Source organism: Lysinibacillus sp. NPDC097195 (genome assembly GCF_044762075.1).
GTDB lineage: Bacteria > Bacillota > Bacilli > Bacillales_A > Planococcaceae > Lysinibacillus.
Map to the genome: position 1 here is coordinate 1 of NZ_JBIWDP010000002.1, position 230,686 is coordinate 230,686.

Sequence of the window (230,686 nt, forward strand, 5' to 3'; positions counted from 1 at the left end):
GTCACACCCGTTCCCATACCGAACACGGAAGTTAAGCTCTTTAGCGCCGATGGTAGTTGGGGGCTTCCCCCTGTGAGAGTAGGACGTCGCTAGGCTATACATACTAAAATTATTCCGAAGTAGCTCAGTTGGTAGTAGCACCTGACTGTTAATCAGGTTGTCGCAGGTTCGAGTCCTGCCTTCGGAGCCATTCTTGGAGAGTTGTCCGAGTGGCCGAAGGAGCACGATTGGAAATCGTGTAGGCGGTTAACACTGTCTCAAGGGTTCAAATCCCTTACTCTCCGCCAGCACTTTAGGATTCCAATCATAAAGTGGCCCCTTGGTCAAGCGGTTAAGACACCGCCCTTTCACGGCGGTAACACGGGTTCGAATCCCGTAGGGGTCACCATTTATAACGAATACCCAGATGGAGGATTAGCTCAGCTGGGAGAGCATCTGCCTTACAAGCAGAGGGTCGGCGGTTCGAGCCCGTCATCCTCCACCATTTTTAAAAATTAAATTAGTATTGTCGCGGGGTGGAGCAGTGGTAGCTCGTCGGGCTCATAACCCGAAGGTCACAGGTTCAAATCCTGTCTCCGCAACCAAAATGGTCCCGTGGTGTAGCGGTTAACATGCCTGCCTGTCACGCAGGAGATCGCCGGTTCGATCCCGGTCGGGACCGCCATTTTTAAATTATAAACATGGGTCAGTAGCTCAGTTGGTAGAGCATTAGATTGAAGCTCTAAGTGTCGGCGGTTCGATTCCGTCCTGACCCATCATGTTTTCCGCCGGTTTAGCTCAGCAGGTAGAGCAACTGACTTGTAATCAGTAGGTCGTGGGTTCGATTCCTATAGCCGGCACCATGTTTTCCCGGAGGGGTAGCGAAGTGGCTAAACGCGGCGGACTGTAAATCCGCTCCTTAGGGTTCGGCGGTTCGAATCCGTCCCCCTCCACCAGTTTTTTATTTAATAGGGGCATAGTTCAACGGTAGAATAGAGGTCTCCAAAACCTTTGGTGTGGGTTCGATTCCTACTGCCCCTGCCAATTAATTTTATGGCGGTTGTGGCGAAGTGGTTAACGCACCGGATTGTGGTTCCGGCATTCGTGGGTTCGATTCCCATCAGTCGCCCCATTTAATATAAAATTAAAATATAACTATAAAGCAATGGCGATTGTGGCGAAGTGGTTAACGCACCGGATTGTGGTTCCGGCATTCGTGGGTTCGATTCCCATCAGTCGCCCCATTGTTGGGGTATAGCCAAGCGGTAAGGCAACGGATTTTGATTCCGTCATGCCTAGGTTCGAATCCTAGTACCCCAGCCATTTATGCGGAAGTAGTTCAGTGGTAGAACACCACCTTGCCAAGGTGGGGGTCGCGAGTTCGAACCTCGTCTTCCGCTCCAATAATATGGCGGCATAGCCAAGTGGTAAGGCACAGGTCTGCAACACCTTTATCACCGGTTCAAATCCGGTTGCCGCCTCCATATTTTTTTCTTAATCGGATACTCCGATTTTTTTTATCTCTAAAGTATTATGCCGGTGTGGCGGAATTGGCAGACGCGCACGACTCAAAATCGTGTTCCTTTGGAGTGTCGGTTCGACCCCGACCACCGGTATCCAAAGTATATTAAAAAAGACTTCAACAACTGTGTTGAGGTCTTTTTTTGTTTTTAAACAATGGTGCAAATATCAAGTTCAATGGAACAAATAAAACAATAGATACTAGATAGAAGTCAGTATATTATGAATTTTATGTTATGATGTTTTTAGATGTTAGGTTTGGAGGTAATACTTATGAAAATAAACTTTTAACCTTGTTACTACTCCTAGCAGCTATTTTTTATTACTAGACGCCTTTAGAAATATATTTAGCGATTATGCAATGTTGAAAAAGATATCGTGCTTATATGTCTAGCAGGAACTTTAATTTATTCTTCAAAAATAGGAGGGCAATAAATTGGGTAGAGTAATAGGATTTGAACTAAATAGTCAGGAGCCCGAAAAAGCTGCGGATTTTTATTCTAAAGTTTTTGCTTGGGAAATAGCTGAGCCTCGTTGGGATTACTGGGCTGTTACGACAGGTGGCAGCGAGCAAAATGGCATAAACGGTGGAATAGGAAAGGGTCCAAGTGACTATCCACATGGAATACGCGTGCAGATCGAAGTAGATGAGATTGACGAGTCTATATCGAAAGCGATGGAGAATGGCGCTAATATTGTCCGAGAAAAAATGGAGTTTGATGAATTTTATCTTGCTTATTTAGTAGATCCTACTGGACTAGGTTTTGCTTTAATTCAAAATAAGAAATAATACTATTTTACACCTCTGCAATGTTTTGCAGGGGTTTTTTATTTTACAAGTGCTAGTGTAAAGTATTTTTTTATGGGTATGGAATGATTAACAAACTATTAAAAAAGTAATTTATATTAATATTTATTTTGCTAGTTGAATAGGATAACAAAGACGAGAAAAAAATATAGGGGGAATGGCATGAAGATATTAAGTAGAATATTGATTGTAGTTTTAATGTTTGGGTTATTACAAGTACAGTCTGCATATGCGGCTAGTTTTAAAGATGTGTCATCCGATAATACGTTAAATACGGAAATAGATTATTTAGTAGAGAAAGGGATTATCAAAGGCTATCCTAATGGCACGTTTAAGCCGAATGATTATGTAACAAGGGCACAGGTAGCTGTTATGGTAACGCGTGCATTAGGATTAAAAACAACGAACGTTAAAAATCCGAAGTATCAAGATGTTCCGACATCGCATGTTTACTATAAAGAAATTGCTGCAACACAAAATGCTGGAATATTTGATGCAACAAAGAAATTTAATCCGAATGGGACACTGTCGAGGGCTGATATGGCCATTGTTTTACAACGTGCATTTAAATTAAAAGGAAAAAGCCCTTATTATTTTACAGATGTTACGGAAAAGACAGCCGGTTATAAAGAAATATTAGCCGTAGCGAACAATAATATTTCAAGAGGTTATCAAGATGGTTCATTTAAACCGAAAATGGCGCTAACGCGCGCACATTTCTCGGCATTTGTTGCGCGTGCAATGACTTTGACAAAGCCCAATTTATTAAAGGATCCAGCCTACCAATACAGCTATGCATTTTATTCATCAGAGGATGGACGAAGATATACATTAAATTATCAATATAGTCACAATGATAATAAAAATGATGTTTGGACAATTGCTAATATGACGAATAATAAGCAATTTAATGATGAATTACTATATTACGATGGTTTTGTATATGCGCAAGCAATTGCTCAGGAGTACAGCTCACATTACGATTTCTATATAGGTTTACCGCTTAGAATTGGTGTAATAGTTCACGAAGACGATGAAGGTCCAGTAAACGGCAATCGTATTACCGTTCAAACGACGAATGGAACGGTACGTGCTGGTGGAGTTAATTATAAAAATGTGGCGATATTAGAAGAAAAATTTAAATATATTGATGTAGTGAAAACTTATTATTTTGTTGATGGCATTGGCTTAGTTAAGGAACTTCATGATGGGGAAGTTGTTTATGAGTTGCTAAAACGAACAGCTAATTAGAAGACGGGAAATAAGAAAGTGTTAGATTGATTACAGTCAATCTAACACTTTTTACATTTAGAACTACATTATGAAGTAAGAGATATATGAAAATAACGTTGAAGGGCTTGTTGCCACTCCTTCTCAGTATGTGTTGTATAGGTGGTTAAAGTGTGCCCTTCATATATACGGAATTCATTATTAAACATCGTATGTCGACCAGAAGGAGTACGCATCATGGCAATTTTATTTTTTTGCTGAGAAAGCCTTGGGGCAAAGTTGGCATCATTCGCATCATCGGTGAAGTTATAAAGTAGGCGCCACTGATGAGGTGTTTGCTCATATAGCATCCAACCATATGTGTCATGCAATTCAATTTTGTATAGCTCTTTTCCTTCACGATGTTCGTGCCCTGCAATTAATGGAACTGGTTTACAGGGGGCAAGAGCACCTACACCAACGTCCGAAATATATGGTATACCATCATAGTGAACGAGAAGTAGCTGGTGCATAGGAACATCTTCGATTGGTGTCTGTGCATCTATATTACGCCAAAACTGTGCATAGCGATTTGTTACAGAAAAACCGAGCTCACGAAGTAGCCAGCTATATAAAATATTGAGCTCAAAGCAATTGCCTCCGCGATGTTGAACAATCATTTTTTGATAAAGGTCAGGGATCGCGAAGGAAATATTCCGTTTCAAGGCGACGTCTAAATTTTCATAAGGTATGGTATGGAGATGTTGTGTTTGTAACTGACCAAGTAATTTAATAGACGGTTCTATAGATCCTTGAAATTGAAGATAGTCTAAATATTGTTGTATTTGTGAATTCATAAAATCGCCTCACTTCCTTACTAATTAACATAACCGAAATGATAATAGAATACACGAAAAAATTTGAAAAAGAAAATAATAGAAATGAAGCTAAATAACTTGTAAAATTAATGTATTCACTACTAGATAGTAATGAATTTCCCATTTTTAGTTAAAAATAACGATTCTAAAGGTAGGTATATGAATGACGAACGCAATAAAGTGGATAGAAGTAAATTCGTACGATGAAATGAGTACCGTAGCTGCAAATATTTTTACCGAGCAACTACAAGTAAAACCAGCAAGCATTTTAGGGCTAGCTACAGGTGGATCACCCGTTGGCATGTATAAAGAATTAGTGAAACATTATCAAGCTGGTGATATTTCTTTTAAAGATGTTAGAACATTTAATCTAGATGAGTATGTAGGGATAGAACAAACTAGCCCGGCAAGCTATTGGACGTTTATGCACGAAAATCTATTTAATCATGTGGATATCAACGAGGAAAATATACATTTACCAAATGGCAAGGCGCTAGATTTAGATGCTGAATGTGTGGCCTATGATGCACGTATCGCAGAAGCAGGAGGCATTGACTTGCAGTTGCTTGGTATTGGGGTAAATGGACATATAGGCTTTAATGAGCCTGGTACGTCATTTGATTCACTTACAAACATTGTAGAACTGACACCATCAACTCGAACTGAAAATGCAATTTATTTTAATCATCCAGATGAAGTACCTACACATGCGATTACAATGGGCATTCAATCTATTATGAATGCAAAGGCAATTGTGCTAATTGCCTTTGGTGAAAAGAAGTTAGAAGCGATAGAAAAATTACAAAGCGGGGAAGTAACTGAGGAGTTCCCAGCGAGCACATTATTAAATCATCCGAATGTAACCATTATTTACGGTGGTACAAAATAAAATATTAAGGTGTAGACTTCATTTTGCAGTCTACGCTTTTTATTTGTCCTGAAAGTGGAGGCATATATGCTAGAATGAGAGATAGGATAGGAGGGGGTAACATGATAAGTACAGTAGCACATTTAGAAAAAGGCGATACAGTGGGCATTGTATGTTTGTCTAGCCTTGTGGAGCCAGAGAAATTAGGACATGCTTTAGCTTTTCTAGACGAGTTAGGCCTCCGCTATAAAATAGGGGATACGATAACAGCAAAGCATGACTATTTAGCAGGTAGTGATGACGTTAGGCTTGGGGATTTTCATGCAATGGTTCAAGACCCTGAGGTGAAGGCAATCTTTTGTGTTAAAGGTGGCTACGGTTCTGCACGTATTGCTGGCAAAATTGATTATGAGTTACTGGCGGAAAATCCGAAAATTTTCTGGGGCTTTTCTGATGTTACTTATTTGCATTGTGCCATCAATGAATTTGCAAATATCGTGACCTTCCACGGACCAATGTTAATGGCTGCAAATAGAATGGATGAATTATCGAAAAAGATGTTTTTACAGTTGTTTTCCCCAATAGAAATACAGTATTCGGAAGCGATTTCTCCATTAACAACAATTGCTTCTGGGGTAGCACGCGGACCTGTGATAGGTGGTAATTTACGACGTTTAGTTAGCACGTTAGGCACTAAATTTGAAGTTCGTACTGAAGGTAGAATTTTATTGATAGAAGATATTGGCGAAACAATACCACGAATCGATGCGATGTTACAGCAATTGAAGCAAGCAAGAAAGCTAGAACAATTAGCAGGTGTGATTATTGGATCATTTACGCAAACTGAAGCAAGTGACGAGGCTCTACTAACATTAATGAGCGAGTATTTTAGTGATTTAGGAATACCTGTTGTAGCGGGCTTTAAAATCGGGCATGAAACAACGAATATTGCGATTCCATTAGGTGTCGATGCAATTTTAGATGCGCAAGAAAAAGTACTACGACTTTTACCGGGTGTACATTAAATCATTTAGCAATTGTATGAGAATTGTGTGAGTGCCTGGCACTTACTAAAATATCCACTTTACATTCTGCGGGCATAGTGTAAGCCGCAGAAGTAAAAGTGGATTTTTGTTAATTTTAGAAAATTCAAAATTGTTTGGGTGCCTGGCACCGAAATTAGTAAGGTTCTGCATCGTGGCCTTTGTCGACTGCGTCTTTAGGGGCTTGAGCACCGTCAATATTGCCGAGAGGCTTTGCAGAAGATGCATTTGTTTGTGCCATTTGTAGGCCTTCATTTAATAAGCGGCCATATTCTTCATCTGCCTCAGAAGCTAATGCAATCATGGCTTCTTGGATGGCTATATTACAAGTCGATAAATCTCGAATTAAGTTTTCTAGTAGTTCATCGCGTTCCCATTGCTCAAAATTGCGATACGTTTCACCAGCTTGCTTCGTATTATTTTGGCGATCAATGGATTCGCGCACTAAATTCCCTTCAATATGAGGTGTATATTCTTTCGCTGTTTGAGCAGCTTCTTTTAAACCATTTAACATAGATGGCTCATAGTTAACATGTGGATTTTGTCCAGGGGCTAGATCACGTTTATACATCATTTGCCCACCACTTTGGTTAGTCGCTACTCGCTTCTTTGGTGCATTAATAGGTAGTTGTAGATAATTGGCACCAACTCGATGACGCTGTGTATCAGAATAAGAGAAAGTGCGACCTTGAAGCATTTTATCGTCTGAGAAATCTAAGCCATCAACGAGGACACCTGTTCCAAAAGTAGCTTGTTCAACTTCAGCAAAATAATCTTCAGGATTTTTATTTAATACCATTTTTCCTACCGGATACCAGGGGAACTTGTCGTTCGGCCATAGTTTTGTATCATCTAGTGGATCAAAATCAAGTTCAGGATGTGGACCATCCTCCATAATTTGTACATTTAACTCCCATTCAGGATAATCTTCACGTTTAATGGCATCATATAGATCCTGTGTGGCGTGATTAAAGTTCTTTTGTTGAATCTCTTCTGCTTCTTTTTGTGTTAAGTTTTTAATGCCTTGTAATGGCTCCCAGTGGTATTTGACAAGAACAGCTTTACCCTCGCTATTCACCCACTTATACGTATTCACACCCGAGCCTTGCATCATACGGTAATTGGCTGGGATGCCCCAAGGTGAATACACAAAGGTTACCATATGGAAGGTTTCTGGAGAACTTGCACAGAAATCAAAAAAGCGTTCAACATCCTGAATATTTGTAATTGGATCAGGCTTAAAGGCATGAATCATATCAGGAAATTTCATGGCATCTCGAATAAAGAAAATTTTTAAATTATTTCCAACTAAATCCCAGTTTCCATCCTCGGTATAAAATTTTACAGCAAAGCCTCGCGGATCACGTAATGTTTCTGGCGAATGCCCACCATGTATAACAGTAGAAAAGCGGACAAAAACAGGCGTTTGTTTACCTTTATCCTGAAAAACTTTGGCTCTTGTATATTTGGAAATAGGGTCATTGCCAACAGTGCCGTATGTTTCAAAGTAGCCATGCGCTCCAGCCCCACGAGCATGAACGACACGTTCAGGAACTCTCTCTCGGTCAAAATGACTGATTTTTTCAAGGAAATCATAATTTTCGAGTGTTGCAGGCCCTCGATTGCCGACTGTTCGTAAATTTTGATTGTTTGTGATCGGATGGCCTTGACGATTAGTTAGTGTATCATCTTTCTCATGAGAATGGTTCATATTATTGCTCCTTCCAATTGTACTAAGCAAAGTTTGTCCAATAGATTGGCAAAATAGACATAAAAAAACTCTCCTACACACAACGTGTAAGAGAGTTTCGGACGGCGTTTTCCAATTCATCTGAGTAAGTTTTTTCATGCCATTGCCAATAGTTGGTGATAGGTCATCGGTCATAAAGTAACTGGTCACATGTCATTGGTTGATCCAAGTTGTAGTCTACATTAAAGTAGTTTTGAAAACGGCACATCCGACTCGGTTTGGAGTCTCACCGCCCCGAGCTTAGAAATAGCGAGAATCATCAAATTGTATCTCAACACTATAGTTTTTAGCATTAATTAAATTAGAGAGTTTATGTGCATCTTTTTCTAGTTGAAGTGAACGTTCACGGTAGGCATCTGGCTCAAACATGGCAATTTCATATAATATTGTGCCTTCACCATAGCCCATACGAACAGTTTCTTTTTCATGTGTACCCAAGTGTTTGCAAAGTTCAGCTTCAGCGCGAAGTTGTGAAGCCAGTTCAATGGCCTCAACAAGTGCAAGTTGCTCGCCTTTAAAGTCTACTTTATTATGAATATTGGCCTCATAGACAAGTCGATCTAATGTTCTTATATCCAGCCGTACTTGAGCTAATTCGCTTTCAATAGCAGTCATAGCACGATTACTCGTTTTAGGTGCTTGTCCTTTTTCAACAGTTACAAAGGAACTGCGATGTAATTCATTAATAAGTTCCTGAACCTTTTTTGCTAAAATGCTTTTCAGTTTAACTGCTTCGGCAAGATTTATCATGCAAACACGTCCTTTATAAAGTAGTAGATGGCGTAGCATTTGTTAACAGAGCAACTTGATAATCGCCACCATGTATTTGATTAAACATTTTACCTGCTGAGGCAAGAAGCTTATGGGCATCTTCAGTTGAAAGGGAAGGGCGAAGATAGAAAATATGGAGCGCTTCAGTTGTTGCCTCGGAGACTGCCGTACGTTGTGAATCAACGAATGGTGAACCAAAGGGTCCTTCCTCGTCACGACTATATAGAATATGATTTAGCGTATTTAAGCGCCCATTTAAGCCTTCATAGCTTGTTTCCTCATCGCCAAGTGCAATTTCTACATTACCTTTGACACGAGCTATATCATAGATACCAACTGGAATTTCGTATTGAAGGGAGAAAAAATTATTTAAATCGACACCTGAATGAATAGGTGTTAAATAATTTTGCTTACTTACACGACGCATTAAGCTTTCGGCAGAGTGTCGATAGCGGTTCGGATCTGCGCCGAGCTGTTTCCAAATTTGTCGCCATTCTGCAATACCTTTACGTTCAGTGACAGGTTGGTCCTGCATTTCTAAATAGAGGTTTTCTTGATATAATTGCAGGCGACCTTTAATCATTTGGGGCGATTCTGCTACGACAATTTTGGTATAATGAATAATGCCGATTTTCAGCTCTGGAAGTTGCGATAACAACGAGGGATTAAGTGATACTTCCATATAAAATCACCTACTTTATTTATTTTAATTATTATATCATGTAAGGAGTTGGAAATAAAATGAACATACATGACCTGCAACGAGAATTTGTAGCGTATGCAATGTCCATTGGCGTTGATAAAATTGGTTTCACAACGGCAGCTCCCTTTACAGAATTAAAGAATAGACTGCGTCGCCAACAGGAGCTTGGTTTCCAATCAGGTTTTGAAGAGAGCGATATTGAAAAACGTACGGAACCGCTTCAATTGTTAGATGATGCAGAAAGTATTATTGCGATAGCTGTCGCTTACCCTTCACGTATGAAAGATGCACCTGTTGGTAAAAAAGGAGCGCGACGTGGCATATTTTGCAGAGCTTCTTGGGGCGTCGATTATCATACAGCATTACGACAGCGCTTGGCATTATTGCAAGCTTGGCTTGAAGAGCGAGTGAGCAATGTACGCATTGAATCGATGGTTGATACGGGTGCGCTTGTAGATAGAGCGGTTGCTGAGCGTGCAGGCATCGGTTGGAGTGGGAAAAACTGCTCAATTATTACACCGGAGTTTGGTTCATATGTTTATTTAGGAGAGCTCGTAACGAATATCCCATTTGCGCCAGATAAACCAATGGAAGACGAATGTGGAGAGTGCCGTTTATGTTTGGATGTCTGTCCAACGGGCGCGCTAATAGCAGGGGGGCAGCTCGATTCACAGCGTTGCATCGCCTTTTTAACGCAAACGAAAGGTTTTCTCCCAGACGAGTTCCGCTCACATATAGGAAACCGCTTATATGGCTGTGATACTTGCCAAACCGTTTGTCCAAAAAATAAAGGCAAGATTAATTGGATACATGAGGAGTTTAAGCCTGATCCAGAGCTTGCCAAGCCATTATTAACACCTCTACTAACGATTTCTAATCGAGAGTTTAAAGAGAAGTTTGGGCATGTTTCCGGCTCTTGGCGAGGCAAAAAGCCGATACAGCGCAATGCCATTTTAGCGTTGGCGCACTTTAAAGAGGAAGCGGCAGTTCCTGATTTAGTTGGACTTTTGACAACAGATGAACGACCAGTTATTCGCGGAACGGCTGCATGGGCATTAGGTAAAATTGGTGGAGAGCAAGCGCAAAATGCTTTACTCACTGCACAGGATAAAGAACAAGACGAAGAAGTCCTCTTGGAAATAAACAAAGGATTACAATTTTTTAGCTAAGGAAGTGTTTCGTTATGCCATTGCATATCGTTTTATATCAACCAGAAATTCCAGCAAATACAGGGAACATTGCACGTACTTGTGCTGGTACCAATACCTCACTACATTTAATTCGTCCACTAGGCTTTTCAACGGACGATAAAATGCTTAAACGCGCAGGCTTAGATTATTGGCATAGTGTCAACGTCGTATATCACGATTCACTTGAGGACTTTTTAGAAGTATCTAAAAATGGTGATGTCTATTTAATTGAAACATATAGTGAAGAACCGTTTACTACGCATGATTTTAGCAATAAAGATCGCGATATTTACTTTATGTTTGGCAAAGAAACAACCGGTTTGCCAAAGGACTTTGCTTCTGAACGCAAAGATATGTGCCTCCGAATTCCACAAAGTGAACATGTGCGTTCACTAAATTTATCGAATACAGCTGCGATTGTTATTTATGAGGCTCTTCGACAACAGGGCTACCCTGGGTTACATTAAGAAAAAGTGTTAGATTGATTGCAATCTAACACTTTTTTTATGAGTAATTTTATCGGCGATTTCCGGACTTCTATCAGCTTCAACAACAAGTGTCAGGCATTTCTAGAATGATTTATTGTTTTAGCGCTTTATTGACTGCTGGCATAATTTGCGTGCCAAGTAGTTCAATCGACTTGGCCACTTGTTTAAACGGTACTGCACCAATATCAAGCTGTGCCATAAATCGGGAATGACCAAACAGTTCATACTGCATTAAAATCTTCTCAATAATTTCATTTGGGCTCCCAACAAATAGGGCATTTTGACCAGCCGTCATGTTGTCAAAGCCTTCTTTAGATAAATGATAACGCATGCCGCGTTGTGCGTTAACATAGTGCCAATAATTTGAGTAATGTGGATAAAATTCTTCCTTAGCCTGTGCTAAACTGTCGGCAAAGTAAGCGTGTCCAGATACAGTAATCTTCGCTGTATGCACATCATGACCTGCATGGTGCAAAGCTTCACGATAGACATCCACTAAATGCTTAAAGCGGATTGGATCTCCACCTAAAATAGCTAAGTTTAGGCCAACGCCGTGCCGTCCTGCCCGCATAGCACTTTCAGGTGTTCCACCCACACCAACATGGATGGGGATTTCACGGCTAGCGCGTGGTGCAATGTCGGCATTTTGAAGTGATGTGCGATAAAGTCCGCTCCACGTTACCCGTTCTTCTTTGTTTAGTTTTAATAGTAAGGCTAGGTTTTCCTCAAATAGCGCATCATAATTATCAATATCATAGCCGAATAGTGGAAAAGATTCGATAAAGGCACCTCGTCCAGCGACAATTTCTGCACGCCCGTTTGAAAGTAAGTCAAGTGTTGCAAAATCCTCGTAAAGTCGTACTGGATCAACGGTGCTCAGCACAGTAGTGGTACTCATTAAATGAATGCTTTTTGTTCGCTGTGATAGCGCTGATAATACCACGGGCACAGCTGAAACGGCATAATCTAAGCGATGATGTTCTCCAACACCAAATACTTGTAGACCAACTTCATCCGCTAGTTGCCCATATTGCATCACTTCATCTAGTCGTTCCTTAACGGAAAGTGTGTGACCGTTTAGGGGATTTTGCCCAATATCTGCTAATGTATAGACGCCAAACTCCATAAGATAACCTCCTTAAAATTTCAGTAAAATAACATTACCGGCAGGATCTTCAGTTTGGAAACCGCCATCCATATTAATAATAGGCGCTCCTAGTTGGCGTAAGTTTGCTTTTAATGTATTTGCTTGCACTTCATTATCTAAACGAAGCGTATATGTTTTTAGCCCAATTTGGTTTTCTCCAAGCTTTGGTGCGCCTTCTGAATACCAAGTATTTAAGCCGATATGATGATGGTATCGACCCGTTGAAATAAATAATGCTTGTTTTCCATAGCGAGTCACAATGTCAAAGCCCAAGCCTTTTGTATAAAATTCCACTGCTGCAGCTAAGTTTGAAACTGATAAATGAATATGACCCATGACCGTATTTGCAGGAAGACCATCCCATCCACCATTCGCTTCTACTAATATAGATTGAATATTAAGTGGCTCAGTTACCATATACACTTGGTCTGAGCGCCAAGTCCAGTCACTTGCAGGGCGGTCTACATAAATTTCAATACCATTTTCATCAGGATCCTGCAAGTAAAGTGCTTCACTTACATCATGATCAGATGCACCAAAATATACGCCTGCTTCACGGAAATGGGTAATGATATTTGCTAAATCACGACGCGTTGGTAACAGTAATGCAAAGTGATAAAGGCCACTTGTAGTACGTATTTTTTGTTCGACCGATTGTAGTTGAACGATAGTGAGCAAAGCTGTTTTACCATCAGCAGTTAAGGTAGCGCGTGTGGATTCTTGTTGTAAAACTTTAAAGCCAATAATTTCTCGATAGTATGTTAAGGACCGTTGTAGATCACTTACTTTAATCTCAACATTTGTGACATATGTGTTCGGTTTTTCATGAAAATGCATAATAGTAATCCTCCAATTCTATGGTTATCAATAATTATCAAGTTACTTATTGTAAGTAAGTATATTTTATAAAGTATTGGAAGTCAAGAGATTGTTTTGCCACAAAAAAAGAAGTAACCGTAAGTGGCTACTTCGTAAAAATAAGAAAATCACTAAGCATTCAAATATACTTAGTGATTTTCTTGAGATATTATTTGTCCGCTTTGTAGTCGCCTTCGTACCCAGCAGTGAAAATAGCAGCTAAGAAAGCAACAGTTACACCAATTATTAATAGTAACTTCATGGAAGAACCCTCCTCATGTTATAAGCAAATCTCTTTTTAGTATAGCCTATCTATTATAAAAATGAAACGACCTAGCTGAATAAAATATGTCAGAAATGGTTCAGAACACAAACTTTCGGGAAAACTATACCAGAGGTGATAATAATGGAAAAAAAGGTCCCGAAAATAGAAAACGGTACAATGGTTAGCAATTTTAAAGAGTTACAAGATCTTGGCAAACAAATGGAGCATTTACGAGATGGTTTAGAACTAGCCGAAGATGATCGTATAGCTGACCCGATTCAACTAGACGATGAACCGGAAGACAAACAATAATAAAGCTACTCATGAAGCAACGGTTGAAAACTAAATTAAGGGGTAATTTCGCGGAGCAGGGTTTGAATTCCGCGGAGCAGGGCGGGAATTCCGCGAAGCGGGGCAAGAATTCCGCGAAATAAGGAGAGAATTCCGCGAAATAAGGAGAGAATCCCGCGGAGCAAGGAGAGAATTCCGCGAAACAGCGAGGTAATTCCGCGAAACAGGAGAGTAATCCCGCGGAGCAGGTTGAGAATTGCGCGAAACAGCGAGGTAATCCCGCGGAGCGGTGTGTATTCCGCGAAGCAAGGCAAGAATCCCGCGGAGCAGGTTGAGAATTCCGCGAAACAGGAGAGTAATCCCGCGGAGCAGGTTGAGAATTCCGCGAAACAGGAGAGTAATCCCGCGGAGCGGTGTGTATTCCGCGAAACAAGGTGAGAATCCCGCGGAGCAGGGCGAGAATTCCGCGAAATAAGGTGAGAATCCCGCGAAACAGGAGAGTAATCCCGCGGAGCGGTGTGTATTCCGCGAAGCAAGGCAAGAATTCCGCGGAGCAGGGCGGGAATTCCGCGAAGCAGGAGTAGAAATCCGCGAAACAGGAGAGTAATCCCGCGGAGCAGGAGTAGAAATCCGCGAAACAGGAGAGTAATCCCGCGGAGCAGGAGTAGAAATCCGCGAAACAGGAGAGTAATCCCGCGGAGCAGGTTGAGAATTCCGCGGAATAAGGAGAGAATCTCGCGGAGCAGGGTTTGAATCACGCGAAACAGCAAAGTAATTCCGCGGAACAAGGTGAGAATTCCGCGAAACAGGAGAGTAATCCCGCGGAGCAAGGCGGGAATTCCGCGAAATAAGGAGAGAATCCCGCGGAGCGGTGTGTATTCCGCGAAACAAGGCAAGAATTCCGCGGAGCAGGGCGGGAATTCCGCGAAATAAGGCAAGAATTCCGCGGAATAAGGAGAGAATCCCGCGAAGCAAGGCGAGAATTCCGCGGAGCAGGGCGGGAATTCCGCGAAGCAGGAGTAGAAATCCGCGAAACAGGAGAGTAATCCCGCGGAGCAGGAGTAGAAATCCGCGAAACAGGAGAGTAATCCCGCGGAGCAGGAGTAGAAATCCGCGAAACAGGAGAGTAATCCCGCGGAGCAGGTTGAGAATTCCGCGAAACAGCGAGGTAATCCCACGGAGCGGTGTGTATTCCGCGAAGCAAGGCAAGAATTCCGCGGAGCAAGGCAAGAATTCCGCGGAGCAGGGCAAGAATTCCGCGGAATAAGGAGAGAATCTCGCGGAGCAGGGTTTGAATCCCGCGGAGCAAGGCAAGAATTCCGCGAAGTAAGGCGGTAATCCCGCGGAGCAGGAAAGTAATCCGCGAAGCGGGGCAAGCAACCCACGAAACATAGCAAAATACCTGCAACAGAATCGAATTGCATTATTTTCAATCCAATGTTTTGTATAATGATACTAGAAAAAGAAAGGGGCTGATGTTTTTGAATTTACAATCAACAAAAACGTTAACAAATGGTATTGAAATGCCTCGCTTTGGTCTAGGCGTATACAAAATGACAGAACGTGATGAAACGTTGCAAGCAATCGATAAAGCATTGAAAGTTGGCTATCGCGCGATTGATACTGCTTCGTTATATGGTAATGAGGTAGAAGTGGGGGAGGCGATTCGCCACTCCGGCATAAAGCGTGACGATATTTTTGTCACGACAAAAGTGTGGAATACTGACCAAGGATATGATGCAACGCTACGTGCTTTTGAAGTGTCATTAAAAAAATTAAATATGGATTATTTAGATTTATATTTAACGCATTGGGCAGTGCCTGAAACATTTGAGGAAACATATAGAGCAATTGAACGACTGTATGATGAAAAGTTAATCCGAGCAACAGGTGTGTCGAATCATCATCAACATCACCTAGAAAAGCTGTTAGCTAAAGCCAATATTGCGCCAATGGTTAATCAGGTTGAATTGCACCCATACTTACAACAAGATGCGTTAAAGGCATTTTGTGCAGAGCACGGAATAGCTGTTACAGCATGGTCACCGTTAGGTCGTGGGGGTGTGCTTGATAATCCGACAATACTTGAAATTGCTCAAGAACTAGGGAAGTCTGCAGCACAAATCGTACTGCGTTGGCATTTACAGAAGGATACATTAATCATTCCAAAATCAGTAACGCCGAGTCGTATTGAGGAAAATGCGCAAATTTATGATTTTGAATTAACGCAAGCTCAGATGGAACAAATCGCAACGTTAAATCAGAATCATCGTTTTGGACAAGATCCAGATAATTTTAAGTTTAATTTTTAACGATAAAAATCCCGCTATCAACTGTGTTGAAGCGGGATTTTGTGTCTTATTATTTAGATTCTTTTACATATGGAATGTAGTTAGAAAGCATTTTTGCCATATGTGCACGTGTAGCATTGTTATTAGGCATGAATTTGCCGTTTGAACCGCTAGCAATCTTTAAATCTTGCATAAGTGCGATAGCGTCTTGTGTTTCTTTATTGTATTTAGAAATATCGCTGAAATCAGCAGTTAAGCCAGTTTTTGCATCGTGTTGTAAGTTATATGCACGTGCAAACATTAAAGCAAGCTGAGAACGCGTTACTTTTGCAGTAGGATTGAATTTTCCATTTTGACCTTGGACAATGCCTGCTTCTGCAAGTGCTGTAATTTCTTTTTGAGTTGCTGCTTCTAAACTAGTAATATCAGAGAATGTTGCTTCACCTTTTGCTTCAAGTTTTAATACACGCGCAATAAATGATGCAGCTTGTGCACGAGTTAAGTTAGCATTTGGTGAATATGTTGTTGCTGAAGTACCTTGTGTTAAATCACGGTAGTAAAGATCACGAACATAACCTTCTGTTTCAGAACCTTTTGCAATATCAGTAAATGGAATTGTTGCAATAATGCGACCTTCCACTTTAGCATCTACTGTTTTAAGCGTGTTTAAATGATCGATAAACATTTCAAAGTCAACTGTACCAGGCTCACTTACACGGCCATCTGCATAAGCTTTTGCAAGTGTATCATAGCCGTCTCCACCTTTAGCAGTGAATGTGTTTGTTGCACCTTTATAGTAAGCTGCTTTATCAAGCTCTTTACCATTTAATTTAATAGATTTAACGCGTTTGCCAGCTGGTGCTTTACCATCAAATTCTACTTGTAGACCAGAGAAATGAAGGAAGCCGCCTGATTCTTTCGGGAATTCTTTGACACTATGTTCAGCAATTTCATAGAGTTCTGCACCAGTTAATTTAACAATACCAAGTGCATTACCGAAAGGCATTACTGTCATTACTTCACCAACAGTGATATCGCCAGCGTCAATGCTCGCACGAATACCGCCACCGTTTTGGAAAGCAAATTGTACTTCTGGGTCGATTTTTTTAGCGCCAGCAAGCATACCGTCTGTAATAACGTTACCTAGATTCGTTTCACCAGCACGAACACCCCAAAGACCACGTTTACCATCAAGTACTGACACAGCTGTATTGCCTGTAGATTGTTGTTTAACTGCAGCGATTTTTTCGCTATATGGTGCTAATAACTTCGCTGCTTCAGCGTCTGCTGCTACAGGATTTTCTTTATCATTTAACGCATGTAATTGGCCGAAGTATTCAACAACAGCACCGTTATCGTCAAATGTTAAATCAAGCTGACCTAAGTTTTCGCTATATTGACCAGTTTGGACGATAATCGTAGGATTTTTGAATGAAGTTTCAGCTTTCACAGCTTTATCTAATTTTGTATGTGTATGACCGCCAACAATAACGTCAATACCTTCTACTGCTGCTGCAAGTAATTGGTCGTTATCGAAATCTTTCGAGTCATCAAAGCCGATATGTGTAAGCGCAACAATTTTATTCACGCCTTGTTTTTCAAAATCTGCTACCGCTTTTTTCGCAGAGTCAATATAGTTTGTGAATTCTACGCTAGCAACGCTTGAAATAGACGGTGTTTCTTCTGTTGTTAATCCGAAAATACCAACTTTTTCGCCGTCGATTTCTTTAACAATACCATTATAGATTTTGCCGTTTTGGAAGTCTTCTGCTACTGTTTTGAATTGTAAGCCATCAAATAGGGAATCTTTTGAGAAGTCTAGGTTTGCTCCTAATAATGGGAACTCTGCACCTTTAACAAATTTTGCAAGTGCAGCATGACCTTCTGGGCTTGCCCCTAAATCGAACTCATGGTTACCAAATGTCATCGCATCGTAGCCCATTAAGTTCATTAACTTCATATCAACCTCTCCAGTGAATTGATTGAAGTATAGCGTACCAGAGAATACGTCACCTGCATCTAATAGTAATGAGTTAGCATTAGCAGCACGTAATTCTTTAATTTTAGTAGCTCGTTGTGGTGCTGCCTCTACGTGTGCATGTGTGTCATTAGAATGTAAGATTGTTAAATTGAATCCTTCTTTTGGCGCTGTTGGTGCAGTTTCAGCCGCATGTGCAGCAAAACCAGGTGTTGCTAGTAAACTCGCAGCTAGAGTTGTTGCTGCAATACTTTTAACCCATTTCATATTAATAAATTCCTCCCTCATTTATATGTCAGATGACTGACAATTTACTCTATTCTAACATGAAAGAAATCTATCGTCATTACCAATATTGGAAAAACAATATTAAAATTATTGTAAAATATAGGTTAAGAAATATTAATTCTAATATTCATACTTAAAATTACCAATAAATGTTTTTGTGTACTCTATTAAGTAAGGGCATTGTCCATAAAAAAAGTAGCACAAACCAAGGCTTGGTTTGTGCTACTAAAGTATTGCTATTGTTCATCCTTCACTAAAATAAGTTTATTTAAAAATGGATGTTCAAATTCCAATTGAATGGCATGTAGTTCATAGTCACCACTAGCTGTTTCGCGTGCACCATACATTGTATCACCGATAATCGGATGACCAAGATGCGCCATGTGTACACGAATTTGGTGTGTACGGCCTGTTTCTAAGACAAGGTGGACAACACAAGAATGTTTATAGCGTGCTACAACTTCATAATGTGTTACAGCATGTTGACCGCTATTTGATACGACGCGTCGTGTCGGGTGATGACGGTCTTTGCCAATTGATTCGGCAATCGTACCAGAAGTTGAGCGAAGATTTCCTTGTACTTCTGCTGCGTACGTGCGAATAATAGTTTTTTCTTCAATCATCCGATCGAAAATAGATTTTGCCAGTGGATGTTTGGCAACTAATAGTAAACCTTTCGTCCCTTTATCAAGACGGTGTACATGCTCGGCATAGTCACGTCCTTGCTCTTTCATATGAGCCATGACATGATTCATACAAGTGTGTGTATCGCGGTCATCATTAGGATGCGTGGACATACCCTTTGGCTTTGACACAATTAAACAGTGATCATCCTCATAGACAATATCTATCGCACAAACAGGCGTCGGCTTATAGCTAGAGGCAGGGATCGGAAATGTGAAGTTTAAAATCGTGCCTGCAGCAAGTGGCTCTTTCCAAAGTAAAGGCTCACCATCAATCGAAGTAACAGCCTTTGCCATGCGCAATTCGTGAACGAGTTTTTTGCCTAGTCGCCAATGATTGCGCAATAGCTCCTCGACCGTTATATTATTGTCTATTATTTCATATTGAAACATTTATTGTCCTCCGTGGAATGGGTTCTATTTGGAAACCCTTATCATTTTTTTCTTTGCTTTTTTGGTACAAAAAAATTCGCTTATTTTCCACAGGCGGACGATTCGTAAAACCAGCTATGAATTGCATCATCTGGTTTGAATCGCTATCCCGCAGGCATATCGCGAATTTTTTATCGGATATTATGCTATAAATCGAGCAAATCATATGCTTGTATATAAGTAATGTTTGCACGGCCATCATTGCATTATTTTGCAGCTTTTGAAGCTTTAATTAAGTAGAAGCTTGCGCCTGCTATTAAAATAAACGCAGTTAGGGCTAAAAACGGGATGGTAATGAAACCTAGCCAGTTTATGTATTGACCCGTACAAGATACAGCCCCACAAGAAGGAGCGGAAGCAGCTAGGAAGCTGAGCTTTTGAATACCATAATGATAAAGTGATACTGAGCCACCCATAATGGCGAATACGGCTGTTGTTACAGCGATACGTGCATTTTTTTGAATAAAGGCAATTGTGGTCATAATCGCAATTGGATACATAAAAATACGTTGAATCCAACACATTTTACAAGGCTCGTAGTGACGAATTTCGGAAAAATATAGTGAGCCTAGTGTTGCAATGACGGAGACAATCCACATAAACAATAAGCCATTTTCCTCTTTTTTTGACATATGAAAACTCCCTTTATTATAACGTTGTACTTGTTACGATTATATGTGTTTTGAATTTAGAAGTAAAATGTTTCAATTATCAACTCTATTGACCATCTATTAATCAGGAATGAAGCTGAAATTCAGTCTAAAGTATGAACGGCTCAGGCACACACCTTTGTCTTGGAAATGGTATCATTAAACTAAGTAATGCCATGAAAAAGAGGTGTTTTTGTGAAAGAAAACGAGCACTCCAATATTAGTATTTTAAAAGAAATTGCTGAGTTATTGAATGAGGAAACAGAAATTGTAACGACATTAAAAGGCGCACTAGTAAAGTTTTTAAACGGCACAAATTTTGAAACAGGGTGGATATTTTTTATTGACGAAAAGGGACGATCAGAGCTCGTTGTCCACGAAAATTTGCCTGAGGCACTGGAACATAACAATTGCCACTATTTAAATAAGGGAGGCTGTTGGTGTGTTTCGCGCTATCGCAATGAAGAATTAAAAAAAGCTTCTAATATAATTGAATGTCAACGCATTGAAAGTGCAATAGCTGCCAATGTTGGCGATCACGAAGGGATTACACATCATGCGACAGTTCCTCTTCAATCAGGACAGGAACGCTTTGGTGTCTTGAATGTCGCTTCAAAAAATACAGTGCGTTTTTCAGAGGAAGAGCTTGCATTACTGGAATCAGTTGCTTTTCAAATGGGTTCTGCCATTAAGCGTATATTACTGACGAAGCAGGAGCAGGAAATGGCGCTCGTGAAGGAGCGTAATCGTCTAGCACGGGACTTACATGACTCCGTTAACCAGTTATTGTTTTCTGTCACATTAACGGCGAGGGCTGGCATTGAAATGAGTAACGATAGTGAAGTAAAAGAAACCTTTAAAGAAATTCAGCATTTAACACAAGATGCGTTAACAGAAATGCGTGCACTTATTTGGCAGCTAAGACCAAAAGGCTTAGAGAATGGTTTGTTAGAAGCAATCAAAGTATATGCGGAAATGCTTGGCTTAAAGCTGCATGTAACAGTATCGGGTGTGTTACAGTTTCCATCCCGTATTGAAGAAACCTTGTTTCGTGTGGCACAGGAGGCCCTTAATAACGTGCGTCGTCATGCTGGCGTACTAGAAGCGGCACTTTATATTACTGTCACAGCTACGGATATATTATTAGTCATTCGTGATGAGGGACGAGGCTTTGTAATTGATCACAATACAAAGCTGTTATCGATCGGCTTGCAATCAATAAAAGATCGAGCGAAATCGGTGGGAGGTACAGCGGACTGGGTAAGTGAGATTGGTAAAGGAACGGAGCTGCTAATCCGCTTGCCATATTGAGGGGGAATGAAAATGATTCGTGTACTAATTGCAGATGATCATCATGTAGTTCGACGAGGATTATTATTTTTTTTAAAGACACAAAAGGATATTGAAGTTGTAGGGGAAGCGAAAAATGGTGCGGAAGCAGTCGAGCTAGCTGAAAGTATTCAGCCTGATATTATTTTAATGGACTTAGTGATGCCTGAAATGGATGGTATTCAAGCAACGAAGCGCATTAAGGCTAAGTTGCCGAACATTGAAATATTAATGTTAACGAGCTTTTCTGACCGCGACCATGTTGTGCCAGCGATGGAAGCTGGGGCAGCTGGCTATCAGCTCAAAGATATTGAACCTGATGAATTAGTATTATCGATTCGTCGTATTATGCAAGGGGAGCATACATTGCATCCTGAAGCGACTTCCACACTGGAGATGGATCGCCAAGAAAATGAAAATGCCTTACATGTTTTAAATCCACTAACACCTCGTGAGCAAGATGTGCTTGCTGAGCTAACAAAGGGCAAAAGCAATCGAGAAATTGCAGCATCTTTATTTGTTACGGAAAAAACAGTGAAAACGCATATTTCTAATATTTTCACAAAGCTACAAGTACAAGATCGGACACAAGCCGCACTCTATGCAGTAAAGCATGGACTGACAGAAGGCAGCGGCCAGTAGAGTGACAAAAGAGAAGAAGTGTTAGATTGAATGTCGTCAATCTAACACTTCTTCTTTGCCGTTGATGTGCACTCTAGTGCCAAGGGGCACAGACGTAAGCCGCAACCCTCACTAACGTGCGGCTTGTTGCGGCTTACGTTATGTACTTCTCCTCAAGCTCCACCACCTCCGCTCCAATCTCTTGAATTAATGCAGTTGAGCGTAACCTATTGCTGTAGAGTCGCGTCTTGCACTACCATTAACTAGTGCTTTTAAGATTTATTCTTTTTCTCCGTACATATACATTTATCGATTTTGGATAAATAACTTGTTCGACATTTCTAGTAAAGTAGAACTTGGCGTAAGTGCCAAGTCTTCTTTTAATTTTTGTTCATAGGCTAAAAAAATAGTGTATGCCTGTGTATGAAAACCTGCATCTACTAATAGTTGTAAATATTGTTCAAGCTTATGTTCATTATAAGGATCAAACTCTAATAAACGATTAAGATAATCAATTGCCTTTTCTGACTCGGATACGATGCTCGTTTGAAAACCTTTCTCTAATAACTCTATGTATGATTTCGTTAATTTATCTCTATCGGCGGTAGCCCATTCATAATCATCAAATATGAGTAAGCCATCCTTATATATTGCAAGACATTGATTAATTAATGAAATTGGCGGAAAGTCTAATTTCTTAAAGTCACTGTAATAATCTTGGAATTCATATAAATCACATAGAATATTCGGTTTCTCAAAAATATAATATTTATTAGAAAATATAATACAGTTGGAATAGCCCATATTATTTAATGTTTTTCTTAAATAAGATAAGGCAGTATGAAGATTAGATTTTGCACGAACATAATCTAAATCAGGCCAAAGAATTTCAATTAAAACATCCCGATGAATAGGCATATTTGGATGTAAAATAAAATAAGCAAATAATTCTTTTGTTTTCTCGGTTTTAAAGGACACAAGACTGTTGTTGCTGTACGTTGCGAATTGGTTAAAGCATTGGACGTTCAACATCGTATTAGATGTTTGTTGTACCAGCTGTTGCATAGAAAATTCGTGTTCAATACGTGACACGGTTTTTTCTAAGCGTGCTAAGCTAATCGGTTTAAGTAAATAATCAAGTCCTCCAATTTCATAGGCTTGTATGGCAAAATCTGAATACGAAGTTATAAATATAACAATTACATGCGGTCGATTGCTTTTGATAATATCAGCTACTTCAAGTCCATTCAGTTCATCAAGCTTTATTTCTAAAAATATTACTTCAAAGTCTAGTGTAGGCAGACTACTTAAAAATAGCTTTACACTAGTGAAGGTTTTGATAACCTCTATTTGTTGAAAGTTTTGTAGCTTATTTTGAAAATATTGTAATGCTAGAGGTTCATTGTCTATTAAAACGGCTCGAATCACATCAAAATCTCCTTTATACAATTAAATTGAAAACCATTAAACTCTAGTTCATTGTTTTTGAAAGGTCTCCCCATTATATAGAGGATAAAAGTTTTTTATGTAGTGTTAAGAGAATTGAAATAATGTAAGCGTTTATCATTAAACTATTTTTGTAAACAGAAAAGGGTAAATAGGTACACTTTTTGACTGAAGGGATGGAAAGTTCCTTTTTTTCTTATTTTGTCAATACATTCTAATGAATGTATTATGTAGTAGCCGTTATTATAGTACATTTGACTTAAAGAAAACTCAAAAGGTACTTAAAAAATACTTAAAAAGTATAGGATATAAGTAATTGAAAATTACTGTGTTGTGGAAAAGCCGTGTGTGATTTTAAAATTTGTTCAAAATTGAGGGACTGCAGAGATGAAATTAAATCGTTTATTAACAATGACCATGATTTTAATAAATCGTAAAAAAGTGAAAGCACAAGAATTAGCGGAGTTATTTAATGTATCCGTTCGAACAATTTATCGGGATGTCGAAACCCTTAGCAGTGCCGGTGTACCGGTTTTAAGTCAGCAAGGTGTGAATGGCGGGATAAGCTTAATCGAAGGATATAGAATGGATAAGCAAATGCTAACGAAAGATGAGCTAACTGCTCTGTCAATTGCCTTGAAAAGTGCTTTAACGTCCTATGAGGATACGCATGCTAAAGCTGTATTAGAAAAATTAACAGGAGTTGCAGATGAGAAAATTAAGCAATCGATTGATCATCTATTTATTGACCTTAGTCCCTGGGGACAAAATAGCTTATTAAAGGAACAAATCACCTTATTGAAAAAGGCAATTGAGCAAGCACATTGTGTTAGCTTTTTATATTCCACCACGCATGGCACGATGACTAAGCGCTTAATAGAGCCACATACGTTAGTTCAAAAAGGAAAAGTGTGGTACATCTATGGCTATTGCACATTAAGAGATGGTTTTCGTTTATTTAAAATTTCCAGAATAAAGGATATAAAAGAAGAGTTACAAAGTTTTCAACGAAAGGAAGTGCATTTATCCGAACAACCTTGGGATAAAGCTTGGCAACAACCACAAAACTTAGTAGAACTTACACTGTCATTCGATACATCGATTCAGACTTTAATAGAAGAAACTTTTGGTGCCGAACATATAGATTATGAAAAATCTATCGTCCATCTTTCATTACCAGAAGATGAATGGCTATATGGTCTTCTCTTAAGTTTTGGTAATCGAATCAAGCTTATAGAGCCGTCTTACTTAGTTGACATCGTGCAAAGGCGTGCACAGGAAATTGTCGCATTATATGCACAACCTAAAAGATGAACATTTCTTTTTAATAGATGACATACAGTTGTCAGGTTTGCTTTGCTATAGTGTAAACAAATAGACTGAAGGGTGGAGTTAAATTATGCAAAGTTACTGCCAAAGCTGTGGCATGCCATTAGGAAATACTGAAATTTTAGGGACAGAAAAAGATGGTCAGGCTTGTCAGGATTATTGCCTATATTGTTACGAATTAGGTGAGTTTAAACAGCCTAATATAACAGTCAATGAAATGATTGACCTATGTATACCTCATTTAAAAGAAGAGGGTATGCCAGAAGAACAGGCACGTCAAATGTTAACTTCTTTTTTACCTCGCTTAAAACGCTGGACAACAGGTGAGGGGACGCAACCTGTACAAATAGAAAAGGATAGTTTCCACATAATAGGGATTTCGGCGCGTACAAATAATGCGAATGAAATAACGCCTCTAGCAAAAATACCTGAATTATGGACAAGTTATTTCCAACAAAATGTAGCGGGCCAACTACCAAATAAAGACGTTATGTATGGCTTGTATTCGGACTATGAAACAGATGTCAATGGTGAATACTCTATTACGCTTGGAGTCGAAGTAGCTGCGAACAATGAAGTACCAAAAGGGTTGGTCATAAAAACAATTCCAGCTTCAAAATATTTAGTTTTTACGTCAGAGATAGGGGCTATGCCAGAGATAGTCATTAAAGCATGGCAAAATATTTGGACTTGGTTTGCCAACTCTGACCTAGAACGAACATATACAGGTGATTTTGAAGTTTATGGTGAACGATGTAACCAACCGAACGAAGCGCAGGTCGATATTTATATTGCCGTTAAGTAGTAGACCGAGATTACCTCGTATAAAGCAAAGCAGCCAGCCTCTTACCATCAAGTGGTAGGAGACTGGCTGTTGTTTGTTGGAGGTAGTTGTTCAATATGCGGTTCTATATGCACAAGCACCTGACAGAAGCGATTTTCCCGTTTAATTGTATATTCAATTTCTTCGGTAATACGGTGGCTTTCAAAAACATTTAAATAAGGATTCACCGTAACTGTTACATCGATAAAATACATATTGCCATGTGCACGTCCTTTGAAATCTAACAGCTCAATAACGCCGTTGACATTGCGAATTAATACAGACAATGTTTCCACTTCATCAATATCAAAGGCATCTGTAAGACTTTGTACGGCATCCCAAAATATTTCCACAGCCGTTTTTAAGATTAAAAAGGCTACAACAAGAGCTGTTAATGTATCAATAATTGGAAAGCCAAAAATGGCGCCGAAAATCCCGATTGCAGTACCGATGCTGACAAGCGCATCTGAACGATTGTCATAGGCAGCAGCTTTGACAGCAGCACTGCGTATTTTTTTGGAAAGAGCTAAATTGTAGCGATAGACACCATACATCACGACCGCACTGCCTACTGCAACAAATGCTGTTAGTAGCGATGGTGTTGTACCAGTTGGCTCCCAAAGTCCTCGTAATGAAGCAATTAATACTTGTAAGCCAACAACAAGCATAATAAATGAAGCAACGAGTGAAGCGACGGTCTCAGCACGTAAATGTCCATATTGGTGATTAGAATCAGGCGGTCTTTGGGCAATACGTAAGCCAATTAGCACGGCAATCGATGCGATAATGTCAGTTGTATTATTTAATCCATCAGCTTTTAAAGCTTCAGATGTTCCGATATAACCAATTGTTAGCTTTGCTGAGCTCAGTATTAAGTAAGTAGCTATTGATAACCAAGCTCCTTTTTCCCCTTGTCGCAAATTTGTATAGAGCTCCATTTTGTTTCCTCCTCGCAAAACTTTCGGGCATTATAAAACGACCCCCTTATATGAAAGGGAGTCGTCTTAGCATGTTTTATTTATAATCTTTTGATTCTTCGATGTCATTTGCTAAATCAAGTTCAGGTAATTTCAGAACTTCTAAGTATAGTATGTGGTGACCATCTAATTCTTTTGCTGTAAATTCATAACCTTGCTCTTCAATGCTATCACCTTCGATTGCATCGAAACGCTTCGTCATGAACCAACCACCAATCGTATCGATATCATCATCTTCTATGTCAGTACCTAGCATATCATTGACGTTTTCTAGTAGCATTTTTGCATCTAAAATAAAATGATTTTCTGAAATTTCTTGTACTTCTGGGATTTCATCTTCGTCGAACTCATCTTGAATATCCCCGACAATCTCTTCGATAATATCTTCAATAGTTACAAGACCTGATGTTCCACCATACTCATCCATTAAAATAGCCATATGGATACGTTCACGTTGAATCTTCAGTAATAATTCATTAATTTGCGTCGTTTCCATCACGCGAATGATCGGTTGCATATACTCAATTACTAATTTATCACCATTTGCTGGATCTTTAATATAAGCAGTTAATAAATGCTTCATATTGACTAAACCAATAATATGGTCTTTATCCCCGTCGATAATTGGATAACGTGTATATTGTTCTACACCCATTAAATCGAATACTTCTTTAATCGTCAGCTCTTTTTCAATTCCGACGATTTCAGTACGAGGCACCATGATTTCTTTTGCAAGGCGATCTGAGAACTCGAAGATACTGTTAACATATTCATACTCTGATTTATTAATTTCTCCACCTTTTAAACTATCCGACAAAATCATACGTAACTCTTCTTCAGTATGCGCTATTTCTGATTCTGACATCATTTTAAGACCAAATAGACCTGTTAAACCGCGTGCAGAGCCATTTAATAATTTTATGATTGGATACGTAATGTTGTGAAATAAAATTAATGGACCAGACAAGTTTAATGTGACAAATTCTGCTTTTTGGATGGCTAAAGTTTTTGGCGCCAATTCCCCGATAACTACATGCATAAATGTAACGATTGAGAATGCAAGTATAAATGAAAGGATAGATGTTATGCTACCGTTCAGATTTAGAAACTCGAACACTGGATGTAAAATGATTTCAAATGTAGGTTCACCAAGCCACCCAAGTCCAAGTGCTGTAATTGTAATACCTAACTGACACGCAGATAAGTACTCGTCTAAATCCGAAACAACACGTTTAGCATTTTTCGCTTTTTTATGTCCTTCTGCGAGTAATTGATCAATGCGGGTTGTTCTTACTTTTACAATTGCAAATTCAGTTGCAACGAAAAATCCTGTCATTATGATTAGTAGGGCGAATGCCGCCAACCTTATGGTTATTTCCAATATGTCTCCGTCCAAATATTCCCTTTGTTCCCGCCCGAATGAGGGAAGTAAACAAAGTGTACACCTCCTATGATTTAAAAAATTGTTGGATGTTTTAATCATAAGTTATTTGTAACTAAAACACAAATATTGACATCGACTTTTTTTATACTATTTTCTAATGACAGCACTTTTAAAATATGCGGATACTTTTCCAGGACAAAAGATTGAAAATCGATAGGCATTATGCTAACTTTATATGAAGTAAGGATAGTTTATTTAGAGAAAGAAGCATTGCATCTCATATAATACGACACGTCAAAAATCTCAAGAGAGCTTTACTTGTGGATTTTTTTAAATGAATTATTGTTAATATGCAACAAAAAGAGGTTGTCTCGATTATTCGAGGCAACCTCTTCTTTGCGTAAACAGTCAGAAAGTCATTATGTATTGCTAAATCGATAAAAAATTACTGTTGGAAGCGCAATTTAAGACAAGCTTTTTCCACATCGTGCACAGATTCCTTTACAGGTATTGCCTCTGTATAAGTTGAGATGGTGATGGGCGCTTTTTCTGTCAATCCTTGTTGCGTAAGGATATAGTGATTGCCATTATAAATTAAGTACATTTGTTTACTGGCGCGTTTCCCAATGACAGTAGGTGATTCAAAAAGAGCTTTGAGCTGGCTGCAGTACTCGCTATAAAAATTACTACTGAAGCCTGATAGTGCTTCGAATTTTTTACTATCGATCGTATGTGCCTCATCGACTAATTCGAAGATTTTTGCAGAAAATTCGGAAAAAAGTTCTTTTACTTTTGCACGAATTAATGCTTTTGAATTATAGTTGTTTAAGTCATCAGAAAGTGCGACTTTACTCATTGAAATAGCCTCCTGCATAAAAAACATTTAGATAAGAATTCATTTCTAAATGTATAAGAAAAATGCAGGAATATCAATATAAATAAGCATTTATCGTATAATAGCAATGATTTTGATAGTTAAAATTAGGTATTTTTAAGTAGGTGACAGCAAAAAACTATTGCTTTTTTTAGTCATAAATATGGAAGAGCATAAGTTCATGAATCATTTTTTTAACATCTTCTTCATGTGGAGGAATCGGTCCCACCCATTGGATAACACCATCTTTTAAGTATTCTGCGGCATAACGTTCGCGTTGATAGAAGAACGAGATGGACCATCCAGGAAGTTGTGTATTTTCAAATAAAGGTTTAAAGCTAAAATGCTGAATCATATACAAACCCCATTTCTAATGATATGTATTTATTATTCAAGGATAGTGGGAAATTTGCAACAAAACAATTTCGTAATAACAAGCAATAAAGATATTTATCGTCTGTCGCAATGAAATGGAGGGTATTTCTTTCGTTGGATTTCATTGCTCTGCTATAATGAGTCCAATAGGCGACAAAATACGCCAAATGTCAATACGATTGAAATGAGAGGATGCTAATGGACAATTTTTTAGTAACATTATTATTTATGGCAATTATCGGTGCTGCTATTGGTGGTGTAACCAATCACCTAGCAATTAAAATGCTTTTTCGACCTCATGAAGCAATCTATATTAAAAATTGGCGTGTGCCATTTACACCGGGCCTTATTCCGAAAAGACGTGATGAATTAGCAAAACAGCTCGGACTGACAGTAGTCAATTATTTATTGACACCTGAAACCTTTAGAAAGAAATTTTTCTCAAAGGATATTCAAGATAAGGTAGAACAATTTGTACAAGTAAAAGTAGAGGAAACTTTCTTTACGAATGATAAAACGATTCAAGATTGGCTGACTTTAGCAGGCTTCTCTAATATGCCTTCAACGATTGAACAAAAGGTCGAAGCAATTGTAGCGGGACAATTTGAAGCGGTAAAGAATACATTATCAACGAGAACAATTCGTACACTGTTATCGGAGGACATTCAAAATACTATTGATGCTAAAATTCCTGTGGCAGTAGGACATATTTTAGAGAAAGGTGAGGATTATTTTTTATCGCCAGCTGGTGAGTTGACGATAAAGGGAATGATTGATGACTTTCTCTCGTCAAAAGGATCACTTGGCGGTATGATAAATATGTTTTTAGGCGATTCCACTTCACTTGTGGGCAAAGTACAACGCGAGCTCGTCAAGTTTTTACAAGCTCCTGGCACAACATCACTTCTTACGAATATCTTTACACAGGAGTGGGAGAAGTTAAAGGATCGTCCGGCAATGGATTATTTAGAAGATATTGAATTTGAACCGATTTTAGCAAATTTACAACGCTATGTAAAAGAGCAATTAGCAGTAGCAGAGCGCTTACAGCATCCTATTTCTTACTACTGGCCATCAGGTAGTACGTGGATGAGAGAAATCGTGGTACCACAAATGGTTGAAAAAGCTTTCGCGAGAGCAGAAGATAAATTAGAAGATGTGCTAACACGTCTAAATTTACAAGAAGTAGTACGTGAACAAGTGGATTCGTTCCCTGTATCGAAACTGGAAGAACTTGTTCTTGGTATCTCGAAACGTGAATTTAAAATGATTACGGTGCTTGGTGCAGTTCTTGGTGGTTTAATTGGTATTGTGCAAGGTTTAATCGTTTACTTCGTTTAGAAAGGGGAAATAGAAATAATGGTGAATATTTATAATGAAATTAATGCTTTGGAGGCAACATTCCGCAAAACTGCAGAATTTAAAGCATTAGAAGAGGCAGTAGCAGTAGTGAAGGCGGATGAGGATGCAATCAAGCTATTCCAAAACTTTCGTAAGATTCAAATAGATTTACAACAAAAGCAAATGGCTGGTGAGGATTTACAGGAAGATGAACTCATCTATGCCCAAAAAACAGCCCAGCTCGCGCAACAAAACGAGAAAATTGTGGCAATGCTTGAGGCAGAGATGAAGTTAAGTGGCGTAATTGAAGAAGTTAATCGTATTTTAGTAAAACCAATACAATCGTTATATGAGGGCATGTAAGAGAGCTGCCTATTAGCGATAGCATATCCAATATGGTGAAATGAATAAATACACAAATATTTGCACATATAACAAAGTAAGAAGAAAAACGTGTCTCGGCTATTCGGGACACGTTTTCACTTATGGAGGGAATGCCATGCATGTTTTCATTGAATGGACGTATAAGACACCAAAGGGTGCAGGGACTATTTTGCGCTCAGAAGAAATGCCAGCAGCACAAGCAATTTACTTAGCGGAAGATATGGAGCGTACGGGACGTGTTAAAACATTACTATTTATCGATCGTCAAGATACGAATTGGTCGTTAAAAGAGTTAAAGGCATACGTCAAAGAAGTAGACACGGAACCGCATAATATTACAATTTATTTTGATGGAGGCTTTGATCGTTCATCGAATCAATCAGGGCTTGGATGTGCCATCTATTATGAGCAAAACGGTAAAACTTATAGGCTCAGAAGAAATGCCTATTCCGCAGAGCTGAAATCGAATAATGAGGCAGAATATGCAGCACTTTATTTAGCTTTAGTAGAACTGGAATTATTGAATGCTCATCATTTACCAATCAGCATCATTGGGGATTCGCAAGTAGTGATTAATCAGTTAAATGGGGAATGGCCAGCATTGGAAAGGGATTTGGCAAGCTGGGCAGACAAAATTGATGCAAAATTAAGCGAGCTAAGCCTTCGACCAGATTATAAACTGATTTCGAGAAAAGACAATGCAGAAGCGGATCGGCTGGCAACACAAGCGTTAAACGGCATAGATATTACAGGGCTAAGCGAAATAATAAAGGAATAGCAGAAAAAGGGAGGTGTCGATAAGTACTGACACCTCCCTTTTATTAGTAATACTAGCGCTTGTCCTATGCGATAAATGTAGGATATTCATTTTCCAATTGATGTAAAATTTGTTTGAAATGCAATGTATTCATAAAGTTTCGAGCTAACTGTAATTCATCTGAGTATAAAAGGGTATGGCGAAAATGCTGTTGTATAAATGTTCTTGCATGTTTATAATGCTCGTTGATAGAGATAGCCCCATACATTTCTCGTTGATTCATAATATATATAAAATCGCAAAGAACTTTTTGCCCACGATATTTCAGTAATACAGTGACAAATAATGTCTTTTCATCACATCGCTGCAAATCAAAATGATGGAAGGCCACTTCTAATTGCGCAATAAAGCTAGAAACAGAAGAATCATTGTCTTTTGTTACAATCATTAGCAACACCGCCTTTATGAAAATTATAAGTTGAAATAAATGATATGTCTATAAGTATACTGAATATTCTGTAAAAAGAATTTGATAAATAGTAGCTTTGCTTATCATTATAAAAATTTGTTAAACTATTGAGTAATGTACACAGGAATATTGATAGAAGAGAGCGAAAATGATGAAAATTATTCAAATAGATCAAAAGTATCCTGAAGATTGGATTCGGGTATTAAACCATATAGCGAATTTATTTTTTGAGGATTCAAAGTTAACTACCACTGCACAACAAGCGGATATGTCTGTTGCATTCACATACCGCGTTGATGCCAATTATTCAATATATACAAGCGCAGTACTGGATGTGGATGGTAATCGCTATACAAATGATTACCATATTGATTATGACTCAGAAGCTGTTGGACGTGAGCAAAATATTCGCATGAAACGTGCACTATCACATGTCTTTTTAGATGTACTTGAACAACATACTGGCATGCATCAGCAATGGGGTATTTTAACGGGGGTGCGCCCTACAAAGCTATATCATAAATTCCGCCAGGCCGGCATGAATGACATAGAAATTGCTGAAGTGCTTGTGCGAGATTTCCGATTGTCAGAGGAAAAAGTAGCGCTGTTAAAGGAAATCGTTGCGCGACAATTAGTGACGATTCCCGATTTAGATAATATCGGCAAAGAAATGAGCGTCTATATTGGCATTCCGTTTTGTCCAACTAAATGTGCTTATTGTACTTTCCCAGCCTATGCGATTGGCAGTAACCGCAAACAGGGGCGTGTTGCGACGTTTTTAGATGGACTACACATCGAATTGCGTGAAATGGGTAAGTGGTTGACGGAGAATAATATGAGGATTACTTCAATTTATTGGGGTGGTGGGACACCTACGTCTATCGAAGCGCATGAAATGGATGCATTGTATCAAACGATGTATGACTCCTTCCCGCACCCAGAAACGATTCGTGAAGTAACTGTTGAAGCGGGTCGTCCAGATACGATTACACCAGAGAAGTTAGCTGTGCTGAAAAAATGGGGCATAGATCGTATAAGTGTTAATCCACAGTCTTATACAGATGAGACATTAAAAGCAATTGGACGCCATCATACGGTGCAAGAAACGATTGATAAGTTTTGGTTAGCTCGGGAATCCGGTATGAATAATATTAATATGGATTTAATTATTGGCTTGCCGAATGAGGGAACGGAAGAATTCCAGCATTCATTAGAAGAATCCGCAAAAATGCAACCAGAGTCGTTAACTGTTCATACATTATCTTTTAAACGTGCATCTGAAATGACGCGCAATAAAGATAAATACAAAGTAGCAGACCGTGAGACTGTCGCACAAATGATGCAGATGGCTCAAGTATGGACGAAGGAAAATGATTATGTTCCTTACTATCTGTACCGTCAAAAAAATATATTAGGTAACTTGGAGAATGTAGGTTATAGTAAAGCGGGCGAGGAAAGCATTTATAATATTGTCATTATGGAGGAAGTACAGACGATTTTAGGGATTGGTTGTGGCGCATCTTCGAAATTCGTTCATCCTGAAACAGGTAAGATTACACAATTCCATAATCCAAAAGATCCGGCTGCTTACATCATGACATTCGAAGAAGCCATTGGCAAAAAAATTGAGCTATTAAATGAGTTATATAAAGCATAAAAGAGCAAAGTGTTAGATTGACGCCATCAATCTAACACTTTTTTAGTATGTTGTCGTTGTGCATTAAGACGAAAACTAGTGAAATCGCCACAAAAAGTCGAGCAATCGCCAGGAAATTAGAAGAAACCGCCACAAAAGTTGCGTATATCGCCACTAAAACTGTGTCCAAGTTTCCTTGCGAGTTATCGGAAAGTGCAGGCCATTTTTAAAATAACAGCATCCTCAAAATATTGAGGATCGTAACCTGTAAGCTCTCGAATTTTATTTAATCGATAGGTAAGGGTATGACGATGTATATGAAGTCGTTGTGCACAAAGTTTCAGTTGTAAATTACAATCAAAAAAGGTTTGTAATGTTTCAAGCTGTTTAGCATTCATATTTTTTAACACGCGATGCTGAAATGCTTGGACGTCCTCGGAATCTCGATTTTTAAAAAGAGAGAATAACTCAACATCTTCAAAAAACGTTATTTCTTTATGTAGAAAAGCAAATTCAAGTGCTGTTTTAGCCCCATTATAACAATGTGGAAGTTGCGCTAAATTCGCTACATTTGGGCCTACCCCTATCTGTAATGAAGGTAACTTGTGCTTTTTTTTGCGTAGTGCTTTCATCAGATGTTGCAGTTTTTGTTCATCATAATTAGTGAGTAAAATATAGTATTCATGCAGTTGGCTATGACCTGCGAGTACAGGCTGTTTATAAAATAAATCTTCAAAAAATAGAGGAAGACTATTTTCTGTAGCGGATGCTTCAGCCAAACTAAGTAAAACGATTTGATAGGGTCCTTCCAATGAGAAGGGTAGCTTTTGAATGCGTTCTTGTAAGGCCGCATTAATCTTACTGCCATGTACTAACGCTTCAAATATATAGTCATTATTTTTGCGTTGCCATTCACTCATTGATTCTACAATTGCTTGATGGGTCATCATCTCAGTTGTTAATTGAACGAGATTAGCAACTTCTAATAACTCCTCAGAATCGCCTGTAATCCCAATTACGCCAACAACCTCATCTTGATACATGATCGGCATATTAATACCCGGCTTTGTATTTGGAAAAGCATTAATATTGTCTTCATTAATAATCAGAGTCTCTTTTGTTTTTGCAACATAAAGAGCGCCTTCATGAATATTTTCAACTCTCATTTTATCGCCAGATGCTAAAATTACTCCGCTTGGACTAATGACATTAATATTGCGACGTAATCGTAACATCGTTTGATGAACGATTTCTTCAGCTAATTTTTTCGTTAACATGCTTATACACCCCGCATAAATAAACTACTGTTATACGACAGTTAATTTGTACATTCATTATAATGTTTTCTGAATTTATTGTCATTATAATAATTTGTAAGCGCTTAACATTATGTTGAAGAAAATTTTGTATGCGATAAACTATATCGTCTGACAGCTTAGCAATGGAAATATGAATGGATATAAAGTGGGGGTTAAACATGAAAGTCATTATTAGTCCAGATTCTTATAAAGGCACTTTGTCCGCCTTTGATGTTGCGAATGCGATGCAAGCAGGAATCTTGGATGCTGATCCATCGATTGAAACAGTGATTTTACCAGTGGCAGATGGAGGTGAAGGCACATTAGCTTCACTTATTGCTTCAACAGGAGGTAGGTATATTTCTGAGCATGTGCTTGACCCGCTAGGCAGAACAATCGAAGCAAAGTTTGGTGTGCTAGGTGATGAGGAAACATGTGTCATTGAGATGGCACAGGCTTCAGGAATTACACTGTTGCAGGACAGTGAAAAAAACCCGGAACTGGCCTCGACATATGGGACAGGGCAATTAATAGTAGCAGCGCTTGATAAAGGGTTTCGCAAGTTTATTATCGGCATTGGCGGCAGTGCTACAAATGATGCTGGCGTCGGTTTATTGAAGGCACTCGGATTGCAATTTAACAAAGTCGATGGAACAGCTATTGCGAATGGCGTATCAGCATTATTAGATTTAGCATTCATTGATAGTAGTCAGCTTGATGCACGACTATCTGAAGCAACGTTTACGATTGCATGTGATGTAGATAATCCATTAATAGGCGAGCGTGGCGCTACAGCTGTTTTTGGTCCGCAAAAAGGTGTGAAAGAGCATGAAATTGCTTACTTTGATCAGTGTCTAAAGCATTTTGCAGATGTTGTAGAAGAACAGTTTCACATTCGTTTGCATGATTATAAAGGAGCGGGGGCTGCTGGCGGTGTAGGGGGCGCATTAATTGCCTTTTTAAATGGTACATTTCATGCAGGGATAGATATTGTTATCGAGGCTGTACAGTTAAAAAAACATTTACAAGATGCACAAATTGTTCTGACGGGTGAAGGGAAATCTGATCGTCAAACATTACATGGAAAGGCGCCATTGGGGGTAGCGTTGGCTGCTAAACCATTAAACGTTAAGGCCGTATTATTGTCTGGTGCCATTGAGAAAGAAGATAAGCCTGTTTTGCTCAATTATTTTGCAGTTGTTGAATCACTTGTCGACGAATCGACAACTGTTCAGCAAGCAATGCAAGAGCCTTATCGGTTGATTCGTCTAAAAACTAAAAAAATGATTGAGAATTATGTCCATATGGGGGATGAGTAAATGTTGTTCGTTATTATTTTACTAGGGGTGTTATTTGTTGTAGTTGGGACAGCAAAGCTAAAGCTTCATCCATTTCTAGCGCTGTTAATTAGTGCATTTTTCGTAGGCATTGCTTCGGGTATGCCATTACTAACTGTTGTGGAAAGTATTAATACCGGATTTGGAGGCTTGATGACAAGTATTGGCTTAGTCATTATTGCAGGAACGATTATCGGCTTAATATTAGAAAAATCAGGGGCTGCCTATCGCATGGCAGAAGTGGTATTGCGAATTGTTGGGCCAAAGCGTCCGCAATTAGCGATGTCTTTAATCGGTTATATCGTATCAATCCCAGTTTTTTGTGATTCAGGGTTTATTATTTTATCAAGTTTACAAAAATCTCTGGCAAAGCGTGCAAATGTAACGATTGCCTCGATGGCGGTTGCTTTAGCTACAGGTCTTTTTGCCACGCATGTATTAGTACCACCAACACCAGGGCCGATTGCAGCAGCTGGTAATATAGGTGCGGCAGATTATTTAGGAACAGTCATTGTAATCGGCTTATTAGTAGCGATACCAGCGACGTTTGTAGGCTACTTATGGTCAGTGAAAGTGGCAACAAAAATTCGTGTACCTGAGGATGATTTAGAAGCATTAGATTATGAAGAAATCATTAAATCATTTGGTAAAATGCCTTCGACGTTTAAATCGTTTTTACCGATTGTGCTTCCGATTGTGTTAATCGGTCTAGGATCAATTGCAGCGCTAGTTGGGGATAGTGAAGCAACATTGAATATGATTTTACGATTTTTAGGGTCGCCAACCGTTGCTTTATTTTTAGGTGTTGCAGCAGCGATGTTCCTATTACCTGAAATAAGTGAAAAAACGTTAACTGGTTGGATTGGTGATAGTTTAAAAGAGGCTGCTCCGATTTTATTAATTACTGGTGCGGGCGGTTCTTTTGGTACGGTTATTAAAAATGCTGGCGTTGGTGAAATGTTACAAGAGATGGATTTAGGAATGTTTGCTTCAGGCAGTTTATTCTTACTTGTACCATTTATCGTAGCAGCTGCGTTAAAAACAGCACAAGGATCTTCAACAACAGCATTAGTGATCACATCTTCACTTGTAGCACCAATGCTTATAACGCTTGGTATCGAAGGTGCTATTCCATTAGCATTAGTGGTGATGGCAATCGGTGCAGGGGCAATGACCGTTAGTCACGTGAATGATAGTTTTTTCTGGGTGATTACACAGTATAGTGGTATGGAAGTTACGCAAGCCTACAAAGCGCAAACGGTTGCGACATTATTACAGGGACTTGTCACAATTGTGATTACAATGATTTTATGGTGGATATTAGTTTAACAAGTTTTAGCAGAGAGCGGCCTTCGGGTTCGCTCTCTTTTTTTAGTATAATAGAAAAGAGAAAGGAAGTTATGCAATGAAAAAATTACTCTTCGTGCTCCTCAGTATTTTTGTACTAGCAGGCTGTACGTCAACATTAGAAACAGAGCAAGTCCCAGTAGCAGCAGGTCATGAAATGCGAGTGCATTTTATTGATGTAGGACAAGGCGATTCGATTTTAATTGAATCACCGAATGGAAAGACAATGCTTGTCGATGGGGGTGTAAAAGGGGCAGGTCAACAGGTTGTTTCTTATATAAATAAGCTAGGAATTGATAAGCTAGATATTGTAGTCGCAACACATCCTGATGCCGATCATATCGGTGGATTAATTCCTGTATTAAATTCGATTCCTATTGAACAGTTTTATGACTCTGGGAAAGTACATACATCGCAAACGTTTGAAGAAATGCTGTCACTTATTGATACGAAAAATATTCCTTATAATGTGCCAAAAACAGGTGACAGAATGACGTTTGATGATGAACTTGAAGTAAAGGTGCTAAATGCCAATGAAAATGCAGTAGACAATAATGATGCATCGATTGTCTTAAAAGTGACGTATGGAAATATTTCATTTTTATTAACAGGTGACGCAGGTGTTGCTTTAGAAAAAGACATGTTGCAACAAGATGTGAAGGCCACCGTTTTAAAAGCAGGGCATCATGGTTCTAATACAAGTAGCTCACAAAGCTTTATTCAAGCAGTGCAACCTGAAGTGACGATTTTAAGCTATGGACAGGATAATAAATATGGACATCCACACGCAGAAGTTGTGGAGCGTTTACAAGCAATTGGCAGTAAAATTTACGCAACAGCAGAAGCTGGCACAGTTACGGTTTCGACAGATGGGGTAAGCTATCAAGTAAGTGCTAAAGAGTGGGATGGAACCATTGCCGAAAAGCCAACACTGCAACAAGGTGTCGAAATAGTTAGCAAGGACTTAATTGAAGAAGTAGTGGCGATTAAAAATAACGGGCCAGATACAGTTTCTTTAAAAGATTGGCAACTTGTATCTATAGAAGGAAATCAAGTATTTAATTTTCCTAATGTCATGTTACAGCCAGGAAAAACAATTTATGTCACAAGTGGAACGAACGCGCGTGAGGGCCAAAATTATTTAAAATGGACAACAAGACAGATTTGGCTGAATGATGGGGATAGTGCACAATTACTGAATGCGAAAGGGGCAGTTGTAAGTGAACTCGACTAAATACACATTAGACCGCATTGAAGATGGATTTGCCGTTTTTTTGAAATATCCTGAGGAAATAGAGCAATTGATACTACCTATCACAGCCATTGATCAGTCGTTACAAGCAGGCGATCGCGTCTTCATTCAAGAAATCGATAACACATATCAAATTGACCTATTGAAGGAAGAAACAGAACAAAAAAAAGCCGAAGTGCAGAGCTTAATCGATAAATTACGCAGAAAAAATTGAGTGCCAGGCACCCAAACAATTCTGAAAATTCATGTCACGGCTAGGGTGCTTACGAAGTAAAAATCCACGAAGACTCCTGCGGGAACAGCACAAGTTGTAAGACGCAACAAGCCGCGCGCTAGCGAGGGTTGCGGCTTACACTGTGCCCGCGGAAAGCGTAGTGGATTTTTACGATTTAGAAGTAATTTTGAAGAAGCGGAACTGTGCACAAAAACTATGCTAACTATTTTGAAAATATGCTAAAATAAGCGATATGAATGCTTTTTATTCAAGTAGAAAAGAAGCTAGGAGCTGACACAATGTCAATTAGTACAATTATTTTTGATTTAGATGATACGTTATTATGGGACAAAAAATCTGTTAAAACAGCATTTGAAAAAACATGCGAATATGCAGCAACAATACATACAGTAAATTCAGCTGAATTAGAGGATGCCGTGCGCACAGAAGCACGTGCTCTTTATGAGAGCTATGAAACATATGATTATACGGTGTTAATTGGTATTAATCCATTTGAAGGCCTTTGGGGAACATTTGATGATCCAACTGACTCTTTCCAAAAAATGAAAGCACTTGTATCTGGTTACCGCTCAGAAGCGTGGACGAGGGGCTTAGCTGCGCTTGGTATAGAAGATGCCAATCTAGGTGCTGAACTAGGAGAACGCTTTGTGGCAGAGCGCAAAGCATCGCCATTTTTATATGAAGATACTTTTACAGTTTTAGATGAATTAAAAGGAAAATATCAACTTATATTACTAACAAACGGTGCACCAAGTTTACAAAATTTAAAGCTAGAAATAACACCGGAAATTGCACCGTACTTCGATCATATCATCATTTCTGGTGACTTTGGAAAAGGTAAGCCAGATGCTTCTATCTTCGAGCATGTGATGGAGAAGGCTGGCATTACTGCTGACCAAGCCATTATGGTTGGTGATAACTTAAATACAGATATTTTAGGCTCATCTCGAGTTGGCATGCGCAATGTATGGATAAACCGTGAGAACAATGTACCTCAAGGTGATGTCACACCAACTTACGAAGTAGATTCGTTAACAGCTTTTTTAAAACTTTTGAAAGAACTTTAAGTAAATAACTTTACAGAGAAAGGACTGATTTTTAATTAATCAGTCCTTTTTTCATGAATCGCCGATAGAACGTAGGAAATCGCCGATAAAACCGTCAAATATGCTAAAAGAGTATGGACACTATAGTCATAGCTCACAGCAACTATGAGAAGAAACTAACAAAAGGCATCAAGAGTGTAAGCTCTCGATGCCTTTACTAACGAAAATTTATAATTAAAGATTAATTGCTTTTACTTCGTCGATGTTCTCAAGTTGAGCAACAAATGCTAAATCTTCTTCTGTCACTACATTATCAATTGTTAACATCATAACTGCTGTTCCACCCGCTTCAGCACGTCCAACTTGCATTGTTGCAATGTTGACTTCTTTTTCAGCTAACTTCGTTGCCACGCGTCCAATGGCACCTGGCTTATCTGTGTTTTTAATGTAAAGAAGGTGACCTTCAGGTACAACGTCTACTACGTAGTTTTCCACTTTGACAATACGCGCGCCAAGGCCATTTAGCAATGTACCTGCAACAGTATGTGTTTCATTTGCTGTTTTTATTTCAACTGTGATTAAGCTTGTGAAGCCTTTAGCAGTAGTTGTTTTATGTTCATTAATTTTCATGCCAATTCGTTCAGATAAGTAACGAGCATTGACGTCATTAACGTGATTGCCATGATTTTTCGCTAATAAACCTTTTAGAGCATTAGAAGTTAAAGGACGGACGTCGTAGTTTGCTACTTCTCCTGCATAAGAAAGGTTAATTTCTTTTACTGGCTCAACAGTGATTTGTGATAAGAATGAACCTAGTTTTTCAGCTAATTCAAAGAATGGCTCTACTTGTGCAAGTAGTTCTTTCGGAATTGATGGCATATTTACTGGGTTAGTTACTGTACCAGTTTTGTAGAATTTAATAATATCGTTTGATACATCAACAGCTACAGATTCTTGCGCCTCGATTGTAGATGCACCTAAGTGTGGTGTTGCAATCACTTGTGGTAACGTTAGTAATTTATGATCAGTCGCAGGTTCAGAAACGAAAACGTCTAGAGCAGCTCCTGCCACTTTACCTTCCACAATCGCATCATACAAATCATCTTCATTGATAATTCCGCCGCGAGCACAGTTAATAATACGTACGCCATCTTTCATCATAGCGAATTTTTCTTTGTTAATAAGGTTACGTGTTTCAGGAAGTAATGGTGTGTGTACTGTAATGAAATCGGCAGCAGCACAGATTTCTTCAACCGTAGATTTTGTTACACCAAGCTCATTTGCACGTTCTTCTGTTAAGAATGGGTCGTATGCCATAATGTTCATACGTTGACCTTTGGCACGGTAAGCGACTTCAACACCAATACGACCAAAACCTACAACACCTAATGTTTTATTTTTAAGCTCTACCCCAACATATGATTTACGATCCCATTTACCGTTTTTTAATGTGTTGAATGCTTGTGGAATATGACGGGCAAGTGAAGTCATCATGGCGATTGTATGTTCAGCAGCAGAGTTTGTGTTACCGTCGGGTGCATTGACAACGATAATACCGTGTTCTGTGGCAGCCGCTAGGTCAATGTTGTCTACACCTACACCAGCACGTCCAATTAATTTTAAGTTTTTCGCCGCTTCAATTACTTCACGTGTCACAGTTGTTTGAGAACGCACTAGTAACACATCAATGTCAGCAATTTTTTTCATTAACTCTTCTGGTGCTAGGCCAGTATCAATAATAACGTTTAAGTCTAAATCTTTTTCTTGGCGTAGTGGGAAAATACCATCTTCACTTAGTGGGTCAGCGATAAATACGTTAATAGTTTTTGTTGCAGTAGTCATTTGTAATTAGCTCCTTTTAATAAAAAAATTATTGATGGTGTCTAAATGTGCAGTCCGCATTTGTTGCGTCATCCTACAGCATGCAAACAATTGTTTATCTTAAAAAATAGAAAAGCCTTCCGCGCCTTACGAACACAGTTATTGTGTCGTAAGGGGCGAAAGGCTGAATAAATAGGTTCGCGGTACCACCCTTAATTACTGCTCGAAAAATTTTCGTGGCAGTCTTAGCTATATGCGTAACGTGCATGAGACGGATAGGCTTACTTAGGGAAATTCGGCTTATCTATTCGGGAGTGGAACTATATCGTAGAAATCACTGATTTTCACCAACCATCAGCTCTCTTTGGATTTTCTTTCGACTAGCGTGTCTCCGTCGTTATATTTTTTGTGATTAAATTTGTTAACATCATAATCCCTATTGTTCACCTTTGTCAACAATAATTCAAAAAAATATTAAAATTCTTAACTTCAAAAGTCTGAAAACTGCATATTTACGAACGATATTAAAATATAATGCTATAATTGTTCGTCTTTTTGTGGAGGACAATGTAAGCGCTAATCAATGTATCAAGACAGATAGCAAGGGGATTTGGAGCAATAAAATAGTCTCGACATCGATTGGGATAAATTAGATTTTTTCCATAATACTCTCTTTGATTTAATACGGAATGCGAACATTTTACTAAAGTGCCAGGCACCCAAACAATTCTGAAAAATATAAACGAAGTAAGCCGCAACAAATCGCGGATAGCGATTGTTACGGCTTACGAAAAAGTGCCAGGCACTCAAACAATTTAGGAATCTACAGCACTCATTTAGAAATTTAAATGTTACAAATTATCCTTGAGTTTGCGCAATTTTTGCTATTTGTTCTTCTACTTGCTCTTTTGTCCAACCATTTTCTTCAACAAAGAAATTACGTTTTGCACGTCGACAATCGTCTGAGCAGCTACGCATATAAAATGCCTCGTGCTTTTCTTCACATAGCATTAATTTATGGCACTCTGGGTTTGCACAGTTTGTATAGCGCTCAGTAGGTTCACCTGTAAAATAGTCTTTGCCAACGACCACATGTTCCACCTGATTAATTGGTACACTGCGACGGCGGTCAAAAACAAACATTTGACCATCCCATAATTGTCCTTTTACTTCAGGATCTTTGGCATAAGTTGCAATACCTCCGTGTAGTTGTCCAACACTTTTACCATAACCCTCACGCTTTAACCAACCAGAAAATTTTTCACAGCGAATACCACCTGTGCAGTAAGTTAAAATATCTTTATTAGCGAATTCTTCTTTATGTTCCTCCATCCAATCGGGAAGATCACGGAAATTCTCAATATCAGGGCGTACAGCATTGCGGAAATGCCCTAAGTCAAATTCATAATCATTTCGTGCATCAATGATCACTGTATTATCTGCTTGCATACGTGTCATAAATTCTTTTGGTGACAAATAATCTCCTGTAATTTCCAATGGATTAATATCATCCTCTAAGCCTAAATGAACAATTTCACTACGAGGGCGAACATGCATCTTTTTAAAAGTGTGTCCTTCTACTTCATCGATTTTCCACATGATATCGTTAAATCGAGGGTCTGCCTTCATGTAATTCATGTAGCTTTCCGTTTGCTCGATTGTGCCAGAAACCGTACCGTTAATGCCCTCTGATCCTACTAAAATACGGCCGAGTAATCCGAGCTCTTTACAAAACGCTAAATGCTCAGCAGCAAATGCTACAGGGTCTTCGATAGCAACATATTTATAATAAAGTAATACCCGAAAGTCCTTTTGTGTCACAAAAAATACCCACCTTTTTATATCATTATTCGACATTAAATATAGCATAACAACGACTATTTTGCGTAGGACAGAAGGAGTTTCCAAAAAAAACTCGAATAGTACATAGTGAATGACTATTCATATTTGGGGGTGTAAGGTATGGAGTTTTCAACAATATCGTTAGAAATATTAGAGCGTCGTGCCACATTAACGCTTAATCGTCCACATGCTATGAATGCAATGGATGATGTGATGATGCGTGAATTAGCGGAGTGCTTTGAGGCTTTACAACAGGAGCAAGATATACAAGTTTTAGTTATTCGTGGAGAAGGGAAGGTCTTTTCTGCTGGTGGAGATATTAAAGCAATGCTTGATCCAAATAAGCCGCTAAATATTGAGGAAGCAATGGGCTATTTAACAAGAATCGTTAAAGCATATTACCAACTACCAATGATTGTTATTGCTGCGGTGCACGGTGCTTCTGCGGGGTTAGGGTTTAGTTTAACACTAGGGGCAGATATTATCGTTGCTTGTGAAAATAGTAAACTTGCGATGAATTTTATAGGGATTGGCTTAATACCAGATGGTGGTGGTCATTTCTTTATGAAAGAAAGAGTTGGCACTGTCAAGGCGAAGCAAATGATTTGGGAAGGTAAAGTACTAACAGCTGAGGAAGCTCAAAGCATAGGCTTAATCGATTATGTAGCACCTGAAGGTTCGGTTTTTGCAGTAGCTGACCAGTTAGTTGGAAAGATGCTTGCTTCACCAATAGCCTCTATGATAATGAGCAAAAAGATTTTACATGCTCAAAATTTGCCACAGTTAGAAAATGTTTTAGCAATGGAAGCACAAGGCCAATCTGCAATGCGCAAAACGGCCGATCACTTAGAAGGTATTCATGCATTTGTTGAAAAAAGAACACCTGTCTTTGTAGGGCAATAAAGAAGAATGGTTTAACGACGTAAGCCCCCCACATAAACTTCTGTAGCGAGTTGAGAGGCCAGCATTGCGTAAAGCAATTGAGAGGCGCATAATACTCATCCACAAAGTGAAGTGGGGGGCTTGCCAATTTTTTACGATATAGCAGTCTACGAACTAGTTGACATGTTTTCTACTTACTTTTCTTATGCAATAGATTAGACATGGAATAAGATTAATTTTCCAGAAGAGTTCACAAGGCGATGTGTTTTGTCAGCAACGCCCTTTTCTACGATTTGCTGTTGACCATTTACTTTTGCAGCTTCATCGTTTTCAAAAGTCCAAGTTTCATCATAAAGTGTTTCCCCAGTTTTTTCAAAAGCTGTAAAACGATAATTATTCATACACAAACCCCACCCTTTACTTAAATATATATCTATTATACATAGAAGAAATATAAACTTCACGGGTTATCTAGCGAATATTTCGATAATTTACGAAAATTGTGGAAAATTTAGTACAACATCAGCGTGTAAAGTGCTGTTAATTCGTTTCTCATCTTGTATGAAGTATGTTAAAATAGAACAAATATTCGCTTTTGGTTTTAGACAAGAAGGTTTAATTTTTAGTAGAGGTGATTGGATGTCCGCAATTCGTTTTTTCCATATGGCAGATTTACATTTAGATAGTCCTTTTAAAGGTTTATTTGGCTTACCTGACAATAATCTTAAAAAAATTCGAGCAAGTACGTTTGAAGCGTTTGATAAAATTATTCACAAGGCTATAGAAGAAAGACCAGATTTCTTGCTTATTGTAGGTGATATTTATGATGGTGAAAACCGCAGCTTACAGGCGCAAAGACGTTTTCAAGCAGCGATGGAAACGCTCTTTGAACATAACATTCCTGTCATTGTGAGCTATGGTAATCATGATCATTTACATGGTTCTTGGACACGCTTTGCCTTACCAAGTAATGTTTACGAATTACCAGCTGACACAAGTGTTGTGCAATTAAAAATACGTGGCCAGCAAGTAAATATTTATGGCTTTAGCTATGGACAGCGTCATGTCAAAGAAGCGATGATTGATCGTTACCCTGTTGCGCAAGATCAGCATGCTATCCATATCGGGATGCTTCATGGTAGTGAAGCTAGTGATTCCACACATGCGGTCTATGCGCCATTTAAAAAGGAGCAACTGCTTGAAAAAAGATATCACTATTGGGCGCTCGGTCATATTCATAAGCGACAGCTATTACACAAGGAGCCACCGATTGTTTATTCGGGCAATATTCAAAGTCGCCACCGCAATGAACAAGGCGTGAAAGGTTTTTACGATGTAACCTTATCACAAACCTCAGCACAATTAACATTTGTCCCAACATCGGCTGTTGTCTATAACATTGTCGAAGTGGATTGTACAGATGTGCAACATGCCAACGAATTATTGCATAAATGTGAAGAAGCAATTGCTACTAATCGTATGGAATACGGAGCGTCCGTTATAGAGCTTCATTTAAAAAATATTGATGAACAGACGGCAGCTTTGTTTGAGCATGCTTCCGTAGAAGAATGGCTTGAAACGATTCGGGAATCGGAAGAAGGGGTGGAACCGATGGGCTGGGTGCAAAAACTTGTCTTGCATAAAATGTCATCTTCGTACGAGTCAACGGCTATGACGGAATCGGTCATTAGTGTAATGGAACAGTGGGACATATCGGAGTGGAAGGATATTTTAAAAGATTTGTACCAGCATGCAAATGGGGCAAGATTTGTAGAGCCTTTAACAGAACGTGAAATTGAGCATTTGAAGCTTGAGGCTCAGGAGTTATTAGTCGATGAAATTCAAAGGGCGTGAGAACTTTGCTAACGATACAGAAAATTCACATTTACGGCTTTGGTAAACATGAAAATATCAACATTACCTTGCAAGAGGGTGTGACGATTTTTTACGGCATGAATGAAGCGGGTAAAACAACAATCCAGCAATTTATCTTGCAGATGCTGTTTGGATTTCCAACAAAGCAGCAAAGCCAGCGCAAATACGAGCCGAAAACGTCACCGAAATTTGGTGGCCAGTTGACAATCCTCCATCCTCATTATGGACAGTGCACCATTGAACGTGTAAAAGGAAAAGCAACGGGTGATGTCACAGTTTATATGGAAGATGGGACAAAAGGGCATGATGAACTGTTAGCGAAACTTTTGTATGGCTATTCACGTGCATCGTTTGAGGCTATTTTTTCATTTTCTCTTCATGAACTACAAGGAATTGAAAAAATGTCGGAGGATGAGCTGACACACTTACTGCTCGCCTCTGGGACAACGGGTATTCATCAGCTATCCTCGCTTGAAAAAAAATTAGACAAAGATGCTGGAGAACTATTTAAAAAATCCGGTAAGCTGCCCCTTATTAATCAAAAAATGGAGCATTTAAAACAGCTTGAAAAGACCATAAAAAAAGAGCAGGCTACAATTCATACATTCGAAGATAAATCAATTAAATTACAGCAACTTGAGCAAAAACTACAGGATTTATATACACGGCAAAAAGTATTACAACAAGAATGGCAACAACTGACGATTATGAAGCAGGCACTGCCACTTATACAACAGCGACAGGCCATACAGCAGTCACTTGAAAGTTTTGACCAAAGACAATTCCCTACTGAAGGAATTAGACGGTATGAACAGATTAAAGATCGACTAACGCACGAAACGTTACAGCTGAAGCAATTAGAGGAGCAATATCGAACTTTACAAAATAAACTGCAAATGACGGCAGATGACCAAGCGATTGAAGAAATGGCAAGGCTGTTGCATAAAGAGGCAACATGGAATCAACTCCTCGTTAAAGAACAAAATTTAAAGGACGAGCTGTTTGTTATAGAGCAAGGCATTGAAGCACAGTTTCGTTTATTAGGCGTGCAGGAAAAGGAAGCGCAAGCAATTGTACTGGAGGGGACTGTATCGCTGCAACACGAGGAACAATTTCAACGTCAGTTGACTGTCCTAAATACCGCGGAGGAAGAGCAGAAGTTTTATCTTCAATCATTAGAGCAAATTCATGCAGAGCTAGATAGCATTGCTCGACAGATAAAGCGACTGGAGCAAGAGTCATTAACTGCTGAGGAAGAACATATTTTAGCACAGTGGCCCCAGAGAAAAAGGCAATTGGAACAATTGCGACATAGTAAAGCGCAACGCTCAAAACCAAAACAGCCAACACTTTTTATTTTCCTCGTGTTAGCCATTAGTATTGTGGCAATTCTCTATGGTGTGTTAGAAAAGAATTGGGCTGTATTTGTTATTGGCGCCTTATTATCAATATTATTCTTAGTGTTTTTAAAACAAGCTAAACAAGGAGATGAAGTGCCTCAAAAGCACAATCATCAATTATTAACCGAATTAGAACGAGAGGAACACATCGTTCAAGAGTTGCTTATGAAAAAACAGCGCTTGGAAGATCGATTGGCACTGGCTATTGAACAACAGCGTGATAAAGAACATCAGTATGCACAGCTTGAATATAAAATTCAACAAGCTGAACAATTAAGCGCTGAAGCTAATCAGTTGCTTCAAAGCTTCTTGAAACGTTTCCGTATAGAGGGAAATATACCGAAAAAGCTACTGCCTGAATTATTTATGCGCATCCGCGCTGTGCAAGAGCTAGAAGTTAAAAAAGCGAGCATGGTGCAGCTATTACGTGCTATACAAACTGACAAAAACGAGCTGTATGAAATATTACTGCAAGTTTTACAGAAAGAATATAGTGAGCAAGAAATCTTTATGCAGCTACGATCATTTTATTTAGCAAGTCAGCAAGAGCAACAACAACTGTTGCAAACGAAGGAGCAACTTGCGCATTTAGTTTCAAAAATGCAAGAAGTACAACCGCTTGTTCAAAACTATGAAATGGAAATTGAACAATTATTGACTAGCGCAAATGTAGTATCAGAAAATGCTTTTTATGAGGCGTTTGCTCAATTTCAACAGCAGCAAAAGTTACAGTCAGAATTACAAACAATTGAACAGCAATTAGCTTCACTTGATATGGATGAGCAGAAGAGTATGTTAGATGATGAACAGCTTCATGGCCACATACAAGCGCTAGAAGATGAGCGCAAAGCTCTTCAAGCGGAGATTGATTGTTGTTTAGAGGAACGAGCAACGCTACAAATTGAAAAGGAGCAATTGCTTAACGATGAAAAGTATGGTCTCCTCTTACAACAATTTGAACAAGAAAAAGCACTCTTACAGCAACTAATGGCTCAATGGGCTTCGAAAAAAGCATTAGCAACAGCAATCCATGAAACGCTATTTCGGCTGCGTGAAGAAAAATTACCGAGTGTACTTACTCAGGTAAATGCTATTTTCCATTCGTTAACAGGTGGTCGGTACGACAAACTCTTTATTCATGAGGAAGGCTATTTTGAGGCGCAGTCCCAATCAGGTTTACGCTACCATGTTGCAGAATTATCACAAGCTACCAAGGAGCAAGTCTATATTTCTCTGCGCATAGCACTAGCGAAAACCCTTGCAACGTCAGCGCCATTTCCGTTTATCATGGATGATCCTTTTGTCCATTTTGATCGAAACCGTACAAACAAAATGGTACAATTAATGAAAGAAGTAGGATATGAACGTCAAATTTTGTATTTTACTTGCCATGAAGAGATGCTCGAACTTTGGCAAAAAGAGCAAATTGTCGATCTAGGAGCACTAGCAAATGAAAGGGGAGTGACGTCAACATGAAAGGTATTACGACGCTCCAAGTAGGAGAATCAGTTGATCAATTTTTATTAATTAAACAGTCGACAAAAGGAGTTACAACGGTAGGAAAGCCGTTTATGTCACTGTTGTTACAAGATAAAAGTGGTGATATTGAAGCGAAACTATGGGATACAAACGAAGATCATGAAAAAATGTATCATGCAGAGGCGATTGTCCATGTAGGTGGAGAAATTCATGACTATCGTGGGAAAAATCAATTACGCATAAAAACGATTCGTGTGGCAAAGCCTGAGGAGGGAATTGCTGTTAATGATTTAGTTCCTTCTGCTGCAACACCAAAAGAACAACTTTATGAGGAATTGACACAATTCTTTTTTGATATTAAAAATCCGAATATTTCACGTATCACGCGTGCTGCTATTAAAAAGCATCAGGATGCGATTTTAGTTTATCCTGCGGCAACAAAAAACCATCATGACTATGCATCTGGTTTACTTGACCATATGGTATCCATGTTAAAGCTAGGCAAAGCGATTGCTGATTTATATCCAACATTAAATCGGGACCTATTATACTCAGGTATTATTTTACACGATATCGGTAAGGTCGTTGAATTATCAGGGCCAGTGGCGACAATGTACACTGTAGAAGGTAATTTACTCGGTCATATTACGATCATGGTCAATGAAATTGCGAAAATTGCAAGTGAGCTTGAAATTGAAGGTGAAGAAGTAATGCTGTTACAACATTTAGTGTTATCTCACCACGGTAAAGAAGAATGGGGCAGTCCGAAGAAACCGATGATTCAGGAAGCGGAAATCTTACATTATATTGATAATATTGATGCGAAGATGAATATGCTTACACGCGCATTAGGGAAAACGGCTCCAGGAGAATTTACAGAGAGATTATTCCCACTTGATAATCGTTCATTCTACAAGCCAAATATTGAGTAAAGCAAAAGGGTTACGCCTGTACTGGCGTAACCCTTTTTCATATAGTAAAAATAATTACTATTTAGATTCTGTATCTTTACTTTCTTCTTTGCTATCGTCTTTGCTATTTGCTTCAGCTTTTTTTGCTGCTTCTTCGTCAGCTTTTGCTTGCTCTTCACTTGTTGTTGTGAAAGATTTTAAAGCATCTTTTAATTCTTTATCAGATGTTTTAAAGTTAGCATCTTTCGCTAATTTAGCGACGATATCTTTTAACAATGTCTGTGCTTCACCAGTTTGAGTTAACTTGTTTAACATTGTTGTACGAATTTTTTCTTCTTCATCTTTAAATGAGCCTACACCTTTTACATCACGCTTGTCCGTAATTTCAATTACGTGGTAGCCATAGCTTGATTTAATTGGCTCACTTAATGTATTTAATGGAAGGGCATAAGCAGCGTCATTGAATTCATCTACCATAGAACCAACAGTAAACCAACCTAACTCTCCGCCTTTTGCTGCAGAGCCAGTGTCAGTTGAGTATTCTTTTGCTACATCTGCAAATGATGCGCCACCTTTAATTTTTGCAATAGCTTCTTTAGCAGTTTCTTCGTCTGCTACAAGAATATGGCGACCATTTAATTCTGATTTCATTTGCTCATAATATTTTTTTACGTCTTCTTCTTTAATGTTTGCTTTTAAAGCTTTTTCTTGTAGAAGTTGTACACGTAAAGAATCTTTAAAGCCTTGTTCAGTTAAGCCATTTTCTGATAGTGCTTGTGCAAAGCTATCGCCGAACTGTGCTGCAGTTGCATCATATTGTTCTTTAATTTCTTTATCAGTTACTTCATATTTGTCTGCTAATACTTTTTCAGTAACCATCTGTTGTAATACATAAGAACCTGTTAAAGTTTTCGCTTTGTCGTTAAAATCAGATACTGAAATATCGCCTACTTTAGATGTAACTAATGCTTTGCTATCAGCTCCACTACATGCGCCAAGAGCTAAAATTGAAGCTGCTAATGTTAAAGATAATACAGTCTTTTTCATTTAGATATTCTCTCCTTAATTCGTTTCGTCCATTTTTTACTATAACATAAACGATTTAAAAACAAAATGGTTCCCCCCTTGAGTATAGCCTAAATTTCAAAATTCAAAGCGCATAGGATATAGAAAAGAAAGGGGGTGAAGTTATGAGCAACGGAGGATACGGTGGTGGCGGTGGCTACGGCTCAGGCTTTGCTTTATTAGTTGTGTTATTTATTTTATTAATTATCGTTGGTGCAGCGTTCCTATACTAATTAATAAAATGCCGAAAAGCTAAGGATATGCTGTTCCTTAGCTTTTCTTATCAATATCTAGGCATTCGCACCGCACGCTTGGGTCGAGGCCAGAAGAACCTTGGCGTCAACACAAGCTTCAAGGATGTGTTCATGTAATGACCCGCGTGCGGACGGGCGCGGATGCTTCTTCATTAGACTGCAAATAAAATTTCAACATAAAATGAAACAAGTAAAATGGTAATAAGTATATTGATAGTTCGGAATATCTTTGGTTGGTTTTCTTCGGGAATTTCACGTCGCATGCACAGTGCATAGGTCATGCGGTTAATTTGAAATAAATAGAATACCGAGAATAGAACTACAATCATTAATAGCAAGTCTATTCCTCCCCTCTTTCAGTATTATTAGCATATCAAAAAACGGCAATAAAACACAAGTACAAGCGAATCAGTTAATCGTAGGGGGTACTAAAATTTCATAGCCCTTAGGTGTTTCCTCAATTTGGGCATCTTTAGGTGAATTCAACAAATATTTCACGTAAAGAATATCAATTAAACATAAACTGCAATGATACGCTAACAGTAATGTTCCATAATGTGTATAGGCAGGTAACAGCCATGTACCTATCACGATACTTGTATTTAACACGATAAATGGTGTAAGTAATGCAAAAATATATCGGTTTTTTGATAAGGGCTCTCGAATACGCATATGCAGTACAGGAATAACATAAAATTGTTTCTTTACACGTAATTTGAGATGCTGGCGTAAGTCATATAATGCAAGAAAGTGCAAACTTTTATGAATAGGATACAGGGCGAGGATAGCCATCACAAATAACCAGAACATATGATCAGTATAGTATTCATTATGAAATAAATTAAATGTCACATAGGACACTGAAAAGACAGCGAGAAAGACAATCACAGCCATCATGATGATACGTGTCGTACCATAATGATGCTCAAGGTTTAAAATTTTCCAACAGTGCATATTAAATATCAACTCCAAAATAGTGAAGGGTCCTATTTAATGTAAATTGATTTCTATCAGAATGCAAGAGAAAGGAGGTATTTCAGAAATGTTTCTGAAATGCCTCCTTTTTAGTGTATTTATCCTTTTACAGTCGAACGTTCTTCAAACGTGTCAAAGGAGTCACGGAAATGTTGAAATGAACGTTCGAAAATATCGATAAAATCCTCACCATAAATATTACGAATGACAGCCATCACATCTAAAAATTCTGGGAAGCGACCATATAAATCTTTTAATGCTAAAGATCCCTCCAGCACAGAATGATAGGTGTTATGATAATTGCTATTCATTTCAATAATGAGGTCTGTCCCTGTATCAGTTAGCTCTACATACGTATTACGCTTGTCATCATCACGTTTTGAAAACTTTAGTAATCCACGTTCCTCTAATTTTTTAGAGAAGTTAAATGCTGTAGAAACGTGCATTACACCAAATTTTGCTACATCTGAAATGGAAGCCCCTTTTAAATGATAAGATATCCACAAAATATGATGCTCGTTAATGTTTAAATCATAAGGTTTAATCCATTGTTGCCAATCCTTTTCAACTGCTTTCCACAAGGCTTTTGATAATTGTGCAATTCTTTGACTGTAAAGCATTGCTTCTTTTTGAGTGTATAGTTCCTCTGACAAAGCCATCACCTGCTGCTTTCTTTAACGTTTTAAAAATATTATAGCAATAAAGAAAAAAAGTTTAAAGTTAGAAAAATTAAAAAATTGAAAAGTGGTTAAAAAATAACATTTTGACAATGAATTTTGATAAAAAAACGGCATTTATATCCAGGTTCTAAATCTTTATACCTGTGCATTTTCTTGTGGTTTTTCCTTTTTATCGGTGAATTGTGCAATGTTTTTCTCGATTTCGTTAATTGAATTCTGTAATGCTTCTATTTCTTGTTGCAAATTATTCTTCGTCGGTTCGATTTCTTGAGAAAAGCTAGTAATCGATTGTTTTAGGTCATTTATTATTTGCGGTATATTATTTTTCGCTTCATTTGTTAGCGTACCAACAGATTGTTTGACGTTATTAAGTTGGTGTTTAACATCTTGTAGTTTTTCTTTTGCGCTATCAGAATTGGACAATAAAGTCGTACGGAATTGTTGCCCTGATTGTGGTGTGGACAAAAGGACAGCAATGGCTCCACCAATAATGCCTGTAGTTAATCCGATTAAGAATGGTTTTGCTTTCATAGTGAATACCTCATTTCTATATTTGTGATCTTTCTTCTATTAAACCATGAAATCCATTGTTTCAAAAAGAAAAAAGAAGCTAAACGAGTGATTTTGCGTCACCTTTTAGCTTCTTTCCCTTTTATCTATGCTTAAAAACGTCGAACGTTCACGCCTACATTCATTCTTTGTTAAAAAAGAGAGGCACAAGCTTGTTTTATAAAGCTTGAGAAATCGCAGTGTTAAATTTAGAACGCTTCACTAATTTCGCAACGATCGGATAGATAATGATAAATGCTACAACGTTAAAAGCAACAGCTGGCAACACAACGCCAACAAACAGCATGGCAAATGTTGCGCCAACATTTGCATTAAATACAAACAGGGCAACGGATAAAAAGACAGTACCTGATAAAATCGTACCTAATCCAACTAAGACAGCTGCTATTGCAAAATGATTTATCACTTTTTTCAGCACGATCAGGAAGGCTAAAAAGACAAATCCTGTAACAGCTTTATCGATAATATTTGGGATAAAGCCTGCTGGGAATGTAGTAAACAAACCTGACAGTACGCCTGTAGATAAAGACAGTAAAAAAGTTTCCTTTATTGTAGGGAACAATAAAATACCGATAAACATCATCGTTAACATGAAATCAGGTTTCATGCCATTTACCATACCTGGTGTGACCACATATAGGGCAGCACCGACACCGACTAAAAGCGCCATTAATACTAAATTCTTTGTATTCATTTCTAATCTCTCCTCGACTATGCTAATCTGTTTGTCTCCTAACGTGTCCTCCTGACCGTTAGCGAAACTTATTTGTGATTGTAAACTAAAAATGAGCATTTGACAATAGCGTTTCGGCACCATTATCTAAATTGTTTGGAAATTGTGTGAGTGCCTGGCACACCTTAAGCACACATTTAACGAAAAAACCACTATGCTTTTTGCTACACAGTGGATTTCTTTTGGATAAATTGTACGAGAATTGTGTGAGTGCCTGGCACTATAAATTAGCTTGAATGCGGTTGGCTACGTCTGTTAATTGCTCAGGTGTGTAATTTTGTGTTTGCCAAATTAAGCCTAAGCCTTCTTTTTCGTCATAACGCGGAATAAAATGTAAGTGGTAGTGGAAAACAGTTTGTCCCGCTGCTGCACCGTTGTTATTAATAGTATTCATGCCGATAGGGTTAAATGCGGCTTTAATAGCATTGGCTAGTTTCGGCGCAACTGCGTATAAATTACGTGCTACGTCTTCTGGCATTTCGAATAAGTCTTGGCAGTGATGTTTTGGAATTAATAATGTGTGACCTTTTGCAACAGGTGCAATGTCCGTGAATGCATAGACATGTTCATCTTCATAAACTTTTGTACTTGGAATTGATCCATCAATGATTTTGCAAAATAGGCAATCGCTCATTCGTAAAATCCCCCTTATTTTTATATGTAAGTTTATTCTATCATACTCATAACTGAATCATTTGCTAATTTTTGATAAAATAAAAACAAGAAGAGGAGTGAGGGTATGTCGGTATTAGAAGTGCAACATGTGACAGGTGGTTATACGAAAAAACCTGTTATTAAAGAATTGTCATTTACAATAGGTAAAGGAGAACTTGTCGGGCTAATTGGTTTAAATGGTGCGGGTAAAAGTACGACCATTAAACATATTATCGGAACAATGCTTCCGAAAGAAGGCGATATTCGTCTTAATGGCGTGACGTTAAAAGAAAACACGGACAAGTATCGTACATCATTTTCATATATCCCTGAAACACCGGTTTTATATGATGAGTTAACATTGCGTGAACATTTAGCATTAACAGCGATGGCATATGGTTTAGATGAGGCGACACTAGCAGCGCGTTCAGAAGTTTTATTAAAGGAATTTCGCATGGAAAAACGCCTAAATTGGTTCCCTTCGCATTTCTCCAAAGGGATGCGTCAAAAAGTGATGATTATGTGTGCTTTTTTAGTGAACCCTAGTTTGTATATAATTGACGAACCATTTGTCGGACTAGATCCGCTCGGTATTCAATCATTGCTCGACCAGATGGATACAAAGAAAAAAGAAGGGGCATCGATTTTAATGTCGACGCATATTTTATCGACAGCTGAAAAGCATTGTGACCGCATTATTTTATTGCATGAAGGACGTGTGCGAGCACAAGGAACGATGGCGGATTTACGTCAGGCATTTGGTATGCCGCATGCGACTTTAGATGACCTATATATTGCGATGACGAAGGAGCGGGACCATGAAGAACTTGCATGATGTATGGTCTTCGCGCTTCATGCATTACATCAGCGAAGTACAAAAATATATGCAGTTTATTTTTACTGGACATATAGCAATTGTACTTGTGTTTCTTGTTGGAGCAGGGGGCTATCAATATAGTGAGTGGTTGAAAATCGTAGAGACCGATTTTCCTGCTGAGGGGCTTATTGCCTTAATACTAGGTGTATTACTAGCATTTAGCCGCCCAACGACATTATTGCGTGAGCCAGACCAAGTATATTTATTGCCATTAGAATCGAAAATGGCACAGTATTTTAAAAAGGCGCTAGCGTGGACATTTTGGTCACAAGTTTGGCTGGTGGCGATTGTTTATATTGTTAGTATCCCTTTATTAAAAGCTGTAACAGAATTAACAACAGCGAATATTTGGACAGTATTTTTCCTAGCTATCGCTTTAAAGTTTATTAGTGTGCAAGGGGAATTTAGTTATCGTTATAGTGAACGTGGTCACTATGTATGGATAGATAGACTAGTACGAGCTATTATTTTTGGCGTCACTGTCTATATGGGACTGCAAATGCAACTGCTTCTCGCATTGATTGGCGCAATTATTGGTTGTGTCTATGTTGTAGTGTTTCGCAAAAAGTGTGCGCATGAGCCCGTACCGTATGAGCATTTTGTAAAACTAGAACAAAATCGGATGATGAGTTTCTATCGTTTTGCAAATTATTTCACGGATGTCCCTCATTTACGTGGCAGCATACGACGAAGAGCATGGCTTGACTGGTTTTATAACTTTATTCCCTATCACAAGGGAAATGCTCAAAAGTACTTAGTGTTCCGTACCTTTATACGAACAGATGACCATTTCTATTTATGGCTCCGCTTAACAGCTATCTCAGCTATTATTGCGGCGTTTGTGGATATTCCTGTTGTTACATGGATTGTAGCAGGTGCCCTAAGCTTTGCGACGACGATTCAGTTAAAGCAAGCATTATTAGCAAGTGGAGAGTTCCGGATGGACATGCTTTATCCATTACCAGAGAATGCCCGTAAAGCGGCTGTTAAGCAAGTAGTTCGTCTGACAATGATTGCGCAAGCGATTATTGTGACACTATGTGGTATAATGCAGCCGATGTTTTATGTAACAACGCTCATTATCCTTGTTGTTAGTGAAATTACTGCGAAAGTATCAAAACCTTAAAAAAGAAAGCTCATTTTGCCCAAGAACTAGGCAAGATGAGCTTTCGTTATTTTATTCCACGAATTGATATTCTAGCGCAGCGCTTAACATAACTTTTGCCGCTACAAGCATCCCTTTTTCATCAATATCAAATTTCGGATGATGATGCGGTGCATAGTCAACAGGTTCAGCGCCTGTAAAGAAGAATGTCCCTGGTTTTTCTTCTAAATAATAAGCGAAATCTTCGCCACCCATAGTTGCTGGGATTTCGACAACATCACAGATGCCTTGGGCAACATCACGGACAAATAACGTTTCTTTTTCATGATTAACAATCGCTGGGTAGCCTTTGCGGTACTCTAGCTCAATTGTGCAATCATGGGCAATTTCAGTTCCTTGCACAACACGTTTAAATTCACGTTCCATCGTTGCACGAACATCTTTGTCAAAAGTACGGATTGTACCATTTAAGTAAGCAGTATCGGCAATAATGTTATCGGCATTCGAAGCAACGAATGAGCCAACGGTAAGAACGGCTGATTCTGTTGGTGCTACACGACGTGCTACCAGTTGTTGAAGATTCATCACAAGTTGTGAGCCAATAACGATTGCATCTTTTGTTTGGTGAGGGTGTGCGCCATGACCACCTTTACCTTGAATTTTTAATTCAAAACTATCAACGGCCGCCATTAGTGGACCAACACGATAGCCAATCATACCTGTTGGATGATTGGAAGATAAATGTGTACCAAATATTGCATCGACACCGTCTAGTGCACCCGCCTGTACCATACCGATTGCACCACCTGGATCGGCTTCTTCCGCATGTTGATGAATTAGCACATATTCACCTGCTAAGTCATCTCGCATTTCCCATAACAGTTTCCCTACGACTAATAACGTAGCAGTATGACCATCATGACCACAAGCGTGCATCACTCCTGCTACTGTTGATTTGTAAGGAACATCTTTTTCGTCTTGAATAGGGAGTGCATCAAAATCAGCACGCAAGGCAATCCTTTTACCAGGCTTGCTCCCTTTAATGCGCGCAATCAGTCCATAACCGCTAACATTTGGCTCAACTGGAACACCAAGCTTTTGATAGTATTCAATAATATAGTTGGCTGTTTCTTGCTCTTGGAAGCTGAGTTCTGGATGCATATGTAGATGGCGGCGAATGGCCACCATTTCATCAAAATGGGCATCAATTTTATCGAGTATTAGTTGATTCATAAGTAAGTGCTCCTTTTAAAAAAATTATGCCTCGTCGTCCTCTTTCGGGGCAACGCTATAAGTCGACACATAGGAGGCGGCAGAAAAAATATTTTGTTGGCGCACACCAGTCGGTTCTTCGCGTTGGGCATGTGCCTTATTATACGCTTTTGAGCTTTTCCATGCTTCAAATGAGTGTGGTCCATTCCACTGTGTCATCACAATGTACGTATCACCATTTATTGGGCGCAATAGACGAAAAGCGATAAAACCAGGCTCGTCCTCAATCGCGCGTGCGCGATTTAAAAAACGGTGTTCAAATACAGGGCGGCCTTCATCTGTCACAGGAATATTGTTGAAGACGAAGAAGCCACGTTCTTCTAATTCGTTTACTGAGTCCAATACTTCGAATTTACGTGGTGTAGCGAATACAGTTTTCCCCTGAGTTTCATGGATAAGCACTGAATTGCCTTCGCCATGCATTAAAATCATATGTTCGTCAGGGTACTTGTTTTTCACCTGTTCCATAAATTCTCCTGTACCAGAAGTTAAATAAATATACATTATTTTGCCCTCCTTATGAATGTCTATAACTTCGTTATTATCTCCATTTAAGTGTAAGTTACCCGCTTTGTCAAAAAAGTAAGCGCGCAGAAAGAACAATTTTATGACATTTCACTAGTAAAACTATACAATTGCAGAGGAAGCGTTTACTATTGAAAACGGATATCAATAATAATGGAATAAACAAGTGATTTTTTAGGATATGAATTTCATCGAGGGGAAGGAAATAATCAATGACAACACTTTTCAATGATACACTTCTACGTGCTGCACGAGGGGAAAGGACTGAGCATACTCCAGTCTGGTATATGCGGCAGGCAGGTCGTTCTCAACCAGAATATCGTGCCATTAAAGAAAAATATTCTTTAGAGGAAATTACACATCAACCTGAGCTTTGTGCGTATGTTACACGTTTACCAGTAGAAAACTACAATGTGGATGCTGCAATTTTATATAAAGATATCGTAACACCTCTACCTGGTATCGGTGTGGATGTGAAAATTAAAGCTGGTGTAGGCCCGGTTATTTCCAATCCAATTCGCACAGTTGCAGATGTAGCAAACTTAGGTGAGTTCAATGCAAAGGAACACACACCTTTCGTCTTAGAAACAATAAAATTACTAACAGAAGAACAGCTTAATGTGCCATTAATTGGTTTTGCAGGAGCTCCGTTCACATTAGCAAGCTATATGATTGAAGGCGGACCTTCTAAAAACTATAATAAAACAAAATCATTTATGGTTTCTGAGCCACAGGCATGGTTTGCATTAATGGATAAACTAGCAGACATGATTATTGCTGACGTTTCAGCGCAAGTAGAAGCTGGTGCAAAAGCAATCCAAGTATTTGATTCTTGGGTAGGTGCCTTAAATGTTGAAGACTATCGCGTGTTTATTAAACCTGTTATGACACGTATTTTCGGTGAGTTGAAAAAAGAAAATGTACCACTTATTCAATTTGGTGTTGGTGCAAGCCATCTCGTAAAAGAGTGGCATGATTTACCGATAGATGTTGTGGGCTTAGATTGGCGATTACCAATTAAAGAAGCTCGTGCAAAAGGCATTACAAAGCCGGTACAAGGAAATCTAGATCCTTCATTGTTACTTGCTGATTGGTCAGTAATTGAAAAGCGAACAAAAGATATTATTGATCAAGGTCTAGAGGTGCCAGGTCATATCTTTAACTTAGGACATGGTGTATTCCCAGAAGTTAATCCAGAAGTATTAAAACGTTTAACAACACTAATTCATGAATACAGTGCACAACAAATTCAAGCACGTTCTTAAAATAAGTTTAGTGTGAATTAACGTAAGTTATTGAACAGTCGCAAAGAGAGTAAATTCTAAATGAGGCAATTACATTGCGAAGTGGTGTAATTGCTGTTGGCGTACAGAAATCATACAAAAAATATAGTTTAACTATTATTTAGAGGTGAAAAGGTTTATGAAAAAGGTTAAAGGTTTATTAGTAATGGCATATGGCACACCCTATAAAGAAGAAGATATTGAACCCTACTACACACATATTCGTCACGGACGTAGACCATCTGACGAGCATTTAGAAGATTTACGCAGTCGCTATGAGGCAATTGGCGGTTTATCGCCACTAGCTGCTGCAACAGAAGCGCAGGCTGAAGCTTTATGTGCCCGTTTAAATGAAGTGCAAGATGAAGTAGAATACAAACTATTTATTGGCTTAAAGCATATTCATCCTTTCATTGAGGACGCAGTGGAGGAAATGGTTGCGGCAGGGATTAAAGAAGCAGTTTCTATCGTATTAGCACCCCATTTTTCAACATTCTCTATTAAATCATATAATGGTCGTGCAGCAGAAACAGCAGGTGATCGCCTGACAATAACTTCTGTAGAGTCTTGGTATGATGAGCCGAAGTTTATTGAATATTGGCAAGGGAAAGTGAATGAAACATTTGCTGCTATGTCTGACGAAGAACGTGAGAAGGCTTGCTTAATTGTATCAGCGCATTCACTACCAGTGAAAATTAAAGAACTAGGCGATCCATACGAAGACCAATTAATTGAAACAGCTCGACTAATTCAAGAAGCTACGGGTGTGAAAAATGTAGAAGTGGGCTGGCAATCAGCAGGGCAAACACCAGAGCCATGGTTTGGTCCAGATGTCCAAGATTTAACGCGTGACCTTTACGAGCAAAAGGGATACCGTTCATTTGTTTACACACCAGTAGGCTTTGTAACAGAACATTTAGAGGTACTTTATGATAACGATTATGAATGTAAAGTGGTTTGCGAGGAGTTAGGTGCTAATTATTATCGCCCAGCAATGCCAAATACACATCCATTGTTTATAGATGCTATGGTAGATGCCATTCATAAAAAATTAAGCTAAGCGAAAAGAAAGTGATGATGTAGGTGACTCAAAAAAGACGTAAGGTAGTTGTTGTTGGCGGCGGGATTACAGGCCTTACAGCTGCATTCTATATGCAAAAACAAGCGCGTACAAAAGAATTGCCGGTAGATATCGTACTTGTCGAGTCGTCATTACGTCTTGGCGGAAAAATCCAAACTCTTAGAAAAGATGGCTTTATTATTGAGCGAGGGCCAGAATCCTTTTTCGATCGTGAAAATTATATTCAAGCACTTGCGAAGGATTTAAACATTGAACATAAGATAATAACTGGGGATTCGGGACCTACTTATATAGCTGTAGGAAGTAAATTATATCCGATTCCGAACAATCTAATGTCAGGAGCAACGCCACAGATCTCGCCATTCATTACATCAGGTTTATTTTCACTCAGCGGGAAAATTCGTGCAGCGGGAGATTTTATTCTCCCGCGTTCTGCACGGGATGACGACCAGCCGTTAGGAGAGTTTTTTCGAAGAAGATTTGGTGCTGAAGTTGTGGAGAATTTAGTTGAACCATTACTTGCAGGAACTTTAGCAGGGGACATTGAACAACTAAGTATGCAATCAACTTTTCCTCAGCTCTATGAATTAGAGCAAAAGTATCGTAGTTTGCTTATCGGTATGAAAAAGTCAGGGACAAATTTTTTAAGTTCCAATCAGATAGCAGAGGATAAAGGAATTTTTCAAACCTTTGAAAATGGTTTGGAGACGCTTATTGAAAAATTAGAAGCATCGTTAGCGCCTGGAACAGTTTTGAAGGGTGTAAAAGTAGAGCACATTGACCATGGCAAAGATGGTGCAGTGCAGGTCGAATTAAATAATTTTTCGCATATAACAGCGGATGCTGTCATCATTGCAACACCGTTTAATGTTGCGCAAATGATGTTTACTAAACATCAACTGCTGACAGAGTTAAATACGATGAAAGCTGCAACGATTGCTACGGTGACGATGGCATTTAAAAAGGAACAGCTTGGTGATTTAGATGCACTTGCATTTTATGTTTCTAGAAATAGTGATTTTTCCATAACATCTTGTACATGGATTAATCGTAAATGGCCTAACACTACTCCTAAAGATTATGTATTATTACGCAGCTATATTGGTCGTGTAGGTGATGAAACAATTGTGGCCCTATCTGATTCAGAAATTGAAAAAACTGTATTACAAGACTTGAAAAATACAATTGGTATAGATGGAGAACCAGTGACAACGGTTGTCTCCCGTTGGAAAAACGCTATGCCTCAATATACTGTTGGACATGAAGCTAAAATTGAACGTGTGAAAGCAGAACTGTATGAGCATTTCCCTACAGTAAAACTAGCAGGTAGCTCTTTTGAGGGGATATCCATTCCTGAATGTGTAGAGCAAGGATGCAATGCGGCAAATGAAATTTTAAGTGAAATGTTTATGCAGGTTTACTAAAAAAGTAGTACAAAATTATATTTGTACTACTTTTTTTATTTAATGGTTTTAATTAAAGGATGGCTTAATTATACGTTTTTTTAGTGGAGAGTTGTTTGACTCTGTGAAATCTAAGATAAGCCTTAAAATTCGCGTATGACAAAGCGGATTTTAAGGCTTAAAAAAAGTCGTGAATGCTATTTTAGCCGAGATAAACCTTGCCTATATTCATTTGATACAATCATTAGGAAATTCGGTGGCATGACCAAACAATACCTCCGGAGTTAGCGCCTCCTAATGTTAATGCGATACTTAAGCCATTTGCATTATAAAATAAATCAATGGCATCACCTGCAGTCAATTCAACTTCGCCAGCTAATGTGACAGTTCCATTACCAAGAACAGCTCTAATGGTTAAAAGAGTAACAGCTAAATTTAATACTGGGAATAAACCGCTTATTAGGTTAGTTGTTGTATTTCTCCGAATGGCAAATGAAGGATTGACGCCTGCACCAATGCCAAGACTTATGGCAGCAACTGTAGAATAGTTGATTGTTGCTTCGAAGGAATATCTACCGGTTGTTGGAACTGTATAGATACCAGTTGTTGGATTAAATGCTGGTGTTGTGAAATAAGGTGATGCGACGCTCCAGTTAGTTAAAGTAGCAGAGCTACTTACAGCTAAAGTGCTTAAGAAGGCTGAGAATCCTTCTGTAAATGCTGGCCCTGTAGGTCCTGTAGCGCCGGTTACGCCAGTAGGTCCCGTGTTGCCAGTGGCCCCCGTAGCCCCAGTGACGCCAGTAGGTCCCGTGTTGCCAGTGGCCCCCGTAGCCCCAGTGACGCCAGTAGGCCCCGTGTTGCCCGTAGCCCCAGTTACGCCCGTAGGCCCCGTGTTACCAGTGACCCCAGTCACGCCGGTAGGTCCCGTATTGCCAGTGGCTCCAGTTACACCGGTAGGCCCCGTGTTGCCAGTGGCTCCAGTTACACCGGTAGCCCCCGTGTTGCCAGTGGCTCCAGTTACGCCAGTAGGCCCCGTGTTACCAGTAGCCCCAGTTACGCCCGTAGGCCCCGTGTTGCCAGTGGCTCCAGTTACACCGGTAGGCCCCGTGTTGCCCGTAGCGCCGGTTACGCCCGTAGGCCCGGTGTTGCCCGTAGCCCCCGTAGGTCCGATAAGCCCCGCAGCGCCAGTTTCACCAGTAGGTCCCGTAGGCCCCGTAGGCCCCGTGTTACCAGTGACCCCAGTGACGCCCGTAGGCCCCGTGTTACCAGTAGCCCCGGTTACGCCCGTAGGCCCCGTGTTGCCAGTGGCTCCAGTTACACCGGTAGGCCCCGTGTTGCCCGTAGCGCCGGTTATGCCCGTAGGCCCAGTGTTGCCAGTAGCCCCAGTTACGCCAGTAGGTCCGGTATTGCCCGTAGCGCCGGTTACGCCAGTAGGTCCCGTGTTGCCCGTAGCCCCCGTAGGTCCGATAAGCCCCGTAGCCCCAGTTACGCCCGTAGGCCCAGTGTTGCCAGTGGCTCCAGTTACGCCCGTAGGCCCAGTGTTGCCAGTGGCTCCCGTTACGCCAGTAGGCCCAGTGTTGCCCGTAGCCCCCGTAGGTCCGATAAGCCCCGCAGCGCCAGTTTCACCCGTAGGCCCCGTAGGCCCCGTGTTACCAGTAGCCCCAGTTACGCCCGTAGGTCCAGTGTTGCCAGTGGCTCCAGTTACGCCAGTAGGCCCAGTGTTGCCAGTGGCTCCAGTTACGCCAGTAGGCCCAGTGTTGCCCGTAGCCCCCGTAGGTCCGATAAGCCCCGCAGCGCCAGTTTCACCAGTAGGTCCCGTAGGTCCAGTGTTACCAGTGACCCCAGTCACGCCAGTTACGCCAGTAGGTCCGGTATTGCCAGTGGCTCCCGTTACGCCTGTAGGCCCCGTGTTGCCCGTAGCCCCCGTAGGTCCATTAAGCCCCGTAGCGCCGGTTTCACCAGTGGCACCAGTAGGCCCAGTGTTACCCGTAGCTCCAGTCACACCGGTAGCCCCATTAAGCCCCGTATCACCTGTCGGACCAGTAGGACCGGTAGCCCCAGTAGGCCCAGTAGGACCTGTAGGTTTACTTGGCCATACGCAGCTATATTCCGGTATATTAATACAGCCAGAGTAATTGTTAGTCGGAATTTTTACGCAACCACAAGGAAATGTTTTACATTTACTACAAACATTATTTAAAAAATAATCTTCGAATTTCATTTATTCACCTCCCCTCTCAAATATCCTATTCAAGAAATTGATAGAGGAAGAGGACGCTTAACTACTTTGCGAGTCAATATGATAATTTAAAAATTAAGTAATATTGATATTTAAGAGTGTCCGCTGTAAAACATGGAGAAGGGAATAGAAATAAAGCAATTTAGCAAGTATCAATTTGTGCAGTACTAATAAATTAAGGCTTGCTATTGTCTTTGTTCAACAAATGGTTAAAATAGTTTTTATTGTGTAAGATTTTAGGATCATTTGGTAAATAGGCGCCAGCTAATTCATTATGGGTATTAGCTAGTTCATATTGTTGTAATCGGTCGTAGAGGACACAAAGTTGTAAATGGGGTAACCATGTAGTATAGGTTTTATTTTGAAATGGAGCATGCGGTTTTGGTTTAATTGTTAATGCTTGTTCGTACCAAAAGATGGCCTCATGATTTTTTCCTTGTTCCATAAAATGATAGCCAAGCCTACAGCAAGCTTCAGGACGAGGGGTATCATATTCAAAGCTTCTTAAAATAGAACTAACATTATTTTCTTTATCATTCAATTTTGAATAACAGTCGGCTAATTTAAAACAGGCAGTAATATTATCTTCTACCCAACCTAATTTAGATGTTAAAAAATGCTCGTAATAAAATATCGCTTCTTCGACCTCATTATGATCCAGTAATTCATTGGCATAATAGAAAGTGTCACGGGGCGTAAGTGGTTCTCCCGATTGCAGGAGTTTTTTATAAATAGCAATATTGCGTTGATGATCATGATGAAGTGGTAGGTGACTAACAGCAACATCACTGTCGAAAAGATGTCCACCAACCTCTAAATATTCATGGACCGCCCCTATCCAGCGAAACTGTTTTTCTTTTTTTACTAATCGATATCTTCTTATAAGAGCACTGACATTTCCTTCGTTATCAAAGCTTAAATTATAATTCATCGAGACAGCATCGATATCGGGTTTTAAAGATTCTTTTAAGGCTTTAAATTTTTCTTGATCCTCTGCTAGTATCACATCATCTGCATCTAGCCAGAGAATATAGTCAGCTGTTGCTTGTTGGAATGAAAAATTACGCGCTTCAGCAAAATGATGGATCCACTCAAAATCAAAAATACGATCAGTGAATTGTTTAACAATTTCCTTAGTCTTGTCGCTGGAGCCTGTGTCCACTATATTTATTTCATCAACTAAATCCTTTACAGATTCAAGGCATCTGGCAATGACATCTTCTTCGTTTTTCACAATCATACATAAACTAATGGTTACCAAAATACGATTCCTCCTTACGATAATCTTTGTAGTATATGTGACATTCAAATTTTTTGCGAAGCTAGTTGCCCTTACTTAACCGCAAATTATACTGCTATCGATTGGTAATATGTCATAAATTTACCTTTCAAGTTTCACGCAGATTTCACAAATGTGAAGTATAGTTAAAGAGCAGAGGTGATGATGTTGAAAAAATGGGTTTTCTTCATTTTTTCTTTTATACAAATTATATGGTTGGCGGGGTGCGCCGAGAAATCATTTGAGCCAATTAACCGTAGTCTAAGTTTTATTGCGTCGCTCAATATACAAGAACCATCGCTAGATTTTATTGATGAAGAGGGCAATGTAATGGCGTCATGGATATTTGACAAAGCTTATACAGGCGCACTATTACTAGATAAGGACCGGGTTTTGTTATATGGCAACCAATTGGATCAAATCGATGTGTATGCTCTTTCGACAGGGAAAAAACTTTACTCTAAAAAAGTGAAGCTAGGGACAACTAATGTGTACTATGCAGCACAAGTTAAACAATTTTTTATTACGAATAGTACGACGAATACAGTGACAAGCTTTGATGTGGAAGGCAATGAATTGGCATCACAGCAGCTTGGTAATTATCCGATGTCGATGGCATCATACAAAGATAAGCTGTACGTAGTGAATTACAAAGACACCAAACTATCAGTACTAGCAATGAAGGATTTAACGATAGAACAAGAGTGGCCAATTGATAAATCGTCGCATGGAATGGTCATTATTGAAGAGACGAATGAGCTTTGGATTGGCGGTCATGGAGCAGGAAGCAAGCCGAATAGCTCAGTGAAACGTTTTGATCTTACAACGGGGGCTGTTCGAGGAGAAATAGAAATGCCCTTAATGCCTGTAGGCTTAACAAAAACAAAAGATAAAGTTTTAGTTGTTAGCCACGGTCATAATGAATTATATATTGTGGATTTTAAGGGAACCGTGACATGGCAAAAAGAGGTTGGGGCTAATCCGTTTGTTGTCAATCAGTTTAAAGACTATATCGTTGTGGCTGGTTATGACGACCATACATTATATTTTATTAATGATGGTCAAGTACAAAAAACAGTGGATGTTGGTAAAGGTGCATTCCAGCTGTTAGTAAGGGAGGACGAAAAGTGACAACTGTATTAATTGTGGATGATGAGCAAGATATGCGAAATTTAATCGAGATGATGCTCAATAATTCCAAGTTTGAGACCTTTACAGCCGCAAGTGGAACGGAGGCATACGATATTATTGTTCGAGAACAAATCGACTTAGTTTTATTGGATGTCATGATGCCACACGAAGATGGCTTTGCAGTGTGTCAAAGTATTCGGGCGATGTCGAATGTACCTGTTATATTCTTAACGGCACGAGATGCTAATGAGGATAAAGTGAAAGGTCTGACACTTGGGGGAGATGATTATATTGTCAAACCCTTTACAAATGATGAACTAGTGGCACGAATGCATGCTGTACTGAGAAGAAGCGGCACTAATACTACAGATTTACAGCAAAAATATATTATTTTTGGCGCAATAAAATTAGATGAAATCGCGCGTAAAGTTTCGGTGGAAGGAAAGGCAATCCCGTTAACTTTAAAGGAGTTTGAACTATTGCATTTATTTATGAAAAATCCAGGCAATGCCTACTCACGTGAGCAGTTGTTAGAGCGCATTTGGGATATTGATTATTTAGGTGGAACAAGAACGGTCGATACTCATATTAAAACATTACGCTTGAAGCTTGGAAAGGAAGCGGCAGGGTATATCCAAACTGTCTGGGGTGTCGGCTACCGCTTTGATTTAGGCGAATGAAAAAGATTTCAACACGTATATGGCTATTAATTTTTGCCTTTTTGATTATTACCGTTCTTTTTATGTATGTACTGACGGATTTTTTATATGAACAGCTTTATGTGGAAGATACGGAAAGTATGATGATTGAGATCGGCACAAAGTTACAGACAATGTATACGAGTGGCAAAGTAACAGATGAATTTATTGCTGATATTGAACATTATAATGATTATTCTACTTTAAATATTTTCGCTGTTCGGAATCCTCGGGAACTGAGTGCCTGTGTCCCGTTTGATATTGATTATGATACTTTAATAGGTGCTGAAGAACGACAGCAATTGTTAGAAGGCAAGTATGTGCAAAAAATTGGCTATGAGCCCCGATTTGATCGGCAACTGATTTCAGTTGTGTTACCTTTAGTAGATCAAAATAGGCTGGAGGGCATTATTTATATTTACTTCCCTTTAGCCAAAATAAGTGAGTTGGCAAGTCAAGAAGTCATTTTCCTATTTTTAAGCGCTTTTGTCTTTTTGATAGTAATGAGCTTTTTTGTTTATAAAGGTATTCAACGTATTATGCGACCATTAAGTGACTTGCAAACAGCGGTGGAGGAGATGTCTTATGGACATTATGCAACGCGTGTACCTGTTAAATCGAGTGATGAAATCGGCAAACTATCAAGTACTTTTAATGACATGGCGGAAGCAATTCAACGCGAAGATGAAGCTCAAAAGACTTTTTTAGCCACTGTATCACATGAATTACGAACACCTATTAGCTATGTAAAGGGCTATAGTGAGGCAATGCAAAACGGCATTATAGCGGAAACGCAACAAGAAGAGACAATACAGCTAATTGTACGAGAAGCCAATCGTATGGAACGTTTAACAAATGAACTGCTTCAACTAGCTCGGATGGAAAATGAACAAAAGGCTGTTGATCTATATCCGATTCCACTTGCAGAGACATTACGAGAAGTACGAAAAATATTAACGCATCAAGCCCAAAAAAAGCATATTATTTTGCATCTTGAGGTAGACGATGCATTGATTGTCAAAGCAGATGAAGTAAAGCTGAAACAAATTTTTATCAACATTATAGAAAATGCAATTAATTATTCTTATGAGCAGTCGAAGGTCGACATTGTCGCAATAGAACATAATGGCCATGCGCTCATAACGATCAAAGATGAGGGAATCGGTATACCGCAGGAAGATTTATCGCATGTAACAGAGCGGTTTTATCGAGTAAATAAAGCACGCAGTCGCGCAGATGGTGGAAGCGGCCTAGGGCTTTCTATTGTTGAACAATTGTTAAAGCAATTACAAAGTAAGATTGACATTGAAAGTGAACTAGACAAAGGCACAATCGTTAAAATTACAATGCCATTAATGGAGGAATAGTACATGAAGAAGTGGTTATTTACATTGATAGCTGTACCCGCATTATTAGTAGGCTGTGGGGACAAGAAAGAGCCTGCAACACTTGCAACATTAGAGGAGCCTCAAATACCAGACGTAGCAATTTTAACGCCTAAAGAAGTAGCGATAAATGCCCCAATTGAACTGGCTGCCCAAGTTAGTCAAGGAGAACAACCTATTGATGATGCAGTAGTTGAATTTGAAGTATGGGAATCAGGTAAGCGTGATGAAGGGCAAATGTTGGAAGGTAAGTTAGAGAAAGATGGTGTCTATAAAGCGCAGACTACATTCGATCATGACGGTGTATACTTTATGTATGCTCATACGACAGCAAATGGGGTTCATAATATGCCGAAGCAGCAAATTACGGCTGGCACACCTGATATGACGCAAGTAATACAAGAAGATGACAAAGCGAATATGAACATGTCCGATCACGGTGCAGATTCAACTGAAGATACAGAGCAATAAAGAAAATGAAAAAATAATCATTAAAAAGCTTGCATTCTTTTTAAAATAGGCATAATATAATGACCAGATGACCGAAATGGTTTTCTGGTCAGTGTTGTTTCTGTGTACTAAAGAATGTACATAACTTAACATAGAAAGGATGTCACAAATGGATCGTAGGCAGGAAATTCTTGAAGCAGCTGCAAAATCATTTACGTTGTTTGGCTATAAGGCAACGACGATGGAACAAGTGGCGAAAATTGCTAATGTCGGCAAAGGAACAATTTATACATTTTTTGCAAATAAAGAAATTTTATTTCAAGAGATTGCGATGTCACTTGTACGTGAGATGATTGCGGAAGCGGATGCTGTGTTGGATGTATCAGCTAGCTTTATGGATAATGCGCATAATGCTTTGATGAAAATGCTACAATTCCGTGAGAAGCATCTTTTATTTGCGAAGTTAATAGAGGAAGAAAAAGAATTACGCACGCCAGCAGTAAAACAAGTATTAATTCGTATTGAGTCTGAAATTTTATCTTATGTGGCAACGTTAATCCAAAGACGTATTGATAAAGGTGAGATACGAGAGTGTGATGCGGAGTTAGTAAGTTATCTGTTGTTAAAAGCGTATTTAGCGTTCGTGGTAGATTGGCATGAGCTACACGGCGACATGATTCCTGAAGAAAAGATACTTAATCTTTTCAAGGAAACAATCTTTCGAGGACTCGTTCTTTAAGAAAGAATCGACAAATTTTACATATTGTGAAGTTTGTGATTTTTTTGCAGAAAAATGACCAAATGACGTTTTCGGTCAATTAGTATAGGAGTGAGGGAAATCTATGATTAAAGCTGAATGGCTGAAAATCTTTAAAACAAGAAAAATGCTTGTTTCAATCATTGCAGTCCTATTTATCCCGGTCATGTATGCAGGTATGTTTTTATGGGCGTTCTGGGATCCATATGCAGGCATGTCTAATTTACCGGTAGCGATTGTCAACGAAGATAATGGGGCAGAGATGGACGGCTTAAAGTTAGAATTAGGTGATACTTTAGTCGATAAACTGGTCGATAGTAAGCAATTTGATTTTATTGAAGTGTCAAAAGAAAAAGCAGAAAAAGGTTTAAATGGTCGAGACTATTACATGATTTTAGAAATACCAGCTAATTTCTCAGAACATGCTACGACTTTACTTGATGACAAACCTTCTAAATTAGTAATGAACTATATTCCAAATGAAGGATTAAACTTCTTAGGTGCACAAATCGGTGAAACAGCAATGGATCGCATTCGTGCCGAAGTGAATACGCAAGTGTCTGCTACATATGCAGAAAAATTATTTGATTCCATTGCAACACTTGGAGATGGCTTTACAGAAGCGGCTGATGGCTCAGCTAAACTGGATGAAGGCGCTCAAAAAGTAGCAAATGGAGCAAAAGATTTAAAAGGATATTTAGAGCAGTTAGCTTCGAGCACAATCGAACTTTCTGATGGTACAGATAAAATCACTAAAGGTGCAGCGCAAGCCGCAACTGGTGCTAATGAACTGTCAACTGGGCTAGTAAAATTAGAAAATGGTACAGTGCAGTTACAGCAAGGTGCACAGCAGGCTGCTGCGGGTGCATCAAGTCTTGAACAAGGTGTATCACAATATACACAAGGTGTAGCGAAAGTAGGAGCAGGACTTACAACATTAACTGAAAAACAACAGCAAATTATTGCTGGTGCGTCATCAGTTGCTGAAAATGCTGGTGCCTTAAATGGTGCAGCAAATCAATTAGCAGATGGTTCTGCCAAAGTGGAAGCAGGTATTTCAGCTTTGACAGCACAGCTACAAAGTGCGATTGCATCGATGCCAGAAGAGCAAGCTGCTGTGTTAAAACAAACGTTAGCAGAGTTACAAGCAGGAAGTGCAAGTGTGCATAATGGTTTAAGTTCATTAGCATCTGGTACTGAAAAATTACAAGCAGGTGCTAGCCAAGTAAGTGGCGGTGCATCACAAATCGCGGCAGGCCAAAAAGAAGTCCTTGCAGGTGCCAATGCATTAACTGCAAAAAGCAATGAACTAGTACAAGGTGCACAAAGCCTACAAGCTGGTAATACAACACTTGCAGATAAATTAGGTGAATTACATGCGGGTGTCAACACAGCAGTTGCCGGTTCTCAAACATTAGCTTCAGGCTTAAATGACTTAGCTAGTGGATCAACAACGTTGAATGAGGGCACATCAACACTTGCTTCTAAATCTGGTGAGTTAGCAGAAGGTTCTGCTACGTTGGCAGATGGATCAACTGAACTTGCAGATGGTACAGCTACGCTATCTAACAAATTAGGTGAAGCTAGTGAAAAGGCAAATGAAGTGCATGCAAATACTGATACGTATGATATGGTAGGTAGTCCAGTGGAAGTAGACAAAGAATCAGTTAACCATGTTCCTAACTATGGTACAGGTTTCGCTCCTTACTTTATTTCACTTGGATTATTCGTTGGAGCATTACTTATTTCAATTGTCTTCCCACTTGTTGAGCCAGCCATTCGTCCAAAAAATGGTGCAACATGGTTTACAAGTAAAGTAACAGTGCTAGCATTTGTTGGCCTAATTCAAGCGCTATTAACAGTAGGAATTGTTAAATGGGGCTTAGGACTTGAAGTTCAAAACATGGGCTATTTTGTGCTAACAGCTGTTATCACAAGCTATGTGTTCTTAGCTTTAGTGCAAATGTTAGTTTCTATTTTCGGTGATCCAGGTCGATTCATTGCAATTGTTGTATTAATTTTACAACTAACAACAAGTGCAGGTACATTCCCACTTGAATTGATTCCATCACCATTACAAGTATTCAATACATTACTACCAATGACATATACTGTTCAAGCATTTAAAGCAAGCATCTCAACAGGTGATATGTCTTATCTATGGCAAAACTACGGTGTGCTATTTGGATACTTAATCGTGTTCTTAGCAATTACGTTTGGTTACTTCTTGCTATTACACACAAAACGTTACTCAAAAGTAGCCGAAGATTAAGCAATACTTGCACCCACCATTTACTTGGTGGGTGTTTTATTTTTAGTACCATTTTTAGTGCCAGGCACTCAAACAATTCTGAATTTTCATGGCGCAGCTAGTAGAGTTATCTAAGTAAAAATTCACGAAGACTCCTGTGGGAACGCACGAAATGTAAGTCGCAACAAGCCGCGCGAAAGCGAGGGTTGCGGCTTACAACGTGCCCGCGGAAAGCGTAGTGGATTTTTGCGCTTTCAGAAGTTAATAGTATGCCAGGTGGCTATGTATAGTGCCAGGCACTCAAACAATTTACTTATACAATTTCTTTCTAAAAGTAAAACAGCAGCTGATATGAGCGTATCAGCTGCTGTTTTGTGTAAGTGTAAGAGATTTAATTAAGGGTTCATCATACATGTATGATGAAGGGTGTCATCATTAGGTCGTGTGGGGCACGTAATGACTTACAGAATAGGCAAATGCTTATAGGCAGTTACATTTTTCACAAGTGTTGCTGTAGCATTCGCTTTGTTCTTCGATCTTTTCTCCGCATTCCGTGCATTGTTTTGCAGGTAAGTTCTTGAAAAATTCAACTACGTTTTCTAACATTGTGGACTCCTCCTTTAAGTTCATCTGTACTATTACTGTTTTATTATTTTCTAGTGTATTATAACAGATGCGTTTCGTCAACACAAAATGCCTAATTTACGGTAAAATAAAATATGGATATTTTGTGAAGGAGGAAACGATTATGATTTTCGTTGATAATAAAGGGATACATGACCCACGCATTAACCTTGCCATTGAGGAGTATTTATTAAAAACAATGGATGTTGACAAGGAACCAGTGCTGTTATTTTACATAAATCAGCCATCCATTATTATTGGTAAGAACCAAAATACGATTGAAGAAATTAACACAGACTATGTGGAGGAGAACGGCATTATCGTTGTCCGTCGACTTTCTGGTGGTGGTGCGGTGTATCATGATCTCGGTAACCTCAACTATAGCTTTATTACGAAGGACGATGGCGATAGCTTTATGAATTATAAAAAATTCACACAACCAGTTGTCGATGCGCTTGCTAAAATGGGTGTCAATGCTGAGCTGTCGGGTCGTAATGATATTTTAGCAGAAGGACGTAAAGTATCAGGAAACGCACAGTTTTCTACAAAAGGCCGTATGTTTAGTCATGGCACATTGCTGTTTGATACAGAAATCGATGCGGTTGTCTCTGCTTTGAAGGTCAAGAAAGATAAAATCGAATCAAAGGGCATTAAATCGATTCGTTCACGTGTAGCAAATATTTCAGAGTTTTTAATGCATAAAATGACAGTGGAAGAATTTCGTTTAGAGATTTTAAAATCTATTTTCGGTGGCGAAGAAAATATTCGTTACTATGAGCTAACAGAAGAAGATTGGGCGAATATCCATAAATTATCCGCTGAACGCTATCAAACATGGGAATGGAATTACGGTAAATCTCCACGCTTTAATATCCAAAAAACGCATCGCTTCCCTACAGGTGGGATTGATATCCGCTTAGAAGTAAACCATGGCGTGATTGAAGAAGCACATATATTTGGTGATTTCTTCGGGGTTGGTGATATTGCCGATGTAGAGCAGCGTTTAGTTGGGACAAACTATGAGCGAGCTGCCATTGCAAAGGCTTTAGCTGGCATTGACATACCAACTTACTTTGGTGGAATCTCCACAGAAGAGTTTTTACAATTAATATATTAAAAATAGACAAAAAACCGTTGGCAAATGCCTTTCATTAAAAAGAAATTTTTAGCCTATACTTAGAAGGTAGAATGCATTAGCCAGCGGAAAAATTTGTGAGTCACATATGGTGGAGGGAAATCCACAGCTCACTATAGAAAAGGGTATGCGCAGGTTATGGCGCGTAGCCTTTTTTTGGTACAATATATGATAGAAAGGAGTGTCGGTATGGAGAAACATCGAATATTTATTGTCGAGGATGATGTAAAGATTGCATCATTACTTGCAGAAACACTTAGAAAATATCAATACGAAGTGGAAACAATTCAAGAATTTGATCTTCTAATCGAAGAGTTTACAGCGTTTAATCCGCATATGGTGTTGCTTGATATAAATTTACCTGCGTATGACGGCTATTACTGGTGTCGTCAGCTACGTCAACATACAACGTGTCCTATCATTTTCATTTCAGCACGATCTGGTGAAATGGACCAAATTTTTGCGCTTGAAAATGGAGGTGACGATTTTATAACAAAGCCATTTAATTATGAAATTGTTCTCGCTAAAATTCGTAGTCATTTGCGTCGTACATATGGTGAATATGCAGCAAGGCAAGAAGAGCGAACAATTAAGCAAGGGCAACTTGTCTTACATTTAGAGCGTATGGAGTTACACAAAAATGATTTAGAAATCCCATTACAGAAAAAAGAATGTATTATTTTAGAACTGTTAATGGGTCATGCACCAAAAGTTGTAACGCGAGAGCAACTACTAGAGGAGCTATGGGATGATCAAGCATTTGTCGATGAAAATACGTTAAATGTTAATATGACAAGAGTTCGAAAAAAGCTAGCAGATTATAATATTTCGTCATCCATTGAGACTGTTCGTGGTGCAGGCTATCGCTTTATATTGAGTGAGGGTGAGCTGTAATGGGCTGGAAATTATTTTTGCGTGATTATGCAACCTTCTTTATCTTTCAGCTGATTTTAGTTGGCTTTATTATGGTGTTGTACTGGCTTGATGGCTTTCGTAACGTCGATACGGCCATCTATTCTGTGAGTATTAGTTTAGTATTGCTATGCTCATTTTTACTTATTCGCTATTTAATGCGTCAAAGTTATTTGAATAAAATATTACATCTTCCGAAATCAATGGAGGATGTGTTACAAAAAAATGCTAAGACACCAGAAGCAATGCAAGTAGAAAAATATATGCATGAACTATATCGACTGTATCAGCACGAGCTGCATGCGTTGTATGCTAGCCAAAAGCGCCATGATCAATTTATGAATCAATGGGTACATCAAATGAAAACCCCTATTTCAGTTATCGAAATGCTATTACAGGATGAGCGACCTCTCGATAAGAAAAATGTTCAAGAGGAGATTGATCGTTTACGCAGAGGGTTGGATATGGTGCTTGTCAATGCGCGACTAGAAAACTTTGAAGAGGATATGCAAGTAGAACAAATTCCGTTGAAAACCATTGTCACTGCAACAGTTAATGAAAATAAACGTTTATTTATAACAAATCGTGTTTTTCCGGAAATTCATATTGAAGATGACATTATCGTAGCAAGTGATTCAAAATGGCTGCGCTTTATTATCGGGCAATTTGTAACAAACGCTGTGAAATACACTTTCGAAGAAAATAAAAAAATTATCATGTCTGCCATTAAAAAAGATGATTATATTCAGTTAGCCATATGCGATGAAGGTATTGGTATTCCTGCTTCTGACCTTTCACGTGTTACGAAAGCCTTTTTTACGGGTGAAAATGGTCGGAAAACAGGGGAATCCACAGGTATGGGCCTATATTTAGCAAAGGAAATCTGTGAAAAACTAGGGCATCAATTAGACATTACATCAGAAGTAGGGAAAGGTACGATTGTCACTGTAACATTTACCAATTAGGGGGAGCAAAAAATGGGAGAAGTACGTATTGATGACTGGCTATTAAATATTGAATTACAACAAATGCAGGAGCTGTATGACTCACAGACAATGCTATGTGACTGTTTGTTTTGTGAAAATTTCCGTCAGGCAAGTTTATTACTAGAGGATGAGGTCATGCATTTTTGCCAAGTACTTGGGCTAAACTTACATAAACCAAGCCAGCTTAATGCTTTTCCCGTAGAGGGTGGGCAAGTTATGTATAGCGGACACTATAAAGTTTGCGGTGAAATACTTGAAGGTGAGGTAGATGCATGGGATGTCATCGTTGGGGAGCACTGTTTTAGTCTTATTCAGGAACAAGAGAACCAGTCTTCGCAGTTTCAAATTGGCTTTGAAGTGGTATTAAAATGGATATTACCAGAATCTATGGAATTAATCGAGAAATAAGGTGAACAGGATATGCCGATTTTACAAATTAATGATGTTACGAAAGTATACGAGGGGAAGGTTACCCATCGTGCACTCAATCAATTAAGTTTTGACGTCGAAGAAGGCGAGTTTTTAGCTGTGATGGGCCCATCAGGAAGTGGAAAAACGACGTTATTAAACATTATTTCGACGATTGATGAACCGACTAGTGGAGAGATCATTTTAGACGGCATGAATCCGCATACGCTAAATGCGACAGAGCTTGCTTATTTTAGAAGAAGACAGTTGGGCTTTGTTTTTCAAGATTTTAATTTATTGCATATGCTTACCGTCGAAGAAAATATTGTGTTGCCATTAACGCTCGATCAGCAGCCATTGGAAGTGATGGAAGAGCGTCTTGCAGGGATAGTAGAAAAACTTGATTTAACGTCTTTTTTGCAAAAACGACCGAATGAAATTTCAGGCGGACAAGCGCAGAGAACAGCGATTGGACGAGCGTTAATTCATAATCCAAGCCTTATTTTAGCGGATGAGCCGACAGGGAATTTAGACTCGAATTCTTCACGCGATGTTCTGGAGCTATTAACGAAAATTAATAAAGAAAAACAAACGACCATCGTTATGGTAACCCATGATCCAATCGCAGCAAGCTATTGTGATCGTGTGCTATTTATTAAGGACGGTGAGTTTTTCAATGAAATCTATCGCGATGACCGACGTCAAATGTTTTTCCAACGTATTTTAAATGTGTTGAGCTTACTAGGAGGAGGGCAAGTAGGTGACCTTTCGACAATTCGCTTACCGTAATGTCGTACGGAACAGCCGTATTTACGGGGCCTTTTTTATGGCAAGCTTTTTTTCTGTGGCCGTATTTTTTATTTACTCCATGCTCATGTTTCATCCAGATATTGAACGAGGTATATTAGGAGAAGTATCGCTTGTTGGCATGGTTGCAGCTGAAATCGTACTTGTTCTCTTTACTTTGTTCTTTTTATATTACTCCATGAGTGCTTTTTTAGAGGCGAGATCACATGAGTTTGCAATTTTATTGCATCTGGGCATGGAAAAGCGCCAAATGAATAAGCTTGTCTTTTTAGAAACCATGATTATCGGCTCAGGCTCTATTATTGTGGGCATTATTTTTGGCTTTTCATTTTCAAAGTTTTTCTTTATGATTGTGCGTGAAATTTTGCATTTAGAAGATTTGCCACTTTATGTTTCATGGCAACCCTTTTTATTAACAATTGGCGTCTTTACGAGTGCCTTTGTCGTTATTTCTTTCATCAGCGTGTATTTTACACGAGAGAGAAAATTGCGTGATCTTCTTAAGGGAAATGATTATTTAACTAGTGTGGCTAGCTATTCAAAGATTCGTGCAATCTATGGCATTTCTTTAATTTTAGCAACGTATATACTAGCTATTATCGTTTCGCACACAACTATGATTGGTCTCACTTTATTCATACCGTTCACAGCAACTTTTGGAACGTATTATTTTTTCAGTGACTCAGTACCGTTCTTTTTAGAAATTGCTCGAGGGAAACGTAAATTTCATTGGCGGCGCTATCGTCTCCTATCTTTAGCTGAGCAGACACACATTATGATGGATAATGTAAAAATGTTTTTCGTCGTAACGATGGTTTCAACGTTGGCGTTTTTATCTGTTGGTGTGTTAGCGACAATGTCCTCTTATACGACGCAATACGACCGATTAAATCCATTAGGACTGATTTATAAAGGAGATATCGATAATCCTTATGAGGCTGAGCATATTAATTCTCTACGTATGCAGTTAGAGGATAAGGGCTTATCCTACCATTTATCTCGCTTTGTTGTGGTTAAGCAAACTTCCTCCTTTACACAAAATGAAGTTGAAGTATTCCGAGAATCAGATATGAACGTCTTGCTATCTTCCTTTAACTATCCGTTAATTGATTTAGCGTCTGGTGAGGCGGTATTCATACCTTATTCAGAAGAATCTTTGAATAAACTTAAAAATACAGAAGTCCGTACTATTTTAGAAGAAAACGAAATTCCTATTACAATTGACAGTGTATACCCTAAAATTGTTTTTCCTGGATCAATTGTCAGCGTGAACTCGATTGTCATTAGCGATGAAGATTTTGTGAAGCTTGTAAACCCGATTACAACTAAGGGGGTTGTACAGCCGAGTTATCACCTATTCACATTTGATATTCCACAGTGGATGGAGACGAAGGATATTGGCAAGGATATTGTAGATAGTGCTTCAACCCAATATTTTCATAGTCTTAAAAAGGGGAAGCATAGTCCATTTTATTTTGAAAATGCAGGATTAAATTATTCTTATATACTAGCTACTTACTCATTATTTACATTAGTTGGTGTTTTAGTAGCAACTGTATTTTTATTAGCGGCTGGTAGTTTTATTTACTTTAAACTGCATACTTCACTTGAACGAGAAAAGCGGAAATTTGATGTATTAAAACGGATGGGCTTAACAGATTTAGAGTTGAAAAAGCTGGTCAACCGCCATTTATTCCCACAATTTTTCTTGCCGTGGAGTGTTGCAATGATGCACAGTGCCTTTGCTTTCTTTATGGTACAGGGCATTTTAAAAGATATTGCCAATATTTCAATTGTCAAAGAAGTTTTCTTTGCCTTTGGTTTTTTTGTGCTAATACAAGTCATTTATTTTTACTTAATTCGTTGGCGTTACATCTCACATATTCGTTCTTAAATATTCGTATGAAAGAGAAAAAAATGAATTATTTAACGGTAATAACAACATGAAGTAAAAAGACTCATTGTTTTTTAGATATATTTCTTATATAATATTACTGAATAACGATTCATTTTATACGATAAGGGGATGGTGTAATTGAATTTAGTTTCATGTGTTCGTCAACAAGCAGCAGAGCAACCGGAAAAAATTGCGTATCATTTTATGGGGAAAGATACGACCTATGGGGAATTTGAACAGACTGTTGGTCGCTTTGCACAAGGGTTACAAGATTTAGGGGTACAAAAAGGGGATCACGTGGCGTTTTTACTCGGCAATACGCCACATTATTTAATTGCTTTATATGCAACAATGCGGTTAGGAGCGACAGCTATTCCTGTCAATCCAATCTATACACCAGATGAGATTTCTTATATTTTACGAAATGGCGATGTTAAAGCGGTTATTGCGCTTGATGCACTGCTTCCATTAGTCGAACTAGGTGTACAAGCCTTTCCGGAAGTCGCAACATTTGTCGTTTGTGAAACAACAGCAGATGTAGCTGAAAAAATAGCAGCTTTATCGCAAGAGGCAAAGGCAAAAACGCATTTGTTTTCACAGGTGATTGCGCGTGCAACTGGCTCATTAGAACCTGCTAACGTAGCACAAAATGACACGGCTATTATTTTATATACGTCAGGTACAACAGGGACTCCAAAGGGTGCCATGCTGACACATGAAAATGTTTATTCCAATGCACGAGACGTCTCAACGTATTTAGGCTATCGAGCAGATGATCGTATTATTGCAACATTACCGGTTTTCCATGTATTTGCGTTAACAGTCGTAGTGAATGCACCGTTAATTAGTGGCGCAACGGTTTTGCTGGCACCGCGCTTTAGTCCAAGTGAAATTTTTGCGTTAGCGAAGGAGCAACAGGCAACGGTTTTTGCAGGTGTACCAACGATGTATAACTTTTTATATTTACTACCTGAAGGCAAGCCGGAAGATTTCGCGACAATCCGTTTAGCCATTTCAGGTGGAGCATCTTTACCTGTCGCACTATTACATAATTTCGAGCAGAAATTTAATGTACGTGTATCAGAAGGCTATGGTTTATCAGAAGCATCACCGGTAACATGTTTTAATCCATTAGATCGAGACCGCAAAGCTGGCTCTATCGGTACATCTATCAATAATGTTGTAAATAGAGTCGTGGATGTTCATGGTCGAGAAGTGCCGGTTGGTGAGGTCGGTGAGTTAGTCGTTCGTGGTCCCAATGTCATGAAAGGCTATTATAAAATGCCTGAAGAAACGGCCATGGCTATCCGTGATGGCTGGTTATACACGGGAGACTTGGCAAAAGTAGATGACGAAGGCTATTTTTATATCGTTGATCGCAAAAAGGATATGATTCTTGTGGGTGGCTATAATGTCTATCCAAGAGAAGTAGAGGAAGTGCTGTTTGCCCATGATAATGTGGTAGAAGCAGCAGTTGTCGGCTACCCTGATCCTAATTTTGGTGAAGCAGTTCATGCCTACATTGTGCTCAAGGAGGTAGCGGCCACAACGACAGACGACATATTGGCGTACTGTGCACAGCATATGGTGAAATACAAAGTACCAAAGGTTGTTGAAATACTGGATGAGCTACCGAAAAATACAACAGGGAAAATTTTGCGCCGTTCCTTAAAAGCAAAAGTATAAAAATAATATACTAGAAAGCAAGCCCACCATGGAAAATCATATGGTGGGCTTGCTTGTCTTTTTTAAATTGTCAGAATTGTTTGGGTGCCTGGCACTGTGAAATAAGTTGAGTGCATAGAGCTGTAGTGATAAAATCAGTCATGTGTAAACTTCTACATACTTTAAAAGGGCTTGTCATATAGTAGGGGAGAAGTAATATATAAGCTGTTATGGAACCCATTAGTGTGCAACAACGTCCAAGCTTTTAGAAAAATTAAATTGAAAGAGAGCTTACAAAAACGATGATAGGACTCATTCAAGAGTTAATTAGTTTTATAATGCATATTGATGTGCATTTGGAAGAAATCATTCGTGATTTTGGTAATTGGAGTTATCTCATTTTATTTGCCATTGTGTTTGTCGAAACAGGTGTTGTTATTTTTCCATTTTTACCGGGTGATTCATTACTTTTCGCTAGTGGTACATTAACAGCAGCGATGGGTGCCTTTGATTTATGGGTTTTAATTCCTGTATTTTTGGCAGCGGCAATCTTAGGGGATACAATGAATTATCATATAGGCCATAAAGTCGGAACTTCGATTCCACCGAAAAGCTTTTTAGGCCGAATTGTTAAAAAAGAACGCATGGAAGCAGCGGAGAAATTTTTTAACACACATGGTGGGAAAACGATTGTAATTGCTCGATTCATGCCATTTATTCGTACGTTTATCCCGTTTGTTGCAGGCGCAAGTAAGATGCACTATAGCTACTTTTTACTGTATAACATTGTAGGTGCAGTGTTATGGGTATTCAGCTGTACATTACTTGGTTATTTCTTTGGTAATATCCCAATTATTAAAGACAACTTCTCGGTAGTACTAATTTTAATCATATTTATATCAGTTGTACCAGCAGTGGTTGGTGCTGTAAAAGCAAAACTTGGTGGAAAATAACTAAGTGCCTCAGATATCATTCTGAGGCATTTTTTTATTTGTTAATTAGTGCTAGCATAACAATCTTTTTTTACTATCAGGGTTAGATGGTGGAGGAGAAGGATATCAAAAATATATTATGCAAAGCTACTTTATTTTGGAAAGTAATAATTAGCTAAATTTATAGGCATATAATAGTTATTCTGTAAGAAAAACTTAAAGTTATATTGAAAAAATAAGCGTAAGGTAATGAAAGATGCTATAATAATTACTAGAAAATGGTGAATTGGAGGCAACGAAATGGAAGTATTTATCGGGAGACAGCCAATCTTTAATCTTCACGAACAAATCGTTGCGTATGAATTGTTATATCGAAACAATAATGTGAATGCATTTCCTGATGTCGATTCAGATGCTGCAACAGTGGATGTGTTAGTGAATTCATTTTTATCAATTGGTATCGACGAGGTGACGAAAGGAAAGCCTTGTTTTGTTAATTTTACGGAAAACTTGCTAATGAGTTCAATCGAGGAATTTTTAAATCCTTCGCAAGTTGTCATAGAAATTTTAGAAGATGTACCACTAACACCAAAATTAGTTGACCGTATCATAGAGTTGAAGTCACATGGATTTAAAATAGCGTTGGATGATTTTATTTTAAAAGAGGATAGCCAAGTATATGAGAGCCTGTTTCCACATATCGATTTTATAAAGGTAGATTTTTTATTATCTTCTGTGCTTGAACGAATGGAAATCGAAAATTTGGTAAAAGAAAATTTCCCTCATATTCAATTGCTTGCAGAAAAAGTCGAAACACAACAGCAATTTAAAATAGCGATGCATTCAGGCTATGAGTTATTTCAAGGTTATTTTTTTGAACAGCCTCAAATAATTAAAGCAATGGATATTCCAGCAAACGCTATTCAATATTTCCATATTATTTCGCTCTTAAAAGAAGAAGAGCCAAATGTTCACCTGTTAGCAGAAAATATTGAGCGAGATATATCTCTGACGTATAAATTATTACAAATGATTAATAATTCAAATAGACGTTCAAAATCTAAAGTCCGTTCAATCAAGCAAGCGATTTTATTGCTTGGTCTAGCGAATCTTCGGAAATGGATTTATTTATTAGCTTTGCGTGAATTTGACGGTAAAACAGATTCCGATCTTTTTCAAGAATTGATGTGTACCTCTTTGTTCAGAGCAAAGGTTTGTGAAAAATTAGCAAAGCTATCCTATAAAGAAAACTTTTCTGAATACTTTTTAGTTGGAATGTTTTCATTAATTGATACGATATTACAAAGACCGATGCATGCTATTTTGCAGCAACTACCTTTTTCAGAGGCGATAAGCGAAACAATTTTAGGTGGTCAAACAGAGATGACGCCTTATTTGGAATTTAGTATTGCTCTAGGAAAATTAGATTGGCAACGCTTAGAACAATTAGCTCCTCAATTAAATCTAGAAATGACAAGCATCGATTTACTTTACAATGAAGCACTTGAATGGGCAGAAACATCACTATAATTAAATGAACTATAAAAAATGGGGTAGTGACATAGCTTAAAAATAACCTACATTTTGTAAAGAGAATACACTGGTTGATGGTATCGAAGGCGTTGACTCCTGCTCAGAACAGCACACAATGTAAGCCGCAGCCCGCGCAGTAGCGAGGGTTGCGGCTTACGATGTGCCCGTGAAAAGCACCGCCGTAGCGGACATCAACGGTATGGCAGAAAGTGTTAGATTGTCGGCAGTCAATCTAACACTTTCTCTTTTGCTTTTGATGTATTAGGAGTAGAGAGTCATTCAAAGTGGAGTTTCTCTTTATCAAGATGAAGTTCTCAACGTGTAAACTATTTGCTATAATCATGTCGTCTTTAGAAAAATTCTGATAGTTGAAGTGGGCGTGAGGAAATGAATCAAACACAAGATGTAAAAACAAGTATTTTGGAATATGTATATGTCATTATTGGTGCCGCAGTTGTGGCAATTGGTTTCAATGTCTTTTTACTACCTAATCAAGTAGCATCAGGTGGCGTTAGTGGAATAAGCACCATTTTACATGGCTTATTTGGCTGGAATCCTGGACTCGTTCAATATGCATTTAATATCCCGCTGTTTTTAGCTGGCGTTCTAATACTTGGTAAAAAGTTTGGTGTAAAGTCTTTTGTTGGTACAATAACATTACCATTTGTTGTATTGATAACAGATAATTGGGAACCTTGGACAGACAATCCTTTGCTTGGGGCACTTTTTGGGGGAATTGTTGTTGGATTAGGAATAGGACTTGTCTTTAAGGGGAATGCTTCTACTGGTGGCACTGATTTACTAGCGCAAATTATAACAAAGTTTACCGGATTATCGCTTGGTACAAGTGTACTATTAATTGATGGAATTATCGCGATTAGTGCAGCGATTGTTTTTGACTTAGAAAAAGGACTCTATGCGTTAATTGGGCTTTATGTTACAACCAAAACGATTGATATTATACAACTTGGATTTAGTCAATCTAAAATGGTCTATATTATTACGTTGAAGCAAGATGAAGTGCGTGATGCAATATATGCCGAAATTAATCGTGGTGTAACAAAATTACCAGCAATTGGCGGTTATACAGGACAAGCACGACCAGTGTTAATGGTTGTGGTTTACCAAACAGAGTTCACAAAGCTGAAACAACTCATTAAAAACGTTGATCCATCTGCGTTTGTCATCGTTTCTGATGCTTACGAGGTATTAGGTGAAGGTTTCAAACGCGCGTAGTTTTGGTATAATATTACGGAAAGATATTCATTTATTTAGGAGGGGTACTAATGAAAAAAGCAATGTTAACATTAGTGTTCGGTTCAGCAATTTTCCTTGCTGCATGTGGTGGCGGCGGAGACAAAAATAATGCTACAGGCAATAACGATACGGCTGCTGAGCCAGACGGTAAAGCTATCGCAATGAAGTCATGTGTTACTTGTCATGGTGGCGAGTTGCAAGGTATGGGTAGTGCACCTGCACTAAACAATGTAGGCTCTCGTTTATCGGAAGAGGAAATTTTGGATGTCATTAACAATGGTCGTGGGGCTATGCCACCTGGACTTATTAAAGGTGCAGACGCGGAAGCCGTTGCAAAATGGTTAGCGACTCAAAAATAAATAGATGAAAAAACTAGCGGTTCTGTAGACCGCTAGTTTTTCTGTTTTTACATATAATAGGCAATTATAGCACTTGGATGTTACACCGCTGTCTTGAAGGAAGTATAATGGTATTACGCAATATACATGCAAACAAGTGTAAATTCATTTCTTTTATACATAGGCATGCTAAAATAAAACAATATTCAATTCGTTTGAATGGAGGCTGCAAACATTGGTCGTAGTAATGACAAGGGACGTAATGGAAAAATTTAAGCTAGAGTTATTAGGTGGGGAAGAAGGAATAGGAAGAACAATTACCACGAGTGATATTTCTAGACCAGGCTTAGAGATGGCGGGATATTTTACGCATTATCCTGCTAATCGCGTACAATTGCTAGGTAAAACGGAGCTGTCCTTTTTCGAAATGTTACCTGTAAATGTGAAACTGGAACGAATGCGGTTACTATGTTCGCAGGACACACCAGCTATCATTATCTCGCGTGATTTAGAAGTTCCGGAAGAGCTTATTCAAGCTGCTAATGAAAAGCATGTACCTGTTTTCAAAACACATATGACAACAACGAAATTTTCGAGTAGGCTAACCAATTATTTAGAGGGGCGCTTAGCACCTATGACAGCAGCACACGGGGTATTGGTCGATGTCTATGGCATCGGTGTGCTTATTATCGGAAAAAGCGGGGTTGGGAAAAGTGAAACTGCGCTTGAACTTGTTAAAAAAGGACATCGCTTAGTTGCGGATGATTGCGTGGAAATACGTCAGGAATCTGAAAACTTTTTAATAGGTAGCCCACCACCGCTTTTAGAGCATTTATTAGAAATCCGAGGTATTGGGATTATTGATATTATGACACTCTTTGGAGCAAGTGCTGTTCGACCTTATAAGCGTATTACCTTAATTATTGAATTGGAAATATGGGATCCTGAGAAAGTATATGATCGCTTAGGTTTAGAAGAAGAGAAAATGAAAATCATTGATACGGAACTGACAAAACTAACAATTCCTGTACGTCCTGGTCGAAATGTATCAGTTATTATCGAAGTTGCAGCGATGAATTACCGCTTGAAAAAAATGGGTGTCAATGCAGCGGAAGAGTTTTCAAGAAGATTAGATGAAGTGATTTCTTCAACAGATGAATTAGACGATTAATCGCATCGTTCAATATTGAGAGGAGCAAAAAATGGATTTACTACTTTTAGATATTAACCCTGTCGCCTTTCATTTAGGGCCAATTCCTGTACGTTGGTACGGACTTTTAATTGTATCGGGGATTATTTTAGCATATTTTGTTGGACAAAGAGAGGCTGTCAAACGTGGCTTGCCTGAGGATTTTTTAGCAGACTTGTTATTATGGGCAGTGCCAATCTCAATTGTCTGCGCGCGCATCTACTATGTTTCGATGCGTTGGGATTATTATAGCGAAAATCCGGGCAATATTATTCAAATTTGGAATGGCGGTATCGCTATTCACGGTGCGTTAATCGGTGCATTTGTGACGGCTTACATATTTACTCGAAAAAAAGGGGTAAGCTTTTTACGTGTGGCAGATATTTTAGCGCCGAGTCTGTTAATTGGTCAAATTATTGGCCGTTGGGGTAATTTTATGAACCAAGAAGCATTCGGCGGCCCTGTGTCACGTTCATTTTTAGAAAATATGATGCTTCCTGATTGGATTATTAACCAAATGTATATTGAAGAACTAGGGACGTATGTTCATCCTACGTTTTTATATGAATCTGCATGGAATTTTGTCGGCTTAATAATTTTACTGGTATTACGTAAAGTGAATTTAAATCGCGGTGAGATTTTCTTTAGCTATTTAATATGGTATTCAATTGGTCGCTTCTATATTGAAGGTCTTCGTACAGATAGCCTTTATTTAGTAGGAGACTTACGCTCGGCGCAAGTTGTTTCAATTATAGGTATTGTCGTAGGACTTGTGGCAATAATATATCGCCGTTTAAAAGTAAAGCCTGTAGTAAAATATTTGGACAATAAGTAAGGAGTGAAAAGTATGGCTGTAAAGGCATTGCTTTTTGATTTTGATGGTACGCTATTAAATACAAATGATTTAATCATTCAATCATTTATGCATGTTTTAGAAGAGAGATTTCCCGGGCAATATTCGCCAAAAGATTGCCTGAAATTCATGGGTCCGTCATTAAAACAGACATTTAGTGAATTAACGCCAGGCGAAGAAGACGAAATGATGGCTAAATATCGCGCTTGGAATGAACCACATCATGATGAGCTTGTAACAGAGTTCCCTGATGTGGTGTCCACGTTAGAGCAACTAAAATCTATGGGCATTAAATTAGCTATTGTCTCAACAAAACGTAATTCCATGATTGATCGTGGGTTGCATATTTTAGGAGCTAGCCATCTATTTGATGTCATCGTCGGGACAGACGATGTCCAACATGTGAAGCCTGATCCTGAGCCTGTATTACTTGCTCTATCACGTCTCGATATAGCAAAAGAAGATGCTATCATGATCGGTGATAATTCTCATGATATTGAGGCTGGGCATAATGCCGGTGTAAGAGCTGCGGGTGTTGTATGGTCATTAAAAGGGGAACAATATTTACAGCAGTTTCAACCAGAGTATATGTTAGACCATATGAAGGATTTACTTGCGATTGTGAAAGAGGGGTAAAGCTATGGCGCGTAAAACAGAAAGATATCGTGTCGAAGGAGCAAACTCATTATGGAATGTTTATGATACGGTGTCCTTTTGGAAGGTGATGAAGTGCTTCATTGTCATTCAAATTGGACGCTTCACACCTTTTTTACGCGTGAAGAACTGGCTGTATCGTACTTTTTTAAAAATGAAAATTGGTGAACAAACATCGATAGCTTTAATGGTTATGCCAGATACGATGTTTCCTGAGCGTATTCATGTCGGCAATAATACCGTTATTGGCTTTAATACGACAATATTAGCACATGAATACTTAATTGAGGAATATCGTCTAGGGGATGTCCATATTGGCAATGAAGTGATGGTCGGTGCGAATTCAACCATTTTACCAGGTGTATCAATAGGTGATGGAGCCATTGTGTCAGCAGCCACACTAGTCCATAAGGATGTACCAGCTGGCTGTCTAGCAGGTGGTAATCCGATGCGAATTATTTATACAGCCGAACAAATGGCGGAGCGCAAACAGAAGGAAGTTGTGCAATGGTGCACGCCGAAAAAGTGAGATAATGAGGCTGCGACACAATTGCGCTGAGGTGTAATTGATAAACAGGGACAAAGGTGTTCGTAAATTTTACTATTTTTCTGAAGGAGAACTTAGCTATTCACTCTTTGGCAATAGATAAAATCTAACGGTGGACGGATTCTCGGCATTAATGCAATTTCCATGCTAGCCATGTATTATTTACTTACTAAGTAAAAATTCACGTAGACTCCTGCGGGAACAGCATATGTTGTAAGACGCAACAGACCGCGCGACAGCGAGGGTTGCGGCTTACACTGTGCCCGCGGAAAGCGAAGTGAATTTTTACGATTTAGGACCGATATTCTCCCAGGTATCTATGCTAAGTGCCAGGCGCTTTAATGGTAGCGGCTTACTGTGCTGAGCGGAAAGCATCCGCCGTAGCGGACATCAACGGCGTTGGAAAAAGTGTTAGATTGATTGCAGTCAATCTAACACTTTTTCTTTTGTCCTAGCCATTTTTACGTTATTCAAGCTGTGTAATAGAGATTGATAACAGTTCCACTTTAAATAAATAGGTGTATAATTAACTGAATAATAAGAATTGAAATTATTTGAGAATTCAATGTACAAACCTTGACTGTAAAGATAGTTTGCGTTAAAATACTTTCATATTCTAATTCTCTAGCACTCTAGTGAATTAAAGTAAAACGTGAGGAAGTGTCAACATGTCAGCGATTAAAATGTTTGAAAAGCCACTTGGGATGCGCGATAAATTTCCGCAAATATATGAAAAAGTAGAAGCTGTAAGACAAACTGGTCGAAGTTTTTTACGCTCAAGAGGCTATGAATTTATCAAGACGCCTACGGTTGAGTATTTCGATACAGTAGGAAAAGCATCTGCTATTTCTGATGCGCATTTATTCAAGCTTGTAGATAGTCAGGGCAATACGCTCGTTCTACGTCCTGACATGACAACGCCAATTGCACGCGTAGCCACATCAAAATTATTAAAAGAAATGATTCCATTACGTTTAGCTTATTTTGCTAGTGTTTTCCGTGCACAGGAAACAGAAGGTGGTCGTCCAGCAGAATTTGAACAAATGGGAGTAGAGCTAATTGGAGATCACTCCGTATTTGCAGATGCTGAAGTAATTATGACAGCAATGGAATTGTTAAAACAATTTGGCATAGAAAATTTCAAAGTAACAATCGGTCATGCAGGTGTTTTGAATTGCATTTTACAGGACTATACAGAAAGTATTGAACAACAAAATATATTACGTACACTGCTTGTACAGCGTAACTATGTAGGCTTTGAAGAAGCTGTTGCATCATTTGATTTACCAAAAACAAAATCGGATGCCCTATTACAATTTATTGAAGAAGCTATGACTTTAAAGGAAATTCGTGATATCGAAAAATATGTCCGCAAAAATGACGCACTAGAATATATGCAACAGCTAGCAAAATTACTAGCAGTAGCGGACTTAGCACACTATGTAGCATTTGATTTTACGCTTTCCAGCCATATGAGCTATTACACGGGAATGTTATTTGAAGTATTTGCGGCTGGCAGTGGGTTCCCTTTAGGGAATGGTGGCCGTTATGATGGACTGCTTGAAGTATTTGGCTCAACAGTAGGTGCTACAGGCTTCAGTATTCGAGTAGATAGATTGTTGGAAACAATAACTGCCCAAGCTTTAGATAATGAAGAAGCCATTGTTGTGCTATTTGAGGAAGCAGATTTTGAAGCAGCTCTTGCAAAGATACAAGCGTTACGAGCTGAAGGGAAACAGGCGACATTACAGTTGAGAAGTAGTTTAGTTGATGAAGCAGCCTTCTTAACGCATTTTTCACAGGTAGAAGTTGTTGGACAGGAGGAAAATCGCGGTGAATGAATTAACAATTGCGATGCCGAAAGGGCGCATTTTTGAAGAGGCATATCAAATGCTAATAGAAGCAGGCTTTAATTTACCAGAAGAAGTCGAGATGACGCGTAAATTAATGATTGAAATCCCTGAAGAGAAAATTCGTTTTATTCTAGCAAAACCAATGGATGTTCCGGTTTATGTCGAGCACGGTGTTGCAGATATCGGCATTGCTGGCAAAGATGTTTTACTGGAACAACAGCGTGTCGTACATGAGCTTCTTGATTTAAAAATAAGTACATGCTATATCGCATCTGCCGGCTTGCCTAATACGACGATGAATGAAATTGCGCCACGCATTGCGACTAAATATCCAAACATTGCGATGAAGTACTATAAAGGGATTGGCGAGCAAGTTGAAATTATTGAACTAAACGGGTCAATTGAGCTTGCGCCGATGATTGGTTTAGCAGATCGCATTGTCGATATTGTATCAACAGGACGTACGTTAAAAGAAAATGGCTTAGTCGAATATGAGTTTATTACTGATGTTTCCTCACGCTTAATCGCCAATCCAGTGAGTTACCGTATGAAAGGTGAACGCATCATTGACTTGGTAAAACGCTTAAAGCGATGTGTCGACTAATAAATGTTTTGCCAAAAGATGTTGCACGAACCTAGAGATAAAGGGGACTTTTTTCATGAAAATAACGAAGTTAGCAAAAGGTATTTCTTTGAAACGTCCACTTGAAGGTGGCAATGAAGAACAATTAAAGGTTGTACGACAAGTAATAGCAGATGTCCGAGCACAAGGTGACAGTGCAGTACGTACATATACTGAAAAATGGGATGGTTTTGCACCTAACAATTTCCTTGTTACAAAGGAAGAAATTGCAGAAGGCGTAACCGCATTAGATCCACAACTTTATGCTGATTTAACAGAAGCTGCACAAAATATTCGTCTCTATCATGAGCAACAACAGCGTGCTGGTTTCCGCATGGAATTAGCAGATGGCTCCTGGCTTGGACAACGAATTACTGCTCTCGATGCAGTAGGTCTATACGTTCCGGGGGGGACAGCAGCATATCCTTCCTCTGTTTTAATGAACGTTATCCCTGCACAAGTAGCTGGTGTGAAGCGAATTGTGATGACGTCACCAGCCGGTCAGGATGGTAAATTACCTGCAGGCGTGCTAGCTGCTGCTCATATTTTAGGCGTTGAAGAAGTCTATAAACTGGGCGGAGCACAGGCAATTGCGGCACTTGCCTATGGCACGGAGACCATTCCAGCAGTGGATAAAATTACAGGACCAGGCAATATATTTGTTGCCCTTGCTAAACGTGAAGTATTTGGTGAAGTCGCGATTGATATGATTGCTGGTCCAAGTGAAATTGCAATCATTGCTGATGAAACAGCCTTTGCGGATGAAGTCGCTGCAGATTTATTATCACAGGCAGAGCACGATAAAATGGCTTGTGCCATTTTAGTCACAACCTCTGAACAGCTTGCTTATAACGTCGCAACTCAAGTAGAAAAACAATTGGCGACATTGCCCCGTGAGGCAGTAGCTCGTGCCGCAATCGAAAATTATGGTGCGATCTATATTGCTGAAACACTGACACAAGCAGTGGAGGCTATAAACTCATTAGCTCCGGAACATTTAGAAATCGTGACCAAAAATGCAGAAGCTGTTGCACAGCAAGTACGTCACGCGGGTGCTATCTTTATCGGACGCTATAGCTCGGAGCCAGTTGGGGATTATTTCGCAGGTACAAACCATGTGTTACCGACAAACAGCACAGCTCGTTTTGCCAGTGGATTAAATGTAGATGATTTCGTGAAAAAATCGAGCATCGTTTATTATAGTGAAAAAACTTGGGCCGAAAATGCCCCAAAAATCGCACGCTTAGCTCGCATGGAAGGTTTAGAGGGGCATGCGCGTGCAGTCGAATCTCGTGGATGGGAAAAGGAGTAGTACGATGACAGAAAAGAGACGTTATGCAAAAGTAGAGCGCAAAACAAATGAAACGCAAATTGCAGTAGCTATTGATTTAGATGGTGAAGGTATAGCAGATATTCATACGGGTGTCGGCTTTATGGATCATATGTTGGATTTATTTATAAAACATGGTCTTTTTAATGGCACAATTCAGGCGAACGGTGATACGCATATTGACGATCACCATACGACAGAAGACCTTGGCATCGTGTTAGGACAAGCAATTCGTGAAGCACTCGGTGATAAAAAAGGCATTAAACGCTACGGTACTGCCTTTGTGCCAATGGATGATGCACTTGCACAAGTTGTTGTCGATTGTTCCAACCGTCCACATTTAGAATACCGTGTGCCTGAACTAAAACAGAAGGTCGGCACGTTTGATACAGAATTAGTACATGAGTTTTTATGGAAGTTCGCACTTGAAGCCCGTATGAATGTTCATGTAATTGTGCCATACGGACATAATACGCATCATATTATTGAAGCGATATTTAAAGCGCTAGCCCGTGCAATTGACGCAGCTGTGGAGATTGACCCTCGTGTTAAAGGTGTACCGTCAACAAAGGGGCTGTTAACGTGAAAATAGGTGTGATTGACTATGGCATGGGCAATTTATTTAGTGTTGAGCAAGCCTTACAACGACTTGGCTGCGAGGTTATTGTAACTGCACAAGAAAGTGAGCTAGATGCAGTTGATGCGCTTTTACTGCCCGGTGTTGGGGCATTTCCAGATGCTATGAAACGCTTAGCTGACACAAAATTAGATTGCTATTTGCAAAAAGTGCAGGCAGAAAATCGACCATTGCTTGGTATTTGCTTAGGGATGCAATTATTATTTGAGGAAAGTGCAGAGTTGACGCCTACGAAGGGACTAGGTTTCTTCAAAGGCAGCATTCAACGCTTTAGCGGTGTTCAAGGGGAGCAGACTTATCGAGTACCACATATGGGCTGGAATGAATTGATTGTAATGAATCGCCCTGTATGGTTACAAGACGAGGCACCTGCCGAGCACGTTTATTTTGTCCATTCGTTTTATGCGACGAATATTGAACCGACAGAACTAGTGGCCTATGCTGACTACCATGGTATTGCAGTACCAGGAATCGTTGCTAAAGGCTCGATTACAGGTATGCAATTCCATCCGGAAAAATCAGGTGAGCTAGGCGTTTACTTATTACAACAGTGGTTAAAAGGGGTGGCGGTGTGCTAACAAAACGTATAATTCCATGTCTTGATGTAAAGGAAGGGCGTGTTGTCAAAGGGGTACAGTTCGTTTCATTACGGGATGCTGGCGATCCGGTAGAACTGGCCAAGTTTTATGATACGCAAGGGGCAGATGAGCTTGTATTCCTTGATATATCTGCATCGCACGAAGGTCGTGAAACGATGGTCGATGTAGTACGCCAAACTGCGGCGTCATTAGCTATTCCTTTTACTGTTGGTGGCGGGATTCGCTCATTAGAAGATATGAAACGAATTTTACGCGCAGGTGCCGATAAAGTATCCGTCAATACATCTGCACTAGAACGCCCGGCGCTTATTAAAGAAGGGTCAGACTTTTTTGGCGCACAATGTATTGTTGTGGCAATTGATGCACGCTACAGTGAAGAAGATGGTACGTGGATGGTGTATACACATGGTGGCCGCAATAAAACATCTTGGCAAGCGATAGAGTGGGCACAAGAAGCAGTGCGCTTAGGTGCTGGCGAGATTTTACTAACAAGTATGAATCAGGACGGCGAAAAAACAGGATTTGATTTAGCGTTAACGAAGGCTGTACGACAAGCCGTGACAGTCCCCGTGATTGCAAGTGGCGGTGCGGGAAATGCCGAACATTTTTACGAAGTATTAACAGATGATGTCGATGCAGATGCGGCACTAGCAGCATCTATCTTTCATTACAAAGAAACGAGCGTAGCGCAAGTAAAACAATACTTACGTGAAAAAGGAGTGGCAGTAAGATGATGGACAACATTAAATTTGATGATAAGGGTTTAGTGACAGCAGTTGTACAAGACGCCAACACAAAAGAAGTATTAACTGTTGCCTATATGAATAAAGAATCATTAGCAAAAACGATTGCAACATGCGAAACATGGTTTTACTCCCGTTCTCGTGAAGAACTTTGGCATAAAGGAGCGACGAGTGGGAATGTGCAAAAAGTAGTGTCCATTAAAGCGGACTGTGATGGTGATGCCTTAGTAGTAGAAGTATTACCTGCTGGTCCTGCATGCCATAATGGTACAACGTCATGCTTTACGAATGTAGTGCTAGAACAGACAAAGGTTGGTTCGGTCGGCATTATTCCGAAGTTAGTCAAAGTGATCGAAAAGCGTGAGCAAGAAATGCCTGAAGGTGCATATACTACATATTTATTTGACAAAGGCATCGATAAAATTTGTAAAAAAGTTGGGGAAGAAGCAACAGAAGTTGTCATTGGTGCGAAAAACCGTGATACAGAAGAAGTTAAATGGGAAGCAGCCGATTTAATTTACCACCTATTAGTTTTATTGCAAGAACAAAAAGTGAACGTATTTGATGTATTGCACGTTTTAGAAAAACGTCACGAGGAGAAATAACAGCATATCGCTTATTGTATGGTATAATATAAGTTACTGTAAAAAGGAACGTCTAATACGTTCCTTATTTCTTGTTTCGGAGGAAATATTTTGGAAAAGAAACGTCAAAAAGAGAAGCAAACAAATGTCGTATCGTTCATTCCAACAGGCGACTATTATTATAAAAAATCAATACAAGCGATGAATAGTGGACAGATGGACAAAGCCTATAAATATTTACAACGAGCTGTAGATTTAAGTCCTGATGATCCGATGATTTTACTGCAATTAGCGATTGTAGAACTAGAAGGTCAAGGTTTTGAAGAAGCCTATGACTTACTTCGTCGTGCCTATCAATTAGACCCAAATGAACCGGAAATTATTTTTTATATGGCAGAGGTGTCTGGTTGTGTGGGCATTATTCAAGATGCCAAACGCTTTGCAGAGCAATACTTGGAAATGGAACCTGATGGAGCTTATGCAGATGAAGCGGCAGAAATTTTAGAATTTGTAGCATTTGAACAGGATGATTATGAAGAGCTTGAAGGTAGTGGCGAAGATTTATATCGTCAAGAGCAAGCGCGTCGGTGTATGGAAAAGGGTGATTTTCCTGAAGCCATTAATATATTAGAACAATTAGTAGAAGATCGACCTGAATTTTGGTCTGCCTACAATAATTTAGCTTTAGCTTATTTTTATGTCGGGGAAGCCGAGCAGGCAAAAGCTATCCTCAACACCGTATTGCGTGAAAACAAAGGGAATTTACATGCGTTATGTAATTTAACGGTTATTGCGTACTATGAGAAAAATGATGAGGAATTAAATGCTCTTCTAGAAGTATTGGTGAAAATTCAGCCTTACGCTTGGGATCATCGTTATAAATTAGGGGCAACGCTCGCACTAATTGGTCAATATGAAATAGCCTTTAAATGGTTACGTAGCATGCAAAAACGAGGCTATTTAGGGGATCCAGGCTTTTACTTCTGGTTATCGCATGCAGCGTATTTTTCTGGCTATGATGAAATTGCTAAAAGTGCTTGGGAACAGTTGATTGAACTGGATCCGGAAAAAGAGGGCTTTGAACCATGGCGTCAGCAGGAAAATACATATGAGCTGGACGCATTAGAACACGATCGAGATTATATCGTAGAAAAATTGGAAAGTAACTATGTCAGCGATCGTCTATTCGGTTTATTTTTGCTAAATCGTACAGCGCATAAGCAGGAAATTATAGCGCATCCTACGTGGATCGATGTTGACCAATTTGGTGCTTTTGAAAAGCTCTTTCTAGCGTATGGACTTGGCCATCAATTTGACGATAAAAATAAGGTAGAGGCAAGCTTTTTAAGAGCAGTACGTGTACCTGAAATTTTATTAGAACACTATGGCAAATTGACAACACTTGTTGCACCGATGTTCCAAATGTGGTTTGTCCTTTGTGAACAAGCGCTGAACTCAAATTATCGCTTTACGAATCCAGCTGCTATTGCAGGTGCCAATGATTATTTATTCCGCTCTTCTCGTATGTTGAAGGTCACGAAAAAAGAAATTGCTGAACAGTATGGGGTATCTGTATCAACATTATCTAAATATATTGAAGAATTGTTAATGTTTTTACCAACTAATTAATTTTAGGTTGTGAGCAACAAAGTTGAATAACTGACTGCTTTCACATACGATGAACATACTAACGTTATTATGAAAAAGTATTACAAGTTTAGGAGGAAGTATGTATGTCAGAAGAAAAAATTTATGATGTTGTAATTATTGGGGCAGGACCTGCCGGCATGACTGCGGCTGTTTATACATCACGTGCAAACCTTGCAACGTTAATGATAGAACGTGGTATCCCTGGTGGACAAATGGCGAACACAGAAGAAGTAGAAAACTACCCAGGATTTGATACAATTTTAGGGCCTGAGCTGTCTACTAAAATGTTCGAACATGCGAAAAAATTCGGCGCTGAATATGCTTACGGTGATGTTTCAGAAATCATCGATGGCGAAGAATATAAAACAATTAAATCAGGCGGTAAAGAATACAAAACACGAGCAATTATTCTTTCTACAGGTGCGGAATATAAAAAAATGGGTGTACCTGGTGAAAAAGAGCTTGGTGGCCGTGGTGTCAGCTATTGTGCAGTATGCGATGGCGCATTCTTTAAACAAAAAAATCTTGTTGTCGTAGGTGGCGGAGATTCAGCTGTTGAAGAAGGTGTCTATTTAACACGTTTTGCTGATAAAGTAACAATTGTTCACCGTCGTGATAAATTACGTGCTCAAAAAATTCTACAAGATCGTGCTTTTGCAAACGACAAAATTGATTTCATTTGGAATGCAACAGTGAAAGAAATTAACGAGACGAACGGTAAAGTGGGCAGCGTAACATTACAATCCACTGTTGATGGCACAGAATCTGAATTTGAAGCAGATGGCGTATTTATTTACATTGGTATGCTACCATTAACAAAACCATTTGAAGCTTTAGGCATTCTAAATGAAGCTGGCTATATTGTGACAAATGAAAATATGGAAACAAAAGTACCAGGTATTTTTGCTGCAGGTGATGTGCGCGAAAAAACACTTCGTCAAATCGTAACTGCGACTGGTGATGGTAGTATTGCAGCTCAAGCAGCACAACATTATGTGGAAGAGTTATTAGAAAAAATTAAAGCCTAATAGTCATAATGATAGGGCGACCCGAGCTGTGTATGCATACGAGGCGGACACAGGAAGGTGGCTATTACTACCGGAAAAAAATACAAATTTTTAATACGGTTTTAATATTGCTGTAACTTGAATGACATATAAAAGGTGTAAGATAAATAGTGTAATTAGCAATCCCCCTTTTATTTTTTTAGTAGGTTGTTTCCGCCTAAAGTAGGTGGGAACAGCCTATTTTTAGTGTATATTTAGAGTGCCAGGCACCCAAACAATTCTGAATTTATTGAACGCAAACTCCTTTGAGCGAACTAATGTGAGAAGCAATAAATCGCGCGTTTAGCGAGGGATGCGGCTTATGACGTGCTCGCGGAAAGCGCAGTGAATTGTACCGTAATAGCATGAGGGTGCTTAAGCTTATTAATAGATGTCATGTATGACAGTAGAAAACTGTATCCTATATATATGATTATTCGTGTAAAATAACGACCATTGGGAGTAATGCGAAGCTTTATTCAAAAGAAATTAATGCTCTGAATGATGTTTTAAAATTATCGATTTTTTGCGCAAGATACGATAGATGTGAAATGAGGACAAACTCTGATATGTCTTGTTATAATAAAAAAAGAAATGCTGAAGAGATTAGAGGTGTGCCTATGCAAAGAATTGCAAATTTAATTGCCGTGAAAGACGGCCAAGTATTATTGCTTCAAAAGCCGAGACGTGGCTGGTATGTAGCACCGGGCGGGAAAATGGAGAGTGGTGAATCAATTTATGAAGCTGCTTTACGTGAATTTCGAGAAGAAACAAATGTTATACCATTGAATCCGCATTTAAAAGGTGTCTATACAATGGTTATTAAGGAAGATAACGTTAAGGTAGATGAATGGATGCTGTATACTTTTATGGCAAACGATATTGAAGGTGTACCATTCGAAGAAACAAGAGAAGGTAAACTTGCATGGCACCCAATTGAAGATTTAAAACATTTGCCAATGGCTGAAGGTGATCGCACAAATTTACAGTTTGCGGTCTCACAAGCAGGCATTCAGTACGGTACATTCGAATACACGAAGGATTTTGAATTGCTTCATGAGAAAATACAAATTTCAATAGAACAATAAAGGAGCTGCATGACAGTGGTGGTTGATAGTCAACAATGTACACATGAATTAGTCATTATTACAGGAATGTCTGGAGCTGGAAAAACCGTAGCTATTCAAAGCTTTGAGGATTTAGGGTATTACTGTATTGATAATTTACCACCAGCGTTACTCACGACGTTTTTAACTTTACTTAGAGATTCTGGTAAAACAATTACACGTATTGCAGCTGTCATGGATATGCGTGGCGGCAACTTTTTTGATTCGCTTATTGGTGCGCTCGATCATATATTAAAAGAAGGCGACATTGCTATCCGAATTTTATTTTTAGATGCAGATGATGCTACGCTTGTAAGACGCTATAAAGAAACAAGACGTGCGCATCCGTTAGCTGTAACCGGTTTACCGCTAGATGGTATTAAACAAGAACGTGAGCTTGTATCAGAAGTAAAAGGCCGCGCGCACCTTGTTTACAATACATCCAACATGAAACCAAAAGAGCTACGCGAGAAAATTGTAAAAGAATTTGCCAGTGATGCAGATCATACGTTTTCCATTAATATAATGTCCTTTGGATTTAAACATGGTATGCCAATAGATGCAGATTTAGTGTTTGATGTGCGCTTTTTAAAAAATCCTTATTATGTGGAGGAATTGCGCCCAAAAACAGGTTTGCAAACAGAAGTTTCTTCTTATGTACTAGCGTTAGAGGATACACAAATCCTTATTCAAAAACTGACGGATTTGTTTGAATTTATGGTACCGCTTTATAAACAAGAGGGGAAATCACAACTTGTCATTGCTTTTGGTTGTACAGGGGGACAGCATCGTTCGGTGACGTTAGCAGAATATTTTGGGGCTTACTTTGCCAAAAATGAAAATGCTGTGATATCGCACCGTGACATCAATCGAAGAAAGGATTGAGTGAATGGGGAAAAAGCATACAAGACTAGTTGTAATAGGTGGTGGTACTGGTCTGTCTACGTTACTACGTGGTTTAAAGCATCACCCTTTTGATATCACTGCAATCGTAACAGTTGCGGATGATGGTGGTTCCTCAGGACGTTTACGTGATGATTATGATATCCCACCACCTGGTGATGTCCGCAATGTCATTGCTGCATTATCTGATGTAGAGCCACTCGTTGAGCAAATGTTTCAATATCGCTTTTCAGAATCAGAAGATTTGAATGGTCATTCCCTAGGCAATTTAATGTTAACGGCCTTAACAGATATTACAGGGGATTTTAGCCATGCCATTAGTGAAATGGGAAAAGTGTTAAAAGTCCACGGTCGGGTTATTCCCGCAGCGAATAAAAAAATCACATTACATGCCGAATTAGAAGATGGAGCAGTAATTGAAGGGGAGTCTAAAATCCCAACAGCAGGAAAGCGCATTGATCGCGTTTTTTTAGTGCCTGAAAATGTGCAACCGTTACCAGAGGCAATTCGGGCAATTAATAGAGCAGACTATATTTTAATAGGTCCTGGCAGTTTATATACGAGCATTATTCCAAATTTACTTGTCAAAGAAATTGGAGAGGCAGTCGTAAAAGCGAAAGGACGCAAAATTTATGTTTGTAATTTAATGACCCAAAAAGGCGAAACGATTTCCTACACAGCAGGCGATCATGTTCAAGCTATACACAAGCATGTTGGAGATTCCTTTATCGACTCTATTTTAGTCAATGATGAACAACTACCACACCCTGTAAAAGAGCTTTATAAAGAGGAATGCGCAGAGCCCGTAACATTTGATGTTGGAAAGCTTGAAAGTATGGGATTAGAGGTTATTAAACGAGATATTGCAACCATTCGACCTGATGGGACGGTGCGCCATAATTCTGCAAATGTTGCGCAATGGCTTGTGGATTATGCGAAAATCTTACGGAAAAAGTAAGAAAGCCTACTATAGAGTCCTAAAGAATGCTTGTTGTATATGGTAAGATGAACATATACATAGAAATAAAGGTCGAAAGGGGGGCGTGACATGTCATTTGCTTCAGAAACAAAAAAAGAGCTAACACAAGTAGAAGCGGACGATTCTTGTATGAAAGCGGAAGTATCAGCATTAATTCGTATGAATGGTTCATTGTCTTTTGCAAACAAACAATTAAGCTTAGACGTACAAACCGAAAATGCTGCAATCGCTAGAAGACTGTATACGATTATGAAGAAGTTATATCCATATAATGTGGAACTACTTGTTCGTAAAAAAATGCGTTTGAAAAAAAATAACGTATATATATGCCGTGTACGAGAAGGTGCACGTGAGTTACTTATTGATTTAGCCATTATTTCAGATGATTTTCAATTTAATCATACGATTTCTAGAGAGCTAATTAAAAAGAGTGGCCATAAAAGAGCTTACTTACGTGGAGCGTTTTTGGCAGGTGGCTCGGTAAACAATCCAGAAACGTCTGCCTATCATTTAGAAATTTATTCTTTGTATAAAGAGCATGGCGAAGCATTAATGGATTTAATGAACGAATTTGAGTTAAATGCAAAAACAATTGAACGAAAGAAGGGCTTTGTGACATACTTAAAAGAAGCGGAAAAGATTTCCGATTTTTTAAATATTGTTGGTGCTCATCAAGCAATGATGAAATTTGAAGATGTTCGTATATTACGGGATATGCGAAATAGTGTAAATCGTATTGTAAACTGTGAAACGGCAAACTTGAATAAAACAATCGGTGCTGCGCTTCGTCAGGTAGAGAATATTCGCTTTATCGAAAATTCAGTTGGCTTGGATCAGTTGCCTGAAAAGCTGCGTGAAATTGCACGCTTACGTGTAGAATACCAAGATGTAACACTAAAAGAGCTTGGTGAAATGGTATCTAGTGGAACGGTAAGTAAATCAGGCGTTAATCATCGCTTGCGTAAAATAGACGAAATAGCAGAGGCATTAAGAAGAGGTGAAAAAATAGGCGGTTAAGCTTTTATCTGAAAAAGATATGAAAGCATGCGTAATCGCTTATTGTTCTTCTGCTGTTAAGTGCGGTAATATAATACTAATAGATGAACGGTAGTGAAGGAGAGAATCGCAAATGACTGAGAAAACAGTCCAGGTAAAATTAAAATTAGGGCTTCAAGCGAGACAAGCAGCGTTATTTGTACAGGAAGCAAATCGTTTTAGTGCTGATATTTTTCTTGAGAAAGATGAGAAAAAAGTAAATGCTAAATCGATTATGGGTGTCATGAGCTTAGCTATTGCAAAAGGTACGAAGGTTGTTTTAAGTAGTGAAGGTAGCGATGCAGAGCAAGCGGTTACATCATTAGCTGCGCTGATTGAAAAAGAAGAATAAGCAAAAATAAAGAACTCTAAGTCACATGGACTTAGAGTTTTTTTTCTGCACCGTTGATTTCCGCTGCGGGCGGCGCTTTCGCTAAGGCGGCAATTTCCTACAGCGTAAAAATCCACTTCGCTTTCCGCGGGCACGGCGTAAGCCGCAACCGTCGCTGTCGCGCCGGCTGTTGCGTCTTACGTTACGTGCGTTCCCGCAGGAGTCTATGTGGATTTTTACTTGGGTATTCAAAAACCATAGCGGGGGTGAATTTAATATTTCAGTGCCTGGCACCTTCTGCTGACAAATGAAAAACTCGCTAAGGCGGCAATTTCCTACAGCGTAAAAATCCACTTCGCTTTCCGCGGGCACGACGTAAGCCGCAACCGTCGCTGTCGCGCCGGCTGTTGCGTCTTACGTTACGTGCGTTCCCGCAGGAGTCTACGTGGATTTTTACTTGGGTATTCAAACGCTCATAGCACGAGAGTAAAATTATTTTGAGTGCCTGGCACTTAGCAATCGGCTCCTGAATCGGAAAAATTCACTTCGTTATTAGCTCAGCACAGTAAGCGGTAATTCGCCGTATACATGGCTAGCGTGGAAATTGTTTGAGTGCCTGGCACCATAAAAACACAAAAAAAACCCGCTAAGACATTTGGACTTAGCGGGTTTTGTATTAGCGTTCGTTACGCACAAAAATATGGTCGATTAAGCCGTATTCTTTAGCGCGTTCAGCCGTCATGAAGTTATCACGGTCAGTATCTCTTGAGATGACTTCTAAAGGTTGACCTGTACGCTCTGATAAAATACCATTTAACTTTTCACGAAGGAATAAAATGCGTTTTGCCGCAATTTCAATTTCAGTCGCTTGACCTTGTGCACCACCAAGTGGTTGGTGAATCATTACTTCTGCATTCGGTAATGCGTAGCGCTTACCTGGTTCACCAGCAGCAAGTAGGAAAGCACCCATTGATGCAGCCATACCAATACAAATTGTTTGTACTTTTGGCTTGATGAATTGCATTGTATCGTAGATTGCCATACCAGCTGTAATCGAACCACCTGGTGAGTTAATGTAAAGAGAAATGTCTTTATCTGGATCTTCTGCTTCTAAGAAAAGAAGCTGTGCAACGATTGAGTTTGCAACGTTGTCGTCAATGGCACTTCCTAATAGGATAATACGATCTTTTAGTAGTCGTGAATAAATATCATAAGCACGTTCACCACGACTTGTTTGTTCAATAACTGTAGGAATTAAATTCATGTTAAATCCTCCTTAAAAAGCTAAATTCGAATACTTTTACTGAAATAATCCATTATATTTCAGTTGTAACCTTATCATACACATTATAGTCAGGGAAGGTCAAATATTAACGCTGATATTAAAGAAATAAAATCTATAATAAAAATTGCGAATTATAGTTGAATTGTGAGCAATACGTTTGTATAATAGAAAGGTCGTAAGTTAAAGTACAATCCACTATTTTGCAGGTATGCTTCTGAAACGAGGATTATCTACATGACGCTTTACTGTAAAGCCTTAGAGTGAGTACTTTTTTTTTATGCACAATTGCCCTCGTGGTGTAATGGATAACACGTAAGATTCCGGTTCTTGCACTGGGGGTTCGATTCCCTCCGAGGGCGCCATTTTACATGTAAGAAAACCTTATGATATAAAAGAAAAACCTTGCAATCGTTATTGTACCAACGGTTGTAGGGTTTTTTCTCTTTTCTCATCACTTTCAACAAGACAATGGAAAAGGAAACACACTACACAAATAGATATCTTTTTCATTCCCTCATATAGCGTACTTCATTAAGATACCCGTCTGTGTGGAAAACTAAACCATTTATTTTAATCTTCAATGAATATTACATATAATAATTAAAAATGGTATTATATACCATGTAATGCTAGCGTAGTTGCTCCAATGTTCATTTAAGAGCTAATGGTGATTGGTTTTTTAATATAGAGCTTTAATAAGGGGGATCTATAGATTTGCAAAAATATAGTGTATTAAAAAGTTTAGGTTTAATAGTACTTGCTAGCTTAGTTATTTTTACTATTTACTCCTTTATTGTGAATAAAGAAAGCTTTGGTGGACCTATTTGGAAACAAGTTGTAATGGCTAGTTGTTTCCTGGTAATAAGTATAAATAATTTCCGATTAAAAAAGTATGCTATGGGTTGGATTTTTGCTGGTGCAGTATTAGCTTTTGGAATAAGTATTTTTAGGGATACGATTGCTTCTTAAAGCAATCATTTCATATATTTAAAAAAAGTCACTCATGTGAAAATAATGAGTGACTTTCTTCTATATATGTTACAAATATAAAAATACCATAGCAATTTAAATTATTTAGTAACAAAACGCATTTAGCACTTGCTAAAGGTTTCGTTTACTAGTAAAGTATTAAAAGGTATTAAGTGCGATTCTTTCATGTAGGTTGTTACAACCTTACTATGCACTTTTACTAAGCCTACAAAGGGCACCATTTTACTGATTAAATGATTTTTTATAGCTTGATTCTCCCAATAAGTGGTTTAGCAGCCTGCTTAGTGGAGAAAGAAAGGGATAGATGGAATTTGCCTCATAGGTTTAATTCCCACTTTTATGCCTTTCAAAACCATCAAAATGCAACAAACTCCAAAAATTTTTTTAGTGAACATAACGAACGTGAGGCTAGCGTGCTAGCCCAAAAGAAGAATCCTATCTGAGGGGATTCTTTTTTTGTGGACAAAATTAGCTAAAATTCGCATAAAATCTATCTCGGAATTGCATAAGTATACATTTTTCGACATGTATTTTGTTTTTATTACATAATTTCTCTTCATTTTGTATAATTAAATTCATTTTTATGAAAAAATAATCACTTTTATACGAAACCGTATTGTATATCAACTCTATTGACACTATAATTGACCTAATAGTCTAACATTTCCGAATAGAAAAACGATAAGTTCGGAAAATTATTAATTGTCTAGGGGGAAAAACTATGAAAAAACGGTTTTGGACGTTATTAATGATCGTGGCTGCATTTACACTTGTGTTAGCGGCTTGCGGTACAAAAGAAGATACATCGTCTGGCGATGTTCCAGCTGATGGCGGCTCGAAAGATGAAAAAGTATACAAGGTTGGAACAGAGGCAACCTTTGCACCATTCGAATCGATTGACGATAAAGGGAATATTGTAGGGTTAGATGTCGATATTTTGCAAGCGATTGCAGATGAAATGGGCTTTAAAGTGGAATGGGCAAATATTGGTTGGGAGCCTGTATTCCAAACAATTAAAAATGGTGAAACACATATCGGTGCATCTGGTATTACGATAAATGATGAACGTAAAGAATCATTTGATTTTACAGAGCCATATTATGAATCTCAATTATTAATTGTTGTGAAAGAAGATTCAAAAATTAAGTCTTTAGCAGATTTAAAAGATAAAAAGATTTCCGTACAAATTAATGCAACTGGTCATATGGCTGCAAAAAAATTACAAGGTGATGCTAGCACAAATATTATGGCATTCGAAAGCCAACCTGTAGCGATTCAGGAAATGTTAAATGGTAATGTAGATGCAACAATTGGTGATAATGCAGTTGTCTACGAATATATTAAAGCAAACCCAAAAGCAAAACTTAAAGTAGTGGAAGATGATGCATTCGAAAAAGAATATTACGGCTTTATGGTGAAGAAAGGTAATACGGAATTATTAAACCTATTAAATGAAGGTCTACAAAAAATTAAAGACAATGGTAAATTAAAAGAAATTACTGGTAAGGACTTTAAGTAATGAATGCTGCCGTTAGCTTAATAATGCTAGCGGCTCATTTGATTTATTAGCTCGTTATTGTAGAGAATTTGAATGGGAAAGTAGGGGTTCTAATGGACATCTTTGATTTACGCTGGGACATAGTTTGGAACTACCGTGATATGTTTATTCGTGGTATTGGTGTAACAATCATTTTAACGCTCAGTGGTTATTTTGGTGGTATTATTTTAGGCTTACTATTAGGTTTAGGGAAAGTTTCTAAAAATAAATTCATTTATTGGCCATGTAAACTCTATGTAGATTTATTCCGTGGGACACCGATGCTTGTGCAAATATTATTAATTCATTTAGCGGTTATTCCAACGATTTTTGGTCATTCACTAGGATATATGGTATCTGGTATTACCGCACTTGTATTAAACTGTGCAGCTTATAATGCAGAAATTTTCCGTGCAGGTATTCAGAGCATTGATAAAGGACAAATGGAAGCGGCACGTTCACTTGGTTTAACACACAATCAAGCAATGAGAAAAGTGATTTTACCACAAGCTTTTAGACGGATGATTCCGCCACTTGGTAATGAATTTATCGCATTATTGAAAGATTCCTCATTAGTAACGGTTATTGCTGCGCCTGATATTTTATATGCAAGTAAAGTTGTTGCAGGTGCGAGCTTCCGTTTCTGGGAACCGTATATTGTAGCAGCATTATTATACTTAGTATTAACATATGTTGTAACAAAAGTAGTCGCATTTATCGAAAAGCGATTCAGCAATAGCTATGTCCCTCGTAAAGCAGAAGGGAGAGAAGCAAGATGATTAAAATAGAAAACTTACACAAATATTTTGGTAAGCTCGAAGTATTAAAGGGCATTGATTATGAAATTCAAGAAAAGCAAGTTGTCTGTGTCATTGGACCATCGGGGTCAGGGAAAAGTACTTTTTTACGTTGCATTAATATGCTTGAAGAAGTGACAGATGGTGCTATTTATATAGAAGATGTCAAAGTTAATGGGCCGAAAACAAATATTAATGCTATCCGAGCAGAGGTTGGTATGGTATTCCAACAATTTAACTTATTCCCCCACATGAATGTCATCGATAATGTCACAATGGCACCAATGCAAATTCGCAAAATGAGTCGTGCAGAGGCTGAGCAACTAGGCCATGAACTTTTGAAAAAGGTTGGTCTTGATAGTAAAGCGTATAGCTACCCTGAACAGCTTTCAGGTGGACAACAACAACGGGTGGCCATCGCTAGAGCATTGGCGATGAAGCCAAAAGCGATTTTATTTGATGAACCAACGTCAGCACTTGATCCTGAAATGGTGAAGGAAGTGTTAGACGTTATGAAAAATCTAGCATCAGAAGGCATGACCATGATTGTCGTAACACATGAAATGGGCTTTGCACGAGAAGTAGGCGATCGTGTAGTGTTTATGGATGGCGGATATATAGTAGAAGAAGGTACACCTGAAGAAATCTTTGGCAACCCGCAAAATGAGCGTACAAAAGCCTTTTTAGGAAAAGTTCTATAATGAAGTAAAACCATTCAAAGCATAAGCAATGAATGGTTTTTTATTTTTAATGAAGAGGATTTGTAGTAGTAGTGAACGAATCAAGCATTGCACGCATATCTTGTTGCGTATATTGTGGCACTTGGTAGTAGCCATGCTTATTTTGGTAAATCGAAAGTTCGTATGCCATCTCAATACAGTTGGGAATACTATCTGCAACAACACGACGCACAACTGGGTTTGTTGTTTCTGTTGCTGCTGCAGTCATGCATTTAGCTGACCCTTTATGCGCACCAAGTAAGAAGCCAGAAATGACTTCATCATTTATCTCGCCAGCATTTTGCATTGGTTTTTTCGGTTGAGTTGGTTTAATTCCATATTGGAAGTTGTTCCCTGTTTGCATTTCATAACGGCCGGTTGGCACAGATGGGTCATGCCCTGTTTTAAATGATTCCACAATCGTATTGTACATGCCGAGTGTGAAATTATATTGATTATCCAAAATGCTTAATAATTCTGGGTCTTTTACATGCGGACGTAAAAGGATGGATTGATTTAGTCCCGCAATAATTTCGCCAATTGTTTCATGCATGTCCATTACTTCGTGTCCACCATGATTTAAGCTTTGTTGTTGGTTAGGTGTTGTTGCATCATTTGATTCATTGTAAAAAGATTGTGACAAAAAAAACGCCTCCTGAATATATAGTTTGTTGCAGTAGTTAGTATGTCTTGGATGTGTAGTTTCATACGACATAAATCTGCTTGCATATATTTAGCATAGCGATGTTTTTTTGTAACACATTAGAGGTATAAGAACAGAAAGGTAAGGGAGGATGCACATTTGAAAAAAGTACTTGGACCTGTAGGCATAATCGTTATTATTTTAGGTGTTTTAGCTTTATTATTTATTCCAAAATACAATAGTCTTGTTACAGCGGAGGAAAATGTAGATTCAAAATGGGCTCAAGTGGAAAACCAACTACAACGCCGCTATGATTTAATTCCAAATTTAGTGCAATCAGTGAAAGGATACGCTAATCACGAGCAAGAAGTGATCGCCAGTATAACAGAAGCGCGTGCACAAATGGGCAATGCACAAACGCCGGAGCAACAAGCGGTGGCGAATGATGCGTTAAATGGTGCTCTTAGCCGATTGCTTGTCGTCGTGGAAAATTATCCGAATTTAAAAGCTGATGCCAATTTCCGTCAATTAATGGATGAACTAGCGGGCACGGAAAATCGACTAGCAGTAGCACGTGAAGACTATAATAATGAAGTGCAAGGCTTTAATAAAACAGTGAAACGTTTCCCTGGTAATATCATGGCAAGCATATTTGGCTTTGAACAAAAACAATACTTTAAGGCAGCGGCAGGGGCTGAGCAAGCACCCGCAGTTGATTTTAGTGATTCAGGTAAACAATAATGAAACGGTTGCCAATCATACTATTCGTTGCTTGTTTGATGTGGCTTGTAGCAAGCAACAATGCGCAAGCACAATTGCCGACGCCAATGAAAAATACCTATGTTCATGATTTTGCCAATGTACTGTCACCTGAAGTCAAAGATGAACTGAATCAGTATTCCACACAATTAGATCAAGGGACTGGTGCTGAAATCATGGTTGTCACGCTAGATAGCATTCACGGGCAAGAAGCCAAAATGTATGCTACTAAATTAATTCGTGCGTGGGGTATTGGGGATGCAGAGAAAAACAATGGTGTCCTGCTATTGGCTACATTTGGGCAAGGGCAAGGACAAAATGATGTTGTCATTGCCGTCGGTCAAGGTTTAGAGGGAGCATTACCAGATGGGAAGTTAGGTCGTATTTTAGATGAAGCTTTTTATCCAGCTGCAAGTAATGGTCAGGTAGATCAAGCATTTCAAGCGACCTATGCAGCATTATTTCAAACGGTAGCAACAGAATATAATTGGGATGGTGAAATGCCGACACAAGCGGTGGAGGATGAGTCAATGCCCAATTGGCTGTTTGTGCTAATCGTTATTATTGTGCTCGTGGTCGTTATTTTCTCCAATGGCGGAGGTGGCCCACGCTCTAGGGGGCGCGGAGGTTATCCAGGAGGCTTCGGCGGTGGCTTTGGCAGAGGCGGTTCAAGTGGTGGCGGCTTCGGCGGCTTCGGCGGCTTTGGTGGCGGTTCATCTGCCGGCGGTGGCGCAAGCCGAAAGTTTTAATTGAGTGGAATTGTGTCGGTGCCTGGCACCGACACAATTTACTTACGACGTGCCCGTGGAAAGTGAAGTGAATTTTTACGATATAGAAGCTCGATAATAGCAGAATGAATCTTTCAAAGGACTCATACTATTGCCAGGTATTTAAGTATTTTAAATTCAGTAAGCTATTTTTTTATAACTAAGTAAAAATTCACGCAGACTCCTACGGGAACGCACGCAAAGTAAGACACAACAATCCGCGCGAATGCGAGGGTTGTGGCTTACGACGTGCCCGTGGAAAGCGAAGTGAATTTTTACGATGTAGAAGCCTATGTTATGCAAAGTGGAAGGACTCACCTTAAGGAGAGTCCTTTTTAATTTGGATAAATAAATAAGTACTATCAATTATTGACAATTGTGCTAGTTTTGGTATAATTTTCTTGTATCGACAAACGATATAACGCACATTGATATAAGGGGGAAGTATTGTGAATAAAAGATTTTTATCAGCATCTTTAGCAGTTATTTTAACTGCCTCAATTGTTTATCCTGTCTCCATACATGAAGTACGCGCTGCAAATGACTCTAGCAATACGACTATTGCTCAAGAGGAACGCCTAACAGCACAAGAGTTTCTTGATTTAGCTGTAACATCTTTAACATTCCAACATGGTTCTGAATCAATGCGTCAAGAAGTGATGAATAAGTGGGTTAAAGAAGGCGAATTACAAAACTTAAGTAATACAATTAAACGTAATGAAGCGGCACGAATATTAGTCAGAGCGCTAGATAAAGAAGAAAAAGAAGTAACGTTAGCAGACTATTTGGCAACAGCAAATACGCTAGGTTTATTTAATAGTATTTCAGAAAATAGTGACACTCTGACAAAGCAAGATGCTATGAAAGTATTTACTACTTTTAAAACTATAAAAAATGGTGCGAGTAACGAAGGTGTTAAAGAAATTTCGGTAGAGGATTTTATGAAAAATCCAGGCAATTTCGGTTATCAACTTTCACCAGATGGTAATTACATTACGTTTGCATCTGCATGGGAAAATCGCTCAAATGTTTTTGTGAAAAAAATGAATGATGATAGTGAACCTGTTCGCGTATCTAATTCTAAAGATCGTGATATTGCTGGCTTCTTCTGGAAAGATGATACATTACTTTATGCTAAAGATAATGGTGGAGATGAAAACTTCCATATTTATTCTTCTACATTTAACGGAACAGAAGAAAAAGATTTAACACCATATCCAGGTGTCACAGTTGGGATATTAAGTAGTTTACAAGGTGTTAAAGATGAAATTTTAATTATGATGAACAAAGAAGATGCAACAGTATTCGATGTGTACAAGCTAAATGTCAAGACAGGCGAAACAAAGCATGTTGCAAAAAATCCTGGTAACATTTCAGATTGGGTTGCAGACCGTGATGGTAATATACGTTTAGCCGTTGTATCTGATGGTGTAGAAGGAATGATTCTATATCGTGACACGGAAAAAGACGAATTCAAACCTTTTATTGAAATGGCAGCGGGGGATGAAGTAACGCCACTTGCTTTCTCTAAAGATAACAAGCATATTTACGCAACTTCTAATAAAGGAAGAGATAAAGTAGAAGTTGTGAAATACGATCTTGAAGGTAATGAAGAAGTTATTATGTCGAACGAAGAAGTAGACGTATCGGGTGTATTATACAATGCTGAACAAGATAAAATTTTATACGGTGCTTACGTAACGGATAAAGTTCACTATCAATTCTTCGATGAAGATTTTGAAAAGCTATTCCGCAAAATTCAAGACAAGCTAGGTGTTGAAGAAAGTGAACTTGGCATCAACGACTATAATAAAGAAATGACAAAATTTATTGTCAGCGTATCTAGTGATACTGTATATGGTAAATATTATTACTATAATTCGGTTACAGATGTATTAACAGAACTAGCAATATTAAGTCCGTGGTTAAAATCAGAAGAACTTGCAGAAATGCATCCGATTTCTTATAAGAGTCGAGATGGTCTGACAATTAACGGTTATTTAACATTGCCGAAAAATAAAGAAGCAAAAGATTTACCGCTTATCGTAAATCCACATGGTGGTCCATGGGCACGTGATATGTGGGGCTTTAACCCAGAAGTACAGCTTCTTGCAAACCGAGGATATGCTGTGCTACAAGTGAATTTCCGTTCTTCCACTGGATACGGAAAAGAATTTTTACAAGCTGGTAATAAGCAATGGGGTCTAAAAATTCAAGATGATATTACAGATGGCGTGCAATGGGCAATCGATCAAGGCATCGCGGACCCTGACCGCATCGGTATTTATGGTGCATCATTCGGTGGCTATGCTACATTAGCTGGTATTACAAAGACACCTGATTTATATGCTGCGGCAGTTGACTATGTTGGTGTATCAAATATCTTCACATTGCTTGATACAATCCCACCTTATTGGGAAACAATGCGTAACATGTTCTATGAGCGTGTAGGGCATCCAGAGACAGACAAAGAGCTATTAACAGAAGCTTCTCCTATCTTCCATGTTGATAAAATTAAAACACCATTATTTGTTGCGCAAGGTGCAAATGATCCGCGTGTGAATCAGGCAGAATCAGATCAAATTGTTGAAGCGTTACGCGCAAGAGGTGTAGATGTTGAGTACATGCTGAAAGATAATGAAGGGCATGGCTTCCAAAACGAAGAAAACCGCATTGAATTCTACAATGCGATGGTTAAATTCCTTGATAGCCACTTGAAAAAGTAAACTACGAGACTGTGCAGAATTTGCACAGTCTTTTTTATTTTAAATTAAATATTGGACTAGTGCCGTTGATTTACGCTGCGCACGACGCTTCCCGCGGGTATACCGTAAGCGATACCAGATGGTAAGGCGAAGACTGTTGCAACTTACTTTTCTTTTGTTCCAAGTAGTAGACTTCGTGGATTTTAACTAGTATCTTACTATCAAATTTCAGAATTGTTTGAGTGCCTGGCACTGGTCTTTGCATAGCGGTACAATATTAAATAGGAAGGGGTTGGATAGATGGACGTGCAATTTTATAGTCGTTCCCATTGCGAACTTTGTGAGGAAGGCTTACGTACACTTAAGCTTGTGCAAGAGGAAGTTGGTTTTACCATCGACATCATTGATATTGAACAAGACGAAGCAATACATGAAAAATATATGTTGATGATACCAGTCGTAGAGAAAGATGGTGCAGTTATCCAGTATGGCAATATCGATTATGTAACGTTGATGGAACAGTTAGCGAGCGAGTAACTACGATCACCAAATAGCCAAAACAAGTCTATAATCAAAGTCGAGCCGAATTTTTAATTTTAAACCGGTCAGCCACTAATTTCACAAAATGTTCAATGAAAACGTTCAGAATATGAACGATTTGTGAAAAACTTCACATAGGACTTTTCTTTTGAAAAAATTGGAGTAGAATAGGAATCAAGTAAGAGGTTGTTATAAAACAGTTAGCAAAATGTATCACATTTTTACGTGGTTGTTATAATACAAAAACAAACATCAAAGGAGAATAAACTATGTGGGTAATTACAGTATTTGAACAAAAGGACGTTCGTATTTTTGAGTACACAAACAAAACAGAAGCAACAAAAGCTTTAGCAGGCTTCAAGAAAAACGCCGTATTATCATTTACAAAATAAAAACAAAGCAGTCTCGCAGCCATATTTGATGGTTGCGAGATTTTTTATTGGTGCCAAGTTTTTAAACGTATAAATTTTCAGTTAGCTGCTCATACCATTATTTACTTGCTCTTTTTAAATAAGCATATTATAATAAAAATATGGGTGGGACATTATTTAATGTAGTGGGATGAAAAATAACCCACTAAGATTGAAAGGGAGTAGATGAAGATGGTATCCGTACCCGAGGCACAGCAAAGACTACTTCCAGAAATGAATCCGCTTCTACAATCGAGATATCGTATTTTACAATCGGTACAATTAATGCAACCGATTGGGAGACGAACGCTTGCAGAGTCACTCAAAATGACAGAGCGTGAAATTCGTAAAGAAACAGATATTTTACGCGAGCAAGGGTTATTAGAATCACAAAAGTCGGGTATGGTATGTACGAGTGATGGTGAACAAGTAATTGAACAGCTAAGAGCATTAGTTTACGAATGGTCTGGTTTAACGCAGCTAGGTAAAACGCTTGAAACCCACTTAGGACTGCAGCATGTGCTCGTTGTACCAGGTGATTACAGTGATGATGAAACGGTCCTAACATTACTTGGCAAAGAGGCGGCACAGCAATTTCTGTCGACCATCGCTAGTGAACAAGTAGTAGCTGTAACTGGAGGAAAGTCAGTAGCATCCTTAGCGCAGTTTTTACAACCTGTTGATGGGCAACAAAACATTACGTTTGTAGCTGCACGTGGTGGTATCGGACATGAAATGCAAATGCAGGCTAATACACTCGTTGCAACATTCGCCATGCAAATGAAAGCCCAGCACCGTACGTTGTTTTTACCCGAGCATTTAAGTGAACAGGCATATCAAGCTATGTTAACAGAGCCAATGGTGACAGAAATCATGGCGTACTATGATCGAGCTGATTGTGTGATTCACGGCATCGGCTCCGCTGAAGAAATGGCGATTCGCCGTAATTCATCGGCTGAAGATTTACGTATTCTCGAAGAAAAGGGTGCTGTTAGTGAGGCATTCGGCTATTATTTCAATGCCGAGGGAGATATTGTGCATCGTATTCGTACGATTGGTATTCAACTTGAACAAGTTGAAAAAAGTAAACATATTATTGCGGTTGCAGCAGGAAAACAAAAGGTAGATGCCATGCTATCGTACTTTAAGGTAGCACCGAAGCAGACGATTTTTATAACAGATGAGGCTGCAGCAAAGGCAATCGCTGAACGTTTACTGTAAAAATAAATCAATAAACATTATTGGAGGAATTGACAATGGCATTAAAGTTAGCAATTAATGGATTTGGACGTATTGGACGTTTAGTATTTCGTGAAGCAATGAAGCATGATGAATTTGAAGTAGTTGCAGTGAATGACTTAACTGATGCTGGTCAGCTTGCACACTTATTAAAATACGATTCTATACATGGTATCTATGATGCTGAAGTAAGTGCAAATGAAGATTCTTTCGTAGTGAACGGAAAAACAGTGAAAGTATATGCTGAAAAAGACCCGGCACAACTACCTTGGGGTGAACTTGGCGTGGATGTTGTGCTTGAATGTACAGGTCACTTCCGCTCAAAGGATGAAGTAGGGTTGCATATTAAAGCAGGTGCTAAAAAAGCCATTTTATCTGCACCAGCAAAAGGCGATATGCCGACATTTGTAATGGGTGTTAACCACCAAGATTACAATCCACAAACAGATGATGTTATTTCTAATGCATCTTGTACAACAAACTGTCTAGCGCCAGTAGCAAAAATTTTAGACGAGAAATTCGGTATTGAGCGCGGTATGATGACAACAATTCACTCTTATACAAACGACCAACGAATCCTAGACTTCCCGCACTCTGATCCACGTCGTGCACGTGCAGGGGCAGTGTCAATGATTCCAACAACAACAGGAGCAGCAGTAGCAGTATCAAAAGTATTACCTCAATTAAAAGGTAAACTAGATGGATTCTCTATGCGTGTTCCGACTCCAAACGTATCTTGTGTGGATTTAGTTGTAGAACTAAAAGCAGATGTAACAAAAGAGTCTATTAATGCAGCGTTAAAAGAAGCTTCTGAAAATGAGCTAAAAGGTATTTTAGGCTACAACGAGTTACCATTAGTATCAATTGATTACAATGGCAACCACAACTCTTCAACGGTAGATGGTCTATCAACAATGGTTTTAGAAAATAGCATGGTAAAAGTTCTTGCTTGGTATGATAATGAAATTGGTTACTCTACTCGTTTAATGGACCTTGCATTATACATTGCTGAACAAGGGTTAAATAATAAATAAGTATCATAATTCGCAATTTAAAGTAAAAAGTGTGACATAATACGGCTTTTTACGCACAAAAAGTATAGCCTTTATAATATCGAAAAGATATAATATACAAGGGTAAAAGGAGTAAGGGACGGTTACCTTTACTCCTTTTTTAAATATAAATATTGGATAATGTAATGGATGACTTGCAAGAGCGCAAATAGGTAGTAGTCACCTTAGGCTTGTGCAAGACACCGAATGCTACTTTTGCTACTATTAAAGCTAATAAAACTGTTAGTCCAAAATGTGTGAAACCAAGATGGGTGTAACACATTTAATGATGTCCGTACCACTACTTTGAAGGGGGTTTCTTCATGTTAAATAAGAAAACAATGAAAGATATTGATGTAAAAGGTAAGCGCGTCTTCGTACGTGTTGATTTTAATGTACCGATGGCAGATGGGGTAATTACTGATGAAACACGTATCCGTGCAGCCATTCCAACGATTGACTATTTAGTCGAACAAGGTGCAAAAGTCATTTTAGCTTCTCACTTAGGTCGTCCAAAAGGTGAAGTAAAAGAAGATATGAGTTTAACGGCAGTCGGCATTCGCCTTGCTGAAATTTTAGGGAAACCAGTCACTAAATTAGATGAGTCAATTGGAGAAGCGGTAGAAACAGCTGTTGCAAACATGCAAAACGGCGATATCGTCCTATTGGAAAACGTACGCTTCCATGCTGGTGAAGAGAAAAATGATCCTGCACTTGCGGAACAATTTGCGAAACTAGCAGATGTTTATGTCAACGATGCATTCGGTGCTGCTCACCGTGCCCATGCTTCAACAGAAGGTATTGCTAAACATATCCCTGCTGTATCAGGCTTCCTTATGCAAAAAGAATTAGATGTATTAGGTAAAGCATTATCAAACCCTGAGCGTCCTTTCACAGCCATTATTGGTGGTGCGAAAGTAAAAGATAAAATCGGTGTGATTGAGAGCCTTCTTGAAAAGGTGGATCATTTAATTATCGGCGGTGGACTATCATTTACCTTTATTAAAGCCCAAGGTTATGATATCGGTAAATCTTTATTAGAAGAAGATAAAATTGAGCTAGCAAAATCTTTCATTGAAAAGGCACAAGCAAAAGGCGTGCAGTTACATATGCCAATCGATGCAGTGGTAGCCAATGAATTTTCGAAAGATGCAGAAACTAAAGTTGTGGATGTAGAAGCTATCCCAGCTGATTGGATGGGTCTTGATATTGGGCCAAAAACGGCTGCACACTACGCAGAAGTTATTGAAAATTCAAAGTTAATTATTTGGAATGGACCAATGGGCGTGTTTGAATTGGAACCATTTGCCCAAGGTACGAAAACTGTTGCAGACGCAATGGCAGCAACGGCTGGTTACACGGTAATCGGTGGTGGAGATTCAGCTGCAGCTGTTGAAAAATTTGAAGTAGCAGATAAAATGGACCACATTTCGACAGGTGGCGGTGCTTCACTGGAGTTAATGGAAGGCAAAGAACTTCCTGGTATTGTGGCATTAAACGATAAATAAGATAGGAGGTAGAACGATGCGTAAACCAATTATTGCAGGTAACTGGAAAATGTATAAAACATTTGATGAGGCAATACAGTTTGTTGAAGGTGTACAGGATAAAGTTCCTTCAAATGACAATGTAGATGCTGTTATTTGTGCACCGGCACTATATCTACCAACACTAGTGCAAATCGCTAGTGAATTTGAATTAGCAATTGGTGCTCAAACAATGCATTACGAAAATGAAGGTGCGTTTACAGGCGAAATTAGCCCAGCGCAACTTGCGAGCGTGGCAGTAGACTATGTCATTTTAGGACACTCTGAACGCCGCGAATATTATAACGAAACAGATGAAGCTATTAATAAAAAAGTGGCAGCAGCATTGGCTCATAATATCGTGCCGATTATTTGCTGTGGTGAAACATTACAAGAACGTGAAGCAGGTACAACAGAGCAAAAGGTAGCTGGTCAAATTACAGCAGCCCTTGCAGGATTTGACGCACAACAGGTGGAGCATATGGTGCTTGCCTATGAGCCAATCTGGGCAATCGGTACAGGCAAAACGGCAACCGCAGAAGATGCTAACCAAGTATGTGGGGCGATTCGAGCAACGGTTGAAAAATTATATGATAGTGCGACAGCGCAGGCTGTGCGTATTCAATACGGTGGTAGCGTAAAGCCGGAGAATATTGAAGAATTATTAGCAAAAGAGCATATCGATGGTGCCTTAGTAGGTGGCGCAAGCTTACAAGCCGAGTCATATTTAAAATTATTGGAGGCGGCAGCAAATGCCTAAAAAGCCAGTAGCATTAATTATTTTAGACGGTTTTGCCTTTCGTGAAGAAACCTTTGGCAATGCCGTTGCGCAAGCGAACAAACCGAATTTCGATCGCCTGTGGAATCAATATCCGCATGCAACTTTAACAGCGGCAGGAGAAGCGGTAGGATTGCCTGAAGGTCAAATGGGGAATTCTGAAGTAGGTCATTTAAATATCGGCGCTGGCCGTATCGTTTATCAAAGCTTAACACGCTTAAATAAATCGATTCGTGAAGGTGACTTCTATACAAATCAAGCCTTTTTAGATGCAGTGGCACATGTGAAAGCACATAGTTCAAAGCTTCATGTTATGGGCTTATTATCAGATGGCGGTGTGCACAGCCATTATGAGCATATGTTTGCACTGTTAAAGCTAGCAAAAGAACAAGGACTTGACGAAGTATATGTTCATGCATTTTTAGACGGTCGTGATGTTGGGCCAACGACAGCAATCGATTATATCGAAGAAACAGAAAAACAAATGGCTGCTATTGGCATTGGTAAATTCGCTTCTATCCATGGCCGCTACTATGCAATGGACCGTGACAAACGCTGGGATCGCGTGGCATTAACCTATAATGTTCTAGTCGATGGCGTTGGACAAACGGCGGACAGTGCAAAAACTGGCGTTGCAGAGTCTTATAAGCGTGAAGTAACGGACGAATTTGTGATTCCATTTAGCATTCAGGAACATGGCGAAGCAGTAGCAACCATTGCGGATAATGACGCGGTTATTTTCTTCAACTTCCGACCGGACCGTGCGATTCAATTATCGAAAGTATTTACGAATCCAACATTTGACGGTTTTGCTCTATCAGCAAAACACCCGCAAAATGTTAAATTTGTATCGTTCACCCATTATAGTGATGAAGTGAATGCACAAGTTGCTTATGAAAATGACAACTTGAAAAATACGATTGGTGAAGTGTTAGCTTCAAATGGCAAAACTCAGCTACGTATTGCGGAAACGGAAAAGTATCCACATGTGACATTCTTTATGAGTGGCGGCCGTGAGGAGAAATTCGCAGGTGAAGAACGTCTGTTAATTGCTTCTCCAAAAGTTGCGACATACGATTTAAAACCTGAAATGAGTGCTTACGAAGTAACAGAAGCATTGCTTGCAGAAATTGCAGCGGATAAATTTGATGGCATTATTTTAAACTTTGCCAACCCAGATATGGTGGGGCATAGTGGAATGCTAGAGCCGACAATTAAAGCAATTGAAGTAGTTGACGAATGTTTAGGAAAAGTAGTAGATGCCCTAATTGCCAAAGGCGGTGCAGCTATTATTACAGCTGACCACGGTAACTCTGACGAAGTTGTAACGTTAGAAGGAAATCCGATGACAGCTCATACAACAAATCCTGTTCCAGTAATTGTGACGAAACCGAATGTAATGTTAAGAAATGGTGGCATTTTAGCCGATTTGGCGCCAACCATGTTAGAATTATTAGAGGTGTCACAACCTATTGAAATGACAGGTAAATCATTAATCGAAAAAGAGGAGAATTAATTATGCCATTTATTACACAAGTTTATGCGCGCGAAGTTTTAGACTCACGTGGGAACCCAACAGTAGAAGTTGAAGTATTTACAGAATCAGGTGCTTTTGGCCGCGCAATCGTGCCATCAGGTGCCTCTACAGGTGAATACGAAGCAGTAGAATTACGCGATGGTGACAAATCACGTTACCTTGGCAAAGGTGTATTAAAAGCAGTCGAAAATGTTAACACAATTATTGCACAAGAATTAGAAGGCAATTTCTCAGTTCTTGACCAAGTCGTAATCGACAAAGCTTTAATTGAGCTAGATGGCACAGAAAACAAAGCTAAACTAGGTGCGAACGCAATCCTAGGTGTATCAATGGCAGTTGCACATGCTGCAGCAGATTATTTAGATGTACCTCTTTATCAATATCTTGGTGGTTTCAACTCAAAACAATTACCAGTACCAATGATGAACATCTTAAACGGTGGTGCACATGCGGATAACAATGTGGACATCCAAGAATTCATGGTAATGCCTGTTGGCGCAGAAAACTTCCGTCATGCATTACGTATGGGTGCTGAAATTTTCCATAGCTTAAAAGCAGTATTAAAAGACAAAGGCTACAACACAGCTGTAGGTGATGAAGGTGGTTTCGCTCCAAATCTTGGTTCAAACGAAGAAGCGATCACTGTAATCCTGGAAGCAATCGAAAAAGCTGGCTACAAAGCTGGTGAAGAAGTGAAATTAGCAATGGACGTTGCGTCTTCTGAATTATTCAATAAAGAAGATGGCAAATACCATTTAGATGGTGAAGGTGTTGTGAAAACATCTGAGGAAATGGTGGACTGGTACGAACAGTTAACTTCTAAATATCCAATCATCTCAATTGAAGACGGCTTAGACGAAAATGACTGGGCTGGTCATAAATTATTAACAGACCGTATCGGTGCTCGCGTTCAGTTAGTAGGCGACGATTTATTCGTAACAAATACGAAAAAATTAGCTGCTGGTATTGAGCAAGGCGTAGGTAACTCGATTTTAATTAAAGTAAACCAAATCGGTACGTTAACTGAAACTTTCGAAGCAATCGAAATGGCAAAACGTGCTGGTTACACAGCGGTTATCTCTCACCGTTCTGGTGAATCAGAAGATGCAACAATCGCTGATATCGCTGTTGCAACAAACGCTGGTCAAATTAAAACAGGTGCGCCATCTCGTACAGACCGCGTTGCAAAATACAACCAACTTCTACGCATCGAAGATCAACTTGGTGCAACTTCAGATTACCTTGGTTTAAAAACGTTCTATAACTTAAAATAAGATGAATAGCTAGTACTAGCCGTTCTTATATAAAAATTGCCTCGATAGCATGGAAGTGCTTGTCGGGGCAATTTTTTTGTTGAAATGAACGAGTTGAGCGCGTGATTGGGGTAGAGCGAGGAGAGCGTTGTGCAACGTTGATTTCCGTTGCGGGCGGACGCTTTCCGCGGGCACGACGTAAGCCGCAACCCTCGCTAGTGGGCGGCTAGTTGCGTCTTACGTTCTGTGCTGTTCTGAGCAGGAGTCGCCGCCCTCCACTGCAATCAACGGATATTAGCTACTAATATAGTTAAATTGTGTGAGTGCCTGTCACTCTTTCAGCAACACTCGGCAAAAAAATCGACTTCCAACATGCAATATCTTTTTGCTTTCCAGGGGCATGTGGAACGCAACAAACCTTGCTGTCACGAGGTTTGTTGCGTCCTACGTTGCGAAGGTTCTCGCAAAAGTCAACGTGTTTTTTTACAAAATCAATAATTTTAGAAAATTAAGAATTGTGTGAGTGCCTGTCACTTTAAATTTTATTGGGGTTTTTTTATAATGAGAGGGAAGTAGTTTTGTCGGTGAGATTTGGAAAGTTAATACCATTTTATAATCTATGTTTGTCATGGCACCCTTTATTTGTTATAATATAGTGTGTTGTGATGTTTCAAAGTTCGGGAGGTGCAGTGTATGCATACAGCAGTATTAGTAGCTTTAGTTATCGTATCATTAGCATTGATTGTCGTAGTCTTATTACAATCTAGTAAAAGTGCAGGCTTGTCAGGTGCCATCTCGGGTGGAGCTGAACAACTATTTGGAAAGCAAAAAGCACGTGGTATGGATTTAATCCTTCATCGTGCAACAATTGTGTTATCAATTTTATTCTTTATTTTAGCAGTTACGATTGCAAAAATATAATAGTTGAAGATATGCCGCCTAACCTCGTATGGTTGGGCGTTTTCTTTTATTGTCAATGTACATAATTAGATGCAAGACGAATTGTCATGAATTATGCGTATTTCGGGACTAAAATAAGCCAATATAAGATGGATATGGCTATAATAGAGAGAATATGTTTTACAGTGAAGGAGAACTTGCGAATGAACAAATCATTATCACAGCCATTTTTCTTTCAAGCAGGGCCACGTGCTGTGTTGTTATTACACGGATTTACAGGTAGCTCGGCAGATGTGCGTATGCTTGGTAGATATTTAGAGAAAAAAGGGTATACTACATTAGCGCCACATTATAAAGGGCATGGCGTACAACCAGAAGAACTCATTACAACAGGTCCAACTGATTGGTGGCAAGATGTTAAAGCGGCGTACCAACAATTACAAGATGCTGGCTACGAGGAAATTGCCGTAGCAGGTTTATCACTTGGCGGTGTAATGGCTTTAAATGTCGCGCTCAACAATCCTGTAAAAGGTATTGTGACTATGTGTGCACCTATGACAATGCGCACAACAGATATCATGTTCGAAGGCGTATTAAAATATGCAAAGGACTACAAAAAATATGAAGGCAAAAGCGACGCGGAAATAGATGCAGAAGTTTCGGCCATCGCTAACAAAGGAATGCCATCATTACAACAACTACGTGAGTTTATTGCGCAGACTCGACAAGAAATCGATATGATTTATGCTCCCATTTTTGTCGTACAGGCGACAAATGATGAGGTTATCGATACAGATTCTGCCAATATTATATATAACCAAACTGAGTCGCTTGAAAAACACATCAAGTGGTATGAAAACTCAAAACATGTGATTACATTAGATCAAGAAAAAGATCAACTACATGAAGATATTTATCGTTTTTTAGAAGGCCTAAATTGGGCACACTAAAAACGACCTAGTATTTTTACATGAGGGAGGGAAAAGTATGACAAACAAAAAAGATACACTACAAAGTCGTTTGCTCGATTTTTTCGGTGAAGAAGAATATAAACCTTTAACCGTAGGAGAAATTGAAGACGAATTTGGATTTGAAGATGCAGAAGAATTTAAGGAGCTTGTCAAAACGCTCGTACGAATGGAAGGGCAGGGCTTAGTAGTTCGCTCACGCTCCAATCGCTACGGCTTACCGGAGCGCATGAATTTACTACGTGGTAAATTTATCGGCCATGCAAAAGGCTTCGGCTTCGTAACACCTGATGTGGAGGGCATGGACGATGTCTTTATTCCACCACACGAAGTAAATGGCGCCATTAATGGCGACACGGTTCTGATTCGCGTGTTAAAAGAATCATTTGGCGATCGCCGTGAAGGTACTGTAACAAAGGTGGTAGAACGCGGGCAAACATCATTTGTTGGAACATTCCAAGCTAATAGAGGTTTTGGATTCGTCGTATTGGACGATAAAAAACTACCGATGGATATTTTCATCGCGAAAGGCGATACATTAGGCGCGGTTGATGGCCATAAAGTCGTCGTGGAAATCGCCACATGGCCAGAAGATTTAAAATCAGCAACTGGCTATATTACAAAAATTTTAGGGCATAAAAATGACCCAGGTGTCGATATTTTATCGATTTTATATAAGCACGATATTCCACCAGAGTTTCCTGAAGAAGTCGTGGCGGCAGCACAACGCGTGCCAGATGAAATTTCACCAGCAGATTTAGAAGGACGTCGTGATTTACGCCATGAAACGATCGTCACAATTGATGGCGCAGATGCAAAAGATTTAGATGACGCAGTAACAGTGACGAAAAATGTTGATGGTACTTACAAGCTTGGCGTACATATTGCAGATGTCAGTTACTATGTAACACAAGGCTCTGTAATAGATATTGAAGCATACGACCGAGCAACGAGTGTCTATTTAACAGACCGTGTTATTCCGATGATTCCACATCGACTATCAAACGGTATTTGTTCATTAAATCCGCAAGTAGATCGTCTAACGCTATCTTGTGAAATGATTATCGATGGTAGCGGAAATGTTATCTCACATGAGATTTTCCAAAGTGTCATTAAAACGACAGAGCGTATGACGTACAGAGATGTTTACAAAATTTTAGAAGAAAAAGACGAAGAACTAATGGCGCGTTATGAGCCGCTTGTGCCGATGTTTAACCATATGGCAGAGCTTTCGACTATTTTACGGAATAAACGTGAACAACGTGGTGCCATTGACTTTGACTTTAAAGAGTCAAAGGTCATTGTCGATGAAGATGGCTGGCCAGTCGATATTGAAATACGTGAACGTACTGTTGCAGAGAAATTAATTGAAGATTTCATGCTTGCTGCCAACGAAACCGTTGCAGAACATTTCCATTGGATGAATGTACCGTTCCTATACCGTATTCACGAAGATCCAAAACCAGAAAAACTACAACGTTTCTTTGAATTCGTTACGAACTTCGGTATTTTAATTAAAGGTACAGGCAATACAGTACATCCAAAAGCATTACAAGATGTGTTAAGTGCCATTGAAGGGATGCCAGAAGAGCCTGTTATTTCGACGATGTTACTACGCTCGATGCAACAAGCGAAGTACTATCCAGAAAGCATCGGTCACTTCGGTTTATCAACTGATTTCTATACGCACTTCACATCACCAATTCGTCGTTACCCGGACTTAGTGGTTCACCGTTTAATTCGCACGTACTTAATTAATAAAGATACGTCGAAGGAAACGATTGCACAGTGGTCAATGGCAATGGACGAAATTGCTGACCATACGTCAGAGCGCGAACGTCGTGCAGTCGATGCAGAACGTGATACAGACGCACTGAAAAAAGCACAATATATGTCTGATAAAATTGGTGAAGAATTTGAAGGGATTGTTTCTTCTGTTACAAACTTCGGTATTTTTATCGAGCTACCAAACACGATTGAAGGACTTGTCCACATTAGCAATATGACGGACGATTACTATCGCTTCGATGATCGCCAAATGATAATGATTGGTGAACGTACAAACCGCCAATTCCGCATCGGTGATGAAGTGAAAGTACGCGTCGCAAACGTTATTATCGAGGAGTCATCGATTGACTTTGAAATCGTAGGAATGGTAACTTCTTATGGAAGAACAAGAAAAACAACACCTACCGTTATTCATGCACGTAAAAACTATAGTGATAATAAAGACGGACGCAGTAGCCGAAGCAGCCGTTCAGGCGGTGGCAGAGGTCGCCGTGACGATGAAAAACAAAGCCGTGGCGACTCACCGAAACGCGGCGAACGTGGCGGAAGCGATCGCGATCCACGTGGCCGACGCAAAGATAGCTCAAGCCCTGGCCCGAAAAAAGGCGTAAAACAAAAACAAAAGTTTTACGAAGGCATCGCGAAAAAGGGTAAAAAGAAAAAAACAAAACGTAAATAAAAAATCCAGCGTGAGCAGGCTAAGTCCTGCTCAACCTTTGAATTGAGGGTGAACATAATGGCAAAAGGTACTGGGAAAGTATTAGCACAAAACAAAAAAGCGGGACATGACTACTTTATCGAAGAAACGATTGAAGCGGGTATGGTACTAACAGGCACAGAAATTAAAGCCATTCGTGCAGGAAAAGTCCAACTACGCGACTCCTACGTTCGAATCACAAACGGCGAAGCATGGATCAGCAACATGCATGTCAGCCCATTCGACCAAGGCAACCGTTTCAACCACGACCCACTTCGCCAACGTAAATTACTGCTACATAAAAAGCAAATCGGCGAACTAGTCGGCGCCGTCAAACGCGACGGCTACACAATCATCCCTTTAAAAATGTATATTAAAGACGGCTACGCCAAACTCCTTATCGGCGTCGGCAAAGGGAAAAAAGACTACGACAAACGCGACGACATGCGCAAAAAAGAAGCAAAACGCGAAATGGAACGTACCTTCAAAGCGAAGAATCAATATTGATAGATTACGAGGGAAGCTCACCACTGGTCGTGGTGAGTTTTTTTATACTAAGGCCGTTGATCTTCGCTACGGGCGGGGCGCTTTCCGCGGGCACAACGTAAGCCGCAACCCTCGCTACGCGCGGTTTGTTGCGTCTTACGTTCTGTGCGTTCCCGCAGGAGTCGCCCGCCCTTCGCTACAATCAACTAGTATTGACTACTAAGGTAAGTGGTTAGGTGCTTCCGCGGAGAATTCCGCGAAGTGAGGGCAGAATCCCGCGAAACGAGGAGATAATTCTGCAAAACGAAGAGCTAATTCCGCGGAACGAGGGGATAATTCCGCGAAGCAAGAACAAAAAAATGAGATGGAAAAACTTCGTGTTTTTCCATCTTTAATTATTTCTTTGTACAATAAAATTAAATATATTTCCATTTAGGTGAGATTTTTTTGAAGAATTTACGTTTTTAATGTAAGGAGGTGGGTCTTATGGATATGCAATTGATACAAAAAATCATTGCCGGGGATCAACAATCATTTCGCATTATTGTAGATACATATAAGCAGCCACTTGTCAGCTATTTAACATATCAAACAAATGACGAGGAATTGGCGAAAGATATTGCACAAGAATCATTTATCAAATGCTATGAAAACTTGCTTCATTTTCAAGGTGGATCTTTTAAGGCATGGCTTTTTCGTATCGCGATTAATCAACTGATTGATTTAAAAAGAAAGCATAAAGAAGATCCGACACCAATTGAGGAAACGCCCTCATTAGAAACACCTGAATCGTTAATGATTGAAAAAGAGCAGAACGAGTTGCTTCAGCAATGGCTTGCAACATTGGAACACAAAACGTACCAAGTTTTCGTCTTAAAGTATGCCAGTAATTGCACTTACGAAGAAATCGCTGAGACACTTAATATTCCAATATCGGAAGTACGAAATCGACTGCATAGAACAAAAAAACGGCTCAGAAATGCTATGTTGAAGGGAGAGATTACTAATGAACTGCTTATCAACTGATGAAATGCACGATTTTATTGATGGACGAATAGTAGACGACAAAATGATGCAAATGGACAAGCATATTCAATCCTGTGCATCATGCTTCGCCTTATTGGATGAACAACTTAAAACAGAACAGTTAATAAGCTCCCCGTTTTCTAAAGTTTATGTAGACGATTCATTTACAAATCAAGTGATGGAGCAATTACCAAAGAAAAAGACTCTACATACAAAAAAGCGCAACTGGCGAGCTACTTTTGTAGCAGCTGTATTTGTCACAGCCGCATTATTATTTCTAGTATTTTCGACTGTGCAACAGGAGCCTGTAACTAGCTCAAAACCTATTACGATAAAAGTAAAAGACGTTAAGCTTACAGATGCTTTCGTAACAGTAACATTAGTTGCATCTGGCTATAATAGTGATGAATTATTCTTCAGGGAATCCGTCGAGCGTGGTGTAGAACTCGAACTGCCAAATGGAAAAAGGGAAGATGCAAGCTATTTCGCAGAGTATTCAACAAACGAAATTACCTATGAGTTCGCATTATTTGATATAACACATGACGAATTTACCTTGCTTTTTAACTTTCAAAATATTAATGATTTAGATAGACAGTTGACATTAGAAGTACCGATTGATCGAAGGGAATTGTTAGCTCAAACAGAGACTGTCACATTACGTTCAACATTTGAAAAAGACGGCGTTAACGTAAACTTTATCCGCGCACAACATGGACCACAGAACTCACTCTTTAAATTTGAAACGAAATTTACGGAGGAGATGGCAACATTTGTGGAGCAACAAGTAGATAAATTTACAGCTGGTTTACCGCTAAAGGAAAAGGAAGCTTATGCAGGTTATAACGCTCAAATACTTTATGACGTTATTGACGCGGATGGACAAAAATTACCACGGTCGGTACCAGAAGATAACATCAATATTCAAAATGATCGCTACGCTCATACCGATACAATTAGCGCCTATCCAAGCGTACAAGAAGGCGGCTATATAGCTGTTACCGGTGCCAAGTTTGAGTTGCCGACGAATGTTCGACATCCACTAACATTGGACCAATTACCTTACACCTTTACTTATAAAGATACATTATATGAAATAAAGCTCTTATCCGACCAACGTCTAGAAATTTCATCAGATGCAGAGACAACAACAATTAAAAACTGGCATATTACAGTGGATAATAAAACAGCATGGGATACATCCCGATTCCGAGAGGATAAAGAAAAACAGTATATAACCTTCACATTTGATGAGGGAATTAATTTAAATTCGTTTATTCTTTACGGTCAAACAGAATTAAAATATATTTACTTTGATGAACCGATTCGTGTGGATATTCGATAACCTTAAAACACCTTTTGATTAATAATTTTCTAAAGGTGTTTTTAGTGGATTGATATAAAACTATAAATCTGTCATAAGCCACTATACTTGAAGTACAGCTAGGTTTGTTTTATAATATGTATTGTTAATGCCAGATGTATTGAAGCGTAGTACTACTCTTCTACCGTACTAGAAGCAATTCTAGCTCTTTGTTTGATCGTGGCCACGTGCCTCGCATCATATTCAAGGGGACGTTACGGATTCGACAGGGATGGTTCAAGCTTTGGTCGCGCGTCGGAGGTCTCGGCTCCGTCATCAACGGAAGTTATATAATAACTGGCAAACAACAAAACTTAGCTTTCGCAGCGTAAGCTCGTAAGCGCTCTGCCTCTCTATCGCCCATGTAGAGAACGTGGGGCCCAACTTTAGTGGGATACGGTCGATGGTGCCACCTGAGTCACCGGCAAGAGATTTCCAGGTTAGCGTACAGGACGCCTGTTTGTCGGCATAATGCTACGCGAATTGCGAATGGACAAACTACACGCGTAGAAGCTGAAGTATTGGAGTCTTTGGACGCGGGTTCGACTCCCGCCGTCTCCATACAGTGAAATTTACCGAATTTCATGGAGTGTCATAAATGTTGATATATCAACGTTTATGGCACTTTTTTATTGCCTTTGAGTTGTACTGAATTGGATTGAATCCTTATTAAAAACCTTATTAACCTTTGTTAATCCTTTGTTAGAAATTATTCGGATTCATTGTTTAAAAAGGCTGTAAATTTATTAATAGTACCTTCTTTCGTTTTTCGCGTAACATGAGCATAAATTTCTAATGTTGTTTTCACATCGTTATGGCCTAAACGATATTGTACTTCTTTAATCGAGGCACCCGCTTCGAATAACAACGAGCAATGTGTGTGACGTAGTCCATGTGTCGTAATATGCTCCAAACTGTGTTTTTCAAGGAAGTCTGAAAGCCATTGTACAGTTTTATTAGGGTCTTGTAGTACGTTGTAAATATTAGAGAATACTAATTGTTGCTTCTTATTAGTGTTAATCCCTTTCTCAGCAAAAATCTTTTCTTGCTCACCTCGCCATAATTTTAAAATCTCAATGGTTTCTTCATCAATTTTAATTGTTCGAGGTTTACCATTTTTGGTTGGTCCAAGATAAAGCCCTTTCTCGCCACGTTTCACTGCTTTAGTAATTCGAACATCAAAAGTATCAAAGTCGATATCCTTCCATTTTAAAGCGAAAATTTCCCCTTTACGCATTCCAGAGAAAGCGAGCAAACGAAAAACAGTTCGCTTTTTAATATTAGGGTCTTCTTGTAAATGGGTTAGGAACTGTACAAGCTCCTCACGCGAATAAAAATTTTCAAATTCTTCATCGTCATCATCAATTGAAATTTTTGTTTTAATAATAGGCATTTCAATTAATTCAAAAGGGTTATTATCAATGATGCCATGTTTCATAGCGTACTTCATAACAAGAGCTGCGTAGTTCTTCACCATTTTGAAACGTTTTAACTTTTTTGCCCATTGATTAACGTGCTTTTGACAAATCGCTGCATCGATGTTAGCAATTCGATATGGCCCAAAATTAGGTAAAATGTGATTGATGAAGATACGTTTAGTTTTTAATAGGGTACTATCTTCTACTGTATTTTCATACTGTTCCAACCATAATTCATAGACCTCTTGATACGAGTCTTTAGAAACTTTTCCGAAAGTACCATTTTTAATTTCTTGTTGCAACTCATAATAAGCCTCTTTAGCTTCTTTTTTTGTTTTAAAGCCGCTACGAGTAGTTGTTTTTTCTTTGCCTGTTAATGGATCTGTGCCAATATAAATGTGGAATTTATATCGGATTTCATTAGTTTTTAGTTTGTAACTTTTAATATTAACCATATGTTCCTCCTGTTTCGTGCTTACGGAGACAAAGAGGTTGTAGTTACTAGTACTACAGTTTCAGTTTATGTGATAGGCGATGCTTTAGCAAATAAGATATTGTAAGACAAAAAAACGCAATTGAGTTTTGAGGCTCATTGCGTATAACTAATGCGACTAGATATGTGAAGATAAAGAGTGAAAAGTCATCGAATAAAGTGAATTCCTTCGTGAGGTATTCTTCGCACATTTTAAGTCCGGTATTTTCTTTTAAATTTCATTTTTCTTCTGTTTTTCCTCCTGATTAATTGATATCAATTTCTTTATAGTAATCAAGTAAACATTGTAAAGTATTTTGTTTTACTTTATTTGTAGCATGAGAATAAAACATATGAGTCGTATTCGCCTTTTTTGAATGTCCTACACGATCCTTAATACCAAAAAAGTCTGCTTCGGCTTCAAGAAGGTGTGTTACGTGGGTATGGCGTAAACCATGAACTGTAACATACTTGATATTAGCTTTATCAATAGCTTCAGTTAGATAGTCATTTGGAGAACTTGTTCTTAAATATTTATTGACTGTGTTGTTGAAAATTATCTGTTCGTTATCCGATTTACGAGCTAGACCCAATTGATTCAACTGTCCAAATTGTAACTCTTTCCATGTTTTCAACATCTCTATGGTTGTAGGATCTAAAGGTATAATATGACTAATTTTCCCTTTAGTAAGACCAACATTTTTACCCCTGTTATGTTTAGAATAGGAGTACGCTAAATGAATCGAAAGTTGTCCGTTATCAAAGTCTACATCAGACCAGGTTAAAACCAATAATTCGCCTTTACGCATCCCTGTAAACATAAGAAGACGTAATAAACATTGTTTTTTATAATCTAGTTCGGGTAAAACTTGAAGTAATTTTTTGAAATCTGCTACTTCGATGTAATTATCGTTTTGAGTATGCGGTACTTCCTTTGGAATTCGCGCAAACTTGAAAGGGTTTTTATGAATATCTCCGAGACGAAACGCTGCTTCCATAACATCTGAAGCATAGTTAACAATATGATGAAAATACTTCAATTTTTTTGAAAGTTCGATAGCAAATTGCTCGCACATTGCTACATTAATTTTTGCTAATTTCTTTTCGCCGAAGAACGGTAAAATATGATTTTTAAAATAACCCTCTGTTTTAGAGTAAGTACTCATTGTAATTCCTGATACTTTATATGCTTCGTCCCAAAATACATAAGCATCTTTAAACGACTTTAACATATTTGAGGGATTTAGCCCGTTACTAAATTCAAATTTTAACTTTTCAATCGCTAGCTCCGCTTGTTTTACAGTTTTAAATTTACTTCGAGTTACGGTTTCTTCTTTTCCGGTTAATGGATTTACTCCTAAGTAAATCGTAAAACGAAATAATGTTGTTCCTTCCTTTAATTGATATGCTTTAATTTGGGGGTACTTTTTTGAAACATTTTGCATGTTATATATCCTCCTAGATTTAATTTTATTTCATTGAAGAGATTAGTTTTGCGAAGTACTTCCCCCTCAAATTCCTAGTTTTAAAAGCTATTTTGTTTCATAAATTCATCTAATGCTGATTTTGATACGCGTCGAATACGACCAATCTCTGCTACCTCTAATCCCATTGCACGAAAAGTCATTAGCGTTTTGTAAGATACATTTAAATACTTTGCAGCAGTTTGTAAATTCATCCATGTATCATTTTCTAAGTCACGTTGTTGCATTTGAATTTCCTCCTTTCTCTTGCTAGAAGACTTGATATCTAGCTTTGTTGTTTAAAAGCTGGAAATATAATAACAGCGGTTTTTTCATTTTCGAATAGCTACTGTTAATTTTTTTTATCATTGTTTACAAAAGGAGATAAGATAATAAATTCTTTTCGTCCTGATTTACCACCTAAGTCAAACTGGATAAAGCCACGCTCTTCTAAAATTTTTAATGCTAGGTTAAAGGTTGGGGCAGTAGTAAAAATCTTTTTTGTCTTTTGCCATAAATCTTGCTTAGCAACTTTACGCTGTTTCTTTTCTTCTGTTAGTAGTTCTAACTTACCTAGTAAATATTGAGCCATATCGTTCGATTCCTTGCTAAACATGATCCCATAAGCGTTAATAATTTGGGAATCAAAATATTCCTTTAACTTTAGTGCTTCCTTTAACGTTTTTACTTCAATTGTTGTAGGAATATCTGATTTATCCTTTGCGATGTCAGTGTGTTTAGCAACATGTAATAAACCTGTAATTCGTAATAAATTACCGATTATTTTCCCACCCCAACTTTTTAAGGAGTCACAATATAGCTGTTCTGGTAAAAATAATGTCTCCACATGGTGTTCAAATTTCTTCAGGAAATTGTATGATTCCGCGGAAAGTTCAAGTGCAACAGAATCATTATCTTCGAAACTTAGTAGTTTAGAAATTAAATTGTTATATAGATATTTAGTTTCAGAGTCTACTGGTTTAGCATTGTACACATCTCGTTTACCTAATAAATCTTCAGGCATAGCAATTAAAAAACGAGGAATTAAGCCTCGATCAATGATTTTCTGAGGCATATCCTGAATTACGGTCGGCTGAGCTGAGATGCAAATTGTTACTAAAGGTTCTTCTATTCGTTCAGTACCTCTTGAGATTCGGTCAGTTCGCAGTGAGTCACCCGAATAACCCTTTAAATACACATCTAATTTACTTGCTTCAAATTTAATAGATGATTTTAACCGTTCAAATAAATCTCCTTCTGAAGAAGCAATCGTAATTCGTTCGGAATTTTGAGAAATCCTGGAGACGATTACTTCTTCAGTTGAGTTATCCAAAATGAGTGCCGGATCTGGTTTTGCTTTTAGTTTTTCTCTTAAGGTCCACAAATTTTCCAACTGTTCTAGCACTTCATTATCACCTGATTTTGCATACTCATTTTCCAGTTTATCTATACGTTTGTTTAGTAAAGATAGTTGGTTTTCATTCTTTTTTTGCTCTTCTTGATGTGATTTAATAAGTTTCGATTCATAATCGAATAAAGGTCCCATCATTAATCTAAAAACAGTCGACTTACGATTTGATGCTTGTAATAGCACGGCTGTGTATGTGTTCAAAGGTTCTTGCCATCCTTTGATTGGTTCAACGTGAAACTTTTTTTGTAAAACAGTTGATAGTACACCAATTAAACAAATTGCAGCAAGATCTACTGGAGTCTGTGTAAAGCGACTTACTGCTAAAACCATACTTTTTAAAGTGTTAGGAAAAATATTAACGTCAAATTGCTTTAGAGCTGATTCTTCAAATGTTATTGGTGGTTGCCACTCAAATCCATACTCATCAAGACTATTAATGCTTTCATACAACTCTTCAAAGAGATTATTACTTAATTGAAATCCGTCGCTTATAACATTAGGTGAGACTTCACTTTCGAAATCTAGTTTTAATTTAGCTTCAGGTAATTTTAGTTCTGAAAAAGCGTCTTCTACTTCTTGATCTTTTTCTTGTTCGAATTCATTACATTCCTGATTGTTTTGCATATCGCATTTTCCTCCGTTATTACTAATTTTAATGCCTAGATACCTAGACATTAAAAAATGCATTGATAGCAACCCTTCCGGATAGGGTGCTGTTGAATCCTAGAAGGACTAAAAGGCTTATCCTACTAAAATTTGAAGTATTCTACCAGGGCATTTTAAATATTCGAATAGCTTTGATCATTTTTTTTTAAAAATTTTTTAAATGTAAATGTGCCAGTGAATTGTTTCAAATCTGCAAATCAGTATATCTTTAGATTTTTTAATTCTTATAGGTTTAAAGAACCTTTTGGAAGGTTATAAAATAGTTTTGTAATTGACAATGAAAAAAGCAAAAAGGGTCACCCGTTAGGACAACCCTTTTCGCTCTTTGATATATGATTTGGTTTTAATTGAGGAAAAATAAATTTTACATTTAATTATTAGAAAGGAAGGCTTTCATTACTAGTTCATGCTTTTTATCCTTATCTGATTTTATATAGTTACTTTGACTATATCTTTCTAAATATGTTTGCTGGTTTTCGATAACTTGTTTTCTTTTTTCTTCCTCCGCTAAATTAGCTAAATGAGTCTTTTCTTCAAGTTGGCGTTTAAAAGCTTCCTTTGCCTGTAAAAAATGTTCAGCATATTTTGATTGATTATTAATTTCGATGTCTAGGTCCGCTAGGCTAAGATTTTCATCGTTAATGTTAAATGCTTGAGAAAATGTTAATTTATAAGGCATTGCGAAGAAGTGCGCTTTAGGTGGTAAAGTGTTTGGGTGTTCTAAAACATGGAAAGCTTCAATAGAAATGGCTTCATTAGCCGGCGTAATATACATTATACTTTTCACGTTTAAGTCTGTTTTAGGTAACTTTAGTACCGCCTGTAGGTCCTCTAATTCCCCTAATTGTTTTAAAAAATCCTTCCAATAAATATCTGCTTTTTGACTTGTTAACGCCTGTAGTTCTGTACTCCATAAAACGAGTGATTGTCCATCAATATCAATGCCCAAATGGTTGCGCTCAATGAAAAATAGTGGTTCATAACCTAATGATGCATAATAATTTTTTTGATTTTGAATGGATTTTGCAATAGCTTGATCTGTAGATGCAGTAATGTTAGTGACAACTGTAATTGCGTACTTATAATTATTAATTTTTAAAGTGATGTCTGGGATGTGTTTTGAAAAGTCCTGGTTTAGGTATCCTGGATTGACTGTAACGTGTGGATAAACTTTTGCTAATACATTTAATTCGTCGTTTATTAAAGCTACTATATGTGGTTGTCGTGGTGTGTCATTCTTCTTTTGCTTTTCATACTTGTTATAACGTGCTTCGCTTTGTTTGGATGCTTCACAACTCTCCCCGTGCAAATGTGAAAAGAAATTCCCTAAAATCTCTCCGCTTTTTACATATAATTGCGCTTTGCAGTATGGGCAAATAATGGCCCTTTTTTTGCTATTTGTTTATGATTTTCTACTTCAGCAACAGGTAAATTTTGTGGGAGTATGTAAAGTCTCTCTTCGTTAGTATGCCAAGCTTCTCTCATAATGGGCCTCCTACTAAAATGGTGTTTAAAGGTTATACGAATATTAGATGAATTGGTTTCAAATAATTAAAAAATAGGGGGATTCAGGTGAAGCAAGAAGATCGATATTGCTCTAGGTTTTTACTATGAGTCAATAAATATTCTGGCATTTTTTTAAGAGTATTGGATCATTAAGATATCTTCTATTAATAATACTAAATTGTCCTCTTGTGCTATTCTAAAAGTAAGAATAAAGTAAGAATAAGATATAAATACTGTACTAATAATGTAATTGAGGTGTTTTAATTGGCAGTGAAGCTTTTTTATCGTACGCAGCGCGATTTAGCGAAGGCTATAAATGATTTAGTCGATGCTTATTGGTTAGATACCATAACTGAAGAAGAGCTTATTTTAGGTGTGAAAAGTATGTATTTAAATAACCAAGACAAGTTAATGAAAGATGGTGTTTTCACAAAAGTTATTCAACAACAATGCGGAAAGCGAAGATTGTTATTAATAATGAAAATCGTGGGAATAAACAAGTAAAATAGTCTTGTCAGAAGGTGAGGAATGAATGACAATGGATATAGAATATTCTTCAGTTTTAACAGGTGCTGGATTTATGCTTTATGAGGTGAAGCAAGTAGCAAAATTAAAAGAACAAGGTTATTCGGATAAAGAAATTCGTTACAAAGTATTGGAGGAGAATATTTTTCAATATGACAAATTAACAAGCGTTAAAAGAGCATTGCCCTATATTTTAAAGCGAGTAGATTTGTTAGATGATTCTTTACGACGATTACTAATCGAAGAATCTTTTGAAGTAGGTAAGGTTATTAACTTATATGCCATCATGAAGTTTGATCTTCTATTTTTCGAATTTATGCAAGATGTTATGCAAGAAAAGTTAAATAACAACAACTATTTTTTGGATAAAGTTGATGTAAATGCATTTTTTGAAGAAAAGATGGAGCAAAGTGAATTCATGAGTTCTTGGTCAGAAAGTACAGTAGCAAAATTGAAACAAGTGTTCAAAAAGATATTGCTTCAAGTAGGGCTTTTGAAAGATTTAAAATCTGGCGAATTAAGTCGTTTATTGATTGATGATCGTATTAGAGATCAATTACAGCGTATTGGCGATATTAAATATTTAAAAGCGATGGGTGAGTGAAGAAAGTATGGCTACTTTAAAAGAAAGATTAGGAAAGATTAGCGATCGAGTAAAAGAAGATAAGTTTATAGAAGGACGGGGCTTAGGGAACGAAATTAGCTTTTACATTTTTGACTATGATCCGAAAGACGAATTAGAAGTGCGAGATTATGTTGCCGGCCTGCATAAAGAATTCAAAGGTGGATTATATGACCGAAGGGTAATCGAATTCGATTTATATAAAATGCTAATTGAAATTACGAAAGATAAAAACATTTTTGACCGTATTGCAGAAATGGAAACAAGACAAGGCAAAGATGCGCTGTTTCAAGCAATGACAACTTTTGCTAAGCCAGAGATTTTTTTGGAAAAAATTAAACAGCAGATAGAAGAACATAATGTTGTATTAATTACGGGTGTAGGGAAAGTATATCCATTTGTTCGCTCTCACAACATTTTAAACAATTTGCAAGAAGTGTTAGACAAAACACCCGTAATAATGTTTTTCCCTGGTCAGTATGATGGGCAATCATTGGAGTTATTTAATAAGTTCAAAGACGATAATTATTATCGAGCTTTTCGTTTAGTTGATTAATTGGAGGGATACAAATGCAGTTAAAACAAATGTTTGTAAAAGATATTGAGCGCGATATTCGTGGCGTTATTAAAGTAGCCCAAACGAATGAAGCTGATATTTATCAAGAGTTAGACGAGTACGTTGTTACGAAAGAGCTACATACACATTTTTCGAAGTTCTATGAAAACTACTTAAAAGGTATCCATAACAACACAGACAAAATGGGAGTTTGGATTTCAGGTTTCTTCGGTTCAGGTAAATCTCACTTCCTTAAAATACTTGCGTACCTTTTAGAAAATAGTGCAGTGCAGGGAAAAAAGCCTGTTGATTTCTTTGAAGATAAAATTAAAGATGCACTTGTTTATGCCAATATGAAACGTACGGCAGATGTTGAAACAGAAGTAATTCTATTTAATATTGATTCAAAAAGCTCTTTAGATAATAAGTCAAAAGAAGACGCTATTTTGCGCGTGTTTATGAAGGTGTTTTATGAGCATCGTGGATACTATGGTGACATTCCTGGTGTTGCAGAAATGGAGAAATACTTGGACCAACAAGGTGTCTACGATGTGTTTAAAAATGAATTTGAATCGCTTGCAGGCGAGCCTTGGGAAGAGCGTCGAAATAGCTTCTATTTCGACCGTGATTATGTTATTGGTGCATTAGTAAAAGCGAATAACATGACGGTAGAATCAGCGGGTAATTGGTTTGACAACGGTGTTAATAACTATGAAATTAGCATTGAAAAGTTTGCGAAAGACGTAAAAGAATATGTAGATAGCAAAGGTTCTAATTTCCATTTAGTGTTCCTTGTCGATGAAATTGGGCAGTATATCGGAGATAACCGAAATCTTATGCTTAACTTGCAAACATTAACGGAAGATTTAGGAACTTATGCGCAAGGTAAAGTTTGGGTTATGGTTACTTCACAGGAAAGCATTGATTCTATTATTAAAGTAAAAGGCGATGATTTCTCACGTATTCAAGGCCGTTTTGATACGCGTTTATCACTATCGTCGATTTCTGTCGACGAAGTCATTAAAAAGCGTATTTTAGAAAAACATACACATATTCATGATCGTTTACGAGCAGATTTCCCAAATAAGAGCGCGATACTGAAAAATTTAATTAGCTTTAAAGAAAGTACAGCAGATTTACGTGGCTATGCTGACGATGTGGAATTTGCAGAAGTGTATCCGTTTGTACCGTACCAATTTAAATTGCTACAAAATGTCTTCGAGCAAGTTCGTAAGCATGGTTCATCTGGTAAACATTTATCAGAAGGTGAGCGTTCAATGCTTTCTGCGTTTAAGGAAGCGGGATTGCAGTATAAAGATGCTGAAGAAGGCGCTTTAATTCCGTTCTATGCGTTTTATGACACGATTAAAGAATTTTTAAATCCATCGATTACACGTGTAATTGAAGGTTCTAAATTAAACGATGCTTTAAAAGATGATGAATTTAATACAAACGTTTTAAAAGTGCTGTTCATGATTAAATATATTAAAGAATTACCAGCGAACATCGATAATATTGCAACATTAATGGTAACAAATATTGAAGAAGATAAGCTTCAATTGAAAGAAAAAATTAATCGTTCACTAAGAAAATTAATTGGACAAACATTAATTGGAAAAAACGGAGATAACTTTGACTTCCTGACGGATGATGAACAAGATATTAATCGTGAAATTAAACAAATTAATGTTGATGAAGATGTGTTAAAACGAGAATTAGCTCAGTATATTTTCAACGATTTATATGAAGAAAAGCGCTATTCATATTCAAAGCAATACTCATTTGCCTACAATCAAATAATGGATGAAAAAACGTACGGTGCTCAATCAGCAACTGTTGGTTTGCAAATTTTATCACCGCTTTCGGATCATTATCAAAAAAGTGATCAGGAACTAATGATGATGTCATCTCGCAATGATGAAATGATTATCAAACTTGGTGGTAATGAAGCGTACGTAGATGAAATTGAAGAAGCAATTCGTATAGAAGAATACCGTAAGAAAAAGAACATTACGCAGCTGCCTGAAAATATTCAAAATATCTTAAATAACAAGCAAGTGGAAGTACGTGAAAGAAGACGTCGCGTACGAGAGTTATTAGAAGATGCAATTAAAGACGGGGCTTTTTATGTTAATGGGGAAAAATTAGATGTTAAAGGTTCATCTGTAAAAGAAAAAATTAATACAGCTTTTAAACACTTAGTTGATAATGTATACACAAAATTATCCTACATTAAAGAGTTTGTAGAGCAAGAACGTGAGCTTATTTCAATCTTAGCTACGGATGATCAACAGGTATCATTTGAAGAGCAGATGAATGCGAGTCCGAATGCACTTGCCAAAAGTGAAGTGATGGAATTTATTAACTTCCAAGAGGATCTGCAAAAGCAAATACGTGTAAAGCTTGTATATGATCGTTTTATGGATAAGCCTTATGGATGGAAACAACTTGATATTGCGAGCTTACTTGCACAACTATTAAAAGAACAGCGTATTCGCATTCGCTATAACTCAGAATATTTAGAGCCAGGACAAGACACGAATAAATTAGTAACGATGTTTGGTAAAACGGGTGAAGCAGATAAAGGGATACTTACGAAGCGTGTAAAGGTTGATGAAGCATTACTACGAAGAGCGAAAAGCATTTGTCGCGAAATCTTTCCACCAATGGATTTAGCGGACGATGAAGATAGCTTAATTCAAAACATACGTAATTTAATTCGCCAGCAAGTAGAAGAAATTAGGCAATACAAAGCAAACTATGCCACGGATAAAAAATATCCAGGACTTAGCTTATTAGATAAAGGCTTAGAGTATTTTGGACAGTTTACGCAACAATTGGATAATGTTTCGTTCCTAACTAAATTAAAAAATATGGAAGAGGATTTAGCTGACTGGAAAGACGATGTTAGCCTTGTAAAAAGCTTCTTTAGCACAAATCAAAAAGACTTGTTTGAACAAGGCGTAAATGGTCTTGCAAAATATGAGGAAAACAAAGCATATTTAGTAAGCATTGAAGTGGAAGAAGCAATGAATGAGCTTCGTGACATTTTGCAAAATCCGATTCCTTACAAAAAAATTAAAGACATTTCGAATTATCTGCATGTCTTAAATACTGAAATGACAGCTGTTTTAGCAGATAAAATGGCCAATGCTAAAGAGAAGCTGAAAGCCGATTATGATGAGTGTGCATTGCATGCAAAACAGTATGGTGTTTCAACTGTAACTACACAACGTATTGAATCATATTATGAAGGCTTAAATGCAAGCCTTGTCCAATTCGTAGACATTTTCAAAGTAGATGCAACAATTTCTCAAAGTCATAGCTTTAAAGAAAAAATATTACTAGATATTCATAGACAAATTGCGGAATGGAAACGTAAGCAAGCAAAAGAACAAGTGATTGTTGGTGAAACATCCGTAGAGCCACCAGTTGTAGATGAAGTTGAAAAACAAGTGGTAGATGTAAAACGATTGATGAATATAAAGACACTTTCTACAGAAGAGGAAGTAGATCAATACATTAATACGTTATCGAATAAATTAAAACAAATTATTAAAGCTAATAAGCAAATTGAGTTTATGGATTAGGAGTGAGTCGAGTGAATAAAAGTGCACTAAAAAAGTTCGCTACAGAAGCACGTAAAGAGCTGTTAGAACGTGTAGAGCTACAAGCAAGAAAAATCGGAATTACTGCTGACTCCATTCAAAAAGCAACAGTAGAAACTTCGGATGCCGTCTTTATTGACGGCAGACAACTTTCAGATATTGAAAGACGACAACGCAATAAGTTAATCAAGCGTATTGAGGAAATTGGCTTTAATCGTGTAATGGAAGAGACAGCATATACATGGTTTAACCGTTTTATCGCACTTCGCTTTATGGAGGTAAATGATTACTTGCCTACTAAAGTACGTGTATTATCATCATACAATGCAGATAGTGCAGAGCCAGATATGATGAAAGAAGCATTGTCGCTTGATTTAGATTTGGATAAAGAATATATTTATGAGCTAAAAATGGCAAATAAGACAGACGAGTTATTTAAGTATTTAATTAAGGTTCATTGTAATGATTTAAGTACAATTCTACCTTTTATGTTTGACACAAACGATGACTATAAACAAATTTTATTTCCCGATGGATTGCTTGGGACAGACTCTTTTGTAAGACAATTAACTAATAGAGAGATCATTTCTGAAAGTGATTGGGAAAATGTTGAGATTATTGGTTGGTTGTATCAATACTATATTTCTGAGGAAAAAGATGAAGTTTTTGCTAATCTAAAAAAGAATATCAAAATTTCAAAAGATAAAATTCCTGCGGCCACACAATTATTTACACCAAAATGGATTGTGCGTTATATGGTTGAGAATTCTTTAGGGAAAATTTGGATAGGTAGTTATCCGAATAGTGAATCAAAGAAAAAATGGAAATATTATTTAGACGAAGCTGAACAAGATGAAGACGTAATAAAAACACTTGATAAAATTCGCTATAAAAATGTAAGTCCAGAGGAAATTACGTTCCTCGATCCATGTTGTGGGAGCGGTCATATTCTTGTCTATGCGTTTGATATATTCTATGAGATGTATCTCGATAAAGGATATGTAGAAAGTGAAATACCGCAATTAATTCTAAGTAAAAATTTATTTGGTTTAGATATTGATGATCGTGCAGTTCAGTTAGCGTCATTTGCGGTTATGATGAAAGCGAGATCAAAGTCAAGAAAAGTATTTAAAAACATGGTTAAACCTAACATTTATGCGATTCAAGAGAGTAATTGGATAACGGATGAGTTAATAGAAAAAGTAGCAGAAAATAATAAGGAAATTCAAGCTTCTTTAAAAGAAATTCACAGAGTATTTTATGATGCAAAGGATTATGGCTCAATTTTAAAAATAGAACCAATAGAAGTTGATATTTTAGAGAAATTTATTACAGACTATAAAAATGAAGAAGTTACTCTTTTTGAATTACTTGAAAAAGAAATTTTAATTGAAAAATTACCAAATTTAATTCAACAGTCAAAATTGTTAAGTGAGAAGTATGATGTCGTATGTACAAATCCTCCATATATGGGTAATGGAGGTATGGATAGTAAACTTTTAGAACACGTAAAAAAATATTATCCTGATTCAAAAAATGATTTAGGTACAGTATTTATGGAGGTATCTAATAGATTAACTAAAAGAAATGGTTATTATTCAATTATTAATATACCATCTTGGATGTTTTTAAGTAGTTTTGAAGAATTGCGAAAAAAAATAATTTATAATTCAACTTTTTCAACGTTATTACATTTGGGTAGAGGGATTTTTGGAGCTGATTTTGGAACAACAGCTTTCGTAATTCAAAACTCAGAGGTTCAAAATTATAGAGGATCTTATAAAAGGCTTTTTGAAAGTCCATCAGCAGTCGATTCGTTAGAATTAAAAGAGAAGAAGTTTTTTGATGAAGGAATCTATATAAATCAGCAACAAAATTATCTGCTTGTAAATGGTAATCCTATTATTTATTGGGCAAAGAATATTGATTTGAAAAATTTCGAAGAAAATAAAAAGTTAAATGAATTAGCAGTTCCTAAAGTAGGCCTTCAAACAGGTAGTAACGATACTTTTTTAAGATTTTGGCATGAAACTGATTTTAATAAAATTGGTTTTGGAATACGTGACTTAAATGAATCCTTAGAATCTAATTATAAGTGGTTCCCATATAATAAGGGGGGAGCTTTCAGGAAATGGTACGGAAATGGTGAATATGTAGTTAATTGGGAAAGTGACGGTTTCGAAATTAGACAGCATAAAAGTTCAGTTATAAGAAGTCCCCGTTATTATTTAAAGGAAGGTCTGACATGGTCTAAGGTTACAATAGGTGGTTTCTCAATTAGATATATCCCAAAAGGTTATTTATTTGATGTTGCGGGTTGTTCTATCTTTTTTGAAAGTAATTTAGAAGAAAATATCCCCTACTTTTCGGCTTTATTAAATAGTAAAGTAGCCCAAAGAATATTATCTTTTTTAAGTCCTACTGTAAATTATGAAGTTGGGCATATAGGTAGTATTCCAATAAAAATAAAATATGATTCCACAATTATTGAATTAAGTAATAATTGTATTGCATTATCTAAAGAGGAATGGGATTCATACGAATCTTCATGGGATTTTAAGAAACATCCAATTTTATTGTATAAAGAAGAATCTAAATATTTGAATTTAGCTTTTGATAATTGGGAAAGATATACGTTTCATAGGTTTAATCAACTTAAACAGTTTGAGGAAAATATAAATAGGTATTTTATTGAATTATATGAATTAGACGATGAAATTTCTCCTGAAATTGAAGATGAAAAAATAACTTTAAATAAAGCAGACAAGCACTTAGATATAATATCTTTCATTTCATATGCTATGGGCTGTTCGTTCGGACGATATTCATTAGATGAAGAAGGTCTTATTTATGCTGGGGGTGAGTTTGATGCTTCACGCTATAAAACATTCCCTGTGGACGAAGATAATATTTTACCAATCTTACCTGGTGCATATTTCGAAGACGACATTGTAACAAAATTTTTAGATTTTGTTCGTATCACATTTAGTGAAGAAACACTTGAAGAAAACCTTGATTTTATTGCGGATGCAATCGGTCGTAAGAAAAATGAAACGGCAAGAGAAGCGATTCGTCGTTACTTCTTAAATGATTTCTACAAAGATCATGTACAAACGTATAAGAAGCGACCGATTTATTGGTTATTTACATCTGGTAAAGAGAAGGCGTTTAACTGTCTGATTTACATGCATCGTTATGATAAAACGACATTATCACGCATTAGAACAGATTATTTACATCCACTGCAAACTCGTATGGATGCGGAGAAAAAGGATTTACTTTCTATTATTGAAGGCGACTATACAACAAAAGAAATTAATGATGCAAAAAAAGAACTGAAATCGTTAGACAAAAAGATTGATGAATTGAAAACATATGATGAAAAACTACATCATATGGCAGATATGCAAATTGGCATTGATTTGGATGACAGGGTTAAGCACAACTATGATTTATTTAAAGGATTAGTTGCGAAAATATAATCGAAAGTGGAGGGGCAAAATTTTTGATATTTTGCCTCTCGTTTTCATTAGTGGGTTATAATTGATATGAAATTAACAGAAAAGAAGGTGCAGATAAATGAATATTGAACAAATAGCATCTGCATTACAAGACATTTTTAATGAGCCGTTAAAAGGCGGTGAACAGCGTAAAATTGTCTTTTGGGTAGATAAGGATCGAGAGTTTATTGAGGAAATCGATCAATTCATTATGGATGGAGTTAAAGTCCAAACATTATTGGGGAACAATCAGTTTTACATGAAGTATTTATTAGAGGAAGAGGATACAGAGTCCAATTATTTAATTTATACAAACATTGAATTAGGTTTAGAAAATAACTGGTTAGCGGATACGGTGTTGTATTCAAAAACGTTTTATGCGGACCGTATCTCACTTATTTTAAATGATCTTCAGATTGATCCAGCATTACGAGGTATCGTAAAGAAATATGAGCGCTTCTTCCAAAATAAAGAGCGTTACCGAAAATTCCAAGCGATTGGTACCGAAGTATATAGCGAAGAGTCTATCGAACTTGCGATTATGAGTGTTTTATGCAACGTGAAGGTGCCAGACTTTGAAGAAATTTTAAAAACGGTATTAACAGATACACTGGAAGATGAAAATAATAAATACTTACAGCAAATGGACAAGTTCTTTGATTCTTCTATATTTTGGAAATGTGTTGCCGATATGTACGGCTATGAACGAGAAAGTAAAACAATAAAGACATTGCTTATCCATTTAGCGGTTACGGCATTTAGTCATAGTGTACCTGAGCAATATTTAACGAATGTGAAGGACTTTGTTGCGGTTCGTAGTAAAACGAATGCGCTTGTCTTTATGGACCACTGGATGCACCATAAAACAGATTTTGAGTTATATGATAAATATGTTGAAAGCGTAGAGCAAGAAATCCAACTTTCGAAACTTTTACAACCAATTTCTATCGATGAATTTAGGCAGGCGGATACATTCCCTTATGTCGATAAAGCAATCATTATCTATATTGCGAACAGTCTTTTAGAAGGACGCGAGGATTTTGAAGAGTATATTAAGCTCATTAAGCTAAGAAGAGCGAAGCATTTTTACGAGCGTTATTCCTCGATTTACGAAGCGTTATTTTATAGCGTGAAAATGCAGGCGTTTTATACTGAGTATCGCCAGGGCATTCCTTCAGGTCAAGCATCAGAAATCTATAAAGCTTACGAAAGTAAGTATTATGTGATGGATACATATTACCGAAAGTTTTATGTGGCGTATGATGCAGAGAGCAATAATGAGATTTTGAAAAAGTTAAAAGACCTGGTGGAACACTTATATACCCATTGGTTTATGGGCGAGCTAAGTGTTAACTGGTCACAAGCTGTAAAGGCTGAGATGACAGAAGAGTGGTCATTGCCAGGTGTCATGAATCAGCAATCGTTCTATTCTTCTACAGTGGCACCGCATATGCGCAATGGTGACCGTGTATTTGTGATTATTTCGGACGCTTTCCGCTATGAGGTTGGTGTTGAACTATCTGAACGCTTAAATTCAGAAACAATTGGCTCTTGTAATATTCAAACGATGTTGAGTGTTATCCCTTCGATTACAAAGCTCGGTATGGCATCGTTACTTCCGCATAAGACATTGGATTTTGATGTATCGACACAAGTTTTAGTAAATGGAAAAGATTCATCGGGCTTAGAAAGTCGCAAGACAATCTTAAAGTCAGCAGTTGAAGACAGCATGGCCGTTCGCTTCCAAGACATTATGGATATGAATAAGGCTGGTAGACGTGAAGCCTTCAAAGGTAAAAAGCTGATTTATATTTATCACGATACAATCGATGCAATGGGCGATAAGGCGTCTACGGAGATTTATACATTTGATGCAGTTGAAAAAGCGATGAACCAGCTATATGATTTAGTTAAAATTATTCGGGACGACCTAAGTGGCACAAATGTTTATATTACAGCGGATCATGGTTTCTTATATCAACGCGAACCGTTAGAAGAAAGCGATAAGCTGGAAAAAGTTAAAATAGATACACTTGAGGTAAAGCGTCGTTACATTTTATCGAAAGAAAACGAAGCAATCGATGGACAAATTAATATTGATTTATCATCGATTGTGCAAAATGAGCATCAGTTTCATGTATATGTGCCAATGGGAACTATTCGTAATCGTATGCAAGGTGCGGGCGTGAATTTTGTGCATGGCGGGGCAAGTTTGCAAGAAATCACTGTACCGCTTCTTTCATTTAAAAATAAGCGTGCAGGACAAAAGGGAGCACAGCAATTTGCAAAGGTTGATATTAAGTTAACAAGCACGATGCGTAAAATAACAAATCGTATCTTCAATTTAAACTTCTTCCAAACAGAAAAGATTGGCGATAAATTAAAGGCTCGAAAAGTGTTCATATATATGGCTGATGAAGATAACAACATTTTATCAAATGAAGAAACGGTCATTGGAGATCGTTCATTCGATAATCCAGCTGAACGCACATTTAAGTTGAGATTTGCGTTGAAAAATATTCCGTATGACCGTAGTAAGACATATTATTTAGTTATTAAAGATGCGGAAATTGAGATGGAAATTGAGCGTATTCCATTTACGATTAATTTAGGTATCGTGAGTGATTTTGACTTTTAATAGTGGGGTGTGAACATGGAAGAGGTTTCGACACTTAATTTAGACAAAAAATTAAATGAGCATTTTGCCGGTCGTGTTGTCCGCAAAGATTTAACAAAGCTTATTAAAGAAGGGGCAAATGTTCCAATATACGTCTTGGAATATTTGCTCGGAATGTATGCTGCCACGGATGATGAAGCAAGTATCGGTGAAGGTGTAGAACGAGTTAAAAAGATCCTTGCAGAAAATTTTGTGCGTCCCGATGAAGCGGAGAAAATTAAATCTCGAATTCGTGAACTTGGTCAATACTCTATCATCGATAAAATTACAGTTGCGCTTAATCCTAAAATCGATACGTATGAGGCGGAGTTTTCTAATCTAGGTTTAAAAGGTGTACCAGTGTCCTCGAGCTATGTAAAGGAATTCGATAAGCTACTTGTTGGCGGTATTTGGTGCATGGTGAAAATAGATTACTTCTTTGATGAGGAAGTACGTAATACGAATCCATTTAGCGTGAGCAATTTAAAGCCAATTCAAATGCCGAATATGGACATTAACGAGGTATTTGAAGGGCGTAAGCAATTTACAAAGGACGAATGGATAGATGTTTTAATTCGATCAACAGGTATGGAACCAACACAGCTAGAAGAACGTGTGAAATGGCATTTGCTGCTACGTTTAGTGCCTCTTGTAGAGAATAACTATAATATGTGTGAACTTGGCCCGCGTGGTACTGGTAAGTCACACGTTTATAAAGAAATTTCACCGAACTCGATTTTAGTGTCAGGTGGCCAATCAACAGTGGCAAACCTTTTCTACAATATGTCTACTCGTAAAGTAGGACTTGTTGGTATGTGGGATTGTGTAGCGTTCGATGAAGTTGCTGGGATTCGTTTTAAAGATAAAGATGGCATTCAAATTATGAAGGACTATATGGCATCGGGTTCATTTGCACGTGGTAAAGAGGAGAAGAATGCTTCGGCATCAATGGTATTTGTAGGAAATATTAATCAAAGTGTCGATGTCTTATTGAAAACGTCGCATTTATTTGCACCGTTCCCTGAAGAGATGGCCAATGATACAGCATTCTTTGACCGTATGCATTATTACATGCCAGGCTGGGAAATTCCAAAAATGCGACCAGAGTTCTTTACGGATCGATATGGTTTTATCGTAGATTACGTTGCAGAATTTTTCCGTGAGATGCGTAAACGTTCGTTTGCAGATTCAATTGATCACTACTTTAAACTAGGTAACAATTTAAATCAACGTGATACGATTGCAGTACGTAAAACAGTTTCAGGCTTAGTGAAGCTATTATATCCACATGGTGAATTTACACGTGAAGATATCGAAGAAATATTAAAGTACGCTTTAGAAGGTCGTCGTCGTGTAAAAGAGCAGCTAAAGAAAATCGGCGGCATGGAATTTTACGATGTGATGTTTTCTTATTTGGATAAAGAAACAATGTTAGAAGAGCATGTTTCTGTACCAGAGCAGGGTGGCGGTAAGCTGATTCCTGAAGGGATGTTAAGAGCAGGACACGTTTATTTAGTTGGCCAGTCACATACAGGTATGATTGGCGTGTACAAGCTTGAAAACCAAGTCGTAAGTGGTACAGGAAAGTTTGATAAATCAGGGGTAGGTTCTTCACGTGATACAAAAGAAAGTTTAGACACAGCTTTCCGTTTCTTTACAGCGAATAGTAAAAGCGTAAGTAATTCGATTAGCACGAAAACGAAGGATTATTTAATGCATATAACGGACTTACAGGGAATTGGATTAACGTCAGAGTTAGCTATTGCAGAATTGATTGGTCTTTGCTCAGGTGCTTTAGAAAAACCTGTGCAGGAAGGTATGGTCATTATCGGTAACATGACGGTTGGTGGAACAATTGCGAAAGTAGAAGAATTCGCGAATGTTCTACAAGTTTGTGTAGATGCTGGTGCGAAGAAAGTATTAATACCAGCCGCTTCTGTTATGGATTTACAAACTGTTCCACCAGATTTATTGGTGAAGGTGCAGCCGGTGTTTTATTCGGATCCGATTGATGCTGTTTTTAAAGCTTTAGGAGTACAATAATATATTAACTTAAGGAATAGGGGGAAAGCCATTATTCCTTTTGTTTTGTGGGATAATAGTTATTGCAATTCCGATGATGAATATCATAGTCCAGAAGGGGCTGACACCAAATCGAGAAAAGATGGGGAAGGGTATTACGTTGTCGGAGGAAGAAGTGCAAGTTTTGAAGCAGCTATTAGAAAAATAGTAAAGTCGATTACGGACTATATCTATACAAAGAGATGTACATGTTTAGTGATAATAGTTTTTTATATTTTTGATTATTATTCTTGGTGTGAGGTGTACTATGAGTATTTGGTTATTTAGAGCAGGTTCAGCAGGGGAATTCGAAGAAAAGTTTTTGAAGGATGAGTGCGTATATTTAACGTGGAATGACTTGAACGTTGATTTAAGAGATTTCTCGTCACCAAGTGAGCTTAGAGAATTTTTAATTAAACATTACGATTTGGCAAAGCCAAAGACGGCTGTTAACTGGGCATCTCAAATATATCCGATTGTTTCGAGAATGCAAATTGGTGATTGGATTGTACTGCCGAGTAAACGTAGCCGTACTATTCACTTTGGAGAAATTACAGGAGAATATACTTATGATGTGTCATTGGGTAGCCCTTACTTCCATTATCGAAAAGTAAAATGGTTTGCTACGGATATTCCACGCGATAATTTTGATCAAGATCTGTTATATTCATTTGGTGCATTTATGACTGTTTGTCAAATTCATAAAAACAATGCAGAAGAACGTATTAAAGCGATGGCTAATAATGGTTGGAAACATGTAATTCAGCATACAAATGTATTGCCACTTGATAACGAGCAAGAGGGTAGTATCATTGATAATATTGAAGAGCATATGTTTGATCAAATTTCGGACTATATTACAAGGAAATTTAAAGGGCATCGTTTGGAACAATTGATAGAAGAAATTTTAAAAGCAAAAGGCTATACGACATATCGTAGTCCAGAAGGGGCTGACGGTGGCATTGATATTTTAGCTGCTTCTGGTGAGCTAGGATTTGGTGGCACAAAAATTTGTGTTCAAGTGAAATCTCATGATGCTCCTGTCGATCGTCCAGCAATGGATCAATTGATTGGGACTATGAGCAATGTTGGTGCGGAATATGGCTTATTGGTATCGTGGCGTGGCTTTAAAACGACAGTGACGAAAGAAATACCGAAGCAATTTTTTAAGTTACGCTTATGGGATGCGAATGATGTTATTAGAGAAATCTTCACTCATTATGAGCAACTGTCATTAGAGATTAAATCGGAAATCCCGTTAAAGCAAATTTGGGTACTTAATTTTGAAGAGTAGAAAAATGATAGTTTAATATTTTTACTAGAGCAGCAATACTGTCGTCTTGATACATTAATCAAGATAACAGTGTTGCTGCTTTTGTTTTACAAATTACCCTTTGATGTTTTTCCGAAATATGTTAACCGTAAAATAATTTATAAAGAGTTTGATTCTAAAATTGAAATTGCCTTTGGATTTAAGAGAATCAATTGCATTCGTCCAGATACGCCACCCGAAGTTAAATAAATATAACCAAGCTCACATAGATAAGCAAGTGCCTTATTTAATTGATTAACAGAAGAAAACATGGCATTTGTTTTTTTATAGATTACTTGTTTAGACAATGTGATGTTATCTGTCAGTTGTGCCACTTTAATTATTTTATCTAACAATAACTGGGCTCGGATGCTAAGTTTGCCATTGGAATCCATTGAGCAGCATAATTTAAAATCAATTGGATCTATCCAATCAGTTTCAGAAATACATAATTTGTTATTACAATTAATATAAAAAAATGATGGGTGTGGAACATTAGTTAGTGCAGATGCTAAGAAATTGTTTTGTTTTTTCATACATAAAGATCTCCTGATTTTTAAATATTATATTCCGAAAAACTCCATATTTTAATAAGGATTTGAAATGAAATTAAAATTTCAGAGTGAATATTAGAAACTAATAAATAACTGGATTTTTCATCAACCACAGCACAAAATTTCACGAAAACCTGACTTGTCGGCTTTTTCATGGGATTTTCTTTAGAAGTTCTACATTCAGCTCATGAAATTTGAGGTGTGTCCATGACAGAAAGCTATGTAGAAGAATTGATCTATCTAGCAACCTCTTGGTCGAAGACTTGTAGCATTTTTCGGTCCACTCCCCGATCTAATGAGCTGTTCATTTCGAATACTTTTTTTACAATTTTTGGTGGGAGATTTTAATTCACGCGATTATCACGTCCTTTAAGAAACGAGGCACCTTGAGGAATTTTATTAAAGAAGCGGAAGATGATTTTGACTTTGATAAATGAAATTTTAAGGGATTCAAATCTAAACGATTCGTACATGTCTGATCAAAGTAGAGAGCATATTGATATATATTTAGATGGTTACGACAAGACTGTATTCTACTAGAGAAAAATAGAATGCCTTTAATTCTTAGGTATTTGAAGTCACTAAAAGACTCTGATTAAGAGCATAAATATTACAAAATAGTCCCCAAAAATGTGATGTGAATTAGATATGTTTTTTTGATCATTTTAGGGGTTTCCCAGAGATATTTGTCTGCTCGGAAGCCTTGTAATTGCACGTATGAAACATAGACGTATCATGGCCTTATAAAGGTTTGGGGTTATGAAGTCGTTCATACACTTAAAAGGGTATACTTAGCTATACCCTTTTAAGTGTATGAAACGATGGTTAAATAGATTAAAAAAATTAGAAATATATTATATGGAGGCAAAGAGTATCAGAAGTTTGGATGGGCATTAAATAATCCAGAAGAAGGAACAACGGTAGATGATTATATAAATTTGAGTTATTCAATTTATGATGAGAATGGATAATTAATCTTTGCCACTATTAAAAATCGCTATAGCCTTCTATCATTTAAAATGTAAGGCAAATATTAGTAATGCCATTTACATCATAACAGATAGCTAGATCCCTAATTATTAGAGAAACCGCTTCATTTGAAATCCTAAATGATGTCGAATAGATACTATTGAAAGTACTTATTTGCCAATATGATAACTAATAATAGTTACTATAAATAATGCTATAGTAACCATTATTGGTGACTATTCAGAATCCCTTCTGTAAAGGGAAGATGACCAGTTTAGTCAAGTAGCAATATGTTTAATATTATCAATTGAAACTATTGGTTACTATAAAAAAAGCCAGTAATGGTAACCACTATTGGTAACTATTCAGAATCTCTCCTAATGGCAAACATTTGGTTTTAGTTATAGTAAATAAAGATTTCTTGATAGAGAAACAGAATTATTGAAAGATTTTATAAAAGCATATTCTTAGTATCTATAAAAAGTAAAAATCGCCACTTAGATTCTAAGTAGCGATTTTTTTATTTTACATAAGGTTGTAGTAAAACATACAGCCCCTTTTTTTGATCATCTGATAACTGTTGGATGATATCAATTAATTTGTCGTCGATTGTTTTAACTTCTACAGGAGAGACATCTAATTTTAAGTCCATTTGCTTTTCGACCATAGCAAAAAATTCAGTTAGTGTAAGTTCAAATACTTCACATACATTTGATAGTTGTGCAAAGTTTATATCAGTGACACCGCTTTCTAGTCTCGAGATTGAGGCCTGAGATAGTGCGACCTTATCGCCTAATTCTTGCATACTCATATTGTTTTGTTTTCGTAAACTTCTTATTGTACGTCCGATTGAGACAGCATTCATCGTCCTATCAACTCCAGTTAGTTAGTCAATTTAAGCGTACAATTATTCCGTTTTACAATCAATATTTAATGTTTTATACTATTATTGAGAATTCTAAAAAACTGCATAAAAGGAGATGGCAATTATCGATAATTTTAATGCAGCAATGCAACAATTTTTGAATCAACGCGTTGATGGAGTATTGTATGAAATCAGTTCAAACGTAAAAAAAGAAGGTTTATCGCAGAGTATCGATAAATTGCTAAATCAATCTAATTTATCCTTGAATAAAGAGGCAAAGGATGAATTTACAGAAAAAATTCATGATTTAGTGTTTGAGTATCAGCATAATATTCTGCAGCAAATTTATCTAGTTGGCTTTCTGGATGGATTAAAACTTGATTCTAAAATGAAAGAGGTCCAATAAATGCATAAATGGTATAACGGTCAAATTACAATTCAGTTAAGTACAATTGTTGAGGCGCAAGAAGAAAGCACAAAAGAATGCAACTCTGCACACGATGCTATCGATCTCGATTTTTTAACTGATTTAAAAGAGTTAGTGAAGGCTAAGGGCTACACTTCAAATTTCGTTGGCTTTGATTTGCAACTTGCTGGCGATGCTACTATGACTGACATTGAAGAGTTAGATAAAACTGTTCGTCAAGCTAAAGCGAAGGAAGATGTAATCCGAGGAAAAGCCACTGTTACTAAAATTTATTTTTAATACGTGGACGTTAAACAGTCACTTTCTGTTGATTGTTTAACGTTTTTTATTTAAAAATTTATTCATTCATATTACAGATTAAAATAATCTTAGAAGGATAAGATACTAAAAAAATTCAGGAATTAGGAGAATTAGAGGGTGATGGCAATTCTAGTATTGAAGAATAAAAGCAACAATTTGAAAAAGATTTATTATACATATATCTGAAAAGAGAAGATTTAAAAGAAGACGAGCTTTTTTCACCATTTTTAAATCAAGTTTTTATTTTAAGAAAAATAATGCCTTTTGAATTTATAAAAAGTAGTATGTTACATTCATAATTTACTAGCAGGATACGTCATTTGGACCGGTGAAATTATACGAAAACAGCCTAGGTAACCTTTACGTTTACGGTGTGCTGAAGTAGAAGCATAAGGCTGCTCAAGATATGTGTCAAACAACAATTCGAGCGTTTGTTTGATACCAAAGTAGTTTGTAGTTTTCATGTTAGTCTCCTAAATTAAATATAAAAATTCCTTTGGCCAAAAGTGAAAACATTCTACTTGATGAAAATTCATATTGTTTTGAAAAAAATTAAAAATGAATGAAATTTCGTTGTAGAGGGATATTACTCATAAATCATAAAGGATGTGGATTTATGAGAATTGATTTAACAGGTCAAAGATTTGGTGCATTAGTGGTTATTAGAGCAGTAGGTAAAGATAAAGACGGCTCAATAATATGGGAATGCATATGCGACTGTGATTTATCGAAACCATGTGAAGTCAATGGTGTAAAGTTGAGGAATAGGAACAAAGTAAATTGTGGTTGCATTCACGGAAACAGTGCAGATTTGATAGGAGAACGATTTGGGAAATTATTAGTGATAGGATTTAAACGAGATACTGTTAAAGGCATTTTATTATGGATATGCCATTGTGATTGTGGTGAAAAAACTATAGTAAAGACTAGAGATCTAACTAGTGGAAGTAAAAGTTCGTGTGGGTGCCTAAAATCTCCAAATCTAAATGGACAAAGATTTGGGCGTTTAATTGTTCTTGAAAAATTGAGTAAAAAGAAAAATGGTTATTATTTGTGGAAATGTATATGCGACTGTGGGAATTCAGTGGAAGTAAATACGCAAGATTTAAATGGTGATAGGAAAAAAAGTTGTGGTTGTTTGGAAGGGGAATATGAAGACTTAACAGGTACTAAATGGAATAGGTTAACGGTAATAAAGCTTGCTGAACATAGAGGTTCAAAAGATGAGTTGTTGTGGGAATGTAAATGTGAATGTGGGGAAATTAGTTTTGTTCCTAGGGATAAACTTTTAAGTGGTCACACCAAATCTTGCGGTTGTTTAAAAAAAGAGCATAGAGCAGAAAAACATTCAAACTGGAAAGAAGGTGTAACACCGATTTCAAAAAAATTTCGTAGAGCCATTAAACCTTGGATACAGGCTAGTTTAGAGAATTATGATTTTAAATGTTTTATTTCGGGTAAAGGTGGAAAGTTAGTAGTTCATCATTCCAATGAAAAACACCCTTTTTATAAAATTTTAGAAGAAACCTTTGAAGTATTAGGATTTGAAATTAAACCGAACATCGGAGACTTCACATTACAGCAAATAGAACTACTAGAAAAGAAATGCATAGAGTTACATTTTAAATATGGATTAGGAGTTCCGCTCGATAAAGAGTTGCATGAAGAATTTCATGAAACATACGGTTTTGTCAGTTGGACTGAGGAAGATTTTAAGATATTCGTGGAATCGAAAAGAAAAGTTTTATTATAAAGATGGGGTAAGGCCCAGGCCCCCCCATCTTTTATCGAGTTTACAAATTAACATCTGTAATATTTTGAAAGAAAGGATACTTCTAAACACATATCGATATTTAATTCAAGTTCTACCTATTTAAACTACTAATGAGATTTCGGAATTTTTACAAATCCTTGAAAATGTAGGAATTCCAACTATAATTAAAGTTAGTATTGCTAGTTCTATATAAACGAATACATAGGAGGATATTTATATTATTTGTAGAGGCAACCTGTAAATGTAATGAATTATCTTTTACAGACACAAAAAGATTATTATGCACCTGCATTTTCAAAATATTCCAAGATGGCCAGGAAACCGAATGAACACACCCAAAAAGCCTGGTTACAAGGGATTCTATGAGTGATGAATTAATGAAATTAATTTAGCGCCTCAACTTTCGGTTTCCTAACCAGTCAAAATTGCTTCTCATCCCATTTATTCAGATATATAACCAGTTGTTACATTTTCTAATGAAACAAAGGGAGAGTGGCGATAACTGATATGAATCTCGTTATTCTTCTCAAAATTAATTAGCACTTCTTCAAAATACATTAGGAAGAATACTCTTAGCTCAGTATTTTTTATGGGCTAAAGTATGATAAATGGTCTGAAATAAAAACGTTATGGGCTATGACACCTAAAAAAGAAATAGTGTGGGGGTGGCCAATTGCATATACAAAAAGTAAGAATTATATCCAAGAATATATGTTATGGTTCAGATTTTCCAGAAGATGAAGTAGAACAGCGTTTGACTAATCTACTAGTAGTAAGGATGATTTGCAGGGCAGTCTTCTACTGTGAAATATTTGCATTTCGAAAACTTAGAAAGGAGCAACTATAATGACTAGATTTAATAATGAAGTTTACGAGGCTCTAGTTAATGATTTAAAGACAGCCTCTGGACCATTCTTAATATCTTCAATAATTAGTTGAATACCTTCTCGTTTACTAACGTTATTATGAAATGCACTAGTAGCCTTATCAGCTCGCCATGCAATGATTTCGAGATTTTCCCTTTCAGCTAATAATTGAATTTGGCTTTTTTGGATTTCTAATGAGTGATTATCGTTCTGTTTTTGATCGGAATATCGTAAATACCCGGCAACGTTTAGTTTTGTCATGAGACCTTATCCTCTTCTCCATATGATGAAAGGAATAATTCCACATGTACATAAACTTTAACTTTATCAATAAGCAATTCAGACAGTCGCTGAAGGTCTTGCTGTGTGAAATCTAATGTAAGCTGTGATAAAAGCGAATGAATTTCTATAAATTCATTCCCCAGTTTCTGTAGACTTTGTAAATCCTGTTCTAAGTCATTGTACTTATCTTTTAGTAATTGTATTTTATCTAATAGCTCTGCTATAGCAGGTTTTCTTTTTATATCAATAGTGCATAGCGTTAGAGAATTATCGAGGAATTCAGATTTAGTTTTCTCTAATTCTTTTTGTAGTTTTTTATTTTCAGCTATGATGCGTTTAGAAATAATGTTTCTTAAATGTTTGGTGGAAATTGAATGGATGTGTTCCAATAATGTTTCTTTAACTAAACTATTTAACTCTTCAACAGTGATTGAAAGTTTGTCGTTGGCTTTTGCATAAACAATAGTTAAAGATTAGACAGGGAAAATAGGCTTGATTCCACTTAAATGGGATCTAAGCCTATATCATAAACCCACCAGCACCCTTGTGTTGCCTTATACATTCGACGCATTGTGAATGCTGTGCATGGCTCACTTTGAACGATGATGATTAAATAAAATCCGCGAATCTATAATAGACGCGCGGAGCACAATCTTCTTTAATCTCTATTTTTGCGATGAATCTATTGAGAATCTCTGTTGGGAGATTCTCGAAGTTCATCGCTTTTTTAAATTCTTCATGTAATTTAATTAGTGTTTCAACATTAATTTCGTTTGTTATAACACCATCATGTTTAGCTAGTTTGTCTTCAAGCTCCTGTTTTTCAGCTTCCTAACCTAGTGCGAATAGGCGATATTCGTCGATTGTAATTAAGTCATCAGCAAGCTTTGACAGCATGTTAGTAATACGCTTTTGTATATCTTCAAGCTTACGCTGTTGCATTTTGATTTGTCTTTGGATTTTAGAGGTCTTGTTAGCTAATTTGTTCTCTAATTTATCGTGGAATGCATGCAGATGTATTGATTCTTTTAGCGAGACTAGATAAATCTTTTTGTATGACAGCGACAAGGAATTTAGGCGGGATATTGATAATAATATTTTTATTCGAAAACTAGTAATGCTAGAAATGTTGTAATACAAACGTAATCAGGTGATTTATAAAAGCTAAAATACCTCCTTCTGTAAAAGGACTGTTTAGATTTTCAAGAAATACATAAATAATGGAAAGTGCGTGGTAAAATATAATTAAATTGTATTTAAGTTGGAGGTCAATATGAGTAATCCATTTTTAGAATACTGGCGAAGTTTAGATTTTTCTAATTGGAATGAAATGGATGTGAGAGAGGAATTTATAGCACCATTCTTGAAATACTTGGGATATGGGAAAGGTACTATTCATGATGTCTTAAGAGAAAAGAATCTTAAACTAAAGCATGCTTTTAGCCGAGTTGGGAGAACTAAGATTCAGATTGATTATATACCTACAATACGTTTAAAAAGCTTTTGGATAATTGAAGCTAAACCTGGCAACAAACCAAGGATGGATATGGGAGACTTTTTACAAGCACACTTATATGCGATTCATCCAGAGATACAAGCACGTTTCATTGTATTAATAAATGGATGGGAAATTCGAGTTTATGATGTACTCACTGTTACAGATTGGGAGGATGTACTTTATATTTGTAATCAAAATTGTAGTGAACAAGAGTTTGAAGAAATGACAAAGAGTCTTGAAAGCAAAAACATGCTAAGGTTCTTAAGGGAACAAATAATGGCACAAGTAGAGAATAGCTTTTCTGTAGAGTTAGACGAAGCGGAAATTGATAGATTTTTTAGTGAGATGAACTCTAAAAAGCATAAAATGAAATCTCAAGTTAATGAAAATGCTAGAGAATTTAGAAGAGCAGCATGGAAAAAAAGAGATGAGGATTTTGATAGGTATCTTAGAAATCTTACATTAAGAGAGCTATTGATTATTTTAGACATTCCAACGAATAGAACTAGACATTTTTCTAATGAATATTATCGTAGAATCGTCGAAGCAACTCCTAAAGAGCAGGCACTTTTATTAGACGAATTGGTGAAACGTCACAGAAGTAGAGTTAATCATTCTATATTTTATGTGCATAGCTTAACAGTATTGTTAATGTTATTAACTAAAGGGATAGAGATTGAAAAAACACAGTATCATAACGGTGTATTAGATACGTTTAACGAATTTGGAACTTTTAATGTGAAATATGGCAACGAAAATGATTCAAATTATGCTAGAGGTTTACTGGATAATGTTTGTACTAGAGTAGGCTATAAATTAACTTTAACGTTCAGTACTAAATATGTAGATGAAATTGTTAAGAAACAGAAGCAAATTATGAATATTGAGGAGCTTCTTGCAAATGAACCAAATATATATGATAAAACGCTGCCTATAATTAATCAGACAATAGAGATGCTGTGGAGAGAGGGCTTGAATTCTTCAAAAACGGTTGCCGATATTTATAATTACATTGATTTATTAAAGTCCTATGAAGAGAAGCTTGAAGAACCTTTTAGAAAAGTGAAAGAAGAAAATAAAGGAGATTTATTATGGTTTGAATCCTATAGTAGAGGATTTGATATGTTATGGATGGGAACTTGGGATATTCTTCAAGGCTCATTAGAAATGTTAATTGGGAAAGGAGTACAACAAGAAATTATTGATTTTGCAAAGCTTGATAGACAGGATGTCTTAAAGAAGATTCCAATGATATAAAGTAACTTTCTTTTGTTTTTAAGTAAGTAGATTATCATTTTGTATAACCATATAATCAAGTATGTTTGAATCTATAGAATTCATTTATTCGGTAAAAAAGCATTAGACAATATGCATTAGGGAGTGTTAAATGAGGCTTCGTTAATCCATCTGCCGAAAATCCCTTTACCGAGATGATTTAATGATGAGGATATTGGAGTAATGATTGGACAGCTATGAAGAGTGCATTATTTGAACGAAATAGCTAATTAAAATTACAAAATAGTTGGGCTAAACATACTATATAAATGTAAATGTAGAGGAAATAAAAAATGGGAAATTTAAGAACTATGTTTGAAAATATTTCTAAATTAGGGCGATTCTTAAGAGAAGAAAGGATTCAAAACTTCAACGGTTTTTTTGTGTTGTTTCTCATAATTATAGCTATTGGGATGGTTGGGTTAAAGATTGATAACAATGTTGGCGAATATTTGATAATGTTTTCAGTATTTTTATTTATAATTTTATTTTATGTGACTATACCAATTGCATTATCAAGAGACTTTAGATTTAAGAGGTACATTTTATTTGGACAACGAAATAGTTTTTCTGGAATATTTAGAGAGTTTTCATTTTATTCATATATAGTTTCATTGATTTGTGTTTCTACTATAATGTGTATTCCTACGATTGGTTTTTCCTTTGGATTATATTCTTTAGGTATAAATTTTTTAATGGAATGGATAGTGAAAAATGTTTCGATAGTATTTTATACTATGGTGTCTATAGAATCTGTCCTTTGGTTTGCATACCATATTGTTTATGAAACAGTAGATTTCCAAGAAATTAAAATAAAATTAACATTATTTTCAGCTGTTGCTGCTACTCTATTAATTCTAATTGAGCTTAATATATATTTAAAGGATTTCAAATTAATACTTACATATTTAGCGGGGAGTTTTTTTTGGATTAGTTTTTTAATTGAATTAAAGATTAAACAAGATTGTAAATCTGACAATATAAGTTAATCTTGATTATTCATGAAGGAGAATTTTATAGATGAAAATAGGGAGAAACGAATTTTACATTTGTGGTATTGGGAAAAATACAAGAAAAGCTATATTGATAAGGCTGATAATCCTGAATACTTAAACTGGAACATTTTCTTGAAAACTTCCAAAAATTAAAGAGGGATAAATATATAAAATAATGTATTTTTAATGATAAAAGTAGCAATTTAGAAAAATAATTAAAGCTCATTCAAAACAAAATAATAAAATTTAAAGAGAATATCTGTAAATGGACATATATATGCATTAAATGTACGATGACTCTCCGTTGTTTCTACAGCAAACTGGCAGAAGAATAGCTACTACTTTCACAGGATTAATTTGTTGCTTGGAGTAGTGTAATGAGTGAAGGACGAATTTTCTATGGTGGAATTCGTTCTTTTTTCAATGGGTACTTTAACTGTAAAAAAGTTATGTGAAGATAACACTCCGAACATTGAGAGGTTATCCGTTGTTGGAGTTAGTTTAATAAAGCTTGTAAGACCAAATCTTAATTTGAAGGGATTTGTTCTTTTTATATTGAATATACTAACTTATAACATATTTATTTGTTATATGGGAACATAGAAGTTGTAGACTTTATTGGAGGGAACTTTTATGGAAGATGAAAATCGTTCGATAACATACTTCAAAATGCATAAAAATCTTACTACAGATTTGAAATCGGATGAAGATTATTTAAGGTGGTCAGAAAAATGTCTTAACGAAGCTAATGCATATTTTGAAGTATCATTTAGATGTAGGGATATGATTCATAATGATTATAGAAACGCCTTTTTAACAAATGTTTCATTTGCTTGTGAACTATATTTAAAATATTTGCTTTTAATTCAGAATATTGATTGCAGAAAAGAACATAACCTCTATAAATTATTTAAGAAACTACCTGAGAAAATTCAAGATGATTTAAAGAGAAAGCACCCTTGTGGGAATATTTCAATAGATGAATTTGAACTAGAACTTGATGATATAGGTCAAACATATATGATTTTCCGTTATATGTATGAACGAGGGAATATGGTATATAATTTTCAGTTTTTGATGGAATTATTATTTACACTTCATAACTTAATTCATAATAAAAAAGGTGAGTGATTTTTATTTATCCTTTTTGAAGTAAAGAAGCTATAATGAAAGCTGATGAATATTATATTGTTATATCTAATAGAAGCTAATTGTTGTTCAATAATAGGGCGCGATTGTGGAAAAAGCAACAGTTGAAGACGAATATGAAAATAGGCTCAATTTCACTATAATAGGAACCGAGCCAAGATAATTAAACCCACCAGCACCAATGTGTTGCCACATACACTCCACACATTGTGAATGCTGTGCGTGGCTTGAAATAGAATAAACAAAGGCGACCTTAGAAGAATCGAGGGCACTGAAAAACATATAGTTTTTATTGTTGAAAGAGTTTTAACTAAAAAAAGATCACTTCTTTTTCATATTGAACAAGAAGTGATCTTTTTTCTATTCTCCATTACTATTTTTTTCTTTTAAACGTGTAATGATTCGTTTCAAATTCACCGCGAAAATGGCTGTTGCACCTTGTATTTCCATACCAAATAGACCCGAAGCTACTGCCGAAGAATCTGAGGTCGCTTTACTTAATTCCGTATTAAATTAAATCTTTCCCCATTGGTCTTTAAATCCAATTAGTTGAGTTGTTTTGCATATTGATAAACCATCTTTAGTTAAGTTCAAAGTATAATTTCCAGTGGAAGTAGATTTAGATTGGATTAGATTTTGAATCTCTTGATTTGAAAATATATAATACTCAAAATTTGTAATTCCTTTTGGTGTTGTACAATCACTAATTACTAAAACTAAATTATCAAAAGCATTAACTTTAGCTTGGGATGATTTCAAGATAAACATATCTCTTTTTGAATCTCCAACTCTTTGAATATGCTTTACTTCAATTTTTTTGTGGGGATTAAGAAGTTGTAAGTCATATCCAGCTTGATTTACAGTTGCGAATCTTACAGTATGACCTAATGAAACGAGTTTAGAAAATACTAAAGATTCAGCTAACGAACCACTTTGCTTTCTTGTTAAAACTTTCATAGCTAAAACACCCTTTTAGTTATATATTACCTCATATCACTTTGATTGTTAAATTTATATATCCGATATAAAAAGCAGACGGTTTAGAAGTGCGATAATGCACCTCTAATTGGCCGTCTGCTTTTACTTTTATTACTTTAATGAATCGAGTTAAAATTGATGGAGTAATTTTAGTTATCGGTTCGTTGATTTTGAATTGTTTTAATACATAATCTTTTAAATCATTAATACTACATTTAGTAGATGCTGCTTCATGTTCTAAATCGTTTAATTGTTGCGTTAATACATCAATAGCAGGATTTATTTTAGCGACTAATCCATCATATGCATCTTGATCAATTTTATCGTCTAATAATTTATCTAAAGCCTTTTGCTTCTTTTCTTTTAATTGAGTTAGCTCTGATTGTAATTTTTCTCTTGGTGATACTTGAAAAATAATGTACCATCTTATAAAGTAAGTCCATATTCAGGAAAAAAAGTATGGTGGATTTGTAGTATATGTTCGAATGAATGGGAAGCTACAGTAGATAATAGACAAAGGGGAAAAAATTGTTCGAAATGTAGTAGTTGGACAGGTACATCATTTAGTGAACAAGCAATTTGTTATTATATGAGTACCTCAAATGTAAACCTTTGATCATTACCAAAATCCGCATATACATCCGCAATTTGATTTGTCTTAGTGATTCGTTCTTCTAATGCGACATAGGCATTTGGATATTGCTCTTTTAACCAATTATAAATTGCTAATTTACCTCCAAGATGTTCCTGTGTTTCAGGCTCCCCAACAAAACTACATTCAACATGAGCTTCATGGTAAAAGTGATGTATACGCTTTGGCCCTCCACGAAAGAAGACTTGCTTTTGGCAGTTTGGACAATAAAGTTTTGTTGTAGCGGATAAAGACTTTAAGCGTACCTTATCATCATGAAAGGCAAATTTTTTCTCCCTGTTTTGATCGATTGCTACGAACATTTGCTCACCTCAAATAATAAGACAAATTAGGTTCTTCTAATATGAAAAATGGTGCATGATTAAACTAAATGGGATTATCTACTTGTATCTTGTAAGTACGTGTTATAGCGAAAATACATTAATAGAAAACCTAAGAGGGCTAAGACTTGAATTATGCTTTTATTATATATTAAGTATAAATATGGTAAAATATAATTATAAATTTATGTTAATTAGAAAGTAACTTTGCCTAAATCCATTCTATAAACTTGGAGTGATATGACATTTTGGGAAGATTTAATGGAACTAGTTAAATGATATTTTTCGTGTAAACTTGTCCATGCGATTGTCCGTTATTTTGGATTTGGATGGATTATTACCACCCAGCCATTATAAATTTTGGTTAAATATACGATGTTAAATTATTTTAATGCGACACTAGTGAATTTAGTTAAATTATTAAACGTTTGTTCGGAGGTGAAAAATAAAAAATACTGATAATTCGAAAGTGATATAGTGAAATTTGAATTAAAGTAAAATATAGGGAATTCAAATGGAGTATGTGTCTTGTTTTATAGCTGCATTTATTTGGCCAACAAATTTTTAATTCTTGGAGGAATTGCTCATGCAGACGATATTGAATAGTAGCTTAAGAGAAAAAGCTGGCTCTGATAGCTATAACAGGTTTGAATATCAAGCTCATTGGATTGTATATCATATGATACAAGAATATAAAAATGGAAATGATTATATTATATTTTGTGAATTTCATGATGATATGGCTAAATCGAAACAAGGTGAAAGTTGTGCGGAATTTTTTCAAATAAAGACATCTGCGAAATATAAAGAATGGTCTTTTTCACGTTTATTTAATAGGACAAAAAAACAAGATGGAAGTTATAAACACTCATTTCTAGGGTTTATATTTTATAATTTTTTAAACTTTAAAAATGAATGTAACAAATGCCACTTTGTTTCTAATATAGGAATGGATACTGAAGTTTCTACGTGGCAATCCGTAATTGAGGACAATAAAGAATTGAAAGAAGTAAATCCAGATTTATATAAAAAGATTCGAGAGTTGCTTTTATTAGAGTATGCGAATATAGAACCAGATATTTTTAATGAATGCTTTGAAAGTTTTGTTCAAAATACTTTTTTATATCAAGGTGATTTATCTTTGGACAACTATGAAAAAATAGTTGCTGGAGAATTTTTTCAAGCATTAGATAACAAGGATATATACACTTCAAACAGTAATAAAATTTTGAGAGATATAATAGATGAAGTTAGAAAGAAAAGTAAAACTCTCATTAAAACGCCTATTAGCTATACAAGTCTTGTAAGGAAAAAAGGGGTTTCCTCAGAGGTTTTTTCTAAACTGAAAAAAGTTATGTCAAGTTCGGATAGTAACTTATATGACAGAATAGAATCAGAACTTTCTAATAGTCTACCACCGATAACTTACAAACTTATTATTAGGTTGCTTAAAAAGCATCATCAAAAATTATTGGATATTAATGATTTATTGTATCAGGAAACTACATTGAACTTAGATAATATAATAGATGAGGTTCTAATTGAAAATATCACTGATATTGGAAATGTACAAGTATTGCTAGAGCATATTAAAAAGAAATTTAAAGCATCAAAAACTATCAAACATCCAGACTTCAATGACCTATTAGTGGAGGCCATATTTTATGAAAAAACTATCTAATGTCGAAGTATTAAAATATAAAAGATTAATTAGAAAATTAAGAGTGAAAGAAGAGTGTAGAAATGAAAAGGTTCAAGCTCGAGAAATTAATAGTAATAAGTGATTCAGAAAAAAAATCTAAGGAAATTAGTTTCAGCGATGGTTTAAATATAGTTATAGGTGAAAATAAAACAGGGAAATCCTCATTGATTAAAAGTATTTTTTATACTTTAGGTTGTGAGTTGAAAATGGAATCTAGTTGGAAACGTCTAATCAATCTTTTTTATTTGAAATTTAAATACGGAGAATACTTATATGAACTTATTAGAGTAGCTAAGAGATATATATTATTTGAAATAAAGGATGAGGAAGTGCATCTTCTAATTGATACATCAAGTTTCCACGAGTTCTGTGATTTTCTTACCTTAAGTATATTCGAAATTGATTTTCCTTTCATTACAAATGAGTTAAGAGAAATAAATGTAACTACACCTATTCTTTGGAGATTTCAATATATTGACCAAGACACTGGGTGGGGGAAAATAGGCGAAAGTTTTACAAATATGAGATATATAAAAAATTGGAGAGAACATAGTAATAAATTTGTAATTGGGTATCAGGCTGAGGAATTTTATAAGACAAAAAAGTTAATCAATATCTGTCAAGACGAAGTGAAAAAATTAAAAGTTAAACACGAAAATATAGAAGAATTAATAAGTCGGATCAATGAAAAAATAAAAATTAATGAATCGAAGAATATTATTGAAAATGTTGAACCGGTTAATTCTCTTCTCAATAAAATTGATTTTTTAGAAAAAGAAAGCTTTAGACTTAAAGAGAGTTTATCTAAACTAAAAAACTTAAGATATGAAAAATTAATGTCACTAAAAATGTTAGAAAATATGATTAGCGATCTTGAATTAGATTTTGATTTTGCAAAAAATGAATCAGATGAATTAATTTGTCCTTTTTGCGGAACTAGCCATCAAAATACGATTGTACACCGTACTGAGATTGTAAAGGATATTCAAACAGGTAACGAATTAGTAAAAGAACATAGAATCGAACTTACTAAGTTAGAAAATGATATTCAAGAAACTTCCCATGGACTTAAGAAACTCCATGGCGAACTAAAAATAAACAAAACAAAGTTAGAAAAAGAACGTGATGGTATATCTTTAATAAATAACTATAAGACTGAAGGAAAAAAAGAATTTATTAAGATTAGTAATGAAGAAGGAAATCTAATTCAAAAAGATATTGAAAATAAAATAATTGAAATAGAAAATTATAACGAAACATTAAGTAGTTATAAATCTAATAAGAGAGTTAAAGAAATTAAGAATGAATTTAATGAACATTACATACCTATTTTAAATTTATTAAACGTACCAACAACATTTTTAAAATTAAAAGATTTTGTTCAAGTATTGGACAATACAGGTAGTGAATTGCCAAGATTAATTTATGCTTATCATATAGCTTTATACAAGTATAACTTATCAAAGGATAGAGGAATCTTTAGTTGGCTAATTGTAGATACACCAAATCAACAGGGGCAAGATAATCAGAATTTGAAAAATATCGATAAAGTCTTAAGTGAGGTCTTAACAAAAAAAGGTCAATTTATTTTAGGTACGGAGAGACCAACAGGTTATGAGGATAGAGCTGCTAAAATAATTAAATTAGATGGATATAAACAAACTTTAGATAGCAATTCATATTTAGAGCATAAAAAGTATATTGAATGGTTAATACAAAAAACAGAGATATCTGTTTAGTTGTTTTTAAGGTAGTAATGTAAGAGATATTTGTATGCAATGAACCAATGTTTTACTAATCCTTAACCAAGTCGATAAGTTGCTTTATTTTCAGTCTTTTTTAACTAATTATTTTTACTTCGATAGGTGAAAAATTAACTTATTGAAACTACCTTAAAAAAGATTTTTGTGGTAATATTTAACACATGGGTTTTAACCTATAGCGTGTGTAAATATACACGCGTCCCGATAATCGGTATAGGGCATTCGTTTCGATGATTTATAATCAAATTATAGACGTTGAAACCGAATGGAGGATAATGCTAATGAATCTCTTAACGCAACTATTAATTGACTTATCAGTTTATCCAGCAGTCTTATATTACATATGAGACTGTTAGAACTTTAACCTATCTTGTCAAGATAGGGAGGCGGTTGAACCTTATTCCTCCTTGTCCACCGCCGCAGGAAATGGAGGAATACCTACTTTATGGAAGAAAAAGTTTTTTTTGAAAAAATGGTGACAAAAGAAAATATTAAAAATGTATTTGACGAGTATATTGCTCTAAAGACTGATAATTTAACTGAAGAAAATAAAGTGAAAGTTCCAAAAGGTCTAGATAACACTGACTATAATTTATTTCAAAAAACACTTCCCCATCAAGTTGATATGATTTTCAAAAGAATTAGAAGAGGAAATTATTTTTTTTATCCTTTAAGAGAAATAGAAATTTCAAAAGATCCTCAATTAAATATAAAAGAAGCAAAGAAACTTGGGAAAACAAGAGTGTTATCTATAGCTACTATAAGAGATGTAATTACTCAAAAGATGTTATATGATTTCTTAAGTCCAATTACAGAAAAAGAATTTAGTCAATTGCCTTATGTTAGTTTTGCATATCGTAAAAACGTAAATGCCCAAAAAGCAGCGCAAAAGGTATACAAAGAGCTAAATGAAGGGTATGTTTACGCTTTAGATGCTGATTTAAAAGGTTTTTTTGATACTATACCTCATGATAAACTTTACGATCAAATTCAGATTTTCTTTAATGATATGCCAAAAATCCAAAAAATTTTATATCGTTTTATTCATGTTGATAAAGGATATAAAAGAAAGAATAGAAATAGGATTATAAGAGTAAAAAGAAAAGAAGGAATTCCTCAGGGAGGAATTATTTCTGGAATGCTTGCGAATATTTATTTACATCAATTTGACCGCTGGGTAATTTCGGCTTTAAAAGCTAAATATAATATCAGATATACTAGATATGCAGATGATTTTATTATTTTAGCAAAATCTGAAGATGATATTATTAAAGTAAAAGAAGAATGCGAAAAATATTTAGATAGTATTGAATTAATACTACATCCAAATCCCGAAAAAACTAAGATTAGCAAGGTAAATAGCAAGAAGGGTATAGACTTTGTTGGATTTACAATATCAAAAAGCAATATTGGTATAAAAAAATCAAATGTTCTGAAATTCCAAAAAAGAATTGAAGATATTTTAAAAACGACGGACTTTAGTAAAAGGAAAGCTTTGGAGCTATTAAAGTTAAGATTAAGTTATAAATACTTTGGAAATGATTATAAAAAATTTAAATGCAAAAATTGTGGTGAATTTGAAAAAACAAGAAATTGGATGCGATTTTTTTTAATTATTACAGATTATAATCAATTAAAAATGCTGGATAATTGGGTATACAAATCTATCAATTTTTATTACTTCCAGGCGACAGGAAAGAGATTACCTAAAAAACACTTAAAAAAATTGGATTTTCCATCTTTAGAAAAGCTTTATTATGAATATCGTAAGCAGTTAAAAAAAGAAACTAAATCTTGTAAGTGTACAATTATGGATAAAGTTTTATACGCAACAGAAGATCCTTACAAGGAGTTGTTTAATATATATTCATAATTAATTCATTTTCTATCTTATTGATTATGTATACTGTATTTTCCTTTAATATAGCTTTGACTAAGTAAATTATTATAAACTATTAGTCTCCGTAAGCATTTTTAGCAAACCTTATTAATTCCTTTGTAAGAGCTATTTTTGACCCTCAAAAAAGCCCCTCAAACATTGATATAATAAGGTTTTTCTGTTATATAGACTGAACACCCGCCGTCTCCATACATAAATTGACTACAATCAGAGTAATATATGTAATTTTAAGTGTATTTTTGCCGATATGGCAAGGATATACTTATTTTTATTTTAGGCAAGGTTCTACTTAGAAAATTCATACATATTAGTAACCTTATATTGGTGCTACAGCTTTTATATGAGCGGTATGTTTACAGAATAAAGAAAATTCAACTTAATTTAATTGCCACCTTGTAACGTATATAGTTATTCAACAATCGAGATTATTAAATAACAACTCATCGCTGAATTTTATCAAACATTGATCTGGTAGTCTGTATAGAATCTCGTGGATAAGAAAAATAAAAAACAGATAGAACGGTATTAATAAATAATACTAGTTCTACCTGTTTCATTGATCAAACTTTTCTTTCCTCTAACGATACCTGACTATTAAGCTACTGTTTTTGCCTGTAATAAATTGCGATAATCCAGTAAATGCTACACCATTCATACAATATTCATAAAGGAAATGATGTTTGCAGGGCATCCTGTGAATGTATTTGAGAATAAATAGAAAATCACTATATTAATAGATAGTGACATGAAATTAATAAACGAAAATGGCATAAGACGCTTTGTTATAAATGAAAGCCCTCAAATGATTTTGACAATCACTAGCATCGGTTTAAAATAACCTGTCGCCTCCATCGTACTCATAATTATTTTACGCCTGGCACCCAACCAACATTACGTTTCATCATGTTCATTAGTGGCTCTGGAATGTTATTATCACGACTCATATCCATTTCAGTAATAACTGGTTCACCAGCTGCTACTTTTTCTACCCAGTGGGGTTCAATTAATAGCTCGCGACCAAGTGCAAGTAAATCCGCACCTGTTTCCATCGCTTCTTTCGCATCTTCTGGTGAATAAATTGAACCAACGCCTATAAACGGTACACGACCGTCAATCACGCGTTTTAAAATTTTAATACGGTTTTCTTTTTCGCCGCTATAACGACGGGCTTCTGCACGGAAATCACCTAATGAAATGTGTAAGTAATCGAGCTTTTCATCTGCTAAACGATCTACTAATTGAACTGTTTCATCTAGAGTGATACCGTCTTCTTCAGGTTCTTCTGGGCTAAAACGATAACCCACGATAAATTGGTCATCAGCATATTGCGCTTTTGCACGGTGTACACTAGCGATAATTTCTAATAAGAATGTCATACGTTTTTCAACAGAGCCACCGTAACGGTCTGTACGTTTATTTGTAAGACCTGAGAAGAATTGTTGTAATAAATAAGTATTGGCACCATGGATTTCCACTCCGTCAAATCCTGCTTCAATTGCGCGACGTGTCGCTTCACCAAATGCTACGACTATTTCCTCAATTTCTTCTACCGTTAATGCACGAGCCATACCACCATCTGCTGCGATGGTTTCACTTGCGCTTACGACATCGCCATTTGGCACAAGATCACGTACTGCTTGGCGACCGCCATGATAAATTTGTAAAATTGCTTTTGCGCCTCCGTCGTGAATAGCATCAGCAATACGTTTTAAGCTCGGAATATATTCATCGCTATGTGCCGAGATTTGACCTGGGAAGCCTTTCCCATTAGGAATCACGTACGCACATGCTGTAATCACCGCACCGACGCCATATGAGCGCTCACGATAATATGTAATCTCCGCATCTGATACCGTATCATCCGCATTTGCTGAGTAAGTTGTCATTGGCGCCATTAAGTAACGATTACGAATTGTGACGCCGTTATTAAAAGTAAATGGTGTTAAAAAAATTGTCATATTATTCACTCCTTCTAAAATAAGAGTAAGTTTATCGGATTTAAAAGTCAAAGATCGTGCTTTACAATATTTTATTTCCTAAATCATAATGAAAAAAGCAGTAGAAAGGATAATTGTATGGAGTGGAGTTTACAATATTGGAATCCTACTTAATACTGTATTGAGAAAGAGGGATTGGAGGATCAACAAAAAAGACTAAAACCTATTAGCGTAGAGGAGGAATTAATAATAAAATCATTCTTCACACCTTGATTAAAGACTTGATATAACTCATCTAAGTTGATCTAGCTTCTATCTTTAAATAAAAAGGACATATGAAATTTGAAACTATTAATATGGAATATTTTTAATTCTTTAAGTATTGTGGATAAGACAGATATATTTTATTTTGCTTCTTTTATAATCTTCTCTACTGCAGGCACATCTGCAGGGGCGAAATTTAACTGTGTAAGTTTATCTCGCGTAACCCATTTCGTAGCAGCATGTTCTAATGCGTTCGGTTGTCCATCTTCTAATTGTGCTTTGTATGTTTCGAGGCGAACAATTACTCTGTCATATTCATATGTAGTATCTTCTACTTTTGCACCTACTTCAATCGTACAAGCAAATTCCTCCTGAATTTCTCGTTTTAACGCTTGTTCAGGTGTTTCTCCAACTTCAATTTTCCCGCCAGGAAATTCCCAATAATTCGCCAAATCCATTTCTGGACTTCTTAGCGCACAGAAAATTTCATTTTTATCGTTTTCGATAATCGCACCAACGACATGGACAGTTTTTTTCATAATATACCACCTTTTTTCTTTTTAATAATTTAAGTTTAGCTTATTTAGTAACTTTTACATAACATATTTTCGAACTACATAAAGCGATAGAACCAATAAAATGATTAGCACAAAAACAATTACCATTGGATCATTCTTAAAAGCAATACCGCCTAATGTGACTAAAATTGCCCCCTCATGGGATTCTTTTTTGCCTTATTAAGGGTGTTTAGCAAAGGGAGTAACTTATAAAATTACTGTGGTTGCAAGGGGTATATACAACCTACATTTCTAAATATCCCTTTTACTTTGAATAAGGAATAACAAGGTTCATTTAAAATTTGAACCAATCCATGATGTTTTGACCATTGAAAAAGAAGCATAATTTATTTATTATTAAAAATAAAATATACTGTATATTCTAAAAATACAAACAAGAATACTTTGTAACTAGGAAAACGATGAAAAAAAGAGCTTATTATAAAAAATAACCTTAAATACTAAGGATATGAATATTTGAAAGTTTATATAATCTGTTTATTTTGTAATGAGTAGATTAAAATATTTACCCCATAGATAATTCATATATATAGGAGATGCAGTTATGGAAAGAGTAAAAAAAAGAATTTTCTACTATAAAGACGAATATGTGAAAAATGTTAAATTAGTATATCACGATAGTGATACTAATAGGAGATATAGGTTAGATATAGAATTGAAGAATGGCGATAACGAAAAAGCTGTTCATTTAATGATGATCAATCCAAGTAAAGCAAATGAGGAATTTTCCGATAACACGCTAAATCGTATTATCAAATACGTTTCGTTAAATAACGCTGATGGTGTTTTACATAATATAGGGAAAATTATTATTACGAATCTTTATGTCGTATGTGAGACATATCCCGAAAAAGTGGATGAATATATATCAGTACAAAGTATGGATTTTGCTAAAGGGATAGATAATGGCGGAAAATATAATAATGATACGATAATTGAAATGGCTAACAAAGAAGCTCAATTGATCATTATTGCTTGGGGGAAGGGGAACATATTAGATTATGACAATAGGATTCAAGAAGTTTTTAGCTTAATGCAAAACAAGGAAATATATCAAATGGAAGATTTGACGCAAGAGGGGTACCCAAGGCATCCTCGAACTTGGGCATATTCTTGGAAATTAAAAAGATACAGCATTTAGGGATAAAGAAGGGGGATTTTAATAGCCCTTTTCTCTATTTGTGGAGTAGTGCTGTTGGAGAATAGTTAGACTTATGTAGCCATCTCAGTAGAGGTGGTCTTTTTTATTTGCAAAGTAAGGAATTTCAATATCCCCCTCTTGAATGTTTAAGATTTTAAGGGCTAGTATGAAAGGATGAAGTGGATACTGGTAAATAATTAGAACATTTTTGTATAAGGGAATATAATAAAAAGGATAGGAGGATATACGATGAAACAAAAGAAATCTTTAAAGTTTAAAATTTTCACGGGAATTTTTGCTTTGTTAATATTGCTGGTTGCAGGATTTTTTATTTATGTAAGTTCATACTATAAGGCCAGTTCGATGGCGTTAGAAAGTTTGAAATCTGATGCACAAGTCAATGTAGAAGAAAATGGCGATATTTTATTTGAACCCGTATCGAATGCTAAAAATATCGGCTTTATTTTTTATCCAGGCGCGAAGGTAGAAGCATCCGCATATGCACCTTTAGCTAAAGAGATAGCAGCAAAAGGGTATACCGTTAGTATTGCGAAAATGAGCTTTAACTTAGCCATTTTTTCACCGAATAAAGCAGACAGTATAATAAGTAACCATAAAGAAATTGATACTTGGGTGATTGGAGGACATTCTTTAGGGGGCGTTATGGCAGCAGATTACGCACTAAAAAATGATAAAATAAAAGGCTTGGTACTGTTAGCATCTTATCCCCAGTCAAAGACCAATCTAAGTAATCAACCAATCAAAGTGTTATCACTATGGGGAAGTAATGATAAAGTTGCCGACTTAACCAAAGTAAAAGATGCAAAAAATGCTATGCCAAGTGACGCACAATTTATCGAAATAAACGGTGGCAATCATGGAGGTTTTGGCGATTATGGACATCAAAAAGGTGACGGTGAATCTTCCATTACAAATAAACAGCAGATGACGGAAACTTCACAGTATATTGTAGAATTGTTGGATAGTCTAAACCAGGAATAAAAAAACTGCACCCAACCAATGGGGTGCAGTTTTTTTATGGTCAGAAAGATAGCGGAACAAGTTTTTCTTTGGATAAAAGTATCATAATGAGTAACCATGTGGATAATCATTAAGGCAATGAGTTCGGTGTTGCACTGGAATCATTTTAATTTTGCTTTGATAAGTTTAGACAATCTTTTTTGTTTATTGTGAGCTAGAAGTGTAGTTAATAAGTGAGCCAAGTACAAAAAGCATACAGACAAAACAAATAAGCGTTAAAAATGTGATTTGAATTATAGGCCAAATAACGAGCATCGCTTTTATTAACATAGCTATTAATAACAACGATAATATGCCCATAATGATTTTGGTTGACGAAGTTTCTTCACTTATAAAAATACTTTTTACTAAACACCAAAAGATAATTACTAAAATGATTATTCCCACTATTTGTAGTAACAAGGGAACAATCAAATTTACAGTAAAATCTAAATGGTCATCTCTTTTAAAAATTAAATTCAAAATGGATTTCCCAGAATTGACTTCCATTAAAAGAGGAGTAAAAAGCTTGTTAGATAATAATAAAAGTAACAAAGCAGTAATAATGCCAACCGCGTAGACTAATATAATAAAGCTACTAGTCCCTTTTTCGTCCATTTCCTTACCTCACTTCATATATAGTTGGAAGATTATATGCTAAAAAAGGCATTGCGATTACACTAGTTTAGTTTCAAACTCTTTTCTAGAAGACAATCCTTTATAAATACTTCGAGAAGCTGTTTATCGTGGATGGCATAATCCTGATTAACTGCTCCTCAAATCTTGGATGTAATAGTGTTTTGAGACGGTTGGTTAGACTGCACTGTTCTCAGTACATAAGTGATTACAAGCGAAATCAAATTAATATTTTTCAAGAAAAAGGATACTGAACCCTTGAGCAATATCTCCACTCTTATGCCTGCGGAAATGACTATTTATCAGGTTATGGTTTAGTGGGTCAAATATATCTGAAATGTTATTAATTATGTAATAATATATATGAGGATATATTATTGATTCAGGGGGGATTTTTATGAAGTATGCGGCAATTACAGAAAATGATATTTCTAAATATTCAGATCAAACAGGCGTTGTATATCATTTTCCTAAAAGATATAGAAGATTGTTAGAACCAGGAACATTAGTAGTATATTACAAAGGTAAAATGGAAGATCAACGTTTCGAAAATACCCGTTTATCCAAGGTACAACATTATTTTGGAACAGCCAAGATTGGACAAGTTACTGAAGATTCTAGTAATCCTAGCCAATTATTTGCTACTATTGAGGATTTTATTCCATTTGATGAAGCAATTTTTTTTAAAGATGAAAAGGGTCAATATCTCGAAGAGCATAGTAATTCACAAGCTTTTAGGAATGGTGTGCGAGAATTAACGAAAGAGAACTATTTGAATGTATTAAGTGGTGGAAGCTATAGTAATACATCTACAAATAGCTCCAATAGCAAAACAATTTCCTTTACAGATGGCTCTATTCCTAAACTCGATGATGTAAATATTTCTGAAGGTAAAGGCTTATTAGTAAGTACGAAAAGAAATAAAAGCTCAAATCCTTCAACATCGAAGAATAATTTTCCAAGATACTCTAGAAATGCTAAAAAAGTTGGGGATCGAGCAGAGGAGTTGGTTTGTAAATACCTGGAGGATGTAGGGTATCTTAATGTTATTTGGGAAGCGAATTTGGGCAACAAACCAGGGTATGACATAAGCTGCGAAACATCAACTGGAATGAAACTACATATTGAAGTAAAAGGAACTGTATCAAATAAGATAACTAATTTCATTTTAACTGATGGTGAGCTTAAAGCTGCTATGAAATTAAAAGAAAATTATTATATGGCATTTGTAGTTAATTGCTTAAGTGTAAATGCACAAGTAGAAATAGTTGCAAATCCAAATGAATTAATGAGTAATAGTAGTTGGGATCGTAGACCTTTAACTCACTTAATTAGTTTTTAAATATGAGTACTTTTGTGTAATCTGATCAAAAATGTCCAATCATTATAATTCTATATATTTTGTTACAACTTATATTTTCTACTGAAGTAACAATAAGTTTTAGATGAATAGTTCTATACCAACTAAAAGCGTTTAAAATCCTTCAATAATCAGGGTTTTAGACGCCTTTTTTATAACTGTTAGAAATATTCCTCCTATTTTCGATAAAGTAATGAAATATTTATTGTACTCTTTATGTTTTATTATGATTACACTATAATTATAGGAAATATTGAATTTTTTACCATCAAGAATATTTTATCTACTACAACTATTTTCATAATAATAATGAAGCATATTTTATAGAAATATTGAGGTGAAAACAATGCAAACACTTGATGAAAATATATTAAGTAGATTACAACAGAGTGCACCAGAAAATTGCACAATTTTACCTGGGAGTACGCCTGTTATTGCATTTGGATGGTTTAGAACTGCAGAGATAGCAACTATTAGCTTAAATCCGAGTTATAAAGAATTTGATCTGGTTAAAGGGAAAAATAGGTTTCATACGCTAGATAGTTTAGGATTACATAGTTATGCTGATATTAAAGCAGAACATGGCGAACAGATAATAGATTATTGCGAAAGATATTTTGAGAGAGATGTGGTATATAAAGATTGGTTCAATCGAATGACAACATTTATTAAAAATTCTACAGGATATGATTATTATGAAGGAACAGCTTGTCATCTTGATTTAAGCCAATGGGCTACAAATGATATTTGGGGCAAATTAAGTCATGTTCAACAAAAGGACTTAGTTAGTACTGGTGATATAGAATTACTAGGGGAAATAATAAAGCACGGGAAATTTCATACGTTATTTTTAAATGGAAAGAAAATTTCTATGGAGATCTTTCATTTCTTTGGCGTCCAACCTAAAAAGGTATTGTTACGTCAAACAACGAAAATAGATGGCAAAATTAAAAATAAAGTTGAGGGGTTCATTTCTACAACTAGCAGTATTGCTGGGGTAGAGATAGGACGAGAAATTACATTGATAGGTTGGAATACTTACGTGAAATATGCCGGTGCGGATGTTTTAAATTTAATTTCTAAGTGGATAAAAGAAGAACTAGGTAAAGCCAATGTTGCCCAATTGTGAACGGAGCTACAATGGTTTTTAACGATTGAAAAAAACAAGTCTATTTACATAACTACTTTGAGAACTTTAGCTATAATAGATGTAATGAATAGAAGAGGAGAACAACATGAATCATTACATCGTCATGCAAGGGCACACCTATCAAGAAGAAAAAGAAGCGGAAATCATCTGGACACCACAAAAAGATAAAGGCGGAAACACTCCGCATTCATGGCGACGTGTAGAGGAAGTGAGCACGGGAGATCGTATTTTCCATTACGTAAAAGGAAAGATCGTTGCGATTAGTATTGCACTGTCGGAATGTGAGGAAGGCAAAAAGCCTGCTTCTTTGACATCATATGACCAGTGGGAAGAGCAAGGTTTTCTTGTGAAGCTGCAATACCATGAACTAGAACAACCATTAACAATAAAAGATTATATTAATGAGTTGAAAGTGTTATTGCCGGTTAAATACTCAGCTTTCCAGCAAGATGGAGATGGCAACCAAGGCTATTTATATCCATGTAATGAAGAGCTTGCAATTAAGCTTCTAGATATTATTAGTGATATGAATATTTATCATGTAGATGATGAACAGTTAGAATTTGCGATTGGCACTGTAGTACGTACAGAACGAAATACGCTTATTCCTGTCATTACAGAAACAGAAGCTGAAGCGAAACGTAAAATTCGCATTGGCCAAGAGAAATTTAAAGCTGCGTTATTACCGTTATGGAATCATCAATGTGCACTTTGTGGTATTGAGCTACCGGCCCTTTTGCGTGCAAGTCACTCAAAGCCTTGGCGCGAGAGTTCCAATGAAGAACGTTTAGATCCGTATAATGGTTTATTGCTTTGCTGTAATCATGATGCGTTATACGATCAAGGATATATTACATTTGATGGCACAGGTTTAATTCATATTTCAGATCGTATTCCAGCAACGAATTATGGAATGTATAACATTCATCAAAAGATGAAGGTTTTAAGATATGAAGAGAATAAGCAGTATTTTAGATGGCATCGGAAAAATATATTTCGATAGGCAGAGAGCGCATTAAAGCCTCTCTGCTTTTTTATTGTCAGATGCATGTGATTAGTAAATTTATTCTAAAACTAGAAGTTGGAAATAAAATTTAGTGGTAAAATAATCATTATCCAAAAGGTTGAACATGAGCCATAAATAAGTAGGAGCGCGTGTGATGTGTCTAAAATTGAGGCAGTGACAGAATTGGAGTGGTTGCAATGAGTTTTGGTAAAACGATCAAAATGTTCTTAATAGATGGAGACCCAAGTGGAAGATTAACGTGTGAATTATCCAACTGGACAGGGCTAGCGTATAGAATACCAAGAACCGAAGTGAAAAAATGCTCGGATCGCCCTAACTTAAATTCTACTGGTGTATATATGTTATTCGGTCGAAATGATGAAGATAAAGAAGCGATATACATAGGGGAAGCAGAGGAAGTTTATACACGATTACAAAGCCATTTGCGTGAAAAAGATTTTTGGAATGAAGTAATTGTATTTATAAGTAAAGATGAGAATCTCAATAAAGCGCATATAAAGTACATTGAAAATAAGCTATATGAAAAAGCTAAAGTTGCAAATCGTTACTTTTTAATGAATGGCAATATTCCTCCGATGCCTTCCATCTCTGAAGCTGACCGAGCAGAAATGGATGAATATATTAGCAATCTTACAATGATGGTCAATACATTGGGTCATAAATTATTTGAAGAAATTAAAGATAGCTCAGAAGTTAATGCAGATGATGTTTTATTTATAAAATCAAACCGTGGTATCGATGCTAAAGGGATTCAAACACAAGAAGGTTTTGTCGTATTAAAAGGATCTAAGATTGCAAATAGCATTGTAAATTCGTATTCAGAGCGTTTATTAGCAAAAAGAAATGATTTATTACATACAGAACAAGTGAAAGTTGTGAATGATGATTTTGTTGTAATGGAAGACCTTTTATTTACTAGCCCTTCGGCAGCAGCTGATATTGTAACGGGGCGAAGTGCGAATGGCTTGACTGAATGGAAAGATAGCAATGGAAAAAGTTTGAAGGATTTAGTTTGATTATTATGAAACACGTGAATCGCCAGTAAAACTCGTGTTATCGCCACAAAGCCCATCGGAAACGCCACAAAACCAAGGCAAATCGCCACCAACCCTTGGGCATCGAAAATTATATTTCACTAATAGGAAATGCAGAGAGGTATTCAAGCCCTCTCTGCATTTTTTGTGCTTTAAAAATCCCTCACTCCACTAAATTTTATACCAATATACCAAAATCTCCCTAAAATACAAATAAAAAATTCTAAAAATTATGTTGATTCTTAACTTTTAGTTCTGTACAATGTAAAACAAGTCATCTAGATGTATAGATGATATGGGGTGATATGTACTATCCATTTATCCAAAGGAGGATGAGCATGAGTAAATATAATTCGTTGATTCCGAAGTATGTTCAAATAGCAGATAGCTTAAGAGCCAAAGTAGATGAAATGTACAAGGACGGGCAAGAAAAGTTTGCGAGTGATGATGAGTTAATCAAAATGTTTGATGTTTCAAGAATGACGATTCGTCAGGCGGTGCAAGTGCTTGTAGAGGAAGGTCTATTAAAGCGTATTCAAGGTAAGGGTACTTTTATTGTGCGTAAGGAAAAGTTGAAGACCGATATTGCTAAATTAGATACGTTTTTTCGAGGTTGGTACTTAGAAAACTTTACTGTGCAGTTGCTCTATCGAGGTTCAGTCCCTTGCCCGCAAGGATTAGAAGATAAATTGGGAGTACAGCCTGGAGAGGAAGTTTATCAAGTAAAACGATTACGTCTTTCGGAAGGTATACCAATTGTTATCGATAATCGCTATCTTTTAAAAAAGTACGGTGAAGAGATTACGGATGAGGAATATGTGAAGTATTCTTTTTCTCATTTATTTTTAAATAAGTTTAAGATGGCGCTTACTGAAGGAGAAATTGAAATAGAAGCGGTGCTTGCTAGTCAAGAGATTGCAAATACTCTTGGTATTGCTGAAGGGGCCCCGATCTTATATAGAAGTGTTGACTTAAAAGTAAAAAATGGCTGTGTTTTAACAGGTGCTTCTTCCTATCGTGGAGACATGTATAAATACAAATCATTATTAAGTTTAGACTAAAAAATTAGTGTTTTGAAAGCGCTTTATATGCATGTGACGACAAGGAGGAAATTATGTTTTATTCCATTTTAATTATTTTGGCAATCATTATTGCTATCTATATGGGTGAAAAACTTGATATAAATACTGGTTTAGTAGCTTTAGCACTAGCTTATGTCATTGGTTGTTTTGTGTTGGGGATGTCGATTAATGATTTATTGGCCACGTTCCCCACAAAATTATTTTTAGTTATTTTTACATTGGCGCTGTTTTTCAACTTCGCCGTAGTCAATGGGACTTTGGAAAAAATTGCTCAATTATTACTTTATCGTTTTCAAAAGCAAACAAAATGGCTACCGTTAATTTTGTATTTTATTACAGCGTTAGTTTCAGGAATGGGTGCAGGTTTCTTCACTTCTGTAGCTGTGATGGGTGCCATAGCTATGGCATTGTGTAAATCATCAGGGATGAATAAATTAAATGCTTCATTCGCCGTATCATTAGGTTCCCTTTCCGGTGCGAATTTCATGTATAGTGCGCATGGGGTATTGTTTAACTCTTTATTAAGTAACACGGCTGTTGCTGAACAGGCAGATTTGTTAACAAGAGATATTTTTGTAGTATCATTTATTTATCCGATATTTATTATGTTGGTCTTGATGTTTTTTGATAGAAAGAACAGTCAAATGACGGACTTGAATATCGATAGACCAGAAGCATTTACTAAAAATCAAAAAGTAAATATATCTTTAATTATTCTTCTAATGGTATTTGTTCTAGGAGTACCAATGCTTTCTAAATTTATGCCAGACAATGAAACGATGCAGTTTATTAATGCACGTACGGACATTACGTTGCTAGCACTTGTATTTGCTATAGCTGCTTATATATTAAAATTAGCTGGGGACAAGCCTAAAGAAGTGATGGCAAGAATACCTTGGAGTACGTTATGGCTTGTGTCAGGGGTTGGTATGTTAATTGATGTTGCAGTTGAAGCTGGGACAATCGATATGTTAGCTTCGATGATTAATAATATGCCGACGTTTATTGTGCCAGTTGCGGTAGCACTTATTGCGGGTGTGATGTCTATCTTTAGTAGTACGTTAGGTGTTGTTGCACCGCTTATGTTCCCGATGATTGCTGGTATAATCGATGCGACAGGTTATAGCGCTTCGTTAATTGCGGTAGCTATTATTATTGGTGCCCAATCGTCAGCATTAGCGCCATTCTCTACGGGTGGTAGTTTAATTCTTGGTAATAGTGGATTAAATGAAGAAGAGTCTAAGAAGTTTTATAATGATTTACTTTATAAAGCGACACCATTAGGTTTAGGCTTTGCTGTTGTGGCAACTTTGATTTTAATGTTTATATTGTAGGGGGAAGTTATGCAAAAAATATTCGATACGCATTTTCATATTATTGATCCGAAGTTTCCTCTTGTAGAAAATCAAGGTTTTGTACCTGACTATTATACTGTCGATGATTATTTACAGGAACTGAAGGAAATGTCGATTGAGTTAACAGGTGGCGCTGTTGTATCGGGATCATTTCAGGGGTATCATCAAGATTATTTTACAGAAGCTATTGCACAGTTAGGTAATCGTTTTGTAGGGATTACACAGCTTCCTTTTGATACGAGCGATGAAGAAATTTTAAAGTTAAATGATGTAGGGATTAAGGGAATACGATTTAATTTATACAGAGGATTATCTGCTTTGCCAAAAGATATTCGTGCGCTATCCGAGAGAGTGTATCATTTATGTAACTGGAAAACGGAGCTTTATTTGAATATGCAATCCGTTGATCAAGAATTAGAACAATTAATTTTAGCCTTACCAAAAGTGTCGATTGATCATTTGGGAATGCATAAGTGTCCGGTGGATAAGCTGAAAAAAATCGTTCATGCCAATATTCCAATTCGCGTAACAGGCTTTGGTCGTGTGGGATATGAGCGTGATGAAATACAGGAATTAATATCAACATTGTACAGCGAAAATCCAAACAGTCTGATGTTTGGTAGTGATTTACCTTCAACCCGAGCAAAAGAGCGATTTTCCTACGATGATATTCAATTAATTCAAGAAACAGTAGGTAAAAAAGCGCAAGATCGAATTTTCTTTGAGAATGCGGAAAAATGGTATCTTGATAAATAACTTAGTGAATAACGGCACCCCAATTGCTAGATTTTTTGGAGGTGCTGTTTTTTATATATAGTGTCAAAAAACACACATAGCACTCAACCTAAGCTATACTTATAGCTAAGTAAGCGAATGGAGCTGGATAATAATTGTTAAAAAAACAAATCGAATCATTTATAAATGAGGAAGCGAATAGTCAATTAATCGATATAGAAAAGGCATATGCTCAAAAGCACGCATTGTTAAATGGGGTTACCACGGTAGAGACTATACCTTTGCAATTTCAGGTGATTGAACGTTGTCTTAAAGAAACAGAAGAATTAATAGCAGAAGAAACTACTTCATTTCTAACAAATTCTGTGCACTATTTAAAAGAGCATGCCAATGAATTTATGTTTGTAGCGTCTGAGCGCTTTGATGTGATTCGCGTAGATTCGTTTGCACTAGAATTTGATGGGGCATTTGGTGTCTATAGTGCGTTGTTTGGATTGCGCTTGCAAAAGAAGTACAGTGAGTTTTTGCATTCGTATTTTAAAGCGCATTTGCACCATGACAAGATGACGTATAGTGCAGCGTTTTCTGGGGAAGATGGCCTGTGGGAAATCAATCTTGCGTTAGATGCCCTAGATGGATTTAGCGAACAGCAGTCGTTTGACGAAGTGCTAGCTCAATTATATTCCCTTGTATTTGGGCTACTGGAAGAGCTTGAAGTGGCTATCTGCCACTAAAGGTATGCGAAACGCCCGTAAACTTGGAGTAATCGCCACAAAATGCTTGCGAATCGCCACTAAAACTAGAAAAATCGCCACAAAAAGCCCATGAATCGCCCGTAAACCCGCGGAAAGCACCGCCGTAGCGAACATCAACCGCAATAGCAAAAAAGTGTTAGTTTGATCGCCATCAAGCTAACACTTTTTCTCGTTTATTAAGAAACCGTCTCCTCAACAACGACCATTTCCGAGGCAATAGTCACTGGAGCAGGTGCCTTCTTTGCCTTTGGAATCAAGAAGCAAAGGAACAGAATCGTAGCGAACAATGCCATCGCGATGTAGGCAATTGAATGGACAGCGGATGTAAGGCCGGCCGCATTTGCTGTTGCAAAGATGGACTCAAATGATACGTCCAAAGTAGCAAGCTGTTCAGCTAAGGCACTGTTGTCGACGGTGCCTGTTTGGGCGGCTGCTAGTAGTGCTGCTGAATGTTCGCTGGCAATACCTGCTTCGGTTGCGGATGCGAGTAATGTTTCTTTCAATGCCGAATCTTTAAAAATAGAGAATAGCACAATACCTGAAACAGAGCCGAGTGGTGTGCCGAAATCTCGAATGAATGAGAAGAGGCCCGCACCAGCGGCTAGTTTTTCTTTTGGTACTTCGTTTAAGGCAAATTTCATTAAGATTGGTGTGTTAGCTCCCGATACGAAACCAAGGCAAACGGCTAATACTGCAATAATATTAAATGGCATGGATGCGTCAAGCATTGTAAAGATAAACATAATAATCATTGGGATAAAGAATATTGCAATTAAAATGGAACGGCCATTAATTTTATCGGATAAGCGGCCGACAATTAAGCCACCGATCGATGATGCGCCATATAGGAACATATAAAATAGTCCTGTTTGGGAGGCGTCTCCACCTGGACGTGATGTGATAAAGAAATTCATGCAATAAATAAATAGCATAAAGGTTGCGACAATAAGTAAGTTAATGCCGACCGCCATACTAAATAATTTAATTTTTAATAACGATAGTTCGACTAGTGGATTATGAATGCGATTTTCGCAAATCCATAGTAGCGAAAGGGCCACGATTCCGACAATTAACGTAATAATGGCATATGGTGAAAAGAAGCCGAACGTTTTACCGATAGTTGACACGGACAACAGTGTTGCTGATGTAACAAAGATAAGGATAAGACCGATGAAGTCAAAAGATGTTTGTTTTTCGCCCTTTGATTCTTCGACGAATAGTAGAACAACTATTAAGCCAAGGACAGCCAATATAGCACTTAACCAATAAGTAATTTGCCAGCCATATTGTAAAATTAGATAGCCGGCAATGGCTGCACCTGACATGGCAGCGATAGCTTGTACGGATGAAAAAATGCCGGATGCCATACCGCGTTTTTCAGGTGGGAAAATAACACCGATATATGCAATCGCTATTGGCAGAATAAATCCTACTGCTATTCCTTGGAAGACCCGCGCAATAAGGAACACTGTGAAATCTGGCGCTATCGCAGCGGCCACTTCAGAAATAGCGAAAATGACCATGCCGATAATTAACATCTTTTTTCGACCGTATTGATCGGCTAGGCGACCAACAATCGGATACAGTGTAGCGGAAGCAACGTAAAATGTTAGTAAAATTAACCCGGCTAAATACGTTGGTAGTTCAAAATGTTGTGAAATCACCGGAATTGCCGGTGCCTGAAATGCCATTGCCTCGATTGCTACAAATGCCCCAAAAACTAATGCTAAAAATTGAACCCATTGTGAACGTGAAACCTTTGCATCTTGCGGTTTGCTTTCTGTACTTGCCATTTGTCATCATCCCCCTTAATCATAATCAAGCGTTAATAATCCAATGCAACTCCTTCTCCTTGAATTTATTAAGCCTCATTATAAGAGATATAATTTTCGCATTTCAATCCACAAAATCTATGAAAATGTCGTAAAAACAACATTGTCTTGCACTTTGATGGTTTTTTACTAGCGTTTCGACAAAAATCGATGCTTACCGATTTAATTGCTGACAAAGCATGTTACACTCAAACATTTTTGTCGTTTCCTGCGCAATAAATTGCGCGGAATATTGATAGTAGGTTTCCACACTCCAATGATAAATCATGCCTGTAATAACGGAGGCATAATAGGTTGCCGCAATTTGTGGTGCGGGCATTTTATCTTTTACTAACGCAATAAATTGGTTGTAGATTTCAGAAGAAAGCCTTTTCATAAATGAGTCGCTAAACGTTAAAAACGTATGGAACGCAACATAGTGCTGTTCAACATAGCTAAAAATGGCCTGTTGAACACGGTATTGAAAAAAGAAAGTGGGAGAAGGTTCTGCATGCTGAACTAAAATGCCGCAAATATCTTCAATAAAATCTAAGACGATTTGATTTTGTAAGTGTTCTTTCGTTTGAAAGTGCATGTAAAAAGTAGAGCGATTAATATTGCAACGGGCGACGATTTCCGTAATCGAAATAACGGTAGAGCCTCTTTCTTGAACTAAAGCAATATACGTTTGCTTGATTAAGTTACGAGAATGCTGAGCACGACGGTCTTTTTTTACTTTCATCCAAACACCCCACAATTTTTATTTTCCATTTTAAAGAAAAAATTTCGCAAGAATTATTGCTATATTCGAAATTATATATTATCATAATCGAAATGACTATAATATTCTGAATATTCAACAAAAGGAGCGGTAAAATGAACGCATATTTGTTATTGTCGATTGCCTCAAGTATTGCACCAGAGCAAGAAATTTTAACTTTTTTTAATAAGCGTCACAGTTATGAGCAATTTACCGAGCGTGTAGGTGCATTGGCCAGTCGAATGGCAGCCGATGGTATTGGGCGTGGTGATCGCGTAGGCATTATTTCCACGAATAGCCCTGAAGTGGTAGAAAGTTTTTTTGCAGCATTTCAACTTGGTGCAACGATTGTACCGATTAACTATCGTGCCAAGCCGGAAGAGTTGGCCTATATGATACGAGATAGCGAGATTAGAGTGCTATTGATTGAGGGGCGCTATGTTAGCTCCATTGCCAACTTTTTAAAGGATCCGCACTGTACTATTGAACAAACAATCGTAATTGGCGATGACGCACAAGGTTATGAATTGTACGAAACATATTTGGCGAACATTGAGCCAATGATTGATTTTGCTGAAGTGGAAGAAGACGATATTGCGATTTTGCTTTATACGAGTGGGACAACAAGCTTGCCTAAAGGGGTCATGCTTACATATAACCAGCTAACGAATTATGTTATGGGGCATACCGAAGCGGCAACTGGTTTGCCGAATGGTGCATCGTTAACATGTGTGCCGAATTACCACGTAGCAGGGGCAACAAGTATTTGTAATTGTATTTATGGTGGCCGCCGCATCGTATTAATTCGCCAGTTTGAGGCAGATACATGGCTAGACACGCTTGAGCAAGAACAAGTGACGCACGCCTTTTTAGTGCCGACGATGTTAAAGCGTATTATTGATCATCCACGCTTTGAGCAAACTGATTTTTCTAGTTTACAAAGTTTATCCTATGGTGCGGCACCGATGCCATTCCCAATTATCCGGCAGGCAATTGATATGTTCCCATTATCCGTTGATTTTGCTAATGCTTTTGGTATGACGGAAACGACATCGACAGTAGCTGTCTTAGGGCCAGATGACCATAAGCTTGTCGGTACAGCGGAAGAAATTGAACGTAAGATTGAACGCTTGCATTCAGTAGGTAAGCCATTGCCCAATGTCGACATTAAAATACTCGATGATGTCAATAATGAGTTACCTCCTAATGAAATTGGTAACGTTTACATTAAAACGGCAAAGGCAATGAAGGGCTACTGGAATCGTCCAGAAGAATCGCAAGAAACATTGGTGGAAGGCTGGATTAACACAAAAGATATGGGCTACTTAGATGAGGATGGCTATTTATTTTTAAAAGGTCGTAACTCAGACATGATTATTCGTGGTGGTGAAAATATTGCCCCGCAAGAAATTGAAAATGTGCTCATTGCGCATCCTGAGATTTCAGATGCGGCGGTTATCGGCGTACCGAGTATGGAATGGGGCGAGGAGATTTTAGCGGTCATTATTCCAACCAATATGGATGCAGTGCCTACTATTGAGGAGATTACTGCGTATTGCCGCGAGCGACTTGCTAGTTTTAAATGTCCTAGAATTATAGAGTTCGCAACGGAATTACCACGTACATCATCTGGCAAGTTATTAAAGCGTGATTTACGTGAGCAATATACTACTAACTTAGTGGAATAAAAATAGAAGGGTGATGGGGTAGATGAAATTTGAATTAACCGATAAACAAGAATTGTTACGTAAAACTATTCGTGAGTACTTAGCGGAGCAAATTACAGATGAGTTAATTGAGGAATTGAAAGTAACACCGGAAGGCGGACCAATCTGGAAGGCTTATATTAAAAAGCTAGGTGATGATGGCTGGCTAGGGGTTGGTTGGCCAAAGGAATATGGAGGGCAAGGTCTGACGCCACTTGAACAGTATATTTTCATTGAAGAAATTGATCGTACGGGAGTTAATATTCCGTTTATTACACTGGAAACGGTCGGCCCGATGTTAATGAAACTAGGGACGGAAGAGCAAAAGAATTATTTTTTACCCAAAATATTAAAAGGTGAAGTCGAAATTGCCATAGGTTATTCCGAGCCACAGGCAGGAACAGACTTAGCTGCATTAGAAACAACGGCTGTACGTGATGGGGATGATTATGTCATTAACGGGCAGAAAATTTTCACGACAAATGCGCATATTGCCGATTATATCTGGTTGGCAGCACGTACAGATACAACGGTGCCTAAGCATAAGGGCATTTCGATTTTCTTAGTGCCAACGACAGAGCCAGGATTTTCTGTTACACCTATGGCCCTAATGGGGGAAGAAACGAATGTGACGTACTATGAAAATGTGCGCGTCCCTGCTTCAGCACTTGTCGGTGAAGAAAATAAAGGCTGGCAATACATTACGTCACAACTTTCGCTTGAACGCTTAATGCTTTCTACATATGCGCGGATGGAGCGTATGGTGGAAGAAACGTTAGCATTTGCGCAAGAAGCTGTAATTGATGGTGAACGTGTGATTGATCGTCCGTGGGTGAAAGAGCATTTTGCACAGATGAAGATGAATTTAGAAGTGCTGCGTTTACTGAATTATCGTGCGGCATGGGGACATGACAATGAACAAGTGGCGCCGTTTAGACCGTCGATGAATAAAGTGTTTGCCGCAGAAATTAATCAACGTGTCTTTGATTCTTGCATGCATATTATGGGGCTGTTCGGGCAAGTGCGAGATGGCTCTGAATGGGCAATTGCGAACGGCGATGCAGAGAATTATGCGAAGAAACGTCTTGTGTTCTTATTTGGTGGCGGTGCGAATGATGTTCAACGCGATTTAGTGGCGCGTTTTGGTTTAGGCTTACGCCGTGCTTAATACAAAGGAGGGGATGAAGATATGTCATTAACAACAGAAATGTTACAATCGCTCGTCGGTATTGAATCAGAGGTGACAAAAGGCACTGATGAAGTGTGTCGCCCGATGATTCGTCATTATTGTGAGGTAATGGAGGATGCCAATCCACTATATCATGATGATGCTTATGCAAAGCAATCACGTTATGGAGAAATTATTGCGCCACCCACACAGGTGCAAGTTTATACAATGAATCCACTGTGGCCAAAAGTAGAACGTGAAAAAAATTCGATGGAAAATTTAGTTGATTTACTAAAATCACATGGCTATTCTTCGATTGTTGCGACAGCACAAGAACAAGAATATTTTGAGCCGATGAAAATTGGCGATGACATTAGTTACACACTGTCTGTTAAAGAAATTTCGCCGTTGAAGCAAACGGCCCGTGGACCAGGTTACTTCTCGACGTTTTTATATACATTTATCAACCAGCGCAATGAGGTTGTTTGTAAGCAGTCATTTACAATTTTATCGTATCAAGCACAAGTGCAAGAATAGGAGGAATGGGAATGGAAGCGACGACATATGCAAGCGTTACTTGGGATTCAATTGAAGTCGGCATGGAATTGCCTACTACTTCGAGGGAGGTAACGGCAGCATTAGTTGTGGGTGGTGCCATTGCCGCGACCCATGACTATGAAAATGTCCATCACGATCATGTAGCAGCAAAGGCTGCTGGTGCGGAGGATGTTTTTATGAATATTTTAACGACGAACGGTCTTGTTGGTAAGTACTTAACCGATTGGGCAGGGCCAGAAAGCACGTTGAAAAAAATTGCGTTGAAGTTGGCAGTTCCGAATTATCCGAATGACACGCTCGTTTTTAGCGGTCATGTCAAAAACAAATATGAGGACAATAATGAATGGTTAGTAGAGATAGAGTTTGTCGGTAAAAACAATCTAGGCTATCACGCATTAGGAGCAGGCGTCTTAGCATTACCAAGGGGGTAAACGTGTGGAAACGATTCACGGGAAAGCAGCAATTGTAGGCATTGGACAAACAGAATTTAGTCAAAACTGCGGACGCACGGAACTAAGAATGGCACTTGAAGCAATTCTAGCTGCTGTTGAGGATGCGGGATTAGATATTAAAGAAATTGATGGCATGGTCAATTATACGATGGATAGTGCCGCTCAAATTGATATTGTACGTGCGCTTGGCATTCCAAACTTAAGTTACTTCAACCAAATTCCATACGGTGGTGGGGCGAGTTGTGGGACGATTGCTAGTGCCGCGGCAGCTGTCGCTTCGGGCATGGCGAACTATGTAGTTTGTGTCCGTTCCATTCGTGATGCTTCTGGCCCGATGCGCTATGGCGATTTCGAGCCAACACGTGTCAGTGGCGATTTGCATATGGGCATGTATCATCCATATGGCTTATTAACACCGGTGTCATGGGTGGCGATGTTTGCCAATCGTTACATTCATGAATATGGCATAAAAGATGGACAGTTAGCATGGGCACCGTTAGTTAATCGTGAAAATGCGAACCGTAATCCGAATGCTATTTTCCATCATCGCAAAATGACGATGGAAGAATATTTGCAATCGCCGATTAACGTTGAGCCACTGCGTCGCCACGATTGTTGTTTAAGTACTGACGGTGCAGTTGCTGTTATTGTCACAACACCAGAGCGTGCCAAAGCATTAAAGCAAAAGCCAGCGCTAATAGCGGGCGTGAGCCAAGGGATGTCTACAAATGGTGAAGTGATGACGAGTTATTACCGCGATGAAATTACGTTTTTACATGAAGTAGAAGCATACGGTAAAAAATTATTCCAACAAGCTGGTATTACGCCACAAGACATTGATGTGGCACAGTTTTACGATGCATTTAGTCCGTTAATTCCAATGCAACTCGAAGCGCTTGGCTTTGTCGGTCGAGGTGAGGGGGTTGCCTATTGCGAAGGCGGCACGCGTATCAATCGTCACGGTGAGTTACCAATTAATACAGCAGGTGGCTTAATGTCGGAAGGCTATTTACATGGGATGAATTTAATTACCGAAGGTGTGCGACAAATTCGTGGTACATCCACAACACAAATTGACAACGTGGAAAATGTGCTTGTTACAGGTGGTTTAGGTGTACCGACAAGTGGACTTATTTTAAGGAAGGGGTAAATCGATATGGTGCAATATACGGGTATTGGCACACCAAAGCCAAATATGAATGAAGATACGGAAATGTTTTGGCACAAGCTTCAGGAAACAAAGAAATTACATTTTCAACAATGCTCTAAGTGCGGTACGGTGTTACATCCACCGCGTCCGGCTTGTTATAACTGTCATAGCTTTGAATTGGAATGGCAAGAGGCACCTACAAAAGGAACAATTTATTCTTATGTCGTTTACCATCGTTCAGTACACCCAGGTTTTCAAACACCGTATGAAGTGGTGTTAGTTGAACTAGAAAATGGTGCAAGAATTATTGGCAATATGCTTGATGCTGCGCCAGAAGATATTGCGATTGGGATGCCTGTTGAAGTAGTAGTGGACGATCAAGTCTATGAAGATTTATCGCTTATTAAATTTAAAAAACTATAAGGAGGCTTCGCCATGGAGTTCCATTTAAATGATATACAAAAAGAGTTTAAGCAAACGGCACGGAAGTTTTTTAAAGAGAAGTGTGGGCTGGAGGAATTACGGGCTTTTGAAAATAATCCACATCATTATTCGGAAAAGCTTTATAACGAATTAGTGGAGCTTGGGTTTGTCGGTCTTGTTGTGCCAGAGCAATATGGTGGTTTTGGTGGAGACCTTTTAGATTTAGCAATTGTGATGGAGGAAGCAGGTTGGGCTTTATTCCAAGGGCCATTCTTATCAACCATTGTTAGTGGTGTGATGCCCGTACTGTCGCATGGTACAGAGCAACAAAAAGCAGATTTGCTATCGGCATTTGCCAGTGGTGAACTGAAGGCAAGCTATGCGATTGCAGAACCACAAGCCCATCATAAATTGGAGCATTTGACGTTAGAAGCGGTGCCTGCTGGCGATCACTATGTGTTAAACGGTACGAAATTATTTGTACCATTTGCACAGTCTGTGGAGAAATTATTCGTTGTTGCACGAACAGATCAGGGCGCTATTGGTTCAGTGGAGGGCTTGACGGTGTTCCTTGTGGATACGGCTACAAAAGGGATTGAAGTGAAAGCCATTCCAACGATTAGTGCAGATGGTTTATGTGAAGTGCAGTTCAATCATGTGGAAGTATCAGCTGCGCACATTATAGGCAATGCGGGTGAGGGATATTGTGTGGCAAATGATATGCAAGCATTGGCAACAGCATTAAAATCGATTGAAATGACAGGTGTACTTAGTCGAGCTGTCGATATTACAGCGGATTATGTGAAGGAGCGACATCAGTTCAATGTACCAATTGGTTCGTTCCAATCTGTTCAACATCGCATGTCCGATATGTTAACAATTGTTGAAGGTGGTCGTCTAGCAGCCTTCCATGCTTTTTCTAGATTAATAGAAGGCAAAGATGCCAATACAGAAGTAGCCATTGCAAAAGCTTGGCTAAGTCAAGAAGGGCAAAAAGTCGTGACAGGTGCCCATCAATTGCACGGTGGCATGGGCATTGATTATGACTATCCACTACAGTTTTGCTTCCGACGTTTTAAAGGGCAACAACTGGAATTTGGTTCTTCAGAAGTGCATCTGCGCAATCTAGGTGAATGGTTAGCCGTAAAGCCAGAACAACCAACAAAAGTATCTAGTATGTAAGGGGGCATTCGATGACAGCATCAGCGTTAACACATCTGAAAGTACTGGACTTATCTTGGCATATTGCAGGACCGTATTGTACGAAAATCTTGGCGGATTATGGAGCGCAAGTGATTAAAGTGGAACGTCCGGTCACAGGTGATCCATCGCGCTCGGTTGGCCCGTTTAAAAATAATGAAGAAAATTTAAATGCCAGCGGTCTATTTGCTTATTTAAATAACAATAAACAAAGTATTACAGTCGATTTAAAATCTGCACAAGGTGCGGAGATTATCAAGCGATTAGTAAAAGATATGGATGTAGTTGTTGAAAACTTTGCTCCTGGTGTGATGCAGCGACTCGGCTTAGATTACGATACGTTAAAGGACATTAATCCTAAGCTTGTGATGGTATCGATTACAAACTTTGGGCAAGAGGGCGAATTTGCTCATTATAAGGCGACTGAAATTATTGCGCAGGCAATGAGTGGTTTCTTATCGTCCGTTGGAGATCCAAATCGCGAGCCACTACGTGCAGCAGGGCAATTACGCATTTTAGAGTATATAACGGGTACATTCGCCACATCATCTGCCCTTGCGGCAATACGAGGTGCACGTGTAGCGGGTGTAGGTGCCCATTTAGATATTTCGATTGCGGAAATGGGCTTATTGCAACGTTCCTATCCAACTGTTCAAAACTCTTATCCAACAAGTGCCTTTAAGTATGATGGACGTTATATTATGCTACCGGGCATTGAACAATGTAAGGATGGGCATGTCGGTATAAGTGTGCTGACAGGTCAACATTGGCAAGGGTTCTGCTTTATGATTGAAGCCTATGATTGGGTAGAAGATGAGCGTTTTACAACATTACCTCAACGCTTGCTTCATAAAGATATTTTCCAAGAGCGTCTTGATGCATTTTTACAGCAACATACGACAGAAGAGGTGCTAGCACTAGGCAAAGAGTGGCGTGTACCTGTAACGCTTGTACCGACTTTTGAAGACTTACTGTCCTTGGATCAATATGTAGCACGTGAATTTTTCGTCGAGGTTAATCATCCGGAACTAGGGCTCATGAAGCAACCTGGTGCACCATTCCGCATGTCGAAAACACCTTGGTCGATTCGTACAAGTGCCCCACTGCTAGGTGAGCATAACGAAGCAACATTAAAAGCATTTTATGATAAAAGCACACAAATCTAGAAAGGGTGAATGACATGAATCAACCATTAAAGGGAGTACGAATTTTAGATTTGTCGATGTGGTGGTCTGGCCCGATGTGTACTTCTTATCTCGGTGCACTTGGTGCGGAAATCATTAAGTTGGAATCCGTTCAATCACCGGACGGCTTCCGCTTTACATTATCCACCCCGAGGGAACATTGGTGGGAGTTTGGGCCACAATTTAACGCTGCCAATCATAATAAACGGGGGGCAACACTTAATTTATTAGATGAAGAAGGCAAAGCATACTTTAAAAAAGTGTTGGAAAAATGCGATATCGTTATTGAAAATTATACGCCGCGAGTTATGGAAAATTTTCAATTAACGTATGATGTGCTCTCACAGCATAAAAAAGATTTAATCATGCTATCGATGCCAGCTTACGGCAAAACAGGGCCATATCGTGACCAGCCTGGCTTTGCCTATACATTTGAAATGTTATCAGGCATTGCCCAGCTAAATGGCTATCAGGATGGGAAACCGATGACCGTGCTTGGTGTCGCCGATGTTTTAGCAGGCTTTCATGCGGCGGCCGCTTTGTTAATTGCACTGGAACATCGTGATCGAACAGGTGAAGGGCAAGAAATTGAGCTTGCCCAAAATGAAGGTTGTGCCAATTATATGGGTGCACCGATTGCCGACTATATTTTGAACGGCGAAAATTGGGGGCGTGTAGGAAATCGTCAACCAGGCATTGCCCCGCAAGGTGTCTACCGTGCACAAGGTAAAGATAGCTGGGTAGCCATTTCTATCACTTCAGATGAAGAGTGGCACAGCTTATGCCAAGTGATGAATGAACCATCGCTACTAAATGATGCGCGTTTCAAGACAGTGGCAGGGCGTATTGCGGCACATGATGAGATCGATGCTATTATTTCGCAATGGACACAGCAAGATAGCCACCATGCCATTGCTTCACGCCTTCAAAAAGTAGGGGTGCCAGCGGGTCCAGTATTGGAAGTGCATGAAATGGAACATGATCCATTTTTGAAAAATATGTATCAAGAGGTAACGAGAGACTATGTAGGAACACATTTATATCCGTCTTGGCCAATTAAATGGAACAATGACCGTGTGTTACATAAAGCACCTGCACCATTACTTGGTCAAGATAATGAATATGTCTTTAAGGAGTTATTACAACTGTCAGATGATGAGTATAGTAGCTTGCAAGAAAAGAATATTATCGGAGACAAAATGCTTCGTTAAAGTGAGGGAATGTAAATGACAATTAAAATTGGTACGAAATTGCAATGCCCAACATGTCAAAGTGAATTTATTATTATGAAAATCGGTGAAGGTCAACTCACTTGCTGCGGGCAGAAAATTAGTGAGAAAAAGTAAGGAGTGATGTACGATGACGAATCAATTAGGAAAGCGTTTAGAATGCTTGCAATGCGGAAGTGAAGTAATGTGCATCAAATCTGGTGAAGGGTCTGTTCAATGTTGTAATCAAAATATGCAGGTCAAAAAACCAGTGGCATTACCAACAGCAGATTAAGTTAGGAGGTCGTGTAATGACGCAGCAAACACTAAAGGGCTTTAGAATACTAGAAATTTCCACAACGCTTGCAACAAGTTTTGCTGCCGACTTATTACGACAGCAAGGAGCCTACGTTGAAAAAGTAAGTTCAAAGCAAACTTTTTTCTGCGATGCACAGAAGGAACTAACATCATCAATCGCAACAACGCGTCAATGGGATATTGTACTAACGGACGACCTGCAGTGGAAGTCAGTAAGTTTTCCGCAAGCCGTAACAGTATGCATTGACTTTCAAGCTTTTCAAACAGGCGATGAGCGTGAACTACAAGTAAAAGCAGGCTGGCTGAAGGATAGTGAGCAAGAATCATCCCCGTCTATTGCCATCGGAGGTTTCCCCGCCTCTATATTAGTGGCAGCTCATATTGCCTTTGTCACGGTTTGTCAGTTACTTGAAGGTCGGCGTAATTCCACTGTCGTGGTTCATGTAGCATCGATTTTAACGAGTGCACTACATGGTCGACTGTTTACGATGGAAGAGCAAGAAATTGTGCCGATGATGCTCGTTCCTGCAGACGATGGTCAGCTGTTCATTGGTGCCCCAAGTGATGAACAATGGGCATTTTTAGCAAGTTGGGCTGAATTAGATGTGCCATCTTGCCCGACACAATCGGAAAGAAGGTTACAAAAAAGCGCTATTAACAAAGCTTTAAGTAATTGGGGTGCTAGCCAATTACGCCATGAGCTCATGATGCTCGGACAAACGTTTCGATTACCTTTTGCGAGTGTCCAATCGCATCAAGAAGTACTAAAATGTCCCCAACATAAAAGTAGAGATTTTATTCAACAACAACGCATCATCCGTTCCCCATGGATAATGTCGAAAGGGCTGGCTGCAAACCAGTCCTTTTCTTTTACTAGTTTTAAGGAGCTACGAATTGTTGATTTGACAGCGATGTGGGCTGGTCCTTATTGCACGCGATTATTTGCAGATTTAGGTGCCACTGTCGTGAAAATTGAAGCGCCTCATCGACCAGATGGTATCCGAGGGAAGTCAGGTTCCACGCCTTTTTTCGAGGAACTAAATCGCAATAAGCAATCGGTCGTTTTAGATTTAAATGTGGAAGAAGATAAAGAAATTCTATTGAAGCTTGTTGAAGAAAGTCACATCGTTGTGAATAATTTTAGCCCACGCGTAATGGGCAATTTTGGTTTGACAGATGATGTGCTACAGCGACACAATGCGTCTATTATTCACGCGGCATTATCCGCATTTGGTCAAACAGGGCCTTATCGAGATTATGTAGGATATGGCTCGACACTTGAATCAATGGGTGGCATCGTTGCACAAACAGTAGATCATACAGGGGCACCAACTCTCCCGCTATTTTCTATAAGTGATATGTTAGCGGGCGTTATAGGCGCATTGTCTATTACCCTTGCTTTGTATGAACAAACAACAACGAATGCGGCTTATAACATTGACGTCTCGCAATATGAAGTAGCGACACTGGTAGCTTGGGTTCCTTATGAGCAGACAGCTGGCGAAACGGTGATGACAGCTGATGACCATATAATAGAAGAAACATCAAATATGTGGCACACAGAGGAAGAAATACGTAAAGGTCGAGCTCCTTATTTTGGGGAGCATACAGCTTATTATAAGACAAACTACGCGAATGAAAAGAGGGATTGATGATGAATTATCAATTTATCAAAATGACACAGCAGCAAGGCATTGCCTACATACAGCTAGTTGACGATGCAACACAAAATGAATGGCATGCACCTTTTATTCAGGAGTTACGTGATGTTGCCATTCATTTACGAGATGCAACGGATATTAAAGTAGTGGTTGTCGGTTCGACTGCCGAAAATTTTTCAATTGGCACTAGACTCCCTGCAACGTTAGAGGAGGATATCCCACAACAATATCAAACGGTATGTCTTGCGACAGAAGTGCTTGCACTATGGGCAAAGCTTCCATATCCAATTATGATGGCGATTCATGGGCAATGTACATCCTTAGCATTTAGCTTTGCATGTCTTGCTGATATTCGTATGATTGCAGATGATGTGCAATTTGCAGTGCCTGAATTAGCATACGGCTTAGTGCCAGCTGGTGGCATTACACAACGCTTGCCTAGGTTAATTGGGAAAGGTGCAGCCATGCATGTTTTACTTGGTCAATCTACAGTAGATGCGGAGGAAGCAATGGCACTAGGTTTAGCTACGACAAAAGTTTCAAGAGCGGAATTGTGGGATGCGGCTTGTGCAGAAGCATTGCACTTAAGCGAGCTTTCGACTTTATCATTACAATATACGAAGGAATGTTTATATCGTGGTAGTGAGCTACCATTTGAACAAGGGTTACGTTTAGAATTAGATGTTTATTTATTATTACAAACGTCACGGGATCGCATGGAAGGTGTGGAAGCCTTCTTAGAGAAGCGCAAGCCACATTTTATTGGGGAGTAGGAGGAAAGTAAATGGAATCCATTGTGTTATTAGAGCGACAGCATAATATAGCGATTATTACATTAAACAACCCTGAAAAATTAAATGCCGTTAGTGTGGCGATGCGTGATGCATTGTATGAGCATATTTTAGCAGTTCAGGCTGATCCTACAATTGACGGTATTATTTTAAAAGGGAATGGGAAAGGTTTTTGTGCAGGTGCAGATTTAAAAGAATTTGGCACAGTGCCTTCTGTTATTGAAAAACGGAAAATTCGAATTCAACATGATATTTGGGAGGAATTTCGTCGGTGCCCTAAGCCGATAGCAGCTATTTTGCACGGTTTTGCGGTTGGCTCAGGCATTGAGATGGCGATGATTTGTGATTTTCGTTTTGCAGCACCGAAAACAAAAATCTCTTTGCCTGAATGTGCCCTTGGGATGTTGCCGGCAGCTGGGGGAACACAAAGCTTGCCCCGCTTAATGCGTCATGGTTGGGCCATTGATTTTGCAATGAAAGGTTATTATTTATCAGCACAGGAAGCGAAAGCTCGTCAGATTGTCACAGATATTTTTGAAGAAGAGCAGCTGTTTGAGGAAGTACTCGGTTTTATGAAGCGTATAACAGCGTATCCAAAGACAGCACAGCACATAAAACGTTTAATTGCTAGTGGCTTGGATCAATCGTTAGAACAAGGGCTTGCATTGGAACAAACCCTTGTCAAAGAAAATTATTTACAACATGTAATGGCTAATGGCTAGTGTTGCTTGTCGAGAAAGTCTTGGGTGATTTTTGCCGTATATTCTTGGACAATTGCTTCCATTTCTTCTTTAATATCCTCATGATAACGTGCAAGAGGAAGGAGAATTGTTAGCGCAGCAAGGGGCTCTTCACTATTGCCCCAAATCGGTGCTGCAACACCAATCATGCCGTCTGCCCGTTCACCGAGGCTCCAAGCATAGCCATCTTGCTTGATGGTGGACAGCTGTTGCTTAAACAGTTCAATATCGAGCGTCGTTTCTGTATGTTGAATATAGGTAGTGCGATTAAAATATGTTTGTAAATCTTTAGGCGACATGTAGGCCATATGTAATTTACCGATAGCGCCGTAATATAATTCGTATTCTTCACCGAGTGGTGTCGTGACTTTTAAAGCATGCTCACTTTCAACACCGGATAAAAAGAGATGTTTATTACCTGAACGTATAGATAAGTAAACAGACTCCTTTGTTTTTGCCGCTAGTTCTGCCATGTATGGCTCGGCAATAGAGACAATATCCGGTGCTTGGAATCGATTGACTATTTGAAAAATGATTGGCCCTGGCTGGTACGTTTTACTGTCGGAATTTTTTAATAGCATGCCACGGTCAGCTAATGTAGCTGCTAAACGAAAAGCTGCTGTTTTACTAATTTGTAGCTCGCGCTCAATATCAACGAGGCCGATAGATTTATATTTTAAAAATAATGTGAGTAATGAGATAGCATTATCTACAGTGCTTAATCGGTGGACGGTTTTATTATTTTCCATAGTCTTCATACCTTTCTTTTTCGAAAATTGCGATTATAGCAATTAACTATTGATTATATAGATAGTTTGTTATAATTACAATATTTGTTATTTAGAATGATAAAGCCGTCGACCACTGATCCATGTTTCTAATACTTGCATATGTTGAAGCTGGGATAAGGTGCAGTTGATAGGGTGGTGCTCAAGCAAAATAAAATTAGCGTCAAAGCCTGGCGCAAGTTGTCCGATTTGTTGTTGCACACCCATAACAGAAGCGGCATTCGTCGTATAAAGGTTTAGCGCCTCCTGTCTTGAAATAGCCTCTTGTCTATTAACTGATAAACCATGCTTACTTTGTCTTGAGCAGGCAGCAACCATACCAAGCCATGGAGAGATAGGTGCGACAGGTGCATCGGCGCCAGCAGCAACTGTAATATTATGTTGTAGTAAAGAATGGACTGGATACAACCACTGATGCTCATCATCGTCAACTTGTTGCAAGTAGCGATCTCCATGTGTATAGATAAACGGAGGATTGGTGACGACTTGTATGCCTTGTTCATAAAGCATATCGAAAAAAGCTTCGGGACAAAGACTCATATGTTCAAAGCGACAAATACCTTTTACATCTGGGAGTTGCTGACGGACTGTTTGTAAAGCATCAAGGGCATGCCAGACCATTTCAGGATTGACCACATGAATGGCAACAGGGCTATTGGCGAGAAATGCTTGTTTCATCATTTGGACAACAACGTCCTTTGGTGGGTAAATGTCAGGCATTGTCTCTAACACAATTTTTAAGGCACTACGCTTAAAAAGTGGTATAGATTGTAGCTGATATGCTAGGTCATCAAAGTGTGTACTACCCGTCATCCAATGAACAGGGATTTGCCAAAAGTGTTGGGCTGCATTTTTCCATAATGTCAGCTGAGAAGCTGATGTCGTTGCAGAGGCATCGCACACAGTTGTAATGCCTAGTGCTAATAGCTTTGACTGTAACGTTTGAATACCTGCTAACCATTGTTCATCGGGTAATTTAGGCAGGACAAATTCATTTAGTAAAGCGTCCGCACCGTGAAGGATGCCTAAAGGTTGTCCACCTGCATCGAGCTCCTCAAAAATACCTTCTGTCGACTGGTTTTGAGAAGCTTGTTTAAAATAATCCCAGCCCATACGATTTAGTACTGACGTATGTCGAGTTATATAGCGCAGACGTATAGGGTGCTTAGTAGAAAGCTCATCCAACATAGCCATCGTTAAATTATCTATATGGGGAAAATGAAAAGGATGATAGCCATTAATACGAACCCATTGTCCGTCTGGAATTTGTGAAATTTTTTCACGAAGATATGTAAAAAGTGCCTCTGACGTTTGGTAGGAAGTCGGAATATGGATACTAAATTGTTCACTAACCATTGCTTGTAGGTGACAATGTGCATCGATTAAGCCGGGTATAATCACCTTTTGCTGTGCATCAATCATCACTTTTGCTTGATAGGATGCAACATCATTATGCTGAAATAAAGCAATGATTTTTCCGTTAGTAATAGCCATACTTGTCGCTATAGGCATAGACTGAGATTGTGTTAAAATAACGGCATTGTAAATAAAAGTATCGATTTTTTGGACCATACGTTGGCTCCTTTCAATCAGAAGTGTTATTATTTTAACATAAAAAGACAGAATAATAGAATAATTAAGTGGGGATGTTAATTATGCACAATGAAAAACGGTTAAAATGGCAAATTGTAACATTGCCAATTCCTTATGATTTACGCAGTGTAAACTGTTATATTATCGAGGAACATTCTGGTATTACGATTATTGACACAGGTGACGACAACGATGAGTCGAAAGCAATATGGCGCCAGGTCATTGGCCAACGTCGAGTAAACCGTGTGCTGATCACACACTTGCACATTGATCATTTTGGGCTGGCCAAATGGTTCCAAGATGAATATGGCGCAACGATTTGGATGTCGCAACGCAGCAATGATGAATTAATAAAAAGACGGGAACGTTTTGCCCAAGGAATGACCGAGGATGGCAGTTTATCTTTCTTAGCGGATTATGGCATGGTACAAGATAAAGCGGCATCCGCAGTGTTTAATCGCTTTGAACCATTTCAAGTGCAGGTCGACGTGATATTTTCTGAGCCAGAACTCATTGAAGGCGAGACATTTAAGTTACAGCCGTTATGGACACCAGGGCACTCGTCAGATCATTATTGCTTTTATGAAAAAGAGACAGGGGTTTTATTTTTAGGTGATCATTTGTTAGAAATTATTAATCCGATTGTGATGCCTTCTACACAAATGCAAAATCCTCTCGCTTTATATTTAGCGACATTTGACAGTCTCGGTCAATTAGAAATCAACGATGCCTTACCTGCTCATGGGACTCAAATTGAAGACTTTAATGAGCGTGTATCGCGCTTAATGGTCCATTATACAGATAAATGCCAGCAAATATTAGCCGCTATACCAGAGGAAGGGGCATCTGCACATGACATTACAAATCAAGTGTACGCTCATAAACCGCCAGAACTTCTTGGTGCAGCTTTTATTCAAGTAATTACTTTTGTGCATTATTTAACGGAGCGCAATTATTTAGTACGTAAGCGCAAAGGTCAAAGCTATAACTTTTATCGAAGTAACTTGGCCAATGCTGAACCATTTACGCTTTGATAAAGAAATAACATGGCAAATTGTTCGCAGATAGGACAATAAATCATTATGTGATGATGATAAGGGGGGCGTGAACATAGACATAAGGAAAATTCGCTATTTTATCATGGTGGCAGAAGAATTGAATTTTAGTCGTGCGGCAGAGCGTCTTAGGATGGCGCAACCTCCCTTAAGTCAAGAAATTCGTAAATTAGAAGAAGAATTGGGGGTTCAACTTTTTCACCGCACAAAAAGAAAGGTTGAACTGACGGATGCTGGGAAAATATTTTTAGCCGGCTCGCAACAAACGCTGTTGCAATTAGAAAAAACGATAGAAGAAACCCAACTTGCGGCTGAAGGAAAAATGGGCAGTTTAATAATCGGTTTTGTTGATTCTACAGAAATGGTTATCGAAGTGCTCAATAAATTTCGCGAACGCTTCCCTAAAATTCATCTTATATTACGTGAAATGACAACAGAGCAGCAAATAAAGGCACTTTATGAGAAACAAATTCATATAGGATTTATTCGTTCCAATCAGAATAATGAAAAGTTAGCTACTGAAGTCTGTTGGGAAGAATCTTTAAGTTTGGTGTTACATCACCATCATCCTTTTGCGTCGTTGCCCGAAATCCCATTGCAATTGTTAATTGGTGAACCGTTTATTATGTTTCCGCGTCACATGGGTTTAAATTTTTATGATTTAATTATTCGCTATTTTGGGGAGCATGGTGTCCATGTAAATGTTGTTCAGGAAGCGATTCAAATGCATACGATTGTGAATTTAGTTGCGACAGGAATGGGCATTTCTGTAGTTCCGTCTTCGGTCGAAAGTTATATACGACCAGGCGTTATTTATAAAAAAATCCAAGAGACAACACCGACAGTAAATCTCTATGTTGGTTGGAGAAAAGATGGGGAATCGACAGTAGTAGATCATTTCTTAACAGTAGTTAGAGAGGTCTATGCACTTTTACAGTTGGAGGAAAACAAAAAGGACACTGCGGCAAAAACTTTCCTTTAAATAAAAAAGCCAGAGGAATTTTACGACGAGTAAAATTTCACTAGCTTTGTTTATATTTAAATAAGGCGATAAATCAACCTGTTTTACTAGGGTCAAACTCAACAAGACCTTCAAGTACGTTGTCAATTTGCTTCATTATTTCAGGCTCTAGTTTAACACTCGCAGCTACTGTATTTTCTCTGACTTGTTCAGGACTCGAAGCACCGATAATTGCAGAAGAAACATTGGTGTTTTGAAGTACCCAAGCAACGGATAGTTGAGCGAGTGAAAGATCAAGCTCTTGTGCAATAGGTTTGAGATGCTGGATAGCAGTAAGAACATTGTCTGTCATCCAACGTTGTGCAAGTTTATTGAAAAATGGTTTGCCAGCAGGAGAGTTCGCTCGTGATTGTGCAGGTACTGGTTGTTGAGGTAAGTATTTTCCTGTAAGTACACCTTGTGCTAAAGGCGACCATACTACTTGTCCAAGCCCCTCACGTTGACAGGTTGGGATGACATCCGTTTCAATCACTCTCCATAACATGGAATATTGAGGTTGGCTTGCGATAAGTGGAATGTTTAATTGTCGTGCAAGTGCTGCACCACGGGTAATTTGTTCCGATGTCCACTCACTTACCCCGATATAAAGAACTTTACCTTGTCTGACAAGGTCTGCAAAAGCTAACATTGTTTCTTTAAGAGGTGTCGTTGGGTCAAATCTATGTGCATAATATACATCAATATAATCTGTTTGTAATCTACGTAAAGATGCATGACAATTTTCAAGAATATGCTTTCGCGATAAGCCTCTATCATTGGGTCCATTGCCAGTAGGATGACACACCTTTGTACAAAGTTCAATGCTCGCTCGTCTTATACCTTGTAAAGAACGGCCGAGAATTTCTTCGGCTTTTGTATCTGAATAAACGTCAGCTGTATCGAATGTTGTAATACCGACATCTAGTGCGGCTTTAACACAGTTAATTGCAGTATCCTCATCTACTTTCCCTCCATGATTTATCCAGTTACCATAAGCAATTTTGCTTACTGATAAGCCACTATTGCCAAGTTTATTAAACTCCATTGTAGTGCCTCCTTTAACAGTAATACTTTCATTATAAAGACCAGCTTTTTAAATGGATAATATATGTTTCATAAGCAATTTATATAAAAAATATATAACTAAAGTATTTTTGAAAGGCAATCATAGTGTACAAGTTTAATTTACGACGCAATGATGTGGACGCGGTCTCATAGGTCTAGATATAATAGGTATAATGATAATTATGGGTATTCAGTTACTTTTAGGTTTTAAGATGATGTGTATATCTATCCAACTATCCCTTTTGAAAGGAGTGTAAGAATGATTAGTTCAAATAATCCAATACCTCTCCATATCCAGCTAAGAAAAATAATAGAGAAGAATATTAATCAAGGGATTTATAAAAGTAAAATACCAAGTGAACGTGAATTAATGGAAGCCTACAGTGTGAGTAGAAGTACAGTTAGGGAAGCTGTTTCCCATTTAGTAATTGATGGTATTGTCGAGAAAAGACATGGTAAAGGTACATATATTGCTAGAAAACCAGTGCATTACTGGTTGGGGAATTTGATTAGTACGACGAAAAGTATTGAGAATATGGGGATGAAGCCAGGAACGAAGTTAATTAATCACGGAATTGTGAAGGTTCCTGATGAAGTAAAAGAGGCAATCGCTTTAGCTCAAGCCTATTTGATTAAGCGTGTGCGCTATGCTGATGAAATGCCAATAGCCATAGAGACGCAATATTATCCAATAGAAATTGGTGAAAAGCTTGCGAAATTGGATATTAAAAGTGGTACGTTATATGACTTATTAGAGGATGAAATGAATATCCAATTGCATGATGCGGATGAAGTGATTACAAGTAAGCCTATTTCAAAAGAGGATGCTAAGTTGCTTAATATTAAAGAAAATAATAATACACTTCATTTAGATCGTTTTGTTTATGATATAAATGGCGATCTGATTGAATATTGTATGGCGGATTATCATCCTGGTATGTATGCTTTTCACTTCAAATCACAACGCTTAAAAAAATAGCCCATTGATAAAAAAGTAAAATGTTAGATTGACTACAGTTAATCGGAGAATCCGCAACTCGCGCTAACGCCTCTGCTACCATCAACTATAATTCATTCCAAAAACTACTGACAAATGGGGAGTCAGTAGTTTTTCTGAGAGGATATATAAATAGTTACTATTGGGGATAGTAATTATGTTCAATTGGATAAAGCTAATGCTTTACTTTCAAAAACAATTTCACCATTAATAATGGTAGCTAAAATATTGATGTCTTTAATCGTCATTGGGTCCACCGCTGTAGGATCTTGATCTAATACTGCAAAATCAGCTAATTTTCCTATTTCAATACTACCCAATTCTTGCTCATCGAAGTTCAATTGGGCACCATAAATGGTCATCGACTTTAATGCGCTTTCCACATCAATTTTTTGTGCGTCTCCTAGCACATGGCCGTCTCTCGTTATGCGATTCACCGCTGCCCAGATGGAGAAAAGTGGGGAAATGGGCGTAATCGGACAATCCGAATGTAATGTATATAACAAACCTAAATCATCGGCTTCTTTTAAAGGATTCATTCTCGCTGCTCTTTCTGGCCCTAAAAAGAGGTTTTTATGGCGGTCTCCCCAGTAATAGACATGATTAATAAAGAAAGAAGCTGCAATGTCGTATTTTTTCATGAATTCTAAATCTTCAGACGTTGCTGTTTGCACATGTTCAATTCGATGACGGTGATTATCACGTGGAGAAGTATCAAGTGCATATTGATAGGCTTCTAGAATAGAGCCTATAGAGCGATCGCCGTTGCCATGTGTTGCGATTCTAAAGCCACGATTATGAAAATCTAATACGTAATCGTTTAAAATACGTTGTGGGAAAATTAGGTCCCCATATAAATTCGCATCATTATAATATGGTTGACGTAAAGCACCTGTTAGCCCTTGAATCGAGCCATCCTGGAATAGTTTCGCACTATCTAATTTGGCCATGCCGTTAGAGTCCTGAATAATTTTTTGATTAAGTTGCTGTGCATCGTATTGCTCAAAAATGCCACCTTGCAATAACATATCATTCATAATCATTAAGCGCATTCTCATTGGATGTGCTTGTTTTTTCAGCGCCTCGATATGGATATCATATTCGATTGAGCCTAATGTTAAGCCAACCCCTGCATCTGTATTCGTTGTAATGCCTTGTGCTAAATAGTCCTGAGAAGCTATGCGTATTAAGTCTATTACCTCTTCGGTTGTAGGAGTAGGTATACTATTAAAAACTAAATCCATAGCTGCAGGCTCATATAATACACCATTTAAATTATTTAATGCATCCCGACCAAAATGACCTCCATCTGGGTCTTTTATAGAAGCATCTAACTTCGCGATTTCCAATGCTTTTGAGTTGGCAACTGCGAGATGATTAGAAATATGGCGGATAAATATAGGGCGCTCTGTACTTACTTTATCTAAATCTTCTTTTGTAGGGTGTCTATTTTCTAATAGCATTGTATCATCATAGCCAAAGCCTAAAATCCAACCGCTATCAGCCTGTTCCTTTCCGAAGTCTTGTAACTTGCTAATAATATCGGCAATACTCTTATTATACGTAGGCGAACAATCTACTTGTGACTTGTTTAACGCATAAATTAATAGATGGTTATGTGTATCGATAAAACCAGGAATTAATGTTGCACCGTTTAAATCGATTTCATTTTTGCCTTTTTCAAAAACTAAAGAATCTTTGATTTGATTAAAATCAACATTAGACCATAGGCCTACAATGCGTCCTTTGTAAGAAGCTACCACTTGAGCACGTGTACTGTTCGCATCTAACGTAATAATATTTGCATTTTTAATAAGTAAATCAACTTTGATCATAGAATGACCTCCTAAAAGTAATTGAATTTAACTAATATTAATAGCAGTAATGGTATCGATAATAATGAAAAAATTGTTGAAATAACTGTGACAATCGCACCTAATTTATCGTTCGCATGATATTTACTAAATAAAATAGAGGACAGTGTTAGAGCTGGCATTGTCGCTTGAATTAATAAAGTTTGGGCAATGATATGGTCGACCGTAATAAAACTTAGGATAATCAGCACTATAACCGGCAAACCAACGAGTTTAACCAAAGTAGGAATAATCGATTTACTTTGAAGTGCGGTAAATTGCGATTTATTGACAGACATAATGAGTATCCCAATATAAAACATGGCAAGTGGTGAGGCAAGTGCAGCTAGTTGGTTTGTTAACGTAATAAAAATCATGGGCGGACGATAATTAACAAAGGCAAAACATAAGCCACAGACAATTGCAATTGTTGGAATATTAATCATTGATTTCAGTGTGCTAAATGAAAATTTCATCGTTTTTTGTAGTAGCATCACCCCTACAGTCCATATGACCAAGTCTACGCCAGCATCAAAGATGGCCGCATATAAAGCACCTTTTGGCCCTAAAATGGCAGCACATAAAGGAATACCGATAAAACCTGTATTACCAAGACCTGAAAGCAAGGATATTTCAGCTTTAACCGCACTGTCCTTATCAAAAATAGTAATTAACAGCCACCCTAAAAAAATGCCAATTAGACAAATCATAATGGATAGTCCAAATACTATGCCAATATTTTTAAGAATAGTAGGATCGATGTCTACTTTAAAAATGCTGGATAAAATAATACAAGGCATTGCGACATTAACGATAATAAGCGTATATGTTTGACGGGTACTATCATTAATAGGCGTAATGCGAGCGAGTAATACACCAATTAAAATCATAAACCCTATTAATAGTATGGATTCAAAAACAACAGAATACTCCATTTCATGCACTTCCTATAACGATCATTATGAAACTATTTCTCTATGTGCACAGCTACTATCGGTGTTAGAAGCTGTTTATTTTTAGATGTCAGGAGACTTACGATAATCAAGACAGGGAAGTTGAAACATAATGCAATCAGTCCGGTATTGATTGCAAAAATACTGATCCCCGCAAATTGGAAGGTTAAGGCGATTGCTGTCCCCGTTAGAATACCCGCACCTACTCCTACAGCTGTGGCTCTTTTCCAAAAAATAATGGAAAGAATACCAGGCAAAATTTGACCAAAGCCAAAATAAGCAGTGTTAATTAAATTGAGCATGAGACTTGGAAGCGAAACTGTTAACAACATGGAAATTAATAAATAAATAACAACAACGACTTGTGACCATTTGCGTTGTTTATTTTCTGGAATACTTGTCACTATGTTACGAGTAAAAATACCGCCAACTACTAAAGAGATAACGGCTAGCACTAACAGCCCTGAAAGTGCGGCACCAGCTGCGACTAATCCAACTACCCATGACGGTAATAATTCCATGGACGTTGCAATAAAGGCATGGTTGGGATTATCAATATTCGGTAATGCCACTAAAGCAAAATAGGCTGTAGCAATTAAGAATGGATACATTAGCATATACAATGGCATAAACCGTTGGGCACGCTTAATTGTCCCTTCTGATTTACTTGTAAACAAGACATTGATAATAAATGGGAAACAATAGAATGCAACTGCTTGGAAAATAATCGTTGTAATCGAAAATGTAACTTGTTCTGTCGAACCAAAGGACACGGAAGCACCATGCTCTTTTGCAGTAGAAAATAGATTATTGACACCGTCAAGCTTTGAAAATGCTGCCCACCCTACGATAATAATGGCTGCGAAAAGAAGTATATCTTTTAAAATGGATATAACAGCAGGTGCTTTTACACCAGAAATCGCAACATACACATAAGCTATTGAGCCAGCAATGAATACCGCCATAATAGGTGGGAAATCAAAGCCTAAAGCATTTAAAGCAACGATAAGTCCTTCAAACTGTAGCTGTCCCCAAGGAATGAGGAACAGTAAACAAGTACATGCCACAAGTAACTCTAAAGGTCTGCTAGAAAAATGACTTTTAAACAAATCAGGAGCTGTCATCGCATTATAGTGTTTACCAGCTCGCCAAATAAGAGGAGAAAGGAAATAACCTACGGGATATGCTAGAAGGATGTATCCTAGAAACCATATGCCATAGCTAGCCCCTTTTGCATAAATACCCCCAGGAAATCCAATAATTGTGCCAATACTATAAACTTCGCCGATAGCAAGAAAGAATAAAATAAATCCATTAAAAGATCGGCCACCAACTAAATAATCTGCGACATTATCTTTTTTTGATTTGCCTTTAGAAAGAACCGCTAGAATTAGAGAAAATATAAGAACACCTATAAATATTGCTACTGCCATTAGCCATCCCACCTTGTCATTATTTAATCATAATTTTTTTTATCGAAGAAAAACCAAGAACAAGAGATACATACAGATGTCAGGATGAACCATAAGAACATCCAAAAATAAAGAATGGGAAAACCTAAAATAAAGTGTTCCGAGTAACGGAAATAAATTAACCCACCAATTACACTAGCAACAGGTAAAACAAGACCGATAAAGACGTTGAAAAATGATTTTAGGGACATAGAATAACTCCTTTCTAAAAAGCAAATAAAGTTGACTTATCATGACGTACGTACCAGTTGGGTTTTATTTATTTGCCATTCCATGGTTTATTTTGGAATAGTATATAAATTTTAAAAAAGGTTGTCAACATAATAACGGTGTTAAAGTAGAGAAAAACGACTTAAAGGAGAATTATTGATTCTTATATATTTTCTTTTTAGGTAGTTTCACTCAAGTATGGAGCGGAGAGAGAGGATATTAAGACAGGGGGTCTGACATAATGGGCAGGATATTTTCTGTTACAAATTGCTCGTTTTTGCAGGTGTCGCTCAAGCTTCCACCGTTGTCTTGCAGCTATGCCTCACGCTGGTATTGTAGGAGTGGCACCTTTTACGGTATCAATAAGTAAATTCCCAACCTAGGATAATATAATTATTTCTAAAAATTCAGAAAACTACTGACGAAAGGGGAAGTCAGTAGTTTTCTATAGATTATATAAATAGTTACTATTGGGGAAATAGTAATTATTTCAAAGGGTAAGAGCTAATTCTTTATGTTTATAGACAATTTCGCCATTAATAATCGTAGCAAGAATATTGATATCTTTAATCGTCATCGGGTCCACTGCTGTTGGATCTTCATCTAAAATGGCAAAATCAGCTAATTTGCCGATTTCGATACTACCTAAATCTTGTTCATCGAAGTTCAATTGTGCGCCATAAATGGTCATGGTTCTTAAGGCTGTTTCTACATCAATTTTTTGTGCTTCACCGAGTACATGTCCATCTCTCGTTATGCGATTAACCGCAGCCCATATGGAGAAAAGTGGGGAAATGGGCGTAACGGGACAATCGGAATGCAATGTATATAACAAACCTAAATCATCGGCTTCTTTTAGAGGATTTATTCTCTCTGCTCTTTCAGGCCCTAAAAAGATGTTTTTATGGCGATCTCCCCAGTAATAGATATGATTAATGAAGAATGAAGCCGCGATATGGTAGTCTTTCATGGACTTTAAATCATCTGCTGTAGCTGTTTGGACATGTTCGATTCGATGGCGATGATCATTCCGCGGAGACGTATCAAGCGCATTTTGATAAGCCTCAAGAATGGAGCCGATGGCACGATCACCATTGCCGTGTGTGGCAATTCTATAGCCTAAATTATGAAGCTTTAGCACATAATCATTAAACGTTTGTTGTGGAAAAATAAGCTCTCCATATAAATTTGAATCATGATAATATGGCTGACGTAATGCCCCTGTACGACCTTGAATCGAGCCATCCTGAAATAGTTTTGCACTATCTAATTTGATCATACCGTTCGATTCGTCAGAAATTTTCTGGTGTAGTTGTTTGGCATCGTAGGTTTCAAAATAGCCACCTTCCAATAACACATTATACATAAACATTAAACGCATTCTCATTGGATTAATTTTATCCTTAACAGCATCAAGATGAATAGCGTATTCGGCATGGCCTACCGCAGCATCTGTATTCGTTGTAATTCCTTGTGCAATATATTCTTGAGCAGCACTGCGAATTAACTCCATAAATTCCTCTTGTGAAGGGGCAGGGATATAGTCATAAACATAGCCCATTGCCGCGTGTTCATATAAAACACCGTTTAAATTATTCGCTTCATCCCGTCCGAAGTACCCTCCATCTGGGTCTTTCATTGAAGAGTCTATTTTGGCAATTTCTAATACTTTTGAGTTTACAACTGCCATATGATTTGAAATATGGAAGATCATTATAGGTCGATCTGTACTGATTTTATCTAAGTCATCTTTAGTAGGGTGTCTTTTCTCCGCAAGCATTGTGTCATCATAGCCATAACCTAAAATCCAACTATTGTCATTTCGCTTTTGATGGAACGCTTTAATATTTGAAATAATATCTGCAATATTGTTATTGCTGGCGGAAGAACAATCAACTTGGGCTTTGTTTTGCGCATATACTAATAGATGGTTATGTGTATCGATAAAACCAGGGATTAACGTTGCACCATTTAAATCATGCTCTTTCGCATTTGTTTCGAGCACGATAGATTTCTCAATAGTATTAAATTCAGCTTTCGTCCATATTCCTACAATTCTTCCTTTATAAGAAGCTAAAATATTAGCACGACTACTATGCACATCTAAAGTGATAATATTGGCATTTCTTATCAGTAAGTCAATTTTCATTTATAGATTCCTCCTAAAAGTAATGTAATTTAACAAAAATTAAAAGAAGCAATGGTATTGACAATAAAGAGAAAATTGTGGAAATAACTGTGACAATAGCGCCTAATTTATCATTCGCATGATATTTACTAAATAAAATAGATGATAAAGTTAGAGCAGGCATTGTCGCTTGAATTAATAAAGTTTGAGCAATGATGTCATCGACTGCAATGAAAGATATCATAATAAATACAACAATTGGCAACCCAAGTAGTTTTACGAATGTAGGAATAATCGATTTACTTTTAAGTGCGGTAAATTGCGACTTATTGACAGACATAATGAGTATCCCAATATAAAACATGGCAAGTGGTGAGGCAAGTGCAGCTAGTTGGTTCGTTAACGTAATAAATATTCCAGGCGGACGATAATTAACAAAGGCACAAAATAAGCCACTGACAATTGCAATTGTTGGTATATTAATCATCGATTTCAGCGTGCTAAAAGAAAACTTCACTGTTTTCTGGAGCAACATCACCCCAACAGTCCATATGACCAAGTCCACACCTGCATCAAAAATGGCTGCGTATAATGCACCTTTTGGTCCTAAAATGGCAGCACATAATGGAATGCCAATAAAACCTGTATTGCCAAGACCTGAAAGTAAGGAAATTTCCGATTTAATCGTACTACCTTTATCAACAATAGCGATTAATAGCCAACCTAGCAAAATACCAATTAGGCAAATCATAATAGATAGTCCAAATACGAAGCCGATATTTTTCAGAATTGTAGGATTGATATCTACTTTAAAAATGCTGGATAAAATAATACAAGGCATTGCGACATTAACGATAATAAGCGTATATGTTTGACGGGTACTGTCGGTGATTGGTGTAATACGGGCAAGTAATACACCTATTAAAATCATAAACCCAATCAAAAATATTGATTCAAAGACAACAGAATACTCCATTTCATGCACTTCCTATAATGTCATGATTAAACAACTTTTCAATGTAGAAGATAAATCTGTTAAATAATCTACTTCTCACAAATAAAAAAATTACTAGATTCCGTTAACGCGATCTTTAAAGTATTTATTTTATTACGAGGACAAGCCAAAAGCAGAAATTGGGGACAGCAAAGACAATACGAAAATATAGAGAAAATGTTTGCGGACATAACTCCTTTCTAAAAAGAAAAAAATTCAACTTATTACGATGTACGTACCAGTTTAGTTGAATTAGTTTACTATTGAATGGTTTATTTTGGAACAGTATATTAAATTTAAAATAGGGTTGTCAACATAAAAATGGTGTTAAAACAGAAAATTTTGAATTTAAAGAGAATTTATAAACAACTTGGTTACGTTGGAGTTTGAATGTTTTAGTATATAAATATGTGAGGGCCATTATGATTGTATCAATTGGAGGAACGAGCGATAGTGAGAAATAGGGTAAATCTACATAGAATTTTACTTTAATTAACAATGGTAAAAAAGCAAAAAACCCCCTACTCATTTAGGGGGAAAGTGAGATTGCTATTCATGCATGCTTAAAATAAAATTACAACGCTTATAAATTTGGCATTACCTTTCTTGTACCTAAGAAAAGCCATGTACTAAGAACAAAGGGCATCGTTAGAACAGGGAGGCCATATGGTAACAGCCAAGTACTAAAACTAGCAGTAAGTGGAATGGTTAAGCAAGTAGCTAAAATGCCTGAAATTATCCGAAAGCGATTTGACTTTGTACTAAAAACGATAGAAACTGCCATAAAGGTTAATATCGCATTGTAGCCGTAAAGACCCCCTATAATTAAAGAATGTTCTCCTCCAAGTCCATACGAGATGAGTAAAGCAATGACACTTCCTATCACAGCATTTAAACCAAGTTGCCAACTAGCAACAAATATAGCGCTATAAAGAAATATACCTGACAATGGATGATTTAAAAAAAAGATTTGCTCAATATTATTAAAAAATCCAGCAGCCCAATTTAAGTCACCTGTAATATTTAGATGCCAGTTCGATAAACTTTGGGGTACTAAAGAGTCGCTTAAGTGAAATACTTCTAGTTTGTAAGAAGCTAAAAGGATAAACCATGTTAGGACGATAAAAGGAAAAGTAAGAATTGGTAGGTCTATATTTTTCAAAAAATGCATCATCGTGGCTGTAAAGATTGCTGCAATCATGGCACCTAATAAAGCAATGCCCCATCTAGATGTGCCAGTTAGAAATAAAGAAACTGCCAAACCTGTTAACACTGAATTATAGCCAAATAGACCGGAGTTAACACTATTTTTAGGTGCCCCTCCTATTTTTCCGATGAATGTACCGACAAAAGCAGATAATAGAGAAATGATGCCTAATTTATAAGAAGTAATCGTAATAGCGATTAAAATCAAAACCCCTGAAATTGCATTTTCTATAAAGACGACTTGGGAAAAACCTCTAAGTGAAGCAAGTAAAAATGAAGTAAATTCTCCCTTTGAGAAATCATTTTCATCATTGTGCAACATTCATCACCCCTTCGATAAAATATACAATTAGTGGTAAATAATAAATTATTATACAACTAAAGCAAGGAAAGCAACAGCTGAAAAATTATCATTATTAATATTATAAACAAAGGTTGTCAAATTATTGAACGATATCCTCATGAATATGACGTACTCACTTAGAGTGTAAATGGGCATATCGTTTTATGTTAAATAATTCTTTCAAATAGTAATTTTTTGCTTTTTGAATTAAACTATTGTAAAAGGAAGGAGATAACCCATGATGCACTCAATTAACAAAATAGGTGAGCGTTTTTGGTATATCACACCAATTTCACTAACAGATCGCCCCATTTTAGGAATGGTGGTCGGCAATAACAAAACTTTAATGATCGACGCAGGAAACTCTGAAGATCATGCACAGTATTTTCAAGACGAACTTTTAAAAATGGGTGTCCCTAATCCAGATATGGTCATTCTGACACATTGGCATTGGGATCATATTTTTGGCCTTTCAGGATTACAAAATATCGTTTCCATCGCATCGAAAGATACAAAAAAAGCAATGGAGGAATTAATTCCATTTTCATGGTCAGATGAGGCCATCGATGCGCGTGTCAAAGAAGGCATTGAAATCGAATTTTGCGCCAGAGCTATTAAAGAGGAATTTACAGAGCACCGTGATATCAAAATTGTTTTGCCGGATGTCACGTTTGACAAGCGTCTAGAAATTGACCTAGGTGGAGTAACTTGTATTATTCAACATGTTGGTGGAGACCACGCTGCCGATTCTGTAGTGGTATATATTAAAGAAGAAAAGATTCTTTTCCTTGCTGATTGTATTTACCCAAATCTTTATGCTGTGAAAGAAAATTATACAATTAATGAAACACTTCGTTTGTTGGATGACTTAGAGCAATTCGATGCGGGAACATATATTCCTTCGCATCAACAGCCGATAACAAAAGAAGCGTTTACTCAAGAAGTAGCGAAACTGAGAACGATTGCCGCTTATACAACAAGTTGCAATGGAGATCAGCAAAAAATTACGGCAGCGTATGAAGCGCATGTAAAAAGAGAACTGACAGAAGATGAAGTCGAAACAATTGTGAACTTTGTCAATGGCTATTAGTAACGGCAGTTGATTACCGTTGCGGGCGGCGCTTTCCGCGGGCACACCGTAAGCCGCAACCCTCGCTGTCGCGCGGATTGTTGCGTCTTACTTGCTGTGCGTTCCCGCAGGAGTCGCCGCCCTTCACTCCAATCAACTAAAGGCAAAAAAAGTGTTAGATTGAATGTCAATCTAACACTTTTTCTCTGTTGCCATAAAAACTTTTTAAGTTACAGTTTATAAAATTAAACTAACGATAATTCCTGACAGTACGCTTACGAGTGTGGCACCAAATAGTAGCTTTAATCCAAAGCGTGCAACAGTATTCCCTTGTTTTTCATTGAGACTTTTTACAGCACCAACAATGATCCCAATCGATGAGAAATTGGCGAAGGAAACAAGGAACACAGAAAGAATACCCATTGTACGTTCACTAAAGTGATAATCGCCACTTGATAAATCTAACATCGCTACAAATTCATTTGTCACTAGTTTCGTCGCCATAATGGAACCCGCACTAACTGCTTCAGAGAAAGGAATCCCCATAATGAAAGCAATTGGTGCAAAAATATAGCCTAAAATCGTCTGGAATGTAATGCCGAATAATAGCTCAAAGACACTGTTGAATCCAGCCATTAATGCAATAAACCCAATCAACATAGCCCCAACGATAATGGCAACTTTAAAGCCATCCAAAATATATTCACCGAGCATTTCAAAGAACGATTGCTTTTCATGCTCGATTTCTAAAATATCCTCTTGAGGGTCCACTTTGTATGGATTCATCATCGAAGCAATGATAAAACCGCCAAATAAATTTAACACTAAAGCCGTTACAATATATTTAGGTTCTAGCATTGTCATATATGCCCCAACGATGGACATCGAAACAGTCGACATAGCCGACGCACATAAAGTATACAAGCGTTGATGTGAAAGTAGACCGAGTTGTTTTTTTAAGGTAATGAAAACCTCTGATTGACCGACCATTAATGAAGCAACGGCATTATAAGATTCAAGTTTCCCCATACCGTTTATTTTACTTAATCCCCATCCAATCCACTTCATAAAGAATGGTAGAATTTTCAGATGCTGCAGTATACCGATTAATGCAGAAATAAAGATAATCGGTAGCAAAACAGTTAAAAAGAACGGAGACTCGCCCTCATTTGCCAAGCCGCCAAATACAAAGGCAACCCCTTCGCTTGCATATTCAAGTAGCTTGTTAAAGAGAGCGGCTATGCCTTTAATAATGACTAAACCAAATTCTGTATTTAACAATAATAGTGATAACAAAATTTGAATGACAATCATCGTAATAATTGGCCTGAATTTAATTTCTTTTCGATTGGTACTTGCTAGCCAAGCGAAAAACAATACAATAAGAATGCCTAAAATAGAAATAATGTATTGCATATGTAACCTCCTGATGAATTACAACATAATGTGTAAGCGTTTTTAATTACCGTGTGCATAGTACCTTTTGAATATTTTGTCCAATAAATTAAAAAAGAACCGTACTTATTGAAATTAATAAGTGATGCTGATTAATGGTAACATAGAGATATTAATAGAAAGTTGTTAAAAAGGCAAAAAAAATGATTATTTATTGAATTTTGATAGGTCTTAGGAAATAAAAGGGCATAATAAACCAATAATTAGGAAATTTTAGGTCTGCTCTAGCCTTCTTTTATCCATTTGTTTACCAACAAACATACCCTTATTTTTAAATAAACTAACTCAACTGACAGCTTGGTATATAATGAAAGTAATATTGTGGAACTGGAAAATATAACACATCACAGAAAGGTGTGAAAAGGATGAATTTTGAAATCGTTATGCAGGAGCTTGAAGCATTGGGCAAGGAACGAACTAAAAAAATGTACATGTCCAATGGTGCACGGGAGCCTCTTTTTGGAGTGGCAACAGGAGCGATGAAACCGATAGCTAAAAAAATCAAAATCAATCAACCGTTAGCTGAGGAGCTTTATGCGTCGGGGAACTATGATGCCATGTACTTTGCTGGCATTATTGCCGATCCGAAAGCAATGACGGAATCCGATTTTGAACGTTGGATAGATAAAGCGTACTTTTATATGTTGTCAGATTATGTAGTAGCTGTCACGTTAGCAGAAGCGGATATTGCCCAACAAGTGGCTGATAAATGGATTGCTAGCGGGGAAGAGCTTAAAATGTCTGCTGGCTGGAGTTGCTACTGCTGGCTTTTAGGGAATCGTAAAGATGTTGACTTTTCTGAGAGTAAAATTGCCAATATGCTGGAAATGGTGAAAAATAAAATTCATCATTCACCTGAACGAACGAAATCAGCGATGAACAATTTCCTCTGTACGGTAGGCGTTTCCTATGTACCACTGCATGAATTGGCACTTGTAACAGCCAAAGCGGTAGGCCCAGTGGAATTAAAAAAAGACAATAAAAAAAGCACCATTCTTCACGCTTATGAAAATATCCAAAAAGAAATAGAAAAAGGCAGAATAGGCTTTAAACGCAAATATGTAAGATGTTAAGGCATACAAAACATGAAAGGTTTCCGGTTTGATAAAAGAGCTAACTTCTGCTCAATATGCTCTGCCCTGTGAAGCCTTAGTGTAAATATTGGAGGTGCTTTATGACTCAAAATAAAATCATTATTATGCCTTACCGACCTGAGCTTGCTAAACAAACGGTTGCGATGTGGCGAGAAAGTAAGGAACAGGCTATTGGTCAGCAAGAAAAACATAGCTTTGACAATCACGTGTATTTTTTAAATCATCTCTTACCTGAACAGTATCAAATTTATGTTGCGATAATTGATGAAACAGTTGTCGGTATGATTGCTTATAACGATCGCGAAATAAGCCAACTGTATATTCATTTAAACTATCAAGGGCTTGGTATAGGGCAAACTCTATTAAATAGAGCGAAAACCCAGTCAAGTGGGAAACTTACTTTATACACATTTGAAGTAAACGAAAAAGCCCAACGTTTTTATGAAAAACATGGCTTTAAAGTTATCGGTAGAGGACATGAAAATGAAGAAAACTTGCCGGATATTTTATACGAATGGAAATCTAATCCTGCCCAGGGGATTTAATCGTTCATAAAAGCAATGATGAAGGTGTTAGCGAATTTGATTATTATAGTGTGGAAAGTTTAACTAAAAATAAATAATTATGCTGATACAGTGAAAGTGTTAGATTGACAGTAGTCAATCTAACACTTTTTTAAATACTTTGGATTAATTCACTATATTTAAGAGACAACAAATTAAGCGAGTATTTTTTGATTTTATCGGTTGCAATAATACCTGTTAAAATACATTCAATCATTTCTTTATATTGATAGATTAAATAAATGTCCTTCATAAAATCTGAATCGAGCGTTAGACCGTCTTGTACGGTTTTCAAAACGACTTGTTGCTCTTCATATAAATAAACAAATTCAAATTTAGAATTATGTATTAGTGTAGTAATTTCAGGGAAAATTTTGTTGTCGTTTAATGTCTCTAAAATGCCATCTACAGATTTTACGCCCTCGATAGATTGTAAATTTGAAAATGTTTCACGCAGTTTATCTTTTAAAAAATCAGTACTCATTTAAATGCTCCTTCTTTTGCATTGTCCGATCTATTGAAATGTGCGAATTATTAATTTTGTGATTATTGTATCACAATACAGTGGGTAAAATGATTAAAATACTTACTTTTTTTTGTATTAATCGGGATAGTTTAATTTTAAATAAAAATTAATTAGTAGTAAATACTATATAGTAAAAAACATAAATATAGACTATAATAACTAATAATATACATATTATTGAAAAAGAGGTCTGACATGTCCATTACAAAAAAATTAGTTTTAGGTTTTATAACGATGATGTTTATAACCGTTCTATCTGGGTCGAGTATTTATTTACAAATTATCGATATTAGTAAGCACTATAATGATACGTTGTCGGACGGTCTCCCACAGCTCTATGCGACGGGTGACCTCAATAAATACATAGCTTTGGAAGGTTCGCAACTACAAACTTATCTTTTAGGGGATGAGGAATCACTTAATCATGTACGGGAAACACAAGCGAAAATTGATGACACGATGAATTTTTTAACAGCACAGCTTGATGAAGAGGGTGTGAAACAAACATTAAATAATACGAGTAACAAAGTCGATATTTTTGAAAATGAACTGGCCAATGTCATTGCATTAAAACAAAATTCAGGTGTGGCTGAGGCAGCAATCTACTACACAAAAAACGTTATTCCGATACGCAATAATGCGATAGAAGCGTCTGATGAGCTAAAAGCTATTATTGAAGCACATTTTGATCAAGCGCAGCAGCAAGCCAATCAAAATGCAAAAAAATCATTTATCATTGCTCTTAGTATTATTGGCGTAGCGATTTTAGTCGGCAGTGCCATTGCCTTTATATTAAATAAGAAAATAGCCGCGCCTTTACGCCAACTACAACAGGGCGTCAAAACGATTGCAGCAGGGGACTTAACTGCCATGGATATTGAACTTCGCTCTAAGGATGAAATAGGGCAACTTGCTATAGCCTTTAATTCCATGAAAGATACGTTAAGAACACTATTAAATAAGTTTGCCGATAGTGCTAGTCAATTAAGTGCTTCAGCTGAGCAATTAAGTGCTTCTACTGAAGAAGTGACGGCATCCTCGGTTGATATTGCAAACCAAGCGGATAGTGCATCGCACAATACGTTAACGACTGCACAATCAGCACGGGAAAATGCTGTGGCAATGGAAGAAACAGCTAGTGCTGTTCAACATATTGCCCAATCATCTCATGCGCTACGTACGTCAGCAACGGATACAACAGACGTCGCAAATCAAGGTGTAACGAATATTCATACGGCAAGTGTCCAAATGACAACGATATACGAGTCAACAAAATTAACGACTGAACTGATTCAACGTTTAAGTAAACAAACTGAGGATATCGAACAGATTTCAAAAGTTATTACGGGTATTACAGAACAAACGAATCTGTTGGCGTTAAATGCTGCAATCGAAGCTGCTCGCGCAGGGGAAGCGGGAAAAGGGTTTGCTGTAGTAGCAGATGAAGTTCGAAAATTGGCAGAGGAGTCCAACACTTCTGCTAGTCAAATTGTCACGCTGACAACTGAAATACAAAAGGATACGAAAAATGTGGAACAAGCGGTGCGTGAAAGCTTACGCACAGTGGAAACAGGAGTAGAGAAAATCGAAGATGCCGGGACATCCTTCAATCAGATTGTGCAAGCGATTGATGATATGCGCGCACAAATTGAAAACATTTCTGCTGTTACGGAGGAAATATCAGCAAGTACGGAACAAGTTTCTGCATCTGTTACACAAATCGCCGAGTTATCAGAAACAACGGCACAACAAGCAGAAGGTTCCCAAGCAGCATCACAACAACAACTTTCATCTTTACAAGAAGTTAGTGCAGTGGCAAATGATCTCAGTAATCAAGCAATGGACTTACAGACAATTGTTGGCCATTTTAAAATGTAACATAACAAGAAGTGTTAGATTGAATCCATTTCATCTAACACTTTTTTGCTATGTCATTGATGTCCGCTACGGCGGTGCTTTCCGCGGGCACACCGTAAGCCGCAACCGTCGCTGTCGCGCCGACTATTGCGTCTAACGTGTTGTGCTATTCCCGCAGGAGTCACCGCCTCCGCTACCATCAACTAGTGCCTGCTTCTAATCTAGAATAATGCATAGTATAGTTGGCTACCCAACTTGTCCACTTTTAAAGTAATATCTTATTCTATGCGTGGGCGTCATTGATGTCCGCTACGGCGGTGCTTTCCGCGGGCGCACCGTAAGCCGCAACCGTCGCTGTCGCGCCGACTGTTGCGTCTAACGTGTTGTGCTATTCCCGCAGGAGTCACCGCCTCCGCTACCATCTAGTGCCTGCTTCTAATCTAAAATAATGCATAGTACTAGTTGGCTACCCACCTTGTCCACTTTTAAAGTAATATCTTATTCTATGCGTGGGATGTCATTGATGTCCGCTACGGCGGTGCTTTCCATGGTCACATCGTAAGCTATTGCTTGCATACGATGAGTCTTACCAACGATTTTGAACTTCCATCGGTGACGAACCTGTTTAACTAAGTGATTTTCGGGTCAATATTTTTCGTAGCCATTTAAAAACTATTGTTTTCTGATTCTAGCAAAAAGTAGTAAAATGAAAAGAGAATTTTCACAACATTTTATGGAGGTGCAGAGTATGAATTATGTTACGGTTGAAATAATTGATACTGTGGGGTTGAATCCAAGAGAAAGAAAAATGTTGCAAACTACGGTATTAAATTTTGCTGCCATGAGCAATGCATTAATTGTCAAAGAAGATGTAGTGTTAAATCCATTGGAGCCTGATAACGAGAATATAGGTATTGTTCTTGTCTATGCCAAAGCGCTGGATAAAGAACAGAGTAAGGCAATAACAGAATCTTTATCTAATCGATTCTCGGCGTATTTTACAATGAGCAACTTAGCTTTAGAAGCGCAAATTCGCGTTCATTGAGAAAGTTTAGAAAATAATCATAGCCTAGAGTAGAAACATTATTAAGGAGATTATTTGAGTATTTTTGCCGATGCTAACAGCACAAATTACCAAATTGTAATAAACTCCTTCAATACTAAAACGCCCACGGGAAAACCCGTGGGCGTTTATTAAATGGAGGAGTTTTTATATGGCATCAAAAAGACTAATTTTGCACAAAGTATGATACTTGGATAAGTGTGTCTTCGTTTAACTTATAAGCGATGACTAGCATATACATGCCTTTATCTTCTTGTGAAAGATCGATTTTAAAGTGGTCTGCGTTCGGTGCAAGTTGGTCCACATCTACAAAAATTTCTTTAAATGTTTTTGTATTTCTTAAGCCAATTTGGTAAGGGTTTAAATAGTTACCATCTAAGCCTTTTACTAGATTTTCCACTGTTAGCTCAGGACCCTTTAAGCTTGATACATCAATAATTTGAGGGTGAGCAGTAATGTTTTCTAATTGCTGTAAATCTTTTAATGGTGAGAAATCTGTAATACTATTACCTGAAATATCGATGGATGCTAAGTTTTTAGCATATTGTAAGCCATCTAAACTTTTTATGCGAGCATTCGGTGCATGTAAAGTAGTTAGTTTAATCATATCACCTAAAGTAATGTCACCAGTCAATCCAAGTGTTTGCTGGATAGCCACTTTAAGATAGTTGTCTGGGATAGCAATAATTTGATTAAAGTCAATTTCTACTAATGCAGCTTTTGCTTGTGTTAGCTCCTCTAAAGCTTGATCAATTTGAGCTTGCGTAGCTTGTGCATTGGCAAGCAGCTCTTCAGCTTTAGCCATGCTTGTTTGGAAAGCTTGAATCGATTCTGCTGTATAGTTTTCTAAGTTAATAGTTTTGGCATCTTCAAGTGCCGCTGTTAAGTCATCAGTAAACACACGATCAGCATTGGCATAGTGTAATTTTGTATCGCCCCATGACGCATGGTCAGAACCGTTTCCGTTGCCACCATCTGTTACGACAAGTTTCAGTTCTTTTGCGCCAGTGACGTTTACTTCAATGTACTTTTGAGGGTCACGAGATTGCATTAGACCACTGTCGAATTGTTTTTCGCCATCAACAAACACTTGGAACGTCACAGAGCCGATTGAACCATACATTTGACGGTCTACACCGACGTAAGCCGTGAAGATATCTGCGTCTTTATCTGTTAAATCATAGATGATTGTTGAGTTTGAGTGCGCACCGATGCCTCGTTCGTATGTTTTCTCACGACCATCGTCGCCTGTTAAGCGGATTGCATTGTGACTGATTGCTAGATTTTTCACAGGTGTTGCATAGCTATTTTGTGTAGATTGCCATTCAAAATCAGTTAAGTAATGGTAATCTTCCATATTGACAACTGAAATTGTACGCTTTTTCGTTACTTCATTGCCATCACTATCAACGACAGTGTAGGTAATGTCGTAGTGACCAGCTCGATTGAAGTTTACTTGTTCTAAACCAGTAACTTGTACTTGTGATGTTAAATCACCATCTTCAGCGTCCGTTGCTAAGTACGTTTCGTCGATATTAATAGGTGTGCCTACTTTTGTAGCGACTGATTTTGGAATTGTTAATTCTGGTTTACCATTCGATAAATAGAACTTCGCGTCAGCAAAGTTAGCGTGGTCTGAAGCATTGCCATTGCCAGAATCATTTGCAATCAGTGTTAACTCTTTCACTCCTTGAAGCGGAACTCTTACTAGTTTTGCTTCTGTTTGATATTTCATAACGCCGCTGTTATAAACTTCTTGACCGTCAGCGAGTACTTTAAATGTCACACTTGAATTGCCGTTTTCAGGGATATTACGGTCAATACCAACAAGAGCTTCAAAGTAATCATAGTTTTTATTTGTTAAATCATAAACGATTTCAGAGTTGGCATGTGTACCAATACCTTTGGCAAATTCTTTCACTTCACCATTGGATAGTAATTTAATGGAACCACCCGAAGATGCTTTGTCTTTATTTACTGTATTATATGCTGTTTGAGCAGATTTCCAGCTAATATCTGAAGCGAATTTCTCATCGCTATAGACATAAATATTTTTTGTCGCAGTTGCAACGTTGTTATCACTATCCGTTACTGTATATTCGATTTGGTAAGTACCTGTTTTATTTGTATTAAAACCATTTGTCGTTACTTGAATGTGCTTACTTAAATCGCCGTCTTCAATATCAGATGCTGTTACATCTTTTAGAACATCATAATCACTATTTAATTTTACAAATGTTAAATCTTCATTTAGAGCTAAAGTAGGCAGACTTGAATCTTTGCCGAACTTTGCATCAGCCCAAATTGTATGGTCGGATGAATTGCCACTATCTTTGGCATCAGTAGTAATTAACGTCACTTCTTTTGCACCTGTAACAGGGACCTTCACATAGCCATGATCTGTATTAGCTCTGAATACATCACTTGCAAATTTCTTTTCACCATCGACCCATACTTCAAATGTTGCAGAAGATTTTTGGCCTTTTGCTGCTTGATCGATGCCGATATAACTTTCAAAGAAATCAAAGCCTTTTCCTTCAATGTCATACACGACTTCAGAGTTCGCATGTGCACCAAGCCCCTTGTCATAAGTAGCATCTACACCTTGGCGTAGTAATGTAATGGTACCACCAGCAACAGATTTATCTTTTTGTAATGAACCCCAACCGACTTTTGCCGATTTAGCTGTCATATCAGAAATATATTGCATGTCGCTTACGACGTTAACTTTCATCGTTTTTGTTTCTTTGATGCCTTCATCATTTACTTCATAAACAACTTCATAGCTGCCTTTTTGTGTAACATCAACCGTATTTGATTTAACAGTAATTGAATTTGTTATATCTTTACCGTTATATGCAATTGCTTTTACATAATCCATTGGCTCAAATGCTTGATGTAGTTTAACTGTTACATTGTCTTCAGCAGATAGGGTAGGCGTATATGCTTTTACTTCTACTGGTTTTAATGTATTTAATTTTTTGTCATAGCCGACAACTTTGTACGTATAATTTTTCGTTACATCTACATTTTTATCGATAAATTGGCTAGTACTAGTAAAGGCGATTAATTCATCATCTCTAAAGATTTCATAACCTAAGAAATCTTCTTGATAGGCTTTATCGATTGATAGATTTAATGTATTTGTTTTGGCAGTTTGGTTTGCCGCAAAAGTTACGTTTATTTCTTTACCTTTTAAACCATTACCTTTATAGTCGACTGCACTATTATTTAAATACCATATTTTTTTATCTGGTTTTGGATATTTGCTTGTTTTTTCTCTTGTTTCATCCGTTACAACGAAACCATGACGCGCAAAATGCTCACTTAAATCTAAACCGAGTGCTTCAGAAGAGAATTCAACTAAATATTGTTGTTTAGAGCGATCTCCATCTTTTAGTGACACATCACGATCGCGATATAAAGAGTTTAATTTACCCCAATAGCCAGGACTATACATTTCTAATTGCCAATAGACAGCTAGTTTTTCAAATAGGCCTTGGTCGTTGTAATCTTTTGTGTTTTCTTTTAGAACATTTTTATAGATGTTCGCTTCATATGGAATACGTCCATCGATTTTGCCGTAATAGGCTGACATATGTTGTGGTAGCATATTGTTTGTCACTTCACCGTAAGTTCTTACACCGATATCCATACGGTGACCGATTTCATGGATAACGCCCCATGAACCGCCTTTTTCTTCGATAGGCACTAAAATATCCGAAACGACATCATCCAATGTACCGATGTGATCGCCCGCTGCATACATGTATGAGTAAGGTTGCGCAAGTCGTACATTTTCTCGAATTAGTTTTGGGTCATGTTTGTCATTGCGGCCATCTAAACCGTTATATTTAAACAGTTCTTCCATTAACGTATTAAAGGAATCAATTGTTTGGATCGGGCTGTAACCATCTTCAATATAAGTTTTATATGCACCTGTCGCTGTACCTGTCCAGAATAAATGATCACTCACGACTTCTACGATATCTAGCACTTCACGATCTTCCACTTTTGGATGCTTCACTTTGTCTTCATCGATTTTTTTCTTATAGTCGATTAAAAACTGTTTGAACTCGTCGACATTAGTAGATTTCGTTGCAAAAGGAATGCGCTCAACGCCTTCAAATCGTAATGTTGGTGCCTTTCCTTGCTGTTCAGCTGTATAAGGGTTATCAATGTAAATTGTGCCACCTGGTGTGACAGCCTTGTTATAAGCTGAAGTTTTTGTAATAGCAGGCACTGTAATCACATTTTTACCAACTTTTAAGCTGACATCTCTTCTCCAACTGTTCCAAGCACCTTCTTGTTGTGTAAATGATAGGTGAGGCAGTGGACCATTTGCCGCTGCGTCAACGTATACGACGATTTGATCGCCAGGCTGAGCTGCAAGTCCAGTTGGTTGGAGGTTATTGCCGAAACCAATTTTTAAGTTATCGTTGGCATGTTTCACCATATTGCCATGTTGTTCAGCTACGATGACTCTTCCTTCTGTCACGACTTCACCGTTAATTACTTTTTTCGCTAACTCGATATTATCTTTATAAGTATCGTATAGTGGATGTGTTTTCGCTTCTGCTTCTAACGCGTTAATCTTGTCAAGGCTATTAAACTCTGGTGAAACGGTATCCATCGTGCCATCAGTAAATAATTTTGCCATTTTGTCATTGATTGTATCTTCTTTATAGAACGCTAATTCAGAAAGTGTAGCCCAATTTCGATCAGACTTTTTAAATTTAAACTTCACTCGTTTAAATGTAGTTGGTTCAAATTTGGCTTCAACTAATCCAGCAACCATATTATGTTTACCTGTTGCAACAAGCTCATACGTATCGCCTTTTGATGTTTGTGAAGCATAAATTTCAAATTCTTCAGCAAAACCTTTAAGATCTGATGGTCTTGCCCCGTACATAACACGATTTAATGTAACAGGCTCGTTAAATTCAACTTCCACTTCATTTGAGAAAGTAGCTGTGTTGCTACTATTTGTTTCCCAATATGTATTGACATCACCATCGATGGCGTTTTCTATAGCGGCGGTAGCCCAGTGTCCGCCGTTATTACGAATAGTCTTTATGTTTTTGTTGTCCATTCTAAATAACCGAGAATACGCTTCGTTTGCGTAATGGTTAAATGAAGAAGTGACTGCTGTTGTCGCTTTGATTGCTTCTGTGCTTAATAGTACTTTGGCATTGTCGATATCTTCTTTAAATTGAGCATAGAAAGGATGAGCTTTTGCTTCAGTTTCTAATTGGTTAAGTGCTTCGAGTGAATGGAACTTATCACTAACAGCACTCATTGTGTTATCTGTAAAAAGTGTGGCCATTTTGTCAGAAACAGCATCTTCTTTATAAAACTGGAACTCAGATGCACTTGCCCAATCTTGATTTGCTTTTGTGAAAACGAATTTAACGCGTTTAAATTCTGTAGGCTGGAACTGAATTTCAACGATATCTCCTGTAGAACCTTTATATTCACCTGATGAAACAAGTGTAAAGTCATCGCCTGCATCTGTAGTAGAGCTATAAATTTCGAACTGTTGGGCAAAGCCTTTACCTCTTGTAGAAGATTGACGAGCTGCGTAAACCATTCGATTGAGCGTAGTTGCTTCATTGAACTGAATGACAACCTCATTTGTGAATGTTGCGCTATTTGGTTTCCCTGTTTCCCAGTGGGTATTCATATCGCCATCAATTGCTTTATCAATCGATTGACTTGCATATTTTCCCCCGTTGTTCGTAATCGACTTAATATTTGTAGTGGCCATTTTAAATACATCATCGTATGCTTTTAAAATATCTTTGCCATACAAATCAAATTTTTTCACCGAAGCGATGGAATGTTTCACACTAGCTTCAGCCGATGTTTTAACAATGTTTCCATTTGGATTTTCACTTGCCAAAACATTCAGTGGGCCGCCGACTAAATTTAAAGCCAAGGCAGACACTGTGACAATCTTTACTACTTTCATTAAATATTCCTCCTTATGAATTTTTTCCTACTGAGCACATAAAAAAGCCACTCAAAAAGAGTAGCTTCATTTCAAATAAGTAAATCATAAAAAATATACAAAAATAACCACTATGAAATGTGGGCACTAAAAAAACGCTAAAAGATATAATTTATCTTTTAGAAATTATATTAGAAAATCATTTTTTTAGTAATTTGCTTATCTATGACCTTACTAAACAAAAAGTAGTATGTACTCTTCGGCAACTGGCTGACATAGTTAAATAACCTTAGTCCCTATAGCTTTGCGTCCCTAAATTTCTTTAGGTTTGCCTATTCAATTTTTCTACTATAAAGAATAGCATAGAGAAATTAATTGCCAAAGTACAATTAGTACTATATTTTACCACCTTATATTAGGGTAATATGGCGAGGTTTTATAATTGAATGGAAAAATAACGAAATTCTATGATGGGTAATTTGTTATGTGTAAATTACTTTAGTAAGAGATAGATAGTTTAGTTGTAAACTACTTATGTCATAGGTGGGCTATTGAAAATATTAACAATGTTGTAATAGTGTAAAAGAGCTAACTTTGTAAGCGGCAATGCGGATGAAATTGTTATGATCATTATTACTCGGGGCGCTCCATCAGTAAAATGTATTTAGGAATATGTAAGGAATGGGGGCTGTAAGTGCTAGCTAATGAGCTAAAGATATAGTGAAAGAATTACAGCTTAGAGACAGTCATCCGATATTAAATTTGGTACTTACGAGCATCATTTTGGTGATTTTCAAATACTTACGAAACAACTATGAGCGCTAATGTAATTCATTGTAAGCGTGAAGCCTTTTACTTCTCTATAGGAGTAGCAGGCTTTTTTGCGCTATATTGTTTCAATTGTAATGTTTTGTTCATGTTCCGTTCATTTTCAGTTCATGTTCTGTTCATTTAGCAACTATATGCTAAGGATGTGAAAAAGAAATAGGAGGGGTTTTCAGATGAACCTGGCTATAAAAGAAATGAAAAAAAATAAAGTGCGATTTTTGATTTTAGGCTCAATTGTTTTTTTGGTAAGTTTACTAACCTTTATTATATCGGGTTTAGCTAATGGACTATCGCAAGACAATGCTGCACTTATTAAGGATTTACCAGCGGGGCAGTTCTACATGAATAAGGATGCAGATGAAACATATAATCTGTCAAGAATAGACAGCACTATCCAAGATGACATATTGAATAAAGAAAAAGATGCTGTAGCATTCTCTATTCAAATGGGCTTTATTAATGATGAGGCAGGGAAGCAACAAAGCGTTGCCTTTGTAACAGCTACCGATTCACCATACTTTGCAAATGTGAAGCATGAGGAAATAATTTTAGATAGCTCTTTGAAGGATAAAGGAATAAAAGTAGGCGACACAGTAACGAATAATCAATTTAGTGGTAAGTTTATTGTTAAAGATTTTGTCGAGCAAAAGAAATATAGTCATGCGCCTGTAGCTTATATTAGCATGGAGGATTACAAAGAAATTTATCGTGTGGAAGAAATGCAATTAATATTCGCACCAGATGCAGATACTTCACAAGCGTATACAGGCCTACAAGCATTTTCAAAAGGTGATTTTTTAAATACGATTCCTAGTTATAACGCAGAACAAATGTCTCTTAATATGATTGTATGGTTTTTAGTTGTTATTAGTGGCATGTTGTTTGCAATCTTTTTCTATATGATGAATGTTCAAAAGATTGGTTTATACGGAATTTTAAAAGCAATCGGTTTAAAAACAAGTAAGCTCTTTAAAATGATTTGGACGCAGATGGTTGTGATTACGGTTATTTCACTTGTGTTATCGATTGCATTAAGCCAACTCTTTAATCAATTTGCGCCACAAGGAATGCCGTTTAGTTTAAGTTTGGCAACGACAACACAATTGGCTGTTGTATTCCTTGTTATTGGATTTATTGGTGCAACGATTTCAGGTCTCCAAATTAAAAAAATTCAACCACTACAAGCGATACAGCAAGGAGAGGTCTAATATGACATTATTTACAATGGAGAATGTTAGAAAGACATTTACTAATGGTGAAGTACAGGAAGAAATATTAAAAGGTATTAATTTGACCCTTAAAGAAGGTGAAGTAACGGCTTTAGTCGGTGCTTCGGGCTCCGGGAAAAGTACACTGCTGACAATTGCAGCGGGTTTGCAACCTACTACGGATGGTCAAGTGATCTTTGAAGGAAAAAATCTGACGACATTGAGTGCCGAGCAAGTGCGCCAAGTACGTGCGAGTCAATTTGGCTTCGTCTTTCAATTTGCACATCTAGTACCCTTTTTAACAGTAGAAGAACAGCTTTTGCTTATGCTAGAGGTATCAGAAACAACATTGAAAAAACGTGAGCAACAAATTGAAGTTGAACGTGTTTTAAACTTAGTAGGAATGGATCATCGGAAAGATGCCTATCCTTCGTCATTATCAGGTGGGGAGAAACAGCGTGTTGCCATTGCACGAGCAATAATTCATAAACCGAAAGTACTTTTTGCGGATGAGCCAACAGCGAGCTTAGATTCAAAAAGATCGAAGGATGTTATGGAGTTAATTCGAGAGCTTACAAAAACATTAAACATTACGACTTTGATGGTGACACATGATGAAGAAATGCTTGCCTATACTGATCAAGTCGTAAAAATGAATGACGGTAAAATTTTGCAAAATGTAAATAACTAAAATTTGAGAAGAAGTGTTAGATTAACAGCTGTTGATCTAACACTTTTTTATTGTCAGTGACTGTATAGAAACTTGCTACAAGCCTGTGCGTGAATGTGTCCAAGTTGTTCCTGAAAGCTGTTCATTCGTTAGTGGATTGGTACTAATATTTCACATAAGTGACGCTCAATCATTTGCGCACTGTATCTTTCGATAATAGGTTCAGGTCTGATGGCTAGTTGCTGTTTTGTTATTTCTGAAAAGACTTTGCCCCAAAATTCGCTGACAGCTTCTTTTGTATGGTCAAGTAAAAATACTGCGTATTTTCCTCCAGCAAATGTACCAACTTGAGCAGGTTGTGTTACATGAAAATCACGCTCAATACAAATGCAAACGTCATATCGACATTGTTCTTTAGGTGAAACGTCTGGATTATCTTGCGGTATTGCTAAAATTGTATATTGATTTTTTAATGTTTTTTGATTTTGTACCCATTGTTTAAACGATTCCATAAGCATTTTATTTGCTTCACCATATTCACCAACGTTCCTGAAAAAGGCGATTTTTGATGGTGCTAATTCTTCTATTGTAAATTTCATTTTTTCCATCTCCCTTCCTAAGTAAAGGTAATATGATAAAAAATTTTTCACAAGTGATTTTTGAGTAATGAAAGTTTTCTTTTTAATAATCTTATTTAGGAAGTACTCATTTAGATAGGTAAGTCATTTTTTATGTTTTTAAAGTCATACCTTCTTTAATAGGGGGGATTTTGTGTTGAGAAAGAAAGGAATTATTATTGGAATGGCTATTTTCGTTATAGCTACCTGTAGCTTTGTTATTAAAATTTGGGCAGACAATAGTTTTAACAATAAAGGGCAGCAAGGGTCTTATGCAACTAAAGAAGAGACAAGTATTGCGACATTGAAAGAAAAAGTGAATGAACTATATGTCGGTGTCGATGTGAAAACAACAGCAAAGAAAGAATTGGTATTTCAAGTTGTTGCCGATGAAGAACGGTTTAATGTTGTTAAAAGAGATATCGAACCGATGGCCAAGAGTGTTATGGAATCTTCTTTCCTAAAGGATTATAAAATTGTTTTTGAAAGATGGGAACTTACCTCTGTGAATAATAAAAACAGACAAATAGATAAAGAATTGAGCTCTTTTTTAAAAACGATTGTAGAAGGTCTTCAAGCGTTTGAAGTATTTAAAAGCATAACGACCGATCATCAAACTTTTATTACGATACAAACATCTATCAATGGTTCAGAAAAAGAGGCACTACAAACGGCGTTGGAAATGGCAGAGGTTGTAACAGGGATTTTACAAGCTAAAGAACAAACTAAGGT

Annotated in this window: 204 protein-coding genes, 17 tRNA genes, 1 rRNA gene, 1 other RNA gene, 1 riboswitch and 1 other annotated feature (1 of these 225 cut by a window edge); of the genes, 158 read left to right on the top strand and 65 right to left on the bottom strand. The window is 37.5% G+C overall.

Annotated features, from left to right (window positions below; all coding sequences use genetic code 11):
• The 19 genes from rrf to ACIQXI_RS13580 all read left to right on the top strand — a co-directional run.
• Positions 1 to 95: ribosomal RNA gene (gene rrf, locus ACIQXI_RS13490) — 5S ribosomal RNA — on the top strand; the annotation flags it as partial.
• An 18-nt stretch (positions 96 to 113) separates the two neighbouring features.
• Positions 114 to 190: transfer RNA gene (locus ACIQXI_RS13495), tRNA-Asn, on the top strand.
• 5 nt (positions 191 to 195) lie between these two features.
• A tRNA-Ser gene (locus tag ACIQXI_RS13500) sits at positions 196 to 287 on the top strand.
• 26 nt (positions 288 to 313) lie between these two features.
• Positions 314 to 388, top strand: a tRNA-Glu gene (locus ACIQXI_RS13505).
• A gap of 20 nt (positions 389 to 408) precedes the next feature.
• Positions 409 to 484 (top strand) — tRNA-Val (locus ACIQXI_RS13510).
• Between the two features lie 25 nt (positions 485 to 509).
• Positions 510 to 584 (top strand) — tRNA-Met (locus ACIQXI_RS13515).
• Positions 585 to 588: 4 nt separating this feature from the next.
• Positions 589 to 664, top strand: a tRNA-Asp gene (locus tag ACIQXI_RS13520).
• Positions 665 to 682: 18 nt separating this feature from the next.
• Positions 683 to 755, top strand: a tRNA-Phe gene (locus tag ACIQXI_RS13525).
• 11 nt (positions 756 to 766) lie between these two features.
• A tRNA-Thr gene (locus ACIQXI_RS13530) sits at positions 767 to 842 on the top strand.
• Between the two features lie 9 nt (positions 843 to 851).
• Positions 852 to 935: transfer RNA gene (locus ACIQXI_RS13535), tRNA-Tyr, on the top strand.
• Positions 936 to 949: 14 nt separating this feature from the next.
• Positions 950 to 1,023: transfer RNA gene (locus tag ACIQXI_RS13540), tRNA-Trp, on the top strand.
• A 12-nt stretch (positions 1,024 to 1,035) separates the two neighbouring features.
• A tRNA-His gene (locus tag ACIQXI_RS13545) sits at positions 1,036 to 1,111 on the top strand.
• Positions 1,112 to 1,147: 36 nt separating this feature from the next.
• A tRNA-His gene (locus ACIQXI_RS13550) sits at positions 1,148 to 1,223 on the top strand.
• 4 nt (positions 1,224 to 1,227) lie between these two features.
• Positions 1,228 to 1,302, top strand: a tRNA-Gln gene (locus ACIQXI_RS13555).
• Positions 1,303 to 1,307: 5 nt separating this feature from the next.
• Positions 1,308 to 1,382, top strand: a tRNA-Gly gene (locus ACIQXI_RS13560).
• A 7-nt stretch (positions 1,383 to 1,389) separates the two neighbouring features.
• A tRNA-Cys gene (locus ACIQXI_RS13565) sits at positions 1,390 to 1,463 on the top strand.
• Positions 1,464 to 1,514: 51 nt separating this feature from the next.
• Positions 1,515 to 1,595 (top strand) — tRNA-Leu (locus ACIQXI_RS13570).
• A 341-nt stretch (positions 1,596 to 1,936) separates the two neighbouring features.
• A complete protein-coding gene (locus tag ACIQXI_RS13575; RefSeq protein WP_402925799.1) occupies positions 1,937 to 2,290 on the top strand; it encodes a VOC family protein in 354 nt (117 codons plus the stop codon).
• 180 nt (positions 2,291 to 2,470) lie between these two features.
• Positions 2,471 to 3,559, top strand: coding sequence for an S-layer homology domain-containing protein (locus tag ACIQXI_RS13580; RefSeq protein WP_402925801.1), 1,089 nt, complete (start codon positions 2,471 to 2,473; stop codon positions 3,557 to 3,559).
• A gap of 68 nt (positions 3,560 to 3,627) precedes the next feature.
• On the opposite strand, the gene ACIQXI_RS13585 is transcribed toward ACIQXI_RS13580, so the two are convergent.
• On the bottom strand, positions 3,628 to 4,374 hold the full coding sequence (locus ACIQXI_RS13585) for an arylamine N-acetyltransferase family protein (protein WP_402925804.1): 747 nt from the start codon (positions 4,372 to 4,374) through the stop codon (positions 3,628 to 3,630).
• A 196-nt stretch (positions 4,375 to 4,570) separates the two neighbouring features.
• Between ACIQXI_RS13585 and nagB the strand changes: the two genes are divergently transcribed.
• Positions 4,571 to 5,284 (top strand): glucosamine-6-phosphate deaminase, encoded by a 714-nt coding sequence (gene nagB, locus ACIQXI_RS13590; RefSeq protein WP_402926490.1) that lies wholly within the window; start codon positions 4,571 to 4,573, stop codon positions 5,282 to 5,284.
• A 101-nt stretch (positions 5,285 to 5,385) separates the two neighbouring features.
• On the top strand, positions 5,386 to 6,288 hold the full coding sequence (locus ACIQXI_RS13595) for a S66 peptidase family protein (RefSeq protein WP_402925807.1): 903 nt from the start codon (positions 5,386 to 5,388) through the stop codon (positions 6,286 to 6,288).
• 154 nt (positions 6,289 to 6,442) lie between these two features.
• Here the strand turns inward: ACIQXI_RS13595 and ACIQXI_RS13600 are convergent, their stop codons facing one another.
• The 3 genes from ACIQXI_RS13600 to ACIQXI_RS13610 all read right to left on the bottom strand — a co-directional run bounded on the left by ACIQXI_RS13600 (position 6,443) and on the right by ACIQXI_RS13610 (position 9,509).
• Positions 6,443 to 8,017: a catalase gene (locus ACIQXI_RS13600; protein ID WP_402925810.1), complete on the bottom strand. Its 1,575-nt coding sequence runs from the start codon at positions 8,015 to 8,017 to the stop codon at positions 6,443 to 6,445.
• A 279-nt stretch (positions 8,018 to 8,296) separates the two neighbouring features.
• Entirely contained in the window at positions 8,297 to 8,806 is a 510-nt protein-coding gene (locus tag ACIQXI_RS13605; protein ID WP_402925812.1) for a hypothetical protein, read from the bottom strand.
• A 13-nt stretch (positions 8,807 to 8,819) separates the two neighbouring features.
• The gene (locus ACIQXI_RS13610; protein WP_402925814.1) at positions 8,820 to 9,509 is read right to left on the bottom strand and encodes a B3/B4 domain-containing protein; all 690 of its coding nucleotides are present in this window, start codon (positions 9,507 to 9,509) and stop codon (positions 8,820 to 8,822) included.
• Between the two features lie 59 nt (positions 9,510 to 9,568).
• Here ACIQXI_RS13610 and queG point away from each other — a divergent pair, with 59 nt between their 5' ends.
• Positions 9,569 to 10,699, top strand: a complete 1,131-nt coding sequence (queG, locus tag ACIQXI_RS13615) for a tRNA epoxyqueuosine(34) reductase QueG (RefSeq protein ID WP_402925816.1) — start codon at positions 9,569 to 9,571, stop codon at positions 10,697 to 10,699.
• Between the two features lie 14 nt (positions 10,700 to 10,713).
• A complete protein-coding gene (gene trmL, locus ACIQXI_RS13620) occupies positions 10,714 to 11,187 on the top strand; it encodes a tRNA (uridine(34)/cytosine(34)/5-carboxymethylaminomethyluridine(34)-2'-O)-methyltransferase TrmL (RefSeq protein WP_402925819.1) in 474 nt (157 codons plus the stop codon).
• Between the two features lie 112 nt (positions 11,188 to 11,299).
• Here the strand turns inward: trmL and ACIQXI_RS13625 are convergent, their stop codons facing one another.
• Positions 11,300 to 12,334, bottom strand: coding sequence for an LLM class flavin-dependent oxidoreductase (locus ACIQXI_RS13625; RefSeq protein ID WP_402925821.1), 1,035 nt, complete (start codon positions 12,332 to 12,334; stop codon positions 11,300 to 11,302).
• 12 nt (positions 12,335 to 12,346) lie between these two features.
• On the bottom strand, positions 12,347 to 13,192 hold the full coding sequence (locus tag ACIQXI_RS13630; RefSeq protein ID WP_402925823.1) for a VOC family protein: 846 nt from the start codon (positions 13,190 to 13,192) through the stop codon (positions 12,347 to 12,349).
• 427 nt (positions 13,193 to 13,619) lie between these two features.
• Between ACIQXI_RS13630 and ACIQXI_RS13635 the strand changes: the two genes are divergently transcribed.
• Both ACIQXI_RS13635 and ACIQXI_RS13640 read left to right on the top strand, forming a co-directional pair.
• Positions 13,620 to 13,790, top strand: coding sequence for a hypothetical protein (locus ACIQXI_RS13635; protein WP_402925825.1), 171 nt, complete (start codon positions 13,620 to 13,622; stop codon positions 13,788 to 13,790).
• 1,460 nt (positions 13,791 to 15,250) lie between these two features.
• Positions 15,251 to 16,081: an aldo/keto reductase gene (locus ACIQXI_RS13640; RefSeq protein WP_402925827.1), complete on the top strand. Its 831-nt coding sequence runs from the start codon at positions 15,251 to 15,253 to the stop codon at positions 16,079 to 16,081.
• 49 nt (positions 16,082 to 16,130) lie between these two features.
• On the opposite strand, the gene ACIQXI_RS13645 is transcribed toward ACIQXI_RS13640, so the two are convergent.
• From ACIQXI_RS13645 to ACIQXI_RS13655, 3 genes are all read right to left on the bottom strand, one after another.
• A complete protein-coding gene (locus tag ACIQXI_RS13645) occupies positions 16,131 to 18,305 on the bottom strand; it encodes a 5'-nucleotidase C-terminal domain-containing protein (protein WP_402925830.1) in 2,175 nt (724 codons plus the stop codon).
• A 257-nt stretch (positions 18,306 to 18,562) separates the two neighbouring features.
• A complete protein-coding gene (locus tag ACIQXI_RS13650; protein WP_402925832.1) occupies positions 18,563 to 19,402 on the bottom strand; it encodes an RluA family pseudouridine synthase in 840 nt (279 codons plus the stop codon).
• Positions 19,403 to 19,647: 245 nt separating this feature from the next.
• Positions 19,648 to 20,073 carry a disulfide oxidoreductase gene (locus ACIQXI_RS13655; protein WP_402925835.1) on the bottom strand — a complete coding sequence of 142 codons (426 nt, stop codon included), beginning with the start codon at positions 20,071 to 20,073 and terminating at the stop codon, positions 19,648 to 19,650.
• A 213-nt stretch (positions 20,074 to 20,286) separates the two neighbouring features.
• Between ACIQXI_RS13655 and ACIQXI_RS13660 the strand changes: the two genes are divergently transcribed.
• Together ACIQXI_RS13660 and ACIQXI_RS13665 are read left to right on the top strand one after the other, a co-directional pair.
• Positions 20,287 to 21,402, top strand: a complete 1,116-nt coding sequence (locus tag ACIQXI_RS13660; RefSeq protein ID WP_402925837.1) for a GAF domain-containing sensor histidine kinase — start codon at positions 20,287 to 20,289, stop codon at positions 21,400 to 21,402.
• 12 nt (positions 21,403 to 21,414) lie between these two features.
• The gene (locus ACIQXI_RS13665) at positions 21,415 to 22,062 is read left to right on the top strand and encodes a response regulator (RefSeq protein ID WP_402925839.1); all 648 of its coding nucleotides are present in this window, start codon (positions 21,415 to 21,417) and stop codon (positions 22,060 to 22,062) included.
• Positions 22,063 to 22,347: 285 nt separating this feature from the next.
• Here the strand turns inward: ACIQXI_RS13665 and ACIQXI_RS13670 are convergent, their stop codons facing one another.
• The gene (locus ACIQXI_RS13670) at positions 22,348 to 23,469 is read right to left on the bottom strand and encodes a response regulator (RefSeq protein WP_402925841.1); all 1,122 of its coding nucleotides are present in this window, start codon (positions 23,467 to 23,469) and stop codon (positions 22,348 to 22,350) included.
• Positions 23,470 to 23,874: 405 nt separating this feature from the next.
• On the opposite strand from ACIQXI_RS13670, the gene ACIQXI_RS13675 reads away from it, so the two are divergent.
• Together ACIQXI_RS13675 and ACIQXI_RS13680 are read left to right on the top strand one after the other, a co-directional pair.
• Entirely contained in the window at positions 23,875 to 24,801 is a 927-nt protein-coding gene (locus ACIQXI_RS13675) for a helix-turn-helix transcriptional regulator (RefSeq protein ID WP_402925844.1), read from the top strand.
• Positions 24,802 to 24,886: 85 nt separating this feature from the next.
• Entirely contained in the window at positions 24,887 to 25,621 is a 735-nt protein-coding gene (locus ACIQXI_RS13680; RefSeq protein WP_402925846.1) for an effector binding domain-containing protein, read from the top strand.
• Between the two features lie 47 nt (positions 25,622 to 25,668).
• On the opposite strand, the gene ACIQXI_RS13685 is transcribed toward ACIQXI_RS13680, so the two are convergent.
• The 4 genes from ACIQXI_RS13685 to ACIQXI_RS13700 form a co-directional block, all read right to left on the bottom strand.
• The gene (locus ACIQXI_RS13685) at positions 25,669 to 26,577 is read right to left on the bottom strand and encodes a cation diffusion facilitator family transporter (RefSeq protein WP_402925849.1); all 909 of its coding nucleotides are present in this window, start codon (positions 26,575 to 26,577) and stop codon (positions 25,669 to 25,671) included.
• A 76-nt stretch (positions 26,578 to 26,653) separates the two neighbouring features.
• Complete coding sequence (locus ACIQXI_RS13690; RefSeq protein ID WP_402925852.1) at positions 26,654 to 27,997, bottom strand: hemolysin family protein; 1,344 nt, start codon at positions 27,995 to 27,997, stop codon at positions 26,654 to 26,656.
• A 448-nt stretch (positions 27,998 to 28,445) separates the two neighbouring features.
• Positions 28,446 to 28,856 (bottom strand): hypothetical protein, encoded by a 411-nt coding sequence (locus tag ACIQXI_RS13695; RefSeq protein ID WP_402925854.1) that lies wholly within the window; start codon positions 28,854 to 28,856, stop codon positions 28,446 to 28,448.
• A 169-nt stretch (positions 28,857 to 29,025) separates the two neighbouring features.
• Positions 29,026 to 29,229 (bottom strand): YheE family protein, encoded by a 204-nt coding sequence (locus ACIQXI_RS13700; protein WP_402925857.1) that lies wholly within the window; start codon positions 29,227 to 29,229, stop codon positions 29,026 to 29,028.
• A gap of 218 nt (positions 29,230 to 29,447) precedes the next feature.
• Here ACIQXI_RS13700 and ACIQXI_RS13705 point away from each other — a divergent pair, with 218 nt between their 5' ends.
• From ACIQXI_RS13705 to ACIQXI_RS13715, 3 genes are all read left to right on the top strand, one after another.
• Positions 29,448 to 30,590: a DUF445 domain-containing protein gene (locus ACIQXI_RS13705; protein WP_402925859.1), complete on the top strand. Its 1,143-nt coding sequence runs from the start codon at positions 29,448 to 29,450 to the stop codon at positions 30,588 to 30,590.
• 18 nt (positions 30,591 to 30,608) lie between these two features.
• Positions 30,609 to 30,953: a YlbF family regulator gene (locus tag ACIQXI_RS13710; protein ID WP_402925862.1), complete on the top strand. Its 345-nt coding sequence runs from the start codon at positions 30,609 to 30,611 to the stop codon at positions 30,951 to 30,953.
• Between the two features lie 136 nt (positions 30,954 to 31,089).
• Complete coding sequence (locus tag ACIQXI_RS13715; RefSeq protein ID WP_402925864.1) at positions 31,090 to 31,752, top strand: ribonuclease H family protein; 663 nt, start codon at positions 31,090 to 31,092, stop codon at positions 31,750 to 31,752.
• Between the two features lie 64 nt (positions 31,753 to 31,816).
• Here the strand turns inward: ACIQXI_RS13715 and ACIQXI_RS13720 are convergent, their stop codons facing one another.
• Complete coding sequence (locus ACIQXI_RS13720; RefSeq protein ID WP_402925866.1) at positions 31,817 to 32,179, bottom strand: hypothetical protein; 363 nt, start codon at positions 32,177 to 32,179, stop codon at positions 31,817 to 31,819.
• 172 nt (positions 32,180 to 32,351) lie between these two features.
• On the opposite strand from ACIQXI_RS13720, the gene ACIQXI_RS13725 reads away from it, so the two are divergent.
• Positions 32,352 to 33,857, top strand: a complete 1,506-nt coding sequence (locus tag ACIQXI_RS13725; RefSeq protein ID WP_402926493.1) for a coproporphyrinogen III oxidase — start codon at positions 32,352 to 32,354, stop codon at positions 33,855 to 33,857.
• 182 nt (positions 33,858 to 34,039) lie between these two features.
• Here ACIQXI_RS13725 and ACIQXI_RS13730 read toward each other — a convergent pair whose 3' ends face one another.
• Positions 34,040 to 35,113, bottom strand: a complete 1,074-nt coding sequence (locus tag ACIQXI_RS13730; protein WP_402925868.1) for a CdaR family transcriptional regulator — start codon at positions 35,111 to 35,113, stop codon at positions 34,040 to 34,042.
• Positions 35,114 to 35,313: 200 nt separating this feature from the next.
• Between ACIQXI_RS13730 and ACIQXI_RS13735 the strand changes: the two genes are divergently transcribed.
• The 5 genes from ACIQXI_RS13735 (at position 35,314) to ACIQXI_RS13755 (ending at position 40,372) form a co-directional block, all read left to right on the top strand.
• Entirely contained in the window at positions 35,314 to 36,453 is a 1,140-nt protein-coding gene (locus ACIQXI_RS13735) for a glycerate kinase (protein WP_402925869.1), read from the top strand.
• A complete protein-coding gene (locus tag ACIQXI_RS13740) occupies positions 36,454 to 37,800 on the top strand; it encodes a GntP family permease (RefSeq protein WP_402925871.1) in 1,347 nt (448 codons plus the stop codon).
• Positions 37,801 to 37,876: 76 nt separating this feature from the next.
• Entirely contained in the window at positions 37,877 to 39,052 is a 1,176-nt protein-coding gene (locus ACIQXI_RS13745; RefSeq protein WP_402925873.1) for an MBL fold metallo-hydrolase, read from the top strand.
• Positions 39,039 to 39,284, top strand: a complete 246-nt coding sequence (locus tag ACIQXI_RS13750; RefSeq protein ID WP_402925874.1) for a DUF3006 domain-containing protein — start codon at positions 39,039 to 39,041, stop codon at positions 39,282 to 39,284. Before ACIQXI_RS13745 ends, ACIQXI_RS13750 begins: the two co-directional genes overlap by 14 nt.
• Before the next feature lie 299 nt (positions 39,285 to 39,583).
• Entirely contained in the window at positions 39,584 to 40,372 is a 789-nt protein-coding gene (locus ACIQXI_RS13755; protein ID WP_402925876.1) for an HAD family hydrolase, read from the top strand.
• Positions 40,373 to 40,585: 213 nt separating this feature from the next.
• Here ACIQXI_RS13755 and serA read toward each other — a convergent pair whose 3' ends face one another.
• Both serA and trhO read right to left on the bottom strand, forming a co-directional pair.
• Positions 40,586 to 42,193, bottom strand: a complete 1,608-nt coding sequence (gene serA, locus ACIQXI_RS13760; RefSeq protein WP_402925878.1) for a phosphoglycerate dehydrogenase — start codon at positions 42,191 to 42,193, stop codon at positions 40,586 to 40,588.
• Positions 42,194 to 42,341: 148 nt separating this feature from the next.
• Positions 42,342 to 42,579, bottom strand: a binding site (T-box leader).
• A gap of 451 nt (positions 42,580 to 43,030) precedes the next feature.
• A complete protein-coding gene (trhO, locus tag ACIQXI_RS13765) occupies positions 43,031 to 43,993 on the bottom strand; it encodes an oxygen-dependent tRNA uridine(34) hydroxylase TrhO (RefSeq protein WP_402925880.1) in 963 nt (320 codons plus the stop codon).
• Between the two features lie 141 nt (positions 43,994 to 44,134).
• Here trhO and ACIQXI_RS13770 point away from each other — a divergent pair, with 141 nt between their 5' ends.
• A complete protein-coding gene (locus ACIQXI_RS13770) occupies positions 44,135 to 44,917 on the top strand; it encodes an enoyl-CoA hydratase (protein ID WP_402925881.1) in 783 nt (260 codons plus the stop codon).
• Positions 44,918 to 45,111: 194 nt separating this feature from the next.
• Here the strand turns inward: ACIQXI_RS13770 and ACIQXI_RS13775 are convergent, their stop codons facing one another.
• Positions 45,112 to 45,297 carry a YhzD family protein gene (locus ACIQXI_RS13775; RefSeq protein WP_402925884.1) on the bottom strand — a complete coding sequence of 62 codons (186 nt, stop codon included), beginning with the start codon at positions 45,295 to 45,297 and terminating at the stop codon, positions 45,112 to 45,114.
• 238 nt (positions 45,298 to 45,535) lie between these two features.
• Between ACIQXI_RS13775 and ACIQXI_RS13780 the strand changes: the two genes are divergently transcribed.
• The 3 genes from ACIQXI_RS13780 to yhaM are packed head-to-tail and all read left to right on the top strand — an operon-like array spanning position 45,536 to position 50,582.
• On the top strand, positions 45,536 to 46,750 hold the full coding sequence (locus tag ACIQXI_RS13780) for a metallophosphoesterase family protein (protein ID WP_402925886.1): 1,215 nt from the start codon (positions 45,536 to 45,538) through the stop codon (positions 46,748 to 46,750).
• A complete protein-coding gene (locus tag ACIQXI_RS13785) occupies positions 46,747 to 49,647 on the top strand; it encodes an ATP-binding protein (protein WP_402925889.1) in 2,901 nt (966 codons plus the stop codon). Before ACIQXI_RS13780 ends, ACIQXI_RS13785 begins: the two co-directional genes overlap by 4 nt.
• Complete coding sequence (yhaM, locus tag ACIQXI_RS13790; RefSeq protein ID WP_173479810.1) at positions 49,644 to 50,582, top strand: 3'-5' exoribonuclease YhaM; 939 nt, start codon at positions 49,644 to 49,646, stop codon at positions 50,580 to 50,582. Before ACIQXI_RS13785 ends, yhaM begins: the two co-directional genes overlap by 4 nt.
• A 57-nt stretch (positions 50,583 to 50,639) precedes the next feature.
• Here yhaM and ACIQXI_RS13795 read toward each other — a convergent pair whose 3' ends face one another.
• Positions 50,640 to 51,608 carry a peptidylprolyl isomerase gene (locus tag ACIQXI_RS13795; protein WP_402925892.1) on the bottom strand — a complete coding sequence of 323 codons (969 nt, stop codon included), beginning with the start codon at positions 51,606 to 51,608 and terminating at the stop codon, positions 50,640 to 50,642.
• Between the two features lie 143 nt (positions 51,609 to 51,751).
• Here ACIQXI_RS13795 and ACIQXI_RS13800 point away from each other — a divergent pair, with 143 nt between their 5' ends.
• Positions 51,752 to 51,859, top strand: a complete 108-nt coding sequence (locus tag ACIQXI_RS13800; RefSeq protein ID WP_080647610.1) for a YjcZ family sporulation protein — start codon at positions 51,752 to 51,754, stop codon at positions 51,857 to 51,859.
• 173 nt (positions 51,860 to 52,032) lie between these two features.
• Here the strand turns inward: ACIQXI_RS13800 and ACIQXI_RS13805 are convergent, their stop codons facing one another.
• The 6 genes from ACIQXI_RS13805 to ACIQXI_RS13830 all read right to left on the bottom strand — a co-directional run bounded on the left by ACIQXI_RS13805 (position 52,033) and on the right by ACIQXI_RS13830 (position 55,472).
• Positions 52,033 to 52,218: a hypothetical protein gene (locus ACIQXI_RS13805; protein WP_010857338.1), complete on the bottom strand. Its 186-nt coding sequence runs from the start codon at positions 52,216 to 52,218 to the stop codon at positions 52,033 to 52,035.
• 70 nt (positions 52,219 to 52,288) lie between these two features.
• The gene (locus ACIQXI_RS13810) at positions 52,289 to 52,834 is read right to left on the bottom strand and encodes a DUF3267 domain-containing protein (RefSeq protein WP_402925894.1); all 546 of its coding nucleotides are present in this window, start codon (positions 52,832 to 52,834) and stop codon (positions 52,289 to 52,291) included.
• Positions 52,835 to 52,953: 119 nt separating this feature from the next.
• Positions 52,954 to 53,514: an HTH-type transcriptional regulator Hpr gene (locus ACIQXI_RS13815; RefSeq protein WP_402925897.1), complete on the bottom strand. Its 561-nt coding sequence runs from the start codon at positions 53,512 to 53,514 to the stop codon at positions 52,954 to 52,956.
• Between the two features lie 156 nt (positions 53,515 to 53,670).
• Positions 53,671 to 54,066, bottom strand: coding sequence for a YtxH domain-containing protein (locus ACIQXI_RS13820; RefSeq protein ID WP_402925899.1), 396 nt, complete (start codon positions 54,064 to 54,066; stop codon positions 53,671 to 53,673).
• Positions 54,067 to 54,262: 196 nt separating this feature from the next.
• The gene (locus ACIQXI_RS13825) at positions 54,263 to 54,799 is read right to left on the bottom strand and encodes a tryptophan transporter (protein ID WP_402925902.1); all 537 of its coding nucleotides are present in this window, start codon (positions 54,797 to 54,799) and stop codon (positions 54,263 to 54,265) included.
• A gap of 259 nt (positions 54,800 to 55,058) precedes the next feature.
• On the bottom strand, positions 55,059 to 55,472 hold the full coding sequence (locus tag ACIQXI_RS13830; protein WP_402925904.1) for an HIT family protein: 414 nt from the start codon (positions 55,470 to 55,472) through the stop codon (positions 55,059 to 55,061).
• Positions 55,473 to 55,577: 105 nt separating this feature from the next.
• Here ACIQXI_RS13830 and ACIQXI_RS13835 point away from each other — a divergent pair, with 105 nt between their 5' ends.
• Together ACIQXI_RS13835 and ACIQXI_RS13840 are read left to right on the top strand one after the other, a co-directional pair.
• Positions 55,578 to 56,327 (top strand): ABC transporter ATP-binding protein, encoded by a 750-nt coding sequence (locus ACIQXI_RS13835; RefSeq protein WP_402925906.1) that lies wholly within the window; start codon positions 55,578 to 55,580, stop codon positions 56,325 to 56,327.
• Positions 56,311 to 57,495: an ABC transporter permease gene (locus ACIQXI_RS13840; RefSeq protein WP_402925909.1), complete on the top strand. Its 1,185-nt coding sequence runs from the start codon at positions 56,311 to 56,313 to the stop codon at positions 57,493 to 57,495. Before ACIQXI_RS13835 ends, ACIQXI_RS13840 begins: the two co-directional genes overlap by 17 nt.
• A gap of 51 nt (positions 57,496 to 57,546) precedes the next feature.
• Here ACIQXI_RS13840 and ACIQXI_RS13845 read toward each other — a convergent pair whose 3' ends face one another.
• Positions 57,547 to 58,707 (bottom strand): M20 metallopeptidase family protein, encoded by a 1,161-nt coding sequence (locus tag ACIQXI_RS13845; protein WP_402925910.1) that lies wholly within the window; start codon positions 58,705 to 58,707, stop codon positions 57,547 to 57,549.
• A 24-nt stretch (positions 58,708 to 58,731) separates the two neighbouring features.
• Positions 58,732 to 59,250: an antibiotic biosynthesis monooxygenase family protein gene (locus tag ACIQXI_RS13850; protein WP_402925912.1), complete on the bottom strand. Its 519-nt coding sequence runs from the start codon at positions 59,248 to 59,250 to the stop codon at positions 58,732 to 58,734.
• Positions 59,251 to 59,483: 233 nt separating this feature from the next.
• Here ACIQXI_RS13850 and hemE point away from each other — a divergent pair, with 233 nt between their 5' ends.
• From hemE to hemY, 3 genes are all read left to right on the top strand, one after another.
• Positions 59,484 to 60,536: a uroporphyrinogen decarboxylase gene (gene hemE, locus ACIQXI_RS13855; RefSeq protein ID WP_402925914.1), complete on the top strand. Its 1,053-nt coding sequence runs from the start codon at positions 59,484 to 59,486 to the stop codon at positions 60,534 to 60,536.
• A gap of 157 nt (positions 60,537 to 60,693) precedes the next feature.
• The gene (hemH, locus tag ACIQXI_RS13860; RefSeq protein WP_402925917.1) at positions 60,694 to 61,614 is read left to right on the top strand and encodes a ferrochelatase; all 921 of its coding nucleotides are present in this window, start codon (positions 60,694 to 60,696) and stop codon (positions 61,612 to 61,614) included.
• A gap of 23 nt (positions 61,615 to 61,637) precedes the next feature.
• Positions 61,638 to 63,059 carry a protoporphyrinogen oxidase gene (gene hemY / locus ACIQXI_RS13865; RefSeq protein WP_402925919.1) on the top strand — a complete coding sequence of 474 codons (1,422 nt, stop codon included), beginning with the start codon at positions 61,638 to 61,640 and terminating at the stop codon, positions 63,057 to 63,059.
• Positions 63,060 to 63,282: 223 nt separating this feature from the next.
• On the opposite strand, the gene ACIQXI_RS13870 is transcribed toward hemY, so the two are convergent.
• A complete protein-coding gene (locus ACIQXI_RS13870) occupies positions 63,283 to 65,259 on the bottom strand; it encodes a collagen-like domain-containing protein (protein WP_402925921.1) in 1,977 nt (658 codons plus the stop codon).
• A 193-nt stretch (positions 65,260 to 65,452) separates the two neighbouring features.
• Positions 65,453 to 66,538, bottom strand: a complete 1,086-nt coding sequence (locus tag ACIQXI_RS13875; protein WP_402925923.1) for a glycosyltransferase — start codon at positions 66,536 to 66,538, stop codon at positions 65,453 to 65,455.
• Between the two features lie 180 nt (positions 66,539 to 66,718).
• Between ACIQXI_RS13875 and ACIQXI_RS13880 the strand changes: the two genes are divergently transcribed.
• The 6 genes from ACIQXI_RS13880 to ACIQXI_RS13905 all read left to right on the top strand — a co-directional run bounded on the left by ACIQXI_RS13880 (position 66,719) and on the right by ACIQXI_RS13905 (position 73,249).
• Positions 66,719 to 67,687 carry a YncE family protein gene (locus ACIQXI_RS13880; RefSeq protein ID WP_402925925.1) on the top strand — a complete coding sequence of 323 codons (969 nt, stop codon included), beginning with the start codon at positions 66,719 to 66,721 and terminating at the stop codon, positions 67,685 to 67,687.
• The gene (locus tag ACIQXI_RS13885) at positions 67,684 to 68,367 is read left to right on the top strand and encodes a response regulator transcription factor (protein ID WP_402925927.1); all 684 of its coding nucleotides are present in this window, start codon (positions 67,684 to 67,686) and stop codon (positions 68,365 to 68,367) included. Before ACIQXI_RS13880 ends, ACIQXI_RS13885 begins: the two co-directional genes overlap by 4 nt.
• Positions 68,364 to 69,752 carry a sensor histidine kinase gene (locus ACIQXI_RS13890; protein WP_402925929.1) on the top strand — a complete coding sequence of 463 codons (1,389 nt, stop codon included), beginning with the start codon at positions 68,364 to 68,366 and terminating at the stop codon, positions 69,750 to 69,752. Before ACIQXI_RS13885 ends, ACIQXI_RS13890 begins: the two co-directional genes overlap by 4 nt.
• Before the next feature lie 3 nt (positions 69,753 to 69,755).
• Positions 69,756 to 70,241: a FixH family protein gene (locus ACIQXI_RS13895; protein ID WP_402925931.1), complete on the top strand. Its 486-nt coding sequence runs from the start codon at positions 69,756 to 69,758 to the stop codon at positions 70,239 to 70,241.
• Between the two features lie 148 nt (positions 70,242 to 70,389).
• Complete coding sequence (locus tag ACIQXI_RS13900) at positions 70,390 to 70,959, top strand: TetR/AcrR family transcriptional regulator (protein ID WP_402925933.1); 570 nt, start codon at positions 70,390 to 70,392, stop codon at positions 70,957 to 70,959.
• Positions 70,960 to 71,062: 103 nt separating this feature from the next.
• The gene (locus ACIQXI_RS13905) at positions 71,063 to 73,249 is read left to right on the top strand and encodes a YhgE/Pip family protein (protein WP_402925936.1); all 2,187 of its coding nucleotides are present in this window, start codon (positions 71,063 to 71,065) and stop codon (positions 73,247 to 73,249) included.
• A 459-nt stretch (positions 73,250 to 73,708) separates the two neighbouring features.
• On the opposite strand, the gene yhfH is transcribed toward ACIQXI_RS13905, so the two are convergent.
• Complete coding sequence (gene yhfH / locus ACIQXI_RS13910) at positions 73,709 to 73,834, bottom strand: protein YhfH (RefSeq protein WP_069514604.1); 126 nt, start codon at positions 73,832 to 73,834, stop codon at positions 73,709 to 73,711.
• 142 nt (positions 73,835 to 73,976) lie between these two features.
• Here yhfH and lplA point away from each other — a divergent pair, with 142 nt between their 5' ends.
• The 29 genes from lplA to ACIQXI_RS14055 all read left to right on the top strand — a co-directional run bounded on the left by lplA (position 73,977) and on the right by ACIQXI_RS14055 (position 102,404).
• Positions 73,977 to 74,969: a lipoate--protein ligase gene (lplA, locus tag ACIQXI_RS13915; RefSeq protein ID WP_402925939.1), complete on the top strand. Its 993-nt coding sequence runs from the start codon at positions 73,977 to 73,979 to the stop codon at positions 74,967 to 74,969.
• Between the two features lie 207 nt (positions 74,970 to 75,176).
• Positions 75,177 to 75,881 carry a response regulator transcription factor gene (locus tag ACIQXI_RS13920; protein WP_402925941.1) on the top strand — a complete coding sequence of 235 codons (705 nt, stop codon included), beginning with the start codon at positions 75,177 to 75,179 and terminating at the stop codon, positions 75,879 to 75,881.
• Complete coding sequence (locus ACIQXI_RS13925) at positions 75,881 to 76,864, top strand: sensor histidine kinase (protein ID WP_402925942.1); 984 nt, start codon at positions 75,881 to 75,883, stop codon at positions 76,862 to 76,864. The genes ACIQXI_RS13920 and ACIQXI_RS13925 overlap by 1 nt, the downstream gene beginning before the upstream one ends.
• A gap of 12 nt (positions 76,865 to 76,876) precedes the next feature.
• Positions 76,877 to 77,293: a hypothetical protein gene (locus ACIQXI_RS13930; protein WP_402925944.1), complete on the top strand. Its 417-nt coding sequence runs from the start codon at positions 76,877 to 76,879 to the stop codon at positions 77,291 to 77,293.
• A 12-nt stretch (positions 77,294 to 77,305) separates the two neighbouring features.
• The gene (locus ACIQXI_RS13935; RefSeq protein WP_402925946.1) at positions 77,306 to 78,082 is read left to right on the top strand and encodes an ABC transporter ATP-binding protein; all 777 of its coding nucleotides are present in this window, start codon (positions 77,306 to 77,308) and stop codon (positions 78,080 to 78,082) included.
• Positions 78,054 to 79,994 (top strand): FtsX-like permease family protein, encoded by a 1,941-nt coding sequence (locus ACIQXI_RS13940; protein WP_402925948.1) that lies wholly within the window; start codon positions 78,054 to 78,056, stop codon positions 79,992 to 79,994. Before ACIQXI_RS13935 ends, ACIQXI_RS13940 begins: the two co-directional genes overlap by 29 nt.
• A 141-nt stretch (positions 79,995 to 80,135) precedes the next feature.
• Positions 80,136 to 81,683, top strand: coding sequence for a fatty acid--CoA ligase family protein (locus tag ACIQXI_RS13945; protein WP_402925950.1), 1,548 nt, complete (start codon positions 80,136 to 80,138; stop codon positions 81,681 to 81,683).
• 284 nt (positions 81,684 to 81,967) lie between these two features.
• Positions 81,968 to 82,615, top strand: coding sequence for a VTT domain-containing protein (locus tag ACIQXI_RS13950; protein ID WP_402926495.1), 648 nt, complete (start codon positions 81,968 to 81,970; stop codon positions 82,613 to 82,615).
• Positions 82,616 to 82,894: 279 nt separating this feature from the next.
• A complete protein-coding gene (locus ACIQXI_RS13955; RefSeq protein WP_402925952.1) occupies positions 82,895 to 84,124 on the top strand; it encodes an EAL and HDOD domain-containing protein in 1,230 nt (409 codons plus the stop codon).
• 390 nt (positions 84,125 to 84,514) lie between these two features.
• Entirely contained in the window at positions 84,515 to 85,363 is an 849-nt protein-coding gene (locus ACIQXI_RS13960; protein ID WP_402925954.1) for a YitT family protein, read from the top strand.
• A 50-nt stretch (positions 85,364 to 85,413) separates the two neighbouring features.
• A complete protein-coding gene (gene cccB, locus ACIQXI_RS13965) occupies positions 85,414 to 85,743 on the top strand; it encodes a cytochrome c551 (protein ID WP_402925956.1) in 330 nt (109 codons plus the stop codon).
• Positions 85,744 to 85,957: 214 nt separating this feature from the next.
• Complete coding sequence (gene hprK, locus ACIQXI_RS13970) at positions 85,958 to 86,893, top strand: HPr(Ser) kinase/phosphatase (RefSeq protein ID WP_402925958.1); 936 nt, start codon at positions 85,958 to 85,960, stop codon at positions 86,891 to 86,893.
• A 31-nt stretch (positions 86,894 to 86,924) separates the two neighbouring features.
• Positions 86,925 to 87,746 carry a prolipoprotein diacylglyceryl transferase gene (gene lgt / locus ACIQXI_RS13975; RefSeq protein WP_402925960.1) on the top strand — a complete coding sequence of 274 codons (822 nt, stop codon included), beginning with the start codon at positions 86,925 to 86,927 and terminating at the stop codon, positions 87,744 to 87,746.
• Between the two features lie 12 nt (positions 87,747 to 87,758).
• Positions 87,759 to 88,400, top strand: coding sequence for a pyrophosphatase PpaX (gene ppaX / locus ACIQXI_RS13980; protein ID WP_402925963.1), 642 nt, complete (start codon positions 87,759 to 87,761; stop codon positions 88,398 to 88,400).
• 4 nt (positions 88,401 to 88,404) lie between these two features.
• Entirely contained in the window at positions 88,405 to 88,947 is a 543-nt protein-coding gene (locus tag ACIQXI_RS13985; RefSeq protein WP_402925965.1) for an acyltransferase, read from the top strand.
• 686 nt (positions 88,948 to 89,633) lie between these two features.
• Positions 89,634 to 90,806, top strand: coding sequence for an ATP phosphoribosyltransferase regulatory subunit (locus ACIQXI_RS13990; protein ID WP_402925967.1), 1,173 nt, complete (start codon positions 89,634 to 89,636; stop codon positions 90,804 to 90,806).
• The gene (gene hisG, locus ACIQXI_RS13995) at positions 90,799 to 91,422 is read left to right on the top strand and encodes an ATP phosphoribosyltransferase (protein WP_402925969.1); all 624 of its coding nucleotides are present in this window, start codon (positions 90,799 to 90,801) and stop codon (positions 91,420 to 91,422) included. Before ACIQXI_RS13990 ends, hisG begins: the two co-directional genes overlap by 8 nt.
• 55 nt (positions 91,423 to 91,477) lie before the next feature.
• On the top strand, positions 91,478 to 92,752 hold the full coding sequence (gene hisD / locus ACIQXI_RS14000; RefSeq protein ID WP_402925972.1) for a histidinol dehydrogenase: 1,275 nt from the start codon (positions 91,478 to 91,480) through the stop codon (positions 92,750 to 92,752).
• 4 nt (positions 92,753 to 92,756) lie between these two features.
• Positions 92,757 to 93,356 carry an imidazoleglycerol-phosphate dehydratase HisB gene (hisB, locus tag ACIQXI_RS14005; protein ID WP_402925975.1) on the top strand — a complete coding sequence of 200 codons (600 nt, stop codon included), beginning with the start codon at positions 92,757 to 92,759 and terminating at the stop codon, positions 93,354 to 93,356.
• Entirely contained in the window at positions 93,353 to 93,985 is a 633-nt protein-coding gene (hisH, locus tag ACIQXI_RS14010; protein WP_402925977.1) for an imidazole glycerol phosphate synthase subunit HisH, read from the top strand. The genes hisB and hisH overlap by 4 nt, the downstream gene beginning before the upstream one ends.
• A complete protein-coding gene (hisF, locus tag ACIQXI_RS14015; protein ID WP_402925980.1) occupies positions 93,979 to 94,740 on the top strand; it encodes an imidazole glycerol phosphate synthase subunit HisF in 762 nt (253 codons plus the stop codon). Before hisH ends, hisF begins: the two co-directional genes overlap by 7 nt.
• The gene (gene hisIE / locus ACIQXI_RS14020; protein ID WP_402925982.1) at positions 94,737 to 95,354 is read left to right on the top strand and encodes a bifunctional phosphoribosyl-AMP cyclohydrolase/phosphoribosyl-ATP diphosphatase HisIE; all 618 of its coding nucleotides are present in this window, start codon (positions 94,737 to 94,739) and stop codon (positions 95,352 to 95,354) included. The genes hisF and hisIE overlap by 4 nt, the downstream gene beginning before the upstream one ends.
• A gap of 90 nt (positions 95,355 to 95,444) precedes the next feature.
• Positions 95,445 to 96,962 (top strand): tetratricopeptide repeat protein, encoded by a 1,518-nt coding sequence (locus ACIQXI_RS14025; RefSeq protein WP_402925985.1) that lies wholly within the window; start codon positions 95,445 to 95,447, stop codon positions 96,960 to 96,962.
• 104 nt (positions 96,963 to 97,066) lie between these two features.
• Positions 97,067 to 98,011, top strand: a complete 945-nt coding sequence (trxB, locus tag ACIQXI_RS14030; protein WP_402925988.1) for a thioredoxin-disulfide reductase — start codon at positions 97,067 to 97,069, stop codon at positions 98,009 to 98,011.
• 638 nt (positions 98,012 to 98,649) lie between these two features.
• Positions 98,650 to 99,117: an 8-oxo-dGTP diphosphatase gene (locus tag ACIQXI_RS14035; RefSeq protein WP_402925990.1), complete on the top strand. Its 468-nt coding sequence runs from the start codon at positions 98,650 to 98,652 to the stop codon at positions 99,115 to 99,117.
• A 9-nt stretch (positions 99,118 to 99,126) separates the two neighbouring features.
• Entirely contained in the window at positions 99,127 to 100,020 is an 894-nt protein-coding gene (rapZ, locus tag ACIQXI_RS14040; protein ID WP_402925992.1) for an RNase adapter RapZ, read from the top strand.
• Positions 100,021 to 100,024: 4 nt separating this feature from the next.
• Positions 100,025 to 100,996, top strand: coding sequence for a gluconeogenesis factor YvcK family protein (locus ACIQXI_RS14045; RefSeq protein ID WP_402925995.1), 972 nt, complete (start codon positions 100,025 to 100,027; stop codon positions 100,994 to 100,996).
• A gap of 90 nt (positions 100,997 to 101,086) precedes the next feature.
• Positions 101,087 to 102,034 carry a DNA-binding protein WhiA gene (gene whiA / locus ACIQXI_RS14050; protein ID WP_402925997.1) on the top strand — a complete coding sequence of 316 codons (948 nt, stop codon included), beginning with the start codon at positions 101,087 to 101,089 and terminating at the stop codon, positions 102,032 to 102,034.
• Positions 102,035 to 102,146: 112 nt separating this feature from the next.
• Complete coding sequence (locus ACIQXI_RS14055; protein WP_402925999.1) at positions 102,147 to 102,404, top strand: HPr family phosphocarrier protein; 258 nt, start codon at positions 102,147 to 102,149, stop codon at positions 102,402 to 102,404.
• 655 nt (positions 102,405 to 103,059) lie between these two features.
• On the opposite strand, the gene clpP is transcribed toward ACIQXI_RS14055, so the two are convergent.
• Entirely contained in the window at positions 103,060 to 103,647 is a 588-nt protein-coding gene (gene clpP, locus ACIQXI_RS14060) for an ATP-dependent Clp endopeptidase proteolytic subunit ClpP (protein WP_024363901.1), read from the bottom strand.
• A gap of 308 nt (positions 103,648 to 103,955) precedes the next feature.
• Between clpP and ACIQXI_RS14065 the strand changes: the two genes are divergently transcribed.
• From ACIQXI_RS14065 to ACIQXI_RS14085, 5 genes are all read left to right on the top strand, one after another.
• Positions 103,956 to 104,030: transfer RNA gene (locus tag ACIQXI_RS14065), tRNA-Arg, on the top strand.
• 352 nt (positions 104,031 to 104,382) lie between these two features.
• The gene (locus ACIQXI_RS14070) at positions 104,383 to 104,637 is read left to right on the top strand and encodes a hypothetical protein (RefSeq protein WP_402926002.1); all 255 of its coding nucleotides are present in this window, start codon (positions 104,383 to 104,385) and stop codon (positions 104,635 to 104,637) included.
• Positions 104,638 to 105,379: 742 nt separating this feature from the next.
• Complete coding sequence (locus tag ACIQXI_RS14075; RefSeq protein ID WP_402926004.1) at positions 105,380 to 106,177, top strand: basic amino acid ABC transporter substrate-binding protein; 798 nt, start codon at positions 105,380 to 105,382, stop codon at positions 106,175 to 106,177.
• Between the two features lie 92 nt (positions 106,178 to 106,269).
• Entirely contained in the window at positions 106,270 to 106,974 is a 705-nt protein-coding gene (locus ACIQXI_RS14080) for an amino acid ABC transporter permease (RefSeq protein WP_402926007.1), read from the top strand.
• Positions 106,971 to 107,693: an amino acid ABC transporter ATP-binding protein gene (locus tag ACIQXI_RS14085; protein WP_402926010.1), complete on the top strand. Its 723-nt coding sequence runs from the start codon at positions 106,971 to 106,973 to the stop codon at positions 107,691 to 107,693. The genes ACIQXI_RS14080 and ACIQXI_RS14085 overlap by 4 nt, the downstream gene beginning before the upstream one ends.
• 46 nt (positions 107,694 to 107,739) lie before the next feature.
• On the opposite strand, the gene ACIQXI_RS14090 is transcribed toward ACIQXI_RS14085, so the two are convergent.
• Entirely contained in the window at positions 107,740 to 108,354 is a 615-nt protein-coding gene (locus ACIQXI_RS14090) for a spore coat protein (RefSeq protein ID WP_402926013.1), read from the bottom strand.
• A 159-nt stretch (positions 108,355 to 108,513) separates the two neighbouring features.
• On the opposite strand from ACIQXI_RS14090, the gene ACIQXI_RS14095 reads away from it, so the two are divergent.
• The 18 genes from ACIQXI_RS14095 (at position 108,514) to ssrA (ending at position 128,712) form a co-directional block, all read left to right on the top strand.
• Complete coding sequence (locus tag ACIQXI_RS14095; protein ID WP_402926016.1) at positions 108,514 to 109,095, top strand: LemA family protein; 582 nt, start codon at positions 108,514 to 108,516, stop codon at positions 109,093 to 109,095.
• On the top strand, positions 109,095 to 109,862 hold the full coding sequence (locus ACIQXI_RS14100; protein ID WP_402926018.1) for a TPM domain-containing protein: 768 nt from the start codon (positions 109,095 to 109,097) through the stop codon (positions 109,860 to 109,862). The genes ACIQXI_RS14095 and ACIQXI_RS14100 overlap by 1 nt, the downstream gene beginning before the upstream one ends.
• A gap of 467 nt (positions 109,863 to 110,329) precedes the next feature.
• On the top strand, positions 110,330 to 112,606 hold the full coding sequence (locus ACIQXI_RS14105; RefSeq protein WP_402926020.1) for a S9 family peptidase: 2,277 nt from the start codon (positions 110,330 to 110,332) through the stop codon (positions 112,604 to 112,606).
• Between the two features lie 279 nt (positions 112,607 to 112,885).
• A complete protein-coding gene (locus tag ACIQXI_RS14110) occupies positions 112,886 to 113,122 on the top strand; it encodes a glutaredoxin family protein (protein WP_402926023.1) in 237 nt (78 codons plus the stop codon).
• A 272-nt stretch (positions 113,123 to 113,394) separates the two neighbouring features.
• Positions 113,395 to 113,517 carry a hypothetical protein gene (locus ACIQXI_RS14115; RefSeq protein ID WP_255313811.1) on the top strand — a complete coding sequence of 41 codons (123 nt, stop codon included), beginning with the start codon at positions 113,395 to 113,397 and terminating at the stop codon, positions 113,515 to 113,517.
• A gap of 210 nt (positions 113,518 to 113,727) precedes the next feature.
• Positions 113,728 to 114,756 (top strand): sugar-binding transcriptional regulator, encoded by a 1,029-nt coding sequence (locus tag ACIQXI_RS14120; RefSeq protein ID WP_402926025.1) that lies wholly within the window; start codon positions 113,728 to 113,730, stop codon positions 114,754 to 114,756.
• A gap of 35 nt (positions 114,757 to 114,791) precedes the next feature.
• Positions 114,792 to 115,808, top strand: a complete 1,017-nt coding sequence (gene gap / locus ACIQXI_RS14125) for a type I glyceraldehyde-3-phosphate dehydrogenase (RefSeq protein ID WP_402926027.1) — start codon at positions 114,792 to 114,794, stop codon at positions 115,806 to 115,808.
• Positions 115,809 to 116,149: 341 nt separating this feature from the next.
• On the top strand, positions 116,150 to 117,334 hold the full coding sequence (locus ACIQXI_RS14130; RefSeq protein WP_402926029.1) for a phosphoglycerate kinase: 1,185 nt from the start codon (positions 116,150 to 116,152) through the stop codon (positions 117,332 to 117,334).
• A gap of 16 nt (positions 117,335 to 117,350) precedes the next feature.
• Positions 117,351 to 118,112, top strand: a complete 762-nt coding sequence (tpiA, locus tag ACIQXI_RS14135; RefSeq protein ID WP_402926032.1) for a triose-phosphate isomerase — start codon at positions 117,351 to 117,353, stop codon at positions 118,110 to 118,112.
• Positions 118,105 to 119,646 carry a 2,3-bisphosphoglycerate-independent phosphoglycerate mutase gene (gene gpmI, locus ACIQXI_RS14140; RefSeq protein ID WP_402926035.1) on the top strand — a complete coding sequence of 514 codons (1,542 nt, stop codon included), beginning with the start codon at positions 118,105 to 118,107 and terminating at the stop codon, positions 119,644 to 119,646. Before tpiA ends, gpmI begins: the two co-directional genes overlap by 8 nt.
• A 2-nt stretch (positions 119,647 to 119,648) precedes the next feature.
• Positions 119,649 to 120,941 (top strand): phosphopyruvate hydratase, encoded by a 1,293-nt coding sequence (eno, locus tag ACIQXI_RS14145; RefSeq protein WP_402926037.1) that lies wholly within the window; start codon positions 119,649 to 119,651, stop codon positions 120,939 to 120,941.
• Positions 120,942 to 121,613: 672 nt separating this feature from the next.
• Positions 121,614 to 121,841 carry a preprotein translocase subunit SecG gene (gene secG / locus ACIQXI_RS14150; protein WP_402926039.1) on the top strand — a complete coding sequence of 76 codons (228 nt, stop codon included), beginning with the start codon at positions 121,614 to 121,616 and terminating at the stop codon, positions 121,839 to 121,841.
• Positions 121,842 to 122,023: 182 nt separating this feature from the next.
• Positions 122,024 to 122,770: an alpha/beta hydrolase gene (locus ACIQXI_RS14155; protein ID WP_402926041.1), complete on the top strand. Its 747-nt coding sequence runs from the start codon at positions 122,024 to 122,026 to the stop codon at positions 122,768 to 122,770.
• A 37-nt stretch (positions 122,771 to 122,807) separates the two neighbouring features.
• Positions 122,808 to 125,255, top strand: coding sequence for a ribonuclease R (rnr, locus tag ACIQXI_RS14160; protein ID WP_402926042.1), 2,448 nt, complete (start codon positions 122,808 to 122,810; stop codon positions 125,253 to 125,255).
• Positions 125,256 to 125,312: 57 nt separating this feature from the next.
• Positions 125,313 to 125,780, top strand: coding sequence for an SsrA-binding protein SmpB (gene smpB / locus ACIQXI_RS14165; protein WP_402926044.1), 468 nt, complete (start codon positions 125,313 to 125,315; stop codon positions 125,778 to 125,780).
• Positions 125,781 to 126,245: 465 nt separating this feature from the next.
• Entirely contained in the window at positions 126,246 to 126,785 is a 540-nt protein-coding gene (locus tag ACIQXI_RS14170) for an RNA polymerase sigma factor (protein WP_402926045.1), read from the top strand.
• A complete protein-coding gene (locus ACIQXI_RS14175; protein WP_402926048.1) occupies positions 126,766 to 128,130 on the top strand; it encodes an anti-sigma factor family protein in 1,365 nt (454 codons plus the stop codon). Before ACIQXI_RS14170 ends, ACIQXI_RS14175 begins: the two co-directional genes overlap by 20 nt.
• Positions 128,131 to 128,356: 226 nt before the next feature.
• Positions 128,357 to 128,712: a transfer-messenger RNA gene (gene ssrA, locus ACIQXI_RS14180) on the top strand.
• A gap of 145 nt (positions 128,713 to 128,857) precedes the next feature.
• Here ssrA and ACIQXI_RS14185 read toward each other — a convergent pair.
• From ACIQXI_RS14185 to ACIQXI_RS14210, 6 genes are all read right to left on the bottom strand, one after another.
• Positions 128,858 to 130,021: a site-specific integrase gene (locus ACIQXI_RS14185; protein WP_402926049.1), complete on the bottom strand. Its 1,164-nt coding sequence runs from the start codon at positions 130,019 to 130,021 to the stop codon at positions 128,858 to 128,860.
• 283 nt (positions 130,022 to 130,304) lie between these two features.
• Positions 130,305 to 131,483 (bottom strand): tyrosine-type recombinase/integrase, encoded by a 1,179-nt coding sequence (locus ACIQXI_RS14190; protein WP_402926052.1) that lies wholly within the window; start codon positions 131,481 to 131,483, stop codon positions 130,305 to 130,307.
• 80 nt (positions 131,484 to 131,563) lie between these two features.
• On the bottom strand, positions 131,564 to 131,749 hold the full coding sequence (locus ACIQXI_RS14195; RefSeq protein ID WP_402926054.1) for a helix-turn-helix domain-containing protein: 186 nt from the start codon (positions 131,747 to 131,749) through the stop codon (positions 131,564 to 131,566).
• 104 nt (positions 131,750 to 131,853) lie between these two features.
• Positions 131,854 to 133,536: a YfjI family protein gene (locus ACIQXI_RS14200; protein WP_402926057.1), complete on the bottom strand. Its 1,683-nt coding sequence runs from the start codon at positions 133,534 to 133,536 to the stop codon at positions 131,854 to 131,856.
• A 412-nt stretch (positions 133,537 to 133,948) separates the two neighbouring features.
• Positions 133,949 to 134,887: a hypothetical protein gene (locus ACIQXI_RS14205; RefSeq protein WP_402926060.1), complete on the bottom strand. Its 939-nt coding sequence runs from the start codon at positions 134,885 to 134,887 to the stop codon at positions 133,949 to 133,951.
• A gap of 35 nt (positions 134,888 to 134,922) precedes the next feature.
• A complete protein-coding gene (locus ACIQXI_RS14210; RefSeq protein ID WP_402926063.1) occupies positions 134,923 to 135,063 on the bottom strand; it encodes a hypothetical protein in 141 nt (46 codons plus the stop codon).
• Positions 135,064 to 135,354: 291 nt separating this feature from the next.
• Here ACIQXI_RS14210 and ACIQXI_RS14215 point away from each other — a divergent pair, with 291 nt between their 5' ends.
• The 8 genes from ACIQXI_RS14215 (at position 135,355) to ACIQXI_RS14250 (ending at position 149,906) form a co-directional block, all read left to right on the top strand.
• On the top strand, positions 135,355 to 135,588 hold the full coding sequence (locus ACIQXI_RS14215) for a TIGR04540 family protein (protein ID WP_402926497.1): 234 nt from the start codon (positions 135,355 to 135,357) through the stop codon (positions 135,586 to 135,588).
• 28 nt (positions 135,589 to 135,616) lie between these two features.
• Entirely contained in the window at positions 135,617 to 136,213 is a 597-nt protein-coding gene (locus tag ACIQXI_RS14220) for a DUF1819 family protein (protein WP_402926066.1), read from the top strand.
• A 7-nt stretch (positions 136,214 to 136,220) separates the two neighbouring features.
• Positions 136,221 to 136,787 (top strand): DUF1788 domain-containing protein, encoded by a 567-nt coding sequence (locus ACIQXI_RS14225; protein ID WP_402926067.1) that lies wholly within the window; start codon positions 136,221 to 136,223, stop codon positions 136,785 to 136,787.
• A gap of 14 nt (positions 136,788 to 136,801) precedes the next feature.
• Positions 136,802 to 140,377 (top strand): BREX system P-loop protein BrxC, encoded by a 3,576-nt coding sequence (gene brxC, locus ACIQXI_RS14230; RefSeq protein ID WP_402926068.1) that lies wholly within the window; start codon positions 136,802 to 136,804, stop codon positions 140,375 to 140,377.
• An 11-nt stretch (positions 140,378 to 140,388) separates the two neighbouring features.
• On the top strand, positions 140,389 to 143,877 hold the full coding sequence (gene pglX / locus ACIQXI_RS14235) for a BREX-1 system adenine-specific DNA-methyltransferase PglX (RefSeq protein ID WP_402926071.1): 3,489 nt from the start codon (positions 140,389 to 140,391) through the stop codon (positions 143,875 to 143,877).
• A gap of 97 nt (positions 143,878 to 143,974) precedes the next feature.
• Positions 143,975 to 146,533 (top strand): BREX-1 system phosphatase PglZ type A, encoded by a 2,559-nt coding sequence (gene pglZ, locus ACIQXI_RS14240; RefSeq protein WP_402926074.1) that lies wholly within the window; start codon positions 143,975 to 143,977, stop codon positions 146,531 to 146,533.
• 15 nt (positions 146,534 to 146,548) lie between these two features.
• Entirely contained in the window at positions 146,549 to 148,594 is a 2,046-nt protein-coding gene (gene brxL, locus ACIQXI_RS14245; RefSeq protein ID WP_402926077.1) for a protease Lon-related BREX system protein BrxL, read from the top strand.
• 286 nt (positions 148,595 to 148,880) lie between these two features.
• Positions 148,881 to 149,906, top strand: a complete 1,026-nt coding sequence (locus tag ACIQXI_RS14250) for a restriction endonuclease (RefSeq protein WP_402926080.1) — start codon at positions 148,881 to 148,883, stop codon at positions 149,904 to 149,906.
• Between the two features lie 137 nt (positions 149,907 to 150,043).
• On the opposite strand, the gene ACIQXI_RS14255 is transcribed toward ACIQXI_RS14250, so the two are convergent.
• Complete coding sequence (locus tag ACIQXI_RS14255) at positions 150,044 to 150,460, bottom strand: hypothetical protein (RefSeq protein ID WP_402926083.1); 417 nt, start codon at positions 150,458 to 150,460, stop codon at positions 150,044 to 150,046.
• A gap of 1,507 nt (positions 150,461 to 151,967) precedes the next feature.
• Positions 151,968 to 152,312 carry a helix-turn-helix domain-containing protein gene (locus ACIQXI_RS14260; protein WP_048390943.1) on the bottom strand — a complete coding sequence of 115 codons (345 nt, stop codon included), beginning with the start codon at positions 152,310 to 152,312 and terminating at the stop codon, positions 151,968 to 151,970.
• 115 nt (positions 152,313 to 152,427) lie between these two features.
• Between ACIQXI_RS14260 and ACIQXI_RS14265 the strand changes: the two genes are divergently transcribed.
• Both ACIQXI_RS14265 and ACIQXI_RS14270 read left to right on the top strand, forming a co-directional pair.
• Positions 152,428 to 152,718, top strand: coding sequence for a hypothetical protein (locus ACIQXI_RS14265; protein WP_402926086.1), 291 nt, complete (start codon positions 152,428 to 152,430; stop codon positions 152,716 to 152,718).
• The gene (locus tag ACIQXI_RS14270; RefSeq protein ID WP_402926089.1) at positions 152,719 to 153,018 is read left to right on the top strand and encodes a hypothetical protein; all 300 of its coding nucleotides are present in this window, start codon (positions 152,719 to 152,721) and stop codon (positions 153,016 to 153,018) included.
• Between the two features lie 314 nt (positions 153,019 to 153,332).
• On the opposite strand, the gene ACIQXI_RS14275 is transcribed toward ACIQXI_RS14270, so the two are convergent.
• Entirely contained in the window at positions 153,333 to 153,503 is a 171-nt protein-coding gene (locus tag ACIQXI_RS14275; protein WP_402926091.1) for a hypothetical protein, read from the bottom strand.
• 152 nt (positions 153,504 to 153,655) lie between these two features.
• Here ACIQXI_RS14275 and ACIQXI_RS14280 point away from each other — a divergent pair, with 152 nt between their 5' ends.
• Positions 153,656 to 154,792 (top strand): hypothetical protein, encoded by a 1,137-nt coding sequence (locus ACIQXI_RS14280; protein WP_402926093.1) that lies wholly within the window; start codon positions 153,656 to 153,658, stop codon positions 154,790 to 154,792.
• A gap of 890 nt (positions 154,793 to 155,682) precedes the next feature.
• On the opposite strand, the gene ACIQXI_RS14285 is transcribed toward ACIQXI_RS14280, so the two are convergent.
• Positions 155,683 to 155,940 carry a recombinase family protein gene (locus ACIQXI_RS14285; protein WP_402926096.1) on the bottom strand — a complete coding sequence of 86 codons (258 nt, stop codon included), beginning with the start codon at positions 155,938 to 155,940 and terminating at the stop codon, positions 155,683 to 155,685.
• Positions 155,937 to 156,350, bottom strand: coding sequence for a hypothetical protein (locus ACIQXI_RS14290; RefSeq protein WP_402926099.1), 414 nt, complete (start codon positions 156,348 to 156,350; stop codon positions 155,937 to 155,939). The genes ACIQXI_RS14285 and ACIQXI_RS14290 overlap by 4 nt, the downstream gene beginning before the upstream one ends.
• A gap of 884 nt (positions 156,351 to 157,234) precedes the next feature.
• Here ACIQXI_RS14290 and ACIQXI_RS14295 point away from each other — a divergent pair.
• The 3 genes from ACIQXI_RS14295 (at position 157,235) to ACIQXI_RS14305 (ending at position 160,860) form a co-directional block, all read left to right on the top strand.
• The gene (locus ACIQXI_RS14295; RefSeq protein WP_402926102.1) at positions 157,235 to 158,716 is read left to right on the top strand and encodes a hypothetical protein; all 1,482 of its coding nucleotides are present in this window, start codon (positions 157,235 to 157,237) and stop codon (positions 158,714 to 158,716) included.
• Between the two features lie 311 nt (positions 158,717 to 159,027).
• Positions 159,028 to 159,723, top strand: coding sequence for a hypothetical protein (locus ACIQXI_RS14300; protein WP_402926104.1), 696 nt, complete (start codon positions 159,028 to 159,030; stop codon positions 159,721 to 159,723).
• Between the two features lie 639 nt (positions 159,724 to 160,362).
• Positions 160,363 to 160,860 carry a HEPN domain-containing protein gene (locus ACIQXI_RS14305; RefSeq protein ID WP_402926107.1) on the top strand — a complete coding sequence of 166 codons (498 nt, stop codon included), beginning with the start codon at positions 160,363 to 160,365 and terminating at the stop codon, positions 160,858 to 160,860.
• A 531-nt stretch (positions 160,861 to 161,391) separates the two neighbouring features.
• Here the strand turns inward: ACIQXI_RS14305 and ACIQXI_RS14310 are convergent.
• Positions 161,392 to 161,835 carry a hypothetical protein gene (locus ACIQXI_RS14310; protein WP_402926108.1) on the bottom strand — a complete coding sequence of 148 codons (444 nt, stop codon included), beginning with the start codon at positions 161,833 to 161,835 and terminating at the stop codon, positions 161,392 to 161,394.
• 427 nt (positions 161,836 to 162,262) lie between these two features.
• Between ACIQXI_RS14310 and ACIQXI_RS14315 the strand changes: the two genes are divergently transcribed.
• Positions 162,263 to 162,472, top strand: coding sequence for a zinc-ribbon domain-containing protein (locus ACIQXI_RS14315; protein ID WP_402926110.1), 210 nt, complete (start codon positions 162,263 to 162,265; stop codon positions 162,470 to 162,472).
• Here ACIQXI_RS14315 and ACIQXI_RS14320 read toward each other — a convergent pair.
• Positions 162,442 to 162,810 (bottom strand): competence protein CoiA, encoded by a 369-nt coding sequence (locus tag ACIQXI_RS14320; protein ID WP_402926111.1) that lies wholly within the window; start codon positions 162,808 to 162,810, stop codon positions 162,442 to 162,444. The genes ACIQXI_RS14315 and ACIQXI_RS14320 overlap by 31 nt on opposite strands.
• 604 nt (positions 162,811 to 163,414) lie before the next feature.
• Here ACIQXI_RS14320 and ACIQXI_RS14325 point away from each other — a divergent pair.
• The 3 genes from ACIQXI_RS14325 to ACIQXI_RS14335 all read left to right on the top strand — a co-directional run bounded on the left by ACIQXI_RS14325 (position 163,415) and on the right by ACIQXI_RS14335 (position 168,166).
• On the top strand, positions 163,415 to 164,509 hold the full coding sequence (locus ACIQXI_RS14325) for a dsDNA nuclease domain-containing protein (RefSeq protein WP_402926114.1): 1,095 nt from the start codon (positions 163,415 to 163,417) through the stop codon (positions 164,507 to 164,509).
• Between the two features lie 62 nt (positions 164,510 to 164,571).
• A complete protein-coding gene (locus ACIQXI_RS14330) occupies positions 164,572 to 166,269 on the top strand; it encodes a hypothetical protein (RefSeq protein WP_402926116.1) in 1,698 nt (565 codons plus the stop codon).
• Positions 166,270 to 166,738: 469 nt separating this feature from the next.
• Positions 166,739 to 168,166, top strand: a complete 1,428-nt coding sequence (locus ACIQXI_RS14335) for a reverse transcriptase domain-containing protein (RefSeq protein WP_402926118.1) — start codon at positions 166,739 to 166,741, stop codon at positions 168,164 to 168,166.
• 890 nt (positions 168,167 to 169,056) lie between these two features.
• On the opposite strand, the gene ACIQXI_RS14340 is transcribed toward ACIQXI_RS14335, so the two are convergent.
• Together ACIQXI_RS14340 and mutT are read right to left on the bottom strand one after the other, a co-directional pair.
• On the bottom strand, positions 169,057 to 170,151 hold the full coding sequence (locus ACIQXI_RS14340; RefSeq protein ID WP_402926120.1) for an NADH-dependent flavin oxidoreductase: 1,095 nt from the start codon (positions 170,149 to 170,151) through the stop codon (positions 169,057 to 169,059).
• A 383-nt stretch (positions 170,152 to 170,534) separates the two neighbouring features.
• On the bottom strand, positions 170,535 to 170,933 hold the full coding sequence (gene mutT / locus ACIQXI_RS14345) for an 8-oxo-dGTP diphosphatase MutT (RefSeq protein WP_402926123.1): 399 nt from the start codon (positions 170,931 to 170,933) through the stop codon (positions 170,535 to 170,537).
• Positions 170,934 to 171,516: 583 nt separating this feature from the next.
• On the opposite strand from mutT, the gene ACIQXI_RS14350 reads away from it, so the two are divergent.
• Both ACIQXI_RS14350 and ACIQXI_RS14355 read left to right on the top strand, forming a co-directional pair.
• Complete coding sequence (locus ACIQXI_RS14350) at positions 171,517 to 172,113, top strand: DUF1643 domain-containing protein (RefSeq protein WP_402926126.1); 597 nt, start codon at positions 171,517 to 171,519, stop codon at positions 172,111 to 172,113.
• Positions 172,114 to 172,362: 249 nt separating this feature from the next.
• Complete coding sequence (locus tag ACIQXI_RS14355; RefSeq protein WP_402926127.1) at positions 172,363 to 173,115, top strand: alpha/beta family hydrolase; 753 nt, start codon at positions 172,363 to 172,365, stop codon at positions 173,113 to 173,115.
• 183 nt (positions 173,116 to 173,298) lie between these two features.
• Here the strand turns inward: ACIQXI_RS14355 and ACIQXI_RS14360 are convergent, their stop codons facing one another.
• Entirely contained in the window at positions 173,299 to 173,751 is a 453-nt protein-coding gene (locus ACIQXI_RS14360) for a hypothetical protein (RefSeq protein WP_402926129.1), read from the bottom strand.
• Positions 173,752 to 174,166: 415 nt separating this feature from the next.
• On the opposite strand from ACIQXI_RS14360, the gene ACIQXI_RS14365 reads away from it, so the two are divergent.
• The 8 genes from ACIQXI_RS14365 to ACIQXI_RS14400 all read left to right on the top strand — a co-directional run bounded on the left by ACIQXI_RS14365 (position 174,167) and on the right by ACIQXI_RS14400 (position 182,246).
• Positions 174,167 to 175,111, top strand: coding sequence for a protein NO VEIN domain-containing protein (locus ACIQXI_RS14365; protein ID WP_402926131.1), 945 nt, complete (start codon positions 174,167 to 174,169; stop codon positions 175,109 to 175,111).
• A gap of 364 nt (positions 175,112 to 175,475) precedes the next feature.
• Positions 175,476 to 176,258 (top strand): hypothetical protein, encoded by a 783-nt coding sequence (locus tag ACIQXI_RS14370; protein WP_402926133.1) that lies wholly within the window; start codon positions 175,476 to 175,478, stop codon positions 176,256 to 176,258.
• A 106-nt stretch (positions 176,259 to 176,364) separates the two neighbouring features.
• On the top strand, positions 176,365 to 177,282 hold the full coding sequence (locus ACIQXI_RS14375; protein ID WP_402926134.1) for an HNH endonuclease: 918 nt from the start codon (positions 176,365 to 176,367) through the stop codon (positions 177,280 to 177,282).
• A 200-nt stretch (positions 177,283 to 177,482) separates the two neighbouring features.
• Entirely contained in the window at positions 177,483 to 178,322 is an 840-nt protein-coding gene (locus ACIQXI_RS14380) for a GIY-YIG nuclease family protein (RefSeq protein ID WP_402926135.1), read from the top strand.
• A gap of 356 nt (positions 178,323 to 178,678) precedes the next feature.
• A complete protein-coding gene (locus ACIQXI_RS14385) occupies positions 178,679 to 179,401 on the top strand; it encodes a GntR family transcriptional regulator (protein ID WP_402926136.1) in 723 nt (240 codons plus the stop codon).
• A 53-nt stretch (positions 179,402 to 179,454) separates the two neighbouring features.
• Positions 179,455 to 180,756 carry an SLC13 family permease gene (locus tag ACIQXI_RS14390; protein WP_402926138.1) on the top strand — a complete coding sequence of 434 codons (1,302 nt, stop codon included), beginning with the start codon at positions 179,455 to 179,457 and terminating at the stop codon, positions 180,754 to 180,756.
• A gap of 9 nt (positions 180,757 to 180,765) precedes the next feature.
• The gene (locus tag ACIQXI_RS14395; RefSeq protein ID WP_402926140.1) at positions 180,766 to 181,533 is read left to right on the top strand and encodes an amidohydrolase family protein; all 768 of its coding nucleotides are present in this window, start codon (positions 180,766 to 180,768) and stop codon (positions 181,531 to 181,533) included.
• Positions 181,534 to 181,667: 134 nt separating this feature from the next.
• Entirely contained in the window at positions 181,668 to 182,246 is a 579-nt protein-coding gene (locus ACIQXI_RS14400) for a hypothetical protein (RefSeq protein WP_402926143.1), read from the top strand.
• A gap of 197 nt (positions 182,247 to 182,443) precedes the next feature.
• Here the strand turns inward: ACIQXI_RS14400 and ACIQXI_RS14405 are convergent, their stop codons facing one another.
• Both ACIQXI_RS14405 and ACIQXI_RS14410 read right to left on the bottom strand, forming a co-directional pair.
• Entirely contained in the window at positions 182,444 to 184,060 is a 1,617-nt protein-coding gene (locus ACIQXI_RS14405) for an MFS transporter (RefSeq protein WP_402926146.1), read from the bottom strand.
• A 193-nt stretch (positions 184,061 to 184,253) separates the two neighbouring features.
• Positions 184,254 to 184,820: a TetR/AcrR family transcriptional regulator gene (locus tag ACIQXI_RS14410; RefSeq protein ID WP_402926148.1), complete on the bottom strand. Its 567-nt coding sequence runs from the start codon at positions 184,818 to 184,820 to the stop codon at positions 184,254 to 184,256.
• Between the two features lie 134 nt (positions 184,821 to 184,954).
• Here ACIQXI_RS14410 and ACIQXI_RS14415 point away from each other — a divergent pair, with 134 nt between their 5' ends.
• The 13 genes from ACIQXI_RS14415 to ACIQXI_RS14475 all read left to right on the top strand — a co-directional run bounded on the left by ACIQXI_RS14415 (position 184,955) and on the right by ACIQXI_RS14475 (position 197,379).
• The gene (locus ACIQXI_RS14415; protein WP_402926149.1) at positions 184,955 to 186,526 is read left to right on the top strand and encodes a class I adenylate-forming enzyme family protein; all 1,572 of its coding nucleotides are present in this window, start codon (positions 184,955 to 184,957) and stop codon (positions 186,524 to 186,526) included.
• A 22-nt stretch (positions 186,527 to 186,548) separates the two neighbouring features.
• Complete coding sequence (locus tag ACIQXI_RS14420) at positions 186,549 to 187,712, top strand: acyl-CoA dehydrogenase family protein (RefSeq protein ID WP_402926151.1); 1,164 nt, start codon at positions 186,549 to 186,551, stop codon at positions 187,710 to 187,712.
• A gap of 21 nt (positions 187,713 to 187,733) precedes the next feature.
• Positions 187,734 to 188,249: an FAS1-like dehydratase domain-containing protein gene (locus ACIQXI_RS14425; protein WP_402926153.1), complete on the top strand. Its 516-nt coding sequence runs from the start codon at positions 187,734 to 187,736 to the stop codon at positions 188,247 to 188,249.
• Positions 188,250 to 188,260: 11 nt separating this feature from the next.
• On the top strand, positions 188,261 to 188,701 hold the full coding sequence (locus ACIQXI_RS14430) for a hotdog family protein (protein WP_402926156.1): 441 nt from the start codon (positions 188,261 to 188,263) through the stop codon (positions 188,699 to 188,701).
• A gap of 4 nt (positions 188,702 to 188,705) precedes the next feature.
• On the top strand, positions 188,706 to 189,872 hold the full coding sequence (locus ACIQXI_RS14435) for a thiolase C-terminal domain-containing protein (protein ID WP_402926158.1): 1,167 nt from the start codon (positions 188,706 to 188,708) through the stop codon (positions 189,870 to 189,872).
• A gap of 6 nt (positions 189,873 to 189,878) precedes the next feature.
• Complete coding sequence (locus ACIQXI_RS14440) at positions 189,879 to 190,295, top strand: Zn-ribbon domain-containing OB-fold protein (protein ID WP_402926160.1); 417 nt, start codon at positions 189,879 to 189,881, stop codon at positions 190,293 to 190,295.
• A gap of 12 nt (positions 190,296 to 190,307) precedes the next feature.
• On the top strand, positions 190,308 to 191,477 hold the full coding sequence (locus tag ACIQXI_RS14445; RefSeq protein ID WP_402926161.1) for an acyl-CoA dehydrogenase family protein: 1,170 nt from the start codon (positions 190,308 to 190,310) through the stop codon (positions 191,475 to 191,477).
• A gap of 11 nt (positions 191,478 to 191,488) precedes the next feature.
• Complete coding sequence (locus ACIQXI_RS14450; RefSeq protein ID WP_402926163.1) at positions 191,489 to 192,661, top strand: CaiB/BaiF CoA transferase family protein; 1,173 nt, start codon at positions 191,489 to 191,491, stop codon at positions 192,659 to 192,661.
• Positions 192,662 to 192,675: 14 nt separating this feature from the next.
• Positions 192,676 to 193,890: a CaiB/BaiF CoA transferase family protein gene (locus ACIQXI_RS14455; protein WP_402926166.1), complete on the top strand. Its 1,215-nt coding sequence runs from the start codon at positions 192,676 to 192,678 to the stop codon at positions 193,888 to 193,890.
• Positions 193,891 to 194,038: 148 nt separating this feature from the next.
• Positions 194,039 to 194,182, top strand: a complete 144-nt coding sequence (locus ACIQXI_RS14460) for a hypothetical protein (RefSeq protein WP_402926168.1) — start codon at positions 194,039 to 194,041, stop codon at positions 194,180 to 194,182.
• Positions 194,183 to 194,198: 16 nt separating this feature from the next.
• Positions 194,199 to 195,857: a CoA transferase gene (locus ACIQXI_RS14465; RefSeq protein ID WP_402926170.1), complete on the top strand. Its 1,659-nt coding sequence runs from the start codon at positions 194,199 to 194,201 to the stop codon at positions 195,855 to 195,857.
• Positions 195,858 to 195,859: 2 nt separating this feature from the next.
• Positions 195,860 to 196,639 (top strand): enoyl-CoA hydratase/isomerase family protein, encoded by a 780-nt coding sequence (locus ACIQXI_RS14470; RefSeq protein ID WP_402926173.1) that lies wholly within the window; start codon positions 195,860 to 195,862, stop codon positions 196,637 to 196,639.
• 11 nt (positions 196,640 to 196,650) lie between these two features.
• Positions 196,651 to 197,379 (top strand): enoyl-CoA hydratase/isomerase family protein, encoded by a 729-nt coding sequence (locus ACIQXI_RS14475; protein ID WP_402926175.1) that lies wholly within the window; start codon positions 196,651 to 196,653, stop codon positions 197,377 to 197,379.
• On the opposite strand, the gene ACIQXI_RS14480 is transcribed toward ACIQXI_RS14475, so the two are convergent.
• On the bottom strand, positions 197,376 to 198,146 hold the full coding sequence (locus ACIQXI_RS14480; protein WP_402926176.1) for an IclR family transcriptional regulator: 771 nt from the start codon (positions 198,144 to 198,146) through the stop codon (positions 197,376 to 197,378). The two genes, ACIQXI_RS14475 and ACIQXI_RS14480, sit on opposite strands and share 4 nt — an antisense overlap.
• Before the next feature lie 87 nt (positions 198,147 to 198,233).
• Positions 198,234 to 199,757, bottom strand: a complete 1,524-nt coding sequence (locus tag ACIQXI_RS14485; protein ID WP_402926178.1) for an amidohydrolase — start codon at positions 199,755 to 199,757, stop codon at positions 198,234 to 198,236.
• Positions 199,758 to 199,840: 83 nt separating this feature from the next.
• Here ACIQXI_RS14485 and ACIQXI_RS14490 point away from each other — a divergent pair, with 83 nt between their 5' ends.
• Positions 199,841 to 200,812 carry an MBL fold metallo-hydrolase gene (locus ACIQXI_RS14490; protein ID WP_402926180.1) on the top strand — a complete coding sequence of 324 codons (972 nt, stop codon included), beginning with the start codon at positions 199,841 to 199,843 and terminating at the stop codon, positions 200,810 to 200,812.
• A gap of 76 nt (positions 200,813 to 200,888) precedes the next feature.
• Positions 200,889 to 201,815: a LysR family transcriptional regulator gene (locus tag ACIQXI_RS14495; protein WP_402926499.1), complete on the top strand. Its 927-nt coding sequence runs from the start codon at positions 200,889 to 200,891 to the stop codon at positions 201,813 to 201,815.
• Positions 201,816 to 201,888: 73 nt separating this feature from the next.
• On the opposite strand, the gene ACIQXI_RS14500 is transcribed toward ACIQXI_RS14495, so the two are convergent.
• Positions 201,889 to 202,878 (bottom strand): aldo/keto reductase family protein, encoded by a 990-nt coding sequence (locus tag ACIQXI_RS14500; protein WP_402926182.1) that lies wholly within the window; start codon positions 202,876 to 202,878, stop codon positions 201,889 to 201,891.
• 279 nt (positions 202,879 to 203,157) lie between these two features.
• Between ACIQXI_RS14500 and ACIQXI_RS14505 the strand changes: the two genes are divergently transcribed.
• Entirely contained in the window at positions 203,158 to 203,877 is a 720-nt protein-coding gene (locus ACIQXI_RS14505) for a GntR family transcriptional regulator (protein ID WP_402926183.1), read from the top strand.
• Positions 203,878 to 204,056: 179 nt separating this feature from the next.
• On the opposite strand, the gene ACIQXI_RS14510 is transcribed toward ACIQXI_RS14505, so the two are convergent.
• From ACIQXI_RS14510 to ACIQXI_RS14540, 7 genes are all read right to left on the bottom strand, one after another.
• A complete protein-coding gene (locus ACIQXI_RS14510) occupies positions 204,057 to 205,730 on the bottom strand; it encodes an amidohydrolase (protein WP_402926185.1) in 1,674 nt (557 codons plus the stop codon).
• 11 nt (positions 205,731 to 205,741) lie between these two features.
• Positions 205,742 to 206,683 (bottom strand): AEC family transporter, encoded by a 942-nt coding sequence (locus tag ACIQXI_RS14515; RefSeq protein ID WP_402926186.1) that lies wholly within the window; start codon positions 206,681 to 206,683, stop codon positions 205,742 to 205,744.
• 32 nt (positions 206,684 to 206,715) lie between these two features.
• Positions 206,716 to 208,134 (bottom strand): sodium:solute symporter family protein, encoded by a 1,419-nt coding sequence (locus ACIQXI_RS14520; RefSeq protein ID WP_402926188.1) that lies wholly within the window; start codon positions 208,132 to 208,134, stop codon positions 206,716 to 206,718.
• 23 nt (positions 208,135 to 208,157) lie between these two features.
• Positions 208,158 to 208,364, bottom strand: a complete 207-nt coding sequence (locus ACIQXI_RS14525; protein ID WP_402926190.1) for a DUF3311 domain-containing protein — start codon at positions 208,362 to 208,364, stop codon at positions 208,158 to 208,160.
• A gap of 509 nt (positions 208,365 to 208,873) precedes the next feature.
• Positions 208,874 to 210,532, bottom strand: coding sequence for an amidohydrolase (locus ACIQXI_RS14530; RefSeq protein WP_402926191.1), 1,659 nt, complete (start codon positions 210,530 to 210,532; stop codon positions 208,874 to 208,876).
• 13 nt (positions 210,533 to 210,545) lie between these two features.
• Positions 210,546 to 211,487, bottom strand: coding sequence for an AEC family transporter (locus ACIQXI_RS14535; RefSeq protein WP_402926193.1), 942 nt, complete (start codon positions 211,485 to 211,487; stop codon positions 210,546 to 210,548).
• A 601-nt stretch (positions 211,488 to 212,088) separates the two neighbouring features.
• The gene (locus ACIQXI_RS14540; RefSeq protein ID WP_402926195.1) at positions 212,089 to 213,033 is read right to left on the bottom strand and encodes an urea transporter; all 945 of its coding nucleotides are present in this window, start codon (positions 213,031 to 213,033) and stop codon (positions 212,089 to 212,091) included.
• A 262-nt stretch (positions 213,034 to 213,295) separates the two neighbouring features.
• On the opposite strand from ACIQXI_RS14540, the gene ACIQXI_RS14545 reads away from it, so the two are divergent.
• The gene (locus tag ACIQXI_RS14545) at positions 213,296 to 214,144 is read left to right on the top strand and encodes an MBL fold metallo-hydrolase (RefSeq protein ID WP_402926501.1); all 849 of its coding nucleotides are present in this window, start codon (positions 213,296 to 213,298) and stop codon (positions 214,142 to 214,144) included.
• Between the two features lie 216 nt (positions 214,145 to 214,360).
• Here ACIQXI_RS14545 and ACIQXI_RS14550 read toward each other — a convergent pair whose 3' ends face one another.
• Complete coding sequence (locus tag ACIQXI_RS14550) at positions 214,361 to 215,539, bottom strand: NupC/NupG family nucleoside CNT transporter (protein WP_402926196.1); 1,179 nt, start codon at positions 215,537 to 215,539, stop codon at positions 214,361 to 214,363.
• Between the two features lie 404 nt (positions 215,540 to 215,943).
• Between ACIQXI_RS14550 and ACIQXI_RS14555 the strand changes: the two genes are divergently transcribed.
• Together ACIQXI_RS14555 and ACIQXI_RS14560 are read left to right on the top strand one after the other, a co-directional pair.
• Positions 215,944 to 216,651, top strand: coding sequence for a DNA alkylation repair protein (locus ACIQXI_RS14555; RefSeq protein ID WP_402926198.1), 708 nt, complete (start codon positions 215,944 to 215,946; stop codon positions 216,649 to 216,651).
• Between the two features lie 101 nt (positions 216,652 to 216,752).
• The gene (locus ACIQXI_RS14560; RefSeq protein ID WP_402926201.1) at positions 216,753 to 217,217 is read left to right on the top strand and encodes a GNAT family N-acetyltransferase; all 465 of its coding nucleotides are present in this window, start codon (positions 216,753 to 216,755) and stop codon (positions 217,215 to 217,217) included.
• A gap of 130 nt (positions 217,218 to 217,347) precedes the next feature.
• Here the strand turns inward: ACIQXI_RS14560 and ACIQXI_RS14565 are convergent, their stop codons facing one another.
• On the bottom strand, positions 217,348 to 217,719 hold the full coding sequence (locus ACIQXI_RS14565; RefSeq protein WP_402926203.1) for a hypothetical protein: 372 nt from the start codon (positions 217,717 to 217,719) through the stop codon (positions 217,348 to 217,350).
• Positions 217,720 to 217,956: 237 nt separating this feature from the next.
• Here ACIQXI_RS14565 and ACIQXI_RS14570 point away from each other — a divergent pair, with 237 nt between their 5' ends.
• Together ACIQXI_RS14570 and ACIQXI_RS14575 are read left to right on the top strand one after the other, a co-directional pair.
• Positions 217,957 to 219,639 carry a methyl-accepting chemotaxis protein gene (locus ACIQXI_RS14570; RefSeq protein ID WP_402926205.1) on the top strand — a complete coding sequence of 561 codons (1,683 nt, stop codon included), beginning with the start codon at positions 217,957 to 217,959 and terminating at the stop codon, positions 219,637 to 219,639.
• A 727-nt stretch (positions 219,640 to 220,366) separates the two neighbouring features.
• Positions 220,367 to 220,663, top strand: coding sequence for a hypothetical protein (locus tag ACIQXI_RS14575; protein WP_402926207.1), 297 nt, complete (start codon positions 220,367 to 220,369; stop codon positions 220,661 to 220,663).
• A gap of 184 nt (positions 220,664 to 220,847) precedes the next feature.
• On the opposite strand, the gene ACIQXI_RS14580 is transcribed toward ACIQXI_RS14575, so the two are convergent.
• Positions 220,848 to 226,652 (bottom strand): NPCBM/NEW2 domain-containing protein, encoded by a 5,805-nt coding sequence (locus ACIQXI_RS14580; RefSeq protein ID WP_402926210.1) that lies wholly within the window; start codon positions 226,650 to 226,652, stop codon positions 220,848 to 220,850.
• Positions 226,653 to 226,889: 237 nt separating this feature from the next.
• A riboswitch (cyclic di-GMP riboswitch) is annotated at positions 226,890 to 226,974 on the bottom strand.
• 658 nt (positions 226,975 to 227,632) lie between these two features.
• Here ACIQXI_RS14580 and ACIQXI_RS14585 point away from each other — a divergent pair.
• Positions 227,633 to 228,667 carry an ABC transporter permease gene (locus ACIQXI_RS14585; RefSeq protein WP_402926212.1) on the top strand — a complete coding sequence of 345 codons (1,035 nt, stop codon included), beginning with the start codon at positions 227,633 to 227,635 and terminating at the stop codon, positions 228,665 to 228,667.
• A gap of 1 nt (position 228,668) precedes the next feature.
• Complete coding sequence (locus ACIQXI_RS14590) at positions 228,669 to 229,358, top strand: ABC transporter ATP-binding protein (RefSeq protein ID WP_402926215.1); 690 nt, start codon at positions 228,669 to 228,671, stop codon at positions 229,356 to 229,358.
• 128 nt (positions 229,359 to 229,486) lie between these two features.
• On the opposite strand, the gene ACIQXI_RS14595 is transcribed toward ACIQXI_RS14590, so the two are convergent.
• Complete coding sequence (locus ACIQXI_RS14595) at positions 229,487 to 229,936, bottom strand: AraC family transcriptional regulator (RefSeq protein ID WP_402926217.1); 450 nt, start codon at positions 229,934 to 229,936, stop codon at positions 229,487 to 229,489.
• Between the two features lie 175 nt (positions 229,937 to 230,111).
• On the opposite strand from ACIQXI_RS14595, the gene ACIQXI_RS14600 reads away from it, so the two are divergent.
• Positions 230,112 to 230,686, top strand: the 5' portion of a protein-coding gene (locus ACIQXI_RS14600) for a hypothetical protein (RefSeq protein WP_402926220.1). 64 nt of this gene lie beyond the right edge of the window; only the first 575 of its 639 coding nucleotides appear in the window; it begins with the start codon at positions 230,112 to 230,114; its stop codon lies off the right edge, out of view.

Excerpts from the sequence above, each read along its gene's own strand:
- ACIQXI_RS13580 (WP_402925801.1), top strand. The coding sequence starts at position 2,471 with ATGAAGATATTAAGTAGAATATTGATTGTAGTTTTAATGTTTGGGTTA.
- ACIQXI_RS13585 (WP_402925804.1), bottom strand. The coding sequence starts at position 4,374 with ATGAATTCACAAATACAACAATATTTAGACTATCTTCAATTTCAAGGA.
- ACIQXI_RS13595 (WP_402925807.1), top strand. The coding sequence starts at position 5,386 with ATGATAAGTACAGTAGCACATTTAGAAAAAGGCGATACAGTGGGCATT.
- ACIQXI_RS13600 (WP_402925810.1), bottom strand. The coding sequence starts at position 8,017 with ATGAACCATTCTCATGAGAAAGATGATACACTAACTAATCGTCAAGGC.
- ACIQXI_RS13605 (WP_402925812.1), bottom strand. The coding sequence starts at position 8,806 with ATGATAAATCTTGCCGAAGCAGTTAAACTGAAAAGCATTTTAGCAAAA.
- ACIQXI_RS13610 (WP_402925814.1), bottom strand. The coding sequence starts at position 9,509 with ATGGAAGTATCACTTAATCCCTCGTTGTTATCGCAACTTCCAGAGCTG.
- queG (WP_402925816.1), top strand. The coding sequence starts at position 9,569 with ATGAACATACATGACCTGCAACGAGAATTTGTAGCGTATGCAATGTCC.
- trmL (WP_402925819.1), top strand. The coding sequence starts at position 10,714 with ATGCCATTGCATATCGTTTTATATCAACCAGAAATTCCAGCAAATACA.
- ACIQXI_RS13625 (WP_402925821.1), bottom strand. The coding sequence starts at position 12,334 with ATGGAGTTTGGCGTCTATACATTAGCAGATATTGGGCAAAATCCCCTA.
- ACIQXI_RS13630 (WP_402925823.1), bottom strand. The coding sequence starts at position 13,192 with ATGCATTTTCATGAAAAACCGAACACATATGTCACAAATGTTGAGATT.
- ACIQXI_RS13635 (WP_402925825.1), top strand. The coding sequence starts at position 13,620 with ATGGAAAAAAAGGTCCCGAAAATAGAAAACGGTACAATGGTTAGCAAT.
- ACIQXI_RS13645 (WP_402925830.1), bottom strand. The coding sequence starts at position 18,305 with ATGAAATGGGTTAAAAGTATTGCAGCAACAACTCTAGCTGCGAGTTTA.
- ACIQXI_RS13650 (WP_402925832.1), bottom strand. The coding sequence starts at position 19,402 with ATGTTTCAATATGAAATAATAGACAATAATATAACGGTCGAGGAGCTA.
- ACIQXI_RS13655 (WP_402925835.1), bottom strand. The coding sequence starts at position 20,073 with ATGTCAAAAAAAGAGGAAAATGGCTTATTGTTTATGTGGATTGTCTCC.
- ACIQXI_RS13665 (WP_402925839.1), top strand. The coding sequence starts at position 21,415 with ATGATTCGTGTACTAATTGCAGATGATCATCATGTAGTTCGACGAGGA.
- ACIQXI_RS13675 (WP_402925844.1), top strand. The coding sequence starts at position 23,875 with ATGAAATTAAATCGTTTATTAACAATGACCATGATTTTAATAAATCGT.
- ACIQXI_RS13680 (WP_402925846.1), top strand. The coding sequence starts at position 24,887 with ATGCAAAGTTACTGCCAAAGCTGTGGCATGCCATTAGGAAATACTGAA.
- ACIQXI_RS13685 (WP_402925849.1), bottom strand. The coding sequence starts at position 26,577 with ATGGAGCTCTATACAAATTTGCGACAAGGGGAAAAAGGAGCTTGGTTA.
- ACIQXI_RS13695 (WP_402925854.1), bottom strand. The coding sequence starts at position 28,856 with ATGAGTAAAGTCGCACTTTCTGATGACTTAAACAACTATAATTCAAAA.
- ACIQXI_RS13700 (WP_402925857.1), bottom strand. The coding sequence starts at position 29,229 with ATGATTCAGCATTTTAGCTTTAAACCTTTATTTGAAAATACACAACTT.
- ACIQXI_RS13705 (WP_402925859.1), top strand. The coding sequence starts at position 29,448 with ATGGACAATTTTTTAGTAACATTATTATTTATGGCAATTATCGGTGCT.
- ACIQXI_RS13710 (WP_402925862.1), top strand. The coding sequence starts at position 30,609 with ATGGTGAATATTTATAATGAAATTAATGCTTTGGAGGCAACATTCCGC.
- ACIQXI_RS13715 (WP_402925864.1), top strand. The coding sequence starts at position 31,090 with ATGCATGTTTTCATTGAATGGACGTATAAGACACCAAAGGGTGCAGGG.
- ACIQXI_RS13720 (WP_402925866.1), bottom strand. The coding sequence starts at position 32,179 with ATGATTGTAACAAAAGACAATGATTCTTCTGTTTCTAGCTTTATTGCG.
- ACIQXI_RS13725 (WP_402926493.1), top strand. The coding sequence starts at position 32,352 with ATGAAAATTATTCAAATAGATCAAAAGTATCCTGAAGATTGGATTCGG.
- ACIQXI_RS13730 (WP_402925868.1), bottom strand. The coding sequence starts at position 35,113 with ATGTTAACGAAAAAATTAGCTGAAGAAATCGTTCATCAAACGATGTTA.
- ACIQXI_RS13735 (WP_402925869.1), top strand. The coding sequence starts at position 35,314 with ATGAAAGTCATTATTAGTCCAGATTCTTATAAAGGCACTTTGTCCGCC.
- ACIQXI_RS13740 (WP_402925871.1), top strand. The coding sequence starts at position 36,454 with ATGTTGTTCGTTATTATTTTACTAGGGGTGTTATTTGTTGTAGTTGGG.
- ACIQXI_RS13745 (WP_402925873.1), top strand. The coding sequence starts at position 37,877 with ATGAAAAAATTACTCTTCGTGCTCCTCAGTATTTTTGTACTAGCAGGC.
- ACIQXI_RS13755 (WP_402925876.1), top strand. The coding sequence starts at position 39,584 with ATGTCAATTAGTACAATTATTTTTGATTTAGATGATACGTTATTATGG.
- serA (WP_402925878.1), bottom strand. The coding sequence starts at position 42,193 with ATGACTACTGCAACAAAAACTATTAACGTATTTATCGCTGACCCACTA.
- ACIQXI_RS13770 (WP_402925881.1), top strand. The coding sequence starts at position 44,135 with ATGGAGTTTTCAACAATATCGTTAGAAATATTAGAGCGTCGTGCCACA.
- ACIQXI_RS13775 (WP_402925884.1), bottom strand. The coding sequence starts at position 45,297 with ATGAATAATTATCGTTTTACAGCTTTTGAAAAAACTGGGGAAACACTT.
- ACIQXI_RS13780 (WP_402925886.1), top strand. The coding sequence starts at position 45,536 with ATGTCCGCAATTCGTTTTTTCCATATGGCAGATTTACATTTAGATAGT.
- yhaM (WP_173479810.1), top strand. The coding sequence starts at position 49,644 with ATGAAAGGTATTACGACGCTCCAAGTAGGAGAATCAGTTGATCAATTT.
- ACIQXI_RS13795 (WP_402925892.1), bottom strand. The coding sequence starts at position 51,608 with ATGAAAAAGACTGTATTATCTTTAACATTAGCAGCTTCAATTTTAGCT.
- ACIQXI_RS13800 (WP_080647610.1), top strand. The coding sequence starts at position 51,752 with ATGAGCAACGGAGGATACGGTGGTGGCGGTGGCTACGGCTCAGGCTTT.
- ACIQXI_RS13810 (WP_402925894.1), bottom strand. The coding sequence starts at position 52,834 with ATGCACTGTTGGAAAATTTTAAACCTTGAGCATCATTATGGTACGACA.
- ACIQXI_RS13815 (WP_402925897.1), bottom strand. The coding sequence starts at position 53,514 with ATGGCTTTGTCAGAGGAACTATACACTCAAAAAGAAGCAATGCTTTAC.
- ACIQXI_RS13820 (WP_402925899.1), bottom strand. The coding sequence starts at position 54,066 with ATGAAAGCAAAACCATTCTTAATCGGATTAACTACAGGCATTATTGGT.
- ACIQXI_RS13825 (WP_402925902.1), bottom strand. The coding sequence starts at position 54,799 with ATGAATACAAAGAATTTAGTATTAATGGCGCTTTTAGTCGGTGTCGGT.
- ACIQXI_RS13830 (WP_402925904.1), bottom strand. The coding sequence starts at position 55,472 with ATGAGCGATTGCCTATTTTGCAAAATCATTGATGGATCAATTCCAAGT.
- ACIQXI_RS13835 (WP_402925906.1), top strand. The coding sequence starts at position 55,578 with ATGTCGGTATTAGAAGTGCAACATGTGACAGGTGGTTATACGAAAAAA.
- ACIQXI_RS13840 (WP_402925909.1), top strand. The coding sequence starts at position 56,311 with ATGAAGAACTTGCATGATGTATGGTCTTCGCGCTTCATGCATTACATC.
- ACIQXI_RS13845 (WP_402925910.1), bottom strand. The coding sequence starts at position 58,707 with ATGAATCAACTAATACTCGATAAAATTGATGCCCATTTTGATGAAATG.
- ACIQXI_RS13850 (WP_402925912.1), bottom strand. The coding sequence starts at position 59,250 with ATGTATATTTATTTAACTTCTGGTACAGGAGAATTTATGGAACAGGTG.
- hemE (WP_402925914.1), top strand. The coding sequence starts at position 59,484 with ATGACAACACTTTTCAATGATACACTTCTACGTGCTGCACGAGGGGAA.
- hemH (WP_402925917.1), top strand. The coding sequence starts at position 60,694 with ATGAAAAAGGTTAAAGGTTTATTAGTAATGGCATATGGCACACCCTAT.
- ACIQXI_RS13870 (WP_402925921.1), bottom strand. The coding sequence starts at position 65,259 with ATGAAATTCGAAGATTATTTTTTAAATAATGTTTGTAGTAAATGTAAA.
- ACIQXI_RS13880 (WP_402925925.1), top strand. The coding sequence starts at position 66,719 with ATGATGTTGAAAAAATGGGTTTTCTTCATTTTTTCTTTTATACAAATT.
- ACIQXI_RS13890 (WP_402925929.1), top strand. The coding sequence starts at position 68,364 with ATGAAAAAGATTTCAACACGTATATGGCTATTAATTTTTGCCTTTTTG.
- ACIQXI_RS13895 (WP_402925931.1), top strand. The coding sequence starts at position 69,756 with ATGAAGAAGTGGTTATTTACATTGATAGCTGTACCCGCATTATTAGTA.
- ACIQXI_RS13900 (WP_402925933.1), top strand. The coding sequence starts at position 70,390 with ATGGATCGTAGGCAGGAAATTCTTGAAGCAGCTGCAAAATCATTTACG.
- ACIQXI_RS13905 (WP_402925936.1), top strand. The coding sequence starts at position 71,063 with ATGATTAAAGCTGAATGGCTGAAAATCTTTAAAACAAGAAAAATGCTT.
- yhfH (WP_069514604.1), bottom strand. The coding sequence starts at position 73,834 with ATGTTAGAAAACGTAGTTGAATTTTTCAAGAACTTACCTGCAAAACAA.
- lplA (WP_402925939.1), top strand. The coding sequence starts at position 73,977 with ATGATTTTCGTTGATAATAAAGGGATACATGACCCACGCATTAACCTT.
- ACIQXI_RS13920 (WP_402925941.1), top strand. The coding sequence starts at position 75,177 with ATGGAGAAACATCGAATATTTATTGTCGAGGATGATGTAAAGATTGCA.
- ACIQXI_RS13925 (WP_402925942.1), top strand. The coding sequence starts at position 75,881 with ATGGGCTGGAAATTATTTTTGCGTGATTATGCAACCTTCTTTATCTTT.
- ACIQXI_RS13930 (WP_402925944.1), top strand. The coding sequence starts at position 76,877 with ATGGGAGAAGTACGTATTGATGACTGGCTATTAAATATTGAATTACAA.
- ACIQXI_RS13935 (WP_402925946.1), top strand. The coding sequence starts at position 77,306 with ATGCCGATTTTACAAATTAATGATGTTACGAAAGTATACGAGGGGAAG.
- ACIQXI_RS13955 (WP_402925952.1), top strand. The coding sequence starts at position 82,895 with ATGGAAGTATTTATCGGGAGACAGCCAATCTTTAATCTTCACGAACAA.
- ACIQXI_RS13960 (WP_402925954.1), top strand. The coding sequence starts at position 84,515 with ATGAATCAAACACAAGATGTAAAAACAAGTATTTTGGAATATGTATAT.
- cccB (WP_402925956.1), top strand. The coding sequence starts at position 85,414 with ATGAAAAAAGCAATGTTAACATTAGTGTTCGGTTCAGCAATTTTCCTT.
- lgt (WP_402925960.1), top strand. The coding sequence starts at position 86,925 with ATGGATTTACTACTTTTAGATATTAACCCTGTCGCCTTTCATTTAGGG.
- ppaX (WP_402925963.1), top strand. The coding sequence starts at position 87,759 with ATGGCTGTAAAGGCATTGCTTTTTGATTTTGATGGTACGCTATTAAAT.
- ACIQXI_RS13985 (WP_402925965.1), top strand. The coding sequence starts at position 88,405 with ATGGCGCGTAAAACAGAAAGATATCGTGTCGAAGGAGCAAACTCATTA.
- ACIQXI_RS13990 (WP_402925967.1), top strand. The coding sequence starts at position 89,634 with ATGTCAGCGATTAAAATGTTTGAAAAGCCACTTGGGATGCGCGATAAA.
- hisD (WP_402925972.1), top strand. The coding sequence starts at position 91,478 with ATGAAAATAACGAAGTTAGCAAAAGGTATTTCTTTGAAACGTCCACTT.
- hisB (WP_402925975.1), top strand. The coding sequence starts at position 92,757 with ATGACAGAAAAGAGACGTTATGCAAAAGTAGAGCGCAAAACAAATGAA.
- hisIE (WP_402925982.1), top strand. The coding sequence starts at position 94,737 with ATGATGGACAACATTAAATTTGATGATAAGGGTTTAGTGACAGCAGTT.
- trxB (WP_402925988.1), top strand. The coding sequence starts at position 97,067 with ATGTCAGAAGAAAAAATTTATGATGTTGTAATTATTGGGGCAGGACCT.
- ACIQXI_RS14035 (WP_402925990.1), top strand. The coding sequence starts at position 98,650 with ATGCAAAGAATTGCAAATTTAATTGCCGTGAAAGACGGCCAAGTATTA.
- rapZ (WP_402925992.1), top strand. The coding sequence starts at position 99,127 with ATGACAGTGGTGGTTGATAGTCAACAATGTACACATGAATTAGTCATT.
- ACIQXI_RS14045 (WP_402925995.1), top strand. The coding sequence starts at position 100,025 with ATGGGGAAAAAGCATACAAGACTAGTTGTAATAGGTGGTGGTACTGGT.
- whiA (WP_402925997.1), top strand. The coding sequence starts at position 101,087 with ATGTCATTTGCTTCAGAAACAAAAAAAGAGCTAACACAAGTAGAAGCG.
- ACIQXI_RS14055 (WP_402925999.1), top strand. The coding sequence starts at position 102,147 with ATGACTGAGAAAACAGTCCAGGTAAAATTAAAATTAGGGCTTCAAGCG.
- clpP (WP_024363901.1), bottom strand. The coding sequence starts at position 103,647 with ATGAATTTAATTCCTACAGTTATTGAACAAACAAGTCGTGGTGAACGT.
- ACIQXI_RS14075 (WP_402926004.1), top strand. The coding sequence starts at position 105,380 with ATGAAAAAACGGTTTTGGACGTTATTAATGATCGTGGCTGCATTTACA.
- ACIQXI_RS14080 (WP_402926007.1), top strand. The coding sequence starts at position 106,270 with ATGGACATCTTTGATTTACGCTGGGACATAGTTTGGAACTACCGTGAT.
- ACIQXI_RS14085 (WP_402926010.1), top strand. The coding sequence starts at position 106,971 with ATGATTAAAATAGAAAACTTACACAAATATTTTGGTAAGCTCGAAGTA.
- ACIQXI_RS14100 (WP_402926018.1), top strand. The coding sequence starts at position 109,095 with ATGAAACGGTTGCCAATCATACTATTCGTTGCTTGTTTGATGTGGCTT.
- ACIQXI_RS14110 (WP_402926023.1), top strand. The coding sequence starts at position 112,886 with ATGGACGTGCAATTTTATAGTCGTTCCCATTGCGAACTTTGTGAGGAA.
- ACIQXI_RS14115 (WP_255313811.1), top strand. The coding sequence starts at position 113,395 with ATGTGGGTAATTACAGTATTTGAACAAAAGGACGTTCGTATTTTTGAG.
- ACIQXI_RS14120 (WP_402926025.1), top strand. The coding sequence starts at position 113,728 with ATGGTATCCGTACCCGAGGCACAGCAAAGACTACTTCCAGAAATGAAT.
- gap (WP_402926027.1), top strand. The coding sequence starts at position 114,792 with ATGGCATTAAAGTTAGCAATTAATGGATTTGGACGTATTGGACGTTTA.
- ACIQXI_RS14130 (WP_402926029.1), top strand. The coding sequence starts at position 116,150 with ATGTTAAATAAGAAAACAATGAAAGATATTGATGTAAAAGGTAAGCGC.
- tpiA (WP_402926032.1), top strand. The coding sequence starts at position 117,351 with ATGCGTAAACCAATTATTGCAGGTAACTGGAAAATGTATAAAACATTT.
- gpmI (WP_402926035.1), top strand. The coding sequence starts at position 118,105 with ATGCCTAAAAAGCCAGTAGCATTAATTATTTTAGACGGTTTTGCCTTT.
- eno (WP_402926037.1), top strand. The coding sequence starts at position 119,649 with ATGCCATTTATTACACAAGTTTATGCGCGCGAAGTTTTAGACTCACGT.
- secG (WP_402926039.1), top strand. The coding sequence starts at position 121,614 with ATGCATACAGCAGTATTAGTAGCTTTAGTTATCGTATCATTAGCATTG.
- ACIQXI_RS14155 (WP_402926041.1), top strand. The coding sequence starts at position 122,024 with ATGAACAAATCATTATCACAGCCATTTTTCTTTCAAGCAGGGCCACGT.
- rnr (WP_402926042.1), top strand. The coding sequence starts at position 122,808 with ATGACAAACAAAAAAGATACACTACAAAGTCGTTTGCTCGATTTTTTC.
- smpB (WP_402926044.1), top strand. The coding sequence starts at position 125,313 with ATGGCAAAAGGTACTGGGAAAGTATTAGCACAAAACAAAAAAGCGGGA.
- ACIQXI_RS14170 (WP_402926045.1), top strand. The coding sequence starts at position 126,246 with ATGGATATGCAATTGATACAAAAAATCATTGCCGGGGATCAACAATCA.
- ACIQXI_RS14175 (WP_402926048.1), top strand. The coding sequence starts at position 126,766 with ATGAACTGCTTATCAACTGATGAAATGCACGATTTTATTGATGGACGA.
- ACIQXI_RS14185 (WP_402926049.1), bottom strand. The coding sequence starts at position 130,021 with ATGGTTAATATTAAAAGTTACAAACTAAAAACTAATGAAATCCGATAT.
- ACIQXI_RS14190 (WP_402926052.1), bottom strand. The coding sequence starts at position 131,483 with ATGCAAAATGTTTCAAAAAAGTACCCCCAAATTAAAGCATATCAATTA.
- ACIQXI_RS14195 (WP_402926054.1), bottom strand. The coding sequence starts at position 131,749 with ATGCAACAACGTGACTTAGAAAATGATACATGGATGAATTTACAAACT.
- ACIQXI_RS14200 (WP_402926057.1), bottom strand. The coding sequence starts at position 133,536 with ATGCAAAACAATCAGGAATGTAATGAATTCGAACAAGAAAAAGATCAA.
- ACIQXI_RS14210 (WP_402926063.1), bottom strand. The coding sequence starts at position 135,063 with ATGAGAGAAGCTTGGCATACTAACGAAGAGAGACTTTACATACTCCCA.
- ACIQXI_RS14220 (WP_402926066.1), top strand. The coding sequence starts at position 135,617 with ATGACAATGGATATAGAATATTCTTCAGTTTTAACAGGTGCTGGATTT.
- ACIQXI_RS14225 (WP_402926067.1), top strand. The coding sequence starts at position 136,221 with ATGGCTACTTTAAAAGAAAGATTAGGAAAGATTAGCGATCGAGTAAAA.
- brxC (WP_402926068.1), top strand. The coding sequence starts at position 136,802 with ATGCAGTTAAAACAAATGTTTGTAAAAGATATTGAGCGCGATATTCGT.
- pglZ (WP_402926074.1), top strand. The coding sequence starts at position 143,975 with ATGAATATTGAACAAATAGCATCTGCATTACAAGACATTTTTAATGAG.
- brxL (WP_402926077.1), top strand. The coding sequence starts at position 146,549 with ATGGAAGAGGTTTCGACACTTAATTTAGACAAAAAATTAAATGAGCAT.
- ACIQXI_RS14250 (WP_402926080.1), top strand. The coding sequence starts at position 148,881 with ATGAGTATTTGGTTATTTAGAGCAGGTTCAGCAGGGGAATTCGAAGAA.
- ACIQXI_RS14255 (WP_402926083.1), bottom strand. The coding sequence starts at position 150,460 with ATGAAAAAACAAAACAATTTCTTAGCATCTGCACTAACTAATGTTCCA.
- ACIQXI_RS14260 (WP_048390943.1), bottom strand. The coding sequence starts at position 152,312 with ATGAATGCTGTCTCAATCGGACGTACAATAAGAAGTTTACGAAAACAA.
- ACIQXI_RS14265 (WP_402926086.1), top strand. The coding sequence starts at position 152,428 with ATGGCAATTATCGATAATTTTAATGCAGCAATGCAACAATTTTTGAAT.
- ACIQXI_RS14270 (WP_402926089.1), top strand. The coding sequence starts at position 152,719 with ATGCATAAATGGTATAACGGTCAAATTACAATTCAGTTAAGTACAATT.
- ACIQXI_RS14275 (WP_402926091.1), bottom strand. The coding sequence starts at position 153,503 with ATGAAAACTACAAACTACTTTGGTATCAAACAAACGCTCGAATTGTTG.
- ACIQXI_RS14280 (WP_402926093.1), top strand. The coding sequence starts at position 153,656 with ATGAGAATTGATTTAACAGGTCAAAGATTTGGTGCATTAGTGGTTATT.
- ACIQXI_RS14285 (WP_402926096.1), bottom strand. The coding sequence starts at position 155,940 with ATGACAAAACTAAACGTTGCCGGGTATTTACGATATTCCGATCAAAAA.
- ACIQXI_RS14295 (WP_402926102.1), top strand. The coding sequence starts at position 157,235 with ATGAGTAATCCATTTTTAGAATACTGGCGAAGTTTAGATTTTTCTAAT.
- ACIQXI_RS14300 (WP_402926104.1), top strand. The coding sequence starts at position 159,028 with ATGGGAAATTTAAGAACTATGTTTGAAAATATTTCTAAATTAGGGCGA.
- ACIQXI_RS14305 (WP_402926107.1), top strand. The coding sequence starts at position 160,363 with ATGGAAGATGAAAATCGTTCGATAACATACTTCAAAATGCATAAAAAT.
- ACIQXI_RS14310 (WP_402926108.1), bottom strand. The coding sequence starts at position 161,835 with ATGAAAGTTTTAACAAGAAAGCAAAGTGGTTCGTTAGCTGAATCTTTA.
- ACIQXI_RS14320 (WP_402926111.1), bottom strand. The coding sequence starts at position 162,810 with ATGTTCGTAGCAATCGATCAAAACAGGGAGAAAAAATTTGCCTTTCAT.
- ACIQXI_RS14325 (WP_402926114.1), top strand. The coding sequence starts at position 163,415 with ATGCAGACGATATTGAATAGTAGCTTAAGAGAAAAAGCTGGCTCTGAT.
- ACIQXI_RS14330 (WP_402926116.1), top strand. The coding sequence starts at position 164,572 with ATGAAAAGGTTCAAGCTCGAGAAATTAATAGTAATAAGTGATTCAGAA.
- ACIQXI_RS14335 (WP_402926118.1), top strand. The coding sequence starts at position 166,739 with ATGGAAGAAAAAGTTTTTTTTGAAAAAATGGTGACAAAAGAAAATATT.
- ACIQXI_RS14340 (WP_402926120.1), bottom strand. The coding sequence starts at position 170,151 with ATGACAATTTTTTTAACACCATTTACTTTTAATAACGGCGTCACAATT.
- mutT (WP_402926123.1), bottom strand. The coding sequence starts at position 170,933 with ATGAAAAAAACTGTCCATGTCGTTGGTGCGATTATCGAAAACGATAAA.
- ACIQXI_RS14350 (WP_402926126.1), top strand. The coding sequence starts at position 171,517 with ATGGAAAGAGTAAAAAAAAGAATTTTCTACTATAAAGACGAATATGTG.
- ACIQXI_RS14355 (WP_402926127.1), top strand. The coding sequence starts at position 172,363 with ATGAAACAAAAGAAATCTTTAAAGTTTAAAATTTTCACGGGAATTTTT.
- ACIQXI_RS14360 (WP_402926129.1), bottom strand. The coding sequence starts at position 173,751 with ATGGACGAAAAAGGGACTAGTAGCTTTATTATATTAGTCTACGCGGTT.
- ACIQXI_RS14365 (WP_402926131.1), top strand. The coding sequence starts at position 174,167 with ATGAAGTATGCGGCAATTACAGAAAATGATATTTCTAAATATTCAGAT.
- ACIQXI_RS14370 (WP_402926133.1), top strand. The coding sequence starts at position 175,476 with ATGCAAACACTTGATGAAAATATATTAAGTAGATTACAACAGAGTGCA.
- ACIQXI_RS14375 (WP_402926134.1), top strand. The coding sequence starts at position 176,365 with ATGAATCATTACATCGTCATGCAAGGGCACACCTATCAAGAAGAAAAA.
- ACIQXI_RS14380 (WP_402926135.1), top strand. The coding sequence starts at position 177,483 with ATGAGTTTTGGTAAAACGATCAAAATGTTCTTAATAGATGGAGACCCA.
- ACIQXI_RS14385 (WP_402926136.1), top strand. The coding sequence starts at position 178,679 with ATGAGTAAATATAATTCGTTGATTCCGAAGTATGTTCAAATAGCAGAT.
- ACIQXI_RS14390 (WP_402926138.1), top strand. The coding sequence starts at position 179,455 with ATGTTTTATTCCATTTTAATTATTTTGGCAATCATTATTGCTATCTAT.
- ACIQXI_RS14395 (WP_402926140.1), top strand. The coding sequence starts at position 180,766 with ATGCAAAAAATATTCGATACGCATTTTCATATTATTGATCCGAAGTTT.
- ACIQXI_RS14405 (WP_402926146.1), bottom strand. The coding sequence starts at position 184,060 with ATGGCAAGTACAGAAAGCAAACCGCAAGATGCAAAGGTTTCACGTTCA.
- ACIQXI_RS14410 (WP_402926148.1), bottom strand. The coding sequence starts at position 184,820 with ATGAAAGTAAAAAAAGACCGTCGTGCTCAGCATTCTCGTAACTTAATC.
- ACIQXI_RS14415 (WP_402926149.1), top strand. The coding sequence starts at position 184,955 with ATGAACGCATATTTGTTATTGTCGATTGCCTCAAGTATTGCACCAGAG.
- ACIQXI_RS14420 (WP_402926151.1), top strand. The coding sequence starts at position 186,549 with ATGAAATTTGAATTAACCGATAAACAAGAATTGTTACGTAAAACTATT.
- ACIQXI_RS14425 (WP_402926153.1), top strand. The coding sequence starts at position 187,734 with ATGTCATTAACAACAGAAATGTTACAATCGCTCGTCGGTATTGAATCA.
- ACIQXI_RS14430 (WP_402926156.1), top strand. The coding sequence starts at position 188,261 with ATGGAAGCGACGACATATGCAAGCGTTACTTGGGATTCAATTGAAGTC.
- ACIQXI_RS14440 (WP_402926160.1), top strand. The coding sequence starts at position 189,879 with ATGGTGCAATATACGGGTATTGGCACACCAAAGCCAAATATGAATGAA.
- ACIQXI_RS14445 (WP_402926161.1), top strand. The coding sequence starts at position 190,308 with ATGGAGTTCCATTTAAATGATATACAAAAAGAGTTTAAGCAAACGGCA.
- ACIQXI_RS14450 (WP_402926163.1), top strand. The coding sequence starts at position 191,489 with ATGACAGCATCAGCGTTAACACATCTGAAAGTACTGGACTTATCTTGG.
- ACIQXI_RS14455 (WP_402926166.1), top strand. The coding sequence starts at position 192,676 with ATGAATCAACCATTAAAGGGAGTACGAATTTTAGATTTGTCGATGTGG.
- ACIQXI_RS14460 (WP_402926168.1), top strand. The coding sequence starts at position 194,039 with ATGACGAATCAATTAGGAAAGCGTTTAGAATGCTTGCAATGCGGAAGT.
- ACIQXI_RS14465 (WP_402926170.1), top strand. The coding sequence starts at position 194,199 with ATGACGCAGCAAACACTAAAGGGCTTTAGAATACTAGAAATTTCCACA.
- ACIQXI_RS14470 (WP_402926173.1), top strand. The coding sequence starts at position 195,860 with ATGAATTATCAATTTATCAAAATGACACAGCAGCAAGGCATTGCCTAC.
- ACIQXI_RS14475 (WP_402926175.1), top strand. The coding sequence starts at position 196,651 with ATGGAATCCATTGTGTTATTAGAGCGACAGCATAATATAGCGATTATT.
- ACIQXI_RS14480 (WP_402926176.1), bottom strand. The coding sequence starts at position 198,146 with ATGGAAAATAATAAAACCGTCCACCGATTAAGCACTGTAGATAATGCT.
- ACIQXI_RS14485 (WP_402926178.1), bottom strand. The coding sequence starts at position 199,757 with ATGGTCCAAAAAATCGATACTTTTATTTACAATGCCGTTATTTTAACA.
- ACIQXI_RS14490 (WP_402926180.1), top strand. The coding sequence starts at position 199,841 with ATGCACAATGAAAAACGGTTAAAATGGCAAATTGTAACATTGCCAATT.
- ACIQXI_RS14500 (WP_402926182.1), bottom strand. The coding sequence starts at position 202,878 with ATGGAGTTTAATAAACTTGGCAATAGTGGCTTATCAGTAAGCAAAATT.
- ACIQXI_RS14505 (WP_402926183.1), top strand. The coding sequence starts at position 203,158 with ATGATTAGTTCAAATAATCCAATACCTCTCCATATCCAGCTAAGAAAA.
- ACIQXI_RS14510 (WP_402926185.1), bottom strand. The coding sequence starts at position 205,730 with ATGATCAAAGTTGATTTACTTATTAAAAATGCAAATATTATTACGTTA.
- ACIQXI_RS14515 (WP_402926186.1), bottom strand. The coding sequence starts at position 206,683 with ATGGAGTATTCTGTTGTTTTTGAATCCATACTATTAATAGGGTTTATG.
- ACIQXI_RS14520 (WP_402926188.1), bottom strand. The coding sequence starts at position 208,134 with ATGGCAGTAGCAATATTTATAGGTGTTCTTATATTTTCTCTAATTCTA.
- ACIQXI_RS14525 (WP_402926190.1), bottom strand. The coding sequence starts at position 208,364 with ATGTCCCTAAAATCATTTTTCAACGTCTTTATCGGTCTTGTTTTACCT.
- ACIQXI_RS14530 (WP_402926191.1), bottom strand. The coding sequence starts at position 210,532 with ATGAAAATTGACTTACTGATAAGAAATGCCAATATTATCACTTTAGAT.
- ACIQXI_RS14535 (WP_402926193.1), bottom strand. The coding sequence starts at position 211,487 with ATGGAGTATTCTGTTGTCTTTGAATCAATATTTTTGATTGGGTTTATG.
- ACIQXI_RS14540 (WP_402926195.1), bottom strand. The coding sequence starts at position 213,033 with ATGTTGCACAATGATGAAAATGATTTCTCAAAGGGAGAATTTACTTCA.
- ACIQXI_RS14545 (WP_402926501.1), top strand. The coding sequence starts at position 213,296 with ATGCACTCAATTAACAAAATAGGTGAGCGTTTTTGGTATATCACACCA.
- ACIQXI_RS14550 (WP_402926196.1), bottom strand. The coding sequence starts at position 215,539 with ATGCAATACATTATTTCTATTTTAGGCATTCTTATTGTATTGTTTTTC.
- ACIQXI_RS14555 (WP_402926198.1), top strand. The coding sequence starts at position 215,944 with ATGAATTTTGAAATCGTTATGCAGGAGCTTGAAGCATTGGGCAAGGAA.
- ACIQXI_RS14560 (WP_402926201.1), top strand. The coding sequence starts at position 216,753 with ATGACTCAAAATAAAATCATTATTATGCCTTACCGACCTGAGCTTGCT.
- ACIQXI_RS14565 (WP_402926203.1), bottom strand. The coding sequence starts at position 217,719 with ATGAGTACTGATTTTTTAAAAGATAAACTGCGTGAAACATTTTCAAAT.
- ACIQXI_RS14570 (WP_402926205.1), top strand. The coding sequence starts at position 217,957 with ATGTCCATTACAAAAAAATTAGTTTTAGGTTTTATAACGATGATGTTT.
- ACIQXI_RS14575 (WP_402926207.1), top strand. The coding sequence starts at position 220,367 with ATGAATTATGTTACGGTTGAAATAATTGATACTGTGGGGTTGAATCCA.
- ACIQXI_RS14580 (WP_402926210.1), bottom strand. The coding sequence starts at position 226,652 with ATGAAAGTAGTAAAGATTGTCACAGTGTCTGCCTTGGCTTTAAATTTA.
- ACIQXI_RS14585 (WP_402926212.1), top strand. The coding sequence starts at position 227,633 with ATGAACCTGGCTATAAAAGAAATGAAAAAAAATAAAGTGCGATTTTTG.
- ACIQXI_RS14590 (WP_402926215.1), top strand. The coding sequence starts at position 228,669 with ATGACATTATTTACAATGGAGAATGTTAGAAAGACATTTACTAATGGT.
- ACIQXI_RS14595 (WP_402926217.1), bottom strand. The coding sequence starts at position 229,936 with ATGAAATTTACAATAGAAGAATTAGCACCATCAAAAATCGCCTTTTTC.